Here is a 230,686-nt window from a genome sequence, read left to right as displayed (position 1 = left end):
ATTAGTATAGCAATTGAAGAGCCATTGAATATTGGTAGTGGTCATGGACCAACGAATCATTTTGCGTATAAAGTGAATAGAACGCGTGTATAGATAAGTGAAAAGCCAGTTTTATAACTGGATTTTTTTCTGTTTACTTTTTCAAAATACAGGAGTAATATATCAGCCAGAATATATTTTTTTGTAAACGCTGAGTCCAATTATATGGAGCGGAGGAACCAATTTGTGCAGTGTCACTAGGGGTGAATCTTTCAAATTTGAAAGTAGGGCTACTCTCAAAGCCCGAATCCGACAGCTAACTTCGTAAGCGTCTTGAGAGAGGACGGTGCCATGATGGATACATCACTTCATCGATCTGATTAGTATAGGGGAATATCAATCTATGTTTGATTTCTTTTATACTAAGGAGGATGAGGTACATGGAACTAACACTTATTTGTGTTGGAGAAGAAAGTAAGGTAAATAGTTTAAGAGATCTAGTTGCATTTCAACATGAGTTAGTTATTTTTACAGCAAATGAAGAGGTAGCGGCTGAAGTTAGGAATTGTGGGTTTGATTGGACTTATAGTTGTAGTAAGGAGCAGGATTTTACTAGTATTTGTGAGTGTATTAAGAAGGTCATTTTACTAGGGGATGAGCTTCCAATCGTTAGTTTCTTCACAGAACACATTCGTTTTTCTTTTCAAGCACCTATTACTGTTGTTACAAGGAATAAACGATATCCAGCGAGGCTCTATGAAACCATTGGAGCTAAGTTTGTCGTGTTTACAAATTGTGATAATATTTCTTTTTTATTTTTTGAATAGGGCGGGGGAAGAAATGATGAAGGTACTATTACTTGGAGATATAGCAAATCGTTGGGCAGTATCGGTAGAGCGAGTTCAAGAATTGGTCCAGATTGATCCCCTTTTTCCAGGGCCATATATTATATTACCATCAAAAGATGCTTTGTATTTAGAGATGGATATTACCGAGTATGAGCAGCTACATGCAGAATTGACACAAGTTTATATTCGTGGGAGAAATTTACGTGCATTTTTACGAGGAGAATAAAGGTTGAATAAAAAAGAGCGAATGCTGAGTGCAACAAGCTATGCACTTCATGTCATTCGCTCTTTTTATTTCATATTTAAAAGGTCATTTTTAAGAAAAGAAAAGAGAAATAAAGAAAATAGATGAAATAACAGTAATAATCTTCAATGTAAGCGTTTAAATGAATGTAAATATTATTATTTTCAGTAATTTACCCCTTTACAAGTGAAATATAGAGGAGTATATTTACTCTCATAAATCATTCATAAAATTTCCAAAAAAACCTAAAATCGCTGAGTTCCAGAAATGGAGCGGGGGAACCAATTTTGTGCATCGTCACTTGGGGTGAATCTTTCAGTTTTGAAAGTAGGGCTACTCTTTAGGCCCGAATCCGACAGCTAACCTCGTAAGCGTTTAGAGAGGAGGTTTACTTTTTGTTGTTCATTTTTTGAACACTGAGTAGAGCTCAGTGTTCTTTTTTAATATTTAAATGGTAAATTTTAACAAAAAGAGAGGGATAGTTATGTTAGATGTTGTAATGGTCGGGATTTTTATTTTATTAGTTGCATCGATGGCAAGTCTTGCAAGTTGGTCAGATAAAGTTGTGAAAGAAGGAAAGCAATCATGATGATTGTCTTATCGGTTATTGTCGCAGCAATTACAGTGTATTTAGTGTATGCATTATTAAATCCAGAGAAGTTTTAATTAGGGGGAATCATTCATTATGATTTGGGTTGCAGTCATTATTACAATGCTCTTGTTTATTTTAGTAGCAAAGCCAACGGGGATTTATTTAGAAAAAGCTTTTCAAGGTAGCAAAACGTTAGATAAAGTATTCGGGCCTTTTGAAAAACTTATTTTTAAAATTACGGGTGTAAAAGCATACAATCAAACGTGGAAACAGTACGCATTATCATTAGTTTTATTAAATGGATTTATGATCGTTGTCGTATACTTCATTTTCAGATTACAAGGTGTGCTGCCGCTAAATCCAGCACATATTGAAGGGATGGAGCCTACGCTCGCTTTTAATACAGCGATTAGTTTTATGGCTGATACAAATTTACAGCATTATAGCGGTGAAAATGGTTTATCCTATTTATCACAATTAATCGGGATTACATTTTTAATGTTTGCGGCACCAGCAACGACATTAGCGCTCGTTATGGCTTTTATAAGAGGACTTGCTGGAAAAGAACTTGGTAACTTTTTCGTTGATTTTACGAGAGCGTTAACGAGAGTGTTTCTTCCTATTGCATTTATTGCGGCACTAGTTTTTGTCGCACTTGGCGTACCACAAACGTTAGATGGGGCGGTTACAGCACAAACGATTGAAGGTGCAAAGCAAAGTATTTTACGTGGACCTGTTGCATCATTCGTTTCCATTAAGGAACTTGGAAATAACGGCGGTGGATTTTTCGGAGCAAACTCTACGCATCCTTTCGAAAATCCAGGACAAATGAGTAATATTTTGCAAATGATGCTTATGATGTTATTACCAACAGCACTTCCATTTACGTACGGACGAATGGTCGGAAATAAAAAACAAGGCCGCATCCTTTTCGTGTCACTATTTATGGTATTTTTACTAGGGTTTATAACGATTACGACATCTGAACTAAACGGGAACCCGGCATTAAATGGAATGGGTATCGAACATGTACAAGGAAGTACAGAAGGGAAAGAAGTACGATTTGGAACAGTATTTTCTTCACTATACGCAACGGTAACGACAGCTGCTGAAACAGGCGCTGTTAATACGATGCATGATACGTTAACACCAATTGGCGGTTTAGTTCCGCTTGTAAATATGATGTTAAATACTGTGTATGGCGGCGTTGGAGCAGGTTTTGTAAACATTATTATGTATGCAATTATCGCGGTGTTTATATCTGGGTTAATGGTTGGACGGACACCAGAGTTTTTAGGTAAAAAGATTGAAGGTAAGGAAATGAAATTAATCGCGGTCACGATTTTATTTCATCCATTGCTCATTTTAGGATTTTCGGCATTAGCTCTTTCAACAAATTTAGGGACGGATGCTATTTCTCATTCCGGTTTCCACGGTTTGACGCAAGTGGTATATGAATATACATCGTCAGCTGCGAATAACGGATCTGGATTTGAAGGATTAGGAGATAATACACCGTTTTGGAATATTACGACTGGTTTAGTTATGTTTTTAGGACGTTACTTCAGTTTAATTACGATGCTAGCTGTGGCAGCTTCATTGAAAGAAAAAACGGTAGTGCCAGAAACAGTCGGAACGTTCCGTACAGATAATAGTTTATTTGGTGGCATCTTCATCGGAACAATTGTAATTGTCGGTGCATTAACATTCTTCCCGATGTTAGTACTCGGTCCAATTGCAGAATTTCTTACATTGAAGTAATGGAGGGTAAATGATGAGACCGGTAGTAGTAAAAGAAAAACAATTAAATGAGTCACAAATACATGCTGTAGAAGATGAAGTTAGACAAGCGAAAACGATGGATCGTGATATCGTAACACATGCGATGAAGCAATCCGTTGCGAAATTGAATCCGAAAGTCATGATAAAGAATCCGATTATGTTCGTTGTGGAAATTGGATTTATCATTACGTTCATTTTATCTTTTCTTCCAAGCAGTTCTAGTAGTATACCAGGATGGTTTAATATAACAGTTTCTCTCATTCTATTATTTACAGTTTTATTTGCGAATTTTGCAGAAGCATTAGCAGAAGGTCGTGGTAAAGCGCAAGCCGATTCTTTAAAGCAGTCGAAGAAAGATGTGTTTGCAAATGTAGTAAAAGAAAATGGAGACATTGTCCAAGTTTCAGCAACTGATCTTAGAAAAGGTGACGTTGTTATCGTAAAACAAGGAGAAATGATTCCAAGTGATGGCGAAGTAATCAAAGGATTAGCATCTGTAGATGAATCTGCAATTACAGGTGAATCAGCTCCTGTTATAAAAGAAGCAGGCGGTGATTTTTGTTCCGTAACAGGTGGAACGATGGTCGTAAGTGATGAAATTACAATTGTCATTACGAGTAATCCTGGTGAATCATTTATCGATAAAATGATTTCTTTAGTAGAAGGAGCTGCTCGTCAAAAAACGCCGAATGAGATTGCTTTAAATACAGTATTAACGAGCTTAACTCTTATTTTCTTAATCGTCGTTGTGACGTTGCCGATTTTTACAAATTATTTAGGTTTTCAAATTGATACTGCTGTACTTGTAGCGTTGTTAGTATGTTTAATTCCAACGACAATTGGTGGTTTGCTATCAGCGATTGGTATTGCGGGGATGGATCGGGTGACAAAATTTAACGTGCTAGCGATGTCAGGGAAAGCAGTAGAAGCTGCGGGCGATATTAATACAATTATTTTAGATAAAACAGGTACAATTACTTTTGGGAACCGAATGGCTCATACATTATTGCCTGTAGGAAATGAAACGATTGAGCAAGTTGGGAAGTGGGCCGCTATTAGTTCTGTTTTAGATGAAACACCAGAAGGTCGATCTGTTATCGAGTATGTGCAGGGAAAATCTATATCATATAATAGAGAACTTGCAGAACAAGGTGAGTTTGTTCCGTTTAAAGCAGAAACGAGAATGAGTGGTGTTGATTTACAAGACGGAACGAAAGTGAGAAAAGGTGCTGTAGGTGCCGTTATTGAATGGGTTGAGTCACAAGGCGGAACAATTCCGAAAGATGTAAATCAAAAAGCAGACTTAATTTCAAAAGAGGGCGGAACACCACTTGTAGTTGCAGTAGATAATCGTATTTACGGTTTAATTTATTTAAAGGATACAGTAAAACCGGGTATGCGTGAGCGTTTTGAACAGTTACGCCAAATGGGGATTAAAACGGTTATGTGTACAGGTGATAATCCGTTAACAGCAGCAACCATTGCAAAAGAAGCTGGAGTAGATGAATTCGTTGCCGAGTGTAAACCGGAAGATAAAATTGCTGTCATTAAAGCAGAGCAAGATAAAGGGAAACTTGTAGCGATGACAGGTGATGGTACAAATGATGCTCCAGCATTAGCACAGGCGGACGTTGGATTAGCGATGAACAGTGGTACGACAGCAGCGAAAGAAGCGGCAAACATGATTGATCTAGACTCGAATCCAACGAAAATTATTGAGGTTGTAGGAATCGGTAAGCAATTGTTAATGACGCGAGGTGCTTTAACGACGTTTAGTATTGCGAATGATATAGCAAAATATTTTGCAATCATTCCAGCAATGTTTACACTTGCGATTCCGCAAATGGAGGCATTGAACATTATGAAATTAACATCACCACTGTCAGCGATTTTATCAGCATTAATATTTAACGCTGTTATTATTCCATTACTCATTCCGTTAGCGATGAAAGGTATTGCATATAAACCGATGAGTTCTAATGCATTGCTTAGCCGAAACTTACTTATTTATGGGCTTGGCGGAGTTATCGTTCCGTTCATTGGAATTAAAGTAATTGATATAATTGTCGGCTTGTTCATATAAGGAAGAGGGGAAAAAGATGGAGAAGAAACAAAGTATACTATCACCAATTATCCGTATTACTTTTACATTTCTAGTGTTGTGCGGACTTGTATACCCGCTTATTGTTACTGGTATTGCACAAGCCGTGATGAAGGATAATGCGGATGGAAGTCTAATATATAATGATAAAAATGAAGTGATTGGTTCTAAATTAATCGGGCAAAACTTCACGGATCCACGTTATTTTCAAGGGCGTGTTTCTAGTATTGAATATAAGGCTGAAGCATCTGGTTCAAATAACTATGCACCATCTAATCCAGATTTAGAGAAACGAGTAGAGAAAAGTATTGAAGAGTGGAAGAAACAAAATCCGAGCGTTCCAGTAACAGAAGTACCGATAGATTTAGTGACAAATTCAGGTTCAGGGCTTGATCCGGATATTAGTCCGAAGGCAGCTTCTGTGCAGGTGGATCGCATATCGAAATTAACGAATATTCCGAAAGAAAAACTTAATCAATTGATTAAAGATCAAACAGAAGGTGCTGCGCTTGGTTTATTTGGAGAAGATCGAGTGAATGTCTTAAAGCTAAATTTAGCATTACAGAAATTAATGAAATAGTAACAGTGCTACCTCAATCTAACGGATTGAGGTAGCGTTGTTTCGAATGAAAGGTAGTGTTTATTTTGTATGCAGATGATTATGAACCGAAGTTTCAAAGGCGAACGCCAGAGGAATATTTAGAATATATTCGTCAGCAAAATCGGGGAAAGTTAAAGTTATATGTAGGAGCAGCTCCAGGCGTAGGAAAAAGTTATAAAATGCTCTTTGATGCAAGGGAAATGAAAAAAGATGGAATTGATATTGTAATTGGTTTAATTGAAACGCATGGAAGAAAAGAGACGGAAGAAGCAATTGCTGATTTAGAAAAAGTTCCTTTGAAAGAAATACAGTATAAAGGAAAGGTATTTTATGAGCTTGATGTGGAAGGAATAAAAAAACGCGCGCCTCAAGTAGTCGTAGTGGATGAACTTGCGCATAGTAATGTTCCTGGTTCTAAACATAAGAAACGTTATATGGATGTGCAGGAATTGTTAGAGGCTGGTATATCGGTATTATCAGCTTTTAATATTCAACATTTAGAAAGTGTTCATGATATTGTAGCTCAAATTACGAATGTAAAAGTAAGAGAACGAATTCCAGATTTTATTTTACAAAAAGCAAATGAAATTCAGCTCGTTGATGCAACACCGGAAGTACTTCGGAAGAGGTTAATAGACGGAAAGATATATAAAGAAGAAAAAATTCAGCAAAGCTTACAAAATTTCTTTACGCTTAATAATTTAGGAGCACTTAGGGAATTATCACTTCGCGAGGTTGCCGATGATATGGACGAGAAAATTAGCCAAACAGTAATAGAACCAATTGGCGTAAAAGAAAAAATTCTTGTTTGTGTACAATACAGTTCAACAGCGGAGAAATTAATAAGACGGGGATGGCGCATGGCTGATCGGTTAAATGCTGAATTGTATGTATTAAATGTTGAAAGAGAAAATATAGACTCTCTTTCAGCTGGTAAAAAACAAACAATTGAAGAGTGGAAGACGCTCACGAATCAATTTGATGCGAGTTTTGTATTAGAAGAAGCAAAGGGAAGAAAGCCAGCGGATGTTATTATTGAAGTCGCGAAAAGATTGCAAGTAACACAAATTTTACTTGGGCAATCAGCGAGAACGCGGTGGGAAGAAATTCGAAAAGGTTCTATTGTAAATGAAATTATGAGACAAACAAAGTATATTGATATTCATATTGTTGCGGATCAAAGAGGGTAAAATAGAGCCAACATTTTTGGGGCTCTATTTTAATTTTTGTACAGCATGAAGGCTTAGCATTTTCATTGTATATAAGATTACAAGTAAAAACATAATTGCGCCTAGGAAGAAAATCCAAAAGTAATTTTGGTTAAATAAAAGAAATCCACCTATAAGTGGCCCTGTGCCCATACCAAGATAGCGGATGAAGTTATACATACCGATAGCTGTTGCGCGTTCTTGTACGAATTCTTCTGTTAATAAAGTAGTGTGAGTTGGCATAGAAAGTCCCATACTAAAACCGTACAAAGATGTAACGATAATAATGAATGGGATATTGATGCTATATGTGAAAGAGAATAAAACGACACATATAATATTGAAGAAACTCGTAATAAATAAAGCTTGCTTTGTTGTGAGTCGTTTTTGCAAAAACTTGTAGCAAAAACTTCCTAGCATGATAGAAAGAGACATTGGTACAAACATAAGACCAATTTTATTTACAGTTAAATGAAATGAATTTGTTAAAATACTCGGTAAAAAAACGAGAAAGCAAAAGTAAATACAAAATTGAATGAAGCCAATAAGAGTAATAGAAAATCCAGTTTTATTTTTTAAGATAAGAGAGTAATTCTTTTGTGCTTTAGATTGTTTAATTATATTTGGCTTTGTTTCTGGGAGTAGTGAAATGTTTATAATTAATAAGATAATGCCAAGTGTAGATAAAAAGAGAAATACAGATAAGTGACCATTTATACTGCCAAGATAACCACCTATGAGAGGAGCCATTGCAGGTGCGAGGGCAAGTAACATTTGGTATAGGCTCATCGCTTCTCCGCGTTCTTTTCCTTCAAATAAATCGCCGATAATCGTTGCTGAAACTACAGGTATAGCCGCTATTCCTATAGCTTGAACAGCTCTAAAAAAGAGAAATAAATAAATGTTTGCCGAAAAAGCACATCCGATTGAACCAATTGTACTAATGACTAAACTAGGGATAAGGACAGATTTTCTCCCTTTTGTATCAATTAAAGGTCCATATACGAGCTGCATAATTGCAAGAACGAATGTGAAAAGTGAAACTGTTACATTTACAAGATAAAGAGAAGTGTGAAAAGAATTTTGAATCATCGGTAAGATAGGTGTGTAAATATTTTGAGCGAAGGAACCGAGTAAGGCACTAATACAGACAACATATAAAATGAAAGTTAGTTTAGATTTTTTCATCTTGTTAACCTCCTTGTGATTTAGTTTCCTTGGAAACTAAATTTATTTTAACATGATTTTCTTACTTGTAAAGATGAAAAAATGGTTTTAAAATGGTATATAGTTAAATTGTTTCTTTGGAAACTTAGGAGGCGAACGGATTGAAGCATGCAACGAAGCAAATGGAAATACTGTCGGACATTCGTACACTTTTGCATAAAAAAGAAGAACATTTAAAACGACAAAATGAGAAGTTTCTTCGTGAGACAGGCGTAAGTAGTATGTCTTTATCTGAGTTACATGTAATCGAATGTATCGGAAAAAATGGTTTGATGAATGTAACGGCAATTACGACAGAAATGGGCATGACGAAGGGAGCAATCTCTAAAATTTGTACAAAGTTGTTTCAAAAGCAATTCGTTGAGAAGATGCAAATGTTAGATAATCAAAAAGAAATCTTCTTCAGCTTAACGGAGAGTGGGAATGAAATATATAAAGCTCATGAAAAATTGCATAAGCAAGCTGAAGAAAAGTGGTTGTTACTTTTAGATGGATATACGAAAGAAGAGCAAGACTTTATTCAAAGGTTTATAAAGGATGTCTCCGGTCATTTGGAAATATAATTGGAAGAAAAAACTCCTTTTTCTCAAGTCTTTTAAATATAATTTCTGAAAGAACTCATATATAATAGAAAAAGATACTTAACATGGTGAATAATTAAAGAGTCAATATATATAGAGGAGAGAGTAACATGCTTGAAAATACGGGGTTAGTATTAGAAGGCGGCGGTATGCGTGGTGTATACACGGGCGGGATATTAGAATACTTTATGGAACAAGATTTATATTTTCCATATGTAATCGGTGTATCAGCTGGTGCTTGTCATGCAGCGTCGTATCTTTCCAGACAAAGAAATAGAAATAAAACGGTCAATATTGATTATGCATCACATCCGAAATATTTATCGTATAAAAACTTATGGAGAAAACGTCAGCTATTTGATATGGATTTCATTTTCCACGAAATCCCAGAAAAGCATGTGCCGTTTGATTTTGAAACATACTTTAATAGCCCGGAACGTTTCCTTGTAGGAACGACGGATTGTGAAACAGGGCAATCAGTTTATTTTGAAAAAGAAGGCACGAATGATGATGCGCTAAATTTATTACAAGCGTCTAGTTCATTGCCTTTCATTGCACCAGTAGTAAATTATCGTGGTAAGCAACTGTTAGATGGCGGGATTTCTGATCCAATTCCAGTTCGTAAAGCACAGGAAGATGGATTTAAAAAATCAGTCGTAATTTTAACGAGAAATCATGGTTACGCAAAGAAAAAATCAAGATTTGGGTGGATTGCTGCGAAAGCTTATAAAAAATATCCGAACCTTGTGAACACGATGCTAAATCGTTATGAAGTGTATAATGAAACACTTCACTATATTGAAAAAGAAGAACAAGCTGGGAATTTATTTGTTATTCGTCCAGAAGTACCGCTTCAAGTAGATCGTATGGAAAAAGATACAGCAAAACTACAAAATTTATACGAGCAAGGCTATGAAGATGCAAAGAGGCAATTTGCAGATTTGCAGGCGTTCTTGCAAAAATAAATATTAGGCTGTGGAGATGGAGTTCTCTGCAGTCTTTTTATATTGCTTTTAAAAAAGGAAAATAGAGCATCGAATTTCGATGCTCTACTTTTTATGTATAAAAAAATCCCTCTTTATGAGAGATTTTAATGTGGTAAGAATATCAATTGATAAGCAAACAAAATTCCAAATACATATACAAGTGGGTGAACAGCACGGAATTTACCTTTTGCCACTTTCATAAGTGGGTATGAAATAAATCCAAGTGCGATACCTGTTGCGATACTTGATGTAAGTGGCATGCTTAAGATTACTAAGAATGCTGGGAATGCTTCATCAAATGCGTCCCAATCGATGTGGCGAACTGAACCCATCATAAGACTACCAACGATAATTAATGATGGTGCAGTAATAGCTGATACACCAGAAACAGCACTTACTAATGGGCCGAAGAATGCTGCTAGTGCGAATAGAACCGCTACTGTAACAGTTGTTAAACCAGTACGACCACCAGCTGCAACACCAGCAGATGATTCAATGTAAGCTGTTGATGGTGTCGTTCCGAACATAGAACCAATAGTTGCTGAGAATGAGTCAGATAGAAGAGCTCGTCCTGCTTTTGGAAGCTTTCCGTCTTTCATAAATCCACCTTGTTGTGCAACACCAAGTAATGTACCTGTTGTATCGAATAGTGTAACAAGGAAGAATGAGAATACAACGCCGTATAATCCGTAGTTAATTACGTCAGATACAGCAGTAATTGGATTTGAAACGATAATTCCTTCTGGTAAACCAGGCATTGATGTAACACCGTTTGAGAATGATAATTGTCCCGTGAAGAAAGCGATAATACCAGTTAATAGCATCCCGATAAATAGTGCGCCATTTACATTTAAAGACATAAGGACAATTGTAATTCCAAGTCCAGCTAATGCTAGTAGTACTGGAGCAGAGTGAAGATCACCAAGTCCAACTAAGTTTGCATCATTTTTTGTAACGATACCTGTTAAACGTAAACCGATAAAGGCGATAAATAGCCCGATACCAGCAGTAATTGCATGTTTTAAGTTTTCAGGAATTGCTTCCATTAATTTTGTACGGAAAGATGTAAATGATAGCAAAATTAAAATCATACCTGCTACGAATACAGCAGAGAATGCAATTGCGAAAGTCATGCCTTCATGCGCTTTTACAACAGAGTAAGAGAAGTAAGCATTTAATCCCATACCTGGCGCGATTGCGATTGGTAAGTTTGTAAAGATTGCCATAAATAATGTTCCGACAACAGCAGCGATAATTGTTGCTGTAAATGCTTGTTCAAATGGAACACCTGCATCTCCAAGGATAACAGGGTTTACGACAATGATATATGCCATTGTTAAGAAGGTAATAATACCTGCCATAATTTCAGTTTTAATAGAAGTTTTATGTTTTGAAAGGTTAAACATATAAACATCCTTTCTGTTTACGAATAATTTTCACAACAGTTATATATAATATTCGTTTTTTATCTATTTTGCAATAGTTTTGCATAAAAAGTTTATAACAATTCATATTTTGTGTCTTAAATTCGAATATTAATCGTAAAACGATGTGTGAATTTCAGCTTTTTATTGTGCACATGCTAAGGAAAAGGAGTTGAAAGCAGCTATGCCACAGCAAAAAAACTTTATAACAATGCCTGCGCAACATCAAAATAAGCAGCCAGGTATTGAATCATTAATGAGCCCCCTTCCGCAGTTTGAAGATGCAAACTATAAAGGAAGTGAAAAGTTAAAAGGGAAGAATGTGTTAATTACGGGAGGAGATAGCGGAATTGGACGAGCAGTTTCCATCGCTTTTGCAAAAGAGGGAGCAAATGTTGCGATTGCTTATTTAGATGAGGAAGAAGATGCAAATGAGACGAAACAACGTGTTGAAAAAGAAGGTGTAAAGTGTGTATTGTTGCCGGGGGATTTGAGTAATGAACAGCATTGTAAAGATATTGTGGAAGAAACCGCCCGGCAGTTAGGTAGTTTAAATATTTTAGTGAATAACGTTGCACAGCAATATCCGCAGCAAGGGCTAGAGTATATTACAGCAGAACAGCTAGAAAAAACATTTCGTATTAATATTTTTTCTTATTTTCACGTTACGAAAGCAGCCCTTTCTCATTTGAAGAAAGGGGATGTCATTATAAATACGGCATCTATCGTTGCATATGAAGGAAATGAAACGTTAATTGATTATTCCGCAACGAAAGGAGCAATCGTAGCTTTTACAAGATCACTTTCTCAATCGTTAGTGCAAAAAGGGATTCGGGTAAATGGTGTTGCACCAGGCCCGATTTGGACACCGCTTATTCCATCGAGCTTTGATGAGAAGAAAGTCTCTCAGTTTGGGAGCAATGTCCCGATGCAACGGCCTGGTCAACCATATGAATTAGCGCCGGCATACGTATACTTGGCATCTGGTGATTCATCCTATGTTACTGGGCAAATGATACATGTAAATGGGGGCGTTATTGTAAATGGATAGTTTTCATTTATAAGAGCAAAGTAATGTTAATTCCACTTATTATAGGGAGCGCTAGGGGGGATATAGCTGAAAAAGTTATGTTTCATCATACTATTATTTTTCATCCTACCGGTTAGTGCTTTTGCTAATACAGATCATTTAATATTAGTAAATCTTACGACGAACCAGTTGTCTTTTTTTGAAAATGGAAATTACACAAAAACATTTCCAGTAACGACTGGAAGAGATCGTACACCTACGCCTGAAGGTAATTTTTGTATTATAACTAAATTTAAAAATAAAGAATACCATCGAAAAAAAATACCTGGGGGTGCACCGAATAACCCTCTTGGTACGAGGTGGCTTGGACTAGATAAGAATGAATATGCAATTCACGGTACGAACCGGGAATGGACGATTGGAAGTAGGGAATCAAATGGCTGTATTCGTATGCATGACAGGGATATACAATGGTTATATGACCGAGTACAATTACAAACAAAAGTAATCATTTCTCGTTTTCATACGAGCCCCGAATATGAAGCGAATAAACTTGGTTATCGCGTTGTGAGCTGGAATGGTCGAAAAATAGAAAAAGAACAAATTGGAGTACTTACGTTAGTAGACCGCGCGGATATATATTGGCAAGAACCAAATGGACAGTTAACGAAAGTGAAAACGGTATTGCCAAATGAAAGATATCCAGTGTACTCAAAACGAAAAGATGGAATATATTATATAGGAAACAATTCGTATATTATAGATGAAACAGGAGAGAAAGTTCGTTACGAACAAATTCCTTCTTCGATTTTAAGTAATATATATAAACGGAAATACAATGTTCCGTAATGGCTACCGTATTATAGACGGTAGCTTATTTATACTTGGAGTTTAACTGCAACTATTGTATTTTGCTGAATATAATACAGTACAGATAGGGGGCGGTTATATTATGAAAAGTGAATTTGCGTTTAAAGTTTTCTTAGTAACGACCTGTTTATTTATCGTGTATTTATATGCGTTTCTCGTCTTTTCTTTTTATGTTCCATATATTGATTTAATATTATTCTTCGGATTTATTTGGGCGTTTGTGAAAGCGAGGGAAGGAGAGAAGAGTATATATCGGCGCATTACCCTATGCGGGACGGCCGTTCTCGTTATTTTGTACTTTTTTATTATGCATGATTTTTGGAGAGGAATGTAAAAAAAGCATACGATTAATCGTATGCTTTTATATCTGTTAATGATGGAAGAGAGGCAATTGCACCGTAATTTGTACATGTGATAGCGCCTACTTTATTTGCAAAGGAGATAAATGCTGTTAAGTCTTTGAAATGATACGAAAGTGTATGTTCACTTTGGGCAATCTGATATAACATTGCTCCAACGAAAGCGTCACCAGCACCAGTTGTATCGACTTGTTGAATGGAAATAGAAGAGACAATAGTTTGACCTTCATTTGTCGCAAGAAGGGTACCGTCTTTTCCAAGTGTAATAGCTACTACTTTTGCGCCATAATTTAATAATTTGAGTGCAGCTTGTTGTAAATCACTCTCTTTAGAGAGCATAGTAGCTTCCTCTTGACTTACTTTTACGAAGTGTGCATGTTTTATAAAGGTTAGACAATCTTGAGAGAATTGTTCTGTATTTGTAATGAGTGCACTTCGATAATTTGGATCAAAAGAAATGAAATGGCCTTTATCTTTCGCATATTGTAACAACTGAAAGTACGTTTCTTTTAATGGGCTTGATAGTAAAGCTGTCGCTGAACCGAAATGTATTAAATCATTCGTTTGTATTTTTGATAAATCAATGCTATTGAATTGATATTCACCATCTGCACCACGCATAAAAGTAAAATCACGTTCGCCATCTTGATCGATGGATACGAATGCAAGTGTTGTTTGTTTATCTTTTATGAGCATGGATGTATCGACTTGCGCACGCTGTAAAGTTTGTTCAAGAAACTCACCAAATGGGTCGTTTCCTACTTGCCCCATAAATGTAGCGTGTCCACCTAATTTTGTAATCGCAGCAGCAACGTTAGCGGGTGCTCCACCAGCTTTTTTTTCGAAATCTGAACCGTTTACTAAAGAAACATTAGTATTTCGGCACACAAAATCAATTAATAGTTCACCTATACAAAAGACATTTCTCATACAATCCCTCTTTTCAGCTTATATTGTGTGATGGTAAAGTTTAGTTTTGCATCTGAAAAGATTGCGATATGATGTTTCATGTCTTTTCGAGGAAAAACTCGGGACGTAAAGACTGTTGAACCATCGTATAAGAAAATTTCCACGATGCTTTTATCTACAAATATTTGTAGTTCTATCGTATCTTGAATATCGATTTTTTTACAGCGTTCAAATCCATATTCTCCGCCAAATTGATGGTAGAAGTTGCCCCTGTCTATAGAAATAGTACCTTGTTCCCGATTAAATGTAATGGGGAAACATTCCTCCTCATTGTGGAAGAGAGAAAGACCAAAACGTTTTGCATCTTCTGTTTTAAGTGTAACAATTAATTCATAGGAGTCTTCATCATCAAGCGTTGATAATACATTTAATCCAGCTGTTATATCTCCTGAAATGTCTTTTTTTGTTGTTCGTAGTTTTGTTAATTCTGAAACTGGTTTTTGTTTTAAGATGTTATCTTCTAATGTTAATTCACGTGGAAGTGTTAGGCAATGAGCCCACATATAATCATCAGAAGGATATGTGATTTCACTTGATCCTGCCCAAGCAAACAATAGGCGACGACTAGTAGAGTCTTCTAAAGTTTGAGGGGCATAAAAATCGAACCCTTTATCAGCTTCGTAATAGGAATCAACATGGAAATATAAATTTTTAATATCGAAATGGCCTATAGCATAAACGACATTGTATACATTGTGAAAGTTTTCTCCGTCTTTTTCAATTCCTTGCGGTGAAAAGAGAAGTACATCTTTCCCTGATAATTGGAAGTAATCGGGGCATTCCCACATAAATCCGAATTCTTTTAAGTTTGTTGTAATTTCGCCTTGGAAATGCCAATTGTATAGGTCTTGTGATTTGTATAGTAATAGAGTTCCTGTTTTATTTTCACGTTGGGCACCGAGTAACATATAGTACATATCATTATGTTTCCAGACTTTTGGATCACGTACATGTTTTGTATATCCGTCAGGAATTATATCAATAACAGGATTATTACTATATTTCGTCATCGTATATTGTGAATCCATTGTTGCCATACATTGTTTTGCATCACGGGAATCATCAGGCTTTTTTATATTCCCTGTATAAAGTAGATGAAGAAGGCCATCTTTTACGATAGCACTACCAGAATATGCACCGTGTGATTCATAGCTTTCAGTAGGGATGATGGCTACAGGCATACGCTCCCAGTTAATAAGGTCTTTTGACCTCACATGCCCCCAATGCTTCATTCCATGAATGGGACCAAATGGATACCACTGATAAAAAACGTGATATTCATCATTGTAGTATGATACACCGTTAGGATCATTCATTAATCCAAATGGTGGGTGGATATGATAAATTGGTTTCCATGAATCTTGGTTTGCAATTTCATATAAAGAATGTAATTCGTCTTTATTAGATTGCAGTATTGTTTTATATTTTGACATAGGTTTTCACCCCGTTATTATTTACTTTCTTTATATAAAATGAATGTGGCAACAAAAGCAGTGATAACTGCAATAGCGAAACCAATTATATAGTGAATCATGTTCATCATGCCAAGAGGTGCAACAATTGTAAGCATCGGAATACCTGTTAAACCGTATGCATTAGCCGCTACTTGCATCCAAACAACGTAAGCGCCTCCAATTGCGCCGCCAATAGCTGCTGCAATAAATGGTTTACCAAGTTTTAAATTGACACCAAAAATAGCTGGTTCTGTAATTCCTAAAAATGCTGAAGCTGCTGCTGGAATTGCAATTTCTTTCGTTTTTTTGTTTTTTGTTTTGAAATAGACAGCTAAAGTAGCACCGCCCTGTGCAACGTTTGCCATTGACCAAATAGGGAGTAAGAAATTGACACCGATATCTTTATTTGCGAGTAAGCCCGCTTCAATAGCGTGGAAGCTATGATGTAAGCCAGTAAGAACAATTGTTGAATACAACCCACCGAATATAAGTCCAGCTACTGGTCCTGCAAATTGATAAATTGTATTTAAAAGGTACGTAATGCCGTCACCGATTTTATATCCAATTGGTCCGATAATAATAAGTGATAAAAAGCCAGTTATAATAATTGTTAAGAATGGTGTAACTAATAAATCTAAAGAGTTCGGAACACGTTTTCGAAGTTCTTTTTCAATTGTACTCATAACATATACACATAATAAAATAGGTAAAACAGTACCTTGATAGCCAATCATATCAATATCCATACCAAGGAAATGTAAAACTGTGGGTTTTGCATTTGAAAGAGTCCAAGGATTTGTTAAGCTTGGGTGAGTTAATATACCACCAACAACTGCACCTAAGAAAATGTTTCCACCAAATTCTTTAGCGGCACTAACTCCAATTAAAATGGGTAAAATGATGAAAGCTGCACTTGAGAACATATCAAGTAATTGGATAAGTGAGTGATCTCCAGGAACTAATTTAAACGCTTTCAACATTCCGAGTAGACCCATAAGTAAACCGCTTGCAACGATAGCTGGAATAATTGGAACAAAAATATTAGATAGTGTCTTGGCTAGGCGGGCGACAGGATTCATTTTTTTCTTAGGTATATCGTTTGATGTTGTAGAATCTAGTTCAGCTATTCCAATTAATTTTGAGAATTCATCATATACTTTGTTTACTATGCCAGTTCCAAAAATAATTTGATATTGCTCGGTCGTTGCAAAAGCACCTTTTACTCCATCGATGTTTTCGATTTCTGCAGCGTTTATTTTCGTATCATCCTTTAATGTAAGACGAAGGCGAGTCGCGCAATGTGTGGCACGAACAATGTTTTCCTTTCCACCAATATTCTGTATTACTTGAGTTGCAATGTGTTTCATATCCATAAAAATTCCCCCTTACTATATTTTTTGTGGAACCGGTTCCGCAAAAAGTTAAAATAAAAAACAGGGAAATGATGTTGAAAATCCTGTTTTTAAAATGTGGAACCGGTTTTAATTTTATTATAGAGCGCCTTTATATTTTGTCAACGCTTTCTTGGATTTTTAATGTATAACGGGAGTGTAATATTTTTGGTATAGTTTTGTTTTCAACAAGCTGTGAAAGAGAAGTGGCAGCAAGCTTTCCAGCATACTCATAGTCAAACGCAATTGTCGTTAAACTAGGGTGTACCATTTCTGAAATATCATATCCACCGAATCCTGTTACAGAAATATCACCTGGTACAGAAAGAGAGTGGGAGTGAATGACTTTCATTGCGCCAAGAGCGATGTTATCTGTAGCACATACGATAAGAGTTGGGCGATTATTATCTAAAATATGTTGTACTTGTTTCATGGCATCTTCTATGCGGAAAGTTGTTTCGTAATATGAAACGTTGCAAGTCGGTTCTAAATTTTCAATTGCTTTTTGAAAACCATTTTTTCGATTTATTCCAACAGAAATATCATCTTTTTCTATCCCTAAATAGGCAATATGTCGATGGCCTTGCGATAAAACGTATGCCCCTAACTCATAAGCTGCATCATAATCATCGTGAACGAGGCAATATTGATCTTTATATTCTTGCCCGACGAATAAAATAGGGATGTTTGAATTAGCCATAATTTTTTGATGTTCATTCGTCAATGTTTTTGTTAATAAAATAATGCCAGCTACCTTTTGTTTTATAAAGTTTTCAATTGCTTGTATTTCAGTTCCGGTTGTTTGATTTGCATTTGCTACAAGCATTTGATAGTTATTTTCCTGTAATGTTTTATCGATCCCGATAAGTGTTTTCATTGTAGCGAAGGAGTCTAATCGGGGGATGATGACACCAATTAAATTTGTTGTTTTTGCTTTTAAACTTTGAGCAAATGTATTGGGAGAGAAATTTGTTTCTTGAATAATACCTTCGATTTTAAGTTTTGTTTTATCACTTACATATCCGCCGTTTAAGTAACGAGAGACTGTGCTTTTTGCAACTCCAGCCAATTTGGCGATATCTGCAATTGTTTTAGCCATAGTATTTCACCTTCGTATTCATAAAAATGTTAACTTTATTATAGGGAGAATTAGAGATGACGTAAACAAGAAGAGGGAAAGAAAAAACCACCTCACGTATATGAGGTGGAATAATTGTTAATATCTAGGCTTAAATGTATGACAACAAGTCTCTACACTCGTTGCTACAGAACTTTCTAGCGTCTCGTTTGTTAAAACAGCAGCTGTATATGAATCATTTTCAGTTTGACCAGTTTCATCTGCATCAGGCTGAACGATGATCGCACTTGCTTGACAAAAGTTACCTTGTCCCCAAAAAGAACAGTTGGAAACAGAACATCTTACTTCTGGCATAAAACCCCCTCCTTATACATTAGTGTGGGATTTTACGCCCATTTCATGTGTAGAAGGAGTTTCCTTTTCTAATTACTTTTTCGTTTGTTCAAGCCATTCTTTTAATTTGTCTTTCGGCTGTTCACCGCTAATACGGCTCACTTCTTTGCCATCTTTAAAATGAATGATTGTTGGTGTACCTTGAATTTTATATTCATCCCAAGGAGCATCTAATTTTTCAATATCCATAACTTTCATATCAACGTTCAAGTCTTTAGCCATTGGCACTACGACAGGAGATAATTTTTGGCAATGAAAGCAAGATGTTTGATAAAAGTATACTGTTTCTTCTTTTTTCTCTTTTAAGTTCTTTTGAAGATCTGAAAGAGAAATTTTATTTGTGTAGTAGTCAGGACCATCTGTTTGACTACCAGTAGCATTATCAATTTTTTGGCTAGTTGAAGCGTTTTTTTCTTCCATTTGTGTTACAGCGAAAATTGCCGCAAACAAGGCGATAATAATACCACCAAATATAAGCATTTTTTTCATTCTTTCATCTCCTTATTTGTTTTTGATGACAATAAAGCTACAAACAGCGATTGTAATAAAGCCGATAAGTGCTAAAAACGGGATTGTCACAAAACCGAACCAGTTTATGTATTCTCCCGTACATGGTACACGTCCACAAGCTGCCCCAGCAGCTGAAAATGCTGCGACTTTTTGAATTGCATAGTGATATAAAGAAATACAAGCACCAATAGTTGCGATTGGTAAAGAATAACTTGCAATGCGATAATCTTTCTTTGCTACAGCGATACCAAGCCATAAAACGAATGGATACATAAAAATACGTTGATACCAACAAAGAACACAAGGCTCAAATTTCATGATTTCGGAAAAGTACAGACTTCCTAGTGTAGCGATAAAAGAAGCTCCCCATGCGGTAAGTAAAGCATATTCTTGCTTTTTTTCTCGTCCCATATTTTATACCTCTCTTATAATAGTTACATACTAAATTATAGTATGAAGTAGTATGGAAAAGAAAGAAAAAATATGTTTATCAATAAAAGTTTTATAAGGAGAAACTTTTATTGATATAAACATTTTAAAAAAGCGCCATTCTCCGGAAGAGAATAGCGCTATATTTTACATTTGAATTTGTTCTACTTCTTCTACATGCGACTTTTGGGATGCGTGGTCAATATATTGAAATAGGAGCTGCAATTGTTTATCAACTTCTGGAAGTTCTTTACTGTATTGATAAGCGTGTAAAAAATGCTCAATACGTTTAGAAAATAATTGATCGTTCGTTTGAACCATGAGAACGAGTAATTTATCCCAATTACAGCAATACGTGTAATAGAGAGCTTTATCATAGTCGTTATATGTTTGCACTGTGTACCCTCCTTACCGAGAGTTATATATAGTGTGTGATAAGTAAGGGGAAATACACTTGAAAGAATTTGTTAAGAAAAAAAGTGAATGAAAAGAAAAAACGAGGAGTTTCCTCGTTTTTTAAGCTTTTGGCATTGGCGTAGGTGTTGGTTTGCCATAGCCTTCTTTGTATTTATTATCGATATAGTTACGAATTTCAAGCGTTGATTTTCCTTTTTGTTTCATGGAAGCAGATTCAACTGCGATTTCTAGGCAATTGACGCAAGTCGTTGCATGGGAGTCCCAAACAACTTCACCATTCTTTTTAATTTCACGAATAAAGCAGTTTTTATTATTTTTATGTCCTACACTTTCACCGCAACCACAATAGCATGGAATCCAATCTAATAGTTCTGCATTTTGTCCAGCGACAGTGTAGATATCTTTCATTTGTGGATCAAGCTTGTCTAGGAAGGTAGGAAGTGTGTCGACTCCTTTTGTTTTCTCTTGAATGTCAGCTTGCTGAGTGTGCGATGCGTGGTCATGTTCTTCTTTTTTTGATTCAGAAGATTTTTGGTCATTTGTACTAGTACTTCCGCATCCAGCAAGAATTAAGCTTAGTACTGCAAGTAAAGAAAATACATACTTTTTCATTCGCTTGTCCCCTTTACAAATGTATTAATCAAATTGTATCAGACTAAGGGACACCTAGGGAGAAGTTTTTTTTGAACGATTTTTGAAGTACCATCTTAGTGAATGAAACAAAAATAAAATTGGGATATAAGCGTATACAATATATAAACCCGCTTGAGATAGTACGGTATTTAATGTGTTGATACTTTCACGGTTTGTGAAAAGTAGAGAAGCTGAAAATATGATGAAAATAAAAAACGGTAATGTAAATTTAAATGAAATATGAAAGGAACGCTTCATCGTTTGACATGATGACCAAATGGTTAAGCAGAGGTTTGGTAAAATAATTAAAAACCAAACGAAAATAATAATATATTCAAAGCGCTGGATGAAAGGAACTTTAATTATTTTTAACATCGTTAAAGTAGGCCAAATAGTACGGTTTAATTGTCCCTCGCTGTAATACATAAAAGATACGATAGCTAAAACTACATAAATTAAGGTGCTAAAAGCAATTCCAGCATGGGCCCATCGCTTTAAAGATTTTCCTTTTTCAATAAAGGGATAAAAGATAAGAATTGTTTCAAACCCCAGAAATTCCAATGCGGATTGTTTTGCAGATATAAGCATGTCAAAAGGTGAATGTGTAAAAATAGGTAAAATATTACGAAAATGAGCATATTTCATTGGATAGATTAAAAAGAATACAACGAAAATAGGAAGAACAATACCCCAAAAACATATCCCTGTCACAGAACGGAAGCCACCTTTTATAATGTAGTAAGTGACTAATAAAAACATAAGCGTAAGTTTCCATAACTTAATGGTAGGGAAAATCCAAACTTGTATCACTTCCATATACGTACGAAGAACCGTAAGGCAAAATAATAAGCAATAAAGAGTGAAAATTACAGAAAATATAGAGCCAACCCATTTTCCAAAGGTTGTTGTATGAATGCTAATTAAATCTCCGTCTTTTTCAAGCATTTTTAACATACAAAACAGCACAATATGAGTTGCAATTCCCGCAATAATAAGAGAAATCCAGGCATCATAACCAGCGTTTTTTAAAATTACACGTTGATATCCGAGAATTCCTATACCAATCTGGAGAGAATGCAATAAAATAAATGCAAAATATGGAGAGACTGTCTTTGTTTTATTCATTGTATTCATTGCTTATTTCACCTCACTATTCTCCGATTCCAGATTGTACAATATTAAGATCTAAATTTACATCCACCGCTACATTTTTATACATATTTCGAATTTGTGTTATATTCCATTTTCTCGTATGGCTTCTAATTTCATCTCGTATTCCTAAAGGATCAATTTCCTTTTCTTGAAATTGTTTTATTAGATCTTCACAGTCTTTTTCAACATTTCGTTCAATTTGTTTTTTTATATAGTTGATATTTGTTTCTTTTCTTAAATCAATCCAATTAGGAGAGTTTTTAATTAATCCATTTAATTTTAAATGGATTTTTACTTTTGGTATGTCGCCAGTTTGATCTATATTATACTTATTTTCCCCAGCTAAGTTTTGTATAACAACCATACCTTTATGTTTATCCTTTTTTATCGCTGCTTCGTAACGTCCATTTTTCGTAGGATTAATAAGTAATTTTGCTAAAACAGAATGTCTTTTATCCGTATACATAACGACTTTATCGCCTTTTAAAAAGGCAAGCCCTTTGACAGCGACAGAATGATTATCGTCCATTTTAATATAAGGAACATAGGCATCACATACGGAAGAGTAATAATTATATAAAAAAATGTTTAATTCGGTTTGTGGAATGTTTTCATTTCTTATATTTTGTTCGAGTAAATCAGCAATATATAAAGACCCATTTTTTTTTCCGTAATTTAAAAGCTCTTCAGCTGATCCATCTACAATTGCTAGTTGTACATCACGCCCGATATTTGGGTCACGTTGTAAGTTAGTAATAATCTCTCCCATTCCGCGTTCTCCTAGAGCTTTTCCAAATAGGACGACACGCATTTGACCTACAACGACATTGTGAGGAGATTTTGCATTTAATCGTGAAGCGATTGTCTCAAGTGAACGGGCAGATGTTGATTGCGTTTCTGGTTTAGACTTTACACCATGTGTGTACTCTGGGAATAGAATAGTTCCTTGGAATCTTTTGTTTTTTGTGATGTCAAATCCAGCGATATGAATAATACGCTGCGTATCCACTATATAGGTTTGTGTACAGCCAGTTTGTAAAATGAAGAAGATAATTATAATAAGGTGCAATAAAAATTTTTTCATTCATTCTCACCATCACGTTTTTGCTTCGCTTTGTTTGGATTATAGCGCCATTTTGATTTTGGTCTAAGAAAAGAAGGTCTTTGAGCTGTTTGACTAAATGGTAATCGAAGAAAACCTTCTGCTGTACCTAAACCACGAAATGGATATAAAGGTAACAAATAAGGTGATCCAAGTGATTTTAATTTAATTAAATGAGCTAAAATAAATACAAATCCGACAATAAGGCCTAATCCTCCGAATGCACCGGCTAAAAGAATAAGGGGAAAGCGTAACAACCGGATAGTAGAAGACATCTTTACTGTTGGTGTTGTGAAAGATGCAAGAGCGGATAAAGCAACTGCAATTAATAAAATTGTACTTGTCAAAGCTGCCTCCACGGATGCTTGGCCAATTACAATCCCCCCAACAATCCCAATTGTTTGTCCGACTTTTGTCGGTAAACGCGCTCCCGCTTCACGAAGCAATTCGATTGTAATTTCTAAAAAGAGTGCTTCTAGAATAGGAGGAAAAGGTACGTTAGCTCTCGAGAAAATAATAGGACCTAGTAAATCGGCAGGAATCATTTGATAATGATATGTTAAAGCCGCTGTATAAATAGCGGAGGAAAAAAGAGAAAATATAGCTCCGAAAAAACGAATAATACGAAAGAACGATCCAATCATCCACGGTAAATAATAATCTTCTGGTGAAATGAAAAAATCCAGTAACGTGGTTGGTCCTGATAAAGCATATGGAGAGCCATCTGTTAAAATTAAAACTTCCCCGTTAATTAATGCAAATACAGCTCGATCTAATCGTTCTGTAGGTAATAGAACAGGAAAAGGTGAATTGCTATTATCACTAATAAATTGCTCAATCATAGTTGAATCAAATGGGACATCAAAGTCAATGTCTTCTAGCCGTTGAATTGCGGTGTTGATGAATTGTTCATTTGTAACTCCTTCTATATAAGCAACTGCTACTTTCGTTTTTGACATAGATCCGACGGTAACTTCTTTAAAAATGAGTTGCTCCGTTACGATATTTCGGCGTAATAAGTGTATATTTGTATCAAGGTTTTCAACGAAACCGATTTTAGGCCCGATTACGCTATACTCATTTTCTGTATCGTTATATAATCGTGTTCCTAAAACAGTACTTTCGGCACGAATTAAAGCATATTGATCAGGATTCGAATTGTTTTTTAAGCGTATTAAAATATATCCACCTAATAATTTCTCACGAATATCATCAATAGAAGGGGAGGTAATAATGTCTTCAATAGAGACGATATTACATAAATCAGAGATGTTTTGGATTTGTTCCGATTCCTTTTTTAGAGGAGTTAAAATGAATTGTTTAATAATAAGTGCTTCCACGACAGATTTATAATAAAACAAGCACAATGTTTCATTTTCAAGTACGTTATGAGAAACAAAGTCGCTTGATTCTTTCATGGTTTGTATAAATTCTGGAATAGAACAAAGTGTTTTTGTATTAGTCTTTTTTGATTTTTTAGATGATAAACCGAACATTTTCTCACCCCTAACTTACATCATTTACTTGTGTTAGTTTTTGGGAAAGACGGGAATTTATACTTAAAAATTGAAAGTTCATAAAGAAAAGGAAGAGTGGTGAATGCCTCTTCCTTTTTAGCATTTTAATTTGTTTTTTGTTCTTTAATAGACTTCACTAATTTCATCATTTCCGCTCGTATATCTTCTCTTTTTACATTTAATTTTTCGGCAATTTGTTTAATGTCCATTCCATCTTTTTTCATCTTTAATACATCATCAAGAGGAGTATTGCTTTTTTGAGAGATGATTGTTAACACAGTAAGATGACGCAATTTGATGTTATATTCTTTCATTTTTTGCTTTAGCTGATCCGGTGTGGATTTTTGCATAGTTGCTAACTGTTGTAGCAGTGCTTGCTTTGTTTCTTTATTCATATGATGCTTTTTCAGCTTACTTGGATCTATACCGAAATGCTCGGCTGTTTTCTCCCAAGATTTATTTTGCTTATAGTAAGCTAAAACATCTTTTATTTCTTTATTACTAATTCTTGCAATATGAGCAGCTTTCCAAATTTCATGTTTGTTATAGCCGAGTTTTTCTAGCGATTGTATTTCTTCATCTGAAATTGGTTTATGGTGATGCATTGTTACTTCTTTTGGGGTGGCAGCGGAAGCGGGGAAGATAATTGCTCCGCATAATAATGCTGCCATAGTCATACTTACCGCGATTTTTTTGTACATGTAAACTCCTCCTAGATGGATAATGTAGAAAACTGTACACATATCATTTCCATAAAATGTGAAATACTTGTGAACAAGTTAAGTTTTTTTATTCACAGCATGGAATGACGTTTTTAGAAGTTTTCCAACATAAAACATTGATTAATAGTAAAAAACTAAGGTATAATCGAAATTGAAAATCAATATCAATACTAATGATAAACTTATACATATAGATAAAAATAAGGGAGAGATAAATATGACTACATATACTTCCATCGCTAATGTGATTAAAGAAAGACGCTCTGTTCGTACATTTACAGACAAAGCAGTAGAAAAAGATTTATTAATTGAACTATTAAACGACGCAACATGGGCACCAAATCATAAGCACCGTGAACCATGGAATTGTAAACTATACATCGGAGAAGGCCGCAAGAAATTAGTAGATGCGGTATTAAACTCTTTCACGGAAGAAGAAAGGGCGAAACGCGGTAAAATTTTATCAGATCGTTTCTTAAGCACGCCTGCACAAATCGTTGTATATATAAATGAAGATCCACGTCAAATTCAACGTGATGAAGATTACGCTGCAACATGTGCATTTATGCAAAACTTCCAACTTCTTGCTTGGGAACGTGGATTAGGTTGCGTTTGGAAATCAGGCGGATTAAACTACAATCCATTATTTATAGAAGGAATCGGTTTAACAAGAGGCCAACGTATCGTTGGAATTCTTCATATCGGCTATTTCGATAAAGCACCAGAAGGAAAAGCTCGTGCTCCGATTACGGAGAAGATGGAGATTATTGAAGGTTAATAGATAAGACATTCTCGTTTTTGCGGGGGTGTCTTTTTATTATGCAATCAATCCTCATGAAAGCTTGTTTTTCATCATACACTTTCTTAAGGGAAAGTGTAAGGAGGGAAAATAATGAGAGCAAGTGACGATAAAGCACTGCAATATGCGATTGCGGAAATTACGGAAATTGCGACTGGATTTGGGCTTGATTTTTATCCGATGCGTTATGAAATATGTCCAGCGGAAATTATTTATACATTTGGTGCATATGGGATGCCGACAAGGTTTTCACATTGGAGTTTTGGAAAACAATTTTTCAGAATGAAATTACAATACGATTTAGGACTTAGTAAAATATACGAACTCGTTATTAACTCTGATCCATGTTACGCCTTTTTATTAGATACGAACTCTTTAATTCAAAACAAATTAATTGTAGCGCACGTTTTAGCACACTGTGATTTCTTCAAAAATAATATTCGTTTTTCAAATACGAAGCGAGACATGGTGGAGAGTATGGCGGCAACAGCGGACCGTGTGAAAGCGTATGAGCATAAGTACGGAAAGGCAGAGGTAGAAACATTTTTAGATGCCGTACTTGCCATTCAAGAGCATATTGATCCGTCGCTTATGCGTCCGAAGCTCGCATGGAGTATTGATGATTTAGAAGAGGAAGAAGTAGAAAAGAAAAAGGTGTCGCAATACGATGATTTATGGAATTTAGATAATCGCAATAAAAAGCAGGAACGTTCCAATGTGCGTAAAAAGAAGAAAATTCCACCAAAACCAGAGAAAGATTTACTTCTCTTTATTGAAGAATATAGCCGTGAGTTAGAAGATTGGCAGCGTGATATATTAACGATGATGCGCGAAGAAATGTTATATTTTTGGCCACAGCTTGAAACAAAAATTATGAACGAAGGCTGGGCGTCCTACTGGCATCAACGTATACTTCGTGAAATGGACTTAACATCTGATGAAGCAATTGAATTTGCGAAATTAAATGCAGGTGTTGTACAGCCGTCAAAAACAAGTATTAATCCATACTACCTAGGTATTAAAATCTTTGAAGATATTGAAGAACGGTACAACAATCCAACAGAAGAAATGAAACGACGAGGCGTAAAACCAGGATCTGGCCGTGATAAAATGTTTGAAGTACGCGAAATTGAATGGGACGTATCGTTCCTAAGAAACTACTTAAATAAAGATCTTGTTATGCGAGAAGATATGTACTTATTCCAGCGCCAAGGAAAAGAATATAAAGTCATAGATAAAGAATGGGAAAATGTGCGTGATCAACTCGTAAATATGCGGACAAATGGTGGGTTCCCGTACTTAGTAGTAGAAGATGGAGACTACTTAAAGAATGGAGAATTATACATTAAACATAGTTATGAAGGAATCGAGCTCGATTTGAAATACTTAGAAAAGGTATTACCATATCTTCATCAACTATGGGGAAGAACGGTGCATATGGAGTCCATTGTGGAGAGTAAGGGCGTTGTGTTTTCTTATGATGGGAAGATGGTGCATCGGAAGTATGTGTGAGGGGAAGAACGGACATAGGATACTGTGTCCGTTCTTTTTTATTTAAAATAGGAAAAATATGCTATTCTTGAAAAAAGGGAGTTACATAGAGAAATGGAGAGGTTCAAATGAGCAAAGTAGGGGTATGTAAGGTGGATATTACGCCGCCTATAGGTATTGATTTTGTCGGATATCATAGAGAGACAGGCATAAATAATGTTGAAGAACGTATTTATGGAACGGTTTTTGTATTTGAAAAAGATGAAATGAAAACTGTGTTTATAAGTATTGATAATATTGGAATGTTAGTAGAAGATACGAATATAATCCGTGAGCGAGTAGCAAGTAGGCTTCATGTACCATTTGAGCGAATAACGGTTGTTTATACACATACACACTCTGGTCCAGAAACGGTCGGTGATGATCCGCTAGTGCAGTCGTATAAAACGATTTTAGTAAATAATGTAGTACACGGTGCTGTTACTGCGAATAACAATTTGAAGCTATGTGAAGTTGGCTGGGGTGTTACGACAGGCGATATTGGGGTAAATCGAAGAGAGAGAACATGTGATGGAAGAGCGAAGATGGGAACAAATATAGAAGGTGTTGTAGATAACCGAATTGGCATGTTAGCAATAAGAGATGCTGAAACGAAGGAGTTATCTGGGATTTTAGTATTTTGTACTGCGCATCCGAATGTTTTAAAAGGAAATAGTGATGAATTATCAGCGGATTATCCTGGAATGACGAGAGAAATTCTAGAGCAGATAGTGAACTGCCCTGTTATTATCGTTCAAGGTGCTGCTGGAAATGTGAATGCGAAGTATCGCGGTTCAAGCGAAGCGTTAAAACAAATGGCTTACATACTTAGTGGACATGTATTAACGATGTTACCAACAGTTACATATAGCCCAATTGTAAATTTAAGGACAGTTTCAAGTATGATGCAAATGAAGTTGAAAGATATTCCTGAAATTGATGAGATACGAAGTATGGCTCAATTAGCCGAGAAGCAGTGGGGCGTGAATACGGATGAATGGCTTACTATCGTTTTAGAGAAATATGAGCAAGGTATTCGGCGGTTAAGTATTGATTTAGAAGTGCAATTGTTTCAAGTTAATGATGGTATGTTTTCAGGTTTACCGATGGAACCTTTTTCGGAAACGGCATTAGAAGTGAAAGAGAATTTTCAAAATGAATTAGCTTTCTTTGGTGGATATACGAATGGATATATTGGTTATTTACCAACAAAGGAAGAATTCTCATATGGTGGGTATGAAGTGGAATTAAGCCATGTTGTGTATGGACCGGTTACGAATTTATTGTTGCCACCGGAGGAAACTACTGCGGAGCTGATTGTGAAGAAGGTTACGAGTTTATGTAATAAAGTGAACCTTTAATGAGACAGATTTTTGAACGCGGAGTAAAGAATATGACTAATTGTGTGATTTTGTTAAGTCAATGTAATTAATAATGATTATTATTATTAATTACATTGACTTCTAAAAAAAGAAAAACTAGAATTTATAAAGGGATCTTCAATTGTTCGCTATCATTTGTATAGGAGGTAAGTTATGTTGGATAGCTTTATTTCTATAAGATGTAGGTTGGCTCTTTATAGTTTTGGTGTTCTTTTTATCTTTTTTTGTATAGTATTTTTGGTGAATCAAAAGGTGTATGCAGAAGATGTACCGTGGACATCAGTTTCAAATGAGGGAGAGCGTGTACTTTTTCAAGAACAATCTTTGTATAGTAATGATCGAAGGGGAGAAGATCTTGTTTCGCCTTCATTTGAAGGGCGAAAACATGATGGGGAAGAGTCGGATCCTTTTTGGAAATCGAATAACAGACAATGTATGTAATAAACTTAAAAAATGGTCTGAATAAATATAGTAAGTTTATATGGATTTTATGTTGTGCATTGGTCATAATCATAATGTCTAGTTCTATAGCAAATAATGAAAAGAAGTTTAGTAAGGTTGTTAATTCTGTAACTTTTTACGTGAAAAATAAAGAAAAACAGCCAATAAAAGATTTTGAAATTATACTTATGAAAGACGAATCACCTGAACCCAGTAAAGAAATTGGGATCTCAATAGGAAAAACAGACGAAGAAGGAAAAGTTATTTGGAGGAATGTGAGAACGGGAAAATATATCGTATTTTTACCAAATAACGAGACGCAGATGGTTATGATTAATGATAGAGGTGCAACGAAAAAAATAAATATATCATTGTAGAAAAAGAGTCCATTGGGATTCGTTTTCTCAGGTTGTGGCATTAAAGAATTTTACGTGGAATGGATCTAACCTTATGTGAAGAAGCTATTGATTTTGAAAATTTAAATACAGGTGTATTTCAGTTATTAAAAACACGTATTTATACATTGGTTTAATCGTACAGAAAGTTATAGAACTATACGTAAAAGAACTTGGAGATATTTAAGTTCTTTTTTATTTGTTTCAAATTTGTGAAAGAAAGACATATTGATTGAAATTAAAATTTTTACACTCTATTATATACTCATACGGGTATAGGTTTTGTGATGCATAAGAAAATTAATAATAAATAATATGGAGGTTCGAAATATGTCTAGAAAAATTATAGTAGTAGGCGGAGTTGCTGGCGGGGCATCAGTAGCTGCAAGGCTTCGTCGTTTAAGTGAGGAAGATGAAATTATTATGTTTGAACGCGGTGAATACATTTCGTTCGCAAACTGTGGATTGCCATATTATATTGGCGGTGTCATTACAGAAAGACAAAAGTTATTAGTACAAACTGTTGAAAGGATGTCAAAACGTTTTAATTTAGATATACGTGTATTGAGTGAAGTGGTAAAGGTTAATAAAGAAGAGAAAACAATTACGATAAAGAATGTAACTACAAATGAAACATATAACGAGGAATATGATGTTTTGATTCTTTCACCAGGGGCGAAACCAATTGTTCCACCTATTCCGGGCATTGAAGAAGCGAAGGCGTTGTTTACGTTACGAAATGTACCTGATACAGATCGTATAAAAGCGTATATTGATGAGAAGAAACCACGTCATGTGACGGTTATTGGTGGAGGATTTATTGGAGTGGAAATGGTTGAGAATTTAAGAGAACGCGGGATTGAGGTTACTCTTGTAGAGATGGCAAATCAAGTGATGCCACCAATTGATTACGAAATGGCGGCATATGTACATGAGCATATGAAGGTGCACAATGTTGAGCTTGTTTTTGAAGATGGTGTAGATGCGTTAGAAGAGAATGGGACTGTTGTACGTTTAAAAAGTGGCTCAGTTATAAAAACAGATATGATTATTTTAGCAATTGGTGTACAACCAGAGAGTAGTTTAGCGAAAGATGCAGGATTAGCATTAGGAGTTAAAGGAACGATAAAGGTAAATAAGAAATTTCAAACATCTGACCCATATGTATATGCAATTGGTGATGCGATTGAAGTGAAAGATTTTGTTACAGAAACAGAAACGATGATTCCTTTAGCGTGGCCAGCTAATCGTCAAGGTCGCATGTTAGCAGATATTATTCATGGGCATACGGAGTCTTTATATAAAGGTACGATGGGAACTTCTGTGGCTAAAGTTTTTGATTTAACAGTTGCTTCGACTGGAGTAAATGAGAAAATATTAAAACGATTAAATATACCCTATGAGGTAGTACATGTACAGGCAAATTCTCATGCAGGATACTATCCGAATGCTACGCCAGTGCTAATAAAATTAATTTTTAATAAAGAAAGCGGAAAAATTTACGGAGCACAGGCTTTAGGGCGTGATGGAGTAGATAAGCGTATCGATGTTATCGCGACGGCAATGAAGGCAAACTTAACTGTAATCGATTTACCGGATTTAGAATTATCATATGCCCCGCCGTATTCTTCTGCAAAAGATCCAGTAAACATGGTGGGGTATGCCGCAAGTAATATAGTAGATGGTTTTGTGGAAACGGTACAATGGCATGAAATAGATCGTATTGTTGACAATGGTGGATATATTATAGATGTTCGGGAGCCCAATGAACTAAAACAAGGAATGATTAAAGGCTCTATTAATATTCCGTTAGATGAATTACGTGATAGATTGGATGAAGTGCCAATGGACAAAGAAATATATATCACTTGTCAACTTGGTATGAGAGGGTATGTTGCAGCGCGTATGTTAATGGAAAAAGGATATAAGGTAAAGAATGTAGATGGTGGTTTTAAATTGTATGGGACAGTATTGCCAGAACGTGTTGTATATTGATATTTTTCATTTTCTATTTCAAGATTTAGTGGAAGGTGAAAACCTATAGATTAAGGTTTTACTTTTTGTTTTGCGAACATATAAGGCGAAAAATAAAAGTAGGGGTTTACAAAATACCTTATAGGGTATAATATATTGTCATAGGTTATAAATAGTGACATAATGGTAATGAGGTGATTATAGGATGGAATATAATCAAGATATGAAAAATAGATTGAAACGTATTGAAGGTCAAGTTCGTGGTGTGCTTCGTATGATGGAAGAAGGAAAAGATTGCCGAGAGGTTATTACACAGTTAACGGCATCTCGTTCTGCACTTGATCGTACAATTGGACTCGTTGTTGGAACGAATTTAGAGCAATGTTTGCGTGAACAGTTTGAAAGTGGTAATGGTTCAAATGAAGAGTTAATTAAAGAAGCTGTTCAATTACTTGTAAAAAGCCGATAATCTGTCAAACGTAAGTGTTGACAGATTTTCAAAAACATTTTAATATACCCCTACAGGTATATGTATATAAATTGTGGAGGAATCGATTATGAGTATAAAAGTGGATATGAGTTTAGATTGTAAAGGGTTGGCTTGTCCGATGCCGATTGTGAAAACGAAGAAGGCGATAGAAGGATTAGCACCAGGGCAAGTGATTGAAGTTAAGGCAACAGATAAAGGTTCTACGGTAGATATAAAAAGTTGGGCGAGTAAAGTAGGACATCAATATATCGGGACAAAACAAGAGGGTGATGTATTGGTGCATTATGTTAGGAAAGCAAACGAGCATGAAGTGAATGAAGTTGTGAAATATCCTCATACAATTACGAATTCGGAATTGGAAGAGATACTATTAAATGGTGAAGAGTGTATTGTATTAGATGTTCGCGAAGCAGCGGAATTTGCTTTTGGCCATATTCCATCCGCCATTTCGATGCCATTAGGTGAATTATACAGCGCAGTGTTAGATGAGACGAAGCAAATTTATGTTGTTTGTCGAACTGGTAATCGCAGTGATATAGCTTGCCACATGTTGAAAGAGAAAGGTTATGCAAATGTGAAAAATGTCATTCCAGGCATGTTAGAGTGGCAAGGGAATATAGAGAAATAAATTTTTTTGAATAAAAATATACCTATGGGGGTAATAAGATGAATGTTAAACCGTTACAAGCAAAAGATGTTGCAGAGAAAGTTTTATTCGGAGAGTTATTCATTTTAGATGTTCGTAATGAGGCGGATTATGAAGATTGGAAAATTGAAGGGAAACAAGTTTCTTCTATTAATAGACCTTACTTTGACTTGTTAGATGGTGTAGATCATATTGTAAGTGAATTACCTAAAGATAAAGATGTTTTAGTAGTATGTGCAAAAGAAGGGTCTTCTATATTTGTGGCAGAGCAATTAACAGAGGCTGGATTAGAAAATATTTATTATTTAGCTGGTGGCATGAAGGCTTGGAGTGAATATGTAAAGCCTATAAAAGTTGGAGATTTAAAAAATGGTGGAAGTATGTATCAGTTTAACCGCCTTGGAAAAGGCTGTTTATCTTATATGGTCGTTTCAAATGGTGAAGCAGCAGTTATTGATGCAGTAAGAACAGCCGAGGCATATGAAGAATTTGCGAAAGAGCATGGCGTTACGATTACGAATGTAATGGATACACATTTACATGCAGACCATATTTCCGGAGGACGTAAGTTAGCGGAAAAGGTAGGTGGTACGTATTGGTTACCACCAAAAGATGCAGAGGAAGTTGTTTTCTCATACGAACCGCTTGTTGAAGGATCTGTTATTACGGTGGGGGGTACTAAAATTGAAATTGACGCGTTATACTCACCAGGGCATACGATTGGAAGTACGTCATTTATTGTAGATGATTCTTATTTATTATCAGGCGATATTTTATTTGTAGATTCAATCGGGCGTCCAGATCTTGCTGGTAAGGCTGAAGATTGGGTAAGTGATTTACGTAATACTTTGTATAGCCGATATAAAGAGCTATCTCAAAATTTAGTTGTGTTACCAGCTCATTATTCAAAAATAAGTGAAATGAACGAAAGTGGTATTGTTAGTGCAAAATTAAAAGATTTATTTGAGCATAATGCAGGATTAAATATTGAGGATGAGGGAGAGTTCCGTAAAGTTGTAACAGAAAACTTACCACCTCAGCCAAATGCATATGAAGAAATTCGTCAAACCAATATGGGTAAAATTCACCCAAGTGTGGATAAAGAGCGTGAAATGGAGATTGGTCCAAATCGTTGTGCAGTGCACGAATAATGAAATAAATAAAAAATGGAGGAATTGATGATGAATATAAAACAAGTGTTAGATGCGAAAGGTTTAGCATGTCCAATGCCGATTGTAAGAACAAAGAGAGCAATGGATGCTCTACAAACTGGAGAAGTGTTAGAAATACATGTAACAGATAAAGGGTCAGTTAAGGATATTCCAGCGTGGGCAAATAAATGTGGCCATGACATCGTAAAGCTTGAAGAAGAAGGCGATGTGCTGAAGTTTTGGATTAGGAAGGCGTAGTGAAGCAATAGTTTTGTAAATATAGAGAGGTTGGTTATATGAACACAATATTAAGTACACTTTTCATTGTACTTGCTGCATGGTTTGTTATTTCACGATTTTTACCAGTGAAAGGTGTTCAAAATATAAATGGAAAAGAATTGAAAAGTATAGTGGGGAAAAAGGGGAAGTATTTTATTGATGTCCGTACAGTAGGTGAATATAGAGGGAATCATATGAAAGGCTTTCAAAATATCCCTCTAAATGATCTAGCAAGTAAGGCGAATCAATTAGATAAGAATAAGGAAGTAATCGTTATTTGCCAAAGTGGAATGAGAAGTAAGCAAGCAGCAAAGGTATTGAAAAAACTAGGGTTTCAGCAAGTAATAAACGTTTCAGGTGGTATGAATGGTTTGTGAGGAGGAAATTTAAAATGAAAGAAATGACTACAAAAGAATTAGAAGAAAAATTGTTGCGTAAAGAAGCGGTAAATATTGTGGATGTACGTGAAGTAGAAGAAGTAGCTGAAGGGAAAATTCCAGAAGCATGTAATATTCCACTAGGACTATTAGAGTTTCGTATGCATGAATTAAATAAAAATCAGGAATATATTATCGTTTGTCGTTCAGGCGGGAGAAGTGCAAGAGCTGTTCAATTTTTAGAAAGTTACGGTTTTCAAGTAATCAATGTGGTAGGTGGTATGTTAGCTTGGGAAGGAAAAGTAGAATAGGGAGAAACAATTTTTATAAAAAATACCCCTATAGGTAATTGGAGGGAGAACAATATGGAACAACAGAAGAAAACAACAATCGTTTTATTTAGCGGAGATTACGATAAAGCAATGGCTGCTTATATTATTGCAAATGGTGCAGCGGCGTATGATCAAGAGGTTACTATTTTTCATACTTTCTGGGGATTAAATGCTTTAAGGAAAGATGAACATGTGAATGTAAAGAAAACATTTATAGAAAAAGTATTTGGAAGAATGATGCCACGCGGTGCTGATAAGATGGGGTTATCCAAAATGAATTTTGCTGGTATGGGACTAAAGATGATTAAAGGCATTATGAAAAAACATAATGCAATGCCTTTGCCAGATTTAATTGATTTGGCAAAAGAACAGGGGATTAAACTTGTAGCTTGTCAAATGACAGTAGATTTATTAGGGTTAAAAGAGGAAGAGATTATGGAAGGGGTAGAGTTTGCAGGTGTAGGGGCATATTTAGCAGATGCTTCGGATGGGAATGTGAACTTATTCATTTAAATCACCTTCTTTTTAGAAGGAGGGGGATGTAAGGTGAGTTTAGTATTATTAATTTTTATAATTGGGTTTATAGGATCGTTTATATCAGGAATGGTTGGAATTGGCGGTGCAATTATTAATTATCCGATGATCTTATATATTCCAGTATTGTTAGGATCTACTGGCTATACGTCACATGAAGTGAGCGGTATTACAGCGGTACAAGTATTCTTTGCAACTTTTGCAGGTGCCTGGGCATATCGGAAAAGTACTGATATGAATAAAATGTTAGTTGTGTATATGGGAGCTAGTATATTAATAGGAAGTTTTTTAGGAAGTTTTAGTGCAAATCTATTAGATGAACACGCTGTAAATGTTGTTTATACAGTATTGGCGACCATTGCAGCTATGATGATGTTTGTACCGAAGAAAAATAATAGTGGAGCAGTTAAGTATAATAAATGGTTAGCAAGTGTGTTAGCGTTTATTGTAGGAGGTGTTTCGGGCATTATTGGAGCTGGAGGTGCGTTTCTTTTAGTTCCTATTATGCTAGTTATTTTAAAATTACCATTGCGCATGACGATAGCGACATCTATCGCTATTACGTTTATTTCCTCAGTAGGGATTACGACTGGAAAAGTGATTACTGGACAAGTAGTTATCATTCCAGCTCTAATTATTGCGGTTGCAAGTATATTTGCTGCGCCACTTGGAGCGCGAGTCGGGAAGAGGATAAATCAAAAAGTACTACAATATATGTTATCGATTTTAATTGTCGGCACTGCTATTAAGATGTGGATTGATATGATATCGAAATAAAAGGATGGGCTGCTTGCAGCCCATCCTTTTATTTATGCCCAAATAACTTTCATTAAGTTTTTATATTCGTCATTTGCTAATTTATATAGCATTCTCGTATGTTCAAAGACAAGTGCTGGATTAAAGTTTGGCTCTGAGAATGCAAGAGATGTTGAAATATCAATTGCATTTTGCTTGTTTAATGTGAATTTTGCAAAGCGATAAGATGTATTTAATTCATTGATGACATGTAAAATATCATTTGTTGATGTTGCATCAGGTACGTGAGCAACATTGAAGCAGTATATATCCACCGTAGGATGTTCGTTTTGGAAAGCAGCGATAAGTTGAATTTTTGCGCCAGCTTCAGTCTCTAATCCTACTGAAAAATGAACAGAGCCATCATTTTCATCTATATTTTCTTCCATGTATATATCGTTGGATTTTAAGTAGTCTTTAAAATCTGAGATGTTATGTTTTACTGCAGCTTTCATATGTATGAGCCCCCTGATAATTGGAATAGATTGCTACTATTTATTATAATTTAAAAATATTAAAAAAGATAGTTAGAAAGTTCTGATTTTTAATTCTGAAGAAATAAAAAGAAGCCGTACTCTACCTCCATAGAGTACGGCTTCTTTACTATTCATTGTCGTTAGACGATGTTTCTGTATCTTCACTGCTATTTTTGTTCTTATTTTTCACTTCATTGTTACTTGATTCGCGTTCACTTGAATTTTCAGACTTAGATTCTTTTGTCTTTTTCGAATCAGAGTCTGAGTCAGACTTTGTATATGCAGGTAGTCCAAGATGAGTACGAAGTTCATTTGTAACATTAGCTAATTCTTTTTTATCTGGATTGTAGTAGTAAGTTCGACCACCACCAGCAGATTTGCTACAAGTATCGTCACCTTTTGCCATATAGCAATCATCACCTTGGATTTGTAATTTCTCAATTTCCGAATCCGATCCATATTTATAGAATGAAAGCATATCATCAAATGTTAAGTTTGTAACGAATTGTCCGTTAATATCATCAATGATGTTGCCAACTTTTGTTACAGAACCAACACTTGTTAGTTTCTTTAAAATAGCCTCGATAACGAGTTGTTGACGTTGTCCACGCATTGCATCACTATCGATGTGTCTTGTTCTAGCAAGAGCAAGAGCTTCTTCGCCATTTAACTTTTGAACACCTTTTTCTAGGTGAATTGCCTCAGCATTATCATTGCTATCTTGCTCAGTAAATTCAACTGGTACATCAACTTCAACACCGCCCAAGTCATCGACGATTTTTATAAATGATTTAAAGTTAAATTTCACAAAATAATCGACAGGAACATTCATTAATTTTTCAACTGCATCAATGCTTGCTTGTGGTCCACCATTTTTTCCGTTTTTAGCAGAACCGAATGCATGAGCGTGTGTAATTTTATCTTTTTTCTTTTCTATTGGAATATAAGTATATGTGTCACGTGGGATACTTAATAGTTTAACAGTTTTGCTATCTTTATTAAATGTTGCAAGTAAAAGCGCGTCTGTTCTTATAGCTTCACCATATTCTTTTCCTCGGATATCGCTTTCATCAACACCCATTATTAAAACAGAGACATTGTTTGTAATAGGTTTTACAGCCTTATCACGTAAATCAGATTTATCACCGCGTGCTAAATCGTGTGCGGCATTTCGAACAGCAGAAGATGCTTTATTTACTAAAAACCAAGTATAACCGCCGCCTATTAATAAAACGAATAGTATAGCGCTTATAATAATTTTTATTTTTTTCTTATTTTTTTTCGGTTTATTGCGTGTATTTTCTTGCAAAGATGGGTTTTGCTCCATTTCCTGTACTCCTTCATTTGGATTGAAATACGACACTCATATCCACTTATTATAATGAAATTTAGCGAAAAAAAACATTACAAAACATTTACATTTCGTAAAAATTCAATATATTTATAAAAAGTCAGATTTTCTATATTATATTTTTCAGATGTAGAATAAGTATAAGTTGTTTTAGTAGAAATGAAAATATGTATTGTGAGAAAGTGATAGAGAAGTAAGATTTGTTGAAATATAGCCAAGAAGAGATGAGTAAGCTTACTTATTTCTTCTATATAATAAAGAAGAATTTGACGGATAAAGGAGAGAGCATAATGAATCATACATCATTCCGAGCAATCGTTGTGAACGAAAAGGAAAATCATCAGTTTGTAAGAAAAGTTGTTGAGAGAGAAGTAAGTAGTTTACCTGAGGGAGACGTATTCATACGAGTTCATTATTCTTCATTAAATTATAAAGATGCTCTTTCAGCTACTGGTAATAAGGGTGTTACGAGAACATATCCTCATACGCCAGGAATTGATGCTGCAGGAGTGGTTGTGAGTAGTGAAGATGCTACCATTAAAGCAGGAGATCAAGTTATTGTAACGGGATATGACTTAGGTATGAATACCTCTGGTGGTTTCGGAGAATATATTCGCGTGCCATCATCTTGGGTCGTGCCTTTACCGGAAGGAATGTCATTAAAGGAAAGTATGATGTATGGGACAGCAGGTTTTACTGCGGCTTTGTCGGTATATAAGCTTATTGGAGCAGGAGTCAAGCCTAGTATGGGAGATGTTTTAGTAACGGGTGCTACAGGCGGCGTAGGGAGTGTAGCTGTTAGTATATTAAGTAAGCTAGGGTTTAACGTAGTAGGAGCGACAGGAAAAATGGAAGAGGAAGATATGCTACTACGTCTAGGAGCGAAAAAGGTGATTCATCGCGCGGAATTGAATGATGAATCAGGAAGACCGATGTTAAAAGGGATATACGCGGGAGTTATCGATACTGTAGGTGGACATATGCTAGAAACAGCTTTAAAAACAGTAAAGTATGGTGGTTGTGTAACGACATGCGGTAATGTGGCAGGCCAGGAACTACAAACAACGGTATATCCGTTTATTTTACGAGGTATAAGCCTTTTAGGGATAGATTCCGTGCAATGCCCAGTAGATGTGAGAAGAGATGTTTGGACGCTTTTAGCGAAAGAATGGGGAAATAAAGAGTTACTATCTTATACAGAAGAATGTACATTAGAAGAATTAGAGAAGAAGTTTGCACTTATATTGCAAGGAAAGTTAAAAGGAAGAACAGTTGTTAAAATATAATGAAAAAAGAGACGCTTAAGTTAGCGTCTCTTTCTTATTATAATGATTGTTTTAGATTGATTTTTCCTTGTTCACCTAAAACACCGTCAGCGATATTTACAGCGTGATCGCCAATGCGCTCTAAGTTACTTACCATATCGACGAAGATGATACTTGCATCACCTGAACAGCTGCGTTCGTTTAGACGTAATACGTGACGTTTACGAAGAACACGTTCCATTTGGTCGATTTTGCGTTCTTTGGCAATAACAGTTTGAGCTAGTTCAGTATCGAAGTTTGTTAAAGCTTCAACTGAGTCTTGCAGTGTTGAAATAGTTAATTCTAGCATTTCGTTTAATTCAGCTAATGCTTCATCTGATAGTGAAACACGGTTTGAAATTTGGAAATCTACAAGTTCTACAAGGTTTTCTACATGATCACCGACACGTTCAATATCTCCAACAACACCTGCTAAAACGGAATGTTTTTCAGAATCCGTAGGTGAAAGTGGTTTTTCTGATAGTAAAACTAAATACTCGGTAATTTTTTTATCTAAATTGTTAATAGCTCCTTCTAATTGAGTAGCCATGTCAGCGTGTTTTTTATCTTGTGTGTTTAAAAATTGGTTTGCTTCTTTTAATCCATGTAATGAAAACTCAGCCATACGGATAATCTCTTTTTGAGCTTCAGTTAAAGCGATGGCTGGAGATTGTTCAATAAAGATTGGATTTAAATGTTGTGGTTTGAAGTCAATCGCTGCATCTTCCCCGCGAATAATTTTTGTTACAATCCATGCTAATACTGCAATGAACGGGAATTGAATAATAGTATTCGTAACGTTAAACGTTCCATGTGCAAATGCAATTGTCATTTCTGGATTCAAGTTTAATGACGTTTGGAAGTATAGAATTAAATTTGTAAAAGGTATTAATAAAATTGTAAAGATGATTGTACCGACGATATTAAAGATAACGTGAACTAATGCTGCGCGTCTTGCAGCAATTGAAGTACCGATTGCTGCTAATACAGCTGTAATTGTTGTACCGATGTTATCACCAAACAATACAGGAAGGGCAGCTTGTAAATCGATTGCACCTTGACCGAATAGTTCTTGTAAAATACCGATTGTTGCACTTGAACTTTGTACAATTAAAGTAAAGACTGTACCAACAACAATACCTAAAATTGGATTATCACTCATGCTAACTGTTAGTTCTTGGAATGATTCTAAAGAGCGAAGAGGTTTCATACCTGTGCTCATTAATTCTAAACCGAAGAATAACATACCAAAACCGAATATAACTTGACCTAAAGAATGTACTTTTTTATTTTTAAAGAAGAATAGTAAGATTGCTCCAACTGCCATAATTGGAAGAGCATATTCTCCGATTTTAATTCCGATAATAAATGCAGTAACCGTCGTACCGATGTTTGCACCCATAATAACACCGATTGCTTGTCTTAATGTCATAAATCCGGCACTTACAAGTCCGACTGTTAAAGCGGTTGTTCCTGAACTGGATTGGATTAATACAGTAACTAACATACCTGCTAGTACACCCATAAGTGGGTTTGTTGTAAAACGATCTAGAATATCGCGAAGACGATCTCCAGCTGCTTGTTGCAGTCCATCGCCCATGTATTTAATCCCGAATAAGAAAATACCTAATCCACCAATGAACTGGAAGATCATATCTTGAACATTATATTCCACGCATTCCACTCCTTAAATTTCATGTACGATGTAATTATTAACTGAACCTTGAGTCACTGTAAACGGTTTGCTAGTAAAATTTACACTAAATTTACAAAGGGAATAAAAGTTTACAATCCCTTAAAGAAACAACTGCATTTCATTGGTTTTTATCTTGTATAAATCTTAATTTTGTAAAGAAATCACACTTTTTAGAATAATGTTGTTCAGTCGAATATTAAGGAAAGCGTCTGCAAGTTCATCGTATATTTTTTGATGAACGTTAAAAAAATATGTAGGGAAATGCATGTAGTTTTAGAACAGCAAAATGAGGGAAAACAATTCTTTTAACATGATAAAAAAGCCACTGAATTATCCAGCAGCTTTTTCCGTGTTTTTATCGCCATGCTTTTGTTTTCTTATGCTTGTAATGTAAATGAAGAGAAAAGCAATAAGTAATAGAGAGGAGTAACGATATACAGTTGCATAGTTTGTAAAGTGAGCAATAAATCCAAAGATAATCGCTCCAGCGCCGATTCCAAGGTCAAATGCGGAGAAGAATGTAGCAGTTGCTACGCCGCGTCGATGCGGTGCTACGCGGTCAATCATCCATGCTTGTAGTGCAGGTTGGATCGCTCCAAAACCACTTCCGTAACATGCTGCAGCAATAATTAAGCTCGGAATTGTCGTCGTATACGACAATAAAATAATACCTGTAAACGTTATAATAACTCCCGGAATGATGACGAATGTATGGCCTTTCGCATCATATAGCTTTCCAGAGAATGGACGAGTCACAGCGATTGCTAGTGCGTTACATAAAAAGAAGAGACTAATATCAGCTATGCCGACTTCTGTAGCAAATAGTGTGATAAAACTTCCGATTCCTCCGTACATTAATGTAATACATAATATTAATAATGAAGGAAGTAAAGCTTTACGCTCAATAAATCCATCGAGAAAAGTACTAGATGATTGTTGTGGAGGCTGTTTCGTTTTTTGGATTTGAAGTAGTTTCGTTAATATTAATGAAACAATTGTGCACGATAATGCACATAAAAAAAGAATTGTGAAGTTATATGTTTGCATAAGCCATAGTCCGATAAGTGGACCGAGGGCCATTGCAAGTGTTCCAGAAAGACCAAAATATCCCATGCCTTCTCCGCGGCGAGCTGAGGGAATTAAATCAGAAACGACAGTTCCATATGTAGTCGTTGTAATACCGAAACCAGCTCCGTGCAAAATACGAACAGCAAGCAAGAGAAAAATAGTTGAGGCGAAAAGGTAACTGCCCATAGCGAGTAAACAGATAGCAGTACCGATCATTAAAATGATTTTTTTATTGAATTTTTGCAAGGCGTTCCCAGTTAGCGGTCTAACAAAAAGTGCCGCAACGGTAAACATGCCGACAACAAATCCGATATTTGAACTTGTGCCACCAATTTCTTTCACATAAACAGGTAAGGTTGGAATTAACATTTGAAACCCTAAAAACATACATAAGTTTGCAAAAATTAAAGCAACAAACTCTTTTGTCCATAACGGTTCTCGTTTTACGAGTATTGCTTCTCCCATATATTCATCCCCTATATAAAATTTTCTCTTTTCTTTCGAGTATATGTATTGGCCAATGCAACAGTCAAGGAAGGTGTCTTGAAAACGGATAACAATTTTTAAGGTGAAAAACTGACAAATTTGTGTAAAGGCTACACAACTATGAAAAAAAGATGTAAAGTATAGATGTATAGACTTGTAGGTGTTAAGAATGATAGAAATTGTTTTTTCTTTAAAGAAAGCGGATTCAAAGGAGTAGTGAACAAGAAGGGATATATACTTTTTCACTACATATATTTGAAAAGGTTTACAATATGATGAAGAAAGAGGCGTGTACATATGAGACGATTAGGTATTTCTATTTATCCAGAACATTCAACAGTAGAGAAAGATAAGGAGTATTTAACATTAGCAAGTAAATATGGGTTTACACGTGTGTTCACATGTTTATTATCTGTGGATGGAGAAAAAGAGAAAATTATTGAAGAATTTAAAGAAACGATCTCACATGCGAATGCATTAGGGTTCCAAGTATTAGTGGATATTAGTCCATCTGTTTTTGAACAATTAGGTATTTCGTATAATGATTTATCATTCTTCCATGAATTGGGTGCGTACGGTATTCGTTTAGATGTTGGTTTTTCAGGATTAGAAGAATCAATTATGACTTATAATCCGTATGGTTTGAAAATTGAGATTAATATGAGCAATGGTACGAAGTATGTAGATAACATTATGAGTCATAGACCAAATCGTGAAAATTTAATTGGTTGTCATAATTTTTATCCGCATCGTTATTCAGGGTTATCATACGATCATTTCATTAAATGCTCGAAACAATTTAAAGATTACGGTATGAGAACGGCTGCTTTTATTTCATCATTTGATGCAACATACGGACCTTGGCCAGTAACAGAAGGGTTATGTACATTAGAGCAGCATCGTGAATTACCGATGACAACACAGGCGAAACATTTATTCGCGACGGAATTAATTGATGATGTTATTATTGCAAACGCATATGCGTCAGAAGAAGAATTACAAGCACTAGGTGCATTAAATAAAGAGAAACAAACATTTGAGATAGAAATATATGATACAACGACAGAACTAGAAAGAATTATCGTATTAAACGAACCACATTTTTATCGCGGAGATGTATCTGAATATATGATTCGTTCTACACAAAGTCGTGTGAAATATAAAAAAGAAGAGTTTAAACCTCATAATACGCGTGAAATTAAGCGTGGGGATTTATTAATTGATAATGAACAATATGGTCAGTATAAAGGCGAATTACAAATTGCATTAAAAGATATGGTGAATACAGGAAAAACAAATGTAGTTGGTCGAATTGTAGAAGAAGAGATTTTCTTACTAGACTATTTACAAGCATGGGATAAATTCGGATTTACATTAAAGAAATAGAGAGAATATAAAGGGGAAAAACTACTGATTTCAGCAGCTTTTCCCCCTTTATATATAAAGAGCGAGAGGAAGAGCTATGACAAAGGTGCATCAGCGATTAATTTCTATTTTAGAGGAATTTTTAGAAGAGAAATCGATGTTAAATCGAGCTTTTTTAGCGGGCCGTTTACATGTATCGACGAAGACGATTCAAAAGGATATAAAATTATTAAATGATATATTGGAAGAAAACGGAGCGAAAATCGAATCGCAAAGAGGGACTGGGTACGAATTAGAAATTATAAAAAAGAAGAAATTTGAAGACTTTTGTGTGAGTCTATTTCAAAAACAGACGGAAAAGATCCCAACTTCTTATGAAGAAAGAATAGCGTACATTCTGCAGCGTGTTTTAATGACAGAGGGATATGTGAAGCTTTCAGAATTAGCGGAAGAGATGTATGTGAGCAAATCAACGGTCAATTTAATTATGAAAGATGTTACAGATATATGTGGTCGCTATAAATTACAAATTGAGAAGAGACCGTATTATGGTATACGTATTGTTGGAGAGGAATTTAATATTCGTTCTTGTTTATCACAATATGGTTTACCGCGTTATGACCATACTCCGTTTCATGAGCAATTTGAGCAGACGGAGACATATTTATCGCTACCGCATATATCACTCATTCGTTCAATTATATTAAAGTATATTGAAGGCGGAACAATATATTTATCTGATATAGAAATTGATAATTTAGTCATTCATATTGCAATCGCATTAAAGCGTTGTCAAAGTCAACATTATATGAAAGGACTGCATGCGGAGCAATCAGAACTTATAATAAAGAAAGAATATACAATTGCGAAGCAGATTTTAGGAGATTTAGAGAAAGCGTTAAAATTTTCATTTCCAGAAGAAGAAGTATTATATGTGACGATGCATTTATTAAGTACTGCTGTTACAACGAGAAATCGCTATGAAAATATAGAAGAGCTATTAGGGAAAGATATATATGCATTTATGCAACATATTCTTTTTAAAGTAGCGGAAGAACGGAATCTTATTTTTTATTATGATGAAGAATTATTATTTGGATTTGGTATTCATTTAAAAACGTTATTAAATCGTTTGAAGTATAAGTTAAATACGAGAAATCCTCTTTTGGCAGAAGTGAAAAAGAATTATCCGTATGCTTTTGAAATTGCGGTTCTCGTTGGAGATATCATTGGTGAATATACGGGTGAATCGATCCCTGAAAGTGAAATTGGTTATATTGCAATTCACTTCGGTGGAGCTATGAGCCGTTTGCAGGAGCAAAATCAAAAGAAAAGATGCTTATTAGTTTGTGCGACTGGTCAAGGAAGTGCCCAACTATTAAAATATAAAATTTTATCACAGTTCCGAGATAAATTAGAGATTGTAGGTATTACAGGCTATTATCAATTGAAAGTAGAAGATCTTTATAAAGAAAAAATAGATTGTATTATTAGTACGATTCATATACCGAGTGGCTTGCCTGTTCCAGTTATAAAAGTGAATTCAATATTTGATGATAAAGAGATTAAATCGATTGGTCAGCGGTTGTTTACGCATGTGAATACTAGTGTGCAGCCTTATATTAAGGAAGATTTAATCTTTTTAAATTATAGTGCTTCTACGAAAGAGGATGTTATTCAGTTTTTATGTGAGAAAGCTGCTGAGAAACGCTATGTACCAGAAAACTTTTATGCTTCTGTTATGGAAAGAGAAAATACGTCTCCGACAGCGGTTGGGAATTCAGTTGCGATTCCGCATCCGATGCAGTTATTAAGTGAGGAAACTTTTTTGATGTTTTGCACACTTGAAAAGGCTGTTGATTGGGGAGATAAAAAAGTACAAGTAATTATTTTATTTAGTGTAAAGCGCAATAATAATGAAGATTTGCAAAGGCTTTATGATTTTTTATATGATATTATGTCTAGTCAAACTACGATAGAGAAACTTACTCAGACCGAGGTAATTGAAGATTTTCAAGAGATTTTATTATCATTTTGAAAAAGTATATAAAAACTTCCGTTACATAACGGAAGTTTTTTATGTTTAATTGTATGCGTTTTCATAATAAGATGGAAATATAGAAAACATATAGCTTGGGGGAATTTAAAATGGCTGATATGCAAACTCCATTTGCGTTAATTTTACATGGTGGCAATGCGAGAAGTGCGGCGCTTGAAGCAATTGCTTTTGCAAGACAAGGAGATTTCGGGAATGCCGGTGAAAAGATGAAACTTGCTAGTGAGGAAATTTCAGCAGCGCATCGTATTCAAACGGATTTAATTCAAGAAGAGGCAAGAGGAAATCATGCAGAAATTAGTTTACTGTTGGTGCACGCACAAGATCATTTAATGAATGCAATTACAGTGAAAGAACTGGCTGAAGAATTTATTGCTCTTCATAAACGAGTAGAAGAGAAAGTGACCGTATAAGATGTACATTTTATTATGTTGTGCAGCAGGTATGTCAACGAGTATGGTCGTAAGAAAAATGCAAGAAGAGGCAAAGAAACAGGGGAAGAATTATAAAATTAAGGCAGTTGATTCAGAACTAGTGAAGCTTGAAATTAAGGAAGCCGATGTCGTTTTAATTGGCCCACAGGTGAAATATTTATTCCCAGCTGTAGAGTTTCTTGCAAATTCATACAATATACCAGTTGCGATTATAGACCAACGAGATTATGGCATGTGTGATGGTTTGAAGGTGCTTAAGCAAGCAGAACAATTAGTTTTAGCATAATTATATCTTTTCAAATATAAACATTATAATGTTATAAAGTTTATTTCGTTCTTTTATAGTAGAGAGAAAGAGGAGGGCTATTGATGAATGGGTTTATGAGTTTTATGGAACAAAAGATTATGCCAACAACGCAAAGAATTGCAGGACAACGACATTTATTAGCAATTCGAAACGGGGTTATTTCTACATTACCGTTAACGATCGTCGGATCATTTTTTGTTATCTTTTTAAATTTACCAATTGATGCATATATGGAATGGATCGCACCGTTTCGTCATATTTTAGATATTCCATTTCGATTTACAGTAGGACTAATGGCATTATACGCAGCGTTTGGTGTAGGGGCTTCGCTCGCGAACTTTTATCAGCTCAATCAGTTAAGTGCAGGGTTATTATCTGTACTCGCCTTTTTACTAGCATCAGTTGAACCAATTCAAATTACGAAAGCTGTACCAGGTGTTATTGATGCAGGGAGATATATTTCAGTAGGAACATTAAGTGCAACGTCTTTATTCGGCGCAATTGTTACAGCATTAATTGCAGTAGAAATTTATCATTTTATGATTAAGCATAATATCTCGATTAAATTACCAGATAGTGTACCACCAGCAGTTTCAAATTCGTTTGCAGCATTAATTCCAACATTAGCAGTTATTCTTTTATTCTGGGGCATTCGCTACGGTTTGAAATTTGATGTGAATACAACGATCACATATTTAATCGCACCATTAAAATCAGTATTAGTAGGAAATAATTTATTCGGTGGTTTATTAACAGTATTCTTAATCGTGTTTTTCTGGTCATTCGGTATACATGGACCAGCGATTTTAGGACCAATTATTCGTCCGATGTGGGATTCAGCAATTCTTGAAAATATGGAAGTATTCACGGCTACAGGAAATGCACATCAGTTACCAAACTTATTTACAGAGCAATTTATTCAATGGTTCGTATGGATTGGGGGATCAGGCTCAACGTTAGCTTTAGTAATTATGTTTATGTTCTCTAAATCTAAGTTCCTAAAAGAGTTAGGTAGATTATCATTCGTACCAGGTTTATTCAATATTAACGAACCAATTATTTTTGGGGCACCGATTGTAATGAACCCAATTCTAATTATTCCGTTCGTTATTACACCGTTAGTGACAACGACAGTATCATATTTTGCAGTTGTTTCAGGTATGATTCCACTTATGATGGCGAAACTGCCATTTACGATGTTAGCACCAATTGCAGCGGTAATTAGTACGGACTGGACAATTATGGCTGGTGTACTTGTACTTGTTAACTTTGTCATCTCATTCGTTATTTACTATCCATTCTTCAAAATGTATGAGAAACAACAATTAGCAGGAGAGGAGAAAACAGAATGCTCGGAGCAATTATCATCTTAATTACATTTGTGGTCGGACAGTGTATTGCCCATTATTCGAAATGGGTACAAAGTAAATCTTTATTAGTGTTACTACTAGTATCAGTTTTATTTATCGGTTGTTCAATGGGTGCATATGTAATGTTAGGATTGCAATCACCGTACGTAATTATTGTACCGACAATTTTATGTGCAACGTGTTTATCTGCAAAATATAGATTTACGAGCATGGCATTAATACAACGTGTGAAGGAGATGCAAAAGCATGGAGCGTAAATTAGGAATTTCACTTTATCCAGAACATTCAACGAAAGAAAAAGATATGGCTTATATTTCCGCAGCGGCACGACACGGTTTCTCAAGAATATTTACTTGTTTGTTATCTGTGAATCGTCCGAAAGAAGAAATTGTAGCTGAATTTAAAGAGATTATCAATCACGCAAAAGATAACAATATGGAAGTTATTTTAGATGTAGCTCCAGCTGTGTTTGATCAGCTTGGTATTAGTTATAGCGATCTATCATTTTTCGCAGAATTAGGCGCAGACGGTATTCGTTTAGATGTAGGTTTTGACGGATTAACGGAAGCGAAAATGACGAATAATCCGTACGGTTTAAAAATTGAGTTAAATGTAAGTAACGATATTGCGTACTTAGAAAATATTCTTTCGCATCAAGCGAATAAATCAGCTTTAATTGGTTGCCATAATTTTTATCCGCAAAAATTCACTGGTCTTCCATACGATTATTTCATTCGCTGTAGTGAACGCTTTAAAAAGCATGGTATTCGCAGTGCAGCCTTTATTACATCACATGTCGCAAACATCGGTCCATGGGATATTAACGATGGATTATGTACATTAGAAGAGCATCGTAATTTACCAATTGAAGTACAAGCGAAGCATTTATGGGCAACAGGGTTAATTGATGATGTCATTATCGGAAATGCTTATGCGAGTGAGGAAGAGTTAGAGAAACTAGGAAACTTAAATCGCTACATGTTACAGCTAAAAGTGCACTTTGTAGACGAAGCGACTGAAGTAGAGAAGAGAGCTACGCTGCAAGAATTACACGTAAGGCGCGGCGACATAACAGAGTATATGGTACGTTCTACAGAAGTACGTAAAAAGTACAAAGATTATGACTTCCCAGTGCGTGAAAGTGTGCTGCAGGAAAGAGGGCAAGTTGTAATTGGAAACAATTCATTTGGTAAGTATAAAGGTGAACTGCAAATCATTCTGAAAGAAATGCCGATAGATGAACGGAAAAATATCGTCGGTACAATTGCGGAAGAGGAGTTATTCTTACTAGATTATGTAGGAGCTTGGACGCAGTTTACTTGTGTGGAATAGGGAAGATAGGGGGCGTTCCAAATTTTGGACCGCCTTTTTAATATTAAAGTACTTTTAACGTCAAAATTTGTCGGTAAATCGATATCTCTTGTCGAATCGTTGATATATTATAAGTTACGATAGATATATTCGAAAAATCGTTGATATATTGTAGGTTACGATAGATATATTTGAAAAATCGTTGATATAATTTCATTTACTATGTTATTTTTCAGTAGTTTAATAGAGTAAAAAAAGAGCCAGTCTCAACGATGAGACTGGCTCTTTTTTATAACTAGTTTAATACTTTAACTGTAACTGTTTTACGTCCCCAGCTACTTGATGAACCTTTATCTGGCATTAAAACGTCGATTTTATTACCTTTAATAGCTCCACCAGTATCACCAGCGATTGCTACTCCGTAACCTTCAACCCATACTTTTGAACCTAATGGAATGACACTTGGATCAACTGCAATTAGTTTCATGTTTGGATTAGCTGTTAAGTTGTGGCCTAAAGCTGATTTTACTTGGTCGCCTGCTTTATAACCATTTTCAAGTGGATCTGCTGTGTAAGCTGTTGCTACAACACGTAACTCACGAGAAGATGATGGTGCACTTGTTTCAGTTTCTTTTGCAACAGGTTGTTGTGTAGCTGGTTTTTGAGCTTTAGCCGCTTCTTGAGCCTTAGCCGCTTCACGAGCTTCAGCTGCTTCTTGAGCCTTAGCTGCTTCACGAGCTTTAGCTGCCTCTTGAGCTTTAGCTGCTTCACGAGCTTTAGCTGCTTCTTGAGCCTTAGCCGCTGCTTGAGCTTCAGCATCTGCTTGAGCTTTAGCTGCTTCACGAGCTTTAGCTGCCTCTTGAGCTTTAACTTCTGCTTGAGCTTCAGCATCTGCCTGAGCTTTAGCTGCTTCTTGAGCCTTAGCTGCTTCACGAGCTTTAGCCGCTTCTTGAGCTTTAACTTCTGCTTGAGCTTCAGCTGCTTCGCGAGCTTTAGTTGCTTCCACTGCTTTAGCTTTTGCTTGAGTTTCAGCTACTTCCTGAGCTTTAGCTGCTTCACGAACTTTAGCTGTATCTTGAACTGTAGTCGTTTTTTCAACTTTAGCTACTGGTTGAACTTTAACTGGTGCTTTACCTGTTAAGTAAGGAACATGAACATAAGCTGTTTTTCCGTTATATTCAAATTGAATCCAATCATTTTGTACTTGGTGTGTTGTTTCAATTACATCATCTTTTTTCAACTTACCAAGAATCTCTGAGTCTGTGTTTGCCCCAGCACGTACGTTTAATACGTTTGCTGTTACGTAGTAAGTGTCTTTTGTATAGTCAGCGCTTATGAAAGCTTCTTTACCGCTATTCAATTGAACTTTTGACCAACCATTTTCTGTATGTAAAACATTTACTTTATATCCATCTAATAATTTTCCTACAACTTTTGATTCAGTAGTTGGGTTTTCTCGTACGTTTAGTACGTCAGTCGTTACGATTGTTTCTGCTTTAGCAGATGTTGTGAAAATCCCAAGACCAAAAACCGCTGCTGTTGCTATACCCATAAATTTTTTCATAATAGCCTCCATTGCATTTGTTTTCGTTGACCTCATTATAGCAACCATTATTTTCTTATTTGCGAAAAACATAAAATTACAAAGCTTTCGTAACGGGGCATTAATATTCTGTAACAATTCCATAAATATCCTGATAGCGCTTCCTTGTTGTTTTTTGGCGTATTAGGGCATATGAAACACAAAATGAGTAGTATTTCAATTACTGTAACGTTAATAATGTTACAGTAATATTTCTTGATGATATCTATAGCGTTACAAAAATAGCTTATTTTACTGTTTGAATGGAAATTTAGTTATGAAACGATAATCTTTTTAGGCGTGAAAATATATAAATGAGGTGAAATTTAATAAAATATCGATATAATTGTTACAAAATCAGTCGAAGTATGGAAAAAATTACGCCTTGATTTTCGTCTGTTACATAGTATTTTTGCAATAATAGAATTAGATAATAGCCTTAGTACCTATAAATAATGAAGAGTATTATAATGGTAGTTGTAACGTGAAACATATATAATAGAAGAAACTCAATTTAGTAGATAAATAAAAAACGCAGGAGTGTAAACTCCTACGTTTTTGTTTATTCATATCGTAAACATTCAATTGGATCCAGTTTGGCAGCTTTGTTAGCTGGTAGTAAACCGAATAGTATACCGATTAACATAGATAGGGCAACGGAGATAAGTCCTAGTTTTAGTGAAACGACAAGTGGCCATCCTGCAAACATTGCGACAATCCATGCGAAGAAGATTCCAAGCATAAATCCGACAAAACCACCTAATGCTGTTAAAATGCAAGCTTCGATTAAGAATTGCATTAATACTTTACCACGTGTTGCACCTAATGCTTTACGAATACCAATTTCGCGTGTACGCTCTGTTACAGATACTAGCATAATGTTCATTACACCAATACCACCTACAAGTAAGGAAATAGCGGCAATACCACCGAATACACTTTTTAATATACCTGTGAAGCTATCAATTTCTTTTAAGAATTCTTGTGGATCTGGTACTTCAAATTTACCTGAATGCTCTGGTTTTTTTGCTTCATTTAATGATTTTACAACTGCTTCTTGAACAGTTTCCTTATCTTGACCAGGAGCAATTTTTACCGTTACAGAATCGTAGTTGTTTTTCCCGAATAGTACAGGCCAGTTTTCTGCTGAAATGACACCTTCTTTAAATGTCATGCCACCCATCATTGCTTTTATTGAATATACGCCAACTACTTTGTATGGTGTACCTTTTATATCTACATATAAGTTTGGTTCCCATGAAGAATATAATTTATCAAAAGCATCTGTATTTAATACAATTGTGTGTTCAGGTCTGTCTAAATCAGCTGCTGTTAAAAATCTGCCGTGCTCAAGTTTGAATTTAGATGTATCTTCAAAATAATCACCTTTTGCACCGGTAATATCAAGATCTAATTCTTTTTTTCCTGCATATACTTTTTCTTTTCCTTTTACATCTGGATAAACTTCTTGCACACCAGAAATTTTGGATATACTTTCATACATGCTTGAGGAAATTTTGCCGTCCATATCTGAGTAATCTTCTGTCTTATAATTTACAGAAAACTGATCTTTTTTTTCATTCCCGATTTGTTCGCGGAACTTTGCGTTTGTTCCATCCCCAATCGAGATAATAGTAATGATGGCACTAACCCCAATAATAATACCTAGCATCGTTAATATAGAACGCATTTTATGAGCAAAGATAGAGGAAAGGGCCATGCGTATATTTTCACTCGTATTCAAAATTAACCTCTCCAATCTTGGACGATATTTCCGTCACGAATTACAATTTGACGTGCTGCAGCTTCCCCGATTTCACGGTCATGGGTAATCATAATGATTGTTGAGCCTTGTTTATTTAATTCGTAAAAGAGGTCCATAATTTGTGTACTTGTTTTCGTATCAAGTGCTCCCGTCGGTTCATCGGCTAAAATGAATTTCGGGTTATTTACGATTGCGCGGGCAACGGCGACACGTTGCTTTTGACCACCGGATAATTCGTTCGGTAAGTGAGTAGCGCGATCAGCTAAACCGACTTTTGTTAAAGCGGCTAATGAGCGCTCGCGTCTTTCTTTTTTATCGACTCCAGCGTAAATAAGAGGTAGTTCTACATTTTGAAGCGCTGTAAGTCTCGGTAATAACATGAAGTTTTGGAATACGAATCCGATCTCTTTATTACGTACGTGTGCAAGTTCTGTTTCAGTCATGTTTGAAATATTTTGACCGGCTAGTTCGTACGTACCTGTCGTCGGTTTATCTAAGCAACCGATAATGTTCATTAGTGTTGATTTACCAGAACCAGAAGGTCCCATAATTGAAGTGAATTCTCCTTGGTTCAGTGTTACGTCAATTCCGTGTAATATTTGAACGGACTCTGCACCATTTTGGAAGGATTTCGTGATGCCTTTTAAGTTAATCACTGGGCGACAACCTCCATACCATCTTTTAAGTCTTTTTCAGGTTTAGAGATAATTTCCTCTCCTTTTTTCACTCCAGAAACTTTTGCTTCGCTATCAGTCTCGAATTCAACAGTAACTGCTTGTTCTTTCGCCTTACCGTCTTTTACAACGAAGACAACATTTTTGTCACCTTTTTTCACGATACTGCTTTTCGGAACAATTGTACCAGTTGCTTCGCCAGATTTACTTGTTACGTAAACGTGGAAGCCGTTTTGTAATTCGTCACTATTATCTAATGTGACAGTGAATTGATAGTTAGAAACAGTTTTATTTTCATCCATGCTCTTTAATGGTGTAGAACCGATTTCTGTTACTTTTCCTGTCCAAGTCTTACCAGCGACAGTTTTTGATGAAACAGTTACTTCTTGCCCAACTTTCATACTAGCAAGCTCATATTCAGAAATTTGACCTTTTACTTTAAATTGACCAGCGTGACGAAGAGTAATTCCGCTCATACCTGTTTTTTCGTCAGTAGTTTTTACGATATCATCAATTACGCCATCAGCAGGACTTGTTACAGAAAGATTGTTTACTTTCTCTTTTGCTGCTTTAATCATTTCATCAGCTTTTTCAACTTCAAACTTTTTCATTTCAATTTGTGATTCTAATTGCCCAACTTCGGCTTCTGATGCTTTTAATGCTTCAGCAGGAAGGCCTGCATTTTTATCTTTTTGTAATTTTTGTTTCGCTACATCAATTTGTTTTTGGAGCAACGTTACTTCTTTTTGTGCGATTTTCTTTTGCATTTCTGCTTCTGTTACACCTTGTTTCGCAGTCGGATCATTGTATTTAAATAGAAGCTGACCTTTTTTCACTTCATCGCCTTTTTTCACAGCTAATTCATATGTTCCTTTTGTTGGATCGAATGAAATAGTTTCAATTCCATTTGGAATAACTTCGCCACCAAATTTTTGCGCGTTTTGGATTTGTTTTTCGGTTACTTTATATCCGCTATATGCCATTGCTACATCTGAACCGCCACCAGCAAATGCAAAGTATGATCCAGCTGCAATTCCGATTGCTACTACACTAGTAATTAACACTTTATTTTTCTTCTTCATCTATTTATCACCTTTTCGTTCGTTTTAGTATCTACATTAAGTATAGAAGAGGTAAAGAATCTGACAAATCGTTTTAGCTTACAATAACCTTACAGTTTTGTAAGGTATGAATATGTAAATGTAAGGTAGAGGTTGTCCTAGTGTAAGCAAATGAATTGACTCGTCGTTTCTTTCTTACAATAATATTGTATGGAGGAAAGGAGGAAGGAAGATGGAAGCTTATTTTAGCGCACACCCATTAAAACCATTTATTCCATACTCAAGGCAACATGCCCTTATATTATTTATTATGTTGGTGGGGATATTTTTTCTGTATCAATACCAAGATGTATTACGTCAAAGTGAGTGGAATATAACGGTTCGATATGCAATTGCATTTTTATTTATAGGTAGTGAAATTGGGCTTCATATGTGGGAGTGGAAAGCGGGGATTTTTGAGCTAGCTACTTCATTACCGTTTGAATTATGTACGATTAGTTTATTATTAGCGTCGATTATGATCGTAACGAAAAGTTACCGCATATATGAGATTGTATTTTTCACGGGAATTATTGGTGCATCACAAGCTATTTTAACGCCAAACTTGCAGTATGCTTTTCCGCATTTTCGTTTCATTGAATATTTTATCGCGCATATATTGCTCATTTGGGCACCACTCTTTATGACTTGGGTGGAAGGCTATAGACCGACCTTGCAATCTATTAAGCGTACGATGATATTTTTAAACATATTGATTCCGCTTGTTTCGTTTGTGAATTATAAAACAGGCGGTAATTATATGTTTTTAGCTCATAAGCCAGAAACAGCTTCATTACTCGATATGTTAGGACCGCATCCTTACTATATTATTTCATTAGAACTCGCAGCGCTTATTGGGTGTTTTATTTTGTATATGCCGTTTGCAAAAAGAGAAAGGCATGCGCATAAAGAATCACTAGGATCATAACCTAGTGATTTTTTATGTTTGAATATTTACAATTCAGAAAATTAAGAATAAAATTAGAGAGTAAAATATAAAGAGAGAGAAGGGAAAACGTGGTCAAAAAAGTTTTTCTGAATGGGATGGAAGTGACAATTCAATTTATTATTTCGATTTTGGGGATTATTATGTTAGGGGCTCTGCCGAAATTGTTTTATGGATTTAAGCTGGATGTATCAAAGTACATACAGAGTTTAAAAGAAGTATTTGTGAACTTAATGGATATTTCCAATTTGCAATATGTGAAAGGTAAATTTTTATTTCCGCAGCTGTTCGTCCATTATAAAGAAACGATTATTATTTTTTTAGCTGCTTTTTTTATTTCATTATTTGTAGCATTTTGTATTGTTTATGTAATTATGAGTAGTTCACCGCGTATACAACATCGAATTAAATCATTTCTTATCTTCCTAGAATCTATTCCAGATATCCTTCTTATTTTAGTATCACAAATTTTAGTTATATGGTTTTTTAAACAAACAGGTTTTTTACCTTTTCAAATTGCTTCAATTGGAGGCGAGTCAATTAGAGGATTGCCGATACTTTGTTTGAGCATCCCGACTACGATTATGTTTGTAAAAATGGTCGTGCTTCGTTTTGAAAATGAACTAGAAAAAGATTATGTACTATTTGCTAAGGCGAAAGGGCTGGGGCGCTTTCATATTTTAAATCGTCATATTTTACGAAATGTGTTGCTTAGTACATTATTCTTTGCGAAAACGAATATCTTTTTTATGTTATCTAATTTATATATTATAGAATGGATTTTTAATACGGGTGGTATTTTTATGTTTTTGAAATCTTATTTTGGTATTAGAGTTGAGGTTTTCATCGTTAGTGTGCTTCTTATATATATTCCGATTTTTATTTTATTTAAATTGTTTCATTATCTCATTCCGGCTGCGATGAAGGAGAGATTATAATATGTGGACGTATATAAAACGTGATAAAAGATTTTGGATAAGCATTGGGTTTCTTCTCCTATTAGTTCTTTTGAGCATCGGAAATACGTTATGGAATGATGGACATATTAGACAAGTTACATTGCAATATGATGCGGATGAAAATCCACAAGTGCCACCGTTTCCACCTTCATTACAATTTTTACTCGGGACAGACCGGAAAGGGTATGACCTGTTACATTTAGTCATTGAGGGCGCGAAGTGGACGATTGGTATATCTATTTTAATTGCGGCACTTAGAATGGTAATAGGTGTGTTCTTTGGTGTTGTACTTGGAACATATGTAAAAAGAGGTTTTTCAAAAATTGAGGCTTTTTTTGATAGTTTTACAGTTATTCCGACAGTTATGATTGCGTACTTTTTTCTTCAATTTGCAAGTACATTTGGAAGCGGGGAGGAAACAACAACCTTTTTTGAAAGGGCTTCGTTTCAAGTTGTCTTACTTGTAATGCTTGTAATGCCAGTTATTGCACTGTATGTTGCGAAGGAAGTTCGTAAATTGCGAACGGAGGAATTTGTTGATGCCGCACGCATATTAGGTGGATCGAGAAGACATATTGTTATAAAGCATCTTTTCCCGCACCTTTATATGACGTTTATACTTGTATTTTTTCAGCAGTTTACGCAGACTCTTACTATTTTACTGCACTTAGGGTTACTAGAAATATTCTTTGGCGGAACGGTTAAGTTTTTAGGACCGATAGAAGAAATAGAATCTTACACACATGAATGGTCAGGGCTAATTGGAGTCTATTTTAGATCTTTAACAGTGCATCCATGGATTCCTCTCGTCCCAATTACATTTTTCGGGCTTACCATTTTTTCAGGAAATATGATTGTAAAAAGTCTAGAAGAGGCGATGTTGAAAGTTCGATTAGGGGGAGAGATAACGAAGGAAGTTGTAGAAGAGGAACAATCTGCTGTACAGTCAAAGGAAGAGTTGTTTACGTTTAAACATACGATGTGAAGAGAAAAAGAAGCAAGCATGGATTTCATGCTTGCTTCTTTTTACTTTGCAGAAACTTCACCTTCAGCTTCTGTTTGCGGAATAAAGTATCCGATTATACCACCAATTATTGCTGGAACGATCCAGCCGATTCCTAAGTTATAAAAAGGAATCGTGTGTACGATATTAGCGATAAAACTTGGTATCATTCCCACATTATCAAGTGCATGAATACAGCTAATAATGAATGCTGCGATCATTGCTCCGATGTAGACAGAAGGTTTACGTTTCGTATATTTATCGATAAATGATACGAAAATTAAAATGATTGTAATTGGGTACAAAATAATTAATACAGGTAGTGTGATTTTAATTAATAAGCTTAATCCTAAGTTTGAAATAACGAAACTAAAGATACAAACGTATAGTACGAGCTTTTTGTAAGAAACATTTGTTAATACTGTTGCGAAATAGTTGGCGAATGCACTTACAACACCAATTGCTGTTGTTAAACAAGCGAAGATAATGGCGATACTTAATAAAACATTACCGCTTGTCCCAAAGAATTGGTACATAACAGTTGCTAATAGTTGACCACCGTTCTCGAATTGTCCCAAGTTTCCGTTTGAAGCTCCGATATAACCGAGTAAGAAGTAAACAATTGTTAAGAATAGAGCAGCGATACTTCCGCAAATGATTGTATATTTCGCGATAGATTTCTTCTCTTGTATACCGTTTTGACGAATTGCATTTACAACAATTGTTGATAGTACGAGAGCGCCAATTGCATCTAACGTTAAAAATCCTTCAAGAAATCCTTTGAAAAATGGGATGTCTTTATAGTCACCGATAGGCTCTGCAAACGTTCCTGGTGAAAGAATCGCTTTTGTTGCCATAATTGCAATAATTACAAGTAAAATTGGCGTTAATATTTTACCAATATGATCTACTAGCTTGGATGGATTTAATGATAAGAAGTAAACGACTGTAAAGAAAATCGCACTAAAAACTAACATAGAATACCATTGATCTGGGAAAAGTGGTGCAATCCCAATTTCATAAGATACAGATCCAGTTCGTGGAATAACAAATAGTGGGCCGATTGAAAGATAAATAATGATAGCGAATACTGCTGCGAATTTTGGATGAACACGGCTCGCTAAAGTGTTAAAACTACCACCAGCAAGGGCAACAGCAACGATAGCAAGTAAAGATAAACCGACGTCTGTAATAATAAACCCTGTAATGGAAACCCACATATTTTCTCCGGAAGAAAGACCAAGAAGGGGCGGGAAAATCATATTACCAGCACCGAAGAAAACTGCGAATAGTAATAAACTAATCGAAAGTATTTGCGCTGGTTTCAAAGTTGTACGCATATAAAGAAAATCCTCCTAATGAGTATTTTTGTCGAAAATTCAAATAATTTGTCGAGTAACTGTTATTATTTTAAAGGTCTGATGACTAGAAAGCAATAGGGAATTTTGAAAAAATTAAAAAATAATGCATTAAATCGAATAAATATACTATTTGTATGTTTAATAGGGAGGATTTAACTTTTAACGTAAAAAAACACATATCGCTAGGATATGTGTATTAAAAATATATTTTTCTATCGCGTTCTTCTTTTAAAATTTCAACGGCTTCTCGGAAGCGTTGTGAATGGACAATTTCTCGTTCGCGTAAAAAGCGTAAGCTGTCATTTATGTCGGGATCGTCAGATTGGTTGATAAGCCATTGATATGTGGCACGCGCTTTTTCTTCAGCCGCAATATCTTCGTATAGGTCGGCAATTGGATCACCTTTAGCTTGTATATAGGTTGCAGTAAATGGAACACCAGCTGCGTTATGGTAATGAAGTGCGCTGTCATGATCGACGTAATGAGGGTCGAGACCAGCTGCCTTCATCTGTTCAGGAGTCGCATCTTTTGTCAGCTTATAAACCATCGTAGCAATCATTTCAAGATGCGCAAATTCTTCTGTACCAATATCGGTAAGGAGGCCAATGACTTTATCCGGGATTGTATAACGCTGATTTAAGTAACGTAGTGCAGCAGCTAATTCTCCATCTGCACCACCGTATTGCTCAATTAATAATTTTGCAAGTGCTGGATTACAAGTTCCTACTTTAACAGGGTATTGTAATTTTTTTTCATAAATCCACATAGTTTCTCTCCTTTATATTTGCCATGGCCAAGGACCTTTGCTCCATTCCCAAGGGGCATTAGAATAGCTATTTCCATACTGTTGAAGCGGTCCATATTTTTCTTCCATCTGTTGTTTTAATACTCTTCGTTTATAGGAAAAATCATTAAATTGGTTAATAGCTGCTGTATCGTCTGGGTGGGTGTCTAAGTAAAGGGTTAGTTCAACTAATACAAAGTCTAATTCTTGGAGATTCTCTAAAAGTCGATAATACTCTTCTGGTAGTGGCTGGTTCACGTCAGTAGTCACCGCCCTTTTTTATAAGGATTTTCGTAATAATCATAAAAGATAGGCCATAAGGTTCCTTTTTGTAGTGCTTCTTTCGGTGAGAATTGTGGTAAATTTGGCGGTTGAAAACCTAAATATAAATTAGGAGGGGTAGAGTAATATTTTTTACCAATAGGAGGACAAGGATCTTGAGGACTATGATATGGCACATATGATTTCATATATTTATCCATTAATAAACCTCCCTATATTCTTCATCACTACGTATTGTATTCAGACATAATAGGCCTTTATGACACATATAAAAAAGTAATAGGTACGGGGGGAATGAATGTGGAGAATGTGAAACAATTCATTGTATTGGAAGTGAAAAACTTAAAGGAAACGTTGTATTTTTACGAAGGGATTTTAGGAATCAAACCTAGTTTAGAAAGACCGCAATTAGATGTAACAGGGGTTTGGTATGATGCTGATTCAATGAGAGTTAGTTTTGTAATGAATCGTAGTTTGGGTGGGCGTGAGAAGAGTGTTACGGATTCGGTTGATGTACTAATGTTTTCAATTTCTAACATAGAGAATTTAAAGAAGAGGTTAGTGTTTTATAAAATTGCATATACAGAAAACAAAAGTGAGAAGAGTATTGTAGTACAAGACCCAGATGGATATAAACTTCAAGTGATAGAGAAGGATGAATAAACGGAGGCGATTTAGTGGAGAGGAATTATGAAGAAAGTGCGTTGTTTGAGCATCAATTTTGGCTAAGGGTGCTTACTGATCATTCGCAATTTTTACTTGATGCATTAGCTCCGAAGGAAAAAGAGGATATAAAGAAGGCCACATATTTTCTTGAAACATTTACGAATCTTTTAAATAAAGTTCATAATGTGAATCTCATTGCATTTTCAAAAGAGGCAGAACGAGCCGCAAAGGAAATACGAACGTTTAAATTAAGCATTATACAGAAACAACTCGAGGGAAAAATCACTATTCATTTTACGCCGACTTTCATCAATCATATGGTAAACGAAGTAGAAGAATATATAACGGTGTTAGAATTTTTAAAGAAAGGAGAAGTTCCGCCTGTTTTTCATGAATTACATTATCATCTCGTTTGGTTAACGGATGCGGCTGGTCATGCAGGCTCTATTTCTAGTGGATTAGATCTTGTTGAAAAAAGATTAAAAGAGAAAAGTGAAGAATTTACGAAGCACTTTGAACAATTTTACTTAAAGGCAGTTGAGATGACAGGTTATTTACGGACAGAGCTTCATCATTTTCCTGCATTAAAGAAGTTTACAAAAGATGTTTCACTTGAGTTAAAATTATTTTCGCATTTTCTCCATGAGGTTGAAGAGATGGAGTTATCGAATGAAATATTAAGTGCGTTATCTGCTAGAATGGCGGATCATATGGCAAGAGAAGAATGTTATTACTTATTAAAATTAGCACAATCTTCTGGACTTGAGATGCCAAAATGTAATCCGCTTTAAAGAAAAAAGAGGTCAATTTTATTTGGCCTCTTTTTCTGTTTTATTGTCTCTTTTTATTTTTGCTTGTTCAATACTTGCCTGTAATGTCTCCATAATATTGATGATGTTTGGAGCAGGAGAGATGGTTTCGGTTTTTTCCTGTTGTTCAATTTTATTTTCGATTAATTCGGTAAGGGCTTCTTTATATTCATCTGTATATAACTCTTGTTCGAAAGGGTTTGTAAGATGGTGGATTAAATTAATTGCTGCGGTGAGTTCTTGTTTTTGAATCGGATAATTTTCGTTACTTGGTAAGTTAGGTGTATTTGTTATATCGCGAATTTCATTAGGGTAGTGAATAGTTTGCAACATAAGCCCATCTTCAAAGTTACGGATAATAGCTAAATGTTGTTTTTTTCTAATGGAAATATGGATAAGACCAAGTTTATTCGTACGTTCAAGAGCTTCTTTTAATAATAAATACGATTTTTCGTGTCCTGGAGTAGGGCCTATAAAATAAGAACGATCATAGAGAACAGAATCAATTTCGTTATTTTGGATAAAAGATATAATACGAATAGATCGGGGTTCGTGAGCTTTTTGCAACGTAGCTAATTCTTTTTCATCCATAATAATGTACTTATGAGGGGCGTATTCATAGGCTTTTACAATATCTTTATCATCAATTTCTTCATCCGTACAATCGGGAGCAAATTTTTTATATTTAATAGGTGTTAAGCATTCTTTATGGAGACTTAAAAATTTTATATCGTTTTCTTCTACGGCACTGTATAGTTTGATTCCTATATTTAATAGTCCAAGTGAAAGCGCGCCTTTCCATACGGTATGCAAATGAAATCTCTCCTTTCATTCAAAAATGATTATGTATATTATGAGATAGTAAGAAATTTCCTATACGTTTTTTGTTTTTATGGAAGGGTAAGCAGAAGGGCTTGGGATATAAAATATATTGACAAGCCCTCAAAAATATTTTAATGTGATTGTATAAAATTGTGTATATAAAGGGGAGTAACTTATTACAGTAAAGTCGTCATTACAGGGAGAAACCCTCGGCTTTATTGGCAACGTTTCGTTGTTAGTGAGACCTTTACCAGCAATGGTAAAGGCCCCTTATTGTCTTTTTTAGGACCCTTACCATATTTGGTAGGGGCCTTTTTGTATACAAGGAGAGGAGATATAAAAATGAAAAAACTTATTAGTAGATTAAGAGTTGTATTTCATGTTCGCCGATTTGTTCCATTCCTATTTGACTTTTTCACTTCAAAAGAGGTTTCAATAAAGAAGAAAATTTTATCTATTGCGTTTTTAGTTGGTTATGTTGCGATGCCGCTCGATTTAATTCCAGACTTCTTACCGTTTATCGGTATTTTAGATGATATTGGAATTGTATTATTTATTTTGAACCGAATTGTAAAAATGGCGCCAGTTCAATTACAAGAAAAGCATAACGTAAACGTAGGATAGGAGTTGGGGTAGAAAATATGGAGCAAATTATTTTAGATATAATCGAGTTTTTAAAGCAATTTTCTTATTTTGGAGTTGTGTTAGCATTAACGTTTGAATTTATTCCAGCAGAAGTAGTTTTGCCCATGGTTGGTTATTGGGTGTACGAGGGAGATATGAATTTTTGGCTTGCTGTATTAGCCGGAACCCTCGGCGGAACGACAGGACCTTTAACGTTATATGCACTCGGTTATTACGGTGGTCGTCCTCTATTAATAAAATACGGGAAATACTTCTTCATTAAAGAAGAACAAATTCAAAAAGCAGATGATTTCTTTGAGAAATATGGACCGGTTGTAGCATTTGTTGGACGCTTTGTGCCAGGAGTTCGAACGCTTATTTCTGTTCCATGTGGTATGGCGAAAATGAACATATGGAAATTTAGCATATATACATTTGTAGCAATGTTCCCGTTAACGACTTTGTATGTTTATTTTGGAATGAAATTAGGTCCACATTGGGAAAAAGCAGCGGATGTTGTTGGGCAATATATGTTACCGATATTAGGAGGCGTTATTCTTATCGTTGCTAGTATCTTTGTCTATAAATATATGAAGAAAAGAAATAAAACGGAATCTATTTAGTCATTTGAATATTTTTTGAAAATAGATGAATAGTACAGGCAAAAGACTCTGAGGGACATACACATATAGGGAATATGAAAGAGAGAAGGGAAATAACTATGTCTTGTGAGTGCTCAGGGGCAGCATTAACTTGTTGTCCAGATAAAAATTATGTACAAGATAAAGTGTGTAGTCCGTGGTCTGCTACTGTAGTTGCAACAGCAATTGATAATGTTCTTTATACAAATAATATTAACCAAAACGTAGTGGGGACTGGTTTTGTTAAATATGATGTTGGACCAGGACCAATTACTGTAGAGGCGCTTGATTCTGTTGGTACTGTAATAGATACACAAACATTAAACCCGGGAACGAGTATCGGGTTTACGTATCGGCGTTTTGACATTATACAAGTTGTGTTACCTGCAACACCTGCTGGAACGTATCAGGGAGAATTTTGTATTACAACACGTTATCCACTTTCATAGCAGAATAGGAGAGGATCAAAATGGGAATGAGAAGTTCCAGTTTGTCTTGTTGTTCTAATAAAACGCTTGTACAAGATCAAGTATGTACAGACTGGTTTATTACAGGTGCGGGTACTCAAATTGTATATACAAATAATATCACGCAAGAAGTATATGGTTCAGGTTACGTAAAATATGATGTAGGTGCGGCTCCAATTACAGTTGATTTTTTAGTAGGTGCTACAGTAGTTGATACAATTACTGTACAACCGCAAAGTAGTGGTACTTTCACTGTACGATATTTTACGACTGTTCGAATTACTACAACAGGAACAACTGTTAATCAAGGAGAGTTTTGTATTACAGTACGTTATCCAATCTCATAAAAAGCATACCGTGAACGGTATGCTTTTTATATTAAGGAAATAATGAAATTGGTATTCTATAAGTAACATGTAAATTCGCAACAGTACTTGCCTTCTAAATATAGTGAAGGATTATGTTGGATATTAGCAATACTAACTGACTGTAGGTCTTTTCCTGTGTACGATATTGTATTACCAGGAAACACAGTGAAAATATTGGTTACTGTTCCAACGATTTGAATTGTAATTGCTTCGTTGCTGCTAGTACTATTGTAAACCGAGACAGTACCTGATATAAGTAGTATCCCATCACTTTGCCATAGTATCATTGATTGTGATGCATCTTTGGCAGAGGAGATGGTGTTATTAGTTATGAGGAAATTCCCTGCAAATTCATTTGTTACACGCTCGCAATTTGGATTTGGAGGAGGGGGCGGTGGACAAGGGTCTGGACAAATAATAGATAAAGGAGCGAAACAGCCGATATTTTTTTTATTCTTCAATACAACCCCTCCTTTTAAGTTGTCTTTTATTACTATTAAATGTAAAAGCATGGCCGATGTGTTAAAAAAGAAGGAAATATTAAAAATTAAGATTGTCTAATAGGCTTAAACCTTAACTTATCATTAGTGTTATAGAAAAGATTATATGTGAATAGTCATAGGAAAAGAATGATCAGACTCTTTTAGACAAAAGGTGGTTGTATAAAGTAGTACGAGTAATGTTGGACTTAATTTCTAATTAACTGTATATTTACAAAAATCTAATAAAGTTCATTTTTTATTTAAACGACATTAACATGTATTAGATAAAATAGCCCTTGTAATGAATCAATTATTATGAGGAGGATTCACGTGGACAGAAATGCTTTAAGAAAAGTAAAAGGCCTTATTGGATTATTAATGGTTTTTGTATTAGCATTCGTATCATTTCCGTGGAGTACATCAGTCAAGGCGGAAGAGAAAAAGCAGGAAAAGGCATCAAGTGAGAAGAAGATAGTTTTTCCAGTTGTAAGTGATGTACATATTAAAAATAGTGGAACAGATGATACGTTTCGCTGGAAACGAGCGATTGAACAGCTCAATACGCTTGCACCAAAGCAAGATGCATTTGTTATCGTAGGTGATTTCACAGATACAGGGTCACTGCAGCAATATGATCGTTTCATGCAAGTTTATAATGAAAATGCAAATAAAGATGCAGTACGAATGAATTCTCTTGGTAACCATGATTATTGGAACGGTTTATCTGTAGAGGGCGCACAGAAGCGTTTCTTAGAAAAAACAGGAATGGAATCAATTTATTATCATAAAGTGGTGAAAGGGTATCACTTCCTTGTTATGTCGCCAGAAAATGGGACAACACACGGATATTATTCAGATAAGCAAATTAATTGGTTAAAAGAAGAGATGGCGAAAGCCCAAAAAGATGACCCAGAAAAACCAATTTTCGTATTTTTACATCAACACATTAAAGAGACAGTATACGGTAGTCATGAATGGGGAACACAAGATAGTGCAAAAATTAATGCGGTATTAAAAGAATATCCGCAGGCTATTACTTTTTCAGGTCATTCACATTATCCGTTAGATGATCCAAGATCGATTCATCAAAAAGACTTTACATCAGTTGGTACATCTTCTATAAGTTATATGGAAGTTGAAGGTGGTAAAGTACAAGGGAATATCCCCCCAGGAGCTAGCACATTAAGCCAAGGTTTATTAGTAGAAGTAGATGATGAAGAAGTAACGATTAATCGTCGTGATTTCCATACAAATTCTTGGACAGGTGAGCCTTGGAAAATTAAATTACCAGCAAAGAAAGAAACTTTTACACATGTAGAAGATCGTGATAAAGAAAAACCATCTTTTTCGACAGATGCGAAGTTATCAGTATCAAATGTAACAGAAAATGCAGCAACAGTAACATTCCCACAAGCATTGGACAATCTTCTTGTTCACTCTTATCGTGTACAAGCTAGAGATAAGCAAACGGGAGAAATAAAGAATAAATTGTTAGCATTCTCAGAGTTTTATCGTGATCCAGTGCCGAAAGATCTTACGTTTACACTGGCAGGGTTAGATGGCGGGAAAACATATACACTTGAAGTTGTTGCAATTGATTCGTTTGGTAATGAAAGTGCGCAGCCTTTAACGGCAGAAATTACTACGAAAAAAGATAATATTGATCCGAATGTAAAAGTGCCAAAGGCTGATGTTTTCGATGTGAATTTTGCAGATGGTACATTTAAAGACAATTCACCATTTGGTACAAAAGGTGATGTGAAGGGCAATGTGACTATTGAATATGATAAAGCATTGAAAAAGAATGTTATGAAGTTAAACGGACAATCTAATACATTTGGATACCTTCCATTTTCAGCAGCACAAAAAGAGAAAGTAGTAAATACATTTACGTTAGAAACGGTATTTTCAATGAATCAAATCCGTGGCCAAGGTATTTTGCAAAATACAGAGAGCGGCGGAATTGGATTTGAGTCTACAGGAAGTGGATATGTTGAATTATGGGCTCACATTGGTGGCAGCTATAAACGTGTTGGAGTTCAATTAGAAGCGAACAAAACGTATCATTTAACAGGAACGTATAACGGAAGTGAAGTAGCTATTTATGTCGATGGTAAAAAAGTAAATAGCCAACCAGCTACAGGGAAAGTGTATCATCCAAATGTACCATTTGCACTTGGAGCGGATCCTGATAGCAATGGAAATGGTGGCATTCCGTTAAATGGACAAATCGCGCTTGCGAAATTATATAGTAAAGCGTTAAGTTCTTCAGAAGTATTAGCAGCGTACAATGAGTTTTCTAACCGTACGAAATTAGAGCAAGTGAACGCGTTATATGAAGAGCTTGGAAAAGGGAAAGAAGTGTTAGCTGGTACGTATGAGTTTGGTGATAAGCCAGGTCAATATTCAAAGGAAGCATTTCAAGAACTAGAGAAAAGCTATAATAATGCAAAACAAGTGTTTGAAAATGTAGGGAGCACGGGAAAGCAAATCGTTCAAACATATAACGAATTAAAAACAGCTAATGTAACATTTGTACAATCTAAAGTAGTAGAACAACCGAAAACACCGAAAGAAAAATTACAAATCAATATTGAATCTGCAAAAGTAGTAGTGAAAAAAGCGCAAGATGCAAATGTAACGGACGGTTCAGTGAAAGCACTGAGTCAAAAAATTACAGTGGCCGAAGCTGTAGTGAAAGATGTAAAAGTAAAAGATACACAGGTAGAAACAATGAATCGTACGATGGAATATGCAATTTCACTCGTTGAAAAAAGCATAAACAAGTAAGAGAGAAGAAAAGAAGCTTATCATGATAGGCTTCTTTTTTGTTATACTAAAAATAGCATAGAATAAAGGAGCGAATAATTTGGAACAGAAAAAGCTAAAAAGAATTCTTGAATATGTATGGATCGCGGTTGTGCTCCTTGTAGGATATTATTTCTTAAAAGAAAAAAGTATATGGGTTTTATTTTTAATGACGTTTTTATTAGCGGGTTTAGGCACGTTATTTATTAATTTCTTCTTTGATAGTTTAAATGCCTGGAAGAATAAAAAGAAGGGAACGAAGTAAAGGAGGGAATATATGCAAAAGTGGAAGCTCATATATCAGGTGATTATTTTCCTATTGCTTGTAGGTATTGGAATTGTGAAATACGCAACGCCAATAGGAAATTGGGCATGGTTTACAGCTTGCATCGGCATATTTTTCATTTTACAATCGTTGACGAAAAAATATAATAGTACAGAAAGATAGCTCGCCGCTAAAACGGCGAGCTATTTTGTTATGCTTTTTTCTTTTCATCATTTGTTTTTTCAATAGCTAAATGACTATGTTTCCTAGAGTAGAAGAAATAGAAGCATAAGCCGACTATAAGCCAAACTGCAAAGCTAATCCATGTTGTTTTAGACAAATTGATCATTAAATATAAGCAGCAAAGAATCGCGACAACTGGTAATACAGGTACGAAAGGTGTACGGAATCCACGTTTTAAATCAGGGTGTGTTTTTCGTAAAATAAGTACTGCGCAGCAAACGAATGTAAAGGCTGTTAACGTACCGATGTTTACTAAATTCGCTAGCAAATGTAAGTCTAAAAGGCCTGCTAATAAAGCAGCAACAACGCCAGTAATCCACGTATTTAATAAAGGGATTTTTACTTTTTTATTTACACGTGCTAACGCTTTTGGAAGTAAACCGTCACGGCTCATCGCATACGAAACGCGAACTTGTCCATACATAACGACTAAGAGAACGGTTGTCATTCCAGTCATCGCTCCAACAGCGAGTAGTCCTGCAATTGTATCCTCACCAACGAAATGCAATGCAAATGCAACTGGATCAGAAACGTCTAATTGCGTATAAGGAACCATACCTGTTAAAACGAAAGATACGATCATATATAAAACAGTACAAATAAGAAGAGAACCGATAATACCAATTGGTAAGTCACGCTGCGGTTTTTTCGTTTCTTCTGCAGCTGTTGCGATTGCATCAAATCCTAAGAAGGCGAAGAACACAGTGGCAGCCCCAGTAATAATACCGTCGTATCCGAATGGGATGAACGGTGTCCAGTTTTCAGGTTTTACATATTTTGCACCTGCTACGATAAAAGCGATAATAACGGCTAACTTAATAAGAACCATAATATTATTAATGCGTGCGCTTTCGCGTATACCAAAACTTAAAAGGCCCGTAATAAGAAGTAAAATACAGACAGCAGGTAAATCGATGAGACCACCTTTTCCTACGCCGGGGGCCGAGGCGATTATGGCGGGCAGGTGTATATTGAACCCTTGTAGTAATGATTGCAAATAACCAGACCAACCGACAGCTACTGCCGCGACTGCAAGTAAATATTCGAGCATTAAACACCATCCGACGATGAAGGCGACGACTTCTCCGACTGTCATGTATGCGTAAGTATACACACTTCCTGAGACAGGAATAGAAGAAGCAAATTCAGCGTAACAAAAGGCTACACAAGCACAAGTAAATGCAGCAATAAGGAATGATAGCATAATACCAGGACCAGAATGTTTTGCTGCAACAATACCTGTTAATACAAAGATCCCGGTCCCAATTACGGCGCCGATTCCTAAAAATGTTAAATCGAGTGCAGTTAATGTTCTAGCTAGCTGCTTTGGTGATTCAGTACTAAGCGCTTTTTTTCGTAATAATGACTTCACTTTGGACTCTCCCCCCGTTTTTTCATTTCCATAACTGCGACTATAGTATGAGCCCATTAAAAAAGAGTAAGTAAGGAAGTGGAGGTGCAGTTATGGTATGTAGTTTTTTAAAATTGCTGGATTAATCTTAATATAATTCAGAATATTTTGTCAAATAAAAATATGACAAATAAAATGCGGATCAATAGGGGAAACTACTTGCAGAAATGGACGGGGGTTAACGACCCACTGATTAAAGTTAAAGTAGGAGCAGATGCTATGTTATTTTATTTTGAACTTGTCGTCATTTTACTTTGTACGAAATTAGCTGGTGACATTAGTGTAAGACTTGGTCAGCCTTCTGTACTTGGTAAGTTAATTGTCGGTATTATTATCGGTCCGGCTGTACTTGGTATTATTAATAGTTCTGAACTGATTGATGAATTGAGTGAGATTGGTGTTTTGTTACTTATGTTTATGGCGGGACTTGAAACAGATTTAGAAGAGTTAAATCGGAATTTGAAATCGTCGTTTGCAGTAGCGGCCGGTGGAATTATTTTTCCTTTCATCGGTGGTTATGTAACAGGATTGCTGTTTGGATTAATACAATCCCATGCCATTTTTTTAGGGTTATTACTTTGCGCAACATCGGTTAGTATTACGGTGCAGACGCTACGTGATCTAGGAAAAATGAATACGAGAGAAAGTACAACAATTTTAGGTGCTGCCGTATTTGATGATGTCATTGTCGTTATTTTATTAGCATTTGTAATGAGTTTTTTAGGAACACAAGATGTGAATATAACACTTGTCATTGTAAAGAAAATTATTTTCTTTGTAAGTATTGTTTTTATTGCTTGGAAAGTCGTTCCTTGGATTATGAAAATGCTTGTCCCGCTTCGTGTAACAGAAGCGTTAATTAGCGCGGCTCTTATTATTTGTTTCTCTTTTTCTTATTACAGTGAAATGATGGGAATTGCAGGCATTATTGGAGCATTTGCAGCAGGAATTGCTATTTCTCAAACAGAGTATAAGCATGAAGTGGAACATAAAATTGAACCGATTGCTTATGCAATATTTGTTCCAGTATTCTTCGTAAGTATCGGAATGGAAATTACATTTCAAGGCATTGGAAGTCAGCTTTGGTTCATTATTATTATGACTCTCGTTGCGATTTTCACAAAGTTAATCGGATCCGGCTTAGGCGCAAGACTGACAGGATTTAATCGCCAATCTTCTATCAGTATTGGTGCGGGGATGGTATCACGTGGTGAAGTAGCGCTTATCATCGCAGCAAATGGACTTACGGCGAATTTATTAGCGAAAGAAAATTTCACAGCGATTGTTATTGTTGTTATATTGACGACGATTATTACACCGCCACTTTTGAAGAAATATTTTGTATAGACAGGAAGGGCTTATCTGATGTAGGTAAGCTCTTTTTTTATTCCCAAAAGCAATGATCATATAGCATGAAGGGTTTATAATTATGGTAAAATCTATGTATGTGATATGACAAGGAGAGGGAAGTGTGAAGATTACGAAGGAGAAGGTTATCGGTGTAATCGTACTTATTGCAGTATGTATACCATTTACTGCATGGAAAGAATCAAAAGTGAAAGATTTTCCGGTTTCTATTTTTTCGGAAGAAGCAGATGGTGAGTATGGTCAGAAGCTGAAATATACTGCTTTTTTACCTGATGTTGCGATTTGGATGAACGGTTGGGAAAAGAAGTGGACAGAGGGGGAAAGAACTGTTTATCAAAAAGGGAATCGCATTGTAAATGTGTTTCATCCTCCTGGCGATGATGGTTATTACCTTCTTGAAGCAAGAGAAAATAAGTGAACGCAACCGTAAGAAGTGGAGGTTAAATAGTGAAAGCTTCAACATTACTATTTAAAATTGAAAGTAATATGGATCAATTTTCACCAGCTGAGAAGAAGGTTGCCATGTACATAATGGAGAATGCAGAGATTGTACCGAATTTAACGACGAAAGAAGTGTCAACGAATGCAGGAGCAAGTGAAGCGAGTGTCGTTCGCTTTTGTAAATCGATTGGAATCGGAAGTTTTAAAGCATTTAAGATAGCACTCGTTCGTGAATTAACGATTGCTGATTATAATATTAACGATTTTTCAGTGATGAATACAGAAGATGGACCGTATGATTTATTTAATAAAGTTACTTATGTGAATAAAGCTGCAATTGAGGCGAGTGTTACTGCAATAGATAAGAGGGAACTTGAGAAAGCAGCGGATCGTATTGTCAATGCGGGCAAAATTATATTTTACGGAGTAGGTGGATCAGCTACGCCAGCAATGGACGGGGCTTATAAATTTACGCGGCTTGGATTTACAGCGATGATGCTATCTGATTTTCATATGATGTTGCCACTTGTGACGAATTTAAAAGAAGGTGATATATTTGTTGCGATTTCAACATCTGGTCGAACGAAAGATGTGCTTGAAATGGCGCAGTATGCAAAGAGACAAGGTGCAACTGTTATTGGAATTACGAAATTAGATCAATCATCACCCCTATATAAAGAAGCGGATATTCGCCTTTGTATGCCAGATGTAGAACAAGATCATCGTATTGCGAGTATTGCTTCGAGAATGACACAATTGAATATGATCGATGCTTTATATGTTATTACTTTCAATCGAATTGGTAATAAAGTATTGGATCAATTTATGGAGACGCGAGAAGAAGCGTTGCGGTTACGGAAGTTAAAGTAGAAGAAAAGATGAGGAGACTCATCTTTTTTATTATCTTTGACACAAATATGTCATGTCGTGAAATTTTATTTCATAAAATAAGAAAGGATTATTGATTTTTAGTTTCTTAAAGTTATAATAAAAGTGTGAAATATAATTTCAAAGAGGGTGGAAATATGTTAGAAAATTTATCGACAGAACATCGTAATGAGAAAACAATGAATCTGGATGAAATGAGCATAAAAGAAGTATTGCAAAGTATGAATGAAGAAGATCGAACTGTTGCGTTAGCAGTTGAAAAAGAGATAGAACAAATTGAAAAGGTTGTACAGACTGTTATTAAATCTTTTGAAGAAGAGGGACGCTTAATTTACATTGGTGCTGGTACGAGTGGTCGTTTAGGTATCCTAGATGCAGTGGAATGTCCGCCGACATTTGGCACGGATGATAAAATGGTGCAAGGATTTATAGCAGGTGGATTGAAAGCGTTTACTAAGGCGGTGGAAGGTGCCGAAGATCGCGAAGAGTTAGCAGAAGAAGATTTAAAAAGTATTGGATTAAATGAGAAAGATACAGTGATTGGAATTGCTGCCAGTGGCAGAACTCCTTACGTAATTGGCGGCTTGAAATACGCACAGAGCGTAGGAGCGAGTACAGCGAGTATTTCTTGTAATAAAAATGCTGAAATAAGTAAATATGCAAATTTAAATGTGGAAGTAGAAACAGGTGCAGAAATTTTAACAGGATCAACGCGTTTAAAAGCTGGTACAGCACAAAAATTAGTGCTGAATATGATTTCAACAGCTTCGATGATTGGTGTAGGAAAAGTATATAAAAACTTAATGGTAGATGTTCAATCCACAAATGAAAAGTTAGTAGAACGGTCAAAACGAATTATTGTGGAAGCAACAGGCGCTAGTTATGAAGTAGCGGCAGAGTATTATGAAAAGGCAGAACGTAACGTAAAAGCTGCCATTGTTATGGTGTTGTTGCAGTGTGAGTATGGGGAAGCACTGGAGAAACTAAAATACGCAAAAGGGTTTGTGAAGAAAGCACTATAAAGTAATAGGGAGGGGGATTCTATTATGAAGAAAGAAGAGAGAATGGCCAAGGAAATTTCGGAGCAACTTGGTGGAATAAAAAATATTCGTAGTATTGCTCATTGTATGACGAGACTACGTTTAACGCTTCATGATGAAAGTAAAGTAAATATGAACCTTTTGAAAAAAGTTGAAGGCGTTATGGGTGTTATAGAAGATGAGACGCTTCAAGTTGTCGTTGGTCCAGGAACAGTAAATAAAGTAGCAGCTGAAATGGAAGGTTTGACAGGACTACGAATTGGTGAGGTAGCAGATCATCACCTTGAAGATATTGGGCAAGAGATGAAATCAGAGATTAAGAAGAAAAATAATACACCGGTGAAAAACTTTTTACGAAAAATAGGAAGTATTTTCATCCCATTAATTCCGGGGCTTGTTGCGTCAGGAATTATAAACGGGGTTGCTAACTTTGCGAAAAATGCTGGTGCTGATCCAAATGCAACGTGGTTACAAATGTTACTACTCATTGGCGGCGGTATCTTTACATTCTTAGGAATTTTAGTCGGCTGGAATACAGCGAAAGAATTTGGCGGGACACCGGTTCTTGGGGCAATTGCTGGTATTTTAATTTTCAACCCGGCGATGGCAAACGTAAAATTGTTTGGTGAAGCATTAGTGCCCGGACGGGGCGGATTGTTTGCAGTTATTTTTGCAGCATGGCTTATGGTTGTAGTGGAAAGACAAGTTCGAAAAGCAGTGCCAAACGCAGTTGATATTATCGTGACACCACTCATTACTGTATTAGTTGTAAGTATCGTAACGATGTTAGCCATTCAGCCATTAGCAGGTTTCTTATCAGATGGTATTACGAGCGGAATTAATGCTATTTTAAATATGGGCGGAGCATTTGCTGGCGCAGTACTTGCGGGAACATTTTTACCTCTCGTTATGGTCGGATTGCATCACGGTTTAACACCAATTCATATGGAATTTATTAATCAAACACACGTAACACCTTTATTACCAGTGCTCGCAATGGCTGGTGCTGGCCAAGTGGGCGCAGCAATTGCGATTTATGTGAAAACAAAAAACAAACGACTTCGAAATGTAATTAAAGGTGGATTGCCAGTTGGCTTTTTAGGAATTGGTGAGCCGTTATTATACGGGGTGACATTACCACTTGGGAAACCGTTTATTACTGCTTGTTTAGGAGCGGCTGTCGGTGGTGCATTCCAAGCAGTTATGCAAACAGCTTCTCTTGGAATTGGCGTATCAGGGCTATCTTTAATTCCGTTAATTGCTGACAATAAATATTTACTCTATTTCTTAGGTTTAGTAATTGCATATGCTTTCGGATTTATCTTTACGTACTTCTTCGGATTTAAAGAAGAAATGGCAGAAAACATATAGAGAAAGGGATTCCTTTCTCTTTTTCTATTAATAGAAAGGGAGATTTATATGATCGGAGTTTCCATTTATCTTTCAAAAGAACGAGTAGAGAAACAAGAAGAGTGGCTAAAAGTAGCGAAGGAAAATGGGTTTACATCTATTTTTACATCACTGCACATTCCAGAAGATGATCCAAATACGTATAAAGAGTTAATTCAAATATTAGGGAAACAAGCTCTTGCACATGAAATGGAGTTAATGGTTGATGTTTCTCCAAAATCGTTACACCATTTAGGGCTAACATATGAAAATGTGGAAGAACTATTGGACTGGGGCATTACCGGTTTAAGAATGGATTACGGCATTGCGCCAAAAGAAATTGCAAGCGTATCTCATAAGATGAAAGTAGCTTTAAATGCGAGTACGATTACAAAGCCATTTTGGAAAGAATTACTTGCAGAACATATAAGAGTAGAGAATGTAGAAGCATGGCATAATTTTTACCCACGTCCAGAGACAGGACTAGCAAAGTCCTTCTTACAAAAGCAAAATCAATATTTACAGGAGTGCGGAATAAAGACGATGGCATTTATTCCAGGAGATGCGGAAAAACGAGGTCCGTTATATGAAGGGTTACCAACGTTAGAAAAACATCGCAATATGCGCCCGCTTGAAGCGTACTTAGAACTTGTTCAAGATTGTGGTGTTGATAAAGTATTGATTGGAGATATAAGCGCAAGTTTGGAAAGTATGCAAGAAGTAGCTAGTGCGAGTAGAGGGATTATTCCATTGCGTTACAAATCATTTATAACTGATAAAGAAGTATTAAAAGTGGTGGAGCAAGTGCATACAAATAGACTAGATCCGGCTCGTGATGTTATTCGATCTGTAGAATCAAGGGAAGGAAATAGAGTGGTTTTACAGCCGATGCATACAATTGTAAGAAAGAAAGGCAGCATTACAATTGATAATGAATTGTACGGTAGATATGCAGGGGAGATGCAAGTTGCTATAAATGATTTATCTGTAGATGCGAAAGTGAATGTTGTTGGAATGGTTGTGGAAGAGGACGTTTCTTTACTGCCTTATATTGGTGCTGGAAAAATGTTTCAAATTTTTCTATGCGATAGAATAAAAGCTTGAATTAGCGCTATTTTGTAGGAAAACATTATCCGTAAAACGGATAATGTTTTTTGTTTTCTTTAAAAAAGTATTTGACGAATGAAATAAAATACCGTATTGTTTTGACTTGTGAATAAAAGTTCACCATAACAAAACAAAAAGGAGAGTTCAAAATGAATCAATATATTGGGAATTTAATTATTCGTATCGTGTTAGGAGTTACGTTCTTTGCACACGGTTTAGCAAAGTTTCAATCAGGTATCGATAATGTAGCAGGATGGTTTACAAGCATCGGTTTACCAGGTGGCCTTGCATACGGCGTAGCAACTGTAGAATTAGTTGGTGGTATATTATTAATTATCGGTTTAGGTGTACGATATGTAGGATTGTTATTCGCTCTTATTTTAGCTGGAGCTATCGTAAAGGTAAATGGAGCAGCAGGTTTATTAGGAGATGGAAAGAATCCAGGATATGAATTAGATCTTGCATTATTATCAATGGGTGCGTATTTATTCGTAGTAAAAGCAGAAGGATATGTAGATCGTTTCTTAAAAGAGAAAGTAATGAAAACGAAGTAAATTTTATTTATAAATTGTTGACTTGAAGAATTATTGTAACTATAATGATTACAACTAATGAATTACGAATGAAACAATTTAAATATTTTTTTACACAAGATGTAACTGTATAGGTTACATCTTGTGTAAAAATAAATAAACGGGAGGAAGTAATATGCCTAAATCAAATTTAGAAATTATTCAAAGCACGTATGAAGGATCAGCTTCTTCGAATGCAAAGCATTTAGCAGAAGCCCTCTCTGAAAAAGTGGAATGGACAGAGGCAGAAGGTTTCCCGTACGGCGGAACATATAAAGGCGTAGAAGCTATAATGAAAAATGTATTTAGCCGTTTAGGATCAGAATGGGATGATTATAAAGCAAGTGTAAATACATATCATGAAGTAAACGGAAAAGATGTAATTATTGCTGAAGGTATGTATTCTGGAGTTTATAAAGAAACAGGAAAATCATTTGAAGCAGAATTTGTTCATGTATGGCAGCTTGAAAATGGAAAAATCGTGAAGTTTAAGCAATATGTAGATAGTCATATTGTTAGGGAAGCGATGAAGAGCTAATGCTTTTTAAATGGATTGTAGGTATATGTATTACCATTATGGTAATCATCTCTTCTATAGTTGGCGGAAAGAAATTGCTTGCATATGTGGAAAAAGAAAATGAAAATATTCAAATCGAGCGAGCGGCAAACGAAAAAGAGAAAAAAGCTGCAGAAGAAGCTCCGCAAATTAGTGATGGTGAAATTATTTCTACTATGCATAAAATGGTGCACCAAAAGGTAAAATCCTCTGAAAAATGGGGATTTGTAGAGATGACAAAAAAGGAAATTTCTAATGTGAAAAGGGATATTGAAAATAGTACAGGTTTTCAATATAAAATGAAGTTATTTTCTATTATAAATAGATGGGAAAAAGGAGATTTTTCTCAAACTGTTGAGGAGCATAACTTTTTATGGAGCCTTCAAGGTGGAGATACTGGTAAGGCGACGGAACGTTTATCGCCAGAAGAGGAAAAACAGTATATAAAAGAAATGAAGAGTAAATAAAAACATCGCTAACCCAGATGACGATGTTTTTTCATTAAGAATGTTTTCGCATTAAAGGTCTAACAGGCTGAACGGCAACAGTTTTGAAATGAGAAAATAAATAACACCCTGTTACAACGACAATTGTCCCTAAAATTTGTATCCACGTTAATTCTTCTCCGAGGAATATGAATGCTAAAATGGCTGTGAAAATTGGATTGAAGTTTAGAAAAATACCTGATGTAGTTGCGCCTAATTTTTGTACGCCAATATTCCAAAATACCATACAAAGAACTGTCGAAATAAGCCCAGTATATAAAAGTGATGTGATGAAAGAAGTATTTATATTTGAAACAGTGAAGCTACCTATGTTAAACGGTAGTAATAAAATAACGCCGAAAATACCAGAGTACAACGTTGCCATAAGTGGTGTAGTTGTTTTTGTTGCCCATTTACTACAAACAGAATAGATTCCCCAAATACAAACTGCTGCAATCATCCATAAATCGCCGCTATTAAAATGTAGTGAAAATAAAAGCGAGAAATCACCTTTTAATAGGACGAGGATAACCCCGAAGAATGAAAGAATCATGGATAGGATTTGAAGTGTATTTACTTTTTCTTTTAGAAATAATACTGAAAATAATGCGATTGAAATTGCATTCAATGTAGAGATAAGACCTACATTCGTAGCGGATGTTTTTTCTAATGCTAAAAATTGAAAGATGTTAAAAAGAGCGACCCCTGAAATTCCCATCAATATTAAAGGAAGTATTGCGGTACGTGGTGGAAGGATTTTCTTTTCTTTAAACCATACCATCGGTAATAAACAAACAATCGCAATCATCCATCTTAAATTTGTCAGTGTCATCGGCGATGCATGATCGACGAGTGATTTTCCAACGACAAAATTTCCTCCCCATAATAAGCTCGTTAGTAATAGTAAAAAGACGTAAAAATAAGGCATGCTAAAATCCCCTTTTTTGTAATCAATACGAATTGTAAATAATTTTAGCATTTTTCTTTATTGTGTAATATATTCTTTTGTATAATGGTGAAAATTCGATAAAATCTTTAGTTGCGAATGATATTTACGGAATGATATTCAGTTTTTTGTAAGGTATAAGGTGTTTTTTCGAATAATCATCGGTAAGAAAAAAGGGGGAATTGTAATGGAGTCGTCTGTTATTAAAGTGTTGGATGATTTGGATGTACAAATTTTAGATATATTGCAGAAGGAGTCACAAGTAAGTAATGCAGAGCTGGCACGTCGCGTTAATTTATCACCGGCTGCGATGCATGCAAGAATAAAAAGATTGGATGGGGAAGGTTTCATCGATAAGCAAGTTGCGATTTTAAATCAAGAAAAGCTTGGGTTTGATTTATTATGTTTTATTTTTATGAGTACGAATATTCATCAATTTGACAAGTTGGAAGTGTTGGAGAAAGAATTAGAATCGATGCCGGAAGTGTTAGAATGTCACTGTTTAACAGGAGAGTACGATTATTTATTAAAGGTTGCAAATCGTGATCGTAAAGAACTAGAGCAGTTTATTAGAAAGTTGAATAAGCTTGGTATTACAAGGATACAGACAAGTTTAGCACTTCGTGAAATTAAATATTCGACGGTATTGCCGATACGAAATGAGGAACCGAGCATCGATTAGATTGCTTGGTTTTTGTTTGTATAAATTGATTGACGAGGAGAAAAGAGAGATGTATTATTATATAAAATTATGAATTAAAATTCATTTTAAGTTATAAATATTAATATTGAGGGGCAAGGGGATGTAATATGAAAATCTGTAATGCAGTGACGAGTGATGTGAAAGAAATTTATAGTCTTATTGAGGTTTATGCAAAAGAGGGAGTTGTTTTACCACGTTCTCTTTTGTCTCTTTATCAATATTTGCAATGTTTATATGTTATGAAAGAAGACGAGAGAATTGTTGGAGTTGCTGGATTGCATGTATTAGGAGAAGATCTTGCAGAAATACGATCGTTAGTAGTTTCGCATACATATGCAGGGAAAGGGATAGGGCGTATGCTTGTAAATCATGTAATGGAGGAAGCTACGAAAATAAATGTAAGAAGAGTAATTTCCTTAACATATGAAACAGTATTTTTTCAAAAGTGTGGATTTGATTTTATAAATAAAGAAGCGTTGCCAGAGAAAGTATGGATTGATTGTAGACATTGTCCAAAGGTGGATTATTGTGATGAAGTGGCGATGGTGCGGTATGTTGGATGAAAATTTTATAGAGAAAAAGTTCCCACTATTATTTACATATATAGTGGGAACATATATTTCCATAAGAAATGGACAGGTTATTAAGAATTTGAATTCTTTTGTCTCACGGCAAAATTATAAAGTGGATCTTTAAGTTCATAGTTATACGTTAAACCGTCGACAATTCCTACAACTTTATCATTATCATAAAGGTCGAGCATAAATTGTGCCATTTGTTTTGCAGTGTGGAATTTTGGTACAACATTATCATATTGGAATTCATCAATATCAAATGAACGCTTCGCGAACTCTGTTTCAGTTGCAGCAGGAGCTAAAACTTTTGCTTGCAGTTTTGCGCCTTGTTCTTTCAGTTCGTGAGACAGCCCTTCTGTAAATGCACTTACATAGAATTTCGTAGCGCAATACGTAACAGCATCAGCAACAATCGTGTATCCGCCTCCCGATGAAACGTTAATAAGCTGTGTTCCGTCAACCTTTGAATAATCTCGAACGAAAAGAGAAGAGAGTATTGTTAGTGCTTCTATATTGACATGCAACATCGTCTCGATTTTATTTAAATTTTGTTCAGCAATTGAGGCGAAATTACCAAAACCTGCGTTGTTAATCCACGTTTCAATTTGAAAAGATTGTAGGCTTTCATAAAGTTTATAAACATCTTCAGTAATAGATAAATCAGTTCTTCGAATGACAACATCCAATTCTGGATGCATTTCGTTAATTTTCAATTTTAATTCGTTTAATTCTTCTTGTCTTCGAGCTACAAGTACTAAATTTTTTCCGCGAGATGCAAATACTAAAGCTGCTTCATAACCAATTCCGGAACTTGCGCCAGTAATAACAGTGTATTTCATATAAAATCCCCCTAAGTTCAAATGAATTTATTATGGTTAGATTGTATTTGTTAGAGTATACTCTAAGTCAAATGTTTTTTATAAATTTGATAAGGTCATAAAATATATGAGAGTAAGCATGTGGAGGGAGTTTTAGTATGTACACAATTAGCGAGGTAGCAAAATTATTAGGCGTGAGCACACATACACTACGTTATTATGAAAAGGAAAATATATTAATTGCAAATCGAGATACAAATGGAAATCGACTTTACGAAGAGTCACATATAAAGTGGTTGCAGTTTGTAATGAAATTAAAACAAACGCAAATGCCAATAGCGAAAATAAGAGAATACGCTAGATTATATACAGAAGGGGAGCATACAACAGAAGCTCGTTTACAGCTCCTAGAAGATCATAGGAAATCTATTCAGATTCAAAGAGAAAACTTAGAAGTTACAGAGAAGATGCTCGAGAATAAAATTCGTGCTTACAAAAGCTCATTGGAAAATAAATAGATGTTGTTATGTGATGAAAAATGGATTTGATCTATGAGTATTTCATCATAGTGTGCGGATAAATAAAAAAGAGCAGCTAGCAAAAGCTAACTGCTCCATTCAAGGGATCTCTCCAAGGGGGAGTGGAGAAAATATTATGTTACTAGCAGTATTGACAGATTATTAAGAAATATACAAATCAGATGAAAGAAATTTTAAATAAACTTTCGCCATTGACAGTTTTTAAAATGTTCATGTACAATATGCATGAATGACATTCAGTCATTTTCGTGTAAAAAGATGTAGTTAGTTTAAAAATGGAACAAATACAATGGTAAATGAGGATGATATTGGTTTATATAGTATTGATGAAAGAGTATATTTTTTTAAAATAAAAATGACTGAAAGTCAGTCATGAGAGGTGAGAGGTATGAAAAATAGAGCATGGTTATATGTCATATTAACATGTATCTTTGAAATTTTTTGGGTGTTTGGTTTTAATACGGCTAATACTTGGTGGCATTGGATTATTATTTTAGGAGTTATCGCTGTTGATTTTCACTTCCTTTCTAAAGCGTGTGAATATCTTGCAACAGGGACTGTATATGCTGTTTTCGCCGGAGCTGGTACGGTGGGTACTTTTTTAATGGATGTATTTCTTTTCGGCGGAAGTTTCAGTGTAGGGAAGTTATTTTTTATCGTGATGGTTGTAGCCGGCGTTATCGGTTTAAAGCTAGCTGATAATAAAGAAGAAACTGTGGAAGGAGCTGCTTAAAGATGGGTTGGTTTTTCGTATTTTGTGCTGCAATTAGTGAAATAGTCGGTGTGATAGGACTTAAAATGTATAGTAAAGATAAGACATTGGCCAATGGTGCGATTTATATAGGCGGGTTTGCTACATCCTTCGCATTCTTGTATACATCTTTCTTATTCTTACAAGTCAGTGTCGCGTATGCGGTTTGGATCGGTATTGGAACAGCAGGTGCCGTTTTATTAAACATGTTCTTGTTTGGGGAGTCGAAAAGTAAAGCGCGTATTATTAGTGTGTTTCTTATTGTATGTGGAGTGACAGGATTAAAGGCACTTTCTTAAAGATATATTGTATTTTTATCTCCTAATTGTTTATTAGGAGATTTTATTATAAAAAAATGATTTCCTCTTAGAGTTCACTATCATTGACAGTACAATCGATTATCTTATAAAATGAGTGACAGTCATTCAATATGCGTGTGAAAGGGTTTAGATGATGAATAAAAAAGAGAAAATTGTCTATGCAGCTATTGAAGTGTTTCAGGAAAAGGGCGTCGAAAAAACGAAGATTTCTGATATCGTGAAATTAGCTGGCATTGCGCAAGGAACTTTCTATTTATATTTTCCTTCTAAGCTATCTGTTATGCCTGCAATAGCAGAAGTGATGGTTGAAAAGATGATACTTGCAGTGAAAGAAAAAGTACAAAAAGATGTACCTTTTTCAAATAAAGTGGCACAAGTAATCGATGCGGTGTTTCACTTTATAGAGGAATACCGTGAAATACAAGCTTTAATGTATGCAGGTCTTGCATCTACTGAACATATAAAAGAGTGGGAAGCTGTGTATGAGCCTCTTTATATGTGGTTAAGCGAATTTTTAAGTGAGGCGAAAGAAGCCGGTGAAATTCGTGATTCGGTTCACGCAGAGAGAACAGCGAAGTTATTTATCGCTCTTGTTGAATCAGCAGCGGAACAAGTTTATTTATATGATCATAAAGATGATGAGCAAGTGGATTTGCAAAAGGCAGAAGTACTAGATTTTTTAACACATGCACTACATATAAAGAAGTAGTAAGATGAACCTGTCTGAAAAGGTAGGTTCATTTTCGAGGAAAACTGAATGATAGTCATTCACCTAATACTTATGTATGTGTAGAAGGATAGAGTGAAATTCTAATGAGTGGAGGCATCCTCACTCATTACTAGCCCGCAAAGAGCAGGATAAAGAAAAAGCTTCTTGGGCATTATTTTTTGAGAGGAACTTACGGGAAGAGGTGTTAAAAAGTGAAGAAACCGATAAAAGAACAAAAGATGGTATTGGTTATTCTTTTGAGTAATATATTTATCGCTTTTTTAGGGATTGGATTAATCATTCCGGTTATGCCGTCCTTTATGAATGATATGCATTTAACTGGGAAGACGATGGGCTATCTCGTTGCAGTGTTTGCAATGGCACAGCTCATTACTTCACCTATTACAGGCCGATGGGTTGATCTTTACGGTAGGAAGAAAATGATAATCATTGGATTATTTATTTTTGGTGTTTCAGAGCTTCTTTTTGGATTGGGAAAAGATGTATGGATGCTTTATGTAGCAAGGGTATTAGGCGGAATTAGTGCTGCTTTTATTATGCCTGGTGTTACAGCATATGTTGCGGATATTACATCTATTCAGGAACGTCCAAAGGCGATGGGATACTTATCTGCGGCTATTAGTACTGGATTCATTATAGGGCCTGGAATCGGCGGATTTATTGCAGAATACGGTATACGTGTGCCGTTTTTCGTTGCAGCAGCAATTGCTTTTATAGCATGTGTGATTTCAATCTTTATTTTAAAAGAACCGTTAACGAAAGAAGAACTTGCAGAGATTTCTTCTAATACGAAAGAATCAAGTTTTATTGGTGATTTAAAGAAATCATTAAATCCAATGTATGCAATTGCATTTATTATCGTATTTGTACTCGCATTCGGATTATCAGCGTATGAAACAGTGTTTAGCTTATTCTCAGATCATAAATTTGGTTTCTCGCCGAAAGATATTGCAGCAATTATTACAATCAGTTCAATCTTTGGGGTAGTTGTGCAAGTATTTATGTTTGGCAAATTGGTAGACATGTTCGGTGAGAAAGTATTAATCCAAATATGTTTAATTGTAGGTGCAGTATTAGCATTCGTCTCAACTGTAGTCTTTAATTATTGGATTGTACTTCTCGTCACTTGCTTCATTTTCTTAGCATTTGATTTACTTCGTCCAGCTTTAACGACGTTTTTATCAAAAGCAGCTGGAAAAGAGCAAGGATTCGTTGCTGGGATGAACTCGACTTATACGAGTTTAGGAAATATTACAGGACCAGCGATGGGCGGAATATTATTTGATATGAACATTCATTACCCATATGCATTTTCAGGAGTTGTTTTAATAGTTGGTCTCGCTATTACATTTATGTGGAGAGAGAAACAGTTGGCTGAAAGTTTTGCGAAGTAATAAAACCCCTTACGACGGTAAGGGGTTTTTGTTTTATAAACTTAATCCAAACCGTTTTAATTCAATAAAAATCCCCTCTAATTGCTTTCCTTTATCCGTTAATGTGTACTCTACACGAGGCGGAACTTCTGGATATACTTTTCTCGTTATAATGCCTTGCGATTCTAATTCTTTTAGTCGAAGCGATAATGTTTTTGGACTAATACCATTCATTGATTTTTGTAAATCACTAAAGCGTAATGTTCCTTCGATAAGAAGATCACGAATGATTAAAAACGTCCATTTTGTACTAATTACATCAAGCGTTTTAGCGATAGGACAAGGTATGCCAGGTAAACCTTTCGTTAATTCAACTGGATCTATATTGTTCATGGAACTAGCCTCCATAAAATTTTTTTGGATGAATTTGCTTTATAGTATCACAAAACTATACTTTTGGTAACTATATGAAAAAAATATCACTACTTCCATAAATAAAGTTAGTGCATATACAATAGCAATACGAAACAAAAGGATTTATATAAGGAGGTGGTGATTTCCATGGGGATAAAAAAGTTACTTGGATTTCTTAGTTTGTTTGTTATTTGTATTGTGCTTGTAGCATGCGGCGCGGAACAAAAAACTGAAGTTCAGTTATTAAAAGAAATGCCAAAGCCAAAAGCAATGACAATTGATCCCTCACTAAGTAAAAAAGAAGCGACAGAAATGGTTCATGCGGCGCAGCGTTTTTATGCATTTTGGGATACAGGTAAGGAGGAACTTATTCCGCAGACTGTTACTAAAGATTTCTTCGATAATACATTGCCGAAAGGGCGACCACAAGGCATTGAAGGATTAAAGTTTGCAGCGCAAAACTTTCGTAAAGTTGTGCCTGATATACATTGCGAGATTGAAGACTTATTGGTTGTTGGTGATAAAGTAACAGCCCGTCTTTCTTTTACAGGAACGCATAATGGTAAAAATATTAGCTTTTCTGCAATAGATATTTTGCATGTGAAAGACGGAAAGATTACGGAAGACTGGCATTTAGAAGATAATCTTACGTTGAAACAGCAACTTGGGTTAATAAACGAGGAATAGAGTAGGGGAGAGAAAAACGATGAAAAATATATTTATTATAAATGGACATGAAAAATACGGTACAAAGGAAGGACGATTAAATAAAACGTTAGTGGATCATATGGTGACGGTATTAAGCGAGAGCCATCAAGTGAAAACAACAACGATTCAAGATGGATACAATATAAAAGAAGAACAAGATAAATTTTTATGGGCTGATGTTGTGATTTATCAAACACCAATTTATTGGTTTAGTGTTCCAGGATTATTTAAAACGTATATGGATGAAGTGTATGAATACGGTTTGTTCTTTAAAGGTGCAGATGAATATGGAACAGGTGGTTTATTAAAAGAGAAAGAGTATATGTTCTCTACAACTTGGAATGCACCTGAAAAAGCATTTGGAGATAAGACGAAGTTCTTTGAAGGAGAAAGTTTAGAATCAGCGCTTAGTCATTTACACCGCGTGCAAAAGTTTCTTGGGATGAGTCCGTTAAAGAGTTTTGCTTGTTATGATGTGGTGAAGAATCCGGATATAGAGAAGTATTTAGGGAACTTGAAGAATCATTTAGAAGAAGTTATTCAATAATTAGAGTCATCCCCGTATTTAATGCGGGGATGACTCTATCCATAACTTCGCAAAATTTGCCCAGCTGAATGAATCAGTTGTTACGTTTTTTTAGGAAGGGTGATATGTTATTCTTTTTAAAACGGGTCAACTTCAGCTAAATCAGGGTTAGCATTCGGATTTGTTAATAAGGTTTTCAGCTCACCTACTTCAGAGAGCGCAACGAGGATATAACCACTAATAAGGACGACGAGTCCGATGACCCTTAATGTTGGCAGTGTAATATCACGGCTATTGTTTTCGGAGTTGTCTTGGGGCGTTGAAGGTGGATTGTTATTCATAAATAAGGCTCCCATCTTTTGTATTTATATATGTGCGAAATCATTATTTAACTTATGGATAGGAATTATATAGTCATTTTCACTATATGAGAAATGCCTATGAAAAGTGATAAGGAATTTTGGGGCGAGAAAAGGGGGGAATCCAAAAGATTATTAAAACTGAACTTTTGGATTCCCCCCTTTTTTATTTATCCTGCTATTTGTGGTGGTCGGATTGCCTGTAAACGACCAGTTGGTGAGGGCTAATTAATCAGTGGGGGGATGAATAAAACCCCACTGATTAATTATTTTCATGTAAATAAAAGGAGGTTAGTTATCCTAATATACGCAACGATTCTTCGATAAACGCTGGGATGTCCTCTGGCTGTCTACTTGTTACTAGCTGATTTTGACATACGACAACCTCTTTGTCATGAAAGTTTCCGCCAGCGTTTTTTAAATCCACTTCAATAGATTTATATCCAGTTACATCACGTCCTTCAAGTGTTTGTGCAGTGATGAGTAACTGAGGTCCATGACAAATAGCGAAAACCGGTTTTTCCGTATCCATAAATGCTTTACTAAAGCGAACGAAACGCTCATCCGCACGAAGTATATCTGGAGAAAATCCGCCTGGTATGAAGAGTGCGTCAAAGTTTTCTGGAGAAACATCATCGATACCTTTATCAATTACAATTTCACTTTTTCCTTGTTTACCGTGTACCGTTTTCCCTTTTTCTGTTTCAATAGTTGTTAATTCATATCCCTTTTGTTTAAAAGCTTCTGCTGGCTCTGTGTATTCTGTGTCCTCGAAATAATCCGTTATTAAAATAGCAATTTTTTTACTCATTCTAATCCGCTCCTTATATTATATTATCGGTTCCAGAATCGTCCTTGGGCAATGCCTTCTATAAATGACTCAATTGAAGTGTTTGTTAAGTTGTAAATTCCTGCTCCATCCAGTTTAATCTTACTATGGTCCAAAGCATGAGGATCGCTAAGGACATAGGCTATCGGTTTAAAGTGTTTAAAAGTAGTTTCTGCAAATTCTAAAACAGGGAGGTGAATGACAGACTCACTACTAAACACTAATACTGCATCAAAAAGTGCAGAGTCTGCTGTTGTATAAGTATCCGTTACTTTAATGGAATCATTAAATTGATGAATTTTATTATCTATGATGCTATAGTTCATTCGGTGTTGTACAAAAGCTTGAATCCATTCGGACAGAAGGGAGACGCTTGGGTCACCATTCAATAGAATTGCAACATTTTTGGAGTCAGCTTTAAAAATAGTGTTAGACATACTTAGTGCAGGTGATTTTGCATCTGAATTTACTTCGTGATTTTCCTTAGGTAAAGGAGTTCCAATAATGTTAGCGACTTCTTGTGCTAATTGACGATCGACGTGGTTTAGGAGAGCAATTACATTTGCCTTCACCATGTCTGATTTACACTTCCCAACTTCAAAGCAAAAAGCTTCTTTTATGTGCTGCTTTTCAATAGGGCTCATACTATTGTAGAAAAGTTTAGCCTGAGAATAAAAGTTAAGAAAGCTTTTACTGCGCCCTCTAATTTTATGCCCATCAATCTTTTCTTGATAATGTTCATATCCTCCTTGTTCGGCTTGGACGGTTGCTGGTTGATTGTTATTTAAACCATTAGGATGATAGCTTGTTTGACCGCGATGAATCTGCATTTGATGCATACCATCACGTTGATTATTATGAAAAGGACATACGGGCTGGTTAATAGGAATTTGGTGAAAATTAGGGCCTCCTAAACGAGATAATTGTGTATCTGTATAGGAGAACAATCTTCCTTGCAGGAGAGGATCATTTGAAAAATCAATACCTGGTACGACATGACCAGGGTGGAAAGCTACCTGCTCTGTTTCGGCAAAGAAGTTATCAACATTTTTGTTCAATGTCATTTTACCAACTAGTTTTACAGGAACCTCTTCTTCCGGCCATAATTTCGTTGGATCTAAAATATCAAAATCAAATGCATGCTCATCTTCTTCTGGAATTAGCTGTAATCCAAGCTCCCATTCTGGATAATCCCCTTTTTCAATTGCTTCATATAAATCTTGACGATGGAAATCAGGGTTTTTCCCAGCAATTCTTTGAGCTTCATCCCATACTAATGAATGAACCCCGAGGGTAGGTTTCCAGTGAAATTTTACGAAGTGGGCTTTTCCTTCTTTATTAATAAGTCGAAATGTATGAACCCCAAAACCTTCCATCATTCGTAAACTACGCGGAATAGCCCGGTCGCTCATCTGCCACATAACCATATGAGTAGACTCGGGATTGTGCGCAACAAAATCCCAAAATGTATCATGAGCGCTAGCTCCCTGAGGAATATCATTATGTGGTTCTGGTTTAACTGCATGGACAAAATCAGGAAATTTAATAGCATCTTGGATAAAGAATACTGGCATATTATTACCTACTAAATCATAGTTACCTTCATCTGTATAAAATTTTGTGGCAAATCCGCGCACATCTCTTACTGTGTCATTGGATCCTTTAGAGCCTTGAACGGTCGAGAACCGTACAAATACAGGTGTCTTTTTTGAAGGGTTAGTAAGAAAATCTGCTTTCGTATATGCCTCTAAAGATTCATAAAGCTGAAAATGACCATGTGCTCCAACTCCGCGGGCATGAACAATTCTTTCAGGAATTCGTTCATGATCAAAGTGGGTCATTTTCTCTCGAAAGTGGAAATCCTCCATTAAGGTTGGGCCTCTTAAGCCCATCTTTAAAGAGAATTCATCCTCGGCTATTTTTACTCCTTGGTTTGTTGTTAAAGCATGTTTGCGTTGATTATCCGTAACGTGGTGTTCCAATTGCTCCATTTTTTTATTCACAATATAGGCCCCTCCTTTACGCTGTTAATTAATAGATACCCTTTTTATTAGGACGTAAACATGTATTATGATTTTTGTATGTAAAAATCATAATTAAACCCTAAAACATTAAGGGGAAGAAAGGGAGTTTGTATAGCACTCTATGCTTAAGAAAAACAGGAGTAACATACCTAAAGTTTTTAATTAAGTATGAACGATAGGTTTAACATTAAAAAATAAAAAGGCCAAGGAGAAAATTTATTTTCTCCTTGGCTTTTAAGATAATTCTTTTCGTTAAAATGCGGAAATTCTTTGCTTCGTTTTTGGTACAATAATAAATTTGATCCAGAGTAACCCGACAATCATAATGATAAGGATATGTAAAAATTGACCTGTAGCAATGAGTATAACACTCGAAAATACAATGAGTTGAATACTTAGCAATATAAAGATTAAGTGAAGAAATTGCTTCATCCTTTCTTCAGTATGGATTGGATATAATGCTACAATAATATTTCCCGAAAAATATTTCCATAGTGAACGGAGCTGCATAGAGATCATATATAGAACGATGTAAGTGATAGAGCCTTTTACGTATATATTTGGTATGAAATATAAGGCGAAAGCACCGATCAATCCTAAGCGAATATATATACCGAAATAATCATTTCCACGTAAAAATGCTAATGTATGTAAATAGAAGAAAATTGCTCGTTTTTTATGTAATAAAGGTTCAATCCAATTTGTAAGCCATTTTCTTTTATTTACTTGTTTATTCAGTTGCGGAACATCTGTGAAAATGCTAGCAAATTGATAAAAACGAACGTTCATTTTTTCTTCTTGCTCGATTATGTAATCCCACGGTATTCGTTTTGTAGGCTGTTTTTTCGTATATAGAAGTAGGAAAGCAAGTAGTAAGAGTAGTCCGCCCAATATGAGAACATTTGCGGAATAAAACAGCATGTAAATGATTAGGGCGTTACAAGTAATACGAATGATTAGCCATATATTTTTTTCGTGACTATCACGCCACATCCAATGTATGTACATGTTCCAGGCTTTCGTAATCATTAACACGATAAAGATTGTACATAAAAAAGGTACATTTAATTGCAATGATTGCATAGCAAGTGGAACGAGAATAAGGAACGTAAATAACAATGGGAAAAGCTGAATGATGTAATTGTATAGAAGAGATTTTTTGAAATAAGATGTTAATTTCTCTTCTAGTGCTAGTAAATAGACAGCATCAGGTTTCTGAATAAATGTACGGATAGGGCATCTCGTTATAATGAATGTAAGTACAATCGTTATAATTATTAAAGATATTCCTTTAGAAGGAGATGCTTTTAGAAACTGAGCATAATAATATGCACCAACGCATGAAATAAAGATAAAGCTATATAGTAAACCGTTAATCATACGTGCAAAGTATGTAATGATATTTTGAATATGTTGTTGGAAGCGACTGCTCCATAGCGATTCGATTGACATGTTTTTCACCTCTTTGTTCTATTATATATGTTTTACAAAAGAAAAAACGAGCAAATTGCGTTATGCAACTTGCCCGTTTTTCTTTTCGTTATTTTTTTTCTGATCACGATTCATTAATGGATAGAAAGCAAATCCGATTACGAATAAACCAATTCCGAGAAGGAACGTTTTTATATCGGATGCGCCGGTTTTAATAACCCATAGTGCGTAGCAAAGTGCGATAACTGCGACTATGCCATCTGTAATTCTTGCCCGCATTTCATTTTTATATGTTTCACCAGTTGCGACTAGTTTTAACTGGAAGATTGGTGAAACGAGATATGGAATGAGGTAGGCCAGTGTCGATACGGTAATAACGAATGTATAAGCTTCCGCAATTGTTCCTGATAATGTTGAGAATAAGAACACTTGCGACATAATGTTTGTTAATCGTAATGAATAAATTGGACTTCCTTTTTTGTTTGTTTTTGCGAAGAAGGAAGGGAAGAAACCTTCTTTTGCTGCTTGATATGGTACTTCTGAGCTTAATAAAATCCAGCCTAAAATCGAACCGAACAGGGAAGTAAGAGCAAGTAATGCCATCAGTTTCCCGCCACCGTGACCCATTGCAGCATTTAATGCATCTGCTAACGGACGTTCTGAAGCTTGTAATGTATCAACGTGAAGTACACCCATTGTTAAAATTGTAATTCCTAAGTAAATCGCAACTGTAATAAGTAATCCCGCAACTGTTGCGCGTTTTACCGTTTTTGGAGAAACAGCACGGTTTGATAAAAGAACGGCTGATTCAATTCCGATAAATGCCCAAAGCGTTGTAAGAGCAGCTAAATTTACTTGTGAAAGAAGGCCGTGTGATACACCTGATTTATCGATCATCGGTGTGTACCATTGTCCAAATTTAGAAGCTTCGAATGCAAATAAAGTAACGACGATGAATAAAAGGAATCCAGTTACTTTCGTTGTTGTTGCTAAGAAGTTTAGTTTTCCAGCTCCGCTTACACCGTTTGTTAATATAATATGAGTTCCCCAAAGTAAGATGGAACAAATCGTAAATGTAATTAGTTTTCCGACTTCTACGTTAAACGAGCCGATTGAAAATAGTAGTCGCGTATCTTTCATAATTGGGAAGAAGAGTGATAAATATCCCGCAAATGATGTAATGATGGCAACGTTACTTGCCCAGTTTGCAACCCAATATCCCCATACCATACTGAAGCCAGCCATTTTTTTCTTTTTTGGTGTTGAGAATAAAGCATATGCATGACTTTGTGGCCCTGTCGTTAAATCAGGACGACGAATTGCTAAATTACCGAAAACAAGAGCTAGCATTAAAACACCAAACCCTGTAGTTAACCAAGCTAAAGTGACACCGAGTGGGCTTGCTGTTTGTGCCAACGTACTTGGCACCATGAAAATACCAGCGCCAACCATGTTACCGACAACGAAAGCTGTTAGTACCCAAAAGCCCCATTTTTTTTGTTGCATAGAAAATACCTCCAAAGTTAGTATAACCAAGTCAAGCGAGGAGATATGTATGTCTTCCTGAGTTAGGAAGAGAAGTCCCAAACAAAACAAAAAAAGCATGTAATTTGCCGCTACATGCTTTCTATCTTATAAGAAACCCACGACATACCTCTCGATAGCTCTCCACAAACGAAACGTTTGTGACAGTTCTGCACTTATTAAATGCAGACCCAGCAAGCGTGCATGGTGGACACGACTTACTTCGGCAACCATTCCTTTCTCATTCCTTCATCAATGCCACTACATCTCCTGAAATGATACTCTTAATGATTGCAACCTCTACCTCACCGAGATACGAATGAGGATTTAAATATTAAATTAACGTCTTTAAGAGTAACAAATGTATTTTTATACGTCAATGGATATAGTAATAATCAGATTATAGAGAAGAGTATGTGATTAAAAGAGAACTAGGAGAAGATGTAACGATTATTAGTTCTGCAGAAGAAACAGCGATAGAGTTAAGTACCATTTTACAGCACAAAGGAATTTTGTCTGACAATCTGAATCCGAAGCATCGTTTTTTTACAACGGGATCTGTTTTATCATTTGAACATATTGCTGAGCGATGGCTAGGGTATCAAATTTCTGTAGAATGTATACATTTGCCTATGAAAAATGCGTGTATGCATAATTAAGATTTAGTAAATTACGTTTTTAAATAAATTAGGTTCGTTTCATAAGAAGGAAAGAATAAGCTTTTAATTGAAATGATTAAGGTCATTTTAATTAAAGGAGAGGTTTGATTATGGAATTATCAAGATCTCAATTATTTGCTTTGGAGTATATTTCAAAATATGCAGAGAACGAAAAACGTGAGGCTAAAGCAACGATTAATCATATACTTAAAATGTCAAATATTACAGATGAAATATTTGAAGAGGCTGTCGCTAATTTAAAATCTCACGCAAGGATTGCTTTACACTTTCATCCAGACAGACTAGATTCGAGTAAGAAAAGTGTTGCTGAAGCACTATTTGAGCAAGGAGTATATAAAAGTCAGTTTGAAACATTGCTATCTAATGGAAGCGTATCTGCTTATCCTGGTGGTGAACGTGACCTTTGGGAAAAGAGAATATTTGGAGGGGCATATCAATTAGAAGGCGTAACGAATGATCAACGTCCAAAATACGGAGCGCTAAATTTAATGTTACATCCAGATGGGCCAGCTCCGCGTTTTGGTTCCTGTTATTTTCTCTTATCTCCAAAAGTTTCTTCGCGTTCTACATATACATATTTAGATTCGCATCAAGATCCGAAAGAAAAGGGGACTTATGAGGAGTTTGATATGATTTTAGCTGCTCTTTTGGAAGAGACATTCGTAAGAGATTTTGCAATTGGTGAAGGAAATTTGACTCCAACAATATTAATTAATCATTTACTGGCTAATCTGAAAGGGCCGTTTATAGATGTAGTAAGCAAAGAGCCAGCCCGTAATCTTAATCATTATATTGAAGCGCAGATTCATGGAGAGATTTCTCTAAAAGAAGACGTGGAAGCGCTTGTTGCAGATCCTTCATTTAAGGGTACGGATGTAGGAAGAGTTTTAGAAGAAATTTGCCTGAAGTATGCTATTGATTTGTATTGGCACATCGGTTTTGTACTTGCGGTAGACGAAGTTCCGATGGATTTTAGAGGTTCAAAAATGCCATCTTTAGCAAGACGCATTGCACGGAATCATTGTATCGATGCAAATATAATTGGCTCTGCTGTAGTGGATTTGAAGTGCAATCCATTATCTTGGAGTGATCGTGGAACTTATGAAGAAGTGCTTCAGGAATTAAAATTATTATGGCATGTTTTAGTTCGATTTGGAAAACCAAATCGGAAGTAGAATGAAATACTTCGTTTTTGGAAGTATTTATATAGAAAAGAAGCTGATCTATTTATAGATCAGCTTCTTTTTATAAGATTAAACTAAGTTTAATACAGTTACTTTTTCACGTGTCATAGACTCAAGGCTCTTACGAATACCTTGTGCGCCCATACCTGAACCTTTTACACCGATGAATGGGAAGTGGTCAGGGCCGCGCTCTGTGCGTCCGTTAATTTGAACAGAACCAGTTTCGATTTTGTTAGCAATTGCAAATGCTTTGTTAATGTCTTTAGTGAAGACACTTGCTTGCAGACCGAACTCTGATTTGTTAGCAATTTCAATTGCTTGTTCATCTGAAGAAACACGGATGATTGGAAGGATTGGGCCGAATGGCTCTTCCCAAGCAACTTTCATCTCTTCTGTTACGTGATCGATTAATGTTGGGTAAATTAAGTTACGCTCACGTTTGTTACCGATAACGATTGTAGCACCTTTTTCTACAGCGTCGTCAACTAAACTTTGAACGAAGTCAGCAGACTTGTCGTCGATTAATGGAACGATTGTGCTATCTTGTTCTGGAGATCCAACTGATAGTTCAGCTACTTGCGCTTTTAATAAGCTAACAAGCTCGTCCGCTACGTTTTCGTGTACAAGTACACGTTTAATAGCTGTACAACGTTGACCAGAGTAAGAGAATGCACCGCTTACGATATGGTTTGCAGCATCTTGTAAGTCAGCATCTTCACGAACGATACCAGGATCTTTACCACCAAGTTCTAATACAAGTGGAATCATTGAAGCTTTTTTCGCTAAATGTTTACCTGTGTTTGTACCACCTGTGAACGATACCATATTGATGCCTTCTTGTTCTACTAAGTAGTCACCAATTACAGAACCGCGTCCTGTAGCTACGTTTACAAGACCTTTTGGAAGGCCAGCTTTATGAAGTGCTTCAACCATTTTAATACCACTAATTGCACCTTGAGTTGCTGGTTTGAAAATAACAGCGTTACCCATAATTAATGCTGGTGCAAGTTTTGCAGCAGATAAGTTTACTGGGTAGTTAAATGGTGCGATTGCTAATACAACACCAAGTGGTGCGCGTTGGATAATCGCAAGCTTAGATTTTGTACCGCCCGGGAAGCTATCGCCCATCATGCTTTCTCCGTGCATATGTAAAGCTTCTTCGATCGTGTAACGAATGAAGTCAGCTGTACGAACAACTTCTTTCTTCGCATCTTTATATCCTTTACCGACTTCTTTCATAATGATATCGGCAATTTCATCCTGCATATTTACGAGCTCATCAGCCCATTTATATAAGTATTTTGCGCGATCTTGTAGGGAAGCTTCAGCCCATGATTTTTGAGCTTCTTTTGCAGATGCAATTGCTTCATCTACTTCTCCGCGAGTAATTGCTTGTACTTGTCCAATTACTTCGTGTAAGTATGGAGATGGAATTTCGATTGTTTCTCCTGAAGAGCTTTCTCTCCATTCTCCGTTTAAATAAAATTTGTACGTATTGCTAGTTGTCATGATTAGTCCTCCTAAAATAGCAACTTGTAAGAGTGAGTATAAGGTGATTGTAGGGGGTTTGATAACATTTTTCAAATGAAATGTTTGTGAAAACGATTTCTTATTCTTTTTTTATTTTGTATGCCCTTTCTTACAGAACATTCCCTTATTTCAAAATGGTGTATCATATATTTTTATTTAAAGTGTGAAAAAATAATTGACAGAATACTCAATAAAGTTGTAAGATTATAAATGGAAAATAAATGAAAGGGGTGTGCGTAATGATTGTAATCGTAAATGTAATGGGCTTAGCTCTGTTAAATGGCAGAAAACATTCATATCATTACGCAACCCGTACGGATATATAGGGCATCTTTGTCTTATAAGAAGCGTACGTTGCGTATATCGTAACGTACGCTTTTTATGCATTCCTGTGCATATCGTCAAGCGGCGGTATGCTTTTTTTTGTTTATTTTCCCTTGTTTAGTTCCGATAAAAAACTTTGGAAGGTGGAAAAATGTGATGAGATTGTATGGGTTACGAAATGTAAATGTGATAGGTCTGGATAGTGGATAAAGAAATGAGAGGTAAACGAGAACGAGAAGGGAGAGGTTACATTGTTATCAGTATTACTAAAGCTAAAATGGTTTTTTAGGGAGCACTGGAAGAGATATAGTATTGCCATTGGAGCTCTTTTAATTGTGAATATAGTTGAAGTGATTCCCCCGAAAGTGTTAGGGGTTACGATAGATAACATAAAAACAGGAACGTTATCGAACGAAGCTATTATACAGTCTATTCTTATTTTAATAGGGGTTACGATCGTTGGATATGGCCTTACTTTCGTATGGCAACATCAATTGTTTGGCGGTGCATTCGTACTTGAGAAAACGATGCGCTCTAAATTTATGGGGCATTTACTTAAGATGACGCCGACTTTTTATCAAAAAAATCGTACTGGTGATTTAATGGCGAGAGCGACAAATGATTTGAAAGCAATCGCTATGACAGCTGGTTTTGGTATATTAACGCTTGTGGATTCTAGTTTATATATGCTTACGATTGTCTTTATGATGGGGTTTACAATTAGTTGGGAGCTTACATTTGCAGCGCTTATTCCGCTTCCAATTATGGCGTATGCGATGAATATATATGGAAAGAAATTGCATGAAAGATTTACAGTTGCACAAGATGCGTTTGGTGATATGAACGATAAAGTGCTTGAATCAATCGCTGGTGTGCGCGTTATTCGTGCATACGTACAAGAGAATGCAGACGAGGAAAGATTTCATCATTTAGGAGATGACGTCTACGAAAAAAATATGAAGGTAGCAAAGATTGATGCATTATTCCAACCAACTGTGAAAATGCTTGTCGGTCTTAGTTATTTAATCGGCTTAGTGTACGGTGCATACCTTGTGTTCCAGTCAAAGGTGACGCTTGGTGAACTCGTTTCTTTTAACGTGTATTTAGGGATGATGATTTGGCCGATGTTTGCAATTGGGGAATTAATTAATGTTATGCAAAGAGGAAATGCTTCGCTTGACCGTGTGAATGAAACGTTAGCGTATGAGCCAGATGTAAAGAATCCGAAACATCCAAAGCTTGTGCAAGAGCCGGATTATATTCAGTTTGATGATGTGTCTTTCTCATATCCTTCATCAACTGAAGAAAATTTAAAAAAGGTTTCTTTCACATTAAAGCAAGGAGAAACGCTAGGGGTTGTCGGAAAAACAGGAAGCGGGAAAACGACGCTTGTACGTCAGCTTCTTCGCCAATATCCGCTTGGAGATGGAGATATTGCAGTTTCTGATGTGACTTTAGATAAAATGACGAATGAAAATGTACTCGGCTGGATTGGTTATGTACCGCAGGAGCATATTTTGTTCTCAAAAACAGCGCGAGAAAATATTTTATTCGGAAATAGGGAAGCGACTGAAGAAGAACTAGAGAAAGCAATTGAAATTGCTGCGTTTAAAAAGGATTTAGAGTTTTTACCAGAAGGGTTAGAAACGCTCGTTGGAGAGAAAGGTGTTTCTTTATCAGGAGGGCAAAAACAAAGGATCTCGATTGCACGAGCTGTTATTCAAAATCCAGAAATTTTAATTTTGGATGATTCTTTATCAGCTGTAGATGCTCGTACGGAAGCAGCGATCATTGAAAATATAAGAACGGAAAGAAGCGGAAAGACGACGATTATTACGACGCATCGTTTATCTGCAGTGCAACATGCGGATTGGATTCTCGTTATGGATGAAGGCGCAGTTATAGAAGAAGGTACGCATGATCAGCTTATCCAAAAGGGAGGCTGGTATGCTGAGCAGTTTGAAAGACAACAAGGTGAAAGTGAAAGTGCGGATAGTGGGGTGAAAATATGAGCGTTTCAAAACGGTTGTTTCAATACGCGATGAAAGTGAAGGGGACGATTTTTGCTGCGATGTTAATGTTATTTATTTTCGTCATCGCAGAGCTTGCTGGTCCTTTCGTCGCTAAAACGATGATTGACGATCATATCGTCGGGATAGAGAAACCTTGGTATGAAACAGAACAGAGTGAAGATGCTGTTTCGTATAATGGGGCTTTTTATAAGCGAAGTGATCGCTTTGAACAAGGCGAGAAAAAAGGAAAAGAAGTACGCGTAATGCAAGTCGGTTTTCAATATTATTTTGTACCGAATAAAGTAAATGCGGAAGGGTCACGGACTGTAAAAGGGGATATGATTACCGTTCAAAATGGTAAGGCGGTGCAAGTGTATAAAGCGAAAGCATTAACGAAAGAAGAAGTGTTTGCATTTTATAAACCAGAAATAAACCGTCTATTATTACTTGGTGGTGGCTATTTCGCTTTATTAGTAGTCGTGTCATTATTTGCATACGGAAAGCAGTTCTTCTTGCAGAAGGCAGCGAACAAAATTATTCAAATTATGAGGGAAGATGTTTTTTCTCATATTCAAACGTTGCCAATTCGGTACTTTGATCATTTACCGGCGGGGAAAATTGTTTCGCGTGTGACGAATGATACAGAGGCCATTCGTGATTTATATGTAACGGTGCTGGCAACATTCGTTTCTAGTATCATCTATATTATTGGGATATTCGCTGCGTTATTTTTATTAGATGTGAAGCTCGCTTCATTATGTTTATTAATTATCCCAATTTTAATTGTTTGGGCGATTCTTTATAGAAAATATGCGTCTGTATACAATCATAAAATGCGCTCTCGCTTATCTGATATTAACGGAACAGTGAATGAATCCATTCAAGGGATGCCAATTATTCAAGCGTTCCGTCAAGAGCGTGAAACGAAAAAAGAATTTGAAGAATTAAATGGCGATTATTTTAAGTATCAAAATAAAATTTTAAATTTAAATGCAGCAACTTCGCATAACTTAGTAGCCGTATTAAGAAATATCGCTTTCACAGGAGTAATTTGGTATTTCGGCGGTGCGTCATTAAGTGCTACAGGTATTATTTCACTTGGGGTACTGTATGCGTTCGTCGATTATTTAACACGATTATTCTCGCCAATTACGAATATGGTGAACCAGCTTGCAAACTTAGAGCAAGCGCGCGTTGCATCAGAACGTGTCTTTGAATTGTTAGAGGAAAAAGGGGAACCGGTAGAAGAAGAACGTATGCCTCGTTTAAAAGGAAATGTAAAATTTGATAATGTATCATTTTCTTATAATGGAAAAGATGAAGTGTTAAAAAATATTTCTTTTGAAGCGAAACAAGGCGAGACAGTGGCACTTGTCGGTCATACTGGATCAGGAAAAAGTTCTATCATGAATGTACTCTTTCAATTTTATGAGTTTGAAAAAGGAAAGCTTACGATTGATGGTCACGATGTAAAAGAGATGCCGAAACAAGCAACCCGTGAACATATGGGAATCGTACTGCAAGACCCGTTTCTTTTTAGCGGGACGGTCGCTTCCAATGTAAGCTTAGAAAATGAAAAAATTTCAAAAGAGCGTATCATAAAAGCATTGCATGATGTTGGTGCTGAAAGATTTGCGAATAATATAAATGAAGAAATTACAGAAAAGGGAAGTACGCTTTCCACTGGAGAACGTCAGCTTATTTCATTTGCTAGGGCGCTTGCTTTTGATCCAGCTATCTTAATTTTAGATGAAGCAACGTCTAGTATTGATACAGAAACAGAGGCGATGATTCAACAAGCACTAGAAGTTGTAAAAAAAGGAAGAACGACATTTATTATCGCTCACCGCCTTTCAACGATTAAAAGCGCAGATCAAATTATTGTGCTCGATAGAGGAACCATTTTAGAAAAAGGCTCTCATGATGAACTCATGAAAAAGCGGGGGCGTTATTACGATATGTATAAAACGCAAATGGAAGGCAATCAGAGTGCTTAATATGCATGGAGGAGAACTTGTGATTTTCACAAGTTCTTTTTTATTGATGAACATGTCGACTCTTTAGCGAATTACGACAGTTAAATAAGAAGTATTGTTTTACCTTTTTCTCCATAAATGCTATATTAAAAAATGTTACTTATTTTTTGTATGTAGCGTTATTTTTCCCTTTTGTTTGATTATGAAGAAAAAGGATAAACTAAATAAGAACATTTTCATTGAAAAATTGTTCAAGATTGCATACAATCAATATAGTTTTTAAATTCCTATCAGAATACTTGGAGGATTACTATCATGAAGAAATTATTTTCAGTGCTTGCAGTAACTACATTAGCGATCGGGATTGTAGCCGGCTGCGGTAAAGAAGAGAAAAAAGATACAGCTAGTCAAGACGCGTTACAAAAGATTAAACAAAGCGGTGAACTTGTAATTGGTACAGAAGGTACATATCCACCATTTACGTTCCACGATTCAAGCAATAAATTAACTGGATTCGATGTTGAATTAGCAGAAGAAGTTGCAAAACGTTTAGGTGTAAAACCTGTATTTAAAGAAACACAATGGGATAGCTTACTTGCTGGCCTAGATGCAAAACGTTTCGATATGGTTGCAAACGAAGTTGGTATTCGTGAAGATCGTCAAAAGAAATACGATTTCTCTAAACCATACATTTCATCTTCAGCGGCATTAGTTATCGCAAAAGATAAAGATAAGCCTGCTACATTTGCTGATGTAAAAGGGTTAAAAGGAGCACAATCTTTAACGAGTAACTATGCAGATATTGCTAAGAAAAACGGTGCAGAAATCGAAGGTGTAGAAGGATTTAGCCAAGCGGCAGAATTATTAGCTTCAGGACGCGTTGATTTTACAATTAATGATAAGTTATCAGTATTAAATTATTTAGAAACGAAAAAAGATGCAAAAATTAAAATTGTAGATACAGAAAAAGAAGCTTCACAAAGTGGATTCTTATTCCGTAAAGGTAGCGATAAGCTTGTACAAGAAGTAGATAAAGCGTTAGAAGATATGAAAAAAGACGGTACGTATGACAAAATAACGAAAAAATGGTTCGGTGAAAATGTATCTAAGTAGTGCATTAGTTTCAGATCGATTGTCTACTTGGATAGATATTATGCAGACTTCCTTCATGCCTATGCTGAAGGAAGCTGTTTTTACAACAATTCCATTAACGCTTATTACATTTATTATCGGTCTTATACTTGCGACGTTAACAGCGCTCGCACGTATTTCAGGTAGTCGTATTTTACAATGGATTGCTCGTATCTATGTATCTATCATTCGCGGAACACCACTTCTTGTACAGTTATTTATTATTTTCTATGGTCTTCCAACTCTTAATATTGAAGTTGAGCCATATACAGCAGCAGTTGTTGGATTTTCATTAAATGTCGGTGCATATGCATCTGAAATTATTCGTGCTTCTATCCTTTCCATTCCGAAAGGGCAGTGGGAAGCAGCTTATACAATTGGGATGACATATCCACAAGCATTAAAACGTGTTATTTTACCACAAGCAACGCGCGTATCAATCCCGCCGCTTTCAAATACATTTATTAGCTTAGTGAAGGATACTTCATTAGCATCGTTAATTTTAGTAACAGAAATGTTCCGAAAAGCGCAGGAAATTGCGGCGATGAACTACGAGTTTTTAATTGTTTATTTTGAAGCAGGTCTTATTTACTGGGTTATTTGTTTCTTATTATCAATCGTACAACAGATGTTAGAAAAGCGTTCAGAACGCTATACATTAAAATAATCCTTTTACAAAAGGAGTTTTTGTTTTTATGATTTCAATTCAGCACTTACAAAAAAGTTTCGGAGATAATACCGTACTAAAGCATATAGATTTAACAGTTGAGAAGGGCGAGGTTGTTGTTATTATTGGGCCGTCTGGATCTGGTAAAACGACATTCTTACGTTGTCTCAATGTATTAGAAACGCCAAACGCTGGTAATATTCGTATCGGTAATAAAGAGCTTAACTTCTCTCAAAAAGTAACGAAGAAAGATATTGTTAATCTTCGTACGCAAACAGGTATGGTATTCCAGCACCATAATTTATTCCCGCATTTAACAGCACTTCAAAATGTAATGGAAGGGCTCGTTACAGTGAAAAAGATGGGGAAAGAAGAAGCGAAGAAAAAAGCAAACTATTTCCTTGAAAAAGTTGGTTTAGCAGATAAAGTGGATTTATATCCGTTCCAATTATCAGGCGGACAACAACAGCGCGTTGGAATTGCGCGCGCACTTGCGATGGAGCCGGAAGTGTTACTATTTGATGAGCCGACGTCAGCGCTTGATCCTGAACTCGTTCAAGAAGTTCTGAAAGTAATGAAAGAACTTGCTAAAGAGGGCATGACGATGGTTATTGTAACGCACGAAATGCGTTTTGCACATCAAATTGCGAACCGTGTTATTTTCATGGATGGTGGTGTCGTTGTCGAACAAGGTACACCAGAAGAAGTATTTACAAATCCAAAAGAAGAACGCACGAAGAAGTTTTTACAAATGTTGCAATAAATTAAGGAAGGTCTCAAGGCATATGCCTTGAGACCTTTTTGCCATATATATTTATTTGTGGAATCCGCCAAGGCTTTGCTCAGCCATTGCAACTAGACGTTTTGTGATTTCTCCACCAACTGAACCGTTAGCGCGAGCCGTAGAATCTGCTCCTAATTGTACACCAAATTCTTGAGCGATTTCGTACTTCATTTGATCGATTGCAGCTGTTGCACCTGGTACTACTAATTGATTTGAAGAATTTTGGTTTGCCATAGGAATATATCCTCCTTAGAGTTATAAAAGTTTTTTTGGTTGGACTAGCTGGAGTTGAACCAGATTATCGCCCCGGTTGGCGCTAATCCATCGGTAATTAAGTTTGTACTCATAGTATGGATGTTACCTAGAAAGATATACAAAATAATAATTTGTAAATTTTGTCAAAAAAACGTATTGATTTCGTAAATTATGAAATAAGAGTAATCGTTGTATTTTTAAGAAAACAGGCCAAACTAAGGGTGATATTAAATATAATTTTTTCATTGTAGCCTGCTACTTGTAGGCTAATTATTAGCTTCTTATTTATGATTTATTGAAATAAAAATGAAATCGGTAGCAACTTCATAGTTCTATTTTTAAGTAGGGATGGAGTGGGCGCTCCTATGTCTGGATAGGTTGCTCTCTTCACTCTAAAAAAGAGAGGCTTATAAACGATAACGTATGGAGGAATCATGATGGGAATTTGCCCGCTTTGCAACGCATTAGAATCACAAACATATTCTTGTCAAAATTGCCAAAGTATACTCCAAGATTATGGGAAGTCTGTAGATTACATAGACGATTATAGTGCCTATATGGATCAAGAATTATTAAGTGCAGTAGATGGTTTAACGCATAATAATTCAAATGAATATTGCAATCATATTTTTTATTGCAGAGTATGTAACGTGGAAACTGAGGTTGTAGTAAAACTTGTGTAAATAGAAAACTTCCACCTTATTATCTAGGTGGAAGTTTTTGTTTTTGTATTTGTGAGTGAATCATAGGAGAAGGGATATGTTCGGTGTTTGATGAAGCCCCTGGTTTTATTTGAGACATTTTTTCTTTTGTATCACGTAAAGAATGTTCAGTTAAGTAGACGGCATATTCGTAAAATAACTGGCGCGTCAGTTCACTTTGCTCTTTTAATTTTTTATCTTGGAATACAGTTCGCCCAGGTTTAGAGTTGGCTTCAAAGAGCCACGGATTTTCCTTTGTGTCTAAACCGATATCAAAACCGATTTCTCCAATATTTCCAGTTACTTGTTCATCGAGCGCGTAACTTATTTGTAAGGCAGTATGTTTTAATTTATTTTCAATTTGAACTTGTTTCGTTGAATCTGGAAAAAGCTCTTGTAATAATTTTGTATCACCGCCACTATTTACGTGCGTTGTTAAACTGCCTTTGCCGGCGATTTTGGCGACGATTGCACTAACTATCCAATTACCGAAATGGTTTTTATTTGTATGAATGCGGAAATCAACAGGTTGCCCATCGAAGCGAAGTAACGAAATACCTTGCTGTACGATAAACTTTTTTAAATCATGTCCTTTTAATACATGGTTTAGAAGAGTTTCTAATGATTGATACTTTCTCAGTTTATTTTCTTCATTTTCGCGATAACGACAGTAGTAGCAATTCTCTGTTTGAGAATAAAATATTTGATGAATATTTCTACCAAAGCTCCCGTGTATTGGTTTCATGTACACTGATTTATACGTGCCAAGAAACCGTTCTACTTGTTCAAAATGCTGAAATGCTTCTGTATTTGGTAATAAGGGTTTAATTGATTCGTCTCTCGTAAGAAGTTGATGAACTTCCCATTTATTGAAAAAACCTGGGTTAAACCATGGAATGCAGTAGTCTTGTTCTAATTTTCTTTTTGCCCTGACAATTGGTTTATAATTTTCCGCTTGCCGATTCGGTAAGCGATCGTAAATGACATTTGGTAAAGGGACTTTTTTCTTTATCCATTGTTTCTCTTGAAAGAAATATCCTTCAATCGTTTCTTCTTCCCAGTGTATATGTTGAACGCCAAAGACGAATACGAACGGTCGTAATGAAAATGGTGGTGTTAACAACTCACTCAGAGCAATTGAACGATTTCCTAAAGGGTTAGAAGAATCATCATTAAAGCCAGTTGTAAAAATGCCGATTAATGGTCCGAAAATAATTGTTTGGTTTTGTGTAAATGCATGAATAGTAGTTGATTGAGGCAGTAAAAGTTTTTCGGCAATATGCTTTCCGATAATAATTTCGCGAGTAAAGGAATAATGAATTTTCACCTCTTCACTTGCAATATGACGTATGCCGAAGGAGAGAGATGTAATAGGCGGTGTAATAGAAAAAACGTAAGGTAAAGTAATGCTATTTGGATGGTCATCTGAAATATTTAATGTATATATATGCTCTTTCAAAATAGGTTTACCTCCTTTCATTATGGTGTAAAGCGACTGAATTTAAGTGGTCCGTGAAATATCTTTTCAGCTAATGAATCACTATGACGAATGTATTGTTCGTAAGGAGGAATCGTGTTGACATACATAAGCCAGATTGCACCTTTTTGATCCATAATTGTGGAAAGTTCTAGTTCAAATAACGAAGAATAAGACTGATCTAGTGTTTGGAATACTTCATTTATAATGTCATGTAAAGCGTCTTGCAATAGTTGCACACCTGTACTAGATAGTACGTATTTAATTTTTGAAAATGAATGCAATGAATCATCGTCCGTTGCTGAGGGTAAAAGTTGATTAGGAAATGAGCTTTTTTGTATAAATTGACCGATAATAGTCCAAGTTTGTTCTTTGTTTTTTTGCAAAATGGTTCGAATGTGGAGTGGATATGTTAATTGATTTGGTGGTTGTAGCATAGTGTGCGCTATGTAACGGGATGAACGTATGTTAGATTTACACCAAGATATAAATTCGTCTGTCCGTTTGATTGTAATAGAAGTATGGTATTTTTCATGTACTGTATCAATATGAAACGTTTTATTTTTGTAAGCGACTCGATATAAGTTATCTTTAGAATGTATATTAGTGGGGCGTATAATAATATCTTTAGATTTTAACAAAAGTTTGAAAATGTTTTGTATCGTTGCCACTTCAAATTTGGGTATATAAGGAGACAGTTTTTTATTAGTGAGAAATAAATCATGTAGTTCACTTAAGTTAATAAGTGTGTTATTTAAAAAGGTAATGGAAGGACGGTTATGCAAAGAGTGAATAATTGATTTTGCTTTTTCAAAGTCTGTTTCCTCGTGAAAAGAATAACGATCATATATATAAGAAGGAATAGGGAATGTTTGCTCTTTCCATTTTCCTGTATCTGTATCGTAAATAAGACCAGAAACAAGGTCTGTTTTAGAATCAATACAAAATGGCGTAAACTGGGCAACGACATTATGATATAGCCGAGCGCGTTTAGCGATTTCGGTGTAATACGTTTGCTCATAATGAAGTTTAGAAGTTAAAAGGCCGAGAACCAACGAAATCACTCCTTTACTACTATTTGCATAATAGGCGAAGCTATATATTGCAAATACGTTTTTATACCATTATACTTTTGTCCGTATGATGATATGCTATAGTTTTGGAGAAGTGAAAGGTTGATTGTAATGAATACATGGTTAAATATGTTAACGACGACAGGACTCGGAGCAATTATTGGGGGATACACGAATCATTTAGCGATAAAAATGTTATTTCGTCCTCATCGTCCTATTTATATCGGAAAGTTTCAAGTTCCATTTACACCAGGGTTAATTCCGAAGCGTCGTGATGAACTTGCTGTTCAATTAGGAAAAATGGTTGTAGAACATTTGTTAACACCAGAAGGAATCGGAAAAAAGTTAACAAATGAAGAGTTTCAAAAAGGTTTAATCCACTGGGCACAAGTGGAAGTGGATAAAGTAATGACTAATGAACAATCACTGCGACATATGTTAGAAAAATGGAATGTAGCGCATGTAGAAGAAGAAGCGACTCGAAAAATCGAACATGTGATTACAGAAAAAATTTATGCATTTTTAGCAGAGTATTATACATATACATGGGAACAGGCTTTACCTCATTCTGTACATGAAAAGATAGAGAATGCGATTCCGAATGTCTCGGCGTTTATTTTAGAGCGAGGAATTAGCTTTTTTGAAAGTGAAGAAGGGAAAGCACGCCTTTCAAAAATGATTGATGATTTCTTTGCTTCTCGTGGAACGCTACTTAACTTAGTCGGAATGTTTTTAGGAAATGTAAGTGTAGTGGATCGTGTGCAGCCAGAAGTTATTAAGTTTTTAGGTCAAGATGGTACAAAGCAGCTTTTAACTGACGTACTGCAAAAAGAGTGGGAAAAGTTAAAAGGAAGAGATGTAAAAGAATTAGAAGCATTTGTAGAGAAAGAAATGATTGTAAGCTCCGTGCTGTCAGCAGTTAAAGTAGAGGAAACAGTGAGTAAGTTTTTAAATCAATCTGTTCAGCAAGTATGTGAGCCGGTTCGAGAAACAATTATTGAAAAAGTGGTTCCAAGTGCAGTAACGAAAGGCTTAAAGTGGGGAACAGAAAATGTAGAGAGTATACTAAATAATCTACACCTTGCGGAAATTGTCCAGCAAGAAGTGTCTACATTCTCAACAGAAAGATTAGAAGACTTAGTTCTGTCTATTACGAAAAACGAATTGAAAATGATTACGTATTTAGGAGCGTTATTAGGCGGAATGATCGGGCTCGTACAAGGATTGTTACTATTGTTTCTTAGATAATAAGGTGAGTACATAGAAATAAAAGTGAAATTTCTTCACATCTCTTGCATAGTTTGATATGGTAAGAAGAGGTGCGTATGTAAATGCACTGAAAAGGCAGTGCGTATGAAAAGCGCTAGCCTTCTAAAGGAGGAAAAATAAAATGACAAAGAACATTCATGATGTTGCATATGAATTACAAAAAGCAATCGCTGAAAACGATGACTTTAAAACTTTAAAAGAGAGCTACGCAGCAGTTCAAGCTGACACAGCTTCAAAGAACTTATTCGATGAGTTCCGTACAATGCAACTTAGCCTACAACAGAAAATGATGCAAGGCCAAGAAATCACTGAAGAAGACAACCAACAAGCACAAGAAGTTGTAGCTCGCATTCAACAAGATGCTAAAATTACAAAATTAATGGAAACTGAGCAACGCCTAAACGTTGTAATTGGTGACGTTAACAAAATTATCATGAAGCCACTTGAAGAATTATATAGCGCGCAACAACAAGCGTAATAGTGGAAGACGCTCCTATGGGGGCGTCTTTTTTGTTGTAGAAAAAGGCTTATATTTGGAATAAGGGGAACTGTACGTTTTATATTATATATCCGAATAATTCATGTTCGGTAAAGCGTAATCAATTTTTGATGAAATATGAATAAACTTTCATTAGTATTAACTAAGGTTTTTCTTTAAAATTACATATTAGGACAAGGAGGAAGGTGAACTGTGAGGCGTTGTATCGAGTTATATCACTTTAAATATGAAATATCATTAAAAAAGTTGGTACATGTGATAATGGAAAGTGATTTTTTATCAAAATTCTCAGCTAGTAGGAATTTTACTTATAAATGAATCTGAAATTAGGATAAATAATATTAGTATTACAACTAACAAAGTAGAGATTTATTGAATGAATGATAATGTGAAAGTTATTCTATATCAGAGGATAACTATATTTTTTGTGCTTATAACCGTTAAATGAAATGTGTATGCTTTAATTTATGATGACAAAATGTAGAAAATGGAGTTATTGCTGTAGTTAAAAAGGAGTTTTGTACAAAAGTGATTCGAGTATTTAAGTATGAATATCAATTGATTGTAACGTTACTATCGCTTAGTTTATTTAGTTATTTTGCAATCGAAATTATGTTATATCCTAGGGTAGGGATTGAGATAGAGCATCAAGAAAATCATTTGGTGATTAATAATATTGTGAAAAATAGCTGGGCAGCAGAACAAGATCTAGCAGTCGAGGATATTATTGAAAAAATAGATGGGATTCTCCCTGATGATAACTCTAATATTTCATTATATGGTGCTATTGAAAGGGTAAAGAAAATTACAATCAAGAAAGGGGGAACAATAGAAGAATATAAAGTAGAGTATAATCCGTACGATAAGCAATTGGTTTATCATCTTTTTTTACCAACTGTGTTTTATCTAACGTGTTTTTTTGTGGCTACATATATTTTAATACGTGCTCCATACTTGAATGCAGGAATGAAAGATTTAATCTATTTTCTGCATTGTTTAGGAATGAGTTACATTAGTATTATGGCGGGGTTACGAAAAGATTCAATAGCGTATATTGTAGTTGCTATTTCTTTAACGTACTCAGTTGTCTTTTTTATAAAATTTATGGACATGTTTACGAAAAACTTGAAGATAAGGTTTATAACAAAAACAAAATTAATCTACATAAATATAATAGCGTTTATTTTAGTTTGTTTAACCATTTTTATTTATTTAAAATATAATGATTTATCGACGAGTTATATTATATTGTTAAGTTCTGTTTTGTTTTTATTAACAGTATATGTATTGTTTAGATTTTATTTTAAAAGTAGAAAAAGTTATTATTTTAAGTTTATAAGAGTTATTATTATGAGCACAATCATATCAGCCATGCCATTTATATTCTTATTTTTAATTCCTAATTTGATAAATTACAAAGAAATAATAAGTGTCGAGACGACAGCGATCTTTTTTTTATTGGTTCCAATTTGCATTTTTTATATGATTATTGAAGGGAAAATATTTGATTATAATTTTGTTATTCATAGAGTTCAATATTATGCTTTACTGTCGATATGTCTAACGGGTTTCATCGTTATACTAGGGATTTTAATTTTCCACAATACTAGCGATAACATATTAGATGTTATTCGATTTGCTGGTATCTTGTTTGTTTCGTTAATGCTTTCTTGCTTTATAAAGGATTATTTGGATTTTAAATTAAGGAAAAAATTATATCATTCTCAGAAAAATTATCAGTTTAGTTTACATAGATTTTTACATCAGGCAAAAAATGAATATAAGTTTTCAAACTTAATTGTTAGCATAAAGAGAGAAATCAATGATGTATTAAGAAGAGAAGAAATATGCTGTATTGAAGTGAGTAAAGGGGATAATTCGCTCCAAATTATTGGGGATGGATATGTTTCTGAAGATGTGCTAAAGCAATTGAATGGATATCAGTTAGAGACATATACTGTTGGTTCCATTATACAATTAGAAGATCATTTTGTGTTTGTTTTGTCCATTTCAGCAAAAACAATGATTATATTGTTATGTAAGTCTAATAATAGGAGAGGTTTGAACATTCAAGAAATTGGATGGTTAGAGACATTGTGTAGTTATGCTGATTTATTATTAGAATGCTCATATCAAGTGGAAGAATTAGTGAATCAGTTGCAAACGATAAATGAACCGAAACAGCCTCCAATTTGGCTTTCAAAGTTACTATTTAATTTGTCTGAAAAAGAGCGGACAAATTTGGCGAGTGATATTCATGATGGTGTATTACAAGACCAAATACGCTTGTCTAGGAAATTAGAGGAATATCATAAAGATATTCCAGATGTCGATATGAAAAAAATAATTAACGAAGTATATGAAGATGTCTTAGATCATATTTATGTCATTCGTGAAACATGTAATAACTTACGTCCTCCATTTCTATATGAATTAGGTTTGAAAAAAGCATTATTAGATTTATTTAAACAAGTAAATCTTAAAGCTACATTTTTCTTCTATTATGAAATTCAAGATAATATTATTCTACCTAATGTAGAATATGAACAAGCAATTTATAGAATTATTCAGGAGTTATTAAATAATGCACTAAAGCATTCAAAAGCTTCTAAAGTTACAATTCGATTATATGAGCAAAATGGATATTTGAATTTAACTTATGATGATGATGGGATAGGAATGGGGATAGATTTAGACGAGTTAAATCATTCTTATAGTAGTTTAGGTTTATCCGGGATTGTAGCTAGAATTCATAGTTTAGGTGGAGAAATGTCAATAGATTCAAAGGTGAATAATGGATTAAAGATTAAAGTTAGTATGAAAATTGATTAATTGATTCAATCTTTAGATGTGGAAGGGATGAAAAAATGATTTCTGTTCTTGTTGTAGATGATCACGTTGCAGTTGGCCTAGGGACTAAAGCATTAATTGAAAGATATGATGATATAGAGGCTGATGTTTTCCATGATAGTGAAGAAATAAGAGAAGTTATGCATAATAAACAGTATGATGTATATTTAATAGATTTACAAATGCCAAAAATAAATGGTTTAGAGCTTTCTAAATATATACTTAGTGTGCAACCAGAAGCAGCTATTCTTATTTTTACAGGATTTGATGTGCTTGCACATTATAATTTATTAATAGATAACGGAGTACTTGGTGTATTAAGTAAAACTTCTTCTGAGAAAGAAGTGGTAAACGCAATCCGCCATGCAGTGAAAAAAGAAGTAGTTCTTTCTCATCAACTTGTAAGACAGTTAAGGATAGTAGAAAATGCATCTAATATAAATGTAGAAGGCGAAATGAAAAATATAATTTCTTTAAATGATGAAGAGAAGATGATTCTAGTTGAAGTTGGTAAAGGAAAAACAAATAGAGAGCTTGCCGAAATATTAAACTTAAGTCAAAGATCGGTAGAATATAAATTGACCGACATATTTCATAAGTTACAAGTTTCATCAAGAATGGAAGCAGTACAAAAGGCGAAAGAACTATGGTTTATTCCAACTATAAATTTTTAATGTAGCTCTTTATTAAATTGCGGTATTCACGCAAGAAAAATGCGTGAATACGAGAGGAATGTTCGGTGATATAAATGGAATAATATAGTATAGTTACATTAAAGGCAAAATAAACTCGCGAGGACTAACAGCTTAATATATTGCCTTTTATTAGGATGTATAGTCGTATTCAAGTATATACTAATTAATAACAATCAATATAAATATAATTATTTGAAAGACAGTCAATTATTTTAAGACACGGTAAAAAATTGCTGTAATCAGTTATTAGTATTGCATTGTTAAAAGAGTAATTTAGGGTTGAGTTACTCCAATTGATAAAAATCCTATACTTTGTCAATATAGTGATTTTATCGTCCATTATTTGTTGTTATTTTGCGTTTGTTGTTTTTGCTTGGGCCTCCTTTAAGGAGGCCTTTTTTTATAGGAAACGGATGAAGTGCATCCTCAGACATTAAAACTCCCTTTCAAAATAGCCATTTCTTATTGGTTATTTTGAAAGGGGTATACTAATAGCAAGGTACTATAAATTTGTTAATAATGTGAATAGGTGGAAGTATTTTAGTACATTTTTAGAAGAGATATAAAAATGTTATTTTAAGATAAACAAAAGGTTGTAAGCGCATTCTTTAAATCTTGTCAAAATAATGTCGAATTCATATTGTTGGAAAAATAATGCATTTGTAATATAATGATAAATGATACTTCACCACGTTAATTAACTAGGTGAAATTAAAAATCTTTATTACACAAATTATGAAACAAAGGAATGATTAGTTTGAGTACAGGTGTAAAAGCAAACGACGTGAAGACAAAAACAAAAGGAGCAGATCTTGTTGTTGATTGTTTAATTAAACAAGGTGTTACACATGTTTTCGGTATTCCAGGAGCAAAGATTGACTCTGTATTTGATGTATTGCAAGAAAGAGGACCAGAGTTAATCGTTTGTCGTCATGAACAAAACGCAGCATTTATGGCAGCTGCTATTGGTAGATTAACAGGGAAACCAGGCGTATGTCTTGTAACTTCAGGGCCAGGGACATCAAATTTAGCGACAGGTCTTGTTACTGCGAATGCGGAGAGTGATCCCGTTGTTGCTTTAGCTGGTGCAGTACCGCGTACGGATCGATTAAAACGTACACATCAATCTATGGATAATGCTGCACTATTCGAACCAATCACAAAATATAGCGTAGAAGTAGAGCATCCTGATAATGTGCCAGAAGCACTTAGTAATGCATTTCGAAGTGCCACTTCTACAAATCCGGGAGCTACTTTAGTAAGTCTTCCGCAAGACGTTATGACTGCGGAAACAACTGTAGAGTCTATTGGTGCGCTTTCTAAGCCACAGCTTGGAATCGCTCCCACAAATGATATTACATATGTAGTAGAAAAAATAAAATCTGCGAAATTACCAGTTATTTTACTCGGTATGAGAGCGAGCACAAATGAAGTGACAAAAGCTGTTCGTAAATTAATTGCGGATACAGAACTTCCTGTCGTTGAAACATATCAAGCAGCTGGTGCGATTTCACGTGAGTTAGAAGATCATTTCTTCGGCCGCGTTGGATTATTCCGTAACCAACCAGGTGATATTTTACTAGAAGAAGCAGACCTTGTTATTTCTATCGGTTATGATCCAATCGAGTATGATCCAAAGTTCTGGAATAAACTTGGCGACAGAACGATTATTCATCTTGACGACCATCAAGCAGATATCGACCATGATTACCAACCAGAGCGTGAATTAATTGGTGATATTGCCTTAACGGTAAATAGCATCGCGGAGAAATTACCGAAACTTGTATTAAGTACGAAATCAGAAGCGGTATTAGAACGATTACGCTCAAAATTATCAGAACAAGCAGAAGTTCCAAATCGTCCTTCAGAAGGTGTTACGCATCCACTTCAAGTGATTCGTACACTTCGTTCTTTAATTAGTGACGATACAACCGTTACATGTGACATCGGTTCCCATTCTATTTGGATGGCGAGATGTTTCCGTTCTTATGAACCACGTAGATTATTATTTAGTAACGGTATGCAAACGCTAGGTGTTGCACTTCCTTGGGCAATCGCAGCTACTTTAGTAGAACCAGGTAAAAAAGTAGTCTCCGTATCAGGTGACGGTGGTTTCTTATTCTCTGCGATGGAGTTAGAAACGGCGGTACGTTTAAATTCTCCAATCGTCCATCTTGTTTGGAGAGACGGCACATATGATATGGTTGCATTCCAACAAATGATGAAATACGGCAGAACATCCGCTACAGAGTTTGGCGATGTTGATCTTGTGAAATATGCGGAAAGTTTCGGGGCGTTAGGTCTTCGTGTTAACACGCCTGATGAATTAGAAGGTGTGTTAAAATCCGCGCTAGCAGCAGATGGTCCTGTCATTATTGATATTCCAATTGACTATCGTGACAACATTAAATTAAGCGAAAAATTATTACCAAACCAATTAAACTAATGGAGGCAGATTTGAGATGACTGTTGCGCAATTAATTGATATTGATGCGAAAAAAACGAAAACGAGTAATGAAGTATATCAAACATCTACAATGCTTGCGCTATTAGATGGTATATATGATGGTGTAATTAGCTTTGAAGATTTGAAAAAACATGGTGATTTCGGCATCGGCACATTTGATCAATTAGATGGTGAAATGATTGCATTTGATAATGAATTTTATCATTTACGTTCAGACGGTTCAGCGGAAAAAGTAGAGCCAGAAGAAACAACGCCATTTGCGACTGTAACGTTTTTTGAAAAAGAAATGAGTTATACGGTAGAGCGTCCGATGAATCGTGAAGAAGTTGAAGCGTTATTACATGAATTAATGCCAAGTAAAAACTTGTTTTACGGTATTCGAATGGACGGTACGTTCCGTGAAGTAAGGACGAGAACTGTTCCAAGACAAGAAAAACCGTATACACCACTCGTTGAAGTGACGAAATCACAACCAATCTTTTCATTTGAAAATACAGAAGGTACGCTTGCTGGATTTTGGACACCAGATTATGCGCAAGGTATTGGGGTAGCTGGATTCCACTTACATTACATTGATGATGAAAGAAGCGGGGGCGGACATGTTTTCGACTATGTTATAGAAAACTGTACGATCCAAATTTGTCAAAAAGCTCATATGCATTTAGCACTTCCAGAAACAGCTGATTTTATGGCGGCTGAATTATCAAGAGAAAATTTAGAAGATAATATTGCAACTGCGGAAGGTGTAGAGTAAGAGGGAAAGACTGTTCCATTTTGGAACAGTCTTCTTTTATTCGTAATGTTATTATTTGTCGATAAATCGATATTTCTTGTCGAACCGTTGATATATTGTAAGTTACGATAGATATATTCGAAAAATCGTTGATATATTGTAAGTTACGATAGATATATTCGAAAAATCGTTGATATATTGTAAGTTACGATAGATATATTTGAAAAATCGTTGATATCGCTTATTTCTTTGAAACAAACGGATGCCCCTCATAATAAAAACGCCACGGATAATGTACAGCTTCTTCTGCATAGTCGATATTAATACGAGGTCCTGCTGTTATTTTATATTGTGATGATATGTGTTCTTCTTTTGGAACTAATTCAATATGTAACGTATCATTTTGTAACGATACGCCGCGTTCTTTTAAAGTAATTCCGAGTGCACGGCATAGTTTGCCAGGACCGTTTGTTAAGTTTTTATATTGCGCTTTTGTAATTTCGGTCTTATTGTAGCGCGCTAGTTTTATTTCTGCTATTCCATCTACTGGCTCAAGGGCTCGAATGAGAACACCTTGCGGGGTGCCCACTGGCGCTGTAATAACGTTAAAGCAATGATACATACCGTAAATTAAATATACGTAAGCATGCCCTGGTGCACCAAACATAACTTCTGTGCGATCTGTCCGTCTGCCTCCGTAACTATGTGCGGCCTTATCATCTGGGCCTTTATATGCTTCTACTTCTACAATGATTCCGCTTCGCTTTATTCCGTCTACAATATGAACAAGTTTTTGCCCGAGTAATTTTTTTGCGACTTCTAACGTATCGCCTTCATAAAAAGAAGGAGGTGCCTGCATTGTACTATCTCCTTTGCTAAGTGTATATGTATATAGTAAACCAAATTTTCAGTAGTAATTCTAACTCGTTCTATTTGCTACATTTATTTCATAAATTATGGATAGAGTACAACAGCGAAGAGGGGGAGTGCGACATGATTTATCGCTTACTAGCTCTTAATATAGATGGGACACTACTATACAACAATGGAAAAATTGCAAAAGGATTAAGAGAAACAATTGAATTTGTGAAAAGAAAAGATGTATACGTTACGTTATTTACGAGTCGTAATTTTCAATCCGCTCATAAAGTAGCAAAGGCGTTAAAATTAGATTCTATATTAGTGACACATGGTGGTGCTTTCGTTTCAGCAACGTTAGATAAGCCGTACGTTCAAAGAAGATTGTCTGAAGAGAAGACTTTTAACATTGTGCAAGTGTTAGAGCACTTTGATTGTAACGTACGTATTTCTCATGAACGGTTTTCGATAGGAAATCGTGAGAGAAATACACCAAACTTAATTGCGCGCACTGTATTATCAAGCGCAGATCCGTTATTTTATCCAGTTCAATTTGTAGATTCGTTAGGTGACGCGCTTCGTGACCATCCGGTAGCGGCGCCAAAAATTGATGTTCTTTTCCAAACTAAAGGTGAAAAAGAACGCGGGCTAAATACATTAAGAAAAGCGTTCCAAGATGTAGAGTATGTTGAATGTGATTCAAAACGAATAGAAATTTTACCGCAAAATGTATCAAAATTACGTGGATTACAATTGCTTGGAGAGCATTTAAATATTTCGCTAAATGAAATGGTTGCGATTGGAGATAGTATGGAAGATTTAGAGGTTATTGAAAACGTGGGACTTGGGGTAGCGATGGGGAACTCGCCTGTAGAATTAAAGCAAGCGGCCGATTGGATTACACGTTCAAATAGTGAAAACGGTGTAGAGTACATGATTAAAGAGCATTTTCGTAAGCAGTTCCCGCTTCCGTTTTTGAAGAATCATAAAAATACACCGAAACGATGAAAGAAAAACGTAGCTTTTTGGCTACGTTTTTTTGTTGAGCTTATTTTTTAAAAGTGAAAGCGTTTTAAGATGTGAATTGTGTATAAAATCCATACAATTCACTTGAATCCTTTAGAAAACTAATGTAAAGTGAATGATGTTGTCAAAATAGTTACACCACATGAAATATTCTTCAGATTAATTTTATTGGGCTCCCATACGTAAAAGTATTTCCGCATGACAGTTTAGTTCACGTATTATTTCAAAAATGAATTGTAGTAATTTTATTAAGTAGTTGTAGCGTTCCTTTGTTTTATTTAAATGGATTATTTTAAGTTAATGTGAGTAAGGTTTGGTACATATGATATGTACTTCTTTTTGTGATTTTAGGAAGTTTAAAAGGGGGAATGAATTTCTTGAGGAAATCATTTAATCAAAAAATTAAAAAATTAAGTAGTAGTTTAATAGTTGTATTACTAATATGTATGAATTTTTTAATCCATTTACCATTTAAAGCAGAGGCAGCTACAACAGAATTAAAAGGTTTAGGTGATGTATCTTATTACAACGCCATCATTTTTGGAGATCATAGTGCAACGAGTGCGGATATTGAAGGTGCGATGGCTGTTCAGAAAAATATGAACGCATCAAGTTATACAGTCGTAGCGGCTGCAACTGGAGCAAATAACTTAGCTGGAGCAACTTGGGTAGATGAAGGATATCCATCATTATTACTAGGCGGTCAATTTACAAAAGCGGGAGCAGGACAAGTAATTATTCAAGATGGAACAGTGGCGATGACAAAAGACGGTGACCCAGATGGCGCAATGAAAACGTCATATGACCGTATCTCTTATAAAGAGCAAGCGGAGATTGATGCTAAGTTTAAAGAATTTAGAAAAGACGTCGATGGTGTAATTGGGGATGCAAGTAAACTACACACTGATAAGCCAAAACCTAATATGAGCTTTGGAATCGGTGAAGATGTAAACAACCCTAATATTTATGTCTCTTCAGGCCAAACGGGAAAGAAAGCATTTGATATAAAAGACGTTTTTCTTCCGAATGTAGAGAATAAAGACTTTATTGTTATTTATTCAGATGCAGAAGAAGTGAGTTTTGGTGGCGGTGCAATTTTGTATGATACAAGAAATACTGGGATGGCGACGGATTTAATTAATACATCTCAAGCATACGACCCTAATTCATCTTTTACTGAGTTAGCTAGTAAGGTAATTTGGGTATTTCCTAATGCTACAAAGATAACAACTAAAGGTTATGGTGTAGTAGGTAGTGTGTTTGCACCTAATGCAGTTGTAGAAACAAAAGGTGGTTCTATTAATGGACAAGCCTATGTTGGAGGATTACACCAAAGAGATGGTTTTGAGGTTCATAACTTTAAATTTAACTGGCCAAAGTGGCATAAACCAGCAGCTGAAAAAGGACATTTACAAATTAAAAAAGTTGATGGAAACGATGAAAATATTGTTTTAAAAGACGCAAAATTTGATGTTATAGACAAAGATAATAACGTTGTGGCTACCGTTACAACAAACGAAAAGGGTATTGCAGAAGTTAAAGATTTACCACTTGGTGACTATTTTGTAAAAGAAATAAACGCACCAGAAGGATATATAAAAGTTGATACACCAGTCAAAGTAACAATTGATAATACAAACGTAATTGAACTTGTTATGAAGAATACGAGAAAAGTAGAGAATGGCCAATTTAAATTATTGAAAAAAGATAGTGAATCTGGTCAACTTCTGCCAGGTGCGAAATTTGATGTTATCGATAAAGATGGGAAAGTTGTGGAAACAATTGTTACAGATGATAAAGGTGAAGTCTTATCGAAACGACTTCCAGTTGGAAGCTATACATTAAAAGAAGTAGAAGCACCGAAAGGGTATGAATTATCATCTAGTTCAGTTTCTGTTGATGTAGAGGCTAATAAAGTATTGACTGTAGATGTGGTGAATAAAAAGATTCCCGAAAAAGTAACAGGTCAATTTGAAATTGTGAAAGTAGATGCGGAAGATAAAACGAAGGTATTATCAGATGCAGAATTCGAAGTGTATAAAGAGGGTAAAAAAGTAGATACGTTACGAACAGATAAAACTGGTAAAGTAGTTTCTCAGAAATTAGAACCAGGAAAGTACACATTAAAAGAAACGAAAGCACCACAAGGATATAAATTGCTAAAAGAAGAAATTGAAGTCGTTGTGGAAGCAAACAAAGTAGTAGAAGTACAAGTAGAAAACGCAAAAGAACTAGGAAGCTTACAAGTAACCAAAAAGGATGCAGAGAGTGGAAAAGTTCTAGCAGGTGCAGAATTTAAATTGAAAAATGAAGCTGGTCAAGTAGTTGGAGAAGCGAAAACAACGAATAAAGACGGTGTTGTGAAATTCGAAAACTTAGTGCCAGGAAAGTACACGTTAGAGGAAACGAAAGCGCCGGAAGGTTATAAAGCGCTAGAAGTGATAGTAGAAGTAAACGTTGTAGCGAACGAAGTAGTAAATCAAGAAGTTACGAATGAAAAAGTAACAGGTCAATTCGAAATTGTGAAAGTAGATGCGAATGATAAAACGAAATTGTTATCAGGTGCAGAATTTGAAGTGTATAAAGATGGTAAAAAGGTAGCGGAACTGAAAACAGATGAGAGTGGAAAAGTGATGTCACCGAAATTATCGCTAGGTGAATACACAGTGAAAGAAACGAAAGCACCAGCGGGTTACAAGCTTTCAAATAAAGAATGGAAAGTAACAATTCAAAACGAGAAAGAAGTAGTAAAAGTAGAAGCAGAAAACGAAAAAATCTTAGGTTCTCTACAAATTATTAAAATGGATGATAAAGATCAAACAAAACGTTTAGCAGGCGCAGAATTTACATTGAAAGATGCGAAAGGAAATGTTGTAAAAGAGGGAATTACAACAGATAAGTCTGGAACAGTTAAAGTAGACGGACTTGTGCCGGGTGAATATACGTTAGAAGAAACAAAAGCACCAGAAGGTTATGAGTTAACAAAACAAATAATTCATGTAACAGTTGACGGTGAAAAAGTTATTGATGTAAAAGTAACGAATGGTAAGAGTCTTGGACAATTCGAAATCGTAAAAGTAGATGCGGAAGATAAAACGAAAGTATTATCAGACGCAGAATTCGAAGTGTACAAAGATGGTAAAAAAGTAGATACGTTACGAACAGATAAAACAGGTAAAGTAGTTTCTCAGAAATTAGAGCCAGGAAAGTACACATTAAAAGAAACAAAAGCACCACAAGGATATAAGTTGTTAAAAGAAGAAATTGAAGTCGTTGTGGAAGCAAACAAAGTAGTAGAAGTACAAGTAGAAAACGCAAAAGAACTAGGAAGCTTACAAGTAATCAAAAAAGATGCGGAGAATGGAAAAGTTCTAGCAGGTGCTGAATTTAAATTAAAGAACGAAGCTGGTCAAGTAGTTGGAGAAGCGAAAACAACGAATAAAGATGGCGTTGTGAAATTCGAAAGCTTAGTGCCAGGAAAGTATACGTTAGAAGAAACGAAAGCGCCGGAAGGTTATAAGGCGTTAGAAGTAACAGTAGAAGTAAAGGTTGTAGCAAATGAAGTAGTAAAACAAGAAGTTATGAATGAAAAAGTGAAAGAAGAAATTACAGGTCAATTAGAAATTACAAAGGTAGATGCCAATAATACAAATAAAACATTAGCAGGCGCAGTGTTTGAAATTTGGAAAGACGGAACAAAAATCGACACATTAACAACAAATAAGAGCGGTAAAGCGACTTCTAAGAAGTTAGAACCAGGAGATTATACTTTAAAAGAAATCCAAGCGCCAGAAGGATATACTTTATCCGATAAGGAAATGAAATTTACGATTTCTAATGAAAAAATTGAAGTTGTAAAGCTTCAATTTACAAATAAAAAAGATACAGAAAAAGGTCCAGAAAAACCAGGTGAAGAAACAGGGAAACCAGGTGAAGAAACAGGGAAGCCAGGTGAAGAAACAGGGAAACCAGGTGAAGAAACAGGGAAGCCAGGTGAAGAAACAGGGAAACCAGGTGAAGAAACAGGGAAACCAGGTGAAGAAACAGGGAAGCCAGGTGAAGGAGTAGAAAAACCTAATTTCCCAGAAAAAGGACAAGGTTCTTCTAATAATCAACAACTTCCAGCTACAGGACACAATACGAATTATGTTCCATTCATCGGTTTTATGCTTCTGTTACTAGGAATACGTTTAAGATTCATGGCTAAAAATAGTTAACGGATGTATAAAAGGCATCAGAGATATATAATCTCTGATGCCTTTTAAGTGAATACAGATAAAATGAAAATATCTATATGGAATGATAAATATGTTAAGCTTCAATTACGCTAAGCATTCTGTTTATAAATGCAGCTGCGTGAGCACGTTGTGATGGTCCTTTTGGTACGAATTGATTCAATTCATTACCTTTTACAATTCCATATCCATACACTCTTTGTACTTCTTCTTTAGCGTAAATTAAGTTTTGGTCTACGAATGGTAGTTCAACTTGTTTTGCAAAAATACCAGCGTGTTTTAGAGAACGATCGATCATAATAACAGCTTCTTCGCGTGTAATTGTAGTATTTGGGTCAAATGTATTATCACCACGTCCGCGGATTATACCTGCGCTTGCTGCGCGATTAATACCGTCTCTTAAAGATGGGTGTACTTGTTCTAAGTCTGTGAAATTAGCATTTCCACTTGGTAATTGTAAAGCACGAGTAATTAGTGTAGCAAATTCAGCACGCGTTACAAGACGTTCTGGGAAGTACTGGCCGTTTCCTTCTCCTTGCATAATGCCTCTAGCTGCTAATTGACGAATGTCTTGTTCATACCATCCACCTGTAATGTCATCAGTTACTGGATTTTTTTGGTTTTCCTTATAGTATGTTTCAGTTCCTTTTAAGAAAGCATTCCATTGTCCGCGTTGAATCATAAACGCAGGGCAGTTTTTTCCTGACCAAAATTGGTGTTTTTGGACCTTATCTAGAGAAATATTTAAGTCGTTCATTAAATAAGCTGCCAATTTACGGGCATTTTCTACCGCTTTTTCATAGTTTCCATCTTCATTAACGGCAATTTCAATTCCGATAGATTCATAGTTTCCAGTTTTATTTCCAGCATGCCATCCAACTTCATTTACTGGAAGATGTTGATAAATTTCTTTATCATCTACTGTGAAATGCCAAGATGCGGCACGATCAGCTGTTCCGCGTGCTTGGTTATCTAAGAATTTTGCATGATTTAGAGCATTAGCACCTTTCGCTGTATTAGCCGTTTCGTGAATCGTAATATATTTAGGTACCATCGGGTAGCCAGGGCGAATATCGTCATTTCCTTTTGGGACAATCATTTCTTTAAATGTAACGCCATAAATAGTGTTTGTTTGTAGAGCTTCTGGAGATCTCAATAAACTATTTTTAGCAGTACGACTGTTTTTTAATAATGAAGCTTTTGTACCTTCAAATGTAGCAGAAGGTGCATAAATCCATTTTGCTGTTTCATTTATTTGGACTTTAAACCAATTTCCAGCTTGTTCAGTAGGAACTATGACTTGTGGCTCTAGTTTCCCTTCTTCTTTAAATGATTTGAACGGAAGTGCATGTATGGAAGCTTCTTCTTTTACGATTAATTTTTGGTTAGATAGTTTATGAATCTCTTGAACTTCTAAGCTATTATCATTGTTATCTATCCATCCAGCGCCAGTTGACGTCGTTATGTAGTAAGCATTTCCTTTTTTCTTTGTCGCCGTTACGACTTGTTCTGTAATCTCGATATTCGATTTGTTTTTTAAATCATTCGTGGTATATAATGAATGTTTTTTTGAAGTGTATAGTAGGAATTGGCCAGTAACCTCGATATCTTCTTCATGAGTACTATGCTCATTAACATGTTCTTTAATACTTTTAAAAACTTGATCCTCCGTATATACTTCGGCGGATTTTTCAGCACTCTCTGCAAATGAATAAGTAGGTGCAAGAACAGTTTGTAATGCAAGAGAGAGAGTTAAAACACTATAAAATTTCTTTTTCATATTTGTTTTTAACACATTAGATTGTGGAATCTAGTGTTAACAGTCCTCCTTTTATATTGTATTTTCACTATGTATCGATTTTAACACTAATAAATTTTAACAAGAGAAAATGATGATGTCTATATACATGAGCGATATTCATAAAAAGAATTATTTGAAAAAATGTAAGAGAAACAGGTAAAACCTTCTGTATTGACCTGTAAACGCCCTTCAAGTAAACTAAAGAGAGTTTGCAAATGAAAAGGTGATAATGTTGTTAATTTCAATTAAAACGTTACAAGATGATCGTTTTTTACGTCCGCTACAAAATATTGGCGGCTTATTTTTTGAAGAGAGTACGATTGGATTTGAACAAGAGGAAGCAAATCTGATCGTTGATATACACATTGAGGATAATGTGAAAGCATCCGCTCAATTAACGGATGTTAGCACAGGAAATGTGTATGAAGAAACATTCTCGAAAGATTTATCTGCTTTCACAGATGAAAAAGAGCGTATGAAGCAAGTGAAACACGTTGTTTCTTATGTATATCTTTCTGTTCTTCAGCAGTTAACTGGTATTGAACAAAGCTGGGGTATTTTAACGGGAGTACGTCCGACGAAACTTCTTCACAAAATGCTTCAAAATGGTATGTCAAAAGAAGAAGCGCATCAAGAACTTCGTGAAAGTTATTTAATTCATGAAGAGAAAATTGAACTTCTTCAGCGCATTGTTGATTGCCAATTAGCAGTTGTTCCGGATTTATACCGTTTGAAAGAAGAAGTAAGTATTTATATCGGTATTCCGTTCTGCCCAACGAAATGTGCATACTGTACATTCCCGGCTTATGCAATTAATGGACGCCAAGGATCTGTTGATTCGTTCTTAGGTGGTTTACATTATGAAGTTCGTGAAATTGGTAAGTTTTTAAAAGAAAAAGGTGTAAAAGTTACGACGATTTATTACGGCGGCGGTACACCTACAAGTATTACAGCAGAAGAGATGGATATGCTGTATGAAGAAATGTATGAAGCGTTCCCAGATGTGAAAAATGTGCGTGAAGTAACAGTTGAGGCAGGTCGCCCAGATACAATTACGCCAGCAAAGCTAGAAGTGTTAAATAAATGGAATATTGACCGTATTAGTATTAATCCGCAGTCATACCATCAAGAGACACTAAAAGCAATTGGACGTCATCATACTGTAGAAGAAACAATTGAGAAATACCATTTAGCTCGTGAAATGGGAATGAACAATATTAATATGGACTTAATTATTGGTCTTCCTGGTGAAGGGTTAGATATCTTCAAGCATACATTAGATGAAACAGAAAAGTTAATGCCAGAATCATTAACAGTTCATACGTTATCATTCAAACGTGCTTCTGAAATGACGCAAAACAAACGTAAATATAAAGTAGCAGGTCGCGAAGAAATTACAGCGATGATGCACGAAGCAGAAGAGTGGACGCAAAAGCATAATTACGTACCATATTACCTATATCGTCAAAAGAATATTTTAGGTAACTTAGAGAACGTTGGTTATGCAATGCCGACGCAAGAAAGTATTTACAACATTGTCATTATGGAAGAAGTACAATCAATTATCGGACTTGGTTGTGGTGCATCAAGTAAATTTGTTCATCCGAAGACGGGAGCAATTACGCACTTTGCAAATCCGAAAGATCCAAAATCATATAACGATGGCTTTGTGAAATATACAGAAGATAAACTGAAAATTTTAGAAGAGCTATTTGTATAAGAAGAAAGAGGTTGTTCCGAGTCGGAATAACCTCTTTTTTATCCTGCAGTAACAGACGGTCCGATTATATCTTGTCAGTTTTTGTCGGTAAGTCGATATATTCGAAAAATCGCTGATATAAATTGAGTTGTGGTTGATATATTTTGAAAATCGCTGATATATTTCAAGTTACGGTCGATATATCTGGAAAATCGCCGATATAATTTCATTTACCGTCTAGCGGTACCGTATGTAAAACTATGTCGATAATAATCAGAAAAATTAGTCAAATCATTAAAGGACAATGTCTACTTATGGACGAAATGATAGATTTATGAAAGAGAAAAGGGGGAAATTGTTGGCATGTATATGACGATAGGGAGAATTTTTGATTTATCAGTTGGTAAGTATCCAAATAAAGAGGCGTTAGTGGAACCTGAAAAAAATATTCGCTGGACGTATAAACAGTGGGATGAACAAATAAATAAAACAGCGCAAGCTCTATTAGAAGAAGGGGTAAGAAAGGGAGATACTGTATCTGTTTACTTATATAATTGTCGTGAATTTGTAAACGTTTACTTAGCCTGTGCGAAAATTGGAGCGATCTTTAACCCGATTAATTTCCGCTTAAAAGCAAAAGAAGTATCTTATATTCTCCAGGACGCATCCTCGAAAGTCGTTGTCTTTGAAAAAGCAGTTGAGTCAACTGTTGCTATAATTGAAAGAGATTTTCCAAATACATCTTTTTGGTCTATAGAAAACGATAAACCTTCCTATGCAAGTTCCTACCAAGAAAAAGTGAATGCAGCATCTTCTGAGAAAGTAAATATCGAAATTGATGAAATGGATTATTGTTCAATGCTTTATACGAGCGGTACGACAGGTCATCCGAAAGGCGTGTTACATCGTCACCGTGAAATGGCTGAGCATAGTATGATTTGTACGTATTTCCTTAAATATAATAGAGATAGTGTTGGGCTTGTCGTTGCACCTTTATATCACTGTGGTGAATTAAATGCCGGAATCATACCACGCATTCAAGTTGGCGGAAAGAATGTTATTTTGCATCATTTTGATACAGAAACAGTATTACATACGATTCAAGAAGAAAAGATTACGACGTTCTTTGCAGCGCCGACAATGTGGAATATGTTGTTGCAAAAAGATTTAGCTCAGTATGATTTAACGTCAATGAAAATCGGTATATATGGCGGAGCAGCAATGGCACCGGCGTTAGTGAAGGAATGTAAAGAACGTCTTTATATTGACCTTGTTCAAATATACGGAATGACAGAAATGGGACCAGTTGTTGCGTTTCTCGTAGAGGAGGATCAAATTACGAAAGCTGGTTCAGCAGGTACGCCATGCTTTAGCCATGAAGTTCGTATTGTGAAACCGAACGAGGATGCACCTGCAGAACCAGATGATGTATTACCTCCTTATGAAGTGGGAGAAATTATTTTGCGCGGTCCAACTATGATGGCTGGCTATCATAATCGTGAAGAAGCAAATAAAAAATCGATGTATAAAGGATGGTATCATTCTGGTGATCTAGGCTATTTTGATAAAGACGGTTATTTATTCGTTGCTGATCGCGTTGATGATATGGTAATTAGTGGTGGCGTAAATATTTATCCTCGTGAAATTGAAGATTTCCTTCATAGTCATCCAGGTATATTAGATGTGGCGGTACTTGGTGAGCCAGATGAATTATGGGGAGAGCGTGTTGTGGCAGTTATTGTGAAGAAAGATGAAACAATAACTGAAGCTGATTTAGAAACGTATTGCAAAGAAAGTGATGAATTAGCAGATTATAAACGTCCGCGTCATTATTTATTTGTAGAGGAACTCCCTCGTAATGCGAGCGGGAAGTTGCAGAAGTTTGTACTGAGGGAGTCGTTGAAAGGTGCGAAAAAATAGAAAATGAAGGATGCCCCATATCTATGGGGTATCCTTCATTTTTCTGTATTAAACAGAAGAAACAATATCTTTGTTAATTCTCATTTCTTTTTGGTGAAGGTTAATTAGCGCATTTGAAATAAGGTGGAAAAACAAAGTGGACAATAATGTCCAAAAAGAAAAGACACCTTAAGGTGCCTCTCTCCGACTTGAACCATTTCATTTCATACGAATCGGAATCTATCCGTATTACCATTACCCCTTTGTTATAAGTGTAAACACACACTATAAAGCAGAATCGTCTATATACACTAGATTGTTAGTTCACAAAAGACAAGAGATTTGAGACCAATATCGAAGTGACGCCACATCCCCTATAATAATTGATATGTTACGCCTTTTAAAAGAATCTGCTTTATAGAACGTGCCCACAAGTTATATTTTACTACATGTAATATTCATTTAGTGTATTTTTTGATGAATATGTATAATTACATAAACTGTATGAAAAAAAGAGAGTATACTTTAACATTGTGTAATAAAGATAAAGCCCGCCTACGAATAGGGGGCTTTTCTTACTTTTTATAAATATTTATTCCAATTATATTATCAGATGAGTCTAAACGAATATAAACGTCAGCTGATAAAAGGTGTGCATTATATATTCGTTGTTTATATGTTGATATTTCGAAGCGTTTTCCATTTAATTCACATTCTAGAATAATCATATCGCCATGTTCTTTCCAATTTATTAATTTAGCAGTTTTATTCATATAAACCTCCTCTAAATCATTTTATGAAAATTAGTAGAGATAGTGTGAGAAAGGAGTTTATATAACAAAAAAAGACACCTTAAGTGTCTTCTTTGATTGCCATAAAAGTCGTTGAATGAAATAGTTTTCGCAACATTGCTTAATAGTTATGTTGCGAAAACCACTTTCTATTTTTATTTGCGTGAAAAGCCTTCTTCATCAAGGTATTCCGCAGCTTCTGGATAAGAGTTGAATGTACCGTCTAAGTTTACACCAGCGTACACGTTCCACATGTCATCCTCTGAAATAAGAGTAAGAATATGACCATCTTCGTTCTGCCATTCTTCTTCTTTCGCAGGTTCTACAGGTGCTACTATTTCTTCTTGTGATAGAAGGTCAATTGATTTCTCAATTACTGAACGTAACTCCTCTGCTGAAAACTCACGGATGTTAACCATGCCTTTATCATCTGTTTTATAACCTTTAATACCGCTTGCATATACAAATCCATTTCCATTTGGGTGTAAATGAAATACAACGTTCTTTTTATCTAAACGACTTTCTTCAAAGTGGAAGTTTACACGTTTTAATGATACGTTCTTTCTTTCTAGTTCTGGGAAAGATTCAATAATCGATAATTTTTCTTCAAAAGTTAGCATAGTGCCTCCAAGTATATAGTAAAAGATTTAATTTGTTCATTATAGCATAGTTGCAATTGTTTCCAAAGATAAGGGGGAAACTTTTCATTGAATACGTTTACGTCACGAGAATGTAAAAAGTGAGCTAACGAATGTATCTTTTTAGGTGTACAATGGAACATGGACTTTATACAAAGGTGGTTTTTTTATGTTTCAAAAAATAGCAAAGGAATGTTTAGCAGGATTTACTGTTGCGATTGTTGCGTTACCACTTGCGATTGCATTTGGTATTGCCGCGACAGGAACGTCTGAGGGAGCGCTTGTTGGATTGTATGGTGCGATTTTTGCAGGTTTATTCGCAGCGTTATTTGGCGGGACACCTGGGCAAGTAACAGGGCCAACTGGACCAATTACCGTTATTGCAACAGGAGTTATTGCGACGCACGGGTTAGAGGCAAGTTTTATTGCCTTTATGATGGCAGGGTTATTTCAAATTTTATTCGGTGTATGTAAGCTCGGTTCTTACGTTCGATATATTCCGTATCCTGTCGTTTCGGGATTTATGAATGGTATTGCATTAATCATTATTTTAGGCGAAATAAAGCACGTACAAAATAGTTTTTTACTTGTTGTGTTAACGATTATTGTAATGATTGTTTCTGGTAAATGGATTAAGGCGATTCCGTCTAGTTTAGTAGCACTAGTCGGTGTGACAGCTTTGCTTCCTTTATTTTCTTCCTTACTCGAAGGACTTACAGTAAAGTTACCGATTATCGGAAATCTTTCACTAAATAAAGTAATTGAAAAGATTGGAACCATTCCAGAAGCGATGCCTACGCTTCATATTCCATCTTTAAGTGGAACAGGAATAGCAGCACTTATTTTGCCAGCGCTTAGTATTGCTTTATTAGGATCGATTGACTCGTTGTTAACATCGGTCGTAATGGATAATGTGACAGGTACACGTCATAAAAGTAATAAAGAACTGGTCGGACAAGGTATCGGTAATATGATGAGCGGATTGTTTGGCGGATTAGCAGGTGCAGGTGCGACTGTAAGGTCTATCGTGAATATAAGAAGTGGCGGTAAAACGGCACTTTCGGCATGTATGCATAGTGTTATCTTATTTATTTTTATTATGGGTCTTGGTTCGGTCGTACAATATATTCCACTTGCTGTATTATCAGGTATTTTAATTTTAACTGGTATTGGAATGTTCGATTGGGGAAGCATGAAAAAGATGCATGTCGCTCCTAAAGGTGATGTCGTTGTTATGCTCGTAACGATGATTGTAACGGTGAAGTTCGATTTAATGATTGCTGTTGCATTCGGTATTATTCTTTCGTTCATCATATATATGGTGAAATGTAAAGAACGTAAAACTTCTATCGTAAAAGAAAAAGAAGAAACGTACACAATTCAAGGACCGCTCTCTTTCCTATCAGTAGATCGTATTTTCTCTACTTTACAAGATGTGAAGTCACCGGTTATTTTACGTATGAAAGATGTGCGTTATATGGATGTATCAGGAGCTATGGCCTTATTAAATTTTGTTGAGCAATCAAATAAAGTAGGAGCAAGTGTAAAGCTTGAGCAAGTACATCCGAGTATTGAAAAAACAATCGCAGTAATGGCAAGCGATGAACAGAAAGAGCAATTGAAAATCTTAAGTGTTTAGATGGTAATTAGAATATCTCACAATCTTACATAAATTATAATGTAGAGTTGTGGGATATTTTTATAATGTTTTTAGTAATATGTATCGCAGTGATAGGGAGGAAGGGCTCTTTTTGCGTAACAGAAACGGTTATAGTGTGTACATACATAATGGAAGGAATTAGAAAAAATATTGTGAAGAGACAGGCTTAAATGGGTTCTCTTTTCTATTTTGAAAAAAAAACCAAGTATTCAACCTATAATAAATTTGTTATGATAACCAATGGGATAAAGTGAATTCCTATCGTTTAAAACAATATGTTTGAGAGTATATGTATAAAAGAAAAGAGAAAAAATATGAATAAAACATTTGTAAAAGGAGCAGCAATTTTAACCATTACAACTTTTTTGTCGAAATTGCTGGGTAGTTTTTTTCAAATTCCATTACAAAATATTGCAGGAGATGAAGTGCTCGGTATTTTCCGCCTTGTTTTTCCTGTATATATGATTGCTCTTACATTATCGGTAGCCGGAGTTCCACTTGCAATTTCGAAACTAATTGCAGAGTTGAACGAAAAAAATAAGCAAAAGGAAATTGCGAAATTATTTAAATCAGCGTCAATTATTGGGATAGCATTTGGCGTTTTCGGCTGTTTAGTCATTGTATTATTTTCTATTGAAATTGCAAATATGCTTGGTGGACAAGAAACTAGAATGCCGTTGCTTATTACTTCATTAGCATTACTCATTGCGCCATACATGGCGGTGTATAGAGGGTATTTTCAAGGTTTCGGTGATATGAAACCAACAGGGGTATCACAGGTCATTGAGCAATTTGTACGTGTGTTTTTTATGTTAATAATTGCTTACATACTAGTATCATGGGATAAGAGTAATACTGTTATTACTAGTGGTGCGATGGTTGGCTCTTTTCTTGGAGTCATTAGTTCGCTTATATATTTGCGTATAAAATATAATAGAAGTCCATACTACAATAAAAGCAATTCCTATTCGCTCCGAGATTTAAGAGAAAACGGCAAAGAGATATTGCGGGTATCGATCCCAATCGCTATTGGAGCTTTATCAATGCCACTTTTAAATTTAGTAGACTCGCTTACAATACCGCATGTATTACAAGGATCATCAACAGAAATTCAAGAACAATTTGGAATATACAGTCGCGGTTTTGCATTCACGCAAATAATTGTTATTTTTGCAAGCGCAATTGTATTTCCGTTAATACCACTCTTAACTTCCGCATTGGCCAAAAGAGATATAAATTTGGCGAAAATAACAATTCAAAATACAAATCGACTAGCGCATGTTTTGACAGCACCGTTAACAATATGGTTGATGGCATTAACAGTACCGTTAAATGTCGGATTGTTCACAGATGTAAAAGGCAGTAGTATGTTAACAGTTATGATTGGCAGTTCGTATTTTACTGCGGTTATGGTATTATCAATAGGTGTTTTACAGGGCATTAACCGTTCTGCACAAGCTGCATGGATTGTTATTGGTGCGAGTTGTGTGAAAGTCGTGTTAAACATAATGTTCGTGCAGAAGTTTGGCATAGATGGAGCGGCGTATAGTACATTCATTACTTACGTATTGATTTGTATTGTAAATCATTTGTATATTCGAAGCTATATTGCCTATTCTATTCATTTAAAAAGCTTTTTTGGTGTGCTAGCAATAGCATGTATTTTGGGACTAGGATTGTATGAACTATGTAATGTGATAAATATTACATCTTCAAGAATTATGACGTTATTATTCAGTGGTATAGCATTAAGTATTACAACCATTTTGTATGGTGTATGTGCTTTGAAATTAAAATGGATATCAATAAACAAAATACCATTTTTAAAAAGATAAATATAGAAATTTAATTTTTTATTATAATTCATATGAACTGATAAAGAGGAAACTATGTAGGGTATCAAGTGTTTAGGTAAGGAATGGGTACTAGTTTATGTTAGATGAAATAAACGGTTACCTAGTTTTGGAGGAGATTTAGGGTGCGTTTAGTCTTATCAGGATATTATGGTTTTTATAATGTTGGAGACGAGGCGATTCTACAATCAATTATTGAATCGTTAAGTAAAGAGAACCCGGATATAGAACTAGTAGTACTATCAAATGATTCTAAATATACAAAGGAAATGTATGGTGTAGAATCGGTAGATCGCTGGGATATAAAAGCTGTTTATCATGCAATCAAAAACAGTGATGGAGTTATTAGCGGTGGCGGGAGCCTTCTTCAAGATCAGACAAGTACGAAGAGTATTCTATATTATACGGGTATTATGGGACTCGCTCGATTATTAAAAAAGCCGTATTATATTTATTCACAAGGAATAGGTCCAATTACAAAAGGATATAATCGTCTATTAGTAAAATGGAACTTGTCAAAAGCTTCCTATGTATCAGTTCGAGATGAGGATTCGTTTTTATATTTAAAAGAACTTGGCATAAAAAACGATATTGAAATTGTTCCAGACCCTGTTTTAACATGGAAACGGACAAAACAATCGGATTGGTTGCAAAAGCATTCGATACATGGAAAAGTAATTGCGGTTAGTGTGCGTTATTGGAATGCAAAAGAAGATTATATAAAAAAATTAGCTGCGGCATTAAAAAAATTAAAGCAAGAAGGATACCAAATTCTATTTGTTCCAATGCATGAGCCATTTGATCAAAAAGCTTCGCGTGAAGTAGTAGACTTAATGGGAGAAGAGACGTATATGCTTCCATATAAAATGGATATCGACGAGAAAATATTCATTTTATCACAATGTTCATTACTAATTGGTATGCGTCTTCATGCACTAGTTTTTTCTGCTGTAGCCAAAACTCCAATGGTCGGGATTTCATACGATCCGAAAATTGATTCGTTTTTAAGTCAAGTGAATCAGCCAGTTATAGGAAGTGTGGATGGCGAATGGAGTGCTGAATATTTATATGAAATTGCGAAAAGGCAATTAATGCAACAAGGAACTGTGCAGCAAGAGTTACAATTGACAATAGATGAGCTTCGGTTGCAAGGCAAACAGGCAACAAAGAAACTCATTGATTATATGGAAAAAGGCACTTTATTAAAAAAGTAAAGTGTCTTTTAATTTGTTTTGAATGTAATGAAAATTCTAATTACAAAAACGTTTTATTTTAATTCCTATTTATCATGCTAAAATGATTGCGATTATTATATAATCAAATTTGTGATAATAAATTCGTAGATTACGAGGAGGATAACCGTGAAGACTTTTTCAAAAGGTATAACAGCAGTGGCATTAACGGGATCATTACTTTTAACTCCTATTTCAAGTTATGCGGCAAATGATGATATTACAGGACATATGTTTGAGACGCATATGCGCTCACTTATTACTAAAGGAGTTTTAATGGGGTATGGAGACAATGTATATGCGCCTGATAAATTAGTAACAAGAGCAGAGTTTGCTACATTCATAGCAAGGGCTTTAAATTTACCGAAAGCTGATTCGAATTTCGAGGATGTGCCGAAGACTTACGGTTTATATGATGGTGTAAGTAGAACATATGGAGCGAAAATTATTAATGGTCGTACGAACGAGACGTTCTCACCAAATGATGTGATTACACGTGAAGAAATGTCGATCATGGTAAAGCGAGCGTTAGACTATAAAAATATTAAAGTAGCTGTAAGTCCGCTTACCTTTACTGATAAAGATAGTATTAACTATAAAGAGCATGTGCAAGTTATGGTGGCTACTCAAATTATTAAAGGGTATCCAGAAGATAATACATTTAGACCACATTTATCAGCTACAAGAGGAATGGCTTCAGCTATGTTGGATCGCATGCTTCAGACGATTGAAAAAAACGGAAATACCAATCCTGTAGAAACTAAGAAATATGTTGTGACAAATGTAAGAGAAAACGGAACAGAGCAAGAAGTAGAGCGCTATAATACGTATAAAGAAGCGGTTACGGCTGCTCAAAATAAAGGTATGAATGCGGTAAAATATGAGAACGAATTTTTATGGATTAAAGATGGTTTTGCAAGTGCGAAAAGAATAACTGGGCAAAACATCATTAATATTTATGATGAGAATTTAGCAACAGTATATACGTATATTCAGTATGGAACAGAATTGAAAGTGTTAGAAGTTGGCGAAGATCGTGTGAAAGTTCAACTTTCTGGTTTGACAGGTTATGTGAAGAAGAATGAAATCACTTTAATTCCTACAAATGAAATGAAACAGTCGTCTTATTATGTGAAATCAGATGGATATTTATACCATAAATATTATACATATAATACAAGTTCACCTGGATATACAGAATTTAGATATGGTGTGGCACCTTCTTTCATGAAGCAAGGACAGCAAATGTATAGTGTAGATGGAAAGACATTCGGAGACGAAACTTTCTATCAATATTTCAATTATTTATCATTACGTTCGAAAACAGATTATACAGCTGAACAACTAGATAGTTATGTGAAATCGATTAAGCCAGACTCTCCATTAATTGGTTTAGGAAAGAAATTTAAAGAAGTAGAAAGCAAGTATAATGTAAATGCATTATTCTTATATTCATTAGCAATTCATGAAAGTTATTATGGAACAAGCGCTCTTGCAAAAGACAAAAATAATTTATTTGGTTTAAAAGCAACAGACGATAGCCCATATGGTAACGGGGAAGCATTTAATTCAAAAGAAGATTGTATTGAACATGCAGCAAAATTATACATGAATGAAGGATATTTAAATCCAGGACATTGGCGTTATACAGCAACATATACAGGTGATAAAGCTGCTGGTTTAAATGCGAAATATGCATCTGATGCGAACTGGGGTAAAAAAGTAGCGGGGCATATGAACCGTTTTGATTCTTATTTAGGTAAAAAAGAGTACAACAAGTACAAACTTGCACGTGTGATGAATAACGTGGAAGTGAAAAAGAATCCTAGTATATCAAATGAGCGACTGTATCGTTTAAATACAAATGTAGTTGTTACAGTTACTGGTGAAGAAATAATAAATGGAAAAGCGTGGGTTAAAGTTATTTCAGATAATCCTACTGTAACAGAAGCGTATATTGCAAAAGAAAGCTTAGAGTACGTAAAACATTAATTAAATAAAAAAGAAGGTGCTACTAATATTTCGTAGCACCTTCTTTTTTATTCAATTTCAAAATCAACAATGATATAAGCGAGTATAACAACGAAGAAAATGCTAACGGCTGGCGCTGTTAATACGTGGCCAGACATAAAGCCAATGCCAAGTGATAGAATGAGTGTGCTCGCTAATAGCATATACTTTACGCTCATGATTTTCTTAAAGTTTGTGATCATGCGGATGAATAATGTAATACCAAAGTATAGAAGTGGTATTAAGTAAATAAGGAAACCGATAATTCCAAATGCGAAAAATAGGTCATGGAAGTCCATTTCAATTAATTTAATTTTATCTGTGTAGTTACCAGCGTAACCCATTCCGAATAGTTTTTGTGAAAGCGGTGCGTCTTTATAGTACTGTTTGTATGTTTTTAAGAATTTGTCGCGATCGCTGTAAATTAAACTTTTTACTTCAGAATCTGTAAGTTCACCTTTTGCATGTTTTTTTGCATCTTCTGGATCTGCTTTAATTACTTTTCCTTCTTTTCGATCTTTCTCTTCTTGTACTGATTTTTTGTATTCGTATATTTGCATGTGAATGCCCATATTTTTTGCGATAGGAGTATGCGGTGTAAGAGCAATTAAACCTCCTAGTATAACTGCGACAACAACGGTATTTACAATATGTGTGAATCCTTTTCCTTCTTTTTTACGATTTATCATATATTCAATGAATGAGAAGAAAAGTGCTACGCCTAATGTAATAACAATTGCGCCATATCCGACTTTCGTTCCGACCATAATACTTGCATACATCTCAAGTATTGTTGGAATCCAGTAATATATTTTCGAGAAAGAAGTTGTTTTATGAATCGAATATAAGACAATGATTGGGAACATAATGGCGAAAAGAGAACTTAAATCATTTCCAGCGAAGAACCAACCTCTTGAACCGATTTTTGAGTGAGGATAGCTTGGGAAATCCGTTCCAGTTTGCATTGCGACAATCATTGTAATGCTTAAAATTAAAGTTGCATATAAGAAATATGTAATGATTTTATGGAATACATACTCTTTATTTTTTAGCTCTTTAAAGGCGATAATATATCCAAACAGTAGCACAATTGGATATACGCTCTTTAAGATGAATTTAACTTCTTCTCCAAATGAAACTGGAGATTTAACCATCATATTATTTACAAGACCGATTGCGAGTGCGATTCCAAGTAAACATAAATAGAGGATGTACTTTTTCGCATCTTGTTGTTTGTGATGAAGAAGTAGGTATCCTAATGCAAGAAGCATAAAGGCGAAACGGACTACAACTCCAACTGTTGCGCTCATGTGTAGTATATAGATTGAAAAAGATGTTAATAAATCTAAAATTGGTTGAAACACAATGAATAGCAATAGGAAATGTGGGAAGTAGTTATCCGTTTGTTTCAACTTATTAACCATATGTTCCTCCAGTTCTTCATTCCTTTATTACAACACCCAAAAGATGGGTATAAAGCCTTTTTTACATAGTAAGGCGAATGAATTTCAATATTTGTTTTTTTATCAAACTTAAGAATACACCATTTCATTGTAATGGTAAATAGATGAAAAGCATGGATAAACCGACTTTAATTTCTATATTTTTCAACGGAATTGTATGTTTTATACGGTATATGTACAAATTGCGAGATTATTAGACAGAAAATTGAGAAAAAAAGAAGGATTTTTCAGTGGTTTTCTATAATTATATAAGTATAATCTTTATGGAGAAAAGAGGGGTATATATAATGGAAATAACAAGTAAAACAGAATCTGTCGTTGTGAAATATGAAGGCCACGTTGCAACGGTTATGGTCAATCGCCCAGAGGTGTTAAATGCGTTGGATGAGCCGACCTTAAAAGAGTTATTACAAAAGTTGAAAGAAGTAGCGGAAAGTTCTGCGCATATCGTTGTGTTATGCGGGAACGGCCGTGGTTTTTCTGCGGGTGGGGATATTAAATCGATGCTTTCAAGTAATGATGAAAGTAAGTTTGATGGCATTATGAATACCATTTCTGAAGTTGTCGTGACATTATATACGATGCCAAAGCTTGTTATTAGTGCAATTCATGGACCAACTGCAGGTCTTGGATTAAGTATTGCGTTAACAGCTGATTATGTAATGGCGGATATATCATCTGTTATTGCAATGAACTTTATTGGAATCGCTTTAATTCCAGATGGAGGCGGTCATTTCTTCCTTCAAAAGCGTGTCGGTGAAAATATGACGAAGCAAATTATTTGGGAAGGTAAGAAATTATCAGCGACAGAAGCGCTTGATATCGGCTTAATTGATGAAGTAATCAGCGAAGATTTCCAAACGGCTGTGAAGCAGAAGATTAATGAATGGTCACAAAAACCGATTAAAGCAATGATTCAAACGAAGCAAATTTTATGTGAAGTAAATCGCTCTAATTTAGAGCAAACATTGCAATTAGAAAAGCGTGGTCAATATGCAATGAGACAAACAGCGGATCATAAAGAAGGAATTGCTGCGTTTTTAGAGAAACGTTTACCAGCATTTAAAGGGGAATAAAGTGAAGTGAGGATTTTGTCCATTCCTCACTGATTATTAGCTCGTTAATTCGGGATAAAGGGGAGAAAGTGCTAACACATTTTAGTATAATTGTGTTAGCACTTTTTTTAAGGAGTAATACATGAAGAAAATGATCGATGTTATCACTATTATTTTGCTTACATATTCTGCTTTGCATAGTACACCATCTTTGGCAGTTCGGACTGCGTTGTTTTTTGAGGGATATCCAAGTGTTGCATTTTCTGACGGGGTGACGAAAGAAAAAGATGTGAAAAAAGAAGCGATTCCAGATGAGTATCAAACTCTATATGGTAAGGACGAAGACTTAGAGCACTATTTCTTTCCACATGTAAGAGCACATGGATCAGGAATTGATATGTTAAGTGCGTGAAGAAAAAATGGTTTTTCTATAAAGCAGAGCTCGGATGTTATTAAATATAGGAGGATGAATGATGTCAGCATATAACAAGTTAGTAAGAGATCGTGTTCCAGAGAAGATTTTAATGTCTGGAAAAACGTATACAGCACAAAAATTAACAGGACAAGCCTACATACAAGCTTTAGCGAAAATTGGAACGGAAGAAATTCGTGAATTTGCTTCTATGAAAGAACGCGAACATGCACTAGATTCTCTTGCAGATGCGCTAGAGGTTATCATTTCATTAGCACGTGCAGAAGGTGCATCGATTGAAGATGTGGAACGCCTTCGTAAGCAAAAAGAGATAGAGCGCGGTGGATTTGAAAGAGGGATTTATTTATTAGACGTTTCAGAAGAATAGTTTTATAGGAAAAGCATAGCGTTAATGAGTAACGCTATGCTTTTTTGTTGCAATGAAGCTAATAATGAAGAAGATAGCTGTTAATATCCAGCCGATTGTAATAGAAGTAGTAGTATGAATGGCATAAGAGATTTGTAAACAAAATAATGATGCTAAAAACCAAATGAGTGCAATGTGTATATATTTTTTTGATATATTCATATTTCAGGACTCCTTTTGTATACTAAAAAGAATTTTACTACAATTTAGAAAATTAAGCTATATAAGTAGAGGTTTTCTGGCGAATTTTGTATACTGAATAGTAGAGAAAATGAGGAGGAAACGACAATGGCACATCATACGAAAGAAACGATGGAACTGATTAAGGAGCTTGTCTCTATTCCGAGTCCATCTGGAAATACAGCAAAAATTATTAATTTCATTGAAAACTATGTCAGTGAGTGGAACGTAGAAACGAAACGTAATAATAAGGGAGCTCTTATTTTAACGGTAAAAGGGAAGAATGATGCGCAGCACCGCTTATTAACGGCACACGTTGATACGTTAGGTGCGATGGTGAAAGAAATTAAGCCTGATGGTCGCCTGAGTCTTTCTATGATTGGTGGATTTCGCTGGAACTCTGTAGAAGGGGAATATTGCGAAATTGAAACATCAAGTGGCAAGACGTATACAGGAACGATTTTAATGCATCAAACATCTGTACATGTATATAAAGATGCAGGTGAAGCAAAACGCGATGAGAAAAATATTGAAGTTCGTATTGATGAGCGCGTATTTTCAGCTGATGAAGTACGCGAATTAGGAATTGAAGTAGGAGACTTCGTTTCATTTGATCCGCGCGTTCAAATTACAGAGAGTGGATACATAAAATCACGTCATTTAGATGACAAAGTAAGTGTTGCGATTTTATTAAAATTAATTAAAAGATTACAAGATGAAAACGTAACATTACCATATACGACGCATTTCTTAATTTCTAATAATGAAGAGATTGGATACGGTGGTAATTCTAACATTCCGGAAGAAACTGTTGAATACTTAGCAGTTGATATGGGAGCGTTAGGTGATGGACAAACATCTGATGAATATACAGTATCTATTTGTGCAAAAGACTCTAGCGGCCCGTATCATTACGCACTGCGTAAACATTTAGTAGAGCTTGCGAAAACGAATCATATTGAATATAAAGTAGATATTTATCCATACTACGGATCTGATGCATCAGCTGCGATTCGCGCGGGATTTGATGTGAAACATGCGTTAATTGGAGCGGGTATTGATTCTTCTCACGCATTTGAACGTACACATGAAAGTTCTATTGCGCATACAGAAGCATTAGTGTATGCATATGTAATGTCTAATTTAATTGAAGAATAATTTCATAGATAATAGAGAGCTGATTAAAGATATTATTTTTAATCAGCTTTTTATTTGGCAAAGCGATTAGGAGACATGTTCTAATCGCTTTTTTATCCCGCTATGTGCCGAGTAGTAAGACCCCTACCTCAAAATTCAGCGAAAGCAAAAAGTTAGATGGGGACCGGGCTGCCTGTAAAAGCCCGATTGGTGAGGGCTAATTAAAGTTTTTTATATACATTCATTATAAGTTATATATATGCGATTTTTGTTATACGACCGGAAACGTATTTACTATAGATATATAATGTTATACACTATGAAAGGAATTAATTAATAGTTAATATTTTTTAGTTAGCTTGATTAAAAAAATTGTATGAATATGAAGTTTTGAGAGGAGATTTATTTTTCATGAAGTACAAAGCAATAGCCGCAGGTTTATTAGCAGCAAATTTACTAGCACATCCAATTAGTAGTTTAGCAGAAACGAAGAAATTTCCTGATGTTTCAGATAGTGCGTGGTCGAAAGACGCAATTTATTATTTAGTAGAGAGAAATGTAATTAACGGTATGCCAGATGGTAACTTTATGCCATACGGAAATTTAACACGTGCCCAGGCAGCAAAGATTATCGCAACAGCAATTGGTGCTAAAGTAGATCCAAATGCAAAGCCGTCTTATAATGATGCAAAAAATAGTTGGGCAGCTTCATTTATTGCAGCCATGGAAAAAGAGAATATTATTAAAGGGCGAGAACCAGGAGTATTTGATCCTGAAGGAAAAGTAACTCGTGCTGAAATGGCAGCTATGCTTGTAAGAGCATATAATCTGAAAAGCAAAGTAACAGGACCAGTTCCTACAAAATTCGCTGATTTAGAGAATCATTGGGGTAAAGAAGAAGTTAATATTTTAGTAGAATTAAAACTTTCTTTAGGTACAGAGAATGGCTGGAAACCGAATGATTCTATTACGCGTGAACAAGCAGCTCAGCTTACTGCGCAAACAGATAAATTTAGCAAGAATAGTGATCGTCCAGTAGAAACAAAGAAAATGTACATAGATAGAAAATTCATTACATATCACGCACCATCATTAAGTTCTGGGATTAGTGCAAATCAGCATAATCCACAAATGGTTGAAATTAAAGAAGAACGAGATGGATGGATCAAAATTGCAACAAGTAACGGTGATAAATGGACACCTTTAGTAGAGAAAACAGAAGTTATTAATGAAGGGTTCACTACTTATGCAGAAGCTTCTTCTTCGTCAAAAGTAATGGGAACACATAACGCACAGCAAGTAACTGTTATTGAAGAGAACGGCAGCTGGATTCGTATCCGCATGGGCGCTGGTTTCCAATGGGTTAATAAAAATCAATTAAATCCAGTGAAGCAAGGTAATTTCTTAGAAGGCAAAGCGATTATCATTGATCCAGGTCATGGTGGAGTTGATCCAGGTCATTCTGGTGTGAAAATGGATGAAAGTGCTATTGTATTAGATACATCTTTACGTGTACAAAAACTATTTGAACAAAAGACACCATTTACTGTCTTATTAACACGTAATGATGATACGCGTCCGGGAAATACCCCTGGTGAATCTTTGAAAAAACGTGTAGAATTTGCACAAGAAAATAAAGGTGATATTTTCGTAAGTATTCATGCAAACGGGTTTAATGAACAAGTAGAAGGAACAGAAACGTTCTACTACAGATCAGCAACAAATCCAAACTCAGAAGAAAGCCGTGTACTAGCAGAAAAAGTACAAAAACGTTTAGTACAAGCAATTCAATCAAATGATAGAGGTGTAAAGACAGAAAACTTCTATGTAGTGAAATACAATACAATGCCTGCTATTTTAGCTGAACTAGGTTTTATCGATGCTAAAGGTGAAGGTGAAAAACTAGCTACTGAAGAATGGAGACAACGTGCAGCGGAAGCAATTTATCAAGGCATTTTAGATTACTATGAAGAAATGGGTAACAACGTGTCTTCTTTCCGTTAATAAATAATAAGAGATTGCCATTTGGCAGTCTCTTTTATTTATTAACGTTTCTCTTTATTTCCGGCATATGATATCATTTAATTTTATATACAAAAGTATTTGAGTAATTGTAATTAGAACAACTTTAAACGATAGAGGATGATAATAGATTGAATAATCATAGTAAAACACCTGCCTGTATATATACGTATGCATTTCGTGAGGAGGAGCGTGCTTTATGTTACTTGGAAATGCGCTCGTTCTTTGGAATGGAGTCCCACGTTAATATTTTAAAAAGTGATGTCAAAATTGACCCGAGTAGAAGTGCGTTTATGAAAGAGCGAATTGAAGTTATGTATGAAGGGGACGACTTAGAAAGCATTTTAAAACAAGTGGAACAAATTGATTTGGCGGGAGCGACATTTAAAGTTATCTTCGTTAAAATCAATGACCTCGTTGGGGAGAATAAAATTGAATACGGAGAAAGACGTCTTATTGAACGAGACCTTGGCATGCATATTGAAGGAGAAGCGGATGTTCGTAATCCAGAGCGTGTATTCGGGATTGTTCCTCTTGGAGGACGCTGGTACTTCGGGCACTATGTAGAAAGCGAACCAGTTTGGTATCATCACATAAAAAAACCGCATAGCTATTCGACATCACTTAGCACACGTGTTGCGAGATCAGTTGCAAATATCGCTGTACCAAATCCAGAGGGAGTACGAGCAATTGATCCGTGCTGCGGTATTGGAACAGTAGTAGTAGAAGCACTTTCTATGGGGATTAATATCGTTGGTAGAGATATTAATCCACTTGTAGTTCTTGGAACGAGAAAAAACATCGCACATTTCGGATTTGAAGGAACAGTAACAAAAGGACCAATTGAAGAAATTACTGAGAACTACGACGTTGCCATTATCGATATGCCGTACGACTTATTTACGCATGCCACACCAGAAGACCAGCTCTCCATTCTTTCAAGTGCGCGCCGCATCGCGAAAAAAGTAGTCGTTGTCACGATGGAAACAATGGATGACATGATCCATGAAGCAGGATTTGAAATTACAGATCGCTGTATTACAAGAAAAGGATCATTTACTAGACAAATTCTTGTTTGTGAATAAGAAAGGAAGGTCACCCGTTTGGGTGACCTTTTTAGTGTAGTTTAATGTGTGATTGATTGGCAGTTTGTAGGCGGCGATAAGTTGATATTGTGATAGGAGAATCTATTACTGTTCTTTTAATTTTTCTTGTTGTGCGATTAATAAATTGCGTAATATGTGTCCGCGGTAACTTTCTAGTTTTCTTCCTTCATGATAGCGCACACCTAATTTTTTTAGTTCAGCTACGTACCAGCCCTTTGTTCCGTAATACATGGGATCACTTCCTTTTTGCTTTTGAACAGTATATGTTGGGGGACGAAGTAACTTTACATTGAAAATAATAAGACTGGTTGTATCAAGGGGGCCCCCATAACATAGCCTCTGGACAGTGTATAAAAAAATAGACAGTAGTGTATGTTTTTCTAAACAATGCATACAAATTTATACCCTATGCGTTGGCATGATATTTGCAATGAAAAGAGTATCAACGTATAGGGGAGAGATCGAAATGAAGGTTAGTAAAATATATACAACGATTGATGCACACGTAGCTGGGGAGCCGCTTCGAATTATTACGGGCGGTGTGCCAGAAATAAAAGGGGAAACGCAGCTGGAAAGACGCGCCTACTGTATGGAACATTTGGATTACCTTCGTGAAGTTCTGATGTATGAACCGAGGGGGCATCACGGGATGTACGGTTGTATTATTACCCCGCCTGCAAGTGCTCACGCTGATTTTGGTGTGTTATTTATGCACAATGAAGGCTGGAGTACGATGTGTGGTCATGGCATTATCGCTGTCATTACAGTCGGAATTGAAACAGGCATGTTTGAAGTAAAGGGGGAAAAACAAAAGTTCATTATTGATAGCCCAGCCGGAGAAGTCATTGCGTATGCAACATATAACGGGAGTGAAGTAGAATCTGTATCATTTGAAAATGTTCCTTCATTTGTATACAAAAAAGACGTTCCTATTAAAATAGATAACTATGAATTTCAAGTAGATATTGCGTTTGGAGGAGCATTTTACGCTGTAGTAGACTGTAAAGAATTTGGTTTGAAAGTTGATTTTAAAGACTTGCCCGCTATTCAAACGTGGGGCGGTAAAATTAAACATTATATAGAGAGCAAAATGGAAGTGAAACACCCACTTGAAGAAGGATTGAAAGGAATATACGGCGTTATTTTTTCAGATGAACCGAAAGACAAAGGTGCTACGCTACGAAATGTAACGATTTTTGCTGATGGGCAAGTAGACCGTTCTCCTTGCGGTACAGGAACTTCTGCGAGAATCGCAACTCTTTTTGAAAAAGCTGCCTTGCAAAAAGGAGAAACATTCATTCATGAATGCATCACTGACGGGAAATTCGAGGGAGAAGTATTGTCGGTAACAGCGGTAGGTACATATGAAGCTGTCGTTCCGAAAGTGACAGGACAGGCATTTATTACGGGATTTCATCAATTTGTAGTAGAGCCGAGAGATGATTTGAACCGAGGGTTTTTGTTAGGATAGAAGGAGGGGGTGGAAAGATATGCTAGTTATAAGCGCGAACGAACAAAGAAACTTAGTAAATATGAATGAAGTTATTGAATACGCGGCGCTTGCTTTAAAAGAATTTTCCGCAGAAAGAACAATTACACCAATAAGAGGCTCATTACCATTTGCGAACGAGCAAAATACGGCATTAATTATGCCTTCAGTAGCGGAAGGACTTGAGGCACTTGGAGTAAAAATAGTAACGGTAGTCCCGCAAAATAAACAGGTAGGAAAGAAAACGATCAACGGGATTGTGATGCTATCAGACTTTCAAACGGGAGAACCGCTCGCACTTTTAGAAGGATCGTACTTAACGATGATCCGAACAGGCGCCTTATCAGGAGTAGCGACAAAATATTTAGCTCGTCATAACGCAAAAACTTTATGTATTATCGGCACGGGTGAACAAGCGAAAGGAATTGCTGAAGCAATATTTGCGGTTAGAGATATCGAAAAAGTCATTTTATACAATCGCACAGAAGAAAAAGCGTATGCATTTGCGCAATATATACAAGAGAAATTAGGTAAACCAGCTTACGTTTACAGGGATCCAAATGAAGCAATACGTGAAGCAGACATTATCGTCACAACTACGAATGCATCCACACCAGTCTTCTCAGAAACACTACAAAAAGGCGTCCACGTAAACGCCGTCGGCTCATTCAGACCGAGCATGCAAGAACTACCCTCACATGCCATAGCTAAAGCAAACAAAGTAGTAGTCGAATCAAAAGAAGCAGCACTAGACGAAACAGGAGACCTTCAAGTTCCGATAAAAGAAGGTCTATTCAAAGCAAACGCCATTCACGCTGAACTTGGTCAAATTATAAGTGGAGAAAAAGCTGGACGCGAAAATGATGAAGAGATTACTGTTTTTAAATCGGTTGGTTTGGCAGTAGTAGATATTATTGTTGCGAAGTATTTGTATGAGAAAGCGGTGGAGCAAGGAGTAGGGAATAAGATTGAGTTTTGAGACTGCCTTTTGGTGGTCTTTTTTTCAATTCATCAAATGTCATGATAACCTCCTAAACGTGTTTTTTGTCTTTAATTTCATTCTACATTTTCGATCATATAAAACAATCATTTTAGAGGGGGTTTCTGTAAGTTGATAGTTTTTTAACTCATTTTATGAGGCTACTTATTCGTGGTCTTTTTATTTTCTCCTCCGCATAAATATAGTTTATCGCAAGAATGCATTAATAGATTACAAACTTTCTACCTTTGCGAAAAAGTTTGACAATACATACGGGTAGTGGTAATTTAAAACCTATAAGAAAACTCGGTATTAATTCCGAGTTTTCTTATAGGTGTAAATAGTCGAGAGGGGTCGAAATATGAAGAAGAAGTTGTTTGTATTACCATTTGTCCTACTATTATTTATTGCATTAGCTGCTTGTTCAGGGGAAAAAGATTCGAAGCAAGCAGGAACTAGTAAATCAGGGACTCCGAAAGATGGAGGAACGTTAACGATTGGTGTTAGCGATAATCCAGATACGATGAATCCGCTTTATGCGAATGATCGTGTGTCATTAACTGTGCAGCAGGCTTTATATGCGCCGCTATATCATATGGAAGACGGTAAGAAAAAGTTTGTTCTTGCTGAGAGCTTTACGCCTTCAGAAGATCAATTAACGTGGACACTGAAGTTAAAAGATAATTTGAAATGGCATGATGGTAAGAAAATTACATCAGACGATATAGCATTTACATTCCAATCTATTTTGGATGAGAAGCAAAATAGCTCAAGTCGTGAAAACTTTATTTTTAAAGGGAAACCCCTTGAGGTGAAAAAGGTAGATGAGTTAACAACTCAATTCGTTTTACCACAAGTAAGCGCATCTTTTGAAGGTGTGATGAATGATTTCTTCCCAATTCCGAAACATGTATTTGAAGGGGAAGCAGATTTAGCGAAGAGTAAGAAAAACTTACAGCCTGTAGGTTCAGGACCGTTTAAGTTTAAAGAGTATAAATCAGATGAGTACGTTGCATTAGATCGATTTGATGATTATGTAGGTGGGAAAGCTAAATTAGACTCTATCGTATACCGCGTTGTAAAAGACCGTAATACAGCAAATGTTTCACTGCAAAATGGTCAAATCAACATGAAAATGATTGAGCCGCAAGACTTTAAGAAATTGGATAGCACTGGGAACTTCTCAATGGTGACATTCCCTGAAGGTAGATTATTCTACTTATCTTATAACATGAATACAGATTTGATGAAGAAAAAAGAAGTGCGCCAAGCAATTGCGCATGCGTTAGATAAAAAAGAAATGATTAACTCAGCATTCGTTTCGGGTGAATTTGCAGAACCAGCAAATTCAATCTTAACGCCGGACGCTATGTATTATGCGAAAGATATTAAAGACTATAAGTATGATAAAAAAGAAGCGAAAGATTTATTAGCAAAAGCTGGCGTGAAAGATAACGAAAAAGTACGTGTGATGTATGTAACGAATAATAAAATCATGGAAAGCTTAGCGCTTTATACACAACAAAAATTAAAAGAAGTTGGCTTAGAAGTTGAACTAAATGCATTAGATGCTAGTGCAGCAAGTGAAAAAGGCTTAGATAAAGAGAATAAAGAATATGACATTACATTTGGTGGTTACATAATGGGACCTGAGCCAGATTCATATAAGAGCTTATTCTTAAGTAATGCTGAATACAATTATGCACGATATAAAAACGCTGATTTCGATAAGTTATGGGAAGAAGCTGCAGTTGAAACAGATAAAACAAAACGCGCAGAGCTATACCATAAAATTCAAGAGACAGCGAGAGAAGACGTACCTTATCTACCAATCGCGTATCCGAAAGCAGTTATTGCAGTAGATAAAAAGTTTGATGGATTAAAAGAAGCGAAAGCAATTCCTGTCACAATGTTTGAAGATCTATCTAAGATTTATGAAGTGAAATAAGAAACAATAAAGAAGCTGGTGGAAATCAGCTTCTTTAGCTTGAGGGGGGAAGTTTGTGTATAAAGTAATTGCGAAGAGGCTTTTAAATGCAATTCCGCTTTTATTTGTTATTTCTATTATTTCTTTTCTATTAATAAAGCTAGCGCCGGGGGATCCCGTTCGAAACTTTGTAACGCCAAACATGAGTCCAATTGATGTGGAGCGTATTCGCAAAAGTTTAGGACTAGATCAACCAATTTACGTGCAGTATTTTTTATGGTTAAAAAACATTTTAACAGGAAATTTTGGTTACTCACTTCAAAATCATCGTCCTGTTTTGGAACTTATCACAGAAAGATTACCTGCAACAATTGGATTAATGGGATCATCTTTACTCGTCTCATTCGTAATCGCAATACCACTTGGACTATTTACAGGTGTGAAAAAGAATTCATTCTTTGACCGCATTGTAAACTTTATTTCATACGTTGGTATTTCTATGCCGGTTTTCTGGTTTGCACTACTATTAGTCTACTTATTCTCTTTAAAATTGAACCTACTTCCGAGTATGGGTATGCGCACCGTAGGTAAAGATTCTGTCTGGGATATTGTGCAACACGGTATTTTACCTTGCATGGTGCTTGCGTTCCAAAACGTATCTGTTTATATGAGATATATTCGTTCAAGTACGATTCAGCAATTAGAAGAAGAATATGTACAAATTCAATATGCGTATGGTGCTTCAAAGAAAACAGTGTTATTTAATCACGTACTTCGAAATGTATTAATACCGATCATTACAATTTTCGGATTATCGATTCCAAGTTTAGTAGGCGGAGCGTTTATTACGGAAACAGTATTTTCATGGCCGGGTCTTGGTTCACTTGGGGTAAATGCTATTTTTAGATTTGATTATCCGATTATCATGGCAATTACATTACTATCATCATTTATGTTAATTCTCGGTAACTTAATTGCTGATATTTTATATGGCGTAGTAGATCCGCGCATTCGAATGAGGGGGTGATTTGGAATGAATAATAGGAGATTTCAAACGATAAAACATAGCTTTACGAAAAATAAGTTTGTTGCAATGGGAGTTATTATACTTGCGATTTTAACGGTCGCATCAATTTTCGCATTCGTATCGCCGTACGATCCTAGCAAAATGTCGATTCCAGATCGCTTACAAGAACCAAGTATGAGTCATCCTTTCGGAACGGATGATTACGGAAGGGATTACTTAACGAGAGCGTTATATGGCGGACGAGTTTCACTTGCGGTCGGTTTCCTTGCGATGGTTGTTTCTATTACAATCGGTACTGCAGTTGGAACAATTAGCGGATATTTTGGCGGAAAGTTAGACAACTTTTTAATGCGAGTTGTTGAAGTACTTATGTCAATTCCATCATTCTTTTTAATGCTACTATTAAATGCGTATTTAAAACCAGGAATTACGACGTTAGTTCTTATTATCGGATTACTAACATGGATGGACACCGCCCGTATTGTAAGGGCAGAAACGTTATCTGTAAAAGAGCGTGAGTACGTTTTATACGCAAAAGTATCAGGACAAAAATCACTTATGATTATTGTAAGACATATCATTCCTAACATTTTATCAACCATTATTATCGCCGCGACATTAACGATTGCGACATCGATTTTAATGGAATCATCACTTAGTTTCCTAGGTTTAGGTATTAGAGAACCAGATTCTTCTTGGGGCAGCATGCTAAACAATGCGCAAGGATATATTGGTGAAGCTTGGTATTTAACACTCTTCCCAGGATTCCTTATCCTTTTAACGGTACTTAGTTTTAACGTAATTGGTGAAGCATTGAAGAAAGCTTTCGCACCAAAAGGAGCCGGACATGAAAACTAAAGTGTTAAGTGAAAGGAGTGAGAAGCGTGTCTGAAAAACTACTAGAAGTGAAAAATTTAAAGACTTCTTTTTTCATAGAAAGTGGCGAAGTTGAAGCGGTTCGCGGCGTTACATTTCGCTTAAATAAAGGAGAAGTAGTTGGTATCGTTGGGGAATCTGGAAGCGGGAAGAGTGTAATGGCGAAGTCTGTTATGTCTCTCGTTACGTCACCAGGAAAAGTGAAAGAAGGGGAAATCCTTTTTCATAATGAAAACATACTTTCTAAATCTGAAAAAGAATTACGTTCTATTAGAGGAAATCAAATTTCACTTATCTCTCAAGACCCAATGTCAGCGCTAAATCCAGTCGTGAAAATTGGGAAACAAATGACGGAAGTAATTATACGTCATCAAAAAGTGAAAAAGAAAGAAGCAGAGCAGATCGCAATCAACTTGTTAAAGCAAGTCGGCCTTTCGTCACCAGAAGAAAGGGTAAAACAATATCCGCATGAACTAAGCGGTGGTATGAAGCAGCGGGTTATGATTGCAATGGCGATGTCTTGTAACCCTGACCTTCTTATTGCTGACGAACCGACGACTGCACTTGATGTAACGATACAAGCACAAATACTAGATTTAATGAAAAACTTGAAGAACGAAACGAATATGGCGTTACTTCTTATTACGCATGACTTAGGAATTGTCGCGCAAAACTGTACGCGCGTCATCGTTATGTACGGCGGGCTTATTATGGAAGAAGGACCTGTACTTGATATTTTCCAAGCGCCGAATCATCCATATACGAAAGGGCTATTAAACTCTCTGCCAAAAATATCGAACGGCGTAAAGGAAAGGCTCGCTCCTATTCAAGGTGTAACGCCAAACTTATTAAACCCACCACAAGGTTGCCCATTCGCAGAGCGTTGCCCGCATGCGATGGACATTTGTGAAAAAGAACGTCCGCCATATTTTGAAATCGGAAACGAAAGACGTTCTATGTGTTGGTTAAATGATAGGGCGGTAGGTGATTTCCATGCATGAAGAAAACTTAATTGAAGTTCGGAACTTAAAAAAGTATTTTTCTATTAAAAAAGGACTATTCGGCAGAAAGACAGAGCAATTAAAAGCAGTCGATGACTTAAGCTTTACAATTAAAAAAGGTGAAACATTCGGGTTAGTAGGAGAATCTGGCTGCGGAAAATCAACGACAGGAAGAAGCATCATTCGTTTACACGACGTCACTTCAGGTAACGTTTTATTCGACGGAAAAGATATCGCAAGTTTAAAGGAAAGTGAACTAAAAGAATATCGAAAAAGAATGCAAATCATTTTCCAAGATCCATACGCATCATTAAACCCGGCAATGAACGTATTCCAAATTATTAGTGAGCCAATGAACATTCATGGATCTTATGAAAAAGAAGAACAAAAAGAAATCATATTAGACCTGCTTAAAAAGGTAGGCTTAAAAGAAGAACATTTATATCGCTACCCGCACGAATTTAGCGGGGGCCAGCGCCAGCGCATTAGCATCGCGCGCGCACTATCTGTAAAACCAGACTTTATCCTATGTGACGAACCAATCTCAGCACTAGATGTCTCAGTCCAAGCGCAAGTCGTAAACATGCTGCAAGACATTCAAGAAGAAACAGGAGTCACATACTTATTCATCGCACATGACCTATCAATGGTAAGGCACATATCAGACCGCATCGGAGTCATGTACTTAGGAAACATAGTAGAAATTGCCGACAGCGAAGACTTATACACAAAACCGGCACATCCATACACACAAGCACTACTCTCATCTATGCCAGAACCAGATCCAACAAACATTGGTAAAGAACGGATCATTTTGCAAGGAGAAGTACCAAGCCCGCTCAACTCACCGTCCGGCTGCAAATTCAGAACGCGCTGCAAATTCGCCACTGAAAAATGCGCACAGGAAGTACCGAAGATGGTTGAGATTGCGAAAGGGCATCAGGTGGCTTGTCATTTGTTTTAGAGGGAGAGCACCAGGGGGACCTGGTGCTTTTTTCTTTTGCGTTGGGGTGTGGGATTGGTTGTTAGTTTAGGAGATAACGTGCTCGAAATTTGTCGGTAAATCGATATGTTGTGTCGAAACGTTGATATATTCGGAGTTACGATCGATATAATCGAATAATCGTTGATATATTTTTGTAAAGAGTGGGATTAGTTGTAGATTAATGTAGAAATTTAATGTTTTCGAAAAAAAGAATTGACTTCTATATTAGTTGTAACTAAAATAGTTACATAAAGATGTAATCAATTTAGTTACAACTAATATCTGCTAAAAATATGATTTATATATTTAATTAAGGATGGTGGTCCATACGTTGCCACCCGGTGTAGAAAGTTACTAACACATTCAAATCGATGCATATTCTAAGCTTTAGTATTTTCTGTTACGGGGCAATAAGGTGAAACGTTATCTTTTGTTAAAAACCTTGGTGGATCTTTCTTTGGAAATATTAGTTTTGGGGAAATATAGTAAGGTATCTAAAAAAGAATAAGGTATAAAAAGATGTACCTATATAAACCAAAAATTTAGTTGAGCTGGATAATAAAAAAAGGTAGGAGATTTAAATGGAGACGAAACAAGATAATCTTATTTACGTATGGGATGCATATTGTGGATGGTGCTATGGTTTTTCAGAAAGTATTAAAGGATTTTACAAAAACCACACTGAAGTACCATTAACGGTTTTATGTGGAGGGTTATTTTTGGATAATTTACCAATGAAACACTTCTCATATATAGAAGAAGGAAATAAAAGAATTAATCAACTTACAGGTGCTGAATTTGGTCCTTCCTATCAAAAATTGGTGGAGGAAGGGACTTTTAAAATGAATTCGAAAGATGCTGCAATTGGTTTTTCAGCTTTACGCTCATTAGCGCCAGCCCGTTTATTAGAATTCACTTCGGCTATGCAAAAAGCGTTTTATTATGAGGGCCAAAGTCTGAGTGATCCAGAAACATATCGCAAAATTGCAATCGAGCATGGTCTGGACCCTGAACAAGTATTAGAACGTTTAAACGCTCAAGAAACAATAATAGATGTCCAAAATGATTTTAATAAAGTTCGACAGCTTGGTGTTAATAGCTATCCTTCATTACTTTTACAAAAGGATAATCAAATTATTCCTATTGGTGGTGGCGTAATGACGCCGGATAAAATTGAAGCGCGTTTTAAAAATTTATATTAAGAAAATTTAGGATATAGTAGCAAACATGTTATCTTAAGCCACCTGACATTTATCTCCGGAATATTCGCCAGTACTATTACACTTTCAGATAAATGGGAGTGGGAGATTTTATCCCGCTTTAACGGGCAGTAAGACCCCCACCTCAAAATTCAGTGGAAGCAAAGAAGTTAGGTGGGGGATCAACTGTCCGTAAAAGTCCGATTGGTGTGGGCTAATAATCAGTGGGGGATGAACAAAACCCCCACTGATTAAAGTTTCACTTTATCGGAACAAGATAAAAATATGATAATTAGTTTATAACTTTAACAAAAGGAGAATAACATACTATGTTTAAAACAATCGATACAAATCAAAAAGATGTGAAATTAACGGTGTTTAGTTCGGACGAAAAAAGCTTTATGGTCACAGCAACATTAGTTGAGAAAGCAGGACATGCATTTTTAATAAACTCAAAATTTACTCAATCTGATTCGAAAGAAATTGTGGAGTATCTGAAAAAAAATAACTTATCTTTAGATAAAATCTTTATTATTCATGGGGATCCAGACTACTACTTTGGATTAGAGAGCATTAAAGCCGTTTACCCAGAAGCTATAGCGTATGCAACAGAGTCTACTGTTGAACATATCGTTCATTCTGTCTTAGGGAAATTAAAAGTTTGGAAAGACGCCCTTGGAGAAAATGCACCAAGTAACGTGGTATTACCTCAAGTGTTTAAAGAAAAAGTGATTGATTTTCAGGGGTTAACATTTGAACTAGTAGGCTTAGATCATTACAGAACTAGCCTATTTAATAAAGAACTAAAAGTATTAATTGGTGGTATTGATGTCTTTAACGAAATACATGTATTCTTAGCGGATACTAGCTCAAAAGCGACTATGGAGGCGTGGATTGAGAACTTGAAAGTATTACAAGCGTTACATGCTGACATAATTGTACCTAGCCATGGATCAATTGAAAAATCCCTAAATAATCAAGCACTTACTGCGACAATGGATTATCTAAGAACTGCGGTTCAAGCTTCTGAGGAAAGTGGAACTTCAAAAGATTTTGTGGCAAAACTTGAAGCAGCATATCCAGGCTATGCAAATAAAGGTGTATTAGAATTAAGTGCAAAAGTTGTAACAAAAGAAATGCCTTGGGGTTAATGATATGAATAAATATCAAAAGCTATTACATGAAACGTATGTGTTAACTGGCGAAGGGAAATTGGATGCGTTCAAAACGTATTTAAGTGAAAATGTATCTTGGACAGAAGCTGCTGGGTTTCCATATGCAGGTACTTATATAGGTCCAGATGAAGTAGTGAAAAACGTACATGAACGTCTTGGCACAGAATGGGATGACTATAGCGCTAAAGATGAAATCTATGCTTTTAATAACAATACTGTTATCGTGTATGGAAAATATAGTGGGACATATAAAGCTACAGGGAAATCGTTCATAGCAGATTTTTGTCACCTTTATAAGTTTGATGAGAACGATAAGGTTAAGAAGTTTATTCAAATTGTGGACAGTGCAACTGTTAATGAGGTATTAAGTTAGAATGAATCGTTTCTAATATGCCTTGTATAGGGGGAGGTTAGGATAAATGAAATTCCTAACATTACCTCTGACATTACATTTTGGGGAAGGTTTCTCCTTCTTCAAGCTTTTTATAGAAGAAAACTTATTTAAGTAGAAGAGGTAGGTATATATGAAATTAGAGAAAAGTTTAATCATAACAATTATTTCTGTATTTATTTTAGGAGTAGTTTCGACTTTGGTATATCAAGCTTCCACTGGTAATAACAAAGGTAACTCAATTAAGAGCGAGAATGTCGCTTCTGTATCAAAAGAAGTAAAAGAAAATGAAAAGAATAAAAAGATGGTAGTTGATTTCTATAATGAAGTTTTTAACAAACATAATATCGATATTATCCCTAAATATGTTAGCGAAGATTATAAGCAACATAATCCTTTTGTTGCTGATGGACGAAAAGCCTTCATGGATTTCTTTAAGGAGGATTTTGTTAAAAATCCTAATTCCTCTGCAGAGATTAAACGTGTAGTAGCTGAAGGGGATACAGTTGCTCTTCATGTACATTCTCGTACTAATTCTCAAGATAAGGGAGTTGCTATAGTGGATATATTTCGTATCAAGGATGGAAAGATTGTCGAACACTGGGATGTAATTCAAGAGATTCCAAGTGAAGCAGCTAATGATAATACGATGTTTTAGATAGAAGATATATTTAATAATTGTTTAAATGATAGTGCTGTATAGAATTTAGAAATTTAGATAATAAGTTATCAAATTTGGAAAACATTTAAAAATAGCATATTAAATGATGGCATAAATTAATACGAAATAGCTCTTTAATAAAAAATCCTACCCATTAAAAAATGAGTAGGATTTTTTATTAAAGAATAGTGCTAATTTTGTGGTTCGGCACCATCTAAATTTGGAAACCATGAAAGTATAGGTACTCTATATCCACGTAAAGTAAAATTGTAATTTTTTCCTTCTTTTATGTTTGCTTGCAGATCCACTGAATGAAACTTCATCATAAGAAGGCTATCTTCATTAGAAATAATTTTTTCGGTTCCATTTTTTTGCTCAACCTAGTACAATCTCACCAGTTTAAAAAAGACCACCATTACTGGCAGTCCTTTTTTGGTAGTTTTAGAAATTAAATTATAACATATTAATATACAAATTATAAATATACTTTTACAAAAGATACTATAAGTTTTTTATAATTCTTGATTTCTCAATTTTCATTGCATAATGAATTTTTCTATGGGTATTAACAACTAACATTAAAATTATCAATTCACTAGATTATTAGAAAAAACTGGTTATCTATATAATTATTTGGTAAAATATAGATATAATTTAAGAGGGTAAAGTTAATATAGATCAACTAAGTAATGCTAAGAAAATGTTTTATTGCATAAAAAAAGGCTCCATTGCTGGAGCACTCAAAATAAACAAACGAATTAAAACAAGAAACAGACAATTTAACTATATAGATAAAACATAAACAAATCTATATATATGTAAAAATGCATATAAAAACTCTATTTATTGATGCTATAATAGTTTTACTCGATGATTGTTATATTTTTTTATGGTTTTTAAGCAATAAATACCTTCTTAACACCAATTGTACAAGTAAAAGAAGACATCTTAAGCGATGTCTTCTTTTCTTATATAATAACAACACAATAAAATTAAGATGGTTCAAGTGGGAGGAAGGCACCTTTGGGTGTTTTTTCTTTGTCGAATTTGCCTAATAGGGGCAGCACCACATTGCTATCAAGTTAAAAAATTTTTTCACCCAAAACAAAAAAACGAGCTGAATTCACATAAATAACTATGGAAGAAAACAAAAACTTGGGATTAAAGAACTTGTGATGTATGACTATATTGGCTGTTTTTATCCAGAAGAATACATTAATCCTGATTATACATTTGTAGGATTGCTTAATTGAATAGGATCTAGAAACAGATGATCTTCAAATTCCGATAAAACTAGCAGTCTCCACGCCGAACTTGGACAAATCCTAAGCAGGGAAAAAACGGACGCGAAAATGATGAAGAGATTACTATTTTCAAATCAGTTAGTTTGGCTGTAGTAGATATTATCGTTGCGAATTATTTGTATGAGAAAGTAGTGGAGCGCGGGATGGAATTGAGCTTTGAGGGACTGCCTTTTGGTGGTCTTTTTTTGCATAAAATCTTGTAAATCTAGAAAAAGTAGGATATTTAATGATTAGAATTGAATATTCATATTCTAATATTCAATAGAAAGATAAAACGTTTAAAAGTTCAAAATAATACATTATAATATATTTAGTAAAATTAACCAATTTATATTTTGCTCATTATGTATTAAAGGGGAAATGAAAATGGCTGGACAAATTCGTATGTCACCAGAGGAGCTTAAATCGAAAGCAGCTCGATATGGACAAGGTGCAAATCAAATTGAGGACATTTTAAGTCAACTACAAAATTTACAAAATGAATTAAGAGGAGAATGGGAAGGTCGTGCTTTCGAAGGTTTTGATCAACAGTTCAATCAATTAAAGCCAAAAGTACAAAACTTTGCACAGCTATTACAAGAAATTAATATGCAGCTTAATAAAACTGCAGAAGCTGTTGCTTCTCATGATGAAGAATTATCACGTAATTTCGGTTTGAAATAAAAATTGTCATACTCTATATAACAAGCATTTCAAATGAGCCATACAGCTTATATTGTATGGCTCATTTGATTGCATGCCCAACTTAGCTGGACACACGTTTAAAAAGAGTGATATTGATAGGGAATTTTCATATATTTATTGGGATTTCTTTGGCATGTTCTGAAAATTAGAGAAAGGATTTGAGTGATGGGACAATTTCAAAGTAATTTTCAAACGGCACAACAAATTGCTACGCAGATGAGAACAGCTTCGAATATAATCCAAAGTGCAACAAATCGTTCTATAACAAAGGCGACGCGTACAACACTATCTGTTAATTCCAAAGCACAAGAAGCGAATCAACAAATGTTAGATTTTACGAAACAATTTTCCACTGCCTTTCAACAAGCGATCGATAATATTCATTCAGTAGCCCAAGAGTTTGAGAGAATGGATAACGAACTTCACAACACTTTTCGCTAATGTGACAACCTACGTAAAGGTAAAATAGTAGGAGGAATATAATGAGTCAAGATATTGAAAAACAAATCAATCAAGTAAATCAAAAGTTAAGAAGTGTATTTGAAGAACAAGACCGAAATCAATCCGCGATTCACATTCAGGAGCAAGCGGAAGCAGATTTTTATGAATGGAGAGGTCGAAACCATCGTTTGTTTGATCGAATTTTAGGAACTTGGCATGGTGATAGAGAAATGTCTCAGTTTTTTATGAATACATATCAAGAGGCACAACATATTGAACGAAAAGTCACATTTGAATTGGAAAATAAAAAAGAAACGCTGCTTAAAGAAAGACGAAAGCTTAGTGATTTAGAAAACGACCTTTCCTATCAACAACAACAATTAGCGAGGGAGGTCAATGCATGAGTTTAAATATGTATTTAGGAGAAGTACAAAGCCAAACTCAAAGCATGAATGCTGTATGTAACGCTACCATTCAAGGTATGGAACAAGTCATTCAGTCAATTGATGCCTTTGCAATTGATACTGTTCTACAAGGACAAACTTATAGCAGTGCAAAATCATTTTTTGTACAAACCTTTCGTCCTTTAGCGCAAGGAATCATTTATCTGTGTGAAGAGTTAATTCGCCAGAACGATGCTTTTCTAAGTCAATTTCAATCACAAGTCGCTTCCACAGATGTAATTGAACAAGAAATATTAGAACAAATTCGAGAAATTGACCGAATGAAAGCAAGTATGGAAGCCATCAGTCAAGCTATGCCAATCCCAGGTATGGACGCTATGGCGAATCTTTTTACTGTGATGAGGAAAAAACTGCAAGAAAAGCTGGATCATTTGTATCAATTCAATCAGACCTCTAGTAATAATTATAGTACAGCCCTTCAATTAGCAGCTAGTATTGCTGCAGGTCTTGCAGAAGTTCAAAGTGGGAAAGGGTTTAGTCCTGCAAGTGGTACATTTAGTACGCAAGGGTTGAATATGGAATGGACAACTTCAATTCAAGCGATTACAGAAGAGAGGGCACGACAAGCTGCCAATTCAATTGAAGAAGGTGAAATGTGTGGTAAGCTACCTGAAAAATCTACTGGTGAAAAAATTTGGGACGGTATTGTAGATGGTACGGGACAAGCAGTTAGCGATACAATAGACGGAATAAAAGCTTTAGGAGATTGGGAAACGTGGGAAAACATGGGGAACGCTGCTTTGCACCCTATTGATACCCTCAGTACGATGTATAATGTATTGTCAGATTCATTTATTAATGATGTAATAAATGGAGATGCTGAAAGTCGTGCTAAATGGGGAAGTTATGCTTTAACACAAGTTGGATTAGGACTTATTGGTGATAAAGGATTAAGTAAAGCAAGTAAATTAGGTCAAGCAGGTAAAGTGACCAAACTAGCAAAAAATAAGATTCCGCAAGCTGTTTCACATATTACAAGTAATTTACAAATGGGAGATCGCTTTGCTTTTGCTGGTGGAAATAGTTTGCGATTTAGATTTGATACGCCTGATTTTAAAAAAGCTGAAGAAAAGCTGTCGACCTATCAGTTTGCTAGAGGTGAAAGTAATTATGGTGGGAGTAATTTTGTTAATGAAAATCATAGATCTTCACTTTCTAATAGGGAAATTATATCTAATTTACAACATACAGAAAAATTTAGACCAAATACACTCAAACATATCCTAGAGGGTGAAATAAATTGGCGTGGTGACGCAATGGGTTATCATACTGAAGTATTGGAGAATACACCTGGAAAAATAATTAGCGGAACAGAAGAGATATTAAATGATCAAGGCATTTATAAAGCTAGGGTAGAAGTGAATGGAACCCCTAAAACTGGAAATAGAGGATTTTCTACATTTTTCCCTAAAGATTGGAGCCCGCAAAAGATTGTAGATAATATAAATGAAGCATATAATAATAGAACGTATGAATTTGGTAACACATATTCTGGAATAGGTTCAGAGGGTATAAGGATTAGCATGTATATAGATGGGAATGGGAAAATTATCTCTGCTTTCCCAGCGGAATAAATTTTATCTTTAGTATAAAGGAGTACAATAGTAATGAAATATCCATATAGCTTTGAAGTACTTACCAATGGAAAACTAGTTATGAGGCTTCCTCAAGAAATTAAACTTATGGAGACTTTTTTAGGCGTTGAAGTTTCTGCGTTTGGAGATTGGATTTTAGAAGAAATACATAGTGTTTTAAATGGGAAAGAAAATTACGTAGTAGTAAATGGAAACATTTGTGGTTTAGAAATTCGGAAAGATACAACTACTGTCCTAGACAATTTGGCTGAAGATGGTAAGGGAGATTTTTGTGAGATAGAAACGATTGAATTAGTAGATTTAATTCATATTTGGCAAGATAAACAAAAAGAATTTAAAAAAGGAAAAAATAAAGAATTGAAATAATAGATAGAGCTGACTTCTTATAGAGGTCAGCTCTATCTATTATTTCATATTTCTCCATTAACTCAGGTTTTAAAGTCTTTTTTCCTAAATCATTATCAGCAATAGTCATTGCAAAAGAATCTAAAGGTATTTAGATATGATGATGGGTGGAGAGATAGTTCGCATGAATTTTGGTGTGATCCATTTAGTGGATTAAGAATTCGTTTACAGGAAGAGATTGCTATTGTATCTGATTTTATAGAAAATTTATATGAAGTGGATGAATATATAAAGATTTTAGACGATGCTGTAGAAGGGAAATATCTCGATTTTGAATTAGAATATAATGCTGCAGTAGTAAATTCTAATAGTCCGTGGAAATGGAGGTAGATTAGTGGTGGAGAAAAATTAACAGCTCCCCAAAAAGCTATTATTAAGCAGGTTGCTATTGAGAAAGGTTTAATACCTGATGTTCCTATGAAATTAGGTACACAATATCCTGATTTTAAGAAAGCTGGTTTAATTATTAAATCGGATGAGTTACCAGAGGAAATGTGGTTGGCAAGTGACAAACAACAATTTAAATGGTTAGATGCCAGGTAAAATGGAATTAGTACCATTTGGAATACATAATAGCATATTTCATAAAGGTGGGCGGAGTGAAGGACATTGGTCTTATAGATCTAAAGGTAGGTAAAGAAATGGAGGAATTAAAATGAAGATTAAAAATGGTAGTGAACTTCAATCACCAAATGATGAATTAATTGAATCATTTGAGGAATATTGTGAGATAAAATTACCAAATGATTTTATAGATTTTTTGAAAAAATATAATGGCTCTATTCCAATTACTAATGTTTTTTCACATGAAAAAAACGAACTTTTAATTGAACGTTTCTTATGTTTGTTGGAGGACCCAGAAGATGATGATGAAAATGGTTGGTATGATATAGAGGTTGTATTATCTGATATCGATACTCGTTTAACGGATGATGAAGATTTAACAGGGATAAATGTTATTCCATTTGCTGTTTTATTCGCAGGTGATTTTCTTTGTTTAGATTTTAGAGAAAAGGAAATACCATCTGTTGTGGTATGGTATCATGAAGAATCAGAAGAGTTGAATCAGGTAACTAGTGAAGTTGCAGATAATTTTAGTGAGTTTTTAAGTATGTTAAAAGAATAATGTAAGAAAAATAATTAAATTTTATTTATGGGTTTGAATTTGTATTAAAGTTTTTTTGCTTTTAATATTTTAATTAAAAAAGAAGACTAATATTTGCTTTTTAATAGGTTGATATATATTTTAAAGAAATTAAAGGAGAAATGTATCAAGGATATTATCCTTTTCTTCTTTATTGATACCAATGTATTTAAGTGTAAATTGTGGGCGATATAGATTGTTATAAATCCTAGGAAACAGCAATTACAATACACTCTATTTCGTGGGGTATTTGGCATGGTATGTTCAGTAGGATTATTAGTTATAACCCAAAAGTTTGCATATGGAATGTTAGGATTACAAACTCCTATCTATTTTATTTTTTCGGTTGGTTTGTATATTTTTGCTATGAATTATTATTATAAAAATCATATTAAAAAACTTCAGGAATCAATCAAAAAATAAAATCATCGAAAAAAAACTCTGGTTTTGGAGTAGTGGCTTTTGTAGGATTGGGTCAACTCATTGCTAATATCAGTCTTGGTTTTGCAACACAAAAGATGGTAGCAATTGTATTAATGTGTGTATACTCCATGTTTTCGTTTATTTTGTTTCATTTCATTATGGAACTCCATAGGTACTATTATTTAAGGAAGCATATAGAAGATGGGGGAAAAGATAGTGATAAATAGGGAGTTTTATAATTATGAACAACATTACATGGATTAATGTAAGTGAGAAAAAAGTTACAGATGAACAAATTGAACAATTAGAAGAGTACTTTGGTATTAAATTTCCTAATGATTTTATTGAGTGTGTAAAGAAATATGATGGTGGCTATCCTACTCCAGATACATTCAATATTCCTAATCAGGATGAAGATTCACTTAATAACCTTTTAACCTTAGACTCTGAGAGAAAAATTTCTATGCTGCAAACATATAATAGTATAAAAGATAGATTGGTAGATAAAGTATATCCTTTTGCTAGAGACCCGTTTGGTAACCTTCTATGCTTTGATTACCGAAATAATCCTCAGTCACCAACAGTCGTATTTTGGGACCATGAGGAAGAAGAAATGGAAGAATCCATCTATCCTGTTTGTTCATCTTTTGCAGAATTACTTGATAGCTTATATGAGTTTGAAGACGAGGACGAATAATTAATTATGAGTAACAAAAGTAAGACTTATGTAAATTACGCATAAGTCTTTTTAATATTATCCCCAAGTTAAGAAGATTGAGGGGGGAAATTCTCATGAATCTAGGGGAGCTAGTTTAAAAGAAATTAAAAGACAATTAAATATACCTAGATTTCAACACCCGATTAGTCAAAAAATGGTACCATTAACAGATAGTAATGGTAAAAGGATATTAAATGATAATAAACAGCCTATTATGACTCGAGAATTAACATATGAAGTAAAAGGTCAAAAAATTATAATTCAAGATCATTCAGAGGGTCATAAGTTTGGAGAAGGTGGAATTGGAGATCAGCCACCGCATCATAATATAAGACCTGAATACAATACACGAACAGGACAGGTAGATGGTATGGAGGATCATTATTATTTTGATAAGAGAAATAAAAAATAGGGAGTATAAAAATGATTGATCAATTTAAATTTTTAAATCCACAAGCGTTAATTAGTATTTTTGGGAAAATACCAAAGTTTGAAGAATCAGAGTTATTAGATGTGCGTCTTAAAAGAGATGGTCCTACTTTAGTTATTCAATTGATGACAAAGGAAAATGTTGAAAACAAGCCAAAACGATGGAATAAGTGGGATGTAATTTATGTAGAGATATCTTTCTTTACTATTCATAATTTAACAATAAAAGGTTTAGGGACAGAAAATATAATTGATTATTTTGAAATAAATACGATAGAAGAAGAAGGTTTATTAAAAATTAAGTGTAAGAATCAAATGTTAGTTGAGTGCTCGTTTGAATGGGCAAAGGTAGAAGGAGTAACCCCAGGCTTAATAGGATTACCGTAATTTTGATGGGAAGTAGATAGTTAATTTTTATAATATTCATATTTTAATGTTTTGGGGTTAAGTCAGGAATTTATAAAGGACATTTGAAACGTTGATAGTGTTGCAAACATATGAAGCGGAAATTACTAAAATTAAGATACCTAATTATATACCTGTATTAGGTTATTGTGATGTAAGTTCCAAAGGTGAGATTGTAATAGGTGGGTATAGTTATAGATTCCACAGGAGTTTCATTTAAGTTTGAGAAGGAAGCGAGATAATAGAATGCAAAAATTTTCAAAAATAGTTATATGTGTTGGTGCGTTAATAATGATTATACTGGGCATGATTGTACATGATACATGGAAGGATAGGATTTATTTTTCTTTAGCTGTACTTTTTGTTACCGTACTTTCTTTACTATGGAATATAGTTGCTCATAATATTATGGATAAATTTAGAAAAAAGGAGAATAAATAGCTATGAAACTTTTAACGATTGGAACAATAGCAGGGTGGTTTAATTAACATGAAAAAAAGTCTAGATTTTAATAAGAAAGCTTTTGAATATTATATGGCTCTTTATGCTGTAAATGATATAAGATCGACTATAATTACTCTTGTGATTGGGATAGCAGATATATTTGTGCTTTTGCCTGCTTTTGCGAATCCTGTCCAACCGATATATATTTACATAATAGTTCCACCAGTTGCTTTTTTAAATGTATGGGCAATATGGATTGTTATAAATCCTATGAAGCGGCAATTACAATACACTCTATTTCGTGGGGTATTTGGCATCGTATGTTCAGTAGGATTATTAGTTATAACCCAAAAGTTTGCATATGGAATGTTAGGATTACAAACTCCCATCTATTTTATTTTTTCGGTTGGTTTATATATTTTTGCTTTGAATTATTATTATAAAAATCATATTAAAAAACTTCAGGGATCAATCAAAAAATCAAAGTCATCGAAAAAAAACTCTGGTTTCGGAGTATTGGCTTTTGTAGGATTGGGTCAACTCATTGCTAATATCAGTCTTGGTTTTGCAACACAAAAGATGGTAGCAATTGTATTAATGTGTGTATACTCCATGCTTTCGTTTATTTTGTTTCATTTCATTATGGAATTCCATAGGTACTATTATTTAAGGAAGCATATAGAAGATGGGGGTAGAACACATGAAACCTTTTAAAGAGGTTTATTGAATTTAAGTATTGTGATTTATGGAAGGAAACAAAAACCTATGGTTAAAGAACCTGTGATGTATGAATATATTGGCTGTTTTTATCCAGAAGGAGGAATGCTGATATGCAAGCATTTAAAGTTGGAAAATTAGTCACATTCGTTGCAATTATAATACTTCTTGTAGTTGCTATTTTATCTCCTTACAACTTATTTAAAAAGATTTATTTTATTATTGGTGTTCTTATTATTGGCGCAATTTCACTTGGTGCAAATAAATTCTTTGAACTGATACACAGTAAATTTAATAAGAAATGATATTACTGGATTACGTGGAACTAAATTAGTCCATCACCATATTGTTGGTGGTCAAGCTGTTGGTGTTCCGCTGCCACTACATCCTGGTTTTGGAGGGATTCATAACGCAGAAAAATCGATTGGAGCATGGGGGAAAAGATGCAGGGGTTGAACCACCCCCATATTCTAATGCAGCACATCACCTAACACCTTGGAATGATAAAAGAGCTATTGAAGCACAAGAATTATTAAAAGAATTTGGAATACACCATGATTCTGCTGCTAATGGAGTATTTTTACCGTATAAAGTAAATGAATATGTGACTACTGAAGTGTTACATATAGGTAACCATTGTACGGATTATATGAAAGAGGTAACTAAGGTACTAAAAGAAGTTAAAGAATATGGTGGTACTCAAGCAGACGCTGTTGCAGCTTTACATGACATAAGAATACGTTTATTAGATGGCAGCTTAAAATTAAATAGCCCGAAATAATTTATGAATAGATTAAATATAAGGGAGAAGGAAAATGAAAATTTGGGAATTGAAGAGCTCATCTAATAACTATGAGTCTTTCCAACTATTAAATTATAAAAAGGATAAGAAATATTTTGAAGGAAAATTCAACTCCACTACAATTTTACTAGATTCATGGGGAGAAATATTTATAAAATGTATAGTTAGTTAAAAGTCTTTGACCAAGAGAAATAGTATGTTTTATTTTTATGATTTTCTCCCAAAAATATATGTTCATAAAACAAGTATAAGAGTATTTTAAAAAGTGTATATCATATAGATGTAAAGTGCAAAATAGTAACTTAAATTAAATACGGCAAGCATAACGCGTTGGTAAGTTTTACTGGCTCCAGCTGAAAATAAAACGCCTATAAGTGGTGCAAATAAACCAATTTTCCAAAAGATATTCGCTGATCCACCTATTTCTAATGTATGTTCATTTACTATAGTTAAAAGAGCATAAGGTACACATATTAAAGATAATATAGCCCATTTGTTCAAAGTGCCACCTCTTTTCGATGTTTTAATAGAAATAATATGAAAAGATTTTTATGATTTTGGAGGTGTATCCTACATATTTGGAATTAGGCTATAGTAAGTTATTATTTGTACTATTAATATATCCACCTATTGTTCCAGTTTCGAAATCATATTCCAATGTTTTCGTTTCATATTCAAATTTCATTACTATTACAACTTTAGTATTATCTTTCCATGAAATTTCATAGAGGTCTGAACTATTAATTATATTAAAATTAGCTACCCTTACTTTTGTTTTCTCTACAAGTTTGTTTTTTTCTTTAAAGTACATTTTTATGTATTTATCATCGGAGAGATGTCCATAAGAAATTCCCGTAATTTCTATTTGATTTGCTTGGTTGGATGACGTATTTTTTACAAGAGGTTTTTCGTTTTCTTGAAAAAACAGCCAATAAATAGGGTATAGAATAAGTATAAAAATGATACTCATACCTAGTAAAAATTTTAATATGCAACCACCAAAATCATGGTCTGCTATTTTATCATTACTTAGCCATTGGCTCATATTAGTTTCACCACTCAACTTTAGTATAATTAGATAGAAAACTTCTAAATGATTTAAATTATCACCTTGTTTAACTTTTTACTAAGAATAGAACGTTAACTACATTTATAAATTATTATCTTCATTTTGGAAATGATTTTTATGTTTCAATTGGTTTAATTTACCACGAAGTGAAACGAACCGCTAGTGTTTTCGAATGATAGCTTTACTTACTATATGTAGAAATATGTGTAAATGGTAGACAGGCTTCAAGTTTTAGTGTAAAAAAATGGCTCAAGTATTATACCGCATTTCAAGGCTTGAAATGAGAGAATACTTGAACTTGGTGTATCTTATAAAGTAGGTATATATTTTTCTTAAGTTGATAGACATGAGATGTTACCCCTATAATCTTCTTTTTTCGTTTCATAATGATTTATTACAAATAATACATGTCATAATCAAAAAAGAAGAGAAGTAGATTTGGATATCTTTTTTGTTATAAAGTTTAAAAACCTCTACATATAAGTAGAGGTTTTTAAATTGCATATTAGTGAATTATGCTTTTTCAAATAAACGAAGATACTAGAATACATAATTTTAACTAGACTTATTATTAACTAATTTATCCCCACCACCAAGCTCCGCCTCAATCTGCGAAGTCTTCGATGACTCATCCATACGCCAATACGTAATAAAGCTGATTGCGATACATCCAGCTACGTAGAAGTAGAATAGTGATTCCATTCCGATGCTCTTTAGCCATAAAGCGATGAACTCTGCAGTTCCGCCGAATATCGCAACTGTTAGAGCATATGGTAAACCTACGCCTAGTGCGCGAATTTCAGTTGGGAAGAGTTCTGCTTTTACAATTGCGTTAATTGATGTGTAGCCAGTAACGATAATGAGGCCGACCATCATGAGTAAAAATGCTACGATTGGTTCTGTCGTTTTTTCCATGAAGAAGAAGATCGGTGCTGTTAGTAATGTTCCGAGAATACCGAATGCCATTAATAGTGGGCGGCGTCCAATTTTATCGGATAATAGCCCTGCAATTGGCTGAAGTACGACGAATATAAGTAGTGCGACAAAGTTAATCCAGCTTACAACTTCTTTCGGAAGGCCGACTGTGTTTACCATGAACTTTTGTAAATATGTTGTGTACGTATAAAATGCAACAGTGCCTCCTAATGTTAGGCCGACTACTGTTAATACTGCTTTCGGATGTTTCATAAGAGCGCGAATGGTTCCTGCGCTTTCACGTTTTTGTGATTTTATGTTTGAGAACTGCTCCGATTCATCCATCGTGCGGCGAAGCCATAATACAGCTACTGCGCCCATCGCTCCAATAATGAATGGAATACGCCATCCCCAAGCTTTCATATCTGGTTCGCTTAGTAATTGCTGAAGAACAATTTGAACGCCTAACGCAACCATTTGCCCAGCTACAAGCGTCACATATTGGAAACTTGAATAAAAGCCACGGCGACCACTACTAGCCATTTCAGATAAATACGTTGCGGAAGTTCCATACTCTCCGCCGAGTGATAATCCTTGTAGTAAACGGGCAAGAACTAAAATAATTGGTGCCATAATCCCAATGCTTTCGTAACTAGGTGTACAGGCGATAATTAAAGAACCACCCGCCATAACCGTAATCGAAAGCGTTAATGCTGCCCGGCGTCCGTGCCGATCCGCATAACGTCCCATTAATAAACTTCCGATAGGGCGCATTAAAAATCCAACTGCGAAAATAGCCGCTGTGTTTAGTAACTGACTCGTTGGATCGCCTTTAGGAAAGAACTCTGCTGAAAAATAAACAGCAAAAGCAGAGTAAACGTACCAGTCGTACCATTCAATTAAATTGCCGACAGAACCTTTGAAAATATTGCCGGCGACTCGATTAGATTTTGCTTGAGCCATAATAATTCCTCCTCTTGCTTATAAATAAAATGATAATTATGAAAGCGTGTTCATTATAGTTGAATTGTACTGTTCTTTAAATAAAATCTCAATATTATGACAATTTTATTCTTTTTGTACTTTATGAACATGGAGAGTTTTTATAGTTGCTTCATTTTCAGTTTTGTCATAATAATAGAAAAAGGAGATTGATAGTTTTGAATATTTTATCAAAGGATATGAAGCATGAAAAAATCATGCAAAGTGTCATTACAAACGAAAATAGTAAGCTTAATTATCGCGTTAATTTTATTTGTCGTTCTCCTATTAGCGGGAATATTTGTTTACATTCAGTCCGTTGATACGAAGCACCAAGTGGAGCAACTAGCACTGCAAACAGCGAAGTCGCTTTCTTTTATGCCTGCTATAAAAGATGCTTTTCAAAATAACGAGCATAAAAGTACGATTCAATCTATTGCGGAACAAGTTCGTGAGCAAGCTGGTGCGGATTATGTCATTATAGAAGATCGCTATGGGGTTATGTATTCCCATTCTAATTCTGAGTTAATTGGAACAAAGAGTAACAACCCGTATAACTATGAGGCACTTACTTTTGGTGGCTATTATACAATCGAAGGAAAGGGTACAAATGGTCCAGCTTTAATGGCGAAGGCACCTATTATTGTTCATAACGGAGATTACGATCAAGTAGTAGGCGTTGTGACAGTAGAGTTTTTAATAAAAGGCATTGAATCTAACATATTGAGCAGAACGAAAGAAATTATACTCTTCTCCGTAGCGGTATTATTAGCCGGAATTGTTGGTGGCATTCTTTTAGCGCGTAGCATTCGTAAAGATACACTCGGTTTAGAGCCGAATGAAATTGCAGCGCTATACCGGGAACGAAGCGCGATACTACTATCTATAAAAGAAGGGATTATCGCCATTGATCAAAACGGTTTTATTACGATGATGAACACGTCGGCAGAAGAAATGCTGCATGTAAATGATGATTATATGCAGCAGCACATTTCAAAAGTTTTACCGAATTTTAATATGGAAAGAGTGCTAGAAACCGATCAAGAAATTGCGTTTCAAGATAAAGTGTTTATTTTAAACATGACACCGATACTCGAAAATAATAATACGGTAGGGGTTGTATGTAGTTTTAGAGATAAAACAGAACTGCAAAACTTAGTGAATACGATATCTGAGGTAAGAAAGTATTCTGAGGATTTACGCGCTCAAACACATGAATTTACAAATAAACTTTTCGTCTTATCAGGATTACTTCAGTTAGGGCACTACAAAGAAGCAATTGAATTTATCCAACAAGAATCTAATATTCATCAAAGCCAAAACCATATTTTATTCCATCAAATTCATGATGCGAAAGTACAAGCTATTTTATTAGGAAAACTCGCAACAGCGTCTGAGAAGAAAATTGATTTTCATATTGAAGGAGATAGTGCGCTTCATCCGTTACCAGACCATATAAAAGTTTCGCACCTTATTACGATTCTTGGCAACATAATCGATAATGCATTTGATGCGGTGAATGAACGAGAGGAAAAGAGAGTTTCCTTCTTTGTTACGGATATTGGGCACGATATTGTGTTTGAAGTGATAGATAGCGGGATAGGAATACCGGCAGAAAAAATAAGCACCATTTTTCAAAAAGGGTTTTCAACGAAAGGAACTGATCGTGGTTACGGACTAGCAAACGTGAAAGAAATGGTAGATCTACTAGGGGGAACAATTGAAATTCAAAACGAGAAAAATGGGGGAGCTATTTTTACAATTTACCTTCCGAAAACATTGAGAGAAAGTACATAACAAACAGGGGGATGGGTATATGTTGAAGGTTGCAATTGCAGAAGATGATTTCCGCGTCGCGCAAATTCAAGAGGAGTTTTTATTAAAAATAAAGGATGTAATAGTAATCGGAAAAGCATTGAACGCGAAAGAAACGATGGAACTACTACAAAAGGAAGAAATCGATTTGCTTCTATTAGATAATTACTTACCAGATGGAATTGGAACCGACTTATTACCACAAATTCATGCTGACTTTCCAAGCGTTGACGTCATTATGGTAACAGCGGCGAATGAAAACTATATGCTAGAAAAAGCAATTCGAAATGGCGTAAGCAATTACCTTATAAAACCAGTCACGTTAGAAAAATTCGTTCGTACCATTGAAGACTATAAAAGAAAGAAGTAATTATTACATAGTAACAATGAAGTAAATCAAGCACTCATCGATAACTTCTTCGGGACTTCGCAAACACAAGACATAAAAAACTTACCGACAGGTGTGGATCCGTTAACACTGCAAAAAGTGAAAGGCATTATAAAAGGATTCGACGAGGGCATTACAATAGAAGAAATGGGAGAACAAATGGGGGCCTCCAGAACAACCGCAAGAAGATATTTAGAATACTTAGTAGCGACAAACGAATGCACAGTAGAGTACACATACGGCATTATCGGACGACCAGAACGAAAGTACCGAATAGGACGAGGACTATGAAAAAACGATTATTACTATGTATATGGATCATGACAGGAGTAATAGCTGGTTGTTCCTCGGAAAAATCCCATACGAATAAAGTGAACATCGACAAATTAGAAATCGTTGCACCAAACGTTCAAGGAGCAGGATGGGACTTAACAGCACGGGCGATGCAAAAAACACTAACGGAAGAAAAAATCTTCACAAAACCAATCACTGTCACAAACAAAGTAGGCGGCAGCGGTGATGTCGGTTGGAAATATACGAAACAAAAAGGTGGTCACGTACTCGCGATCAACTCAAGCTTACTCATAACGAACAACCTACTAGGCCACAGTAAACTAACATATAAAGACTTCACACCACTCGCGACACTAGCATCGGACTGGGAAGTCGTTGTCGTATCAAAAGAATCAAACATAGAAAACGCAAAACAACTAATGGAACAACTAAAACAAAACAAGAAAAACTTCAAAATCGGCGTTGCCCCCGGCCTAGGAAACGACGATCACCTATCCTTCGTACAAGTAAGCAAAGCCTTCGGCATAAACCCAGCCGAACTACAATTCTTCGTCTACGAAAACAAAGAAAAAATCATAAACGCTCTAACGAACAAACAAATAAACGCCGCAACCATGACCCTATCCGAAGCCGAAAAACAATACAAAGCCAGCAAAATAAAAATACTAGCCGTATCCGCACCAAAACGACTAGACCGACTACCAGAAATCCCAACATGGAAAGAACAAGGAATTAACGTCATATTCCAGCACTGGAAAGGAATTATGGGCCAAAAAGATATGACGGAGGAAGAGGTTGCTTATTGGGATGGTGTTATTAAGAGGATGGTGGAGAGTGATAGTTGGAAGGGGATTTTGAGGGAAAGAGGGTGGAATTCTTATTATAAGGATAGTGGGGAGAGTAGGGGGTTTTTGGAGGAGAGTAATTTTAGGTATGAAGAGATGGTGAAAAAAGAGGCTTAAGAGGGAAGTATTCAATCATGCTTTATTTTTGTAGTTACTTCTATATAATATAAAAGAGATGAGAGTGTTAGGCTAATTACGTTAAAAGGGCTAGATAGGGTTAGATAAAATCTAACTTACTGATTAAAAATATATTAGTCGTTAAAAGATATAAAAGGCATTTTTCAGTCTATAAAGTGTGGAAACATAAAGTATAGAGTTTCTGTGAGATTTAAGGAGGACATAATGAAGAAAAATATTTATGTTGTTGGAGCAGTAATTGTCCAAGAAGAGAAAATTTTATGTGCGCAAAGAGGACCATCTAAATCGCTACCTCTTATGTGGGAATTTCCAGGTGGGAAAATAGAAGAGGGAGAAACACCTCAAGAGGCGTTAAAGCGTGAAATTGATGAAGAAATGCATTGCAGCGTGCAGATTGGTGAACAAATTGATTATACAGCCTATGAGTATGATTTTGGTATTGTTCATTTGAAAACTTTTTATTGTAAACTTGTTGAAGGAAGTCCGGTTTTAACTGAGCATGTAGCAATTAAATGGTTACATCCGAATGAGCTATCAGCTTTAGAATGGGCACCTGCGGATATCCCAACTATTGAGAAATTATCAAAAGAATCGATTGTAAAGTAATCTTAAAAAAACTATTCGTTTTATACGGATAGTTTTTTATGTTTGTAATAAATTTGCACTTTAAATCAGTGAGTAATACAATTAATATAAAAAATTGTCATAAATGGTGATCATATGGAGAATTTTATTCAAAAATTAGAGGGGTCTTTATATAAAGGGTTTATTGATCAAAAACATAATCATCCCGGAATATATAAACCTAAGTTATTAGTAAATAATACGAAAAAAAATGAAAATGTTTTAAGCTCATTGTTGGAGGAGCTTGAAAACAGTACATCCTTTATTTTCTCAGTGGCTTTTATTACAGAAAGTGGACTGGCGACTTTAAAATCACATTTCCTTGATCTTAAACAAAAAGGGGTTAAAGGACGTATATTAACATCTACATTTTTAAATTTTAATACACCAAAAGTGTTTAGAGAATTAATGAAACTTGAAAATGTAGAAGTAAGATTAACAAACTTATCTGGTTTTCATTCAAAGGGATACATATTTGATAATAAAACACATTGTTCATTAATTGTCGGTAGTTCAAATCTAACTGCACATGCTTTGAAGGTAAACTATGAATGGAACGTTAAGTTAACATCGCATGAAGATGGAGAGATTGTACAGCATTTTAAAAACCAATTTGAAGAAGTTTGGGAGCATTCTCAAGTATTAACCGAAGAGTTGATTGAAAATTACGAAACAATATATGAGCAAGCTGCAGAAAATAAGTTACTAGATCGAGTTATAGAATTACCTGGTCAATATCACAATTCAATTGAAGAAGCTTTGAAAATTACCCCAAATAAAATGCAACAAGCTGCGTTACAAGAAATACAAGCTATTCGAGACGCCGGAAAAGAAAAAGGCTTAGTTATCTCTGCAACAGGAACGGGGAAGACATATCTTTCAGCATTTGATGTCAGAAATTTTGCACCTAAACGGATGTTATTTATTGTTCACCGAGAGCAAATATTAAATAAAGCGAAATCTGATTTTCAAAAAGTTCTTGGTGGGATAGATGAGGACTTTGGAATTTTATCAGGGTCAAATAAACAAATAAATGCTAAATATTTATTTGCGACGATCCAAACCATTTCAAAAGAAGAAAATTTACAGCAATTTGATCCTGGGTTATTTGATTATATTTTAATAGATGAAGTTCATAAAGCAGGTGCTGGTTCTTATCATAGAGTTATTGATTATTTTAAACCGAAATTTTTAATGGGAATGACCGCTACACCTGAACGTACAGATAATTTTAATATTTATGAGCTATTTGATTACAACATTGCTTATGAAATTCGATTGCAAGAAGCACTTGAAGAAGATATGCTTTGTCCTTTCCATTATTTTGGAGTAACTGATTTTGAATATAATGGTGAAAAGATAGATGACACTACTGTTTTATCTAAACTTGTTACGGAAGAACGAGTAGATCATATAGTTGAAAAAGTAAAATATTATGGTTTTTCTGGTGAGAAAGTAACAGGACTAATGTTTTGCAGCCGAAAAGATGAAGCAGAACAATTATCAAACGCCTTAAATAATAGAGGTTTTCGCACATTTGCATTAACAGGAGATCATTCCCAAGAGGAAAGAGAATTGCGCGTGAATCAATTAGAAAATGGCATACTTGATTATATTTTAACGGTAGATATATTTAATGAAGGAATTGATATTCCGAGTGTGAATCAAGTTGTTATGTTAAGACAAACTCAATCAAGTATTATCTTTATACAGCAACTGGGGCGTGGACTTCGGAAACATGATTCGAAAGATTTTGTTACGATTATTGATTTCATTGGAAACTATAAAAACAACTATTTAATTCCAATTGCCCTTTCAGGAGATAGATCACAAAATAAAGATAATATACGCAGATATACAAATGATACGAGTTATATTAAAGGTATTTCAACAGTTAACTTTGAGGAGATAGCGAAAAAACAAATCTTTAAAGCTATTAATAATAGTAATTTAACAGCAATGAAAGTATTAAAGGAAGCGTTTGGTGAGTTGAAAAATAGAATAGGAAGAATTCCATATCTATATGACTTTATAGTAAACCATTCTATTGATCCAGTTGTACTTGTAGAAGGATATTCGAACTATTATCAGTTCCTATTGAAAATGAAAGAAGATGTCCCTACATTAACAGAGTACGAAAATAAAGTTTTAACGATGTTTTCATTGGAAGTATTGAACGGAAAACGTAAAAACGAAATTGTTTTATTAGAATTGTTACTAAAGCAAGAAAAAGTTGATAAAGATGAGTATATAAAACAACTTGAAAAATTTAATTGTTTAACAGATGATGACACGATTACTTCTGTGCAACGGATTTTTGAGTTAGAGTTTTTCTCACAAAACAACCAAAAAAAATATGGAGAAAAACCAATTCTCACGCTGCAGGATGAGAAGACATTTATATTTAATGATTCTATTCGAAAAAGTTTAGAACAAAATGAATACTTTAAGTATATGGTTATGGACATCATTAAAAGTGCGAAAGAAAAGAGCAAAAACTATGAGTGTGATAGTAACCTGACTATATATAAAAAATACTCAAGAAAAGATGTGTGTAAACTTTTAAATTGGCACAATGATGAGAGTTCAACTATGTATGGTTATAAGACAAAATACTATACTTGTCCAATATTTATCACATACCATAAAAATGATGAGGTAGAATCCAGTGTGAACTATGGTGATGAATTCCTTAATCAAGATGTTCTGAAATGGTACACAAGAAGTAATAGAACATTAAATTCAAAGGAAGTACAGACGATTATTGATGCTAAAGAAAATAATATTGATGTGCATATTTTTGTGAAAAAAGATGATGACGAGGGAACCGACTTTTATTATTTAGGAAAAGCGAGACCTGATAAAGCAAGTGTAGAACAAACTGAAATGCAAGATAAAAATGGAAAAGAACTACCGGTTGTTACAATGAATATGATCATGGAGAAATCGATTGATAATAAGCTTTATGACTATTTAAAGGAAGGTAATGTTTTGTAGGTAGATTGAATTTTTAATGCTTGTATAGCCCCAAAATGGTTAACGGGATAGTAGTATTAGTGGATAAGATAAGGCTGTATCAAAATGGCATGAGGTTATGCTTTTGATATGGCCTTATTTATTAGAATTGAATGTGTTTTTTTAGGTTTGTAGGTAGAATGTTACGTTCCGGGTGTTTTGTGCTCAATTAAGATGTTATTCAAGTAAATCAAGATGGCTTATACGTAACGCTAGATGAAAGTAAAACTGCGAAAAGAACGTTAAAACAACTGGAGGCAGATGAAGTAATAGAACTTTATTTTCAGAAAAGAAACGATGGACTGCCAACAGTTACACAAAAAAAGAAACGATGATCGCTATTGAGAAAAAGGGAAAGACCTATCAATACTAATAAATTTTTGATACGAAATATCGAATCGATTTTTCTGAAAAGGCCCATTACAAAAGGAAGTATGGTACCCCCTGGTCCAATGGAAGAGACATTAACACAATGCATCGTTATAGAGATGCACTAGTAGTAGAACAAGAATTGCTATTTGAACGGACAGCTTATGGAGCATACTTACTATTCTATTCCCCGTGAAAGCAAATACCCTTGTCAAATTCTGATGGGGATATTTTTTATTAGAGTTAGTATAATGGCGATATTATTAATGTTTCACATAACAAAAAGAAAAATCAATGCTGATAATTTGACTGAGAAAAGGTAAAGGAATATACCTTTTCTAAACAAGCCAAACAATATCTGTGGTAAAAATAGAAGAAAAACCAAACGGAGGAAAATCCCATGCCAACCTACAACAAACTAATCCGAAACAAAATCCCATAAATCATAAAAGCTAATGGAAAAACACCCACAACAAAAATCCTACCCGAAGACAAATACATAAAAGAAATCTGCAAGAAAACACAAGAAGAACTAACAGAATATATCGAAGCAAAAACAAAACCCGATAAACTAGAAGAACTATCCGACCTACTAGAACTAATAAACGCCCTAACCGAACACGAAGGCACAACACTAGAAGAAATCAACAACATCCGTAAAAAGAAAGCAGAAGAACGAGGTGGTTTCTCAGATCGAGTCTTCCTAATCGAAGTAACCCATAACTAACCCCTCATAAGCCCCTTACAAGCCCCTACCAAGTAATAAATCACTAAGAAAAAACACAACAAAACAAAAACACCAACAAACACCGTAGTAGTAGTAGTCAAAAAATTTTTTAAAATAACACGCCAAAAACCCGCTCAGTCTCCCATATATATTATGAAGGGGCTTTTACTTTTGAACGGAGACGGGAGGAATTGGGATGGCGGTGTATCGTACTGTGCAGGTGAATTTTTGGCAGGATGATTTTGTTTTGGATTTGACGCCGGAGGAGCGGTATTTTTATGTGTATTTGCTGACTTGTTCGAAGACGACGCAGTGCGGGATTTTTCCTTTTCCGAAGCGGTTAGCTGAGATGGAGACGGGTTATAACAGGGAGACTGTTGATAAGCTTGTGCAGCGCTTCATTGATTATGGGAAGATTCTTTATGATGCGGATACGCGGGAGTTATTCGTTTTAAATTGGCTTCGTTATAATCCTGTGACGAATACGAATGTGGAGAAGTGTGTGCTTCGTGAGCTTAAGGGTGTGAAGAATAAGGAGTTTGTACATATGTTTCTTCAGAAGTGCACTGAGGAAGAGCTGAATGTTCCGATGCTTTTAGCACATTTCGGTATGCCTGATGATTTGGCTGTGGATGATGTTGAGCCGATTTGTGAGGAGACAGAGGAAGAAGAGGTTGTAGAGGAAGAAACGGGAAGTCGTGTGTTTTCTTTTTATGAGCAACATTTCGGTAGTTTGTCCCCTCATGCGGTAGAGGAACTGAGTGCGTGGATGGAAGATTTGTCTGAGGATCTTGTGCTGAAGGCTCTTCAAATTGCGTTTGAGAATAATAAGCGGACGGTTGCTTATGTGAAGGGCATTTTGAGAGGCTGGCACGGGAAAGGGTTTACGAAAGTGTGTGAGGTTGAGGCGGATACGGCTAAGTTTAGGAAGAAGGATTCGTCTGTTAGTACCGGGGAGACGGAGGAGTTTTTGGCGAGGTGTGAGGAGTGGGAGAAGAATGCGCCATCTGAGGAAGAGTTGCAGCGCTTTTTAGCGGAGCGCGGGTGGCGTCCATGAGTATTCAAAATGTGGAGGCGGAAAAGGCGGTGTTAGGTTCTCTACTACTTGATGGAGAGCTTATTAAGGAGTGCCGTTTGACGGAGCAGTATTTTTCTATGCCAGTACATAAGTCTATATTTCAGTTAATGCGAAAGATGGAAGGAGAGGGGCAACCGATTGATCTTGTGACTTTCACTTCTAGGTTGGACCCGAATTTTTTGAAGGGCATCGGGGGAATGGAGTATTTTATAGGGTTAATGGATGGTGTGCCTACTACTAGCAACTTCTCATATTATGAGGGGCTTGTTCGAGGTGCGTGGAAAATGTATCAGTCTGGTGTTCTCGGGCACAAGATGGGAGAGCGTCTTATTGCGGAGAAGAGTGAGAAAGTTATCGGTGAGACGATTACGGCGCTTTGTGAGTTAGAGGAGAAAGACTCTGTATGTGAATTTGATTTGAAGGATGCGTTAGTTGATTTGTATGAGGAGCTTCATCAAGATGTGAAGGAGATTACTGGTATTGAGACTGGTTATACATCGTTAAATAAAATGACGTGCGGATTGCAGGAAGGTGATTTTGTGGTCCTTGGTGCGCGTCCTTCTATGGGGAAGACTGCGTTTGCGCTAAATGTTGGACTACATGCGGCGAAGTCTGGAGCGGCGGTTGGATTGTTTTCGTTAGAGATGAGTAGTAAGCAATTGTTGAAAAGGATGGCATCTTGCGTGGGCGAAGTGTCAGGAGGTAGGCTAAAAAATCCGAAGCATCGTTTTGCGATGGCAGATTGGGAGAAGGTAAGTAAGGCGTTTGCGGAGATTGGTGAGTTGCCATTTGAGATTTACGACAATGCAGGCGTTACGGTACAAGATATTTGGATGCAAACTCGTAAGTTAAAGAGGAAGCACGGTGATAAAAAGATTTTAATTATTGTAGATTACTTGCAGCTTATTACGGGTGATCCGAAGCATAAGGGCAATCGATTTCAAGAGATTAGTGAGATTTCTCGTAAGCTTAAGTTATTAGCGCGTGAATTAAATGTTGGTGTAGTAGCGTTATCACAGTTATCTCGTTCGGTAGAAGCACGGCAAGATAAGCGTCCGCTTTTATCTGATTTAAGAGAGACGGGACAAATTGAGCAAGATGCGGATGTGATTATGCTTATGTATCGTGAAGATTATTACGATAAGGAAACAGTGCAGAAAGAGATGACGGAGATTCATGTGGCGAAGCACCGGAATGGGCCTGTGGGGAGTTTTAAGCTGAGGTTTTTGAAGGAGTTTGGGCGGTTTGTGGAGAGGGAGAAGTAGTGAGAGGAAGGTGTTTTGAAAATAGCATGTGCATGTGAACCAAAGTTGTAACGCTAATTTTATAAGTTATATAATAAAGAAAATGGTAACTAATAGTTAAGGGGGATTAGCTATTGGCAGGGAATGATATTTCTTATCATAATAAAGATATTCTGATGAAGTTTTTAAGTGAATGTTATAGGGATAAAGGGCTTGAAGCATATGGGTTAAAAGGTTATCCAAGAATAAAAGAATTGTTGCTAAATGAATTTTCGAGAGTTCGTGCAGATCAAAGGCACTCAGATACTTTATTTGAAATGGAAGATGGTTCAATTTTAATGTTAGAGTATGAAAGTAATACCCGTTTCCTCGAAAACCATTTGAAGTATATGGATTATGCGAATCAAATTATGTATCGTTACTATAATAAGAGGAAAGAGTTACCGGATATTCGAATCGTAGTTATTTATACAAGTGAGGTAATGAATCCTATAGAAGAAATAGATGTATGTAGTATACGTTTAAATTCTAAAGCGGTTTTACTAAATGAATACAATGGTGATGCCATTCTTCAAAAGATTATTAGAAAAATGGAAGAAGGAAAATCTTTGACGGATGAAGAAACCATGAAATTAATACTTGTACCACTTATGCATAGTAGAGAGAAAAGACAAATTTTAATTGAAAAAACGATAGAAGTGGCAAAGTGTATCTCCGATGAGCAAGAACAAATTCAAGTTATTGCTGGGATTCTTGTAGCTACAGATAAATTTATTGATGAAGACTACGCGAAAAAGGTAAAGGAGTGGTTACGGATGACAAAAGTAGGTCGTTTATATGAGCAAGAGAAGCAAGAAGAAATTGATAAAGCACTTTCGGCAGCTGGAATGCTCTTTAAAGGAATGAGTGTAGAAGAAATAGCTAAAAAATTAGATGTAACAATTGAAAAGGTGAAAGAGTGGGAGAAGCGTTTATCTCATTAATCGCCGGGGGAATGGCAGCGTTTGTATAAATTTATATAAAAATAGCCGACTGTTTACTATATAATAGTCGGCTATTTTTGTACGGAGAAGTTGTTAGGTTTAATACGCAAAATTTTTTATTTGCTCTTGAATATGTTCCTCATTTCCCCATAAAGAAAGATCTTCTCTCTACAGTAATCCATTGCTGCAAGTCATCTTGGCTACGTCGGACAAGTCGATTTACTAAAACATCATGCCATACATAATCCTCTAATAAGTATATATGGACGGGGTCATCTGTATAAAAAGCAATATTACGCTCTTCAAGTGATGGTCCATAAATCATTTCTTTAGAATCTATCGATACAATAAACCAATGTTCTGTAGACAAGGTTTCTGTATAAGGTGTTATGCGATGGGCTTCTAGATTTTTAATGGGATTTTCAACATGTAGGGTAATACCTTGTATTGTAACTTTATCAGCTACTTCAGATAGATCTTCTTTTAACGCTTCATACATCTCATCCCACATTGAAATGACAATACGTCGTTCTGCTTTTTTTATTAATGTCTGACAGTAGCTAATGATTGTTTGATTGTCTTTTAAAGTAATTACTCGATTATCCGTTTTTTCCTCGGAAGTTTCTAGTTTTTTTAATGAATCACTTATTCCTTCGTAAGTAGATTGCCATTCTGTTTGCGCTTTCTGTAAAAAGATTTCAACAGGTAGAGGTGAATAGCGGGTGGTGTCATTTATTTCTTCTTTCATGACAATTCCTTTTTCTACAAGGTTACCTAAAATCTCATAAATTCGCGCTCTTGGGACACCCGAATCTTTACTCACTTGGTAGGCTGTGACAGGCCCTTGTTTAACAAGAGATACATAAGATTTAGCTTCATATTCATTGAAACCAATTTTTTTAAGCTGTTGCACTATGTAGTCCACTTTTTTCGTCCTCCGATGTTTGCTTTTATATTTCAACGTTACAATAACTGTTTACATTTAGCAAATTATTAGTTACTATTCGAATAGTGACTAAAGGGGAGGTTAATAGTATGGATTTTTATTTAGACCCATCTGTATTAATGATTTTGATTGTTTTTGGATTTGTAGCTGCATTTATTGATTCAGTTGTAGGTGGTGGTGGACTCATTGCTTTACCAGCTTTATTATTTACAGGACTGAATCCAGCAAGTGCAGTAGCTACGAATAAACTAGCGTCGACAATGGGAAGTGCAACTAGTAATATTGTGTTTTATCGTTCTGGTAATCTTGATTTGAAATCGGCGTTTAAATTAGTTCCGCTCACTTTCATAGGTTCCATAATAGGGGCATGGACTGTTCATTTAATGAATCCAGAAGTATTGAAGCCATTAATGCTGATCATGCTTGGTGCTGTCGCTATTTATACGATATTCAAAAAGGATTGGGGTAGTATTTCCACTCATAAGAAATTGTCTGGTCGACACGTCATTATTTTTACTTTCTTTGTTTTTGCTATTGGTTTTTATGATGGATTTCTAGGTCCTGGAACAGGTTCATTTTTAATGTTTTCTCTTTTATTTATTGGGTATGATTTTTTAAAAGCAGCAGGTAATGCGAAGCTTCTTAATTTAGGAAGTAATGTTGGTGCATTGTTGATGTTTATGTATGTAGGGCAAGTAAACTATGCATATGGTTTTATAATGGGGATTGCTCAAATTGCTGGAGGGATTGTTGGATCCAAATTTGCTATAAAAAAAGGAAGCGGGTATGTTCGCGCCCTTTTCATTACAGTAACTTGTTTGTTGTTAGCGAAAAATTTGTATGACTATATTCAGTAAGTAATTAAAGAACGTAGAAAAGGTTAAATACGCAGATTACATAAAATAGTAAGAAGACACTAGGGAGAAAATTCCTTTTAACATTTTTTAGATGCTACCTTATTTGAAGATAGCATCTAAAAAGAAAATCTAAGTGAAGAGAATGAAAAAAAATATAAACTCATATTTTTTTATATGAAATTTCATTTGTTTTATTTACATAATATCTTTACAATCATTTGATAAAATAAAGTCAACTGCATATTGTGAGGGTGGGTGGTTATCCCTTCTTTCTATTCGGAAGGAAAGGAGGTGATAATATGGAGTTTTTGTTTGACCTTGTAAAAGAATTTGTCAAAGCGACTGTGCGCGAAGTTTCAGCGTATTTTTTGCGGAAGCAACTTCTGGATAAGGACAACAAAAAACCCACTCCGCGCCGTCACAAGCAAAAGGGTGGGTTCCGCAAAAAGAAATAGCTTATAATAACCACCACCCTAAGCGGTAGCAGTTAGGGAAGAGATGTTAGCGCATCTCTTCTTTTTATTATATGCCATTTTATTTGATGTCATACTTATATAGTATTCTACGGAAAATATATCATATTCCTATTTTGTGGTCAATTTGATTGCAAGATTGAAAAGGTGTAGTCTTATTCCTTTTCAAACTGAAAAATATCCCGATTAATGAGTTGGTGGAGATACCTATCCATTTCAGCAGCAGAAACGCTTTTTTTATTTTTAAACCACCATGTGCTTAATGAGGTGATTGCCCCTGAATAAAACTCAATGATTAAATCATTGGGTATCGTATGGTTTTTGCAAAGTTGATTTAATGCTTCTATTTCTTGTTTTCTCGTTTCGTGACTTAAATAATGTGTACGGGTAATAAATTGTTCATCAGACATTTGCGTTTCTAATATTTTACCGAGTTCTTCATGATGTAGGAATTGTTCCATTACTTGAAATGGTTTACTTAATCGATCTGAAACCGGTATTTCAGCAATCATCTTGCCGTATCGTTTAAATCCAAATGTTAATAAAGCATCTTTATCTTCAAAGTGTTTATAAAAGGTTGTTCGGTGTACCATAGCGCGGTCACATATTTGGTTAATCGTAATCGTACTATATTTCTGTTTTGATTGCGTCATTAATTCAAATAAGGAATCCCACAGTAATTTATGTGTACGTCTAATACGTAAATCAAGTTGTTTTTCGTTATCATTCATCTACAATTCTCCTTTTTTGTAGATTAAATATACAGTGGTTGAAAATTGATTCTCCCTTTTTAATCTACATATGTATATTATATTACATGTGTTTAGGTATATTTAAAGTTTTTTAAGTAAGAAACAGGAGGAGAATCTGTAAATGAATATGACAACTAAGAGCCCTGCAAGTGGCAAAGTTGATACTTCTAATTTGAAACATACCCCCATTTTAATTGCGTTACTTTTAGGAGCAATGGTTGCATTATTAAATGAAACATTACTTGGTAATGCGTTAACAGTATTAATGAAAGAATTTGACGTAACAGCTTCAACGATTCAATGGCTTTCTACAGCTTACATGTTGGTGGTTGGGGTTTTAGTCCCAATTACAGCGTTACTTCAGCAATGGCTCACAACGAGACAAATGTTTTTGATCGCTATGGTAACGTTTTTAGCTGGTACATTAATTGCGGGATTTGCACCGACATTTTCTGTTTTATTAATCGGCCGTATCGTCCAAGCTATAGCGACAGGGTTAATTTCACCGTTATTAATGAATACGATTTTAATTATTTGTCCGCCTGAAAAACGTGGTGCGACAATGGGATTAATCGCACTTGTGATGATGGCAGCTCCGGCAATTGGTCCTACATTATCTGGAGTAATTGTGGATTCATTAAATTGGCGCTGGTTATTCTATATTGTTATTCCTATCGTGATCATTTCCATTATGATTGGGATGAAGTACATTCAAAATGTTTCAGAGTTAACAAGGCCAAAAGTAGATTACCCATCTATCCTTTTATCGACATTAGGATTTGGCGGATTTGTGTATAGCTTTAGTGCATCAGGTGATTTAGGATGGTCCGATGCGAAAGTATATGGCGCTTTAATTGTTGGGCTTATCTCATTATGTATTTTTGTCGTTCGACAATTAAAAATTGAGAATCCAATTTTAGAATTACGCGCATTTAAAGTTCCGATGTTTACATTATCAGTTGGATTAATTGTCATTGTGATGATGTCGTTATTTTCAACGATGACTTTATTACCGATGTTCCTGCAAACAGTTTTACTCGTTACAGCTTTTAAATCAGGAATCATTATGCTTCCAGGAAGTATTATTAGCGCTATAATGGGACCAATCGCAGGTAAACTATTTGATAAATTTAGTCCGAAAGTTATTATCGTTCCCGGCATTGTGTTAGTAGGGATTGCAATGTTCTTATTTAAAGGCATTACTCCTGATACATCAATGTTACAAATTATTATTATGCATAGCGTATTAATGGTTGGACTTATGTTTGTCATGACAGCACAAACATACGGTTTAAATCAATTAACACCAGATTTATATCCGCATGGAACAGCACTGTTTAATACGTTGCAACAAGTAGCTGGTGCAATTGGTACAGCTATCTTTATTTCGAAAATGTCTTCAGGAACAACTAAGTATATGGAAAGCTCCGCAAATCCACTGGATCCAGTAGAGAAGTTAAACGGTTTAACTTCAGGGTTCCAAGGTGCATTTGCACTTGGGTTAATCTTTATTATTGTTGCATTTATCGTATCGTTATTCTTAAAAGAAGAGAAAGAAGGAGTAAAGGAAGCGAGAGTTTTACAGAACGAACATTAAGGTTTATATAAAAAGACATCTTTCTCTAGAAAAGATGTCTTTTTATATTTTTTTCGTAACACTTGTTTTGGTTGTCTTCATACATAAGAATTGGTATGTACAATATTTATCCTTTTTGAGAATGAATAATTATTGAGAATAACGATGCAAATACGTACTAATAACTAATAGTTCACCAGATGATTTAGTGACATCGTATATAGATTCTGTTATGAGAATAGGCATAGTCATGATTATGAAGTTATTATATTTCAATTAAACGATTTATACGTTTTTTGTGGTAAAAATTAGAACCTCTTCAATAAAAAGGAATTAAATATGGTATTCTTTAGTTAATGTATGTAAACGAAGACAGGGGAAATGAAGATGGACAAGAAGCTAACGTATTGGCTAGCATCTATTATAGGGGGAGTAGTACTTGCAACTGGTATGACTTATGGAATGTTACAGTTTGCTGAAGTCCCGCTTAAGAGTGAGGACCATGTTTTTGCAGAGATTAATAAAGAAGACATACTATCGAATGAAGCAGAAGTGAAAGGTTCAAATGCACAACTTCTACTGAAGAAGAAGTTATTTCAGCTATGCATAGTATGACTCATCAAAAAGTAAAAGCGTGTGAAGGAAAGGGAGCAATTCCTATGTCCAAAAAGAATGCAGAGAAAGTAAGAAACATTCTAAACGGAAACAATTTCAAGAACAAAGAAGAGCTAGTAGCAATTACTGAAAGATGGGCAAATAGAGATTTTAGTAAAATTTTAGAAGAACATAACTATTTTATTAAACTTCAAGGTGGCAAGATAGGTGAAGCTACAGTGATGGATAAGGTAGACGAGCAAGTATTCTGTCTTAATACTTTCGGTTAGGATGTAACGGCTGCATTAATTAAATCAGGAGATCTTCAAGCGCTGTAAGGTGTTTTTTCTTTAATATAAAGAAAGCCTCAAGTATTCATATACTTGAGGCTTTTCCAATGGAAAGATAGGAATGATTCGAATTCCTTACATTAAGAACAAAGTGGAATTACTCCTAAACCAATTAATAAAGCTGCAGCAACTGCTGGAATTGGTACAGGAATTTGAATACCTTCTACAAATAAGAAATACTGACCACTTACTATTTTAAAACAAACTATTTGCATGGCTATTCCTCCCTTCTTTTAGAATTAATACATTATATTAATTAATCTATTTATTGATATAGTTAAATTATTCATTTTTAAAAATATAGTTAATATGTGAATAGTTTTCGAAAGGACCTGCTCAATCAATGCGGAAAAACATAAGATGAAACGAATCCATTAAAATACATGAGTGAACCTTAGTTTTCCCCTCTTATCTAAAGGAGGAACTATTATGGGTTATGGTGGTAGTTGTGGCGGTTGTGGCTTCTCGGGAGGCTTTGCTTTATTAGTCGTGTTATTCATTTTATTAATCATCGTTGGAGCTTCTTGCTTCTGCTAAAAACTATTGGAAAAGACACTCATATGGAGTGTCTTTTCTTTCGTGTAAAATGCTTCCTGATATTATCCAACTGTATATAGTATACGGTATACTTTTTCCTCATTAGACATATAAAAATGTTGGAGGGATGTTATGAAACTAGTAGGGAAGCACATTTATATTCGGCTTTATAAAACTGATGATGCCAACGAGTTAGCTAACTTACATATTAGAAATCGCGAATTTTTTCAACGAGTTTGTCCATTGCTCCCAGAAGTTTTTTATACAGAAGAACATCAAAAAATACGTCTTGAACAAGCTCTAAAAAAGACAGCTGAAGGGCAAGTATACCCTTTTGGAATCTTTTTAAGAGAAAATGATAAGCTTATCGGAGACATTTCATTAACTCAAATTGTTAGAGGAGACCTCCAAAGCTGTTATACGGGTTTTACTTTAGATAAGGAGCATAATGCAAAGGGCTATACAACAGAGGCTCTTCAACTTGTTGTAGATTTTGCTTTTAGGGAATTAAAGCTACATAGAATTGAAGCAGGAGCGATGCTTGATAATATAGCATCTCTTCGTGTATTAGAAAAAGTGGGATTTAAAAAAGAAGGTATAGCGAAAGAAAATATAAGGATTAATGGCAAATGGACAGATCATCAAATATTAGCTATTATCAACAGTTTGGATGTGTAAGCTTATTTTGATTCCAATAAAGATAATCATGTAACTCTTCAAATTTTACCAACTGTTTTATAGAGACCTTTACAATGTTTGGATCAGAAACTAACCCTACAAGTCTTGAAATTCCACCTAACTCTACAATTACTCTATTTGAAAATTTTACAACTAACCACACTAAGACTCTTATTCGTTTTAGTTTTAGCTTTGTATTTGCTGCGTTCGTCACATTGACTATTAGAACATTTAAATCCACAACTCCACAAACAATTAGATTAACACCAGGGAGATACAAGGACTTTCTTATTTGAGGATGTTAAATGCCACTTCAGTTAACGCCCCATCAAGGCCATGATTTATCCAACAAACAACATATATTTGTTGTGATAAATCAAATTCATATTACTGTGAGAATAGTGACTATGGTTAGTATTAGTTATTAAAGAGAGCTTTGGCTCTTTTTTTATTTTCTTTCGACATAATATGACAATATATGAATTAATAGTTTGGTATTATTATCTAGAAATCTTACATTTATCTACAAATTATTATTGTATTTTTAGATTTTTAAATGTAAAATATTTCAATGTAAATGCATACCATTTAGGGGGATAAAGAAATTTATGAAAAAATTATTAGCTTCAGCAACAGCGGTAACACTATTAACAGTGGGGTACAGTTCTTCTGCATTTGCAGCTAAGAGTCCTAATGATACAAAAAACTGTGGCCATTTTAAAAGTCAACAAGATGCTCAAGCATTCTGGGATCAAAATGGATATGGTGTTGGAAATGATCCGCACCGTTTAGATAATGATAAAGACGGCATTCCATGTGAAGATTATAAATATCCAAAGAGCACAAATACTACAACAGAAAATAAAGAAACTACTAAACCTCAAGAACAACCTAAACAAGAAAATACTAAACAAGAACCTGTTAAACAAGAAAACACTAAGCAAGAGAATTCAAAACAAAATAACCAAACAACAAATACTAAACAAGAACAAACTAAGCCTCAAACAACTGCAAAAGAAACAAAGAAAAATACTAATACAGTTGTGAAAAAAGAAACGAAAAAACAAGGTGAAAAATTACCTAATACAGCATCAAACGGTGTTACAATGATGTTAGCAAGCTTAGGATTAGCATTAGCTGGATCTGTATTAATGTTCCGTCGTAAAAAGACAAACGCATAAAATAGTTCCTTAAAACGGCAGGAGAAATCCTGTCGTTTTCAAATGGAGTGATAAGAGTGAATAAAAAACAATGGATAGGCTTATGTTTAACTGTTATTGGACTTACTATCTTTTCCTATTATTTTCTAGAATGGTATAGTGCTAGACAATCAGCAGAGTCGTTAACAACTAACGAGGCTAAACAATATGAGACCTCCACATCTTCTAAAGAAAATGAAACGCAAAACATCAATCAAACAGAGACAGAGATAAAGACTGACACTTCATTACAAGAAGAACCTGTACAAATTCCTGCTTCAAAGGTAAACCATCAGTTAGGAGATAAAGTAGCATATTTAATTATCCCTAAAATACAAAAGAAATACTCTATATATTGGGGAGCTGATGATAAAGTACTAAAAAAGGGTGTAGGTATGTTTGTTAGTGACTTAACTACTACACCATCAGGAAATGGTCATACAGTTTTAAGTGGACATAGAGATACTGTTTTTACCGAGCTTGGTCAATTAAAGGAAAATGACCAACTTATCGTGGAATATGAAAATAAAACATATACATATAAAATTAACAAGCATTGGATAACAGATTCAGAAGATCGAACAGTTATTGTAGAAAAAAGTGAGCCGACATTAACATTAACAACTTGTTATCCTTTTGACTATATAGGAGACGCTCCAGATCGGTACATAATTGAAGCATCTCTACTTTCCATTCATTGATGAGGATGGAAAGTCCAATACACATTAGTAAAATTAAAGTGGTTATCGAGTCGGAGAAAGGCACCTTAGAGTGTCTTTTTTTATGTAAATAAGCTGCTCATACGGACAGCTTATTATGGTTTTTGGCTTAGCGTGATTTTTTCGGAATGCTGGCGGCACCCCATCGCTATCAACCTAACAGAGCAGGTTGCTCCCAGAAGTTTTTTATGCAGAAGAACATCAAAAAATACGCCTTGAACAAGTATAAAAAAAGAAAGCTGAAGGGCAAGTATATCCTTTTGGAATCTTTTTAAGAGAAAATGATAAAATGAAGATAATATTAAGAAATTATGGGGATGATTACGTTGCTTACTTTAATAAAATTTGTAGTTAGTTATGCTGCAAGTCTATTTGCTTTTATTTTTGGATGGTTCTTAATTTCATATATTTTTAATCCTAGCTTTATTCACCCAGACGTTTTACAGGGGTTCATAAAAACTATCGTCACTTATGGTAGTATACCAGCTCTTATAGCTTGTCTAATTGGGGAAGTTTTATATAGGAAAATTAAACGATGTCGAGAGTTTCAATTTGGAATTCCTTTATTTATAGGACTAGCAGTTATCTATACACTTATACCATTTCTTTTTCTTTTTAATTTTTTTTTTTCATATTTCTTTGACTTCGTTGCACCTGTTATTATGGGTTCCTTAGCGTTTTATTTAGTACGTAGAAAAATATAATTTTCGTTTTGATGCATTATAATAGCTATCTCTAAATCACTAGTTTCAAAAAGCCTTCACGCAATGATAATTGCATGAAGGCTTTTGATGTTTTCTTATTTTTTTGTCTCGTTAACCCATGTAATAATGTCCTGGATGACGTATTCGGGAACGTTAGCAGGGATTTCGTATTCACTAGGAAGACTTAATTCCCCGTCACCCTCCGTGAAGAAATGATTCAATTTCGGGTATTTTTTGAACTGAACATTCCTGCGGTTTGCAAGCCCTTCTTGCCATTTTGTATATTCATTTTTTACTGTTACTTGATAATCACGTGCTCCTTGCAGAATGAGTAAAGGCTCTTTTCGTGATTTTGCCTCTTCAACTGGACGCCACCTAGAAACATCATACATAAAATGAGGTGACCCAAAATTGTAGCCAGCTGGAGGATGGTCAGGATTGAAAGTAGGGTCCTGAATAAAAGCAGCCTGTCTTTTTAGTTCATCGATTTCTTCCTGTGGTTTCCCAAGGTATTGATACTGATCAATGGCAATGTCAGTCAAAGGGCGTGCAGGTGGTGCGAGTAAGATACTTCCTCGAACAAGTGAGGAAGGCGCTTTGCTCAGTATACGCGGCATTGTGCCAGCTCCTTGGCTATGTCCGAGAATGAAAATATTATTTGGATCAATGCCTTCCTGCTGCGCTGCTGACTTTGCTGCATATATGGCATCATCTGTAGTATCACGGTCTAATGTAACAGGTTCTGCACTCATCTTTAATGCATGTTCTAAGGTACGTTTTTCATAGCGCAACACTGCAATTCCATTGGATGAAAGGCCCACCGCAAGGTCTCGTAAGATTTTTGTTCCCAAATAGGTAGCATCGCGATCATGGATGCCAGCACCATGCACAAGAACAACGACGGGTACCTTTTCACCACGCTGATGCTTCGGAACTGTTAATGTCGCTGGTAACGGATAGGTAGAATTTCCAATGACGATTTCACGTTCTTGATAGGAGTCAGGTTGATCATAGCTAGGATGTGGGATGGTATAAGATTCTTCGGGTGGCCTTTCTCCAATTTCATCCACTTTCCCGCCAGGTGTGAATTTAAGGAGTAGCGGTATGGTAGTTCCTTCGGTAGCTGCTGGAATTTCTACCGTCTGATGGACCAAGTTTCGTTCTTTTATCACGGGGGTTCCCATGCTTTTTATCCCGCTCCAGCCACTTTGTGTCCACCAGTTTTGTAATGTGGTTGCTGTAAACTTGGATTGAAAAGCAGTAGACGTCAACTGTAGTGCCTCTGCATACTTACCTTGCTGGAGATATTCAAAAAATAATGATGTACGCTCCGTTAAAGAGATTAGTTTCTTTTCAGCAGATTGTTCCTCGCGTGTATCTGCGTGAATAGTTGTTGTAAGCGGGAAAGATGAAACGCCTAAAGAAAAGAGTAGGGTAAAGGTAAGTACTGATCTTTGTATTTTCTTTTTTTTATTCATGTTTTAACCTCCAATATGTGATGGTAAAAAACAGGTATGGTAATTAGAATTCTGGTGCGAAAACTTCAAAATATTTGCAAGCAATCTCCAAAACTTGGACATACTCATATTATTATTCTAAAAAAACGTAGCTTTCTTCTCTTGTCACATGCATATTAATCCCAGAAATAATCTTTCTTCCTTCACTTTATATTTTGATTATACGAAACAAAGCTCTCGTTTTTCTTACTTGATACTTACAAATTCCTTAAGTAAAGGATATTTTAAAATCTTAGCTTGATGAATATGTAGCGGTACTCCTATGTTAAGAGATAGCTTAAGGACCGAGGATTATATTGTTTTTATAAAGGGTTGATGTTATGTTTGTTTTGTAACATATGGTGTTTTATGCATGTAGGAGGATTTATTGAAGAAATTATTAATATTGTTTTTATTAGCTACATTTTGTCTACAGATTACAGGATGTTCTAATAATATGGGTACACTAAGGGAGAAGTCTAAAACTTCAACAACTGTGAAGTCTAAACGCATCAATAAAGGGTGGTACAAACATATGTAATAGTTTGTATCACCCTTTATTGATGATAGAAGTCATAAAGAAAAGACACCCTAAGGTGCCTTCCTTCGACTTGAACCATCTTAATTTTAATAATATATTGGACTCCCATCCAACTATTATTTTACCATGTTAAATTGTTTTATTCCTTGAGAAATATAGTTTTAACCTATATTTAAAAGAATTATATCGATTTGAACCAACTAATAATTAGGGGGGAGCTGACATGCTGAGCCAATATTATACTATCCCCAGAACGGAAATTATGAGCAATATGTATATGAGCCACATATCAAAAAAAGACACTCTCAAGAGTGCCTCTCCTTAGCAGCCGAATCCGCCGCCCCAACAGCTAGCGCCAACGATGATTAATAAGATGAAGAGCACAACAAGTAAGGCAAATCCGCCGCCGAAACCACAGCCTCCACCACAACTACCTCCATAGCCCATATTAACTCCTCCTTCCATAAAGACCATTTATTAATGGATTTAATTTAATTTATGTTTTTAAGGGTGAATGGAGCAGGTCCTTAAAAAAATAAAAGGATTTTGGAAGTTAAAAAGAGTTGACGATCTTATTTTTGTCACCGGAATTTTGTCTTCTACATATTGTATTTTATTCTGTGTATTGGGGGAAGGAGGATCTTATGGCTAATTCTGAGATGATTTTACGTTTACTTACGGATTTAAAGATTGAACAACAATTGTTGAAAGAACAGTTAGAGAAAATGCAAACAGCTGTGACTATTCTTGAAGAAAAGTCAGTGACGCTTAAAGAAAAACCAGCGACTCTTAAAGAAAAAACAATGACTCCTGAAGAAAAACCATCTGTTACAAAGCAAAGAGCTTTTTCTGGACGCCCAACATCTTTTCGTGATTGGAGAGCAGCTGCTCAAAAAAATTCATAAAACTATAAAAAAAGAAGACATCAATTAAGATGTCTTCTTTTGCTTGTAAAATCCAAATGAAGTTAAGAAGATATATCCATATTGCTTTAGAAATAAGAAGAAAATAACGATTGTCGACTCCTATTTTAGTTATCTATTATTTGTTTTAATTCATTTATTCGTATTATTTTTTGAGAGCCCCAGTAATGAGGCCTTTTTTATAATTGTGTTAAAGTAGAAACCCCTCAAGCGTAGTGAGGGGTTACATGACTAGGGAAATGAATGATTATTAGTGTTTCATGAGCTGAAGTTCAGGATATTGCTTCTGAATTTCTTCTAAATGATTTTCGTTTATCCCTTTTAAATTTTGATCAAAGAAGCTAGTTACTAGTTTATTAATGAGTGTATAATTTGTGGCTACATCTTCGTCTGGTTCATTAATAATAGGTGAAAATGCTGCTAAATCTGTAAAACTGGTATGGTTTGTTTTTGGAATTACCACTGTGTACACGCCCGGTTTTTCAATCGTTTTATTTCTTAAATAGGATATTTCCAATAATTCATTTTGGATTCCGGTTGTCTTTTGATTCTCCGCTTCTTTCATATAATGAATCGTCGCCTCAGCATTCATCAACATGAATGGTTTCTGAGGACCGTCTTTAGGCATTGGGTCGCCAAACAATCCGCCATCCATATCAATTGCAGCTTTAATACGCGTATCCTTTACTAGCATCTGTGCGGCAGTTGCTCCGCCAAAAGAGTGACCGAACATTCCAATTTTGTCATAGTTAATTAAGTCTGCAATCGTTTTAAAACTTTTATCGAAATTACCTTTTATTACTTCGTTTAAAACAAAAGTAGTATCCTGTTCCCATTTTTGAACTATGGTATTTAAGGCCGTAGGTGTATTTTCAATTGGTATAGAGTCTACACGGTTTCCGTTAGGGAAAATCGTTGTTGCTGCATATCCTGTGAAATTAAGAGCGATTACTACATAGCCTTGACTAGCTAATTCCTCTAACTGGAATGTATTTTGTTGACTATATAATCCCATCCCATGGCCGAATAAAAGGAGGGGGAATTTTTCTTTAGCTTGAAGTGGCTTAGCATTTTGATAAGAATGTGTTTTTGTCAGCCCTAAATGTGTCGTTACGATATACGGAGCACCGTTTGTTACTGCCAATTGTTCACCCAGTTCGTTTATGTTCTCAAAATAGGCAGAAGGATTCCCTGATCCTTTTGCAGCAGGATAGTATACTTGTATCATTAACTCACGATTTCCATGATTATTTGGTACAGTTGTTTCTTTTCGATTTGTATCAATTAAATGAAAAGCTTTCGTGCCTACTGTATATTTTCCAGTAGGCTCTGGGAGTGTTATGATTGGAAAAAGTAAAGGTAATGTAAACATTACGATAGCAGTTACGATAATTCCTAAACCTTTTAAAACTTTCATCACTAACTTTTTAGAAACGGCTGTAGTTTTTGGTTTCAAAAAAACTTGTAATGTTAAAACGAACAATAAGAAATAGGCGGGAATCATGCGCCAGTTTGCACCAATTACAATGATGGTGGCAAGTAATAATGTATAATTTATTAGTAAAATGACTCCATTTTTTTTCGTCAAACCTCTTTTGATAAAGATAGGAATGATACTAGATAAAAGTAATGCAGCAACAAAAATGATTTCTAACATTTTTAGCTCCTTTCCTAATCAACATAAATATAGATTGATAATTTAAAACCTTCTCAATTATATAACTATCTTTGATAATTGTATGCATGTAAGTAAGTTTGGAATGTTTTTATATGACATTAAAAAAGTACTCATACGAGTACTTTTTCTTAAATGAATTATTATTTATTTTTAAACCGTTCCCCATAAATGATAAACCATACCGATAACAAAAAATGCTAGTCCTACAAATAAAACAATTAAAGCAAGCACTCCATTTTTATTATGTTCCATAAAATTAGCTCCTTTTTCATTTACTTACATACAAAAAGCCTTTAGTCGTAATTATGGCTAAAGGCCTTAATCTTCATACTTTGTAGTTTATAAAAAAGTTGTACTTCTGTATTAATTTGGAATATGATTATTTAAAGAGAAGGTGATGAGTACATGCAGGAAACAAAACAATTCCCGCTTATATCGGGAAATCTCTCATTAGATTTAGTAAATACAGAGCTAGTTAGGCGTGGACAACGTTATGATTTATTAATAACAAACGAAGATGTATTAGAATGGCTACATGTAATAAAGGTTAATCTTCCTTTTTGGAATGAAAAAACACTTATAGGAATTCAGAAGCGAATGGATCAAGTTACATCTAGCATATTAGAGGTAAGGGAAGTATTGAGAAAACAGTTTGAGGCAATTGCTGATCAGCAAGAAATTTCTAATGATTTTATTACGTATTTAGAAAAACAAATTGAGAAGGCACCATTTACATATAAAATCATTGAACAGCAGCTAGTATCTATCCCAGTTGGAGAAATCGAGGATGTACTCGCATCGTTAATTGCATTTGACGCTTTAACGTTAATAGCAGAAAATAAGCTTATTTCCCTTAAAAGGTGTTCAAATCCTGACTGTGTTTTATTATTTATAGATAAGAGTGGAAAACGAAAATGGTGTTCTATGAAAATATGTGGGAACCGGAAAAAGGTAGCAAAATTTCAGGATCGAAAATTTGAGGAAGTTTAGAGAATCAACTTATAACAGTTGATTCTTTTTTTGTATTTTAAAACTAACCTCTTAAATTAATATTTACAGGTTAGTTATGCCGGGTTATAATTGTTGGTAAATAAAGGAGGAGAACGATGGATAATATAACAGCAACTAAGCAGAAAGATCCTCAACCAATAAGTGTACGATATTTTACAAAAATGAAAGGGAAAGGAAGAAGCCCATTACAAGTAAATGTAAAGGACTCTTTAACGGGACTACTAGGGGGATTTTTAACAATTCTTACCTTAACATATTTAACGAGCATAACCTCTACAGAATTATTAATGGCTCCATTTGGTGCGAGTTGTGTATTAGCGTTTGGAGTTTGGAATGCGCCATTATCTCAGCCGCGTAATATTATTGGAGGACATTTGATTTCAACTTTCATTGGTCTATCAATATATCATTTGTTTGGGAATGAATATTGGACAATTGCTTTAGCGGTGGGGATGGCAATAGCCGTTATGATGTTAACGAGAACGACGCACCCTCCGGCAGGCGCCGATCCGATTATCGTAATTTTAGGGGCAAATAGTTGGAGTTATTTAGTAACACCAGTTTTAATTGGCTCCGTTGTTATTGTAGTTATTGCTTTATTCATTAATAATATGAGTAGTAAAAGAAGTTATCCAACTTTTTGGATGTAGTTTGTGAAGTGAAAAATAATTTAAGTGAGTATTCTATTCTTACTATGTTTTATTTTTTATATAGTAAAAGCCTTAGTCGTAATGGCTTGGGTCCTCATACTTTGTAGTTTATAAAGAAAAGACACTTTAAAGTGCCTTCTACAGATTTGAATTATTTAATTCATGTAATTAATATTCGTTAGCATAAAACTCTTTTATTAATTTTATTTCATTTGTATCTGGATTAAACTTAAATATTTTAATTTGATTCGATTCGTCTTTGTATGCAAATGTATTCTCACCAACTTGGGTCATATTGCTGGTGTTTAAGATAGGATCGCTACCGTGATCAGTAATTTCCACAGTTTTCTCACGATCCCAGAATGCAATGACAATAATCAAAATGATAAGACATACCCGTATAAAACGTAATTCTCTTGCAACAGGATGTTCCATCTGTTTGTCTCCTTTACTGTTTGATAGAGTCTGTTTATAAAAGAGATGATTCCTAGGAATATAAATAAAAAAGACACCGTAAAGTGTCTTTTTTATTTTAGTTATGCGCATTACTTAATAAGACGCTAGTTCCTCAGTCTGGCTATGAGTAACTATGTAGGGTAATTTCATTATAACATTTTAACCAGTAATGGGTCTATATGGAATTTAATTGATTTTCTTTTTGATTATTCAGAACGATTAATCGGGTATTTGGATGAAGGAAGCGGTGAGGAAGAAGGGACTTAACTTGTTTTAGAAGAGTGTCTTCTTTTTTGTATCATTGTGAGTAAAGTGTAGAGTTATATTTCCCTTTACACGAACATAACGGTATAATATAGTTAAGTTAAGTAAACTTAACTATTAAACAAAACGAAATAAAAGCATGGAGGAATAACGCTATGACTAGAACGTATAAAGAAGTAATTAATGAAATGAACCGAGCTTATAATGAATTCTACATTTTACTATTCCAGGAGTTAAAAGATGAGTTCGGTCTTACAGGACAGCAAGAGAGCATGCTATTTCATATTAATTTAAATGAAAACACGACAGCAAATCACATTGCGACTACTTTTAATATATCAAAAAGTGCCGTTAGCCAAGTTTTATCTAAATTGGAGAAACAGAAGATGATTTCAAAACAAGTAAACCCTAATAATAAACGGGAGTATTTTCTTACACTTGGTCCAAACGGTAGTAAGTATATAGAGCGGTTGTCGGAGTTAGATGATGTATTAATTGAGAAATATTTTTCTAAAATCGATATAAACGCCCTAGAGCAAATGACAGATACGTTAACGAAAATAAATAAAGTCATATTGGAAGAAAAACAGAAAGATCTTGATTGTAATGAGTAAGAACATAGATGAAGCAATTAGTAGAAAGGAGGAGAAGTGTATTATGAGTTTCATACCAAATATGATTACGATAGCAAATTTTGTATGTGGGCTTTTAGCTATTTACGCTGTTTTCGTTCACGATATTTATTTGGGAGCAGTTTTTATTATTACAGGTATGTTGTTTGACTTTTTAGATGGTATGGTCGCTCGGAAACTTGATTCTGTTTCGGAAATTGGTGGAGAGTTAGACTCATTTGCAGATTTAGTTACTTTTGGTGTGGCACCGTCTATTCTTGCATATAGTGCCTCGTTAAAAGATTTGCAGTCTATCGGGATGATATGCGCGCTCACTTACAGTATTTGCGGCATGCTTCGGCTTGCAAGATTTAACACACAGCAAAGCAAACTCCCGACCTTTATCGGCATGCCAATCCCATTCGCGGCAATGTGTCTCCTCATTTTATGTTTTTTAAAGAATCCAGTTTCCGTGGCGTTTGGTACATGCGTACTCGCTTATTTAATGGTAAGCAAAATCAAATTCCCTCATTTTAAAAAAGATATAGCTGAAAGCTTGAAGCCTGGAAGATTGGATTGATGATACGGGATTACAATGAGAAAGATAAAGGAGTATAACATGATTCGTATGGCATTAAGATCATTCAACATACAAATGTATTGTTTGCTAGGCGTAATGTTATTGGGATGGCTTGTGACACCTTTTTCAGCCCAGTTCGTAGGGATAAGCATTGGCCTTTTAGTAAGTATGTACTGCGCCTGGATTTTAGGAAGGCGTATTGAAAAGTTCGGAGATAGCATTGTAAAAAAAGAAAAAGCACCGATGCTTGGAATGATAAATCGGTTCGCAGCCGCAATACTCGGCGCGATTATTATGTATGAAATTGAACACCATGAATTCATGTGGACATTCGCTGCTGGAATTATGAGTGGGTATTTCTTGGTTATTATTAATTTGGGGTATTACAGTATGAGGGATGCAAAGGAATAGATGAGTAACCCCTCAAGTATAGAATGATATACTTGAGGGGTTTTTTTATTATATAAAAAGTTTGCTCATTTTAAATGTATCTATTACTTGTTGCAACATATCCATTAGAAAAATCCCCATTTCAGTACCTTTAACAATATAACATATATATTCATTATTTTTGAAATCTTAATCTATTGCATGTTCCTTTTTCGGAGGTATTTCATTTATCTAGAAGGATTTTCTATTTTTTGCAATAATGAACAGTAACGTATAATCTAATTTCCATGAATATAATAGGGAGGCAGTGAAATTTGAACAGGAAAATTTGGTTTTTATTTACTTGTTTTGCTCTTTTAGTATCTGGTTATATCGTTGTCCAATATTTTATTATGGATGGATTTCAAACAGGGCTTGTAAAAGCGAAGCTTATGTATGGATCTAAATTAAGTGAGTTCTGGTATAGTATGTTATTTACGCATATTACAACGAGTATAGTAGCATTAGTAATTGGTCCGTTTACATTATCGACTAAATTTAGAGAAAGGAATATCAACCGTCATCGAATAGCTGGGAGAATCTATATGGTTGGTATATTATTAGGAGGCCTTTCTGGACTGTACCTGTCCTTTTATGCTACGGGAGGATTGGTGGCAAAGCTAGGTTTCGGTTTGTTATCCGTATTTTGGCTAACATCAGCATATCAAGCATTACATAGAGTTAAGAATAAAAAAATGAAAGACCATCGAAATTGGATGATCAGAAATTACTCTTTAACCTTTGCGGCAGTTACATTAAGAATTTGGCTACCGTTGTTTATCGTTCTATTTGGAATAGAGCAGTTTGAACTTATTTACGCGGTTATTGCTTGGTTAGCGTGGGTACCTAATTTAATTATCGCAGAATTATTTATAAGACAAAGATTGAATAAAGGAAAATACGAGGAAAATGAGGATTTACATTTTTGATGTGAATGTGCTGTAATATTGAGGACGAAAATTTTTAAATAGCTGAATTACGTACAAAAATAGGATGGCCAATTGAAGCCATCCTATTTTTATTTGTATTACCAACTAGCAGTTTCCGTATTTTCTTTCAACCACTTCACCCAATCAGAATCCTCCACCTTAAGCAAACTAAGTGAAACACCCTTCATATCTAAAGAAGTTAGTAGCGTACCAACTTTTACGAACTTCATATGTGATCCTTATAATTCACATAAACTGGAAATTTATTTTTCTATTTTCAGTTTATGAATGGTAATATTATTAATAGATTTATATCGTATTTTTTACATAAATGTAATTTAAAATAACGATTGACTAAAATAAGGATTTTGATATATTATTATACATAGTTAGAAAAAAATGGTAATATAGGGGTAAATGTGAAAAAGTATTTTTTAGTATGTCTAAGTTTTTTAATGTTTTTTAGTGTTTTAGGAACGAGTCATTTAGTACAAGCAGAGGATAATGTAGATTCACAAAAAGTAAAAGAATTGGCCGAAGTGCTTGAATTCATTGATACAAAGGCTACAAAAAAAGATTCACAAGGTAATATTATTGCTATGAACTTTGATCTTATTGAAGAAAAATATGGTGAAATGGCGGAAATCAAGGCTTTAAAAGAACAAGCTCAATCTCTTAATGATGAATTCTCTATATCTGAAGAGATTCCTTCAGATGTAGCCTACGCGTCAAATATAGTTCTTAGACAAAGAGAGCAATGGATTCGTATGCATAATGCTTGTTTGAAAAGAGAACTCACAAATTCTTATAAAGAGTTTATATCTGTTTCAACTATTACAACTCTTGTGCAGTGGATTCAAAATGGTCAATATACAAAAGCTGCAAAGAAATTGATCAGCTTAGGAGTAAGGGGAAATGTAGTTGCACTTGGTGCTACAATTGTTTATAAGGTTGGAACTTGTGGAGACGAGCTTAAAAGAAAAGGAATTAAACAATTTGAATAGAATCATAAATATAGGAGGTCTAATATTATGAGACAAAATTTCAATTATTATTTTGTAATTTATCCAATTGTCTTTTTTATTGTTTTTACACTATCTCCTATTTTATTTAGTAAAAAAGAATATATGAGTATACAAGATACTTTGTCAATTCTTGCATTATATTATTTTTTTATTAGTGTATATCGCTCAATTGATATTTTTCTAGAAAATAAAAAGAGTAAGAAAAAATAATAAATTGATATTGTGTGAGATTAGTATATAGTAAAAAATGTTAAATTTAGAGAAAGACACCCTAGGGTGTCTTTCTCTATAAAAAAGTTCAGCTATTTTTATAAGTGGACTTAAAATGTAATCTTTTAATATTAACGTTCAATTTTTTTCTGCAGTTCCATCCAAATGAGGAATAAAATTAAAGCTGAGTAGAATCCATACCAGATTGATCGATACAGCGATTAACGCTACATTTTGTAATAGGTAAATTCGAATCAGGAACAGTACAAAATGGAATAAACCTACTTGCTATGTCTTCAATAGTATTAATTCCGGTAGATGGTATGCTAATCATATTATCCGCATGTAATCGTTTAACTAACAAAAAGTTAGCCTTTTCTATTACCAACTACCCACTTCAACATCCACCTTCAACCACTTCACCCAATCCAAATCCTCTACCTTAAGCAAGCTAAGTGAAACACCTTTCATATCTAAAGAAGTTAACAGTGTACCGACCTTTACGAATGTAATCTGTAATCCTTCCAGCTCACACAAACGGCGAATGTCGTTTGCGAAAATGTATTGTTCCATTAATGGAGTTGCGCCGAGTCCATTAATGAGGATAGCGAAGTTGTCTCCTTTTCTCCAGCGATAAATGCTTTTTAGTTTGTTCATTAGTTCGATCGCTAATATTTCAGAAGAGGATAGTGCTTCTTTACGGTAACCTTTTTCTCCGTGAATGCCGACGCCATAAAACACTTCATCTTCGTTTAATGTGAATGAAGCTTTTCCTTTCACTGGATCGTTGGCAGGTGAAAGGGCGACTCCTAATGTGTGTAAGTTTTCAGTGATAGAACGGCCAAGTGCAGTCAGTTCTTCTAAAGAATGCCCTTCAAGAGCGGCCGCGCCTAATATTTTTTGAACGAAAACAGTACCCGCTACGCCGCGTCTTCTTTTATTAAAAGAAGCATCATCTTCAATTGAAACATCGTCATTTACGATGATATGGTCAACTTCTCTTCCTTCTTCTTTCGCAATTTGCTTCGCTGCTAGAAAGTTTTCTACGTCATCTTTAAAGTTTTTGATGATGAATAGTATACTTTTATCTTTTGGCATGAGGCGAGTTGCCATTACGATTTGTTCTACTGTAGGCGGAGTGAAGATGCTGCCGTTTACTGCAGCTGTAAGCATTCCTTTTCCTACATAACCAATATCAGCAGGTTCGTGTCCACTACCACCACCGCTTATAATCGCGACGTTTTGCTTTAGTTTTTCAATATCTTTTACATAAATGATGTTATTTGTTTCGTCGTAATTTACTTTGTCGTTATGTTCAAAATAAAAGCCATGCAGCATATCTTGAACGATATTTTGTACATCATTCATAATCTTTTTCATTGCTTTTGCCACCCTTTAATTACTTTGCTGATTGCTCCAGTAATAGTAGTAATTGATTGTTTATCATATTTTTCATGAGAGAAGACATAATGGAAGGATCTACTTCGCACTTACTTTCAATCCAATCTTTAATCGTTCCAACGAAGCCGTGACTATAAAAGGAGGCAATCGTATTTTTTGTCTCATCAGAAAGACTGAATCCGCAGCTCACAGATAGTTCATCAATAATTTTCATATATAAGTTTTTCGTATGCTCAAATAAATAGTGATTAAACGAGTTTTGTTCAATGACTTTGAAAGCATTTCGGTAAAATTTTTGATTTTCATAAAAGTAATCAAATAATAAATCGAAAATATTTTCCCATGTTTCATAGTCGAGAAAATCGATAATGTTTTCTTTCGTTTCTTCTCTATAAATCCAGCTTAATAGTTCAAATTTATCTTTAAAATGATAATAAAAAGTTTGCCTACGCATTTGACAGTGTAACATAATATCGCTCACTGATATTTTATGAAACGACTCTGTTTCCATTAAATACTTCAATGAATTCGCGATTATCTTTTTAGAAATTATAGAAGAGGTCATCTGAATCATCCCTAGAATGTTAGTAATATAAAAATCCTATCTATAAATGAGAGCGGTGTCTTTAGACAGATTGTCCATTTTGTCCGTTTACTATAAAACGCTTTCATTTTAACATGGATAGTAAGAAGAAGATTTCAAATATATCACAATATATTAAAGGAATTGAGGGAGAACTACAATGAAAAAGATTATAAACAAACCAGAAACATTAGTAATGGAAATGTGCAACGGAATGGTTATGGCTCATCCAGAGCTTGAGCTTTTGAAAAAATATAAAGTCATTAAGAAGAAAGAAATGAACGAAAATAAAGTAACATTAATTAGTGGCGGCGGTAGTGGTCATGAGCCAGCGCATGCAGGATTAGTCGGAAAAGGAATGTTAGATGCGGCTGTGTGCGGAGATGTGTTTGCTTCTCCTTCACAAATTCAGGTGTATCAAGCGATTAAAGAGACAGCTAGTAAAAAAGGTACGTTATTAATTATTAAAAATTATAGCGGCGATATTATGAATTTCAAAAACGGAGCGCATTTAGCGACGGAAGATGGAATTGAAGTCGACTATGTAAAAGTAGACGATGATATTGCGGTAGAAGATAGTTTGTATACAGTAGGACGCCGCGGCGTTGCGGGCGTTATTTTAGTTCATAAAATTGCCGGTGCAGCAGCGGAAGCAGGTATGGATTTAGGAGCGGTGAAAGCTGTAGCGGAAAAAGCAGCTGCTAATGTGCGCACAATCGGTTTAGCGTTAACGTCTTGTACAGTTCCAGCGAGCGGATCACCTACTTTCACACTTGCGGAAGATGAAATGGAATACGGCGTAGGTATTCACGGCGAACCAGGAATTAAGCGTGAAAAAATGCTGTCGGCTGATGAATTAGCTAACCGTATGACAAATGATTTAATGAAAGATTTAGGAGTAAAAGACGGCGAGGAAATCGCACTGCTAGTTAACGGTTTTGGCGGAACACCACTGCAAGAGCTTTACTTATTTAACAACGCAGTGACGAGAGAATTAGCTGCTAGAAATATTAAAATTAATAGAGTATTCGTCGGCAACTATATGACGAGTATCGATATGGCAGGTATGTCTTTAACGGTAATGAAATTAGATGATGAGCTAAAAACATTACTATCAAAAGAGTGTAATACACCAGCGTTTAAAGTAGACGGTCCAGTTGAAAGTGTTGAGTATGTAAATGTACTTGAAGAGGCAGAAGAGAAGGAAGTCTCCTTTGAACTAGAAACGGCGGAAGAGCACGCTGTGATTAAAGATAATGTCATTACATTAAACAACATAATTTATCTCGTTGATAAAATGAGCGGTATTATTATTAAAAATGAAGTACCGTTCTGTGAGTTAGATACACATGCAGGTGACGGCGACTTTGGAATGAGTGTGGCAAAAGGATTTAAGCAATTAAAACGTGAGTGGCATTCTATCGTGGAGCAAGAGAACGTAACGATCGGATCATTCCTTGATGGTTGTTCCATGATTATTATGGAACATTGCGGCGGAGCTTCAGGTCCAATTTGGGGCGGTGCATTCCGCGCAGCTAGTAAAGCAGCAGGCGAGAAGCGTGAGTTAACAGTGAAAGAATTAGCTGAAATGTTGCAAGCAGCACTGCAAGGCATACAATCGATTGGTGAAAGATCATTCGGAAGAGGAGCGGTAGTTGGTGACAAAACACTTGTTGACGCACTTGCTCCATGTGTAGACTCTTGGTTAGCTAGCGCTTCAAGCGAAGAAGATATGAAAACTGCCTTTGAAAAAGGTGCAGAAGCAGCAGTTAAAGGTGCAGAATATACGAAAGAAATCGTAGCTCGCATGGGCCGCGCCGGTACAGTTGGTGAAAGAAGTTTAGGATATCCTGATGCAGGTGCGCATGCGCTTGGAGTTATCTTTACGGAGATTGCGGGTAGTTTGAAATAGTAATTGGAAAGTCCCTCTGCCTTAAGGTGGAGGGGTTTTTCTGTAGTTTTCGAGAATAATAGTATGTGTCTTTTTGTATTACCAAAAACGACCGATTTTGGTAATACAAAAAGACATAAATCTCGTTTTTTATCGGACTTCTTTTTACTGTACTTTTATTTTCTTTATGAGTTATTAGAAAAGTAATTGTCTATATAAGTCTTTATTTTTTCAAAATCCTTTTCCATAAATAAAATTGCTGGTACTTCAATTATTGGAAGATTATTTTCATTATCAAAAGGTGGACACGGTTTGGGAACTACCAAATAGTCAATTGAGCTTTTATCCCTAATATAATTGATTGAAACATCATAATAATTAGAAAAATATTCCTTCAAATCATCCTGATTCCTTAAAAATGGTAGAGAAAATATTGAACCATAATTTATACCAGCGTCGACAATTAATACAAAGCATATTTTTTTCATGATACACCCTCCTCGTATAATAAGTTTTAAGTTAATAATTGTTCCTTGAAAATTAAATAGTTTTTATATTCAAGAGCTACATCAAAAAAATGATGTATGGGTAAAATTTAGTCTTGGATACTGGGGGGGTTCCTAGATAATGGAAGTATAGAAGTAAAAAGATATGGTTATAATTTAAGTCTTCGACACGATATAACATATCCCCTGTAAAAATTTTGTAAAATAGCCTGTAAAAAACTGGATTTTAACTTGTAAATAACAGAAATAGGAGATGGAGAGAATGTTATTTACTTTGGATGAAATTATGACGCCGAGGGAAGCATGTGATCGTTGGGAGATTATGCTGGATAATCTACACATGAAATTAAATAGATTAAAAAATAGTGATGTGTTGAATGGATTAATTAAAGAAGGAAAAGCAAAATATTATAAGCCAGAAGGAAAAAAAGAGGGTAATGGATATTTACAATAGAAGAGATTAATAAGGTGCAGCAAGTAAAATTATTAGAAATGGAACAAAGATTAGGTGATCGCATTGATCAAAGAAATAAATTAATTGAAAATGATATAAAAGATCGTAAGGAACGTGAAGAAAGAATAGAAAAAAGGCTAGAATTAAGAGATGATAACTTTATGGAAATGGTAAGAGAAATCCAAGATGCAAAACGTACTATCGTATTGGCTCAACAAGAAATAGCGGCAGCTAAAAAGAAGTCCTGGTAGAAGTTTTGGAAATGAGTATCATTTTTAAATTAATACAAGTAAAAGAGACCTTATATGGTCTCTTTTTTTTAGGGTATTTTACTGTTTTCGCTCAAATGGATTGTCTTATACATCTAAGTTGTTTCTACATAAATATCTGTAATCTCACCTATTACTATATCTTTAAAAAAATTTCCAACAGAACCAATAAACCGTTATAAAAAGTATTTAAAATAATAACAAATAGGTATAATAATTCCCACTATAGAAAATACAATACTTCCTAAATTAAATGCAGAAAGTTTCGCACGATGAACTTGAATTTCACCTAAATCTACCCCTCCACTAAAATGCTTATCCATAACTTTAGCGACGTTTTGTTGTTGATTAACAAAATAAGGTATTAGCCATATACAGCAGAACAAAATAATACTACCAAAAAAGAGTGTGTCAATAATTGAAGCTTTCCAATTTAATGAAGTAATGACTATGAGAACAAATTCTCCCACCATAACAATTATCATAGTTACTACATATCTGGTTTTTTCAGAAACGTTTTTAAATACAGTCTCGTCCATAATTTTTTCTATATTAGTCCATATTACACTGATTAACACGATTAGGATAATTAAGAAAATAGTAAATAAAGCTTTAACTAAAAGGTACTCAAACACTACCGACACCACCTAATAATTTCTCAATTAGAATATAAAGTTGATTTTTTAACTCTATCAAAAGATTAAATTCAATAATCTATTAACTAGCTTATCGAAAAATTTATTGATTTAAAGATACAACGCTATATGTATTAGTTATATAGGATAAGATCTCCCAAAATTCCTTTTCTAATATATATATCTTCTAATCGTTGTTGGACTTCAATTGTCTAAATATTTTATTTAGCACTTTATATCAGTTAATAATTAGAATTTTCTGAATTAAAATCCCGTGATATTGTTAAGAAAATAATTATTATTATGATATCTCGATGTAATTGCTGCTAATGCTTTATCTTCAAGGGGAAATATAAGGTTTTCGTTACCGTAATACTAATAACAACCTAACAAATTGAATAGTTACCAGAAAATAATAAAATATTTCCCTCGGCAATTTACAGTATAATACACTTTTAGAAAAAATGGAATATTTAAGTATTTCTTTATTAATAATATGAATTAATAGAATGTTTATATTATTGTACGGATTAAAGATAGCTCAGCTGTGGTGATCTTTATTCATTTTTTCTAGAGTTTATATTAACTTAGAAAACTTTGTAACAGAATCATATATAAGAGCAAATATGATACAAGCAATATCATAAGTTTTTTATTTTTTTACAGTAACCATTTCTCAGCTAATCTCCACTATTAATTCGCAATATTCTGTTATTTTTTATCAATTTACAATTGCAGGTTGAACTATTATATAATATACATAATAATGGTAATATTTAGGTGAAAAGAAGTAGTTGAGGAGGACGTAGTGATATGAGCACAAATATTTTAATGCATGAAGCAGTTATGCAACAACTTAATGATTTTTATCAAATGATGTTGTCGCAGCAAATTATAAAAGCAACGGAATTAAAGAAAGAAATAGATGAAAAAATTGAACAGATTAAACATGCAGAAGAAAAAGAAAATCAAAATTTATTATTATATTATTCTTTACTAGACCTAAAATATAGAATGCTAACTGATCGAGTGAGTATTCGAAAAGATAGTTTTGAAGCAATTGATACAATTAATGAATCGACAGATACACTCACAGCTTATTACTATCATTCTTTTAAAGCAGAACATGCTTTAATGTTTAGTAACTATAATGAAGCCAGAAGGCAATATGAAGAAGCTGAGAGCCTATTAGAACATATTTCTGACGAATTAGAGCATGCAGAGTTTTATCAAAAATATGCGGTGTTAAATCATCATATGTCTAGTATGCTAATATCTATTGAATACGCAAATAAAGCGAAAGAAATCTTTGAAAGGTATGCTGGATATGAGGTGAAAGTTGCTTCTTGCGAAAACACATTAGGGACAGCTTGTATATTCTTAAAGCAATTTGAAAAAGCGGAAGAACATTTGAATCGTTCCATTGACCTTTTGCAAAAACATAATGTAGAAAAATTGATTTTAGTAGTAAGGCATAATTTAGGATTATTATATGCAACTCAAAACTTATCTACATTAGCGATTCGTCATTTATCAGAAGTGACAGAGAAGAATCCTGCCCATTTTAAAGCATTGTTCTTACAAGCACGTGAACACTATAAGCTAAGAGAAACAATTATTGCAAAAGAACTTATTGAAAAAGGATTAGCAGTTTGTATAGAATTAGGAAATGAAGAGTATGTATATCATTTCAATATTTTACGTTCTCTTAATGAAGATGAAGCAATTGAACTCTTAGAAGAAGTGAAAAAAGGTATTTCTTACTTCGAAAAGCAGGATTTGTGGGATTTCGTAGAAGAATATGCAGAAGTATTAGCGGTTCGCTTTCGCAAATTGAATAAGCATGAAAAAGTTAGTGATTATTTCGATGTATGTTACGAAGCGAAAAAAAAATTACTAAGCAAAGGGGCGTTAAAATAATGAAGAAGCTTATATTAGCGGCGTTAGGATTAGTGATAACATTATCATTTAGTAACAATACAGGTGATACACAACATGCTCTAAAAAAGGAAGAAATTATACAATACTCACATGCTGATCATTTTTAATAGCTAATTAACAAAGGGACTCCAATTATGGAGTCCCTTTGTTAATGGGATATTGCTTTGGTTTATCTAATTGTAATAATGTTTGTAAAAAGTATAGATATTTTCTAAATTTGCAGAGGTAATTATTTGTTAATCTTTTAAAACATTGGCTTAGTAATACCGAGGGTTATTATAGATATATTAATCATATAATTTGTCCCTATCAAAATGAACATTTTTTGCATTTAATATATTGTAAATATATTTTATTTTGAAAGGATGTGATTATATGGCTCATAAATCTACTGGAGTGTTTCGAGTTCCAGTTTCTGAAAATGGGATTATTCCAACTGCTCTCAACATTATGCTAAACAATGATTCACGCTGCCATACTAGTAATGTAACGGTAACTGTTAAGAGAAGTCGAAACACCTTTTTCCCAACTCAAAATGAATTAGTTGAAATCTCTCGTACTTTTGTTTCTTTAGAACCAAACAGAACAACTAAGATTGTGTTGTTTACTCCAGAATTCCAAGTAGAAGATTTCCTTGATGTCATCATTAGTGGAAATAGAGAGGATGTTAAGGATGTTCTTGTATATTCTTTCTTAGCAGATTCAGTAGGTCATAATCTGCCATCTACTGTTTTCAGAAATGCAGAATACACTTTTGCTTGCTGACACTGTGATAATGTATTCTTTACTGTCGTATATCTGAATTGAAATGTTGCAAACAGCACTTCAAGGCATATAATCTATCGTTGAAAGATCATTCGGCAGAGGAGCGGTAGTTGGTGAAAGAAGTTTAGGATATCCAGATGCAGGTGCACATGCGCTTGGGGTACCTTTACGGAGATTTCGGGTAGTTTGAAATAGAAATTAGAAGATCCCTTCTACCTTAAGGTGAAGGGTTTTTTTAATATGTTTTTTGATATATATTGCTAAATATGTCCCCATAATTCATTCTATTGTATTGAGAATAATGTCATCTACATCAAAAAACGGTTTATAAAAGGAACTAGTATTTGAAGAAGTTCCACCTCAAACATACTCCTATGCATATAAGTATGTTTGAGGTGGATTTATTAAAGAATTTTATATATAGCATGAATGAAAATGAGATAAATAAAACAATGCTTCTCAGTATGTTTTTAAGAATTAATTGAGCAGGTCCTTGTAAAAATAAAGAAAAGACATCTAAAGGTGCCTTTCGCCGACTTAAATTAATTTTAATATTATCGATCTAAGTTTAAAAGCTGTAGGGATTTTTTCTGTGGGTTTTGTAAGTAGTTTTTACGAAATTATGAGTGTTTTTTATTTTGTATTTCAATAAGTTCATCTGGTAGCATTTTTGTATAATATTCTTTTTCTGTTAGTTCAAATATAAATAATGCTTTTTTCCAGTTATAAATAACCTCTTCTACATTATGTTGTTTCATTTTTAATAAACACTGACCTTTTAAATAGAATAGTTCACCTAGTAGGTATAAAGTATTTAGATTAATTGCTAATTTAATACCTTTATCAATGTACTTTATTGCCTCTTCATATTGATATGTGAAGTCGAAACATTTTGCTAAATTTAACATGAGTTTTAATTTAATTTCTTTATCTCTAGGAAAATCTAGCTTATTAAAATTAGTTAAACATTTTTTGAATATATTAATACTTTTTTCATATTCTTTATTTTCCGCATAAAATATAGCCATTGTTTGCATAATATCTATTTCTCTTTCTGATAAAAAATCAGAATTAGTTAAAGTCAGTTTTAATGCATTATTTAAAAAATCTAAAGCAGTTTTTATTGATTTATCCACCATAAATATAGCAATTGCTTCATGCCATATTAGAAATTGTTTCTCATCTTTTGTTTGAAAATTATTTAAGTTTTTCTCTTTTTTTACTATTTCATAAAGTTCTTTATATTGTTTTTGTTTTAAGCAATCTTTTATTACGTATTTTACATTTTCTACATATTTTAATCTTTTGTTTTGAGTTAGTGCAAATATGTTATTTGGATCAATACCAAGTCTTTCTGATAATTGATATAACAATATACTAGATGGATAAATCATACCTTTTTCAATCTTGCTAATTTGACTTTGTGAACATATTCCATAACATAATTCGGATTGTGATATATTTTTTTTAATTCTAAGTTCTTTAATGGTAATACCCAAATCGTTAAATTCCATTTTGCCACCTACTATTTAGCACTTTATTAATATAAGAACATTCTCTAACCTTAATGTAATGTAAAATTAATATAGTTGCAATTATTGTTTTAAAGGGCTTATCGTTTCGATAAAATGGTGAGATTTTTTTATGTACAAAAAAGACATCCTAAGGTGCCTTACGCCGACTTGGACCACATTCGTTTAATATGAACCAATCTGTATTTTCACATGCTTCTCTAATTCCTCTATTTTCCATTTGATAAAATAAAATCCTAATATTACTAATAATTAAATAAATATTTCTGCATATTCAATATATTTACATAAATTACAAAAGTGATACATTTAAGTTGTAATCTATAAAAACTATTAAAGGGGGATTTATTATGTTCAAGAAATTAGTAGTAGGAGCGTTAGCAACAGGTATTGCATTAACAGGAGGAATGGGTGCAGCTTCAGCTGATACACAAAAAGCTGTGAGCTCTCCGAAGCAAGCAGCCTGCTCCATTCCTTATGAGTATTCTAATGGTAAATTCAAAAGAACTCTTTATTACTCAAATGGAGTATATGCTAATAGTTTTAATGAAAATGTTTGTGGCGGGACGATTACGTGGTATTTAAAACATGTTCAACATGGAGTTGCTTTTTACGAAGGTAATTTAAAATAGTAGATTTTTTGAACCTCATTTATTGAGGTTCTTTTATTTTTAGTTTTTAAACTGATTCTCTATAAAAAAGACACCCTAAGGTGCCTTCTTGCGATTTGCTCCATTGTAATATGGTATTGGATGCCAGTCCAATTATTATTTTACCACGTTAAATAGTTTCGGTTATTGAGAAAAAAGACAACTCATTATTTGAATGCAAAAAGTCCTAGGGGGACTAGGACTTTTTGCTAGAATGAATATGATTTAAAAAAGGACTTATATAACGTAACATATGAATGTTTCGTAAATGTATCGAAAAAGTGAACAAAATAGTTATTTTAAATAAAAAAAGCTCCGCGATAAAAGCTGCGGAGCTTCATAAGGTCGAGTTATGTCGTACTCACAAGGGATTTTAACATGAATGCTGTGGTAAAAATACTGGTAAATTTATCCCGTAAAAGCCCGATTGGTTTAACTCATAATTAGTGGGGGATAAATAAAACTCCCACTGATTAAAGTTTCACTTCATTCGAAGGAATTCATGTTTTATAAATTAGATTATGAGAGTTGATATTCTCCATATTGACCAGAAAAGAACTAAAAATTCTAGTGAAATTCCAAGTGTTCGTTTCCTAGTTTTTTGAAATTCTTTTATTAAATAGCCAACAGCACTAATTGCTATAAGAATAAAAAGAATAAGTTCGAGTGTAACTGGCATTTTATCTACTCCTAATACATTGATTTGTCATATATAGATTATAGGATATTTTTACGGCTAGTGGTGAAAAAATTAATAAAACTATCTTTAATGGAGTTTTGTTTGAACTTCTAAAAGAATTTGTGAAAACCATTGTACGTAAAGTTTCTGCGTATGTTTTTAGGAAACAAATTTTAGAAAAAGATAACAAAAAAACCACTCCTCATCACCGTCGGAAGCAAAAGGGTGGGGTTTGTAAAAAATAAATGAGCCCTAATGAATATAATGTACAAAAGAAAAGACACCCAAAGGTGCTTTACCCCGACTTGATAACAACATTTTATGTATTAAAGGTCATCAAAAAATGTTGTATTTGAAACACGTGACGTTCCATTAATATATTATAAAGTAAATGTGATTATATATTGAATATAAAATTTAGAAAGTTGGTGGGAATAATAAAATGCATAAAATCTTTATTAAAAAAGAAGCCCTAGGATTAGGGGGGCTAGGGCTTCCTGTGTTGGTATATCTCGCACGAAATTATAAAAAGAAAAGAACTTAATGAAGATAACAGAGAAATGTTTCGTAAATGTATCAAAAAAGTGAACAAAATAGTTATTTAAAAAAGAAGAGAAACTAGCAAAAATTAGATACTGTTGTATAAAAAAGGAATAGATTAATAATTTAATATAAAAAATAAAAGATATGCAATATTGCATATCTTGTATCTCATATTACATTGAACCCAATTATGCCTTGAATAGAGAGGGTTTAAAAGAAATATAATAATCTAAATTGTTTACCAATTAATATGGTAAATTATAGATAAATAAAGAAATTTATGTTAATGTACTTATGGTAATATACTGTTAAAAAAAGGAAGAGGTGAAAAGTTTATATGTTTAAAAAAGGCGTATCATTGCTATTAATTCTCATTTTATCTATTTCTACATTTGGTATAGTAACTCACGCTGCTAGTAGTTCAGAATCTGTGAATCAATCATTCTATGGGTATAAGGAGCCATCTTTTAATTCAGCTAAAACAAATGGCGGATCAGAGTATGGTGCTCAAAATGTAGGAGTCGTGGAAAAAAGAGATAATGGCTGGTGGAAGATTGAAACATGGGAAGGTCCAGTTTGGATTAACTTAAATGGGGAAGAACGTGTTATGGGAGATTTCTATGGATATGATGAACCTTCTCTCTCATCAAAGGTTGCGAATGCTGGAGCGAAGTACGGGCGACAAACATTTAGAATAGTAGATGGAACAACAGATGGTTGGCTTAAATTTAAGACGTGGGAAGGCGAAAAATGGATGAATCCTGCGGCTGAACAAATTACCGTCAACAAAACGATTTATGCATATAATGAGCCTTCATTTAATGCAAAGAAAGCAAATTATGGAGCACCATTTAACCCACAAAATTGGGGAGTAGTAGAAAAAAAAGAAAATGGCTGGATGAAAGTAAGTACTTATGAAGGTTATAAGTGGATCAATCCAGATGGAGAAGAAAAATTCATAAACAAATCATTCTATGCGTATAACGAAGCTTCATTTAATGCAGCAAAAGCAAACGCTGGAGCATTATATAGTCCACAGAACTTTAGAGTTGTGGATGGGACAACTAGTGGATGGTTAAAGGTTAAAACATGGGAAGGCGAGAAATGGATGAATCTAGATGGAGAAGAAAGGTTTATAAATAAATCTTTCTATGCGTATAATGAACCTTCATTTAGTTCAGGAAAAGCAAACGCTGGAGCATTATATAGTCCGCAGAATTTTAGAGTTGTGGATGGGACAACTAGTGGATGGTTGAAGATTAAAACATGGGAAGGCGACAAGTGGATGAACCTAAACCAAACAGATTCTGGTTCTTCTGGAGTAATTGATTTAGCTTTAAAACAACTTGGAAAGCCGTATGTTGAAGCTGGGACAGGACCAAATGGATTTGATTGTAGTGGCTTTATTTATTACGTATTTAAAAATAATGGATATAACATTATGAGAACAAGTGTTGCAGGATACTGGGGAATGGTTACAAAAATAAGTGATCCTCAACCAGGAGATTTAGTATTCTTACAGAATACATATAAAGCGGGTCCTTCTCATTTAGGAATATATTTAGGAAATGGCGAATATATCCATGCAGCGGATACGACAACAGGTGTAATTAAAAGTAAGATAAACAGTCCATACACTCAGAAGCATTTCTTGGGGTACGCTAGATTTTCAAAATAATTAAATTGGATTCAGTAAAAAGACAGTTATCTATGAACTGCACCCCAATTGTTAGACACAGTCTAACAATTGGAGGTGTAGTTTTTTTATGACTAAATTTACTTCAGAAGACAAAATGAATGCGGTAATACATTATCAAGATGGAAGTGAGAGTATAAAAGATATTGCGAAATCATTGGGAGCGAATCACGAAGTGGTTCGCATGTGGATAAAACAATTTGAATATCATGGAATCTAGGCCTTTGAAAAAGGCTATACAACGTATTCTGCACAGTATAAACTAGACGTACTAAATTATATGTTCGAAAATGGGACGTCTCCAAACGAAACGGCAGTTATTTTTAATATTTCTTCACCTGGACTTATTAGAAAATGGCGTATTCAGCTACATCAAAAAGGAGTAGACGCCCTTAAATCGAAGAAAAAGGGGCGTCAATCTATGACTAAGGACAATCAAAAATCAATTAAGAAACAAACACAAACAGAAGAGTCAGTAGAAGCATTACAAGCTGAATTGGAGCGTTTGCGTATGGAGAATGCTTATTTAAAAAAGTTGAATGCCTTAGTTCAAAACAAGGAAAAATCACCAAACAAGATAAGGCGCAAGTAATCTATGAACTAAGGAAAGCATTTCCGGTGCAGGCACTTTTAAAATTAGCAGAACTCCCACGAAGTACATATTATTACTGGATACAGAATTCTAATCGGCCAGATAAAGATAAAGAGCTAAAGATCTTAATTCAAAACATTTACGATGAACACCAAGGTCGTTATGGATATCGCCGTATTCGCGATGAGTTAATGAACCAAGGACATAAAATCAACCATAAAAAAGTTCAACGAATTATGAAAGAGTTAGGTTTAAAGAGTCTAGTTCGTATGAAAAAATATCGCTCGTATAAAGGACAAGTAGGTAAGATTGCGCCAAATATTTTAGAACGTAATTTTAAAGCTGAAAAGCCGAACGAAAAATGGGTTACAGACATAACAGAATTTAAATTATGCGGCGAGAAGCTCTACTTATCACCGATGTTAGATCTATTTAATGGAGAGATAATCGCTTATACAATTGATTCAAGACCAACCTATTCACTTGTATCGAAGATGTTGGAGAAGTCTTTTCAACAATTGACAGAAGAAGACGAACTCCTTATTCACTCTGATCAAGGCTGGTATTATCAAATGAAGAAGTATCGGCACGCCCTAAAGGAACGCAAGATTACGCAAAGTATGTCTCGTAAAGGGAACTGTTACGATAATGCGGTTATTGAAAGTTTCTTTGGTATTATGAAATCTGAATTTCTTTATCTAAAAGATTTTGAAAGCATAGAACACTTTAAACAAGAATTTGAAAAATATATCGATTATTATAATCACAAAAGAATTAAGGCAAAACTAAAAGGCATGAGTCCGGTACAATATCGAACTCATGCCCTAAAGGCTGCCTAATGAAACGACCTGTCTAACTTTATGGGGTCAGTTCACTATGGATAGCTGTCTTTTTATTATTTGTGTTGACTTGACTACTTATATATATTCACAAGCGAAAAAACATAATATTAATACGGAAAAATATATTAATATGAATTTTTGCATATTTTAAAATTCAATATATCCCTTGAAAACTTTTAATTGTATAATATATTTTGTCATATTTTTAGATTTTTCGACATAAACCAACAAAAATAGAGAACGTATTGGGAGAAGACATTATGTATACAAAACTATTAAAATCAATTACATCATTATCACTTATTGGTGGTGCGTTGTTATATACAAATGGCAGCGATGTAAAAGCTGCTGAAGTGGGTGTTTTTTCTGATGTGCCGACATCACATTGGTCATATCCTGCAATTAAAGATTTAGCGAGTAAGAATATTATTTCTGGTTATGGAAATGGGATATTTGGTTTTGGAGATGTTGCGACAAGGGAGCAAGTTGCGGCTTTAATTTATAGAGTGTTAGTACCGAATAAACAAGGCGGTTCGTTTAGTAATGATGGAACTCGTTACGTATTAAAGGATGGGTCTACGTTTAAAAATCCTTACGGTGATATTAATCAAAGTTCTACAATGTTCCCAGAAGAGGTATTAACTTTAACGAATTTAGGAGTTTTTAAAGGTGATGAAAATGGCCAATTTAGACCGAAAGCTTCTGTGAGTCGTGCGGAAATGGCACAAATTCTTACAAATGCTTTCCATCTTGCGGCAAAACAAAAACATACCTTTAAGGATGTTCCAAATCCATTTTGGGCAGAAAACGCAATTAGTGCAGTGCAGTCAAATGGAATCGCAGATGGCACAGGGAACGGGAATTTTGAACCGTATGGCACAGTAACACGTGAACAGTATGCGCAGTTTTTATATAAAACTTTGAAGTATAAAAATGCTGATGTGAAAGACACAGGAGATGCGGCATTATTAACAGCTTTTAAAGAAGAAGTAAAAAAGCGTATTAATACATACGAGACAAATATTACACTTCCATATAAAACGAAAAACAATAATACAGAAGAAGTGATGAATACACTTTTTAACGCATATAAAGAGGTTGCAAGTAAAAATGAGTATACAAATAATAATAGATCGAATGTTTCATATGGACTTTCTGGATCACCTGGAAATTATACGTTTACGCTTAATATTACATATCGTGAAACGAAAGAACAGACGGAATATGTCATGAAACAAGCGAAAGCAATCGTTTCTTCTATTACTCAAGTTGGAATGGATGATCACGAAAAAGTGAAGGCGATTCATGATTATGTAGTAAAACATGTTTCTTATGATACGTCTTATAAAGCTTACACAGCATATGAAGCACTTGTAAATCGTTCTGCGGTTTGCCAAGGTTACGCACTATTAACTTATCAATTATTAAAAGAAGCAGGAATTGAAAATCATTTCGTGACAGGAACTGGGGACGGACAACCTCATGCTTGGAATTTAGTAAAAATCGAAAACAAATGGTATCACCTTGATACAACATTCGATGATCCGGTTCCAGATGAGCAGGGCCGCGTTACGTATTCGTATTTCAATTTATCAGATGAACAAATCGCAAGAAATCATGAGTGGAACCGCGGAGACTACCCGCAAGCTACAACGAATTATTATAGTACACTGACAAACAAAATTGCGGCAGGTAGTACGAAAACGCCTGCATACCAGCAAATATTAAAAGATACAAAGTTAAACTATTTAGGAAATGAATATATCGCAAATAACTATACTGAATTAAAAAATAAAATGCAGCAACGCTATAGTGCAAAACCAGAGAAAATTGAAGTGCTATACAAGCAATCAATGAATGGTGCATTGCAAGATGTGAAAAAGGCAATTGGCGAAATCGATTATCCGCAAGGGGCAAATCGAGTTTCTTATAAAGCGGAGCCTTACAATGCGAAAGAAGGGTATTCTTTAGTGACGATTACGTTTACGTATTAAGAATGAGAAAAAGCATCTGTTTCAGATGCTTTTTTTTATTGTATTGATTCGACAAAATATGACAAGGGAAAGCGAATTAGTCTGTTATGATAATTTTTGAAATTTTACATTTTGGAGGATCAATCATGAATAAAAAGAAGATTTTCGCTGCGTTAATAGGGATTGTAGCCTTATTTGTAATTATTAATGTAGTTGTTACGAAAGAGAAAACGACATCAACCAGTGAAAAAATGTACTCTGAGAAAGAATACAATAAATTAGTAGATGAACATTTTGAAGAAACGCAAAAGTTGAAAAGTGATATGAGTGTGTTAGAAACTGAAAAAAAATCTCTTGATGAGCAAGTGAAGAAGTTAAAAGATGAGTTAGCGAAAAAAGAGCAACAAGTAGCGCAGCAGCCGGTTCAACAAGAACAACCAAAGCAGGAACCACAACAACCAGCACCAGCGCAACAGCCGGAAAAGAAAGAAGAGCCAAAAACGGAACAACCTACTGGAGCATTCGAAAACCCAATGAAAAGCATAAACAAAACAGAGGCAATGAATAAAGTAAAAGAAAAGGCGAAGAAAGACTTCCAAGATGATTATATGACACAAAACTTTGTTGCGGAGGAACAATCAAAAGCATTTGATTTCTTAAACAGTATTGAAATTAAATCACAAGAAGAATTAAATGTAATGAAGAATGCATTGAAAGATTTTTCTAACGACTTTATGACCGCGAAGTTTGTTTATGAAGAGCAAATGAAGGCGAAGAATAAGCAAGGGTAAAACAAAAACGTTATCTTTTAAAAGATAGCGTTTTTGTTTTGGGTTATAAAGTTATTCCTACATTTGACATATACAGTCTGACTGTATAAAATCAAACTATACAGTTTAACTATATAGTTTGGCTATATATTTATCGTGACATTGGAGGTCTTTATGAATAGAGATAAAAATTTACCATTAACGGAAACAACGTATTACGTTCTTTTAGCTTTATTAGAGCCAGCTCATGGATATTTAATTATGCAAAAGGTGGAGGAACTGAGTAATCATCAAGTAAAAATCGCAGCGGGTACATTGTATGGTGCGGTTGAAAATTTATTAAAACAAGGGTTAATAGAATCAGTAAAAAGTGAAGATAAACGAAGAAAAGTGTATGTCATTACGGAACGCGGGAAAGAAGTATTGCACTTAGACTTTATGAGAATGCAGCACATTATTGAGGTTACAAAGAGTTTATTACACGTATAGTTAGGGGGAAACGATGATGTGGAGATTGAAATTCTTTTTAGACTTTGAGAAAGAGGAAAAATGGTTAGAAGAGATGGCTTGGAAAGGCTATCAACTGGAAAGCACTACATTTGGTTATACATTTAGATATACAGAACCAGAAGATGCGACGATTAAAATAGACCATAGAGTATTTAGTAGAAAAAGTGACTTTATTAATTACTGTACATTATTTGAAGATAGTGGCTGGGAGCATATAGCTGGTAATCGTTGGTCAGGTACGTACTATTTTAAAAAGGTAAATGAGGAAAGTGAAGATGACATTTTTTCAGATCCAATGTCACGAGCAGGGAAGTATAAGCGTCTATCTAAAACATTTCTAGAATTAGCGATCTGTTATTTGCCAATATTATTTTTATTTATGTATAGTAATACAATGAATTTAGGAGCCTTTGTAAATCCGAAAGAACTATACTTGACGCCAGGATTATGGGATAAGCAAGGTGTATCATTTCTATGGTCATTCTTATTTGAAACGCCATTTGCATTAATGAGAGGACTTTTTTTGACATTTATCCCCGTTGCGACATGTATGTTTTTCGTTTGCTCGTATAAAGCAAATCGATTGTATGAAGAGAGAAGATGATAGGATGGATCCCCTGAAAGCTTAAACTCTTGGGATAGATGGGCATCTATAATGACACTTTTCAAAAGAATCAGCTTTATAGAGCATACCCATAGTTTATAGTCTACTATATACCTTTTCATGAATATGTATAATTACATGAAATTTCAGTGAAAAAGAGAGTATACTTTCGTATTGTGTAATAAAGATAAAGCCCGCCTACGGAAATAGGCGGGCTTTTTTTACTTATAAAGAAAAGACAACCTTTAAGGTGTCTTCCTTCGATTTGAAACATTTTACTAGGTTAAGTTTTTGTGATAATAAACTCTTTTAATTGGAATGAACCTACGCAGTACATCACTTTATTCTTAAGCATCATTCTCAACAAAAGTGAAGATTTTCATTATCTTTTTAACTACAAAGGGTAATAATTTAGAAGCTAAAAATGCAAGTATGAAAGCAATTCCCCATGTTTTCATCCATGATTTGAGAAATAAAGCTGTATATCCAACATTCATTGAAACCATGACGAAAGAGATAATGCTAGATATGCCTAAAATCATAAAGATATTAAAAATTAATGGTTCAAATTTTTTATTGATTTTCAACATTAACACCTATTTTCTATATATGCTTTGCTGCCCGATTTCACCAACATCTAATCTTACAGTTTGAAATCTAGGTTGTCCAGCTTGTTGTACTTTTCTGCAATAGGAACAATAGGTATATAACTAAAGCGTAAATAAACGTCTTCATAATATATCATTAATATTTCTGCTTTGGATGATAAGGAGCAGAACTCGATAGGCTGTATGAAGAGAGAAAGAATCCCCTTAAAGGAGATCTTTTTTACATTTTAAAGAAATCCTTCATCATTTTAGCATCTTTAATATTTACTATCACACCTTCTACCTTATCTTTCTTCTCATCTTTAGCAATTGTAATTTGTTCCTTATTATCAACCCAAACAAGAAATTCTTCTTTTGCGTCATCTTTATATGTAACGGTAATAGTAGAATGTGCAGATTCTCTCTTTTTTTGATCTAAAGTGATAGTTTTAGGTGTTCCATTTTGAACGGCTGAAACGATAGATTTTATCATTTCTTTATTATCTGTTTGAGATTTGGAAGTAGTATGATTTGTTGTTTTTAGTATTTCAATGTCTGAAATATTTGCGGAGTTTAATTGAAAGGTATATTGTGTATGTTCTTGCTTAACTTGTGAAGCTTTATCTGTAGCTGAGGTGCTTGTACAACCTATTAAAGTGAAAGATAGAGCGGTTAGTGCGCATATAGATATGATTTTTTTCATAGTATCCCTCCTTAAGTTTAATTATAATAATTTTCTGTTATTTTAGGTAGTTATTGTAAGGGGAAGATGTTTTAAAGTGGTAAATGATGTTGTTCATTTTCTATTAAAATCAAAATTCACATAACTTTTTTCATATTTTATGTTTAACATTTCGAAAATAGGTGTACTACATATAATATAACAAATAATTCATTTTAAAGGAGGAAGTTAAAGATGGAAACGAAGTATAGTAAACCTTTTGTATATGAATTTATTACGGAGAAAGAGGTCATGAATGCGGCAAATGATCTAGTGAAGAAAGGAATAGAACAAAAAGATATTTACGTGTTAACACATGAGAAAGAGAGGACAGATAGAATCGCAGATAATGCAGACGTGAATACAATTGGAATAAAAGAGGAGGGACTTGGGACAAGCATTATTAATGTCTTTCAAAAAACGGGAGATCAGTTAAGAAATAAGATGCAAGAGTTAGGACTTAATGAGGAAGAAGCAAACTTCTACGAAGAAAAGCTAGATGAAGGGAAGATCTTGTTATTCGTTAAAGATTTAGAAAGAGTCGGTGAATGGTTACACGAAAGAAGATGCATGTATTCTATTTAAATTTGTATCCTGTAAATCTATAAATCTATTACGAAAAGGAGATGGGAAATATGAGTGAGAGCGGACTAAAAGAACAAATTACTGGTAAAGTGGAAAAGACAAAGGGACAAGTAAAAGAAGGAATTGGTGAAGTTACAGAAGATAGAAAGTTGAAAAATGAAGGGAAGTGGGACAAGACGAAGGGAACGATAAAAGAAAAAGTCGGAAAAGTGAAACAAAAGATAAGTGATGGGTTGGATAATAAAGAATAATACATGTTTATCAAGCTTTGGTTACATACCAAAGCTTGATAAATCCAATATAAAAACAATATAGGAGGTTTAATTGTGGGACTTATTATTACGTGTATTGTAGGTGGACTTATTGGTGCGTTAGCTGGAATGATTACGGGAAAAGACTTTCCTTTAGGTATAGTTGGTAATGTGATTGCTGGTTTAATTGGATCTTGGGTAGGTAGTGCGTTATTTGGTCATTGGGGTCCTGAATGGGGAGGCATTTTCGTTCTTCCAGCGTTATTAGGTGCAATCGTCTTTATTTTAATCGTTACATTCTTCTCTAGAATGTTGCGGAAAGCGTAAGTATGATAATGAATAGTAATCTTAAGTTTATTATATATAACTATAAAGTGAATGAACTGATAAATATACATAAAAAAGCATCCAATTAAACTAATTTGGATGCTTTTTTAATGTAATCTACATAGGAATGAGTGGAGGATGAAGAACCCCCCACTCATTAACATTACACTTTCTATTACGTATTAAGCCATCGTTACCTTTTTACAATTATTTATTCTTACGACTTGCCTTGGTTCTATATGAGATAAGTCCTCGCTATTACTTATATCAACTACAATTGTATTCGTTAGTATGTTAATAATGGAACCAACTAATTTTGTAGCATGATCGTGTCGATAAGAAAATTGAACGAAATCTCCCTTTTTAAAGTTGTGCTCTTCCATAGATAGATCCCCCTAAAAATAATGTTTATACATTATACATACACAAAATTATAAGTTTTAAACATTTATTAGTACGATTTAAGTGTTAAGCCGAGAAAGGTGTAGAAAATTTATTTATAATGAAAATAAAAAAATATGTTTAAAACTAATTTTTATGGGTAATTAAATAGTAAAAGTTCGAGATAAGGGGGCGGAAATGATGAATTTGGCAATAAATATTTTGCAAAATGATGTAGGTTATACGGTACAACTTAATGGTGAAATTGATGCATATACAGCATCAGATTTGAAAAATAAGGTAATGCCTATTACAAGCGAAAAAGAGGTTCATATTGTAGTAGATTTTCATAACGTAGATTATATGGATAGTACTGGTTTAGGTGTTTTTATAGCGCTATTAAAAGCAGTTAAGAAAAATGATGGAAAACTAGAGTTTATTCGTGTATCTAAAAGACTAAAAAGATTATTTGATATTACAGGGTTAACAGAAATATTAAATTTGAATTCCGATTTTGAAAAAGTAGAAAGAAGGTGACTAGGGATGATGGAGAGATTTGAAAAGATAGAAATGAAAATTCCTGCAAAGGCAGAATATGTGGCTATTATTCGTTTAACAATGGCTGGTGTTGCGAATCGAATGGGCTTTGCTTATGACGATATAGAAGATATGAAAATTGCTATTAGTGAAGCATGTACAAATATTGTACAACATGCATATAAAGAAGACGTTGGAGAAATTGCAATTGTCTTTGGGCTATATGAAAATCGATTAGAAATTATGGTTGCGGATAATGGGGTTAGCTTTGATTTTAATAACTTAAAAAGGAAAGTTGGTCCGTATGATATTAGTAAACCAGTAGAACATTTGCCGGAAAATGGTTTAGGTTTATATTTAATTAATACGTTAATGGATGATATACAAATCATGCATGATGAGGGCATGACAGTTTTAATGACAAAATATATACAAAGAGAGCAGGTGGAGAATGATGGAAATCCAATCTCAACCTACGAATCTTACTAAAGAAGACGTTATTAAACTAATTGCAGACTTCCAACAAAACCAATGTGATGAAGCGCAGGAAAGGTTAGTTGAGCATTATAAAAATCTTGTCTATTCCATTGCATATCGCTATTCAAAAGGCGGACCGATGCATGAGGATATTATACAAGTAGGCATGTTAGGGCTCTTAGGCGCAATAAGAAGGTATGATTATTCGATAGGGAATGCCTTTGAGCCTTTTGCAATACCTACAATAGTAGGCGAAATAAAGAAGTATTTACGTGATAAAACTTGGGGCATTCACGTTCCAAGGCGAATTAAAGATTTAGGCGGAAAAATTAAACTTGCGATAGAGGAGTTAACAGATCATCTGCAACGTTCGCCGAAGATTATAGAAATCGCGGATCATTTAGGACTATCGGAAGAGGAAGTTCTAGAGATTATGGATGCGAAAAATAATTATCGAGTATCTTCCTTAGATGATGTAGTTGAAAATTCATCTGATGGAAGTTCGGTAGCGAGAATTGAATCTGTAGGTGAAGTAGAACAAGGATATGAAGAGACAGAAAGGCGTCTCGTTTTAAAGGATATTTTTAACGTATTAAATGATACGGAAAAGAGTGTTATTCATTATATATTTGGAGAAAATTTAAATCAAAAAGATACAGGGGAACGGTTAGGTATTTCACAAATGCACGTTTCTCGTATTAAAAGACAAGCGATAAGTAAATTGAAGCAAGCCGCATTTTTAGATACATAAAAAATTTAAAATAATGATGTTTAAAACATGAGAAAAGGGGTACTTATTAAGTATAGGAGGAGATATGAAAATGTCACACGATGTGAAAGAACTAATCGAAGGATTGAATGAAGATTTAGCAGGAGAATACTCAGCAATTATTATGTATAACCATAATGCAGCTACAGTTTCTGGTATATATAGACAAGTGTTAAAACCTTTCTTTGAATCTGAAATTAGTGATGAACAAGGACATGCCCTATATTTAGCGGAGAAAATTAAGACGTTAGGTGGTACACCTACTACAATCCCTTTACCAGTGAAACAAGTAGAAGATGTTAGAGAAATGTTAGAGTCGGCTAGACAATCAGAATATGAGACAATTAAGCGTTATGAAACGAGAAAAGAACAGGCAGCGAAATTAAATATGACAGAGTTAGTTGTAAAGTTAGAAGATATGATTGCAGATGAAACAAATCATATGGAAGAATTAGATCGTCTTTTAAATGACAAAGCAATGGTGTTAAATTAAAAGTAGAAATTTATAGAGTGAAAGAACAAATTCCTATTTCTAGGGGTTTGTTCTTTTGTTGTATAAATATGTTTGAGTAAGAAATTTTCATTTTGTAACTGAGTATGTAATACTAGAAAAATAGAAAATGATAATAGATTTACATTTTAAATAAGAAAAGGGGAAATAACTTGTGTCCATTTTAATTGTTGATGATAATCCGGTTAACATATTTGTAATTGAGAAGATTTTAAAACAAGCCGGATATCATGATCTTGTATCACTCAATTCTGCACAAGAGCTCTTCGAATACATACAGTTTGGAAAAGATTCTTCTAGGCATAATGAAATTGATTTAATATTATTAGATATTATGATGCCTGAAATTGATGGACTTGAAGTTTGTAGGCGATTACAAAAAGAGGAGAAGTTTAAAGATATCCCTATTATTTTTGTTACAGCTTTAGAGGATGCAAATAAATTGGCCGAAGCTCTTGATATGGGGGCAATGGATTATATTACGAAACCTATAAATAAAGTTGAACTATTAGCACGTATGCGTGTAGCGTTACGCTTGAAATCAGAATTAAATTGGCATAAAGAACAAGAAGAAAATCTTCGGAATGAACTAGATTTAGCTACGCAAGTACAAAGAAACTTATTAAGTAGCCCATTACGAGAAGATCATATAAAAATTGAAGCAAGTTACTTACCTTCATTTAAACTAGCTGGAGATATGTATTATTGGTATAAAATCGATGAAAACCGCTACGGTATTATATTATTAGATGTGATGGGACATGGCGTATCTGCTTCATTAGTTTGTATGTTTATTTCGTCTGTATTACGTGAAACAATTAAATGTTTAATTGATCCAGAACTCGTTATTAAAGAATTAAATAAATATATGACCCTTTTACATAATGAAAATGATAATATTCCCTATTATTTTACGGCCATATACTTAGTTGTTAATACAGAAGATAGAACGATTGAATATGTAAATGCAGGACATCCTTCTGGATATGTTTTAGTTGATGAAACAAATGTAGTTGAACTAGATCGCGGGAGTTGTGCGGTAGGATTTTTTGATGAAATAAAAGTTGAAAAGACAGTTATACCTTTTGAGAAAAATGCTCAAATCGTATTATTTACAGATGGTGTTCTTGAAGCAATTACAAATGATGAATTTGAGGCTGAAGAGAAATTACGTACTTTTACAGAAAGAAAATGGGGAGATTTAGAAGGCGAGATAGAAGGGTTTTACAAGGAAGAACAAAAGAAAGCGCAATCAGATGATATGTGTCTCATTATGATACAAACGAATGCGAAATAAAAAGCGTATGAAATCCAAACAGAGGATTTCATACGCTTTTTATTGTATTTTTTGATAAATTTGTTCGCTAGGATTAAATTGCGTATAATGCGGCATTATATTTGAAAAACGAAGAGTTTCTTTATTTCCTAAACATAGAAATCCATTGTGACTTAAACTTTCATAAAATAGTTGCTGCACTTGATTTTGAAGTTTACTTGTAAAGTAAATTAAGACGTTACGACAAAGTATAATATGAAACTCGTTAAAAGATTGATCGGTTACTAAATTATGCTGTGCAAAAATAATGTTTTGTAAAAGTGATGGATTAAAATAAGCAAAACGATTATCTGTTGAATAATAGTTAGAAAACGCTTGTGTACCGCCAGCTTGTAAATAGTTTTTCGTATAAGTTTGCATTTTATTTAACGGGAGGATACCTTGTTTTGCTTTTTCTAACACATTTGTATTCATATCTGTTGCGTAAATAACCGACTTTTCACTTAATCCTTCTTCGTGAAGTAAGATGGACATTGATAATACTTCTTCACCAGTTGCGCATCCAGCATGCCAAATTCTAATTTCGGGATGCTTTTTTAATTCAGGAATAACATGCTCTCTAAGCGCTTTAAAAAAGGCAGGGTTACGGAACATCTCAGTTACATTAATCGAGAAATCATTTAATAACTGTTCTAAAACCCCTTCCTCGTGAATTACTTTTTCAATTAATTTTGAAATGGTTGGGATATTAGAGAGCTGCATTCGATTACAAATCCTTCTATAAATAGATGTGCGAGCATATTGGCGAAAATCAAATCCTGATAGTTTAAATACCGCTTCCAATAGTAATTCAATTTCTAAGTTCGTGCGCTCATCTGTATCTACTGATGGATCAAAATTATAATACTTATTTTCCACTCCAACTAAACCTCACTTATTTTATTAACCATACACTCATTACCGAATAGAGTTGATGTAGATTTAATGGTTTACTTATATAATCTGAAGCGCCAGCAGATAAACATTTTTCCTTATCATTTGGCATTGCTTTAGCAGTTAATGCGATAATAGGTATTTCATGTAACCCTAAGTTCATTCGGATATTTTCCATCGTTTCATAACCGTCCATATTCGGCATCATAATATCCATTAAAATAAGGTCGATATTTGTATTGCTTTTTAGTATTTCTAAACACTCTATGCCGTTTTGGGCAGTAATAATGTTGGCATTTTGTTTTTTTAATGCATTTTGTAACGCAAATATATTTCGATGATCATCATCGACAATTAAAATGGTTTTCTCTTGGAAGACGTTATTTGTTTCGGTAGTAACGATAGTTTCTTCAACAACTTTAGCAGGAATAACATCTTCTATCGTTGCTGCGACTTCTAAATTGGATAACTGTATATCATGTAATCCATTTGGAAGGTTAGGAATATATACGGTGAAAGTACTACCTTCTCCTACATTACTCTCTAACGTAATCCAACCACCTAATAATCTCGCAAACTCTTTACAAATAGATAAACCTAATCCTGTACCACCATACTTTCGAATCGTTGCTCCATCTGCCTGTTGAAAGGCTTCGAAAATAAGTTGATGCTGTTCTTTAGCGATACCAATACCAGTATCTTTTACTGAAATTGTAATCCAATCTTTACTGATAGACTGCATATCATGACTTAAATTGGTTGTTTCTATCGAATCAAAATGTAAAGAAACGGATCCTTTTTCTGTGAATTTAAATGCATTGGATAATAAGTTTTTAATAATTTGCTCAATCCGTTTTGCATCTGTATAAAACAGATCAGGAATCGTATCACTGTCCTCAATAGTAAATTCGACATTTTTTTGTGCAGCTATATGTAAAAAGTTTTGATGCATATTGGCTGCCATGTCACTTATGTTCGTTGCCTCAAAAATGATGTCTAGTTTGCCTGCTTCTACTTTAGATAAATCTAGTATGTCATTAATTAAAGTAAGTAAGTCTTTCCCTGATGAATGAATGACAGTTGCTAATTCAATCTCATCGTCGGATAAATTGTTATCATGATTTTCTCTTAACATTTCAGATAATAGTAAAATACTATTTAATGGTGTGCGTAATTCATGTGACATATTTGCTAGGAATTCTGATTTGTATTTTGAGCTACGTAACAACTCGCTTGCTTTTTCTTCTAATTCTAATTTAGTAATTTGTAAGTCAGCTGTCTTCTGCTCAGCCTCTTCAGTTCTAGACTCTAATTGTTCATTCGTTGTTCGTAATTCTTCGGCTTGCATTTGTAGTTCTTCCGCTTGTGTTTGCAATTCTTCTGATTGAACTTGCAACTCTTCTGTCATTGCTTGTGATTCATGTAAAAGAGTTTGAATTCGCATACGTCCCATAATACTATGGATTGTTAAACCTAAATTATCAACAGTTTGGTGAATTAAATCTTGATGTAAATCTGAAATCTCAGTTACACTTACTAACTCCATTACTGCAATCACTTCATCTTCAAATAAGACAGGGATGACTAGTATATTTTTAGGACGTATTTCTAATAATCCAGTAGTAACGTAACGAAACTCTTCAGGTATGTCCCTCAGAATAAAACTTTTCTTTTCTAAAGCAGACTGTCCAATGAAACCTTCACCCATTTTAATGGATTGTTTTCCAACATCAGCACCTTGATCGGCGAAAGAAGCTTTTTTCACATAGTAGACAGTTTCTTCATATTCTTCACGTACATAAAATGCACCACAAGAAGTTTGCGTTTTTTGTATAATTCCACTAAGAAGTTTTTTACCTAACATCTCAATAGAAGATACACCTTGATACAGTAAAATTAATTCTGCAAGCTCAGTTTGTAACCACTCTCTTTTCGATATTTCGTCTAGTAGGTGATTTGTTGTATGAGCAAGATCTTTTATTTCATCACGTGTGTTTACATGAATTCTTTCCGTGATTTTTTCTTTAGAAGAAATGGATTTAATAGCTTGAATTACATTTTTAATCGTTTTTGTAATGGAATTCGAAATATAGAGTGAAATGATAATAGAAATACAAGAAAGTAAGAACAATAAACTGTATAACCAAATCTCTAATTTATTATTTTCAGTATCTAATTGTGCTGCTCTTTTTTTTGTTAATTGCTCCTCAGTGCTCCGGAAGTTAGTTACCTGTGACTGTAATGACTGAATTTGAGTCGTGTCGATTGTTTGTACATTATTACTATTATGATTTGCAATTAACGGGTGAATCTCTTTATTTATCCAACTAATAATATTTTCGTTAATCTGTTTTAATTTTTCTTGCTGAGATGGGTTATCCTCTAATAATGAGAAAAGATCTTGATAATGCTTTTCGTAATCCTTTTCCGCAGAATTAAGAGATTGTACGTAATTTGGATTATTAGAAATGATAAACCCTTTCGCTTTATTTTCAATTGTTAGTAAATCTTTCTCCACTTGATTTGTTAAATTGAGAACTTTAAAATCGTGATCAATAATAAAATTACGAGATTTTTGTAAATTAGAAATCTCATTGTTCAACATAATGAAAGAAACAAGTAAGAACAAAATGATAACTAAATAACCAGCCATAATTTTGTAGCGAATACTAAATTTTGCTTTCGAGTTCATTAAAAATTCCTACTTTCAAGGTTATTAAAACTTTTCTATTTTAAAGAATGAAAAACGTAATATATATTATATCAGTTTTCATAAGGCTAAACTAGAAATCCCCCTATTGTATTAGGGGGGTCTTTTTTTATAGAGGAAATCATTTTGAAATATAAAAACATATATGAAAGGTAGTAAACGAGGGAATAGAGGATAACAAATATTCTAAGAAGGGAAGAGTGTTCTTAAAGCTTTTTTTGCATCTATTCCTTCAAAAATAAATAATACAAGATCTCTCTTTTTTACAGTAAGGAAAAAGGATACTAGAGTGCTTAAGTTTTTAATAGAAGTAAGTGTTCCGTGTTTACTTATAAATACATTCGTTTGAAATGTTGTCATTAAAGCATAAAAATGATGAATCTGCGTTATTGTAGGTGTTTCATTATAAGAAATAGTAGTAGAGTGAATGGCGTTCATCGTAATATTCCTTTCCATATAGTAAGCATAACAATATAAACATACCCGTTTAAAAAAATGTTAAACATATAAATAAGAAAAAATATAATTATAGTTTTTTACGTTTAGAAAAGGTTAGGAAGGGTATACATATACTACAAAGAGATTAACTGAAGATGAATTGTAAGATGTCTATGTTTAGTAGATTAGTCTATCAAAATATACTTTTACTTTAAATAAAAAGGAGCCTGGTATACATGAATGAAATGATGATTAATATTACATTTGATTTAATTTACTTGTTAAGTAGTTCACTTGTAGTGCTTTTACTATTCGCTTTTTTCGTAAATGGTTATGTTAATAAGAAGATTAGTGTATACAGAAATGAAGAAAAATAAAGATACATTATATAAAACTTTAGGAGGTTAATAGTTATGAATGTAGATAGAAAAATAGTAGGTGTTTTTAGAACAATTGATGATGCGGCACTCGTTATTAATGAATTAAATGAAAAAGGATACTCAGCAGATAACATTTCAGCTATTGCGAAAGATCAAAAGGAAATTGAACATCTGGAAGAAAAATCGGGTGAAAAAGTAAATCATGAAACTGCACATAAAGCAGATATCTTTTCAGCAACAGGGCTTGTGGCAGGAGGAGTAGCAGGCGGACTCGGTGGTTTATTAACAGGTCTTGGTATACTTGCCGTTTCTGGAATGGGTCCAATCGTAGCAGCAGGACCGATCGCAGCAGCTATTGGAGGAGCCGGTATTGGCGGGGGAGCTGGAAGTTTAATAGGAGCATTTATAGGGTTAGGAATTCCAGAAGAACATGCTAAAAAGTATGAAGAATATATTTACGATGGCAATATATTAATTTTAGTAGATGCAAAATTAGATGATAAGTTAGAAATCTATAAAATATTTGATAAGCATAATGCCTATAACTCTGATTTCTTTAAATAAAATGTAAACAAAGTGAATATCATTTTTTGATCTTACAAATTTGGCGCGGCCGAGGAGTCGTATGACTATAAGAGAGGAAGGGCTTATAGTAAAAGATCAAGTTCTATTCTGTTATTTAAAAGGGAAGAGGTGTCTATTCGTGATTGTAAAAATATTAAAGGATAGTAGTAATAGTTTCCTTTGCACAGTTCAAAATAAAAATGGAGACCAGTATGTGAAGAAATGGTTTCGTAAACATGAGAACAATGAAAAATTAGGACGACCAACTTTCAAAGAAGTAGAAAAGGACTGGAAAGAAAATAAAGAGTCGTTTATGTATCCTAATTTTAAAGCGCTTTATTAAAATGAAACATAATGCGCGTTTCATTCTTACAAAACTGTCACATTCCTGTAAGGTAATTCAATAGATTAGTTGTTTGTTCCGTGTCATAATAAAGACATAAGAAAGCTAATTAAAACTACAACTTATTAGGAGAGTGTCAGTCATGATTGTAACAACAACGTCTGGAATTCAAGGTAAAGAAATTATTGAGTATATCGATATTGTAAATGGTGAAGCTATTATGGGTGCAAATATTGTCCGCGATTTATTCGCTTCTGTTCGTGATGTTGTCGGTGGTCGTGCTGGTTCTTATGAAAGTAAGCTAAAAGAAGCTCGTGATATCGCAATGGACGAAATGAAAGAACTTGCAAAACAAAAAGGTGCGAACGCTATCGTTGGTGTTGACGTAGATTACGAAGTAGTTCGTGATGGAATGTTAATGGTTGCTGTAAGTGGTACAGCTGTACGTATATAAGTAAATAAAAAACAGGCTCACCCCTTGAAGTTTATGCTTTGAGGGGGTTTTTTATTTTTCTTTTGTTCATGACTAAAGTTAAAATAGAGAAGGGCCGATGTACTCGCTCGCTTATTTCAAATGTAGTATATTATTTCTTAAGAAAAAGCAAATAAATAGGATTTTTTGTATTTAAAGAAGGTGTTAACTTTATGACAAATAATAAAATTGCTATTTGAGGTACGAAGAGAATGAGTGGTATGAATAATTTTAGAAAGTGTATAGTTAATAGAAATAAACGATGGAGCATGTAAAGAGTTATATTACATAAAATTTATTATGAACGGAGGCGGTTACACTATGTTTTGGTTAGGATGTTTTTTAGGATACATTGTAGGTTCTATTATTACATGTGCGCTACTTTACTTTGGATATAGATCCCATGAAAACAAAAAAGCGAATATACAAAAGAGGGAGGAGAGGAAAATCAATCAAAAAGGTGTATAGTAGGCGAAAGGTAAGGTGATAACGTTGATGCAAAAATAAAGGGCAGTACATATTTTGATGACTACTATGTACTGTCCCGTTTATTCTTTTTGGATTATGAGAAGTTGTTTCCTGGCTTGCTATAAATTTCATAGGCGAGAAACCCCAATAAATAGCCGATTCCGGATCCTAAACTCATTGTAAGAAGTGAATAATCCGGGAAAAATATGCCGAAAATCAAACCGATTATACAGCCAATGAGCATTCCTACAGGTATGAAACTATCCAATAAAACTTGAGCTTTTTTTGATTTTTTCTTACCTAATGTGCCGTTGTCATATTTATGTTTAAGCCTTCCAATTACATAGACTACAATTCCCCCGACTATTAAAACAGGCGCAATTGCCGTGAGTAACCACATGTTAGAATCTCCTTTCGCTTTTTTAATTAAATTACATAAGCTACTTAAAATTCTATGCTACTAAATGGATTGATAGTTGAATGTACTCAATTTAATAATTCGTTAAAAAAACTTTCCCTTTCGTT

Annotated in this window: 238 protein-coding genes, 20 pseudogenes and 3 riboswitches (2 of these 261 only partly in view); of the genes and pseudogenes, 182 read left to right on the top strand and 76 right to left on the bottom strand. The window is 34.8% G+C overall.

Features of this window, described 5'->3' with window-relative positions:
* The 10 genes from thiD to kdpDN all read left to right on the top strand — a co-directional run.
* Nucleotides 1-93 carry the 3' end of a bifunctional hydroxymethylpyrimidine kinase/phosphomethylpyrimidine kinase gene (gene thiD, locus ACTFO4_RS17730; protein ID WP_061456805.1) on the top strand. It extends 720 nt beyond the left edge of the window, so the window shows 93 of its 813 coding nt (coding positions 721-813); its start codon lies beyond the left edge, outside the window; it ends in the stop codon at nt 91-93.
* Nucleotides 94-178: 85 nt separating this feature from the next.
* A riboswitch (cyclic di-AMP (ydaO/yuaA leader) is annotated at nt 179-326 on the top strand.
* A 93-nt stretch (nt 327-419) separates the two neighbouring features.
* Entirely contained in the window at nt 420-806 is a 387-nt protein-coding gene (locus ACTFO4_RS17725; RefSeq protein ID WP_000424087.1) for a hypothetical protein, read from the top strand.
* A 13-nt stretch (nt 807-819) separates the two neighbouring features.
* Complete coding sequence (locus ACTFO4_RS17720) at nt 820-1,053, top strand: hypothetical protein (RefSeq protein ID WP_002025339.1); 234 nt, start codon at nt 820-822, stop codon at nt 1,051-1,053.
* A 3-nt stretch (nt 1,054-1,056) separates the two neighbouring features.
* Entirely contained in the window at nt 1,057-1,179 is a 123-nt protein-coding gene (locus ACTFO4_RS17715; RefSeq protein WP_001034421.1) for a hypothetical protein, read from the top strand.
* A 134-nt stretch (nt 1,180-1,313) separates the two neighbouring features.
* Nucleotides 1,314-1,459: riboswitch (cyclic di-AMP (ydaO/yuaA leader) on the top strand.
* A 96-nt stretch (nt 1,460-1,555) separates the two neighbouring features.
* Nucleotides 1,556-1,660: a SipW-dependent-type signal peptide-containing protein gene (locus tag ACTFO4_RS17710; protein ID WP_000887894.1), complete on the top strand. Its 105-nt coding sequence runs from the start codon at nt 1,556-1,558 to the stop codon at nt 1,658-1,660.
* Nucleotides 1,657-1,737: a K(+)-transporting ATPase subunit F gene (gene kdpF, locus ACTFO4_RS17705; protein ID WP_000973728.1), complete on the top strand. Its 81-nt coding sequence runs from the start codon at nt 1,657-1,659 to the stop codon at nt 1,735-1,737. The genes ACTFO4_RS17710 and kdpF overlap by 4 nt, the downstream gene beginning before the upstream one ends.
* Nucleotides 1,738-1,756: 19 nt before the next feature.
* On the top strand, nt 1,757-3,424 hold the full coding sequence (kdpA, locus tag ACTFO4_RS17700) for a potassium-transporting ATPase subunit KdpA (RefSeq protein ID WP_000638330.1): 1,668 nt from the start codon (nt 1,757-1,759) through the stop codon (nt 3,422-3,424).
* Nucleotides 3,425-3,437: 13 nt separating this feature from the next.
* Nucleotides 3,438-5,528 (top strand): potassium-transporting ATPase subunit KdpB, encoded by a 2,091-nt coding sequence (gene kdpB / locus ACTFO4_RS17695; protein WP_001248003.1) that lies wholly within the window; start codon nt 3,438-3,440, stop codon nt 5,526-5,528.
* 16 nt (nt 5,529-5,544) lie between these two features.
* A complete protein-coding gene (kdpC, locus tag ACTFO4_RS17690; RefSeq protein ID WP_000412607.1) occupies nt 5,545-6,126 on the top strand; it encodes a K(+)-transporting ATPase subunit C in 582 nt (193 codons plus the stop codon).
* A gap of 56 nt (nt 6,127-6,182) precedes the next feature.
* Nucleotides 6,183-7,337 (top strand): KdpD-like non-kinase potassium sensor, encoded by a 1,155-nt coding sequence (gene kdpDN / locus ACTFO4_RS17685; protein ID WP_078421194.1) that lies wholly within the window; start codon nt 6,183-6,185, stop codon nt 7,335-7,337.
* 24 nt (nt 7,338-7,361) lie between these two features.
* On the opposite strand, the gene ACTFO4_RS17680 is transcribed toward kdpDN, so the two are convergent.
* Entirely contained in the window at nt 7,362-8,543 is a 1,182-nt protein-coding gene (locus tag ACTFO4_RS17680) for an MFS transporter (RefSeq protein ID WP_000748728.1), read from the bottom strand.
* Between the two features lie 140 nt (nt 8,544-8,683).
* Between ACTFO4_RS17680 and ACTFO4_RS17675 the strand changes: the two genes are divergently transcribed.
* Both ACTFO4_RS17675 and ACTFO4_RS17670 read left to right on the top strand, forming a co-directional pair.
* Nucleotides 8,684-9,145, top strand: a complete 462-nt coding sequence (locus ACTFO4_RS17675; protein ID WP_000679681.1) for a MarR family transcriptional regulator — start codon at nt 8,684-8,686, stop codon at nt 9,143-9,145.
* A 128-nt stretch (nt 9,146-9,273) separates the two neighbouring features.
* Complete coding sequence (locus ACTFO4_RS17670) at nt 9,274-10,128, top strand: patatin-like phospholipase family protein (protein WP_000892679.1); 855 nt, start codon at nt 9,274-9,276, stop codon at nt 10,126-10,128.
* A gap of 125 nt (nt 10,129-10,253) precedes the next feature.
* On the opposite strand, the gene ACTFO4_RS17665 is transcribed toward ACTFO4_RS17670, so the two are convergent.
* On the bottom strand, nt 10,254-11,555 hold the full coding sequence (locus ACTFO4_RS17665) for an NCS2 family permease (protein ID WP_000482713.1): 1,302 nt from the start codon (nt 11,553-11,555) through the stop codon (nt 10,254-10,256).
* Nucleotides 11,556-11,757: 202 nt separating this feature from the next.
* Between ACTFO4_RS17665 and ACTFO4_RS17660 the strand changes: the two genes are divergently transcribed.
* From ACTFO4_RS17660 to ACTFO4_RS17650, 3 genes are all read left to right on the top strand, one after another.
* Complete coding sequence (locus ACTFO4_RS17660; protein WP_001136261.1) at nt 11,758-12,624, top strand: SDR family oxidoreductase; 867 nt, start codon at nt 11,758-11,760, stop codon at nt 12,622-12,624.
* A gap of 66 nt (nt 12,625-12,690) precedes the next feature.
* The gene (locus ACTFO4_RS17655; RefSeq protein WP_025921749.1) at nt 12,691-13,452 is read left to right on the top strand and encodes a L,D-transpeptidase; all 762 of its coding nucleotides are present in this window, start codon (nt 12,691-12,693) and stop codon (nt 13,450-13,452) included.
* 103 nt (nt 13,453-13,555) lie between these two features.
* Nucleotides 13,556-13,807 (top strand): hypothetical protein, encoded by a 252-nt coding sequence (locus tag ACTFO4_RS17650; RefSeq protein WP_061456806.1) that lies wholly within the window; start codon nt 13,556-13,558, stop codon nt 13,805-13,807.
* A gap of 13 nt (nt 13,808-13,820) precedes the next feature.
* On the opposite strand, the gene ACTFO4_RS17645 is transcribed toward ACTFO4_RS17650, so the two are convergent.
* The 13 genes from ACTFO4_RS17645 to ACTFO4_RS17585 all read right to left on the bottom strand — a co-directional run bounded on the left by ACTFO4_RS17645 (nt 13,821) and on the right by ACTFO4_RS17585 (nt 25,578).
* A complete protein-coding gene (locus tag ACTFO4_RS17645; RefSeq protein WP_001246640.1) occupies nt 13,821-14,762 on the bottom strand; it encodes a carbohydrate kinase family protein in 942 nt (313 codons plus the stop codon).
* Nucleotides 14,759-16,234 (bottom strand): beta-fructofuranosidase, encoded by a 1,476-nt coding sequence (gene scrB, locus ACTFO4_RS17640; protein WP_000049750.1) that lies wholly within the window; start codon nt 16,232-16,234, stop codon nt 14,759-14,761. Before scrB ends, ACTFO4_RS17645 begins: the two co-directional genes overlap by 4 nt.
* A 17-nt stretch (nt 16,235-16,251) precedes the next feature.
* A complete protein-coding gene (locus tag ACTFO4_RS17635) occupies nt 16,252-17,628 on the bottom strand; it encodes a sucrose-specific PTS transporter subunit IIBC (RefSeq protein ID WP_061456807.1) in 1,377 nt (458 codons plus the stop codon).
* Between the two features lie 130 nt (nt 17,629-17,758).
* Complete coding sequence (locus tag ACTFO4_RS17630; protein ID WP_001140402.1) at nt 17,759-18,745, bottom strand: LacI family DNA-binding transcriptional regulator; 987 nt, start codon at nt 18,743-18,745, stop codon at nt 17,759-17,761.
* A 117-nt stretch (nt 18,746-18,862) separates the two neighbouring features.
* On the bottom strand, nt 18,863-19,078 hold the full coding sequence (locus tag ACTFO4_RS17625; RefSeq protein WP_001115482.1) for a DUF1540 domain-containing protein: 216 nt from the start codon (nt 19,076-19,078) through the stop codon (nt 18,863-18,865).
* Between the two features lie 72 nt (nt 19,079-19,150).
* Nucleotides 19,151-19,606, bottom strand: coding sequence for a thioredoxin family protein (locus tag ACTFO4_RS17620; protein WP_061456808.1), 456 nt, complete (start codon nt 19,604-19,606; stop codon nt 19,151-19,153).
* A gap of 12 nt (nt 19,607-19,618) precedes the next feature.
* Nucleotides 19,619-20,038, bottom strand: coding sequence for a disulfide formation protein C (locus ACTFO4_RS17615; RefSeq protein ID WP_000532265.1), 420 nt, complete (start codon nt 20,036-20,038; stop codon nt 19,619-19,621).
* A gap of 165 nt (nt 20,039-20,203) precedes the next feature.
* Entirely contained in the window at nt 20,204-20,452 is a 249-nt protein-coding gene (locus ACTFO4_RS17610) for a YhdB family protein (protein WP_001195459.1), read from the bottom strand.
* 120 nt (nt 20,453-20,572) lie between these two features.
* Entirely contained in the window at nt 20,573-21,085 is a 513-nt protein-coding gene (locus tag ACTFO4_RS17605; RefSeq protein WP_000761036.1) for a PCYCGC domain-containing protein, read from the bottom strand.
* A gap of 54 nt (nt 21,086-21,139) precedes the next feature.
* A complete protein-coding gene (locus tag ACTFO4_RS17600; protein WP_001095038.1) occupies nt 21,140-22,240 on the bottom strand; it encodes a GerAB/ArcD/ProY family transporter in 1,101 nt (366 codons plus the stop codon).
* Between the two features lie 16 nt (nt 22,241-22,256).
* Nucleotides 22,257-23,342 (bottom strand): Ger(x)C family spore germination protein, encoded by a 1,086-nt coding sequence (locus ACTFO4_RS17595; protein WP_000714134.1) that lies wholly within the window; start codon nt 23,340-23,342, stop codon nt 22,257-22,259.
* Nucleotides 23,339-24,856, bottom strand: a complete 1,518-nt coding sequence (locus tag ACTFO4_RS17590; protein ID WP_061456809.1) for a spore germination protein — start codon at nt 24,854-24,856, stop codon at nt 23,339-23,341. The genes ACTFO4_RS17595 and ACTFO4_RS17590 overlap by 4 nt, the downstream gene beginning before the upstream one ends.
* 125 nt (nt 24,857-24,981) lie before the next feature.
* Nucleotides 24,982-25,578 (bottom strand): hypothetical protein, encoded by a 597-nt coding sequence (locus ACTFO4_RS17585; protein ID WP_000276978.1) that lies wholly within the window; start codon nt 25,576-25,578, stop codon nt 24,982-24,984.
* A gap of 238 nt (nt 25,579-25,816) precedes the next feature.
* Between ACTFO4_RS17585 and ACTFO4_RS17580 the strand changes: the two genes are divergently transcribed.
* The 14 genes and pseudogenes from ACTFO4_RS17580 (at nt 25,817) to ACTFO4_RS17515 (ending at nt 36,706) form a co-directional block, all read left to right on the top strand.
* Nucleotides 25,817-26,377 (top strand): nitroreductase family protein, encoded by a 561-nt coding sequence (locus ACTFO4_RS17580; protein WP_440013942.1) that lies wholly within the window; start codon nt 25,817-25,819, stop codon nt 26,375-26,377.
* 114 nt (nt 26,378-26,491) lie between these two features.
* Complete coding sequence (gene spoVR / locus ACTFO4_RS17575; protein ID WP_061456810.1) at nt 26,492-27,910, top strand: stage V sporulation protein SpoVR; 1,419 nt, start codon at nt 26,492-26,494, stop codon at nt 27,908-27,910.
* Between the two features lie 107 nt (nt 27,911-28,017).
* Nucleotides 28,018-29,289 carry a neutral/alkaline non-lysosomal ceramidase N-terminal domain-containing protein gene (locus ACTFO4_RS17570; protein ID WP_440013945.1) on the top strand — a complete coding sequence of 424 codons (1,272 nt, stop codon included), beginning with the start codon at nt 28,018-28,020 and terminating at the stop codon, nt 29,287-29,289.
* Nucleotides 29,290-29,463: 174 nt separating this feature from the next.
* Nucleotides 29,464-29,709: pseudogene (locus tag ACTFO4_RS17565) on the top strand (trypsin-like serine peptidase); the annotation flags it as partial.
* A gap of 32 nt (nt 29,710-29,741) precedes the next feature.
* Nucleotides 29,742-30,128 (top strand): DUF2606 family protein, encoded by a 387-nt coding sequence (locus ACTFO4_RS17560; RefSeq protein ID WP_061456813.1) that lies wholly within the window; start codon nt 29,742-29,744, stop codon nt 30,126-30,128.
* Between the two features lie 348 nt (nt 30,129-30,476).
* Entirely contained in the window at nt 30,477-32,141 is a 1,665-nt protein-coding gene (cdr, locus tag ACTFO4_RS17555) for a CoA-disulfide reductase (protein WP_061456814.1), read from the top strand.
* 184 nt (nt 32,142-32,325) lie between these two features.
* Nucleotides 32,326-32,589: a metal-sensitive transcriptional regulator gene (locus ACTFO4_RS17550; protein WP_000456206.1), complete on the top strand. Its 264-nt coding sequence runs from the start codon at nt 32,326-32,328 to the stop codon at nt 32,587-32,589.
* A gap of 88 nt (nt 32,590-32,677) precedes the next feature.
* On the top strand, nt 32,678-33,238 hold the full coding sequence (locus ACTFO4_RS17545; protein WP_000023955.1) for a sulfurtransferase TusA family protein: 561 nt from the start codon (nt 32,678-32,680) through the stop codon (nt 33,236-33,238).
* Nucleotides 33,239-33,276: 38 nt separating this feature from the next.
* The gene (locus ACTFO4_RS17540) at nt 33,277-34,407 is read left to right on the top strand and encodes an MBL fold metallo-hydrolase (RefSeq protein ID WP_001101331.1); all 1,131 of its coding nucleotides are present in this window, start codon (nt 33,277-33,279) and stop codon (nt 34,405-34,407) included.
* Between the two features lie 27 nt (nt 34,408-34,434).
* Complete coding sequence (locus ACTFO4_RS17535; RefSeq protein ID WP_002093886.1) at nt 34,435-34,665, top strand: sulfurtransferase TusA family protein; 231 nt, start codon at nt 34,435-34,437, stop codon at nt 34,663-34,665.
* Between the two features lie 38 nt (nt 34,666-34,703).
* Complete coding sequence (locus ACTFO4_RS17530; RefSeq protein WP_001092318.1) at nt 34,704-35,063, top strand: rhodanese-like domain-containing protein; 360 nt, start codon at nt 34,704-34,706, stop codon at nt 35,061-35,063.
* 14 nt (nt 35,064-35,077) lie between these two features.
* Nucleotides 35,078-35,374, top strand: coding sequence for a rhodanese-like domain-containing protein (locus ACTFO4_RS17525; RefSeq protein WP_000661810.1), 297 nt, complete (start codon nt 35,078-35,080; stop codon nt 35,372-35,374).
* A 54-nt stretch (nt 35,375-35,428) separates the two neighbouring features.
* Nucleotides 35,429-35,908 carry a DsrE/DsrF/DrsH-like family protein gene (locus tag ACTFO4_RS17520; protein ID WP_440013949.1) on the top strand — a complete coding sequence of 160 codons (480 nt, stop codon included), beginning with the start codon at nt 35,429-35,431 and terminating at the stop codon, nt 35,906-35,908.
* A gap of 33 nt (nt 35,909-35,941) precedes the next feature.
* Complete coding sequence (locus ACTFO4_RS17515; RefSeq protein WP_061456815.1) at nt 35,942-36,706, top strand: sulfite exporter TauE/SafE family protein; 765 nt, start codon at nt 35,942-35,944, stop codon at nt 36,704-36,706.
* Nucleotides 36,707-36,738: 32 nt separating this feature from the next.
* Here the strand turns inward: ACTFO4_RS17515 and ACTFO4_RS17510 are convergent, their stop codons facing one another.
* The gene (locus tag ACTFO4_RS17510; RefSeq protein ID WP_000642362.1) at nt 36,739-37,179 is read right to left on the bottom strand and encodes a hypothetical protein; all 441 of its coding nucleotides are present in this window, start codon (nt 37,177-37,179) and stop codon (nt 36,739-36,741) included.
* 148 nt (nt 37,180-37,327) lie between these two features.
* Nucleotides 37,328-38,527 carry an LCP family protein gene (locus tag ACTFO4_RS17505; RefSeq protein WP_440013951.1) on the bottom strand — a complete coding sequence of 400 codons (1,200 nt, stop codon included), beginning with the start codon at nt 38,525-38,527 and terminating at the stop codon, nt 37,328-37,330.
* Between the two features lie 314 nt (nt 38,528-38,841).
* Between ACTFO4_RS17505 and ACTFO4_RS17500 the strand changes: the two genes are divergently transcribed.
* On the top strand, nt 38,842-39,837 hold the full coding sequence (locus ACTFO4_RS17500; RefSeq protein ID WP_061456816.1) for a YhdH/YhfP family quinone oxidoreductase: 996 nt from the start codon (nt 38,842-38,844) through the stop codon (nt 39,835-39,837).
* Nucleotides 39,838-39,874: 37 nt separating this feature from the next.
* Here the strand turns inward: ACTFO4_RS17500 and ACTFO4_RS17495 are convergent, their stop codons facing one another.
* Both ACTFO4_RS17495 and ACTFO4_RS17490 read right to left on the bottom strand, forming a co-directional pair.
* Nucleotides 39,875-41,530, bottom strand: a complete 1,656-nt coding sequence (locus ACTFO4_RS17495; RefSeq protein WP_000456252.1) for a Na/Pi cotransporter family protein — start codon at nt 41,528-41,530, stop codon at nt 39,875-39,877.
* Nucleotides 41,531-41,881: 351 nt separating this feature from the next.
* Nucleotides 41,882-43,084, bottom strand: a complete 1,203-nt coding sequence (locus ACTFO4_RS17490) for an MFS transporter (protein ID WP_000503245.1) — start codon at nt 43,082-43,084, stop codon at nt 41,882-41,884.
* A gap of 318 nt (nt 43,085-43,402) precedes the next feature.
* On the opposite strand from ACTFO4_RS17490, the gene ACTFO4_RS17485 reads away from it, so the two are divergent.
* The 7 genes from ACTFO4_RS17485 (at nt 43,403) to ACTFO4_RS17455 (ending at nt 49,969) form a co-directional block, all read left to right on the top strand.
* Nucleotides 43,403-44,491, top strand: a complete 1,089-nt coding sequence (locus ACTFO4_RS17485) for a DUF871 domain-containing protein (protein ID WP_061456817.1) — start codon at nt 43,403-43,405, stop codon at nt 44,489-44,491.
* Between the two features lie 76 nt (nt 44,492-44,567).
* Nucleotides 44,568-46,508, top strand: a complete 1,941-nt coding sequence (locus tag ACTFO4_RS17480) for a BglG family transcription antiterminator (protein WP_119682986.1) — start codon at nt 44,568-44,570, stop codon at nt 46,506-46,508.
* A gap of 110 nt (nt 46,509-46,618) precedes the next feature.
* The gene (locus ACTFO4_RS17475; RefSeq protein WP_000774631.1) at nt 46,619-46,939 is read left to right on the top strand and encodes a PTS lactose/cellobiose transporter subunit IIA; all 321 of its coding nucleotides are present in this window, start codon (nt 46,619-46,621) and stop codon (nt 46,937-46,939) included.
* A 1-nt stretch (nt 46,940) separates the two neighbouring features.
* A complete protein-coding gene (locus ACTFO4_RS17470) occupies nt 46,941-47,246 on the top strand; it encodes a PTS sugar transporter subunit IIB (protein ID WP_000275642.1) in 306 nt (101 codons plus the stop codon).
* An 83-nt stretch (nt 47,247-47,329) separates the two neighbouring features.
* Nucleotides 47,330-48,640 carry a PTS sugar transporter subunit IIC gene (locus ACTFO4_RS17465; protein WP_001013065.1) on the top strand — a complete coding sequence of 437 codons (1,311 nt, stop codon included), beginning with the start codon at nt 47,330-47,332 and terminating at the stop codon, nt 48,638-48,640.
* Nucleotides 48,616-48,894 (top strand): hypothetical protein, encoded by a 279-nt coding sequence (locus ACTFO4_RS17460; RefSeq protein WP_000900048.1) that lies wholly within the window; start codon nt 48,616-48,618, stop codon nt 48,892-48,894. Before ACTFO4_RS17465 ends, ACTFO4_RS17460 begins: the two co-directional genes overlap by 25 nt.
* Nucleotides 48,884-49,969, top strand: a complete 1,086-nt coding sequence (locus tag ACTFO4_RS17455; protein WP_000440054.1) for a DUF871 domain-containing protein — start codon at nt 48,884-48,886, stop codon at nt 49,967-49,969. The genes ACTFO4_RS17460 and ACTFO4_RS17455 overlap by 11 nt, the downstream gene beginning before the upstream one ends.
* A 274-nt stretch (nt 49,970-50,243) precedes the next feature.
* On the opposite strand, the gene entC is transcribed toward ACTFO4_RS17455, so the two are convergent.
* The 4 genes from entC to ACTFO4_RS17435 form a co-directional block, all read right to left on the bottom strand.
* Complete coding sequence (gene entC / locus ACTFO4_RS17450; RefSeq protein WP_017673126.1) at nt 50,244-51,635, bottom strand: cell wall-binding protein EntC; 1,392 nt, start codon at nt 51,633-51,635, stop codon at nt 50,244-50,246.
* 457 nt (nt 51,636-52,092) lie between these two features.
* Complete coding sequence (locus ACTFO4_RS17445) at nt 52,093-53,250, bottom strand: ABC transporter permease (RefSeq protein WP_002197439.1); 1,158 nt, start codon at nt 53,248-53,250, stop codon at nt 52,093-52,095.
* A 26-nt stretch (nt 53,251-53,276) separates the two neighbouring features.
* The gene (locus ACTFO4_RS17440) at nt 53,277-53,951 is read right to left on the bottom strand and encodes an ABC transporter ATP-binding protein (protein ID WP_000609104.1); all 675 of its coding nucleotides are present in this window, start codon (nt 53,949-53,951) and stop codon (nt 53,277-53,279) included.
* The gene (locus ACTFO4_RS17435) at nt 53,948-55,051 is read right to left on the bottom strand and encodes an efflux RND transporter periplasmic adaptor subunit (RefSeq protein WP_000728808.1); all 1,104 of its coding nucleotides are present in this window, start codon (nt 55,049-55,051) and stop codon (nt 53,948-53,950) included. Before ACTFO4_RS17435 ends, ACTFO4_RS17440 begins: the two co-directional genes overlap by 4 nt.
* Before the next feature lie 211 nt (nt 55,052-55,262).
* Between ACTFO4_RS17435 and ACTFO4_RS17430 the strand changes: the two genes are divergently transcribed.
* The 3 genes from ACTFO4_RS17430 (at nt 55,263) to ACTFO4_RS17420 (ending at nt 57,959) form a co-directional block, all read left to right on the top strand.
* Nucleotides 55,263-55,997 (top strand): YwaF family protein, encoded by a 735-nt coding sequence (locus ACTFO4_RS17430; protein WP_000388698.1) that lies wholly within the window; start codon nt 55,263-55,265, stop codon nt 55,995-55,997.
* Between the two features lie 89 nt (nt 55,998-56,086).
* On the top strand, nt 56,087-56,953 hold the full coding sequence (locus ACTFO4_RS17425) for an ABC transporter permease subunit (protein ID WP_000239670.1): 867 nt from the start codon (nt 56,087-56,089) through the stop codon (nt 56,951-56,953).
* 1 nt (nt 56,954) lies between these two features.
* On the top strand, nt 56,955-57,959 hold the full coding sequence (locus tag ACTFO4_RS17420) for an ABC transporter permease (RefSeq protein WP_061456818.1): 1,005 nt from the start codon (nt 56,955-56,957) through the stop codon (nt 57,957-57,959).
* Between the two features lie 41 nt (nt 57,960-58,000).
* On the opposite strand, the gene brnQ2 is transcribed toward ACTFO4_RS17420, so the two are convergent.
* The 4 genes from brnQ2 to ACTFO4_RS17400 all read right to left on the bottom strand — a co-directional run bounded on the left by brnQ2 (nt 58,001) and on the right by ACTFO4_RS17400 (nt 60,604).
* Nucleotides 58,001-59,317, bottom strand: a complete 1,317-nt coding sequence (brnQ2, locus tag ACTFO4_RS17415; protein ID WP_001260934.1) for a branched-chain amino acid transport system II carrier protein BrnQ2 — start codon at nt 59,315-59,317, stop codon at nt 58,001-58,003.
* Between the two features lie 217 nt (nt 59,318-59,534).
* Nucleotides 59,535-60,104: a spore coat protein CotJC gene (gene cotJC / locus ACTFO4_RS17410; protein ID WP_000265278.1), complete on the bottom strand. Its 570-nt coding sequence runs from the start codon at nt 60,102-60,104 to the stop codon at nt 59,535-59,537.
* Between the two features lie 12 nt (nt 60,105-60,116).
* Nucleotides 60,117-60,380: a spore coat protein CotJB gene (gene cotJB, locus ACTFO4_RS17405; protein WP_001075543.1), complete on the bottom strand. Its 264-nt coding sequence runs from the start codon at nt 60,378-60,380 to the stop codon at nt 60,117-60,119.
* Between the two features lie 8 nt (nt 60,381-60,388).
* Nucleotides 60,389-60,604: a spore coat associated protein CotJA gene (locus tag ACTFO4_RS17400; RefSeq protein WP_000362187.1), complete on the bottom strand. Its 216-nt coding sequence runs from the start codon at nt 60,602-60,604 to the stop codon at nt 60,389-60,391.
* Nucleotides 60,605-60,638: 34 nt separating this feature from the next.
* Here ACTFO4_RS17400 and ACTFO4_RS17395 point away from each other — a divergent pair, with 34 nt between their 5' ends.
* On the top strand, nt 60,639-61,067 hold the full coding sequence (locus ACTFO4_RS17395; RefSeq protein ID WP_162900579.1) for a VOC family protein: 429 nt from the start codon (nt 60,639-60,641) through the stop codon (nt 61,065-61,067).
* A 14-nt stretch (nt 61,068-61,081) separates the two neighbouring features.
* The gene (locus tag ACTFO4_RS17390; protein ID WP_000440993.1) at nt 61,082-61,861 is read left to right on the top strand and encodes a DUF2935 domain-containing protein; all 780 of its coding nucleotides are present in this window, start codon (nt 61,082-61,084) and stop codon (nt 61,859-61,861) included.
* Between the two features lie 18 nt (nt 61,862-61,879).
* On the opposite strand, the gene ku is transcribed toward ACTFO4_RS17390, so the two are convergent.
* Entirely contained in the window at nt 61,880-62,692 is an 813-nt protein-coding gene (gene ku / locus ACTFO4_RS17385; protein WP_000557741.1) for a non-homologous end joining protein Ku, read from the bottom strand.
* A gap of 351 nt (nt 62,693-63,043) precedes the next feature.
* On the opposite strand from ku, the gene ACTFO4_RS17380 reads away from it, so the two are divergent.
* From ACTFO4_RS17380 to ACTFO4_RS17365, 4 genes are all read left to right on the top strand, one after another.
* The gene (locus ACTFO4_RS17380; protein ID WP_000733844.1) at nt 63,044-63,325 is read left to right on the top strand and encodes a YkvA family protein; all 282 of its coding nucleotides are present in this window, start codon (nt 63,044-63,046) and stop codon (nt 63,323-63,325) included.
* Nucleotides 63,326-63,342: 17 nt separating this feature from the next.
* The gene (locus ACTFO4_RS17375; protein ID WP_000435017.1) at nt 63,343-63,948 is read left to right on the top strand and encodes a DedA family protein; all 606 of its coding nucleotides are present in this window, start codon (nt 63,343-63,345) and stop codon (nt 63,946-63,948) included.
* A 98-nt stretch (nt 63,949-64,046) separates the two neighbouring features.
* Nucleotides 64,047-64,415 carry a DUF3992 domain-containing protein gene (locus tag ACTFO4_RS17370; protein ID WP_440013956.1) on the top strand — a complete coding sequence of 123 codons (369 nt, stop codon included), beginning with the start codon at nt 64,047-64,049 and terminating at the stop codon, nt 64,413-64,415.
* A gap of 20 nt (nt 64,416-64,435) precedes the next feature.
* Complete coding sequence (locus ACTFO4_RS17365) at nt 64,436-64,780, top strand: DUF3992 domain-containing protein (RefSeq protein ID WP_000525805.1); 345 nt, start codon at nt 64,436-64,438, stop codon at nt 64,778-64,780.
* Nucleotides 64,781-64,836: 56 nt separating this feature from the next.
* Here ACTFO4_RS17365 and ACTFO4_RS17360 read toward each other — a convergent pair whose 3' ends face one another.
* On the bottom strand, nt 64,837-65,262 hold the full coding sequence (locus ACTFO4_RS17360; protein ID WP_002183319.1) for an S-Ena type endospore appendage: 426 nt from the start codon (nt 65,260-65,262) through the stop codon (nt 64,837-64,839).
* A 351-nt stretch (nt 65,263-65,613) separates the two neighbouring features.
* Between ACTFO4_RS17360 and ACTFO4_RS17355 the strand changes: the two genes are divergently transcribed.
* The 3 genes from ACTFO4_RS17355 to ACTFO4_RS17345 all read left to right on the top strand — a co-directional run bounded on the left by ACTFO4_RS17355 (nt 65,614) and on the right by ACTFO4_RS17345 (nt 68,539).
* Nucleotides 65,614-68,073: an FN3 and LamG domain-containing metallophosphoesterase family protein gene (locus ACTFO4_RS17355; RefSeq protein ID WP_326234542.1), complete on the top strand. Its 2,460-nt coding sequence runs from the start codon at nt 65,614-65,616 to the stop codon at nt 68,071-68,073.
* A 79-nt stretch (nt 68,074-68,152) separates the two neighbouring features.
* Nucleotides 68,153-68,356 carry a hypothetical protein gene (locus ACTFO4_RS17350; RefSeq protein ID WP_000435797.1) on the top strand — a complete coding sequence of 68 codons (204 nt, stop codon included), beginning with the start codon at nt 68,153-68,155 and terminating at the stop codon, nt 68,354-68,356.
* 12 nt (nt 68,357-68,368) lie between these two features.
* Complete coding sequence (locus tag ACTFO4_RS17345; RefSeq protein WP_001174839.1) at nt 68,369-68,539, top strand: hypothetical protein; 171 nt, start codon at nt 68,369-68,371, stop codon at nt 68,537-68,539.
* A gap of 28 nt (nt 68,540-68,567) precedes the next feature.
* Here ACTFO4_RS17345 and ACTFO4_RS17340 read toward each other — a convergent pair whose 3' ends face one another.
* On the bottom strand, nt 68,568-70,028 hold the full coding sequence (locus ACTFO4_RS17340; RefSeq protein ID WP_002197441.1) for an amino acid permease: 1,461 nt from the start codon (nt 70,026-70,028) through the stop codon (nt 68,568-68,570).
* 105 nt (nt 70,029-70,133) lie between these two features.
* Here ACTFO4_RS17340 and ACTFO4_RS17335 point away from each other — a divergent pair, with 105 nt between their 5' ends.
* The 9 genes from ACTFO4_RS17335 (at nt 70,134) to ACTFO4_RS17295 (ending at nt 77,838) form a co-directional block, all read left to right on the top strand.
* On the top strand, nt 70,134-71,357 hold the full coding sequence (locus ACTFO4_RS17335) for a cation:proton antiporter (RefSeq protein ID WP_060852387.1): 1,224 nt from the start codon (nt 70,134-70,136) through the stop codon (nt 71,355-71,357).
* A gap of 124 nt (nt 71,358-71,481) precedes the next feature.
* Nucleotides 71,482-71,796, top strand: a complete 315-nt coding sequence (locus tag ACTFO4_RS17330) for a hypothetical protein (protein ID WP_000704958.1) — start codon at nt 71,482-71,484, stop codon at nt 71,794-71,796.
* A gap of 29 nt (nt 71,797-71,825) precedes the next feature.
* A complete protein-coding gene (locus ACTFO4_RS17325) occupies nt 71,826-72,689 on the top strand; it encodes a MurR/RpiR family transcriptional regulator (RefSeq protein ID WP_000648173.1) in 864 nt (287 codons plus the stop codon).
* 155 nt (nt 72,690-72,844) lie between these two features.
* Nucleotides 72,845-73,729, top strand: a complete 885-nt coding sequence (gene murQ, locus ACTFO4_RS17320; protein ID WP_000892350.1) for an N-acetylmuramic acid 6-phosphate etherase — start codon at nt 72,845-72,847, stop codon at nt 73,727-73,729.
* Between the two features lie 24 nt (nt 73,730-73,753).
* Entirely contained in the window at nt 73,754-75,118 is a 1,365-nt protein-coding gene (locus tag ACTFO4_RS17315; protein WP_326234543.1) for a PTS transporter subunit EIIC, read from the top strand.
* Between the two features lie 48 nt (nt 75,119-75,166).
* Complete coding sequence (locus ACTFO4_RS17310) at nt 75,167-76,240, top strand: MupG family TIM beta-alpha barrel fold protein (RefSeq protein WP_326234544.1); 1,074 nt, start codon at nt 75,167-75,169, stop codon at nt 76,238-76,240.
* A gap of 152 nt (nt 76,241-76,392) precedes the next feature.
* Nucleotides 76,393-76,797, top strand: coding sequence for a DoxX family protein (locus ACTFO4_RS17305; protein WP_001077751.1), 405 nt, complete (start codon nt 76,393-76,395; stop codon nt 76,795-76,797).
* 154 nt (nt 76,798-76,951) lie between these two features.
* Nucleotides 76,952-77,353 carry a nuclear transport factor 2 family protein gene (locus ACTFO4_RS17300; protein WP_001126703.1) on the top strand — a complete coding sequence of 134 codons (402 nt, stop codon included), beginning with the start codon at nt 76,952-76,954 and terminating at the stop codon, nt 77,351-77,353.
* A complete protein-coding gene (locus tag ACTFO4_RS17295) occupies nt 77,353-77,838 on the top strand; it encodes a PRK06770 family protein (protein WP_326234545.1) in 486 nt (161 codons plus the stop codon). The genes ACTFO4_RS17300 and ACTFO4_RS17295 overlap by 1 nt, the downstream gene beginning before the upstream one ends.
* A 34-nt stretch (nt 77,839-77,872) precedes the next feature.
* Here ACTFO4_RS17295 and ACTFO4_RS17290 read toward each other — a convergent pair whose 3' ends face one another.
* Complete coding sequence (locus ACTFO4_RS17290; protein WP_001146242.1) at nt 77,873-78,784, bottom strand: DMT family transporter; 912 nt, start codon at nt 78,782-78,784, stop codon at nt 77,873-77,875.
* 205 nt (nt 78,785-78,989) lie between these two features.
* On the opposite strand from ACTFO4_RS17290, the gene ACTFO4_RS17285 reads away from it, so the two are divergent.
* Both ACTFO4_RS17285 and ACTFO4_RS17280 read left to right on the top strand, forming a co-directional pair.
* Entirely contained in the window at nt 78,990-79,484 is a 495-nt protein-coding gene (locus ACTFO4_RS17285) for an Lrp/AsnC family transcriptional regulator (RefSeq protein WP_000446097.1), read from the top strand.
* A gap of 128 nt (nt 79,485-79,612) precedes the next feature.
* Complete coding sequence (locus tag ACTFO4_RS17280; RefSeq protein ID WP_000686663.1) at nt 79,613-80,068, top strand: N-acetyltransferase; 456 nt, start codon at nt 79,613-79,615, stop codon at nt 80,066-80,068.
* A gap of 80 nt (nt 80,069-80,148) precedes the next feature.
* Here ACTFO4_RS17280 and ACTFO4_RS17275 read toward each other — a convergent pair whose 3' ends face one another.
* Nucleotides 80,149-80,919 carry an SDR family NAD(P)-dependent oxidoreductase gene (locus ACTFO4_RS17275; protein ID WP_440013960.1) on the bottom strand — a complete coding sequence of 257 codons (771 nt, stop codon included), beginning with the start codon at nt 80,917-80,919 and terminating at the stop codon, nt 80,149-80,151.
* Nucleotides 80,920-81,056: 137 nt separating this feature from the next.
* On the opposite strand from ACTFO4_RS17275, the gene ACTFO4_RS17270 reads away from it, so the two are divergent.
* The 5 genes from ACTFO4_RS17270 to ACTFO4_RS17250 all read left to right on the top strand — a co-directional run bounded on the left by ACTFO4_RS17270 (nt 81,057) and on the right by ACTFO4_RS17250 (nt 84,632).
* Nucleotides 81,057-81,416 (top strand): MerR family transcriptional regulator, encoded by a 360-nt coding sequence (locus ACTFO4_RS17270; protein ID WP_000288066.1) that lies wholly within the window; start codon nt 81,057-81,059, stop codon nt 81,414-81,416.
* A gap of 409 nt (nt 81,417-81,825) precedes the next feature.
* Nucleotides 81,826-82,170, top strand: coding sequence for an SMR family transporter (locus ACTFO4_RS17265; RefSeq protein ID WP_326234547.1), 345 nt, complete (start codon nt 81,826-81,828; stop codon nt 82,168-82,170).
* A gap of 2 nt (nt 82,171-82,172) precedes the next feature.
* Entirely contained in the window at nt 82,173-82,487 is a 315-nt protein-coding gene (locus ACTFO4_RS17260; RefSeq protein ID WP_000539671.1) for a DMT family transporter, read from the top strand.
* Between the two features lie 151 nt (nt 82,488-82,638).
* Nucleotides 82,639-83,217 carry a TetR family transcriptional regulator gene (locus ACTFO4_RS17255; RefSeq protein ID WP_002025356.1) on the top strand — a complete coding sequence of 193 codons (579 nt, stop codon included), beginning with the start codon at nt 82,639-82,641 and terminating at the stop codon, nt 83,215-83,217.
* A 212-nt stretch (nt 83,218-83,429) separates the two neighbouring features.
* The gene (locus tag ACTFO4_RS17250) at nt 83,430-84,632 is read left to right on the top strand and encodes an MFS transporter (RefSeq protein WP_326234548.1); all 1,203 of its coding nucleotides are present in this window, start codon (nt 83,430-83,432) and stop codon (nt 84,630-84,632) included.
* Nucleotides 84,633-84,665: 33 nt separating this feature from the next.
* On the opposite strand, the gene ACTFO4_RS17245 is transcribed toward ACTFO4_RS17250, so the two are convergent.
* Complete coding sequence (locus ACTFO4_RS17245; protein WP_001059472.1) at nt 84,666-85,004, bottom strand: winged helix-turn-helix transcriptional regulator; 339 nt, start codon at nt 85,002-85,004, stop codon at nt 84,666-84,668.
* A 168-nt stretch (nt 85,005-85,172) separates the two neighbouring features.
* Here ACTFO4_RS17245 and ACTFO4_RS17240 point away from each other — a divergent pair, with 168 nt between their 5' ends.
* The gene (locus ACTFO4_RS17240; protein WP_326234549.1) at nt 85,173-85,712 is read left to right on the top strand and encodes an ester cyclase; all 540 of its coding nucleotides are present in this window, start codon (nt 85,173-85,175) and stop codon (nt 85,710-85,712) included.
* A 19-nt stretch (nt 85,713-85,731) separates the two neighbouring features.
* Nucleotides 85,732-86,280, top strand: a complete 549-nt coding sequence (locus ACTFO4_RS17235) for an NAD(P)H-dependent oxidoreductase (protein ID WP_326234550.1) — start codon at nt 85,732-85,734, stop codon at nt 86,278-86,280.
* A 116-nt stretch (nt 86,281-86,396) separates the two neighbouring features.
* Here ACTFO4_RS17235 and ACTFO4_RS17230 read toward each other — a convergent pair whose 3' ends face one another.
* The gene (locus tag ACTFO4_RS17230; RefSeq protein ID WP_326234551.1) at nt 86,397-86,600 is read right to left on the bottom strand and encodes a hypothetical protein; all 204 of its coding nucleotides are present in this window, start codon (nt 86,598-86,600) and stop codon (nt 86,397-86,399) included.
* 99 nt (nt 86,601-86,699) lie between these two features.
* Here ACTFO4_RS17230 and ACTFO4_RS17225 point away from each other — a divergent pair, with 99 nt between their 5' ends.
* Nucleotides 86,700-86,846 (top strand): hypothetical protein, encoded by a 147-nt coding sequence (locus ACTFO4_RS17225; protein ID WP_223617999.1) that lies wholly within the window; start codon nt 86,700-86,702, stop codon nt 86,844-86,846.
* A 67-nt stretch (nt 86,847-86,913) separates the two neighbouring features.
* Here the strand turns inward: ACTFO4_RS17225 and ACTFO4_RS17220 are convergent, their stop codons facing one another.
* From ACTFO4_RS17220 to ACTFO4_RS17205, 4 genes are all read right to left on the bottom strand, one after another.
* Nucleotides 86,914-87,429, bottom strand: a complete 516-nt coding sequence (locus tag ACTFO4_RS17220; RefSeq protein WP_136363058.1) for a type 1 glutamine amidotransferase domain-containing protein — start codon at nt 87,427-87,429, stop codon at nt 86,914-86,916.
* 23 nt (nt 87,430-87,452) lie between these two features.
* Nucleotides 87,453-89,450, bottom strand: a complete 1,998-nt coding sequence (locus tag ACTFO4_RS17215; RefSeq protein ID WP_326234552.1) for a catalase — start codon at nt 89,448-89,450, stop codon at nt 87,453-87,455.
* 273 nt (nt 89,451-89,723) lie between these two features.
* Nucleotides 89,724-90,923, bottom strand: a complete 1,200-nt coding sequence (locus tag ACTFO4_RS17210; RefSeq protein WP_326234553.1) for an ABC transporter permease — start codon at nt 90,921-90,923, stop codon at nt 89,724-89,726.
* A 60-nt stretch (nt 90,924-90,983) separates the two neighbouring features.
* Nucleotides 90,984-92,408 carry an amino acid permease gene (locus ACTFO4_RS17205; protein ID WP_135277486.1) on the bottom strand — a complete coding sequence of 475 codons (1,425 nt, stop codon included), beginning with the start codon at nt 92,406-92,408 and terminating at the stop codon, nt 90,984-90,986.
* 147 nt (nt 92,409-92,555) lie between these two features.
* Nucleotides 92,556-92,737: riboswitch (Lysine riboswitch) on the bottom strand.
* A gap of 99 nt (nt 92,738-92,836) precedes the next feature.
* Here ACTFO4_RS17205 and ACTFO4_RS17200 point away from each other — a divergent pair.
* Nucleotides 92,837-93,085: pseudogene (locus ACTFO4_RS17200) on the top strand (glutamate racemase); the annotation flags it as partial.
* Between the two features lie 110 nt (nt 93,086-93,195).
* Nucleotides 93,196-94,281, top strand: coding sequence for a DUF3626 domain-containing protein (locus ACTFO4_RS17195; RefSeq protein WP_000423678.1), 1,086 nt, complete (start codon nt 93,196-93,198; stop codon nt 94,279-94,281).
* A gap of 78 nt (nt 94,282-94,359) precedes the next feature.
* On the opposite strand, the gene gapN is transcribed toward ACTFO4_RS17195, so the two are convergent.
* Nucleotides 94,360-95,799 carry an NADP-dependent glyceraldehyde-3-phosphate dehydrogenase gene (gapN, locus tag ACTFO4_RS17190; RefSeq protein WP_440013966.1) on the bottom strand — a complete coding sequence of 480 codons (1,440 nt, stop codon included), beginning with the start codon at nt 95,797-95,799 and terminating at the stop codon, nt 94,360-94,362.
* A gap of 596 nt (nt 95,800-96,395) precedes the next feature.
* On the opposite strand from gapN, the gene ACTFO4_RS17185 reads away from it, so the two are divergent.
* The 5 genes from ACTFO4_RS17185 to ACTFO4_RS17165 all read left to right on the top strand — a co-directional run bounded on the left by ACTFO4_RS17185 (nt 96,396) and on the right by ACTFO4_RS17165 (nt 102,693).
* Nucleotides 96,396-98,156 (top strand): ABC transporter ATP-binding protein, encoded by a 1,761-nt coding sequence (locus ACTFO4_RS17185; RefSeq protein WP_000953783.1) that lies wholly within the window; start codon nt 96,396-96,398, stop codon nt 98,154-98,156.
* A complete protein-coding gene (locus tag ACTFO4_RS17180; RefSeq protein ID WP_000116641.1) occupies nt 98,153-100,153 on the top strand; it encodes an ABC transporter ATP-binding protein in 2,001 nt (666 codons plus the stop codon). The genes ACTFO4_RS17185 and ACTFO4_RS17180 overlap by 4 nt, the downstream gene beginning before the upstream one ends.
* 294 nt (nt 100,154-100,447) lie before the next feature.
* Entirely contained in the window at nt 100,448-101,245 is a 798-nt protein-coding gene (locus ACTFO4_RS17175) for an amino acid ABC transporter substrate-binding protein (protein ID WP_000732840.1), read from the top strand.
* On the top strand, nt 101,232-101,930 hold the full coding sequence (locus tag ACTFO4_RS17170) for an amino acid ABC transporter permease (protein ID WP_000281501.1): 699 nt from the start codon (nt 101,232-101,234) through the stop codon (nt 101,928-101,930). Before ACTFO4_RS17175 ends, ACTFO4_RS17170 begins: the two co-directional genes overlap by 14 nt.
* 28 nt (nt 101,931-101,958) lie before the next feature.
* Nucleotides 101,959-102,693, top strand: a complete 735-nt coding sequence (locus tag ACTFO4_RS17165; RefSeq protein WP_000623610.1) for an amino acid ABC transporter ATP-binding protein — start codon at nt 101,959-101,961, stop codon at nt 102,691-102,693.
* 51 nt (nt 102,694-102,744) lie between these two features.
* Here the strand turns inward: ACTFO4_RS17165 and sasP are convergent, their stop codons facing one another.
* Entirely contained in the window at nt 102,745-102,948 is a 204-nt protein-coding gene (gene sasP / locus ACTFO4_RS17160; protein ID WP_000013338.1) for a small acid-soluble spore protein, SasP family, read from the bottom strand.
* Between the two features lie 458 nt (nt 102,949-103,406).
* Between sasP and ACTFO4_RS17155 the strand changes: the two genes are divergently transcribed.
* Nucleotides 103,407-103,652 (top strand): hypothetical protein, encoded by a 246-nt coding sequence (locus ACTFO4_RS17155; protein ID WP_000510476.1) that lies wholly within the window; start codon nt 103,407-103,409, stop codon nt 103,650-103,652.
* 19 nt (nt 103,653-103,671) lie between these two features.
* On the opposite strand, the gene ACTFO4_RS17150 is transcribed toward ACTFO4_RS17155, so the two are convergent.
* On the bottom strand, nt 103,672-105,129 hold the full coding sequence (locus tag ACTFO4_RS17150; protein ID WP_061456833.1) for a YheC/YheD family endospore coat-associated protein: 1,458 nt from the start codon (nt 105,127-105,129) through the stop codon (nt 103,672-103,674).
* A 20-nt stretch (nt 105,130-105,149) separates the two neighbouring features.
* Entirely contained in the window at nt 105,150-106,202 is a 1,053-nt protein-coding gene (locus tag ACTFO4_RS17145) for a YheC/YheD family endospore coat-associated protein (RefSeq protein ID WP_000242819.1), read from the bottom strand.
* 129 nt (nt 106,203-106,331) lie between these two features.
* Between ACTFO4_RS17145 and ACTFO4_RS17140 the strand changes: the two genes are divergently transcribed.
* The 6 genes from ACTFO4_RS17140 (at nt 106,332) to alsD (ending at nt 114,754) form a co-directional block, all read left to right on the top strand.
* Nucleotides 106,332-107,468 carry a DUF445 domain-containing protein gene (locus ACTFO4_RS17140; protein ID WP_031312418.1) on the top strand — a complete coding sequence of 379 codons (1,137 nt, stop codon included), beginning with the start codon at nt 106,332-106,334 and terminating at the stop codon, nt 107,466-107,468.
* Nucleotides 107,469-107,610: 142 nt separating this feature from the next.
* Nucleotides 107,611-107,967 (top strand): YlbF/YmcA family competence regulator, encoded by a 357-nt coding sequence (locus tag ACTFO4_RS17135; RefSeq protein WP_000164610.1) that lies wholly within the window; start codon nt 107,611-107,613, stop codon nt 107,965-107,967.
* Nucleotides 107,968-108,516: 549 nt separating this feature from the next.
* Nucleotides 108,517-110,820, top strand: coding sequence for an ATP-binding protein (locus ACTFO4_RS17130; protein WP_061456834.1), 2,304 nt, complete (start codon nt 108,517-108,519; stop codon nt 110,818-110,820).
* 35 nt (nt 110,821-110,855) lie between these two features.
* Nucleotides 110,856-111,512, top strand: a complete 657-nt coding sequence (locus ACTFO4_RS17125) for a response regulator transcription factor (RefSeq protein WP_000626498.1) — start codon at nt 110,856-110,858, stop codon at nt 111,510-111,512.
* 778 nt (nt 111,513-112,290) lie between these two features.
* Nucleotides 112,291-113,979, top strand: a complete 1,689-nt coding sequence (alsS, locus tag ACTFO4_RS17120) for an acetolactate synthase AlsS (protein WP_000103535.1) — start codon at nt 112,291-112,293, stop codon at nt 113,977-113,979.
* Nucleotides 113,980-113,995: 16 nt separating this feature from the next.
* On the top strand, nt 113,996-114,754 hold the full coding sequence (alsD, locus tag ACTFO4_RS17115; protein ID WP_017674415.1) for an alpha-acetolactate decarboxylase: 759 nt from the start codon (nt 113,996-113,998) through the stop codon (nt 114,752-114,754).
* A gap of 220 nt (nt 114,755-114,974) precedes the next feature.
* Here the strand turns inward: alsD and ACTFO4_RS17110 are convergent, their stop codons facing one another.
* Nucleotides 114,975-115,592, bottom strand: a complete 618-nt coding sequence (locus tag ACTFO4_RS17110) for a DNA-3-methyladenine glycosylase (RefSeq protein WP_001148783.1) — start codon at nt 115,590-115,592, stop codon at nt 114,975-114,977.
* Nucleotides 115,593-115,726: 134 nt separating this feature from the next.
* Here ACTFO4_RS17110 and ACTFO4_RS17105 point away from each other — a divergent pair, with 134 nt between their 5' ends.
* Both ACTFO4_RS17105 and ACTFO4_RS17100 read left to right on the top strand, forming a co-directional pair.
* Nucleotides 115,727-116,599, top strand: a complete 873-nt coding sequence (locus ACTFO4_RS17105; RefSeq protein WP_000640431.1) for a Cof-type HAD-IIB family hydrolase — start codon at nt 115,727-115,729, stop codon at nt 116,597-116,599.
* A gap of 395 nt (nt 116,600-116,994) precedes the next feature.
* Nucleotides 116,995-120,834, top strand: coding sequence for an MSCRAMM family protein (locus ACTFO4_RS17100; protein ID WP_243820892.1), 3,840 nt, complete (start codon nt 116,995-116,997; stop codon nt 120,832-120,834).
* Between the two features lie 94 nt (nt 120,835-120,928).
* Here the strand turns inward: ACTFO4_RS17100 and ACTFO4_RS17095 are convergent, their stop codons facing one another.
* The gene (locus ACTFO4_RS17095; RefSeq protein ID WP_061456878.1) at nt 120,929-122,632 is read right to left on the bottom strand and encodes an S-layer homology domain-containing protein; all 1,704 of its coding nucleotides are present in this window, start codon (nt 122,630-122,632) and stop codon (nt 120,929-120,931) included.
* A gap of 250 nt (nt 122,633-122,882) precedes the next feature.
* On the opposite strand from ACTFO4_RS17095, the gene ACTFO4_RS17090 reads away from it, so the two are divergent.
* Both ACTFO4_RS17090 and ACTFO4_RS17085 read left to right on the top strand, forming a co-directional pair.
* Entirely contained in the window at nt 122,883-124,373 is a 1,491-nt protein-coding gene (locus ACTFO4_RS17090) for a coproporphyrinogen III oxidase (protein ID WP_061456836.1), read from the top strand.
* Between the two features lie 342 nt (nt 124,374-124,715).
* The gene (locus ACTFO4_RS17085) at nt 124,716-126,272 is read left to right on the top strand and encodes a fatty acid--CoA ligase (RefSeq protein WP_061456837.1); all 1,557 of its coding nucleotides are present in this window, start codon (nt 124,716-124,718) and stop codon (nt 126,270-126,272) included.
* Between the two features lie 554 nt (nt 126,273-126,826).
* On the opposite strand, the gene ACTFO4_RS17080 is transcribed toward ACTFO4_RS17085, so the two are convergent.
* The gene (locus tag ACTFO4_RS17080) at nt 126,827-127,024 is read right to left on the bottom strand and encodes a hypothetical protein (RefSeq protein ID WP_440013968.1); all 198 of its coding nucleotides are present in this window, start codon (nt 127,022-127,024) and stop codon (nt 126,827-126,829) included.
* 173 nt (nt 127,025-127,197) lie between these two features.
* Entirely contained in the window at nt 127,198-127,662 is a 465-nt protein-coding gene (locus ACTFO4_RS17075; RefSeq protein ID WP_017674486.1) for a hypothetical protein, read from the bottom strand.
* Nucleotides 127,663-127,849: 187 nt separating this feature from the next.
* Here ACTFO4_RS17075 and ACTFO4_RS17070 point away from each other — a divergent pair, with 187 nt between their 5' ends.
* From ACTFO4_RS17070 to ACTFO4_RS17055, 4 genes are all read left to right on the top strand, one after another.
* Nucleotides 127,850-129,319 carry a SulP family inorganic anion transporter gene (locus ACTFO4_RS17070; protein ID WP_000486653.1) on the top strand — a complete coding sequence of 490 codons (1,470 nt, stop codon included), beginning with the start codon at nt 127,850-127,852 and terminating at the stop codon, nt 129,317-129,319.
* Nucleotides 129,320-129,654: 335 nt separating this feature from the next.
* Nucleotides 129,655-131,175, top strand: a complete 1,521-nt coding sequence (locus ACTFO4_RS17065; protein WP_061456838.1) for a putative polysaccharide biosynthesis protein — start codon at nt 129,655-129,657, stop codon at nt 131,173-131,175.
* Between the two features lie 143 nt (nt 131,176-131,318).
* On the top strand, nt 131,319-132,407 hold the full coding sequence (gene csaB / locus ACTFO4_RS17060; protein ID WP_061456839.1) for a polysaccharide pyruvyl transferase CsaB: 1,089 nt from the start codon (nt 131,319-131,321) through the stop codon (nt 132,405-132,407).
* A 147-nt stretch (nt 132,408-132,554) separates the two neighbouring features.
* A complete protein-coding gene (locus ACTFO4_RS17055; protein WP_440013970.1) occupies nt 132,555-134,417 on the top strand; it encodes an S-layer homology domain-containing protein in 1,863 nt (620 codons plus the stop codon).
* Nucleotides 134,418-134,464: 47 nt separating this feature from the next.
* Here the strand turns inward: ACTFO4_RS17055 and ACTFO4_RS17050 are convergent, their stop codons facing one another.
* Nucleotides 134,465-135,859 carry an O-antigen ligase family protein gene (locus ACTFO4_RS17050; RefSeq protein ID WP_440013972.1) on the bottom strand — a complete coding sequence of 465 codons (1,395 nt, stop codon included), beginning with the start codon at nt 135,857-135,859 and terminating at the stop codon, nt 134,465-134,467.
* Between the two features lie 302 nt (nt 135,860-136,161).
* Here ACTFO4_RS17050 and ACTFO4_RS17045 point away from each other — a divergent pair, with 302 nt between their 5' ends.
* The 3 genes and pseudogenes from ACTFO4_RS17045 (at nt 136,162) to ACTFO4_RS17035 (ending at nt 137,753) form a co-directional block, all read left to right on the top strand.
* The gene (locus ACTFO4_RS17045) at nt 136,162-136,974 is read left to right on the top strand and encodes an enoyl-CoA hydratase (RefSeq protein ID WP_128809345.1); all 813 of its coding nucleotides are present in this window, start codon (nt 136,162-136,164) and stop codon (nt 136,972-136,974) included.
* Between the two features lie 121 nt (nt 136,975-137,095).
* Nucleotides 137,096-137,409: pseudogene (locus ACTFO4_RS17040) on the top strand (hypothetical protein).
* Between the two features lie 17 nt (nt 137,410-137,426).
* Nucleotides 137,427-137,753: a nucleoside triphosphate pyrophosphohydrolase gene (locus ACTFO4_RS17035; protein WP_001277350.1), complete on the top strand. Its 327-nt coding sequence runs from the start codon at nt 137,427-137,429 to the stop codon at nt 137,751-137,753.
* Between the two features lie 21 nt (nt 137,754-137,774).
* Here the strand turns inward: ACTFO4_RS17035 and ACTFO4_RS17030 are convergent, their stop codons facing one another.
* The gene (locus tag ACTFO4_RS17030) at nt 137,775-137,954 is read right to left on the bottom strand and encodes a hypothetical protein (protein ID WP_001027083.1); all 180 of its coding nucleotides are present in this window, start codon (nt 137,952-137,954) and stop codon (nt 137,775-137,777) included.
* Nucleotides 137,955-138,080: 126 nt separating this feature from the next.
* Here ACTFO4_RS17030 and ACTFO4_RS17025 point away from each other — a divergent pair, with 126 nt between their 5' ends.
* The 3 genes from ACTFO4_RS17025 (at nt 138,081) to ACTFO4_RS17015 (ending at nt 142,216) form a co-directional block, all read left to right on the top strand.
* Nucleotides 138,081-139,130, top strand: coding sequence for a M42 family metallopeptidase (locus tag ACTFO4_RS17025; RefSeq protein WP_000930086.1), 1,050 nt, complete (start codon nt 138,081-138,083; stop codon nt 139,128-139,130).
* Nucleotides 139,131-139,520: 390 nt separating this feature from the next.
* Complete coding sequence (locus tag ACTFO4_RS17020; RefSeq protein WP_440013975.1) at nt 139,521-141,113, top strand: N-acetylmuramoyl-L-alanine amidase; 1,593 nt, start codon at nt 139,521-139,523, stop codon at nt 141,111-141,113.
* A gap of 149 nt (nt 141,114-141,262) precedes the next feature.
* Nucleotides 141,263-142,216 carry a TRM11 family SAM-dependent methyltransferase gene (locus ACTFO4_RS17015; RefSeq protein WP_001059319.1) on the top strand — a complete coding sequence of 318 codons (954 nt, stop codon included), beginning with the start codon at nt 141,263-141,265 and terminating at the stop codon, nt 142,214-142,216.
* A gap of 105 nt (nt 142,217-142,321) precedes the next feature.
* Here ACTFO4_RS17015 and ACTFO4_RS17010 read toward each other — a convergent pair whose 3' ends face one another.
* Nucleotides 142,322-142,597 (bottom strand): YflJ family protein, encoded by a 276-nt coding sequence (locus ACTFO4_RS17010; protein WP_115609907.1) that lies wholly within the window; start codon nt 142,595-142,597, stop codon nt 142,322-142,324.
* A 106-nt stretch (nt 142,598-142,703) separates the two neighbouring features.
* Between ACTFO4_RS17010 and ACTFO4_RS17005 the strand changes: the two genes are divergently transcribed.
* The 21 genes and pseudogenes from ACTFO4_RS17005 to ACTFO4_RS16905 all read left to right on the top strand — a co-directional run bounded on the left by ACTFO4_RS17005 (nt 142,704) and on the right by ACTFO4_RS16905 (nt 159,966).
* Nucleotides 142,704-143,708: a proline racemase family protein gene (locus ACTFO4_RS17005; RefSeq protein ID WP_243820893.1), complete on the top strand. Its 1,005-nt coding sequence runs from the start codon at nt 142,704-142,706 to the stop codon at nt 143,706-143,708.
* Between the two features lie 19 nt (nt 143,709-143,727).
* Nucleotides 143,728-144,705, top strand: coding sequence for an ornithine cyclodeaminase family protein (locus ACTFO4_RS17000; protein ID WP_061456842.1), 978 nt, complete (start codon nt 143,728-143,730; stop codon nt 144,703-144,705).
* Nucleotides 144,706-145,066: 361 nt separating this feature from the next.
* Nucleotides 145,067-146,653, top strand: coding sequence for an ABC transporter substrate-binding protein (locus tag ACTFO4_RS16995; protein WP_006919772.1), 1,587 nt, complete (start codon nt 145,067-145,069; stop codon nt 146,651-146,653).
* Nucleotides 146,654-146,708: 55 nt separating this feature from the next.
* Nucleotides 146,709-147,659, top strand: coding sequence for an ABC transporter permease (locus tag ACTFO4_RS16990; RefSeq protein WP_000278778.1), 951 nt, complete (start codon nt 146,709-146,711; stop codon nt 147,657-147,659).
* A 6-nt stretch (nt 147,660-147,665) separates the two neighbouring features.
* Nucleotides 147,666-148,517, top strand: coding sequence for an ABC transporter permease (locus ACTFO4_RS16985; protein WP_001065278.1), 852 nt, complete (start codon nt 147,666-147,668; stop codon nt 148,515-148,517).
* A 26-nt stretch (nt 148,518-148,543) separates the two neighbouring features.
* A complete protein-coding gene (locus tag ACTFO4_RS16980; protein WP_001291156.1) occupies nt 148,544-149,536 on the top strand; it encodes an ABC transporter ATP-binding protein in 993 nt (330 codons plus the stop codon).
* Nucleotides 149,529-150,500 (top strand): ABC transporter ATP-binding protein, encoded by a 972-nt coding sequence (locus tag ACTFO4_RS16975; RefSeq protein WP_440013978.1) that lies wholly within the window; start codon nt 149,529-149,531, stop codon nt 150,498-150,500. The genes ACTFO4_RS16980 and ACTFO4_RS16975 overlap by 8 nt, the downstream gene beginning before the upstream one ends.
* 602 nt (nt 150,501-151,102) lie before the next feature.
* On the top strand, nt 151,103-151,723 hold the full coding sequence (locus tag ACTFO4_RS16970) for a DsbA family protein (protein WP_326234556.1): 621 nt from the start codon (nt 151,103-151,105) through the stop codon (nt 151,721-151,723).
* Between the two features lie 326 nt (nt 151,724-152,049).
* Entirely contained in the window at nt 152,050-152,871 is an 822-nt protein-coding gene (locus ACTFO4_RS16965; protein ID WP_025686887.1) for a hypothetical protein, read from the top strand.
* Nucleotides 152,872-152,875: 4 nt separating this feature from the next.
* On the top strand, nt 152,876-153,268 hold the full coding sequence (locus tag ACTFO4_RS16960) for a nuclear transport factor 2 family protein (protein WP_001046359.1): 393 nt from the start codon (nt 152,876-152,878) through the stop codon (nt 153,266-153,268).
* Between the two features lie 151 nt (nt 153,269-153,419).
* The gene (locus ACTFO4_RS16955) at nt 153,420-153,944 is read left to right on the top strand and encodes a nuclear transport factor 2 family protein (protein WP_000764214.1); all 525 of its coding nucleotides are present in this window, start codon (nt 153,420-153,422) and stop codon (nt 153,942-153,944) included.
* A 1,124-nt stretch (nt 153,945-155,068) separates the two neighbouring features.
* Nucleotides 155,069-155,185 (top strand): annotated as a pseudogene (locus tag ACTFO4_RS16950) (DUF4176 domain-containing protein); the annotation flags it as partial.
* A gap of 51 nt (nt 155,186-155,236) precedes the next feature.
* Nucleotides 155,237-155,454 (top strand): annotated as a pseudogene (locus ACTFO4_RS16945) (hypothetical protein); the annotation flags it as partial.
* Nucleotides 155,455-155,617: 163 nt separating this feature from the next.
* Nucleotides 155,618-155,914, top strand: coding sequence for a WXG100 family type VII secretion target (locus ACTFO4_RS16940; RefSeq protein WP_000918591.1), 297 nt, complete (start codon nt 155,618-155,620; stop codon nt 155,912-155,914).
* 186 nt (nt 155,915-156,100) lie between these two features.
* Nucleotides 156,101-156,376, top strand: a complete 276-nt coding sequence (locus ACTFO4_RS16935; protein ID WP_016121983.1) for a TIGR04197 family type VII secretion effector — start codon at nt 156,101-156,103, stop codon at nt 156,374-156,376.
* Nucleotides 156,377-156,417: 41 nt separating this feature from the next.
* The gene (locus ACTFO4_RS16930) at nt 156,418-156,780 is read left to right on the top strand and encodes a DUF3958 family protein (RefSeq protein WP_000076118.1); all 363 of its coding nucleotides are present in this window, start codon (nt 156,418-156,420) and stop codon (nt 156,778-156,780) included.
* Entirely contained in the window at nt 156,777-158,414 is a 1,638-nt protein-coding gene (locus tag ACTFO4_RS16925) for a ribonuclease (RefSeq protein WP_078421579.1), read from the top strand. The genes ACTFO4_RS16930 and ACTFO4_RS16925 overlap by 4 nt, the downstream gene beginning before the upstream one ends.
* 33 nt (nt 158,415-158,447) lie before the next feature.
* A complete protein-coding gene (locus tag ACTFO4_RS16920; RefSeq protein WP_000877046.1) occupies nt 158,448-158,801 on the top strand; it encodes a type II toxin-antitoxin system toxin in 354 nt (117 codons plus the stop codon).
* Nucleotides 158,802-158,909: 108 nt separating this feature from the next.
* Nucleotides 158,910-159,140 (top strand): annotated as a pseudogene (locus tag ACTFO4_RS16915) (hypothetical protein); the annotation flags it as partial.
* A gap of 232 nt (nt 159,141-159,372) precedes the next feature.
* Nucleotides 159,373-159,477 (top strand): HNH endonuclease, encoded by a 105-nt coding sequence (locus ACTFO4_RS16910; RefSeq protein WP_098343272.1) that lies wholly within the window; start codon nt 159,373-159,375, stop codon nt 159,475-159,477.
* Nucleotides 159,478-159,495: 18 nt separating this feature from the next.
* Complete coding sequence (locus ACTFO4_RS16905) at nt 159,496-159,966, top strand: SMI1/KNR4 family protein (RefSeq protein WP_017674472.1); 471 nt, start codon at nt 159,496-159,498, stop codon at nt 159,964-159,966.
* 129 nt (nt 159,967-160,095) lie between these two features.
* On the opposite strand, the pseudogene ACTFO4_RS16900 reads toward ACTFO4_RS16905, so the two are convergent.
* Nucleotides 160,096-160,170 (bottom strand): annotated as a pseudogene (locus tag ACTFO4_RS16900) (integrase); the annotation flags it as partial.
* Here ACTFO4_RS16900 and ACTFO4_RS16895 point away from each other — a divergent pair.
* The 10 genes and pseudogenes from ACTFO4_RS16895 to ACTFO4_RS16850 all read left to right on the top strand — a co-directional run.
* Nucleotides 160,162-160,634: pseudogene (locus ACTFO4_RS16895) on the top strand (hypothetical protein); the annotation flags it as partial. The pseudogenes ACTFO4_RS16900 and ACTFO4_RS16895 sit on opposite strands and share 9 nt — an antisense overlap.
* A gap of 14 nt (nt 160,635-160,648) precedes the next feature.
* Nucleotides 160,649-161,104 (top strand): SMI1/KNR4 family protein, encoded by a 456-nt coding sequence (locus ACTFO4_RS16890; RefSeq protein WP_001060032.1) that lies wholly within the window; start codon nt 160,649-160,651, stop codon nt 161,102-161,104.
* Between the two features lie 235 nt (nt 161,105-161,339).
* Nucleotides 161,340-161,537, top strand: coding sequence for an HNH/endonuclease VII fold putative polymorphic toxin (locus ACTFO4_RS16885; RefSeq protein WP_000196398.1), 198 nt, complete (start codon nt 161,340-161,342; stop codon nt 161,535-161,537).
* A gap of 11 nt (nt 161,538-161,548) precedes the next feature.
* Entirely contained in the window at nt 161,549-161,941 is a 393-nt protein-coding gene (locus ACTFO4_RS16880) for an immunity 50 family protein (RefSeq protein ID WP_000566919.1), read from the top strand.
* 507 nt (nt 161,942-162,448) lie between these two features.
* A complete protein-coding gene (locus tag ACTFO4_RS16875) occupies nt 162,449-163,117 on the top strand; it encodes a hypothetical protein (RefSeq protein ID WP_326234558.1) in 669 nt (222 codons plus the stop codon).
* Nucleotides 163,118-163,138: 21 nt separating this feature from the next.
* Nucleotides 163,139-163,222, top strand: a pseudogene (locus ACTFO4_RS16870) (DUF4176 domain-containing protein); the annotation flags it as partial.
* 11 nt (nt 163,223-163,233) lie between these two features.
* The gene (locus ACTFO4_RS16865; protein ID WP_001147552.1) at nt 163,234-163,425 is read left to right on the top strand and encodes a hypothetical protein; all 192 of its coding nucleotides are present in this window, start codon (nt 163,234-163,236) and stop codon (nt 163,423-163,425) included.
* Nucleotides 163,415-163,576 (top strand): hypothetical protein, encoded by a 162-nt coding sequence (locus ACTFO4_RS16860; RefSeq protein ID WP_312037235.1) that lies wholly within the window; start codon nt 163,415-163,417, stop codon nt 163,574-163,576. The genes ACTFO4_RS16865 and ACTFO4_RS16860 overlap by 11 nt, the downstream gene beginning before the upstream one ends.
* Nucleotides 163,545-163,901, top strand: a complete 357-nt coding sequence (locus ACTFO4_RS16855) for an AHH domain-containing protein (protein WP_002195209.1) — start codon at nt 163,545-163,547, stop codon at nt 163,899-163,901. The genes ACTFO4_RS16860 and ACTFO4_RS16855 overlap by 32 nt, the downstream gene beginning before the upstream one ends.
* 34 nt (nt 163,902-163,935) lie before the next feature.
* Nucleotides 163,936-164,085 (top strand): annotated as a pseudogene (locus tag ACTFO4_RS16850) (imm11 family protein); the annotation flags it as partial.
* Nucleotides 164,086-164,180: 95 nt separating this feature from the next.
* Here the strand turns inward: ACTFO4_RS16850 and ACTFO4_RS16845 are convergent.
* From ACTFO4_RS16845 to ACTFO4_RS16835, 3 genes are all read right to left on the bottom strand, one after another.
* Nucleotides 164,181-164,423 carry a hypothetical protein gene (locus ACTFO4_RS16845; protein ID WP_001045662.1) on the bottom strand — a complete coding sequence of 81 codons (243 nt, stop codon included), beginning with the start codon at nt 164,421-164,423 and terminating at the stop codon, nt 164,181-164,183.
* Nucleotides 164,424-164,511: 88 nt separating this feature from the next.
* Nucleotides 164,512-164,967 (bottom strand): hypothetical protein, encoded by a 456-nt coding sequence (locus tag ACTFO4_RS16840; protein WP_000084806.1) that lies wholly within the window; start codon nt 164,965-164,967, stop codon nt 164,512-164,514.
* A gap of 579 nt (nt 164,968-165,546) precedes the next feature.
* Nucleotides 165,547-166,869 carry an MFS transporter gene (locus ACTFO4_RS16835; RefSeq protein WP_044783267.1) on the bottom strand — a complete coding sequence of 441 codons (1,323 nt, stop codon included), beginning with the start codon at nt 166,867-166,869 and terminating at the stop codon, nt 165,547-165,549.
* A 225-nt stretch (nt 166,870-167,094) separates the two neighbouring features.
* Here ACTFO4_RS16835 and ACTFO4_RS16830 point away from each other — a divergent pair, with 225 nt between their 5' ends.
* From ACTFO4_RS16830 to ACTFO4_RS16785, 10 genes and pseudogenes are all read left to right on the top strand, one after another.
* Nucleotides 167,095-168,684 carry an ATP-binding protein gene (locus tag ACTFO4_RS16830; protein WP_440013982.1) on the top strand — a complete coding sequence of 530 codons (1,590 nt, stop codon included), beginning with the start codon at nt 167,095-167,097 and terminating at the stop codon, nt 168,682-168,684.
* 19 nt (nt 168,685-168,703) lie between these two features.
* Nucleotides 168,704-169,381 (top strand): annotated as a pseudogene (locus ACTFO4_RS16825) (response regulator).
* The gene (locus ACTFO4_RS16820; RefSeq protein ID WP_440013984.1) at nt 169,378-170,346 is read left to right on the top strand and encodes a tripartite tricarboxylate transporter substrate binding protein; all 969 of its coding nucleotides are present in this window, start codon (nt 169,378-169,380) and stop codon (nt 170,344-170,346) included. Before ACTFO4_RS16825 ends, ACTFO4_RS16820 begins: the two are co-directional and overlap by 4 nt.
* A gap of 225 nt (nt 170,347-170,571) precedes the next feature.
* A complete protein-coding gene (locus ACTFO4_RS16815) occupies nt 170,572-170,973 on the top strand; it encodes a (deoxy)nucleoside triphosphate pyrophosphohydrolase (RefSeq protein WP_000739613.1) in 402 nt (133 codons plus the stop codon).
* Nucleotides 170,974-171,087: 114 nt separating this feature from the next.
* Nucleotides 171,088-173,988 carry a DEAD/DEAH box helicase gene (locus ACTFO4_RS16810; RefSeq protein ID WP_326234562.1) on the top strand — a complete coding sequence of 967 codons (2,901 nt, stop codon included), beginning with the start codon at nt 171,088-171,090 and terminating at the stop codon, nt 173,986-173,988.
* A gap of 191 nt (nt 173,989-174,179) precedes the next feature.
* Nucleotides 174,180-174,559, top strand: a pseudogene (locus tag ACTFO4_RS16805) (nuclease domain-containing protein); the annotation flags it as partial.
* Nucleotides 174,560-174,817: 258 nt separating this feature from the next.
* Nucleotides 174,818-175,102, top strand: coding sequence for a nucleoside triphosphate pyrophosphohydrolase (locus ACTFO4_RS16800; RefSeq protein ID WP_326234573.1), 285 nt, complete (start codon nt 174,818-174,820; stop codon nt 175,100-175,102).
* 196 nt (nt 175,103-175,298) lie between these two features.
* A complete protein-coding gene (locus ACTFO4_RS16795) occupies nt 175,299-176,159 on the top strand; it encodes a DnaD domain protein (protein WP_326234563.1) in 861 nt (286 codons plus the stop codon).
* Nucleotides 176,156-177,445, top strand: a complete 1,290-nt coding sequence (dnaB, locus tag ACTFO4_RS16790) for a replicative DNA helicase (RefSeq protein WP_440013986.1) — start codon at nt 176,156-176,158, stop codon at nt 177,443-177,445. Before ACTFO4_RS16795 ends, dnaB begins: the two co-directional genes overlap by 4 nt.
* Nucleotides 177,446-177,558: 113 nt before the next feature.
* Nucleotides 177,559-178,407: a transcriptional regulator gene (locus tag ACTFO4_RS16785; RefSeq protein WP_326234565.1), complete on the top strand. Its 849-nt coding sequence runs from the start codon at nt 177,559-177,561 to the stop codon at nt 178,405-178,407.
* Nucleotides 178,408-178,546: 139 nt separating this feature from the next.
* On the opposite strand, the gene ACTFO4_RS16780 is transcribed toward ACTFO4_RS16785, so the two are convergent.
* Nucleotides 178,547-179,332, bottom strand: coding sequence for a TrmB family transcriptional regulator (locus ACTFO4_RS16780; protein WP_440013988.1), 786 nt, complete (start codon nt 179,330-179,332; stop codon nt 178,547-178,549).
* Between the two features lie 110 nt (nt 179,333-179,442).
* On the opposite strand from ACTFO4_RS16780, the gene ACTFO4_RS16775 reads away from it, so the two are divergent.
* Together ACTFO4_RS16775 and ACTFO4_RS16770 are read left to right on the top strand one after the other, a co-directional pair.
* Nucleotides 179,443-180,210 (top strand): TSUP family transporter, encoded by a 768-nt coding sequence (locus ACTFO4_RS16775; RefSeq protein ID WP_000348458.1) that lies wholly within the window; start codon nt 179,443-179,445, stop codon nt 180,208-180,210.
* Between the two features lie 299 nt (nt 180,211-180,509).
* Nucleotides 180,510-180,665, top strand: a complete 156-nt coding sequence (locus tag ACTFO4_RS16770) for a hypothetical protein (protein ID WP_000394753.1) — start codon at nt 180,510-180,512, stop codon at nt 180,663-180,665.
* 173 nt (nt 180,666-180,838) lie between these two features.
* Here the strand turns inward: ACTFO4_RS16770 and ACTFO4_RS16765 are convergent, their stop codons facing one another.
* On the bottom strand, nt 180,839-181,414 hold the full coding sequence (locus ACTFO4_RS16765) for a TetR/AcrR family transcriptional regulator (RefSeq protein WP_000999319.1): 576 nt from the start codon (nt 181,412-181,414) through the stop codon (nt 180,839-180,841).
* A 142-nt stretch (nt 181,415-181,556) separates the two neighbouring features.
* Between ACTFO4_RS16765 and ACTFO4_RS16760 the strand changes: the two genes are divergently transcribed.
* On the top strand, nt 181,557-183,032 hold the full coding sequence (locus ACTFO4_RS16760) for an MDR family MFS transporter (protein ID WP_001057517.1): 1,476 nt from the start codon (nt 181,557-181,559) through the stop codon (nt 183,030-183,032).
* A gap of 366 nt (nt 183,033-183,398) precedes the next feature.
* Nucleotides 183,399-183,895, top strand: a pseudogene (locus ACTFO4_RS16755) (PRK06770 family protein).
* 140 nt (nt 183,896-184,035) lie between these two features.
* On the opposite strand, the gene ACTFO4_RS16750 reads toward ACTFO4_RS16755, so the two are convergent.
* Nucleotides 184,036-184,170, bottom strand: a complete 135-nt coding sequence (locus ACTFO4_RS16750) for a hypothetical protein (RefSeq protein WP_001167584.1) — start codon at nt 184,168-184,170, stop codon at nt 184,036-184,038.
* Between the two features lie 214 nt (nt 184,171-184,384).
* Here ACTFO4_RS16750 and ACTFO4_RS16745 point away from each other — a divergent pair, with 214 nt between their 5' ends.
* The 6 genes and pseudogenes from ACTFO4_RS16745 to ACTFO4_RS16720 all read left to right on the top strand — a co-directional run bounded on the left by ACTFO4_RS16745 (nt 184,385) and on the right by ACTFO4_RS16720 (nt 187,792).
* Nucleotides 184,385-184,492, top strand: coding sequence for a YjcZ family sporulation protein (locus tag ACTFO4_RS16745; RefSeq protein ID WP_000540375.1), 108 nt, complete (start codon nt 184,385-184,387; stop codon nt 184,490-184,492).
* Nucleotides 184,493-184,624: 132 nt separating this feature from the next.
* Nucleotides 184,625-185,170: a GNAT family N-acetyltransferase gene (locus ACTFO4_RS16740; RefSeq protein ID WP_016125589.1), complete on the top strand. Its 546-nt coding sequence runs from the start codon at nt 184,625-184,627 to the stop codon at nt 185,168-185,170.
* Nucleotides 185,171-185,778: 608 nt separating this feature from the next.
* On the top strand, nt 185,779-186,351 hold the full coding sequence (locus ACTFO4_RS16735; protein WP_016125591.1) for an excalibur calcium-binding domain-containing protein: 573 nt from the start codon (nt 185,779-185,781) through the stop codon (nt 186,349-186,351).
* Nucleotides 186,352-186,407: 56 nt separating this feature from the next.
* Nucleotides 186,408-187,070 carry a class D sortase gene (locus ACTFO4_RS16730; RefSeq protein WP_016125592.1) on the top strand — a complete coding sequence of 221 codons (663 nt, stop codon included), beginning with the start codon at nt 186,408-186,410 and terminating at the stop codon, nt 187,068-187,070.
* Nucleotides 187,071-187,257: 187 nt separating this feature from the next.
* Nucleotides 187,258-187,380: pseudogene (locus tag ACTFO4_RS16725) on the top strand (GNAT family N-acetyltransferase); the annotation flags it as partial.
* A 25-nt stretch (nt 187,381-187,405) separates the two neighbouring features.
* Entirely contained in the window at nt 187,406-187,792 is a 387-nt protein-coding gene (locus tag ACTFO4_RS16720) for a hypothetical protein (protein WP_440013992.1), read from the top strand.
* Between the two features lie 95 nt (nt 187,793-187,887).
* Here ACTFO4_RS16720 and ACTFO4_RS16715 read toward each other — a convergent pair whose 3' ends face one another.
* Together ACTFO4_RS16715 and ACTFO4_RS16710 are read right to left on the bottom strand one after the other, a co-directional pair.
* Complete coding sequence (locus tag ACTFO4_RS16715; protein WP_103621592.1) at nt 187,888-189,270, bottom strand: alpha/beta hydrolase; 1,383 nt, start codon at nt 189,268-189,270, stop codon at nt 187,888-187,890.
* Nucleotides 189,271-190,150: 880 nt separating this feature from the next.
* Nucleotides 190,151-190,276, bottom strand: a complete 126-nt coding sequence (locus tag ACTFO4_RS16710; RefSeq protein ID WP_000540377.1) for a YjcZ family sporulation protein — start codon at nt 190,274-190,276, stop codon at nt 190,151-190,153.
* 197 nt (nt 190,277-190,473) lie between these two features.
* Between ACTFO4_RS16710 and ACTFO4_RS16705 the strand changes: the two genes are divergently transcribed.
* A complete protein-coding gene (locus ACTFO4_RS16705) occupies nt 190,474-190,734 on the top strand; it encodes a hypothetical protein (protein ID WP_000013691.1) in 261 nt (86 codons plus the stop codon).
* A gap of 268 nt (nt 190,735-191,002) precedes the next feature.
* On the opposite strand, the gene ACTFO4_RS16700 is transcribed toward ACTFO4_RS16705, so the two are convergent.
* Nucleotides 191,003-192,409, bottom strand: a complete 1,407-nt coding sequence (locus tag ACTFO4_RS16700; protein ID WP_098772071.1) for an alpha/beta hydrolase family protein — start codon at nt 192,407-192,409, stop codon at nt 191,003-191,005.
* A 426-nt stretch (nt 192,410-192,835) separates the two neighbouring features.
* Between ACTFO4_RS16700 and ACTFO4_RS16695 the strand changes: the two genes are divergently transcribed.
* Together ACTFO4_RS16695 and ACTFO4_RS16690 are read left to right on the top strand one after the other, a co-directional pair.
* Entirely contained in the window at nt 192,836-193,420 is a 585-nt protein-coding gene (locus ACTFO4_RS16695) for a CGNR zinc finger domain-containing protein (protein ID WP_001158446.1), read from the top strand.
* 116 nt (nt 193,421-193,536) lie between these two features.
* Nucleotides 193,537-194,091, top strand: coding sequence for an HPP family protein (locus tag ACTFO4_RS16690; protein ID WP_000368844.1), 555 nt, complete (start codon nt 193,537-193,539; stop codon nt 194,089-194,091).
* Between the two features lie 168 nt (nt 194,092-194,259).
* Here the strand turns inward: ACTFO4_RS16690 and ACTFO4_RS16685 are convergent, their stop codons facing one another.
* Nucleotides 194,260-194,526 carry a YmzC family protein gene (locus ACTFO4_RS16685; protein WP_000400965.1) on the bottom strand — a complete coding sequence of 89 codons (267 nt, stop codon included), beginning with the start codon at nt 194,524-194,526 and terminating at the stop codon, nt 194,260-194,262.
* A gap of 440 nt (nt 194,527-194,966) precedes the next feature.
* Here ACTFO4_RS16685 and ACTFO4_RS16680 point away from each other — a divergent pair, with 440 nt between their 5' ends.
* From ACTFO4_RS16680 to ACTFO4_RS16665, 4 genes are all read left to right on the top strand, one after another.
* A complete protein-coding gene (locus ACTFO4_RS16680) occupies nt 194,967-195,425 on the top strand; it encodes a MarR family winged helix-turn-helix transcriptional regulator (RefSeq protein ID WP_000198939.1) in 459 nt (152 codons plus the stop codon).
* A gap of 43 nt (nt 195,426-195,468) precedes the next feature.
* Nucleotides 195,469-196,002, top strand: coding sequence for a CDP-diacylglycerol--serine O-phosphatidyltransferase (pssA, locus tag ACTFO4_RS16675; RefSeq protein WP_000008338.1), 534 nt, complete (start codon nt 195,469-195,471; stop codon nt 196,000-196,002).
* A 39-nt stretch (nt 196,003-196,041) separates the two neighbouring features.
* Nucleotides 196,042-196,413: an ATP synthase subunit I gene (locus tag ACTFO4_RS16670; protein WP_326234567.1), complete on the top strand. Its 372-nt coding sequence runs from the start codon at nt 196,042-196,044 to the stop codon at nt 196,411-196,413.
* A gap of 293 nt (nt 196,414-196,706) precedes the next feature.
* Nucleotides 196,707-197,360, top strand: coding sequence for a DUF2306 domain-containing protein (locus ACTFO4_RS16665; protein WP_071716638.1), 654 nt, complete (start codon nt 196,707-196,709; stop codon nt 197,358-197,360).
* Nucleotides 197,361-197,458: 98 nt separating this feature from the next.
* On the opposite strand, the pseudogene ACTFO4_RS16660 reads toward ACTFO4_RS16665, so the two are convergent.
* Nucleotides 197,459-197,623 (bottom strand): annotated as a pseudogene (locus tag ACTFO4_RS16660) (DhaKLM operon coactivator DhaQ); the annotation flags it as partial.
* 156 nt (nt 197,624-197,779) lie between these two features.
* Between ACTFO4_RS16660 and ACTFO4_RS16655 the strand changes: the two are divergent.
* Together ACTFO4_RS16655 and ACTFO4_RS16650 are read left to right on the top strand one after the other, a co-directional pair.
* On the top strand, nt 197,780-198,364 hold the full coding sequence (locus ACTFO4_RS16655; RefSeq protein WP_326262558.1) for a hypothetical protein: 585 nt from the start codon (nt 197,780-197,782) through the stop codon (nt 198,362-198,364).
* Between the two features lie 27 nt (nt 198,365-198,391).
* A complete protein-coding gene (locus ACTFO4_RS16650; protein ID WP_326234569.1) occupies nt 198,392-198,595 on the top strand; it encodes a hypothetical protein in 204 nt (67 codons plus the stop codon).
* A 178-nt stretch (nt 198,596-198,773) separates the two neighbouring features.
* Here ACTFO4_RS16650 and ACTFO4_RS16645 read toward each other — a convergent pair whose 3' ends face one another.
* Genes ACTFO4_RS16645 through dhaS form a run of 3 tightly spaced genes read right to left on the bottom strand, consistent with a single transcriptional unit; the run spans nt 198,774 to nt 200,561 of the window.
* Complete coding sequence (locus ACTFO4_RS16645; RefSeq protein ID WP_326234570.1) at nt 198,774-198,959, bottom strand: hypothetical protein; 186 nt, start codon at nt 198,957-198,959, stop codon at nt 198,774-198,776.
* A gap of 17 nt (nt 198,960-198,976) precedes the next feature.
* Nucleotides 198,977-199,975, bottom strand: a complete 999-nt coding sequence (dhaQ, locus tag ACTFO4_RS16640) for a DhaKLM operon coactivator DhaQ (protein WP_326234571.1) — start codon at nt 199,973-199,975, stop codon at nt 198,977-198,979.
* 19 nt (nt 199,976-199,994) lie between these two features.
* A complete protein-coding gene (gene dhaS / locus ACTFO4_RS16635) occupies nt 199,995-200,561 on the bottom strand; it encodes a dihydroxyacetone kinase transcriptional activator DhaS (RefSeq protein WP_000204220.1) in 567 nt (188 codons plus the stop codon).
* A 178-nt stretch (nt 200,562-200,739) separates the two neighbouring features.
* On the opposite strand from dhaS, the gene dhaK reads away from it, so the two are divergent.
* Nucleotides 200,740-202,491, top strand: coding sequence for a dihydroxyacetone kinase subunit DhaK (dhaK, locus tag ACTFO4_RS16630; protein WP_016125599.1), 1,752 nt, complete (start codon nt 200,740-200,742; stop codon nt 202,489-202,491).
* Between the two features lie 164 nt (nt 202,492-202,655).
* Here dhaK and ACTFO4_RS16625 read toward each other — a convergent pair whose 3' ends face one another.
* Nucleotides 202,656-202,958: a hypothetical protein gene (locus tag ACTFO4_RS16625; protein WP_440013997.1), complete on the bottom strand. Its 303-nt coding sequence runs from the start codon at nt 202,956-202,958 to the stop codon at nt 202,656-202,658.
* Between the two features lie 280 nt (nt 202,959-203,238).
* Here ACTFO4_RS16625 and ACTFO4_RS16620 point away from each other — a divergent pair.
* Together ACTFO4_RS16620 and ACTFO4_RS16615 are read left to right on the top strand one after the other, a co-directional pair.
* Nucleotides 203,239-203,441 (top strand): annotated as a pseudogene (locus tag ACTFO4_RS16620) (hypothetical protein); the annotation flags it as partial.
* Nucleotides 203,427-203,681, top strand: a pseudogene (locus ACTFO4_RS16615) (DUF3967 domain-containing protein); the annotation flags it as partial. The pseudogenes ACTFO4_RS16620 and ACTFO4_RS16615, both read left to right, overlap by 15 nt.
* Before the next feature lie 194 nt (nt 203,682-203,875).
* On the opposite strand, the gene ACTFO4_RS16610 reads toward ACTFO4_RS16615, so the two are convergent.
* Nucleotides 203,876-204,334, bottom strand: a complete 459-nt coding sequence (locus ACTFO4_RS16610) for a hypothetical protein (protein WP_000464467.1) — start codon at nt 204,332-204,334, stop codon at nt 203,876-203,878.
* Between the two features lie 103 nt (nt 204,335-204,437).
* Nucleotides 204,438-204,543, bottom strand: a pseudogene (locus tag ACTFO4_RS16605) (BtrH N-terminal domain-containing protein); the annotation flags it as partial.
* Nucleotides 204,544-205,147: 604 nt separating this feature from the next.
* Between ACTFO4_RS16605 and ACTFO4_RS16600 the strand changes: the two are divergent.
* The 4 genes and pseudogenes from ACTFO4_RS16600 to ACTFO4_RS16585 form a co-directional block, all read left to right on the top strand.
* Nucleotides 205,148-206,254, top strand: a complete 1,107-nt coding sequence (locus ACTFO4_RS16600) for a tetratricopeptide repeat protein (protein WP_440013999.1) — start codon at nt 205,148-205,150, stop codon at nt 206,252-206,254.
* Nucleotides 206,254-206,382, top strand: coding sequence for a hypothetical protein (locus ACTFO4_RS16595; protein WP_000733501.1), 129 nt, complete (start codon nt 206,254-206,256; stop codon nt 206,380-206,382). Before ACTFO4_RS16600 ends, ACTFO4_RS16595 begins: the two co-directional genes overlap by 1 nt.
* 268 nt (nt 206,383-206,650) lie before the next feature.
* Complete coding sequence (locus ACTFO4_RS16590) at nt 206,651-207,040, top strand: hypothetical protein (RefSeq protein ID WP_000940664.1); 390 nt, start codon at nt 206,651-206,653, stop codon at nt 207,038-207,040.
* Between the two features lie 94 nt (nt 207,041-207,134).
* Nucleotides 207,135-207,235: pseudogene (locus ACTFO4_RS16585) on the top strand (DAK2 domain-containing protein); the annotation flags it as partial.
* A gap of 425 nt (nt 207,236-207,660) precedes the next feature.
* On the opposite strand, the gene ACTFO4_RS16580 reads toward ACTFO4_RS16585, so the two are convergent.
* Nucleotides 207,661-208,554, bottom strand: coding sequence for a helix-turn-helix domain-containing protein (locus tag ACTFO4_RS16580; RefSeq protein WP_242259536.1), 894 nt, complete (start codon nt 208,552-208,554; stop codon nt 207,661-207,663).
* Between the two features lie 368 nt (nt 208,555-208,922).
* Here ACTFO4_RS16580 and ACTFO4_RS16575 point away from each other — a divergent pair, with 368 nt between their 5' ends.
* From ACTFO4_RS16575 to ACTFO4_RS16545, 7 genes and pseudogenes are all read left to right on the top strand, one after another.
* Entirely contained in the window at nt 208,923-209,204 is a 282-nt protein-coding gene (locus ACTFO4_RS16575; protein ID WP_000473820.1) for a hypothetical protein, read from the top strand.
* A 1,577-nt stretch (nt 209,205-210,781) separates the two neighbouring features.
* Nucleotides 210,782-212,122 carry a C40 family peptidase gene (locus ACTFO4_RS16570; RefSeq protein WP_326234748.1) on the top strand — a complete coding sequence of 447 codons (1,341 nt, stop codon included), beginning with the start codon at nt 210,782-210,784 and terminating at the stop codon, nt 212,120-212,122.
* An 88-nt stretch (nt 212,123-212,210) separates the two neighbouring features.
* Nucleotides 212,211-213,571: pseudogene (locus tag ACTFO4_RS16565) on the top strand (IS3 family transposase).
* Nucleotides 213,572-213,834: 263 nt separating this feature from the next.
* Nucleotides 213,835-215,568: an S-layer homology domain-containing protein gene (locus tag ACTFO4_RS16560; protein WP_326234749.1), complete on the top strand. Its 1,734-nt coding sequence runs from the start codon at nt 213,835-213,837 to the stop codon at nt 215,566-215,568.
* Nucleotides 215,569-215,693: 125 nt separating this feature from the next.
* Nucleotides 215,694-216,338 carry a hypothetical protein gene (locus tag ACTFO4_RS16555; RefSeq protein ID WP_326234750.1) on the top strand — a complete coding sequence of 215 codons (645 nt, stop codon included), beginning with the start codon at nt 215,694-215,696 and terminating at the stop codon, nt 216,336-216,338.
* 153 nt (nt 216,339-216,491) lie between these two features.
* A complete protein-coding gene (locus ACTFO4_RS16550) occupies nt 216,492-216,806 on the top strand; it encodes a PadR family transcriptional regulator (protein ID WP_001078066.1) in 315 nt (104 codons plus the stop codon).
* 13 nt (nt 216,807-216,819) lie between these two features.
* Nucleotides 216,820-217,431 carry a DUF2812 domain-containing protein gene (locus ACTFO4_RS16545; protein WP_002195227.1) on the top strand — a complete coding sequence of 204 codons (612 nt, stop codon included), beginning with the start codon at nt 216,820-216,822 and terminating at the stop codon, nt 217,429-217,431.
* 347 nt (nt 217,432-217,778) lie between these two features.
* Here ACTFO4_RS16545 and ACTFO4_RS16540 read toward each other — a convergent pair whose 3' ends face one another.
* Both ACTFO4_RS16540 and ACTFO4_RS16535 read right to left on the bottom strand, forming a co-directional pair.
* Nucleotides 217,779-218,018, bottom strand: coding sequence for a DUF2798 domain-containing protein (locus ACTFO4_RS16540; RefSeq protein ID WP_142408379.1), 240 nt, complete (start codon nt 218,016-218,018; stop codon nt 217,779-217,781).
* Between the two features lie 241 nt (nt 218,019-218,259).
* Nucleotides 218,260-218,721 carry a hypothetical protein gene (locus ACTFO4_RS16535; RefSeq protein ID WP_326234751.1) on the bottom strand — a complete coding sequence of 154 codons (462 nt, stop codon included), beginning with the start codon at nt 218,719-218,721 and terminating at the stop codon, nt 218,260-218,262.
* A gap of 213 nt (nt 218,722-218,934) precedes the next feature.
* Here ACTFO4_RS16535 and ACTFO4_RS16530 point away from each other — a divergent pair, with 213 nt between their 5' ends.
* The 3 genes from ACTFO4_RS16530 to ACTFO4_RS16520 all read left to right on the top strand — a co-directional run bounded on the left by ACTFO4_RS16530 (nt 218,935) and on the right by ACTFO4_RS16520 (nt 219,902).
* Nucleotides 218,935-219,324 carry a general stress protein gene (locus tag ACTFO4_RS16530; RefSeq protein ID WP_016125605.1) on the top strand — a complete coding sequence of 130 codons (390 nt, stop codon included), beginning with the start codon at nt 218,935-218,937 and terminating at the stop codon, nt 219,322-219,324.
* A gap of 50 nt (nt 219,325-219,374) precedes the next feature.
* Nucleotides 219,375-219,575: a CsbD family protein gene (locus ACTFO4_RS16525; RefSeq protein WP_000004269.1), complete on the top strand. Its 201-nt coding sequence runs from the start codon at nt 219,375-219,377 to the stop codon at nt 219,573-219,575.
* A 75-nt stretch (nt 219,576-219,650) separates the two neighbouring features.
* A complete protein-coding gene (locus ACTFO4_RS16520; protein WP_000522903.1) occupies nt 219,651-219,902 on the top strand; it encodes a GlsB/YeaQ/YmgE family stress response membrane protein in 252 nt (83 codons plus the stop codon).
* 182 nt (nt 219,903-220,084) lie between these two features.
* Here ACTFO4_RS16520 and ACTFO4_RS16515 read toward each other — a convergent pair whose 3' ends face one another.
* On the bottom strand, nt 220,085-220,285 hold the full coding sequence (locus tag ACTFO4_RS16515) for a hypothetical protein (protein WP_000391011.1): 201 nt from the start codon (nt 220,283-220,285) through the stop codon (nt 220,085-220,087).
* 196 nt (nt 220,286-220,481) lie between these two features.
* On the opposite strand from ACTFO4_RS16515, the gene ACTFO4_RS16510 reads away from it, so the two are divergent.
* From ACTFO4_RS16510 to ACTFO4_RS16490, 5 genes are all read left to right on the top strand, one after another.
* Complete coding sequence (locus tag ACTFO4_RS16510; RefSeq protein WP_326234752.1) at nt 220,482-220,820, top strand: STAS domain-containing protein; 339 nt, start codon at nt 220,482-220,484, stop codon at nt 220,818-220,820.
* Nucleotides 220,821-220,826: 6 nt separating this feature from the next.
* A complete protein-coding gene (gene rsbW / locus ACTFO4_RS16505) occupies nt 220,827-221,309 on the top strand; it encodes an anti-sigma B factor RsbW (protein ID WP_000970576.1) in 483 nt (160 codons plus the stop codon).
* Complete coding sequence (sigB, locus tag ACTFO4_RS16500) at nt 221,272-222,048, top strand: RNA polymerase sigma factor SigB (protein ID WP_063535804.1); 777 nt, start codon at nt 221,272-221,274, stop codon at nt 222,046-222,048. The genes rsbW and sigB overlap by 38 nt, the downstream gene beginning before the upstream one ends.
* A gap of 70 nt (nt 222,049-222,118) precedes the next feature.
* The gene (locus ACTFO4_RS16495) at nt 222,119-222,559 is read left to right on the top strand and encodes a ferritin-like domain-containing protein (RefSeq protein ID WP_000017755.1); all 441 of its coding nucleotides are present in this window, start codon (nt 222,119-222,121) and stop codon (nt 222,557-222,559) included.
* A gap of 172 nt (nt 222,560-222,731) precedes the next feature.
* Complete coding sequence (locus tag ACTFO4_RS16490) at nt 222,732-223,874, top strand: fused response regulator/phosphatase (RefSeq protein WP_326234753.1); 1,143 nt, start codon at nt 222,732-222,734, stop codon at nt 223,872-223,874.
* A gap of 39 nt (nt 223,875-223,913) precedes the next feature.
* Here the strand turns inward: ACTFO4_RS16490 and ACTFO4_RS16485 are convergent, their stop codons facing one another.
* The 3 genes from ACTFO4_RS16485 to ACTFO4_RS16475 form a co-directional block, all read right to left on the bottom strand.
* Complete coding sequence (locus tag ACTFO4_RS16485; protein WP_046392424.1) at nt 223,914-224,771, bottom strand: CheR family methyltransferase; 858 nt, start codon at nt 224,769-224,771, stop codon at nt 223,914-223,916.
* Between the two features lie 16 nt (nt 224,772-224,787).
* Nucleotides 224,788-227,478 carry an ATP-binding protein gene (locus ACTFO4_RS16480; RefSeq protein WP_326234754.1) on the bottom strand — a complete coding sequence of 897 codons (2,691 nt, stop codon included), beginning with the start codon at nt 227,476-227,478 and terminating at the stop codon, nt 224,788-224,790.
* A gap of 204 nt (nt 227,479-227,682) precedes the next feature.
* Nucleotides 227,683-227,934, bottom strand: coding sequence for a hypothetical protein (locus ACTFO4_RS16475; protein ID WP_139365850.1), 252 nt, complete (start codon nt 227,932-227,934; stop codon nt 227,683-227,685).
* Between the two features lie 236 nt (nt 227,935-228,170).
* On the opposite strand from ACTFO4_RS16475, the gene ACTFO4_RS16470 reads away from it, so the two are divergent.
* The 4 genes from ACTFO4_RS16470 (at nt 228,171) to ACTFO4_RS16455 (ending at nt 229,675) form a co-directional block, all read left to right on the top strand.
* A complete protein-coding gene (locus ACTFO4_RS16470) occupies nt 228,171-228,311 on the top strand; it encodes a hypothetical protein (RefSeq protein ID WP_001004571.1) in 141 nt (46 codons plus the stop codon).
* A gap of 36 nt (nt 228,312-228,347) precedes the next feature.
* Complete coding sequence (locus ACTFO4_RS16465) at nt 228,348-228,878, top strand: general stress protein (RefSeq protein ID WP_017673394.1); 531 nt, start codon at nt 228,348-228,350, stop codon at nt 228,876-228,878.
* Nucleotides 228,879-229,017: 139 nt separating this feature from the next.
* Nucleotides 229,018-229,221, top strand: a complete 204-nt coding sequence (locus ACTFO4_RS16460; RefSeq protein WP_004403363.1) for a DUF4028 family protein — start codon at nt 229,018-229,020, stop codon at nt 229,219-229,221.
* 142 nt (nt 229,222-229,363) lie between these two features.
* Nucleotides 229,364-229,675 carry a YbjQ family protein gene (locus ACTFO4_RS16455; protein ID WP_000637511.1) on the top strand — a complete coding sequence of 104 codons (312 nt, stop codon included), beginning with the start codon at nt 229,364-229,366 and terminating at the stop codon, nt 229,673-229,675.
* Between the two features lie 580 nt (nt 229,676-230,255).
* Here the strand turns inward: ACTFO4_RS16455 and ACTFO4_RS16450 are convergent.
* Nucleotides 230,256-230,561, bottom strand: coding sequence for a hypothetical protein (locus tag ACTFO4_RS16450; RefSeq protein WP_098771771.1), 306 nt, complete (start codon nt 230,559-230,561; stop codon nt 230,256-230,258).
* A gap of 91 nt (nt 230,562-230,652) precedes the next feature.
* A protein-coding gene (locus ACTFO4_RS16445) for a zinc-dependent alcohol dehydrogenase family protein (RefSeq protein ID WP_326234755.1) crosses the window boundary here: on the bottom strand, nt 230,653-230,686 show its 3' portion. The gene runs 959 nt beyond the window's last position; 34 of the gene's 993 nt are visible here — the last part of the coding sequence; its start codon lies beyond the right edge, outside the window; the stop codon is at nt 230,653-230,655.

Source organism: Bacillus cereus group sp. MYBKT14-1 (assembly GCF_051915185.1).
Lineage (GTDB): Bacteria > Bacillota > Bacilli > Bacillales > Bacillaceae_G > Bacillus_A > Bacillus_A cereus.
The sequence above is the reverse complement of the archived record's forward strand: the minus strand, read 5'-3'. Positions and strand labels throughout refer to the sequence as shown.

Coding starts and splice junctions, on each gene's coding strand:
- ACTFO4_RS17315 (WP_326234543.1), top strand. CDS start 73,754: ATGAAGAAAGAAGAGAGAATGGCCAAGGAAATTTCGGAGCAACTTGGT.
- ACTFO4_RS16765 (WP_000999319.1), bottom strand. CDS start 181,414: ATGAATGATAACGAAAAACAACTTGATTTACGTATTAGACGTACACAT.
- ACTFO4_RS17095 (WP_061456878.1), bottom strand. CDS start 122,632: ATGAAAAAGAAATTTTATAGTGTTTTAACTCTCTCTCTTGCATTACAA.
- ACTFO4_RS17615 (WP_000532265.1), bottom strand. CDS start 20,038: ATGGGACGAGAAAAAAAGCAAGAATATGCTTTACTTACCGCATGGGGA.
- ACTFO4_RS16875 (WP_326234558.1), top strand. CDS start 162,449: ATGAAAAAAAGTCTAGATTTTAATAAGAAAGCTTTTGAATATTATATG.
- ACTFO4_RS17400 (WP_000362187.1), bottom strand. CDS start 60,604: ATGGATAAATATATGAAATCATATGTGCCATATCATAGTCCTCAAGAT.
- ACTFO4_RS16720 (WP_440013992.1), top strand. CDS start 187,406: ATGATTACGTTGCTTACTTTAATAAAATTTGTAGTTAGTTATGCTGCA.
- ACTFO4_RS16690 (WP_000368844.1), top strand. CDS start 193,537: ATGGATAATATAACAGCAACTAAGCAGAAAGATCCTCAACCAATAAGT.
- ACTFO4_RS17430 (WP_000388698.1), top strand. CDS start 55,263: ATGGAAGCTTATTTTAGCGCACACCCATTAAAACCATTTATTCCATAC.
- ACTFO4_RS17280 (WP_000686663.1), top strand. CDS start 79,613: ATGAAAATCTGTAATGCAGTGACGAGTGATGTGAAAGAAATTTATAGT.
- ACTFO4_RS16560 (WP_326234749.1), top strand. CDS start 213,835: ATGTATACAAAACTATTAAAATCAATTACATCATTATCACTTATTGGT.
- ACTFO4_RS17525 (WP_000661810.1), top strand. CDS start 35,078: ATGAAAGAAATGACTACAAAAGAATTAGAAGAAAAATTGTTGCGTAAA.
- ACTFO4_RS16760 (WP_001057517.1), top strand. CDS start 181,557: ATGAATATGACAACTAAGAGCCCTGCAAGTGGCAAAGTTGATACTTCT.
- ACTFO4_RS17680 (WP_000748728.1), bottom strand. CDS start 8,543: ATGAAAAAATCTAAACTAACTTTCATTTTATATGTTGTCTGTATTAGT.
- ACTFO4_RS16470 (WP_001004571.1), top strand. CDS start 228,171: ATGAATGAAATGATGATTAATATTACATTTGATTTAATTTACTTGTTA.
- kdpB (WP_001248003.1), top strand. CDS start 3,438: ATGAGACCGGTAGTAGTAAAAGAAAAACAATTAAATGAGTCACAAATA.
- ACTFO4_RS16995 (WP_006919772.1), top strand. CDS start 145,067: ATGAAGAAGAAGTTGTTTGTATTACCATTTGTCCTACTATTATTTATT.
- ACTFO4_RS17225 (WP_223617999.1), top strand. CDS start 86,700: ATGAAAAGTGATAAGGAATTTTGGGGCGAGAAAAGGGGGGAATCCAAA.
- ACTFO4_RS16975 (WP_440013978.1), top strand. CDS start 149,529: ATGCATGAAGAAAACTTAATTGAAGTTCGGAACTTAAAAAAGTATTTT.
- ACTFO4_RS17170 (WP_000281501.1), top strand. CDS start 101,232: ATGTATCTAAGTAGTGCATTAGTTTCAGATCGATTGTCTACTTGGATA.
- ACTFO4_RS16625 (WP_440013997.1), bottom strand. CDS start 202,958: ATGAAAAAAATATGCTTTGTATTAATTGTCGACGCTGGTATAAATTAT.
- ACTFO4_RS16890 (WP_001060032.1), top strand. CDS start 160,649: ATGAACAACATTACATGGATTAATGTAAGTGAGAAAAAAGTTACAGAT.
- ACTFO4_RS16555 (WP_326234750.1), top strand. CDS start 215,694: ATGAATAAAAAGAAGATTTTCGCTGCGTTAATAGGGATTGTAGCCTTA.
- ACTFO4_RS17035 (WP_001277350.1), top strand. CDS start 137,427: ATGTCAGCATATAACAAGTTAGTAAGAGATCGTGTTCCAGAGAAGATT.
- ACTFO4_RS17235 (WP_326234550.1), top strand. CDS start 85,732: ATGAAAAATATATTTATTATAAATGGACATGAAAAATACGGTACAAAG.
- ACTFO4_RS17220 (WP_136363058.1), bottom strand. CDS start 87,429: ATGAGTAAAAAAATTGCTATTTTAATAACGGATTATTTCGAGGACACA.
- ACTFO4_RS17125 (WP_000626498.1), top strand. CDS start 110,856: ATGATTTCTGTTCTTGTTGTAGATGATCACGTTGCAGTTGGCCTAGGG.
- sigB (WP_063535804.1), top strand. CDS start 221,272: ATGATGGAAATCCAATCTCAACCTACGAATCTTACTAAAGAAGACGTT.
- ACTFO4_RS16775 (WP_000348458.1), top strand. CDS start 179,443: ATGGATTTTTATTTAGACCCATCTGTATTAATGATTTTGATTGTTTTT.
- ACTFO4_RS17475 (WP_000774631.1), top strand. CDS start 46,619: ATGGCTGATATGCAAACTCCATTTGCGTTAATTTTACATGGTGGCAAT.
- ACTFO4_RS17005 (WP_243820893.1), top strand. CDS start 142,704: ATGAAGGTTAGTAAAATATATACAACGATTGATGCACACGTAGCTGGG.
- ACTFO4_RS16965 (WP_025686887.1), top strand. CDS start 152,050: ATGTTTAAAACAATCGATACAAATCAAAAAGATGTGAAATTAACGGTG.
- ACTFO4_RS17000 (WP_061456842.1), top strand. CDS start 143,728: ATGCTAGTTATAAGCGCGAACGAACAAAGAAACTTAGTAAATATGAAT.
- ACTFO4_RS17310 (WP_326234544.1), top strand. CDS start 75,167: ATGATCGGAGTTTCCATTTATCTTTCAAAAGAACGAGTAGAGAAACAA.
- ACTFO4_RS16705 (WP_000013691.1), top strand. CDS start 190,474: ATGGCTAATTCTGAGATGATTTTACGTTTACTTACGGATTTAAAGATT.
- ACTFO4_RS16455 (WP_000637511.1), top strand. CDS start 229,364: ATGATTGTAACAACAACGTCTGGAATTCAAGGTAAAGAAATTATTGAG.
- brnQ2 (WP_001260934.1), bottom strand. CDS start 59,317: ATGCGTACAACTTTGAAACCAGCGCAAATACTTTCGATTAGTTTATTA.
- ACTFO4_RS17375 (WP_000435017.1), top strand. CDS start 63,343: ATGGAGCAAATTATTTTAGATATAATCGAGTTTTTAAAGCAATTTTCT.
- spoVR (WP_061456810.1), top strand. CDS start 26,492: ATGAGAGCAAGTGACGATAAAGCACTGCAATATGCGATTGCGGAAATT.
- ACTFO4_RS16885 (WP_000196398.1), top strand. CDS start 161,340: ATGACTCGAGAATTAACATATGAAGTAAAAGGTCAAAAAATTATAATT.
- ACTFO4_RS16925 (WP_078421579.1), top strand. CDS start 156,777: ATGAGTTTAAATATGTATTTAGGAGAAGTACAAAGCCAAACTCAAAGC.
- dnaB (WP_440013986.1), top strand. CDS start 176,156: ATGAGTATTCAAAATGTGGAGGCGGAAAAGGCGGTGTTAGGTTCTCTA.
- ACTFO4_RS16770 (WP_000394753.1), top strand. CDS start 180,510: ATGGAGTTTTTGTTTGACCTTGTAAAAGAATTTGTCAAAGCGACTGTG.
- ACTFO4_RS16810 (WP_326234562.1), top strand. CDS start 171,088: ATGGAGAATTTTATTCAAAAATTAGAGGGGTCTTTATATAAAGGGTTT.
- ACTFO4_RS17480 (WP_119682986.1), top strand. CDS start 44,568: ATGACAAAGGTGCATCAGCGATTAATTTCTATTTTAGAGGAATTTTTA.
- ACTFO4_RS16920 (WP_000877046.1), top strand. CDS start 158,448: ATGAAATATCCATATAGCTTTGAAGTACTTACCAATGGAAAACTAGTT.
- dhaQ (WP_326234571.1), bottom strand. CDS start 199,975: ATGAAAAAGATTATGAATGATGTACAAAATATCGTTCAAGATATGCTG.
- ACTFO4_RS17025 (WP_000930086.1), top strand. CDS start 138,081: ATGGCACATCATACGAAAGAAACGATGGAACTGATTAAGGAGCTTGTC.
- ACTFO4_RS16650 (WP_326234569.1), top strand. CDS start 198,392: ATGAGACAAAATTTCAATTATTATTTTGTAATTTATCCAATTGTCTTT.
- ACTFO4_RS17535 (WP_002093886.1), top strand. CDS start 34,435: ATGATGAATATAAAACAAGTGTTAGATGCGAAAGGTTTAGCATGTCCA.
- ACTFO4_RS16880 (WP_000566919.1), top strand. CDS start 161,549: ATGATTGATCAATTTAAATTTTTAAATCCACAAGCGTTAATTAGTATT.
- ACTFO4_RS17070 (WP_000486653.1), top strand. CDS start 127,850: ATGTTTCAAAAAATAGCAAAGGAATGTTTAGCAGGATTTACTGTTGCG.
- ACTFO4_RS16940 (WP_000918591.1), top strand. CDS start 155,618: ATGGCTGGACAAATTCGTATGTCACCAGAGGAGCTTAAATCGAAAGCA.
- ACTFO4_RS16970 (WP_326234556.1), top strand. CDS start 151,103: ATGGAGACGAAACAAGATAATCTTATTTACGTATGGGATGCATATTGT.
- ACTFO4_RS16795 (WP_326234563.1), top strand. CDS start 175,299: ATGGCGGTGTATCGTACTGTGCAGGTGAATTTTTGGCAGGATGATTTT.
- ACTFO4_RS16935 (WP_016121983.1), top strand. CDS start 156,101: ATGGGACAATTTCAAAGTAATTTTCAAACGGCACAACAAATTGCTACG.
- sasP (WP_000013338.1), bottom strand. CDS start 102,948: ATGGCAAACCAAAATTCTTCAAATCAATTAGTAGTACCAGGTGCAACA.
- ACTFO4_RS16525 (WP_000004269.1), top strand. CDS start 219,375: ATGAGTGAGAGCGGACTAAAAGAACAAATTACTGGTAAAGTGGAAAAG.
- ACTFO4_RS16550 (WP_001078066.1), top strand. CDS start 216,492: ATGAATAGAGATAAAAATTTACCATTAACGGAAACAACGTATTACGTT.
- ACTFO4_RS16715 (WP_103621592.1), bottom strand. CDS start 189,270: ATGAATAAAAAAAAGAAAATACAAAGATCAGTACTTACCTTTACCCTA.
- ACTFO4_RS16590 (WP_000940664.1), top strand. CDS start 206,651: ATGGCTCATAAATCTACTGGAGTGTTTCGAGTTCCAGTTTCTGAAAAT.
- ACTFO4_RS16830 (WP_440013982.1), top strand. CDS start 167,095: ATGAAAAAATCATGCAAAGTGTCATTACAAACGAAAATAGTAAGCTTA.
- ACTFO4_RS16865 (WP_001147552.1), top strand. CDS start 163,234: ATGCAAGCATTTAAAGTTGGAAAATTAGTCACATTCGTTGCAATTATA.
- ACTFO4_RS17510 (WP_000642362.1), bottom strand. CDS start 37,179: ATGAAAGCTGCAGTAAAACATAACATCTCAGATTTTAAAGACTACTTA.
- dhaK (WP_016125599.1), top strand. CDS start 200,740: ATGAAAAAGATTATAAACAAACCAGAAACATTAGTAATGGAAATGTGC.
- ACTFO4_RS17370 (WP_440013956.1), top strand. CDS start 64,047: ATGTCTTGTGAGTGCTCAGGGGCAGCATTAACTTGTTGTCCAGATAAA.
- dhaS (WP_000204220.1), bottom strand. CDS start 200,561: ATGACCTCTTCTATAATTTCTAAAAAGATAATCGCGAATTCATTGAAG.
- ACTFO4_RS17155 (WP_000510476.1), top strand. CDS start 103,407: ATGGGAATTTGCCCGCTTTGCAACGCATTAGAATCACAAACATATTCT.
- ACTFO4_RS16530 (WP_016125605.1), top strand. CDS start 218,935: ATGGAAACGAAGTATAGTAAACCTTTTGTATATGAATTTATTACGGAG.
- ACTFO4_RS17195 (WP_000423678.1), top strand. CDS start 93,196: ATGGAATTATCAAGATCTCAATTATTTGCTTTGGAGTATATTTCAAAA.
- ACTFO4_RS17110 (WP_001148783.1), bottom strand. CDS start 115,592: ATGCAGGCACCTCCTTCTTTTTATGAAGGCGATACGTTAGAAGTCGCA.
- ACTFO4_RS16750 (WP_001167584.1), bottom strand. CDS start 184,170: ATGCAAATAGTTTGTTTTAAAATAGTAAGTGGTCAGTATTTCTTATTT.
- ACTFO4_RS16985 (WP_001065278.1), top strand. CDS start 147,666: ATGAATAATAGGAGATTTCAAACGATAAAACATAGCTTTACGAAAAAT.
- ACTFO4_RS17175 (WP_000732840.1), top strand. CDS start 100,448: ATGAAGAAATTATTTTCAGTGCTTGCAGTAACTACATTAGCGATCGGG.
- ACTFO4_RS16480 (WP_326234754.1), bottom strand. CDS start 227,478: ATGAACTCGAAAGCAAAATTTAGTATTCGCTACAAAATTATGGCTGGT.
- ACTFO4_RS16515 (WP_000391011.1), bottom strand. CDS start 220,285: ATGGAAGAGCACAACTTTAAAAAGGGAGATTTCGTTCAATTTTCTTAT.
- ACTFO4_RS17205 (WP_135277486.1), bottom strand. CDS start 92,408: ATGCAACAAAAAAAATGGGGCTTTTGGGTACTAACAGCTTTCGTTGTC.
- ACTFO4_RS17605 (WP_000761036.1), bottom strand. CDS start 21,085: ATGAAAAAGTATGTATTTTCTTTACTTGCAGTACTAAGCTTAATTCTT.
- ACTFO4_RS17460 (WP_000900048.1), top strand. CDS start 48,616: ATGCTCGGAGCAATTATCATCTTAATTACATTTGTGGTCGGACAGTGT.
- ACTFO4_RS16820 (WP_440013984.1), top strand. CDS start 169,378: ATGAAAAAACGATTATTACTATGTATATGGATCATGACAGGAGTAATA.
- ACTFO4_RS17230 (WP_326234551.1), bottom strand. CDS start 86,600: ATGAATAACAATCCACCTTCAACGCCCCAAGACAACTCCGAAAACAAT.
- ACTFO4_RS16495 (WP_000017755.1), top strand. CDS start 222,119: ATGTCACACGATGTGAAAGAACTAATCGAAGGATTGAATGAAGATTTA.
- ACTFO4_RS17420 (WP_061456818.1), top strand. CDS start 56,955: ATGTGGACGTATATAAAACGTGATAAAAGATTTTGGATAAGCATTGGG.
- ACTFO4_RS17490 (WP_000503245.1), bottom strand. CDS start 43,084: ATGGGAGAAGCAATACTCGTAAAACGAGAACCGTTATGGACAAAAGAG.
- ACTFO4_RS17520 (WP_440013949.1), top strand. CDS start 35,429: ATGGAACAACAGAAGAAAACAACAATCGTTTTATTTAGCGGAGATTAC.
- ACTFO4_RS16735 (WP_016125591.1), top strand. CDS start 185,779: ATGAAAAAATTATTAGCTTCAGCAACAGCGGTAACACTATTAACAGTG.
- ACTFO4_RS17585 (WP_000276978.1), bottom strand. CDS start 25,578: ATGTACAAAAAAATCGCGGTAAGTATGACTATGGCAGCATTATTATGC.
- ACTFO4_RS17105 (WP_000640431.1), top strand. CDS start 115,727: ATGATTTATCGCTTACTAGCTCTTAATATAGATGGGACACTACTATAC.
- ACTFO4_RS16710 (WP_000540377.1), bottom strand. CDS start 190,276: ATGGGCTATGGAGGTAGTTGTGGTGGAGGCTGTGGTTTCGGCGGCGGA.
- ACTFO4_RS17275 (WP_440013960.1), bottom strand. CDS start 80,919: ATGAAATACACTGTTATTACTGGCGCAAGTTCCGGAATTGGTTATGAA.
- ACTFO4_RS17380 (WP_000733844.1), top strand. CDS start 63,044: ATGAAAAAACTTATTAGTAGATTAAGAGTTGTATTTCATGTTCGCCGA.
- ACTFO4_RS17600 (WP_001095038.1), bottom strand. CDS start 22,240: ATGAATACAATGAATAAAACAAAGACAGTCTCTCCATATTTTGCATTT.
- ACTFO4_RS17660 (WP_001136261.1), top strand. CDS start 11,758: ATGCCACAGCAAAAAAACTTTATAACAATGCCTGCGCAACATCAAAAT.
- ACTFO4_RS17020 (WP_440013975.1), top strand. CDS start 139,521: ATGAAGTACAAAGCAATAGCCGCAGGTTTATTAGCAGCAAATTTACTA.
- rsbW (WP_000970576.1), top strand. CDS start 220,827: ATGATGGAGAGATTTGAAAAGATAGAAATGAAAATTCCTGCAAAGGCA.
- ACTFO4_RS17045 (WP_128809345.1), top strand. CDS start 136,162: ATGGAGAAAAGAGGGGTATATATAATGGAAATAACAAGTAAAACAGAA.
- cotJC (WP_000265278.1), bottom strand. CDS start 60,104: ATGTGGATTTATGAAAAAAAATTACAATACCCTGTTAAAGTAGGAACT.
- ACTFO4_RS17290 (WP_001146242.1), bottom strand. CDS start 78,784: ATGCCTTATTTTTACGTCTTTTTACTATTACTAACGAGCTTATTATGG.
- ACTFO4_RS16510 (WP_326234752.1), top strand. CDS start 220,482: ATGATGAATTTGGCAATAAATATTTTGCAAAATGATGTAGGTTATACG.
- ACTFO4_RS17465 (WP_001013065.1), top strand. CDS start 47,330: ATGAATGGGTTTATGAGTTTTATGGAACAAAAGATTATGCCAACAACG.
- ACTFO4_RS17050 (WP_440013972.1), bottom strand. CDS start 135,859: ATGGTTAATAAGTTGAAACAAACGGATAACTACTTCCCACATTTCCTA.
- ACTFO4_RS17645 (WP_001246640.1), bottom strand. CDS start 14,762: ATGAGAAATGTCTTTTGTATAGGTGAACTATTAATTGATTTTGTGTGC.
- ACTFO4_RS17710 (WP_000887894.1), top strand. CDS start 1,556: ATGTTAGATGTTGTAATGGTCGGGATTTTTATTTTATTAGTTGCATCG.
- ACTFO4_RS16535 (WP_326234751.1), bottom strand. CDS start 218,721: ATGAAAAAAATCATATCTATATGCGCACTAACCGCTCTATCTTTCACT.
- alsD (WP_017674415.1), top strand. CDS start 113,996: ATGACTGTTGCGCAATTAATTGATATTGATGCGAAAAAAACGAAAACG.
- ACTFO4_RS16575 (WP_000473820.1), top strand. CDS start 208,923: ATGTTCAAGAAATTAGTAGTAGGAGCGTTAGCAACAGGTATTGCATTA.
- ACTFO4_RS17665 (WP_000482713.1), bottom strand. CDS start 11,555: ATGTTTAACCTTTCAAAACATAAAACTTCTATTAAAACTGAAATTATG.
- murQ (WP_000892350.1), top strand. CDS start 72,845: ATGTTAGAAAATTTATCGACAGAACATCGTAATGAGAAAACAATGAAT.
- ACTFO4_RS17595 (WP_000714134.1), bottom strand. CDS start 23,342: ATGAAAAAATTTTTATTGCACCTTATTATAATTATCTTCTTCATTTTA.
- ACTFO4_RS17725 (WP_000424087.1), top strand. CDS start 420: ATGGAACTAACACTTATTTGTGTTGGAGAAGAAAGTAAGGTAAATAGT.
- ACTFO4_RS17270 (WP_000288066.1), top strand. CDS start 81,057: ATGTACACAATTAGCGAGGTAGCAAAATTATTAGGCGTGAGCACACAT.
- ACTFO4_RS16835 (WP_044783267.1), bottom strand. CDS start 166,869: ATGGCTCAAGCAAAATCTAATCGAGTCGCCGGCAATATTTTCAAAGGT.
- ACTFO4_RS16745 (WP_000540375.1), top strand. CDS start 184,385: ATGGGTTATGGTGGTAGTTGTGGCGGTTGTGGCTTCTCGGGAGGCTTT.
- ACTFO4_RS17500 (WP_061456816.1), top strand. CDS start 38,842: ATGAATCATACATCATTCCGAGCAATCGTTGTGAACGAAAAGGAAAAT.
- ACTFO4_RS17445 (WP_002197439.1), bottom strand. CDS start 53,250: ATGGCCCTTTCCTCTATCTTTGCTCATAAAATGCGTTCTATATTAACG.
- ACTFO4_RS17650 (WP_061456806.1), top strand. CDS start 13,556: ATGAAAAGTGAATTTGCGTTTAAAGTTTTCTTAGTAACGACCTGTTTA.
- ACTFO4_RS17470 (WP_000275642.1), top strand. CDS start 46,941: ATGTACATTTTATTATGTTGTGCAGCAGGTATGTCAACGAGTATGGTC.
- ACTFO4_RS16570 (WP_326234748.1), top strand. CDS start 210,782: ATGTTTAAAAAAGGCGTATCATTGCTATTAATTCTCATTTTATCTATT.
- ACTFO4_RS17090 (WP_061456836.1), top strand. CDS start 122,883: ATGTTGTTAATTTCAATTAAAACGTTACAAGATGATCGTTTTTTACGT.
- ACTFO4_RS17030 (WP_001027083.1), bottom strand. CDS start 137,954: ATGAATATATCAAAAAAATATATACACATTGCACTCATTTGGTTTTTA.
- ACTFO4_RS17590 (WP_061456809.1), bottom strand. CDS start 24,856: ATGTTCGGTTTATCATCTAAAAAATCAAAAAAGACTAATACAAAAACA.
- ACTFO4_RS17485 (WP_061456817.1), top strand. CDS start 43,403: ATGAGACGATTAGGTATTTCTATTTATCCAGAACATTCAACAGTAGAG.
- ACTFO4_RS17210 (WP_326234553.1), bottom strand. CDS start 90,923: ATGTCAATCGAATCGCTATGGAGCAGTCGCTTCCAACAACATATTCAA.
- ACTFO4_RS17550 (WP_000456206.1), top strand. CDS start 32,326: ATGGAATATAATCAAGATATGAAAAATAGATTGAAACGTATTGAAGGT.
- ACTFO4_RS16840 (WP_000084806.1), bottom strand. CDS start 164,967: ATGAGCCAATGGCTAAGTAATGATAAAATAGCAGACCATGATTTTGGT.
- ACTFO4_RS16685 (WP_000400965.1), bottom strand. CDS start 194,526: ATGGAACATCCTGTTGCAAGAGAATTACGTTTTATACGGGTATGTCTT.
- ACTFO4_RS16670 (WP_326234567.1), top strand. CDS start 196,042: ATGATTCGTATGGCATTAAGATCATTCAACATACAAATGTATTGTTTG.
- ACTFO4_RS17180 (WP_000116641.1), top strand. CDS start 98,153: ATGAGCGTTTCAAAACGGTTGTTTCAATACGCGATGAAAGTGAAGGGG.
- ACTFO4_RS17075 (WP_017674486.1), bottom strand. CDS start 127,662: ATGCTAACTTTTGAAGAAAAATTATCGATTATTGAATCTTTCCCAGAA.
- ACTFO4_RS17625 (WP_001115482.1), bottom strand. CDS start 19,078: ATGCCAGAAGTAAGATGTTCTGTTTCCAACTGTTCTTTTTGGGGACAA.
- ACTFO4_RS17135 (WP_000164610.1), top strand. CDS start 107,611: ATGACAAAGAACATTCATGATGTTGCATATGAATTACAAAAAGCAATC.
- entC (WP_017673126.1), bottom strand. CDS start 51,635: ATGGAATTGTTACAGAATATTAATGCCCCGTTACGAAAGCTTTGTAAT.
- ACTFO4_RS17245 (WP_001059472.1), bottom strand. CDS start 85,004: ATGAACAATATAGATCCAGTTGAATTAACGAAAGGTTTACCTGGCATA.
- ACTFO4_RS17305 (WP_001077751.1), top strand. CDS start 76,393: ATGAATCAATATATTGGGAATTTAATTATTCGTATCGTGTTAGGAGTT.
- cdr (WP_061456814.1), top strand. CDS start 30,477: ATGTCTAGAAAAATTATAGTAGTAGGCGGAGTTGCTGGCGGGGCATCA.
- ACTFO4_RS17530 (WP_001092318.1), top strand. CDS start 34,704: ATGAACACAATATTAAGTACACTTTTCATTGTACTTGCTGCATGGTTT.
- ACTFO4_RS16680 (WP_000198939.1), top strand. CDS start 194,967: ATGACTAGAACGTATAAAGAAGTAATTAATGAAATGAACCGAGCTTAT.
- ACTFO4_RS16695 (WP_001158446.1), top strand. CDS start 192,836: ATGCAGGAAACAAAACAATTCCCGCTTATATCGGGAAATCTCTCATTA.
- ACTFO4_RS17435 (WP_000728808.1), bottom strand. CDS start 55,051: ATGAAGAAGAAAAATAAAGTGTTAATTACTAGTGTAGTAGCAATCGGA.
- ACTFO4_RS17720 (WP_002025339.1), top strand. CDS start 820: ATGATGAAGGTACTATTACTTGGAGATATAGCAAATCGTTGGGCAGTA.
- scrB (WP_000049750.1), bottom strand. CDS start 16,234: ATGTCAAAATATAAAACAATACTGCAATCTAATAAAGACGAATTACAT.
- pssA (WP_000008338.1), top strand. CDS start 195,469: ATGAGTTTCATACCAAATATGATTACGATAGCAAATTTTGTATGTGGG.
- ACTFO4_RS16955 (WP_000764214.1), top strand. CDS start 153,420: ATGAAATTAGAGAAAAGTTTAATCATAACAATTATTTCTGTATTTATT.
- kdpF (WP_000973728.1), top strand. CDS start 1,657: ATGATGATTGTCTTATCGGTTATTGTCGCAGCAATTACAGTGTATTTA.
- ACTFO4_RS17265 (WP_326234547.1), top strand. CDS start 81,826: ATGAAAAATAGAGCATGGTTATATGTCATATTAACATGTATCTTTGAA.
- ACTFO4_RS16545 (WP_002195227.1), top strand. CDS start 216,820: ATGATGTGGAGATTGAAATTCTTTTTAGACTTTGAGAAAGAGGAAAAA.
- ACTFO4_RS17295 (WP_326234545.1), top strand. CDS start 77,353: ATGCTTTTTAAATGGATTGTAGGTATATGTATTACCATTATGGTAATC.
- ACTFO4_RS17085 (WP_061456837.1), top strand. CDS start 124,716: ATGTATATGACGATAGGGAGAATTTTTGATTTATCAGTTGGTAAGTAT.
- ACTFO4_RS17240 (WP_326234549.1), top strand. CDS start 85,173: ATGGGGATAAAAAAGTTACTTGGATTTCTTAGTTTGTTTGTTATTTGT.
- ACTFO4_RS16905 (WP_017674472.1), top strand. CDS start 159,496: ATGAAGATTAAAAATGGTAGTGAACTTCAATCACCAAATGATGAATTA.
- kdpC (WP_000412607.1), top strand. CDS start 5,545: ATGGAGAAGAAACAAAGTATACTATCACCAATTATCCGTATTACTTTT.
- ACTFO4_RS17340 (WP_002197441.1), bottom strand. CDS start 70,028: ATGGGCTCATACTATAGTCGCAGTTATGGAAATGAAAAAACGGGGGGA.
- ACTFO4_RS17165 (WP_000623610.1), top strand. CDS start 101,959: ATGATTTCAATTCAGCACTTACAAAAAAGTTTCGGAGATAATACCGTA.
- ACTFO4_RS17635 (WP_061456807.1), bottom strand. CDS start 17,628: ATGGATATGAAACACATTGCAACTCAAGTAATACAGAATATTGGTGGA.
- ACTFO4_RS17285 (WP_000446097.1), top strand. CDS start 78,990: ATGGAGTCGTCTGTTATTAAAGTGTTGGATGATTTGGATGTACAAATT.
- ACTFO4_RS16600 (WP_440013999.1), top strand. CDS start 205,148: ATGAGCACAAATATTTTAATGCATGAAGCAGTTATGCAACAACTTAAT.
- ACTFO4_RS16700 (WP_098772071.1), bottom strand. CDS start 192,409: ATGTTAGAAATCATTTTTGTTGCTGCATTACTTTTATCTAGTATCATT.
- ACTFO4_RS17630 (WP_001140402.1), bottom strand. CDS start 18,745: ATGGCTAAAACAATTGCAGATATCGCCAAATTGGCTGGAGTTGCAAAA.
- kdpA (WP_000638330.1), top strand. CDS start 1,757: ATGATTTGGGTTGCAGTCATTATTACAATGCTCTTGTTTATTTTAGTA.
- ACTFO4_RS16450 (WP_098771771.1), bottom strand. CDS start 230,561: ATGTGGTTACTCACGGCAATTGCGCCTGTTTTAATAGTCGGGGGAATT.
- ACTFO4_RS17345 (WP_001174839.1), top strand. CDS start 68,369: ATGCAAAAGTGGAAGCTCATATATCAGGTGATTATTTTCCTATTGCTT.
- ACTFO4_RS16815 (WP_000739613.1), top strand. CDS start 170,572: ATGAAGAAAAATATTTATGTTGTTGGAGCAGTAATTGTCCAAGAAGAG.
- ACTFO4_RS16475 (WP_139365850.1), bottom strand. CDS start 227,934: ATGAACGCCATTCACTCTACTACTATTTCTTATAATGAAACACCTACA.
- ACTFO4_RS17560 (WP_061456813.1), top strand. CDS start 29,742: ATGTATGTAATAAACTTAAAAAATGGTCTGAATAAATATAGTAAGTTT.
- ACTFO4_RS16740 (WP_016125589.1), top strand. CDS start 184,625: ATGAAACTAGTAGGGAAGCACATTTATATTCGGCTTTATAAAACTGAT.
- ACTFO4_RS17365 (WP_000525805.1), top strand. CDS start 64,436: ATGGGAATGAGAAGTTCCAGTTTGTCTTGTTGTTCTAATAAAACGCTT.
- ACTFO4_RS17300 (WP_001126703.1), top strand. CDS start 76,952: ATGCCTAAATCAAATTTAGAAATTATTCAAAGCACGTATGAAGGATCA.
- gapN (WP_440013966.1), bottom strand. CDS start 95,799: ATGACAACTAGCAATACGTACAAATTTTATTTAAACGGAGAATGGAGA.
- ACTFO4_RS17260 (WP_000539671.1), top strand. CDS start 82,173: ATGGGTTGGTTTTTCGTATTTTGTGCTGCAATTAGTGAAATAGTCGGT.
- ACTFO4_RS17580 (WP_440013942.1), top strand. CDS start 25,817: ATGACTACATATACTTCCATCGCTAATGTGATTAAAGAAAGACGCTCT.
- ACTFO4_RS17620 (WP_061456808.1), bottom strand. CDS start 19,606: ATGAAAAAAATGCTTATATTTGGTGGTATTATTATCGCCTTGTTTGCG.
- ACTFO4_RS17140 (WP_031312418.1), top strand. CDS start 106,332: ATGAATACATGGTTAAATATGTTAACGACGACAGGACTCGGAGCAATT.
- ACTFO4_RS17670 (WP_000892679.1), top strand. CDS start 9,274: ATGCTTGAAAATACGGGGTTAGTATTAGAAGGCGGCGGTATGCGTGGT.
- ACTFO4_RS17545 (WP_000023955.1), top strand. CDS start 32,678: ATGAGTATAAAAGTGGATATGAGTTTAGATTGTAAAGGGTTGGCTTGT.
- ACTFO4_RS16580 (WP_242259536.1), bottom strand. CDS start 208,554: ATGGAATTTAACGATTTGGGTATTACCATTAAAGAACTTAGAATTAAA.
- ACTFO4_RS17335 (WP_060852387.1), top strand. CDS start 70,134: ATGACAAATAAAATGCGGATCAATAGGGGAAACTACTTGCAGAAATGG.
- ACTFO4_RS16465 (WP_017673394.1), top strand. CDS start 228,348: ATGAATGTAGATAGAAAAATAGTAGGTGTTTTTAGAACAATTGATGAT.
- ACTFO4_RS17065 (WP_061456838.1), top strand. CDS start 129,655: ATGAATAAAACATTTGTAAAAGGAGCAGCAATTTTAACCATTACAACT.
- ACTFO4_RS16960 (WP_001046359.1), top strand. CDS start 152,876: ATGAATAAATATCAAAAGCTATTACATGAAACGTATGTGTTAACTGGC.
- ACTFO4_RS17505 (WP_440013951.1), bottom strand. CDS start 38,527: ATGGAGCAAAACCCATCTTTGCAAGAAAATACACGCAATAAACCGAAA.
- ACTFO4_RS17540 (WP_001101331.1), top strand. CDS start 33,277: ATGAATGTTAAACCGTTACAAGCAAAAGATGTTGCAGAGAAAGTTTTA.
- ACTFO4_RS17455 (WP_000440054.1), top strand. CDS start 48,884: ATGGAGCGTAAATTAGGAATTTCACTTTATCCAGAACATTCAACGAAA.
- ACTFO4_RS16930 (WP_000076118.1), top strand. CDS start 156,418: ATGAGTCAAGATATTGAAAAACAAATCAATCAAGTAAATCAAAAGTTA.
- ACTFO4_RS16910 (WP_098343272.1), top strand. CDS start 159,373: ATGCCAGGTAAAATGGAATTAGTACCATTTGGAATACATAATAGCATA.
- ACTFO4_RS17570 (WP_440013945.1), top strand. CDS start 28,018: ATGAGCAAAGTAGGGGTATGTAAGGTGGATATTACGCCGCCTATAGGT.
- ACTFO4_RS16595 (WP_000733501.1), top strand. CDS start 206,254: ATGAAGAAGCTTATATTAGCGGCGTTAGGATTAGTGATAACATTATCA.
- ACTFO4_RS17255 (WP_002025356.1), top strand. CDS start 82,639: ATGATGAATAAAAAAGAGAAAATTGTCTATGCAGCTATTGAAGTGTTT.
- ACTFO4_RS17080 (WP_440013968.1), bottom strand. CDS start 127,024: ATGAATAAAACTGCTAAATTAATAAATTGGAAAGAACATGGCGATATG.